Genomic DNA, 223,389 nt, shown 5'->3' with positions numbered 1-223,389 from the left:
CGGACCAACGCGAACGTGGCGAGCACCCCGCAGGCAGCCAGCGGCTCCTCGCCCCAGCGGTCGGCGAGATCCTGGTCGGCCAGGGCCAGTTCGTCCTCGCGCATCACCTCGGCGAACGCGCTGCCGGGGAGCACCAGCTCACCGGCGGGGGCGAGTTCACCGTCCTCGTCGGGCAGCGCGAGGGCGGCGAGCCACGGCTCGTCGCCCGGCGCGAGACGGGCGTCCCGCACCAGCGCGAGCACGACGTCCGCCAACTCGTCGGCGTCCAGGGCCTCCTCGTCCCAGGTGTCGTCGTCGAGGGAGGCGGCCACGGCGGCGCGCACCTGCGGGGTCGTCAGGATCGCGCGGGGCGTCGCGGGGAGCGCGCCGAGCTTCTCCAGGAGGGGGTGGACGGCCTCCGGATGGGCGACCTTCAGGCCCAGCCTGGCGAGCGAGGCGGGATCGCGCTCGTCGCCCGCGGCGGGCAGCAGGACCTGCCGGGGCCCGATCGTCGTACGCCCGTCGGCGAGCGGCACGGGCAACCCCGAGAGCCGGTCGGGGTCGACGCCCGCCAAGGTGTCGTACAGCCGCCGCCACCAGGCCGCGTCCCGCTCCAGACCGGCGAGCCGGTCGACCGCCTCGGTCAGCGGAAGCCGCGCCACCCCGAGCGTGCGCAGCTCGGCACGGCGTTCGAGGCCCGCGGGCAGCAGGCTGGGCAGCACCTCGGCGAGCACGCGCACGGTGTCGGCGCCCGCGCCCTCGACGACTTCCGCGTCGCGGGGGCGGAGGGCCTGGGGCAGGTCCTCCTCGCCGAGCTCGTCGACGTTGGGGAGGTTGGGGAGGTTGGGGACGTCGGGGATCTCGGCGCGGGGCAGCGCGGGCGGCAGGAAGGCGGTGCGCGGCAGCCGCTCCAGGATGCCCCCGCGCAGCGCGCCGTCCAGCTCGCTCCTGCCGAGCGGCCCCGGCACCAAGGAGATGATCTCCTCGGTGACGGGCCGCCAGTCGGCGAGGAGTTCGACGTACGCCTCCGCGGCGCGCTCCACCAGGAAGTCGGTCAGCGGACCCGGCGCGGCATGCCGCCGGGCGGTGTCCAGCGGGAACGACGCGATCAGCAACGCCGGTACGCCCAGCGGCTCGTCACTCGGCGTCGGCGCGTGCACCACGGGCGTGCTGCGGGGCCGCTCCGGAGCGCCGTCGCGGTCCACGGGCACGGCCCAGGTGACCGACCAGTGCGGGCGCAGCCGCTCCTCGACCGGCCGGTCCTTCAACAGCGCGGCGTCGAGAGGGCCTTGACTGCTGACGGTGCGCCAGCGCGTCGTACCGTCGCGGCTGTCCTCGACCACGGTGTACGGGGCCTCGGCGCGGCGGCGCAGGGTGCGGACGGTGCGACCGGTGCGGTCGGTGCGGTCGGTGCGGTCGGTGCGGTCGGTGCCGTCCGGGGTCTCGATGGTGACCTCGGCGAGCCCCGGCAGGGCTAGCAGCAGGGCGTCGTCGACTCCCGCGAGGAGCCGAGCCACCAGATCCTCGGCGGCGGCGTCCCGCAACGGCAGGACGACGACCGTGTCGTACCCGTCGGGCGCGCTGCCCTCCGCCGCCATGGGCAACCGGAGCAGGGGGACATGCCCGTCCCTGCGGCGGATCTCGTCGCCCAGGCCCGGGCTGAACCTGGCGGTCTCCGCGGCGAGTTCACGGGCCTCGGCGAGCGACCAGCGGACGCCGCCGGTGCGGCCCAGGACGGCGGGCTCGTCGGAGACCGCGAGCACGGCGGCGAAGCCGACGCCGAAACGGCCCACGCTCGTGCCCCTGGCCCCCTCGGGGGTCTCCCGCTTCGCGGAGGCGCGCAGCGTGGAGAGGGACTCCACGCCGGTCGCGTCCAGCGGGGCGCCGCTGTTCGCGGCGGCGAGGACGCCGTCGCGCAGGGTCAGCGCGAGCCGCCCGGGAACGCCCGCGCGGGCGGCCGCGTCCGAGGCGTTCTGCGCCAACTCCACGACGAGCCGGTCCCGGTAGCCGCCGAGCGCGAGGTCCTCCTCGGCGTTGGCGTCCTCGCGGAAGCGGGGCGGGGCGGCGGCCCAGGCGTCGAGGACTCCGCGGCGGAGGCGGGCGGTACCAAAGGGATCAATACCCTCGGCCGCCGGCCGCACGGTCTTGCTCACGGTCGTCTCTCTTCTTTGGGGGGGGTGGGGGCTCGTGTCGGGGTTCTGGTGTTGTGTTGGTGTTGCTCGGGGCGGGGGCCTGAGCCGATGTTGCTTCAGGCGGGGGTCTGATCCGGTCTTGCCTGCGGGCGAACGGTACCGCGTCCTGGCGGGAGGGCTGGAGCCGGAACGGGGCGGTGCCTGCGGAGACTGGCTCCTGAGCCCCACGCCCCCTCTCCCCCGCTCCGCGGGGGCCTCCCCTGCCCCGCCCCGCCACTCTGCTCCGCTCCACCCCGCCACTCCGCCTGCCCCGCCACTCCGCTCCGCGGGGGCCTGCCGCTCGTCACCGGGCCCTGCCCTGCGCCCAACCCGCCGGTGCTGCCACCCGACGGGACGCTCCCCGCCGCTCCGCGACGGCCTCTCCCACCCACCCACCCGTCACTCCGCCCCGCCCAGCACCTGCTCTCCCCCGCTCCGCGGGGGCCGTCCCCACCCACCCACCCGTTGCTCCGCACCGTCCGGCGCCTGTTCTCCCCCGCTCCGCGAGGGCCCTTCCCACCCGCCCACCCGGCACTCCGCACGGTCCGGCACCTGTATCTCCCCCGCTCCGCGAGGGCCTTTCCCACCCGCCCGGCGCTCCGCACGGTCCGGCACCTGTATCTCCCTCGCTCCGCGGGGGCCTTTCCCGCCCGCCCGGCGCTCCGCACGGTCCGGCACCTGTATCTCCCCCGCTCCGCGAGGGCCTTTCCCACCCGCCCGGCGCTCCGCACGGTCCGGCACCTGTATCTCCCTCGCTCCGCGGGGGCCTTTCCCGCCCGCCCGGCGCTCCGCACGGTCCGGCACCTGTATCTCCCTCGCTCCGCGAGGGTCTTTCCCGCCCGCCCGGCGCTCCGCACGGTCCGGCACGTGTTCTCCCTCGCTCCGCGAGGGCCATCCCCACCCGCCCACCCGAATCTCCGCACCGCCCAGCACAAGTTCTCTCCCCCCGCTCCGCGAGGGCCCTTCCCACTCGCCCACCCGTTGCTCCGCACCGCCCAGCCCATGCCCGGCCGACCCGGGCCAACCCTCCGTCAACGCCGCGCACGTGACCCCACTTCGCCACCTGCCCACCCGGATCTGCGCACCGCACGGCGCCCCTGCCAACCCGGACCGCTGCCCTTCCACAACACCGCGCTCACCCCCGCTTCGCCGCTCTGCGGCGGGCCTTCCCGCCCGCGCAGCGGCGGGTGGGTGTTCCTCGCCGCTTTCGCGGTGACAGTTACCCGCGCGGGAATGTTTGGGCGGGTGGGTGGGGAGCACGCCGCGGAGCGGCGACGGAGGGAGGGGGCGGTGCGGAGGGGAGATGTGCCGAGAGGCCGCAGGAGCCACGGGCTCGAGGAACGGGGCGGGGGCACAGGAGCCACGGCGCCGGTCACAGGGAGCACGGCGCTGAGGAGCGGTCCGGGGCGTAAGTCACCTAGCCGACGGAACCCGCCAGGAGGCGCAGGCCACCGCCGCGGCGCTGGGGGCGGGCCAGGACGCAGGCCACCGTGCCGAGCGTGGGCCGTCGTGCTGAGGGGCGGGCCAGGGACCTCGGCTACGGGGCCGAGGGACAGGTCCGGGGGCGTACGCCCGATGTGTTGGGCGTAGGGACGCGCTGCCGACCGGACCGGCCAGGGGGCGCAGCGCGGCGGGGGCAGGAGCCACCGTTCGGCTCAGGCACCCGACCGGGCCCATGGCACAGGAACACCCGGGGCCCCGTCACCCGCCGCCGGAACTAGGAGTGGCCCAGATCCTCACTGGGCCCCTCCACACTCACCGACCCCGAATCCGCCGCGGGCCGCAACGGCAACACGTCCACCCGCGTCTCGTCGAGCACCGGCGGCGCCGGCCGCGGCGGCTTCGGCATGACCGCCGCCTCCGAGTGGCCTCCACAGCCGTACGAGAGGGAGACGACCCGCCCGTCCGCAGGCCCGAACTCATTGGCGCACACACCGAACGCCTGACCGAGCGAGCCGCCGATCGCCACCAGGAATCCACAGCTCACACAGCCCGCGGGCGCGGCCTGCGCCATCGGGGTCTTCGCGCCGTACGTCTCTTCCCAGCGGTCGGCCGCGATGTGCAGCCCGTACCGGGAGAGGACCCGGGCCCGCCGCATGCCCAGTTCGTCGGCGACCGCCGCGATGGAACCGCGCGCGGGCGCCAACGGCAGTTCGGCGGGCGGACCCGCCGTGACCTCGGCGTCCTCCGCCTCGACGAGCTCGGCCATCTCCTCCGACACGGCGGAGTTCGGCGGCGGCTCCTCCTCGCCGGTGAAACCGGGCTCGAGGCGCAGATCCTCCGCGTCCGTCGGCAGGAGGTCGCCCGGGCCCATGTCGCCAGGGCGCAGCCGCTCGCTCCACGGCACCCATTCGGGGGCGAGGAGCGCGTCGGAACCGGGCAGCAGCACCGTCTCGTCGAGCGTGACGACCTTGGCCCGCGAGGCACGGGCGACCGTCACCGCCCAGCGCCAGCCGCGGTAGCCGAATTCCTTGCATTCGAAGAGGTGTGTGACGACCCGGTCGCCCTCCACGACGACCTCGACGTGCTCACCGACCACACCGGGTGCGGCGGCCTCCTCGGCCGCGGCCCGCGCCAGGCCGACCGCTTCGGCGCACAGGCGGTCCGGGGTACGCGGGGTGCGCTGGGTACGGCTTCGCGTTGTCGCTGCGCTCACAGGTATCGCTTCTCTCCTACGCCGTCTCACGAGTGCGCCACCCTTACGCGGGGGTACGGACGGAGCGGACCTGGGGGCCGCGTCAACGTCCGCGCCCGACGTTCTCGGGCGCACCTACGTCACCCATTCTGCGGGATGACCGAGAGGCGCGCGGCCAAGAACAACCGCCGCAGGCGCGCTACGCACGCTACCTTCTCCTGGCCCCTGGGCCTACACCGACGTACGCCCCCGGCTCCCGAGCCCCCGTTCCGCCCCTCCCCCACGGGCCTCCGCGCCCGGCCCCCGGCCTACGCCCCCGCCCCACTCCTCGGCCCCGTTCCCCCTGTGCCCCCTCGGCACATCCCCCCTCCGCACCGCCCTCTCCCTCCGCCGCCGCTCCGCGCCGTACTCCCCACCCACCCGCCCAAACATTTCCCCCACAACACCCGGACAGGTGGCCCCCGGCGCGGCGCGCCCCGCAGACAGCGGGACCACAGACGCACGACTCGGCGCGGAGCAACGGGCGGGCGGGCGGGAATGGCCCTCGCGGAGCGGGGGAGAACAGGTGCCGGACCGTGCGGAGCGCCGGGCGGGCGGGCGGGAAAGGCCCTCGCGGAGCGGGGGAGAACAGGTGCCGGACCGTGCGGAGCGCCGGGCGGGCGGGAAAGACCCTCGCGGAGCGAGGGAGAACACGCGCCGGACCGTGCGGAGATTCGGGCGGGCGGGCGGGAAAGACCCTCGCGGAGCGGGGGAGAACACGTGCCGGACCGTGCGGAGCGCCGGGCGGGCGGGTGGGAAAGGCCCTCGCGGAGCGGGGGAGAACACGCGCCGTGACGGGTGAGTCGGTGGGAGAGGCCGTCGCGGAGCGGCGGAGCGCACCGGCCCCGGGGGACACGCGGAGGAGCCCCCCCAAGGCCCCCGGCCACGTATCCGCACTAGGACACCCCCCAAGGGGGCACTATGACGGAGTGGCCCCCACAAGGTCGACGTCCGTAGGGACAGCAACAGGAACCGTCTCGCCGGGACCGGCGCGACGGACCGCGCGCGCCCTGGGCCGCGCCCTGCACTTCCCCGTCACCGGCCCCGCCCGCGGCATCCGCAAGGCCACGCACGCCCACGGCGCGGGCGAGTCGGGCCTCGGGAAGCTGATCGAGTTGCACGCGGTGAACGGCGCGGGCGACGTGATGATCACCGTCGCGCTCGCCTCCACCGTCTTCTTCTCGGTGCCGACCGACGAGGCCCGCGGCCGCGTCGCGCTCTACCTCGCCATCACGATGGCGCCGTTCACGCTCCTCGCCCCGGTCATCGGCCCGCTGCTCGACCGGCTTCCGCACGGGCGCCGCGCCGCGATGGCGGGCGCCATGCTGGCCCGTGCCCTGCTGGCGCTCGTCCTTTCGGGCGCGGTCGCCACCGGCAGCGTCGAGCTCTACCCCGCCGCGCTCGGCGTGCTCGTCGCCTCCAAGGCGTACGGAGTGGTCAGAAGCGCCGTCGTGCCACGGCTTCTGCCACCCCGTTTCTCCCTCGTCAAGGCCAACTCCCGCGTCACCCTGGGCGGTCTCCTGGCCACCGCCGTGGCCGCGCCCGCCGGGGCCGGGCTGCAGGCCATCGGTCCGCGCTGGCCGCTCTTCGGCGCCTTCGTGATCTTCGTGTCGGGGATGTTCCTGTCGTTCTCGCTGCCCCGCAAGGTCGACTCGGCGAAGGGCGAGGCCAAGGCGCTGCTCTCCGCGGACGAGGAGCATCTGCATCTGCACGCGCGCGTGGAGGCCGCCGCCGACACCTCCCGCAAGCGGCGGCTCGGGCTGCGCACGGTCGGCCCCGGCGTCACCCACGCCCTGGCCGCCAACGCGGCGCTGCGCTGTCTCTCCGGTTTCCTCATCTTCTTCCTGGCGTTCCTGCTGCGCGAGCACCCGCTGGCCGGGCAGAGCGCGGCGGTCTCGCTCGGCATCGTCGGTGTCTCGGCGGGCGCGGGCAACGCGCTGGGCACCGCGGTCGGCGCCTGGCTGAAGGCGCGGGCGCCGGAGGTCATCATCGTGACCGTGGTGGCCGTGGTCCTGTGCGTGGCGATCACGTCGGCACTGTTCTTCAGTGCGGTGGGCGTGGCCTGTCTGGGCGCCTGCGCGGGGTTCGCGCAGGCCCTGTCGAAGCTGTCCCTGGACGCGCTGATCCAGCGGGACGTCCCCGAGCAGGTCCGCACGTCCGCCTTCGCCCGCTCCGAGACGATGCTCCAGGTGGCGTGGGTGTTCGGCGGCGCCGTCGGCATCGCCATGCCGCTGAACGGGTCGCTGGGTCTGGCGGTGGCCGCGGGCATCGTCGCGATCGGCTGGCTCTCGACGGCACGGGGGCTGCTCGCCACGGCCCGGCAGGGCGGCCCGCGCCGCACCCGGGTGATCTGACCCCAAGTCGTACTCCGCACGCCCGCCCCCCCCGAAGGCACACCCGGGCGCGCCGCGCCCGCGACCCCCACGTAACAAGACCCCCCAACGCGCCCGATAGCCTTCGCCCATGACCTCCCTGCTCCGCGGCGGAGCCGCGAATGTGAACAGCGCGGCGCGCCGCCGCCGCACCGTGGCCGCCCTTGGCGCCGTCTCCGCCGGACTCCTCGTCCTCTCGGCCTGCGACAAGCCGACGCCGCTCGCCACCGTGACCGTCGGCAGCGACTCCGTGAACACGGAAGCCTCCTGCTACAACGACGGCAAGGAGCTGAAGGAATCCCAGCTGAAGTCCTGCCTCCAGGACAAGGACGTGAAGACCGTCAAGGTCGATCCCGATGACAAGGTCCGCTTCGGCGTCGACCCGGAGATCGCCGAGAAGGGCTGGACGCTCCTGATGAACGGCCAGCCGCTGACCGAGGCCAGCAAGAAGACGTACGTGGTGATCCCGGGCAGCGTCTTCTTCAACCAGCAGTACGGCGGTGGCGGCAACAAGTCCACCGTCAGCCTCCTCGAGGGCGGCAAGGGCTCCGCGCAGAAGGCCACGGGCCTGTGGTCGTTCAAGTTCGAGAAGGACTCCGACTCCTGACCTCGTACGACGCGGCACCGGAGCCCGGCGGGCCCGCCGGGCCCGCCACGGGCTCCTCCCGCGTTCTCGTCGCCACCGCCGTCCCCGCCGAACGGGACGCGGTGGCACGGGCGCTGGCCACACACCCCGGCACCGGCGTCGACGTACTGGCCGTCGGAGTGGGCCCCGCGGCCGCCGCCGCGGGCACGGCGACCGCACTCGCCCGTGCCGACGCCGCGGGTCGCCCCTACCGCCTCGTCGTCTCCGCCGGGATCGGCGGCGGCTTCCAGCCCGACGCCGCCGTCGGCTCGCTCGTCGTCGCCGACGAGATCACCGTCGCCGACCTGGGCGCCGAGACCGGTGACGGCTTCCTGCCGGTGACCGAGCTCGGCTTCGGCGCCGTCACCCACCGTCCGCCGCCTTCCCTCGTACGGGGAGCGGCCGACGCCACGGGCGCCGCGAGCGGCACCGTGCTCACCGTCTCCACCGTGACCGGCTCCGCCGAGCGTGCCGCCCTGCTGCGGCTTCGCCATCCGCGCGCCCTGGCAGAGGCGATGGAGGGTTTCGGTGTCGCCGAGGCCGCCGCCCTGCACGGTCTGCCGGTCATGGAGGTCCGCGCGGTCTCCAACGCGGTCGGTCCCCGGGACCGCGACGCCTGGCGGATCGGTGCCGCGCTCTCGGCATTGACCGAGGCGTTCGGGAAGCTCACGCCCGTACTGGAGGGTTGGAACGACCATGACTGAGATGACCGGGCCCCAGGAGCCGAGCGCCGACCCCACGCCGCTGCGGATCGCGTACTCGCCCTGCCCCAACGACACGTTCGTCTTCGACGCCTGGGCGCACGGCCGGGTGCCCGGCGCCCCCGCGCTCGACGTCACCTTCGCCGACATCGACATCACCAACGGCATCGCGGAGCGCGGTCCCGCCGCGTCCGACCTGGACGTCATGAAGGTGTCGTACGCCGTGCTCCCCTACGTCCTCGACGAGTACGCGCTGCTGCCCTGCGGCGGCGCGCTCGGGCGCGGCTGCGGGCCGCTCGTGCTGACGCGTGAGCCCGGGACCGACCTCACCGGCAAGACGGTCGCGGTGCCGAGCGAGAAGTCGACGGCGTACCTGCTCTTCCGCCTCTGGGCCGCGGACACGCTCACCGGCGGTGGCGTCGGCGAGATCGTGGTGCTGCCCTTCGACCAGATCATGCCCGCGGTGCGCGACGGCAAGGTCGACGCGGGCCTGGTCATCCACGAGGCGCGCTTCACGTACCAGAACTACGGCCTCCACTGCCTTGCCGACATGGGCGAGCATTGGGAGGCGACGACGGGGCTGCCGATTCCGCTGGGTGCGATCATCGCGCGGCGGTCCCTCGGCGCGGAGGCGCTGCGCTCGCTGGCCGATGCCGCCCGTGCCTCGGTCCGCATGGCCTGGGACGACCCCGAGGCGTCGCGGCCCTACGTCCTCGAACACGCCCAGGAGATGGACCCCGCCGTCGCCGATCAGCACATCGGGCTCTACGTGAACGAGTTCACCGCGGATCTCGGTGAGGACGGCTACGCGGCGGTTCGTGGGCTTCTGACGCGGGCTGCGGCCGAGGGGCTCGTGCCTGCTCTGCGACCCGGCGCGCTGTCGTTTCCGTGAACGTCACGATCGCCGGGCGGGCTGTTTTCAGCCCGTCCGGCGATTGAGGACCGGGGTCCGGGGCGGAGCCCCGTGCATCAGACGTCCAGCTGGTCCGCGACCGCCCTCAGGAGCCCCGCGACCTTCGCCCCCGACGCCTTGTCGGGGTAGCGGCCCTTCTCCAGCATCGGCGTGATGTTCTCCAGGAGCGTCGTCAAGTCCTGGACGATCGACGCCAGTTCGTCCGGCTTGCGGCGCTGCGCGGCCGCCACCGAAGGGGTCGGGTCGAGGATCGTGACGGAGAGCGCCTGGTCGCCGCGCTGACCCGCGACGACACCGAATTCCACGCGCTGGCCGGGCTTGAGTGTGTCGACGCCGGCGGGCAGTACGGAGGAGTGCACGAAGACGTCGCCGCCGTCGTCGCGGGAGAGAAAGCCGAAGCCCTTCTCGCTGTTGAACCACTTGACCTTGCCGGTAGGCACGTGAAGTCCTCGTCCTCGTACTCGTCGTACTCGTCTATGCCGGTCCGCCCCACCGGATCGAGAGGGCGAAAACGGCTCTGGATAGCACTACAGCGGGTCGCCCGACCCGCCGCCACCAAGACTATTGGTCCGTGGGCCGGTGACAAGACGTCCCCGGATTCTTCCTTCGCGCTGGGAACTACCCTGGTGGGGTGCGTGACAAAACCCAAGCGAATTCGGCCGGACCCGGCGATGGAATGGTCCGGACCGGAGCAATCGTCTTCTTCGTCGGGGCGGTGGCCACATTGGTCACCGTGGCCCCGCTGTTCCTGGGGTCCGACCCCTTCCCCTCCATCGCGTACGCGGTGTGCATGCTGATGGGCGTCGGGTTCCTCATCGCCGCCGTCGGCGTGCTCCGCGGCATCGCCGTGCAGCGGAGTCAGGCCAGGTCGAGCGCCACCTGACGGCGCCGGGGCGTCAGCGCTCCGCGCCGCCCGCCACCTGGGCGTCGAGCCAGGCGGGGAACTCGTCGAGCCCGGCGAGGACCACGTCGGCGCCCGCCGCGCGCAGTTCGGCTGCGTCACACGGTCCGGTCGCCACCGCCACGGAGAGCGCGCCCGCCGTACGCGCGCCGCGTACGTCACCGGTGTGGTCACCGACGTACACGGCCGCCCCGTACTCGCGCAGCGCCTCGGCCTTGGCCTCCGCCCACAGCCAGCCGATGACCGCGTCCGCCTCGATGCCGAGGTGCGTGAGGTGCAGCTTGGCGTTGGGCTCGTGCTTGGCGGTCACCACGATCGCGCGGCCGCCGTGCGCGCGCACCGCGGCGACGGCGTCCCGGGCGCCCGGCATGGCGAGACTCGGCTCGATCGCGTGTGTGACGTAGATCTCGCGGTAGCGGTCGGCCGTCTCCTGGATCTCGTCCTCGGGGAACCAGTTCCGCAGCTCGTCCTCAAGGGGCGGGCCGAGCCGCGTGATCGCCAGGTCGGCGTCGATGTACGTCCCCGTCTCCGCGGAAAGCGCCAGGTAGGCCGCCTTGATGCCGGGCCTGGAGTCGATCAGGGTCATGTCGAGGTCGAAGCCGACGGTCAGCGCGCGTGAGGTCATGAGCCCATTGTGCCGAGGGCGGCGGACACCCCCGCACGTAGACTTAGCCAAGCCTTACCGGTGCTCCGCCGGTGTCCTGCCGGTGCCTTGCCGGCGCCGAGCCGACCGCTGCGACCAACTCCCGTACGCCTCATGTGAAACGAGCCCAGCCGATGCGTGTGCCCGTCCGACGCGCCGTCGTGATGACCGCGGCCGTCGTGGCCCTGCTGCTCGCCGTCCTGCTCAGCCTGGCCGTCGGCGCCCGCGCCATCGCGCCGTCCGCCGTCGTCGACGCCCTGCTGCACGGCGGGCACAGCGACGCCGCCGAGGTGATCCGCGAGATGCGGGTGCCGCGCACCGTGATCGGCCTGATGGTCGGCGCCGCGCTCGCCCTGGCGGGCACGGTCCTGCAGGGCATCACCCGCAACCCCATCGCCGACCCCGGCATCCTCGGCATCAGCCAGGGCGCCTCGGTGGGCGTGGTGTGCGCCATCGCCTTCGCGGGCGTCCACACCCTCACCGGCTACGTCTGGTACGCCTTCGTGGGCGCGGGCCTCGCGTCCGTCGCCGTGTACGCGATCGCGGCCAGTGGTCGGGGCGGGGCGACGCCCGTGAAACTCGCGCTCGGCGGCGCCGCGATCAACGCGCTGCTCGTCTCGGTGACCACCGGCGTCCTCACCACCAAGGCGTCCGCCCTCGACGAGTTCCGCTTCTGGCAGGTCGGTTCGCTCGCCGGGCGCGACGCCGAGATCGTCGGCCAGATCTGGCCGTTCCTGCTCGTCGGCCTGGTGCTCGTCCTCGCGGTCGCCCGCGGCCTCGACGCCCTCGCGCTCGGCGAGGACGTGGCCAAGGGGCTCGGGCAGAACGTCGCGACCGTACGGATCGTCGGCGGGCTCGGCGCGACGATCCTGACCGGCGCGGGCGTCGCCGCCGCCGGACCCATCGCCTTCATCGGTCTCGCCGTGCCGCACATCGCCCGCGCGATCGTCGGCAGCGACCACCGCTGGGTCCTTCCGATGGCCGCCGTCATCGGGCCCGTGATGCTGCTCGTCTCCGACACCGTGGGCCGCGTGATCTTCCCGCCGAGCGAGGTGCCCGCGGGCGTGATGACCGCGCTCATCGGGGTGCCGTTCCTGGTGACCCTCGTCCGCAGGAAGGCGGTGGCCGCGTGACGGCGACAGTGCCCACGGAGCGCGTGAGGACGGGGAACGTACGCCCCGCCGGATACGCGGTCCTCCGCGTCCGCGAGGCCAACTTCCTGGTCCACCGCCGCGCCGCCGTCGTCGCGGTCGGCCTCGCCGTGCTCCTCGCCGCGAGCTGCCTGGCGTACCTCTGTGTCGGCGAGTCCTTCGTGCACCCCGCCGAGGCCCTGAAGGTCGTCTTCGGGCAGCCCTCCGCCGACGAACTGGTCGTCGGCACCCTGCGCGAACCGCGCCTGGTCGTCGGCCTCCTGGTCGGCGCCGCGTTCGGCGTCGCGGGCGGGCTCATCCAGACCGTCGCCCGCAACCCCCTGGCCAGCCCCGACATCATCGGCATCAGCCAGGGCGCGAGCGCCCTCACCGTCGGCGCGATGACCTTCGGGATCACCTCCTACACCGCGCTGCCCTACCTCTCGGTGCTCGGCGGCGTGCTCGCCGCCGCCCTCGTGTACGCCTTCGCGTGGCGCGGCGGGCTGCACGCCACCCGCTTCGTCCTCATCGGCATCGGCTTCGCGATCGCGCTGCGCTCGGTCACCACGCTCTTCATGACCAAGGGCGACTACCTCGTCGCCCAGCAGGCGCAGATCTGGATGACGGGCTCCCTCAACGGCCGCGGCTGGGCCGAGGCCGACCCGCTCGGACTGGTCCTTCTCGTACTCCTTCCGTTCGTCTTCTGGGCGGCCCGCGCCCAGCGCTCGGTCACCATGGACGACGACACCGCGACCGCGCTCGGCGTGCGCCTGAACCGGGTGCGCCTCGGGCTCGTCCTGCTCGGCGTCGTCCTCGCCTCCGTGGCGACGGGCGCCGCGGGCCCCGTCGACTTCGTCGCGCTGCTCGCCCCGCAGATCGCCCGCAGGCTGACCCGCACCGCGCAGATCCCGCTGTTCTGCTCGGCGCTGCTCGGCGCGCTGATCATCGTCGTCGCCGACCTGCTCGCCCGCCGTCTGTTCGCGCCGACGGAGCTGCCGGTGGGCGTCCTCACGGCGGCGGTCGGCGCCCCGTACCTGATCTGGCTCATCATCAGGAGCCGTTCCGTCCGCTCTGGAGGCACGCAGTGACAGCCGCCGCCCGCCTTACGGCCAGCGAGCTGACCCTCGCCTACGAGGACCGCACGGTCGTCGACCGCCTCGACCTCGCGATCCCCGACGGCAAGGTCACCGTGATCGTCGGCCCCAACGCCTGCGGCAAGTCCACGACCCTGCGCGCCCTCGGCCGCCTCCTGAAGCCGAAGAGCGGCGCCGTCCTGCTCGACGGCGAGGCGCTGGCCAAGCTCCCGACGAAGCGGATCGCCCAGCAGATCGGGCTGCTCCCGCAGACGCCCGTGGCCCCCGAGGCGATCACCGTCGGAGACCTCGTCGCGCGCGGCCGCCAGCCGCACCAGCACTGGTGGCAGCAGTGGTCCGACGCGGACGAGCAGGCGGTGACCGAGGCGATGGAGCGCACCGACGTCGCGGCCCTCGCCGAGCGCTCCGTCGACGAGCTCTCCGGCGGCCAGCGCCAGCGCGTGTGGATCGCGATGGCCCTCGCCCAGGACACCGACCTGCTCCTCCTGGACGAGCCCACGACCTACCTGGACATCTCCCACCAGGTCGAGGTCCTCGACCTGGTACGTCAGTTGAACCACGACCGGGGCCGTACGGTCGTGGTCGTGCTGCACGACCTCAACCAGGCCGCGCGGTACGCCGACCACCTCATCGCCATGAAGCAGGGCGAGGTCGTCGCCGAGGGAGCCCCCTCGAAGATCGTCACCGAGGATCTCGTACGCGAGGTCTTCGGCCTGGAGTGTGTGGTGGTGCCGGACCCCGTGACCGGCTCCCCCTTGGTCGTCCCCGGGGCACCGTGGTCCGCGACCGCGCCCGCCCGCACCGGCACATCCGTGTGACCCGCACCGGCACATCCGTGTGAACGCGACGAAAGGCGTCCCCATGCTTTCCGTGAACCGCTCCCACTCCCGCTCCGGTTCCCCGCTGCCGCGCCGTCGCGCCCTGCGCACCGGCGCGCTGGCCCTCACCGGCGCGCTCGCCCTCGCCGCCTGCGGCTCGTCGGACTCCGACGGGTCCGGCGCCTCGGGCACGACCCACACGGTCAAGACCGCCATGGGCGACGTCAAGGTGAAGGAGCACCCGCAGCGCGTCGTCGTCCTCGACACCGCCGAGCTGGACTCCGCGATCACGCTGGGCGTACGGCCGGTAGGCGCCACCCACGTCGAGGCGTCCTCGGGCTTCCTGGACTACCTGCCCAAGGACGAGGTCGGCGGCATCAAGGACGTCGGCGAGATGATGACCCCGAACATGGAGGCCATCGCCGCGCTCAAGCCGGACCTGATCCTGACCTCCAAGATCCGGCACGCCGCCAAGTACGACCAGCTCAAGGCGATCGCGCCGACCGTCATGACGGAGACCACCGGCTACCCCTGGAAGGAGAACTTCCAGGTGCACGCCGACGCGCTCGGCAAGAAGGCCGAGGCGAGGAAGGTCGTCGCCGACTACACGGCGCACACCAAGAAGGTCACCGCGGCCATCGGCGGCCCGGCCAAGGCCCGGCAGACCGAGGTCAACGTCATCCGCTTCATCGAGGGCGCCGACATCCGCCTCTACGGCGACCAGAGCTACATCGCGACGATCCTCAAGGACGTCGGTCTCGGCCGCGCCCCGATCTCCGCGAAGGCCAAGGACGGCTTCTCCTACGACCTGTCCCCCGAGAAGATCGACCTCGCGGACACGGACGTCATCTTCCAGTCCACGTACGGCGATCCGACGAAGGCCAAGGAGACGCAGACCGTCGGCAGCGGCCTGTGGAAGAACATGAAGGCCGTGAAGTCGGGCAACGTCCACACGGTCGACGACGAGCTGTGGATCCAGGGCATCGGCTACACGGCCGCGGACAAGATCCTGGACCAGCTGCAGTCGGATCTGACGAAGAAGAAGTAGGAGAAGGAGGTAGGCGAAGGAGTAGGAACGGAACGCGGCTCAGTGCCGCTGCCGCTGCGATCTCCACAGCAGGAAGAGCGCGGAGGCGACGGCCGCGCCACGCACCACCCACGGCCAGGTGTCGGCGATGGCACCGCTCATGTGCCCGTCCTCGATCGGGTCGCCCCAGCGCCCCTCACTGCGGCCCCACAGCCAGGTGAGCCCCGCGGCCACCGAGAGCGCGGGCAGCCCCAGGGCGGCCATCTTCGCCTCGGTACGGGAGAGCCTGCGCGACGCGTAGGCGATGAGCCAGCCGACGCCGAGCGCGATGAGGTTGCCGAGGATGGCGCCGACGGTGAGGAGCGCGGCGGCGAGCAGGAGCAGCGGGTTGCTGAAGGCCGGGCCTTCGCCCGCGCCGCCCGGCCGCGGCCGGGGAACGCGCCAGCGCCGCCCGCGCCCCGACTCCTCGGCCTCTACCGCCTCTTCGTCCTCGTCCCCCTCGTACTCCTCGTCCCCCTCGTCCTCCTTCGCCCTGGGCGCCCGTTTGCGGAGGTTCGGTCCGCGCTCGTCGTCGGGGGACGGTGGGGGCTTGAGTATCTCGGGGATCTCCACGCCCCCGACGAAGCCGGGCACGCTGTCCGCGAAGCCGAACGGGCTGCTGTCCACCCGCCACCAGTCGGGCTCCGAGCCGCTCGGCCCGAGCTCGTCGGTGCCCGCGAGGTGGGGCGGCGAAGGGCGCTCCTCGTACGGCGGGGAGTCGGGCGCCTCCGGTTCCGGGGCCGGGGCCGGGGCCGGGGTGCGGCGCGGCCTCGGGACCATGCGGCGCAGCGCCTTGGGAAGCCCCTCGGAGCCGCCGTCCCGCCCGCTCTCCTCAGGTTCGGCACGCGTACGCCGGGTCCGTGGCCCGCGCTGTGACGGCACGCCCGCGCGTGGCTCGCTCCGCGCCGCCGGTACGTCTCTGGACGCGTGACCGAACGCGTCGCCGGATCCCTCCCCTGACGCGTCGCCCGCCGATTCGACGACCTCTTCCGGCGTGCCGAGGCGGGTCAGGATGCGGCGGATGGCGGCGGGGTTGTCGGCGACCGCCTTGGCCCTGCTGCGGTCGATCTCGTTCCGGAGCCGGGAGACCAGTCGCATCCGGGTGCCGGACGGCAACTGCCGCTGCTGGGCGAGGTCTCCGACCCGGCTCAGATAGTCGAAGACCAGCTGATCGCTCTCGATCCCCACGAAGTCCCCTCCGGGGCGGCTGCGTTGACGCGGCGCGGTGGTGCGCGGTGTCCACGACGGTACCGTCTCCTGGCGAGGGCGCCCACTTGAGAGCCGGTTACGGCCCCGCCGAGAGCCGGTGACGGCCCCTCGCCGCGTCGCCCTCCCCCTCCCTCCTCCCCCTCCCCCCTCCCCTCTTGATCTCCCTCATCCTCCTAAGGGTCCGTCTCCCCCTCAAGTCGTACGGGAACGCCCCCTCCTGTTGGACCACAGGGCGACGTGCGGGTTGCACCGCAGACCGATGTGCGGGGCGCGGCCGAAAACCATCATGGAGACATGAGTGCAGCAGCCTTCACCCCCGCGTCCGTCCCGTCCTCCGCCGGTGCCGCAGGAACCCACGGCGCCCCGCACCCGCACCGCGTGGGCGGTGCCCTGCGCGCCGCCAAGGTCCTCGTGAGCGCCGCGTTCGGCGTCGTCGTGCTCGGTGACTACGCGTCGGAGGCGGGCGTCCGGCGCCGCTGATCCCGTAGCCGCCGGGCCCGTCCACTAGGGTCGCGCCGTGACAGCACGGAACGCGACCTTACGATCACCCACCGCAGCCGCCCTGCTCCTCGGGCTCTCCCTCGCCGCCCTGGCCGCCCTGTGCGTCGTCCAGCGCGTGCCGATGGCCGACGCGCTGGTCTACCGGGCCGAGGGTGCCGCGGTCGCGGGCGGCAGTGATCTGTACGGATTCACGGTCACCGAGTGGGAACTGCCCGCCACCTACCCGCCGTTCGCCGCGATCCTCTTCGTACCGACGACCTGGCTGCCCCTCGGCGCCCTGAAAGCCGTCTTCCTCGTGGGCAACGTCGCGCTGCTCGCGCTCCTGGTCCGGCTCTCCTGCACGCTGGTGGGCCTGTCCGTCCGCGCCCCGCTGCTGTGCGCCGCGACCGCCGTCGCCCTCTGGCTCGAACCCGTCTTCCAGACCGTCCTGTTCGGGCAGATCAACCTCGCGCTCGCCTGCCTCGTCCTGTGGGACCTCACCCGGCCGCCCGGCACGCCGGGCAAGGGCTTCGCGCTGGGTGTCGCGGCCGGGATCAAGCTGACGCCCGCCGTCTTCATCGCGTACTACCTGGTGACGGGCCGCGTACGCGAAGGGGTCACGGCCCTCGCCGCCCTCGCGGGCACCGTGGCGTTCGGGGCGCTCGTGCTGCCCGCCGCCACCGTCGACTTCTTCACGCGGCGCGTCTTCGAGACGGGGCGGGTCGGCAAGGCGTGGATCGTCGACAACCAGTCGCTGCAGGGGCTTCTCGCCCGGGTCCTGCACGAGGCGGAGCCGGGCGCCGCGTGGGCCGTACCGGCGGTGCTCGTCGGGGTCGGCGGCCTGTGGCTCGCCGCGCGGGTCCACGCGAGGACACCGGACTCCGCGCGGGCCGTCCTCGTGACGGCCCTCACCGCCCTCCTCGTCTCCCCCATCAGCTGGTCCCACCACTGGGTGTGGTGCGTGCCGCTGCTGGCGCTGCTGGTCGCGGAGGGCAGGTGGCGCCTTGCCGTGGCGGTGGCCGCGCTCTTCACGGCCCGCACGTTCTGGCTGCTTCCGCACGAGGGAGACCTGGACCTCCACCTGCCGTGGTGGCAGCAGCCGTTGGCTTCGCCGTACGCGCTGCTCGGCCTGGGGCTGGGACCAGGGCTCCTCGCCTCAGTCCTCGGCCAGCAGAATGTCCGCGTCGTCGAACACCCGCAGGACGACGAGCAGGAGGCGGCCGCGCGACACCATGTACTCAGCCACGATCTGTGAGGTCAGGCGGATCTCCCGGTCCTGCTCGCCCACGCCGATCGACCGCGAGTGCTCCGTGTACGGATCGCGCGCCAGGATCTCGATCGCCTTGTCGAAGGACGCCCTGCGCACGGGGTCGAGGCGGTCGCGCTCCTGGGCTGCGGGCTCCGTGTAGAGCACCTCGTAGATTTCCTGGTGAGGCATGCGCCGTCCTTGCCCTTGGCGTGGCTGGTTCCATCGGCTTCCCGGCAACTCCCCAGCGTACCGATCGCCGGTGAAGCGCGGGGGAGCCAACCGGAAGACGCCCCGTCCTGGAGACCGCCTGTCAGCCGCCGGCCAGCAGCTCGTCCGCGTCCATGATCCGGTACGCGTACCCCTGCTCGGCGAGGAACCGCTGCCGGTGATGTTGAGTACGTACCTGAGTACGGGGACCGAGGTACGCCCCCGCGCGCGGAGGTTGACTCTCCCCATGGCAGAAGAAGCCCCGCAGACGATCACCGAGTCGCGCGCCGAGTGGGCCGCGCGTAACGCCGCCGACGCCGCGGCGCACCCGCTCCCCCGCCCGTCCCGCGTCGTCGGGCTCGCCCTCGCGACCCCCGCCGTGCTGCTGCTCCTCACGCTCGGCTGGTACCTGGTCGCGCTCGACGCGGAAGTCGGCGGCGCCTCGTCGGCCGCGCACCAGGACCTGGTGGCCCGCTACGTCCTCGCGACGCTCGGCGGCGTCGGCTGCCTGGCGGCGGGCTGGCTCACGCCGCGCGACTCGCGCGCGGCGTGGCTGCGGACGGCGTTCGCCCTCACGTCGGTCGTGGCGGTCCCCTCGGCGATGCTCGCCGGGGCCTGACGGCTACCCGGCGAGCAGCTCGTCCGCGTCCATGATCCGGTACGCGTACCCCTGCTCGGCGAGGAACCGCTGCCGGTGGGCGGCGAAGTCCTGGTCGATGGTGTCGCGGGCGACGACGGAGTAGAAGCGGGCCTCGTGGCCGTCGGCCTTGGGCCGCAGCACGCGCCCGAGCCGCTGCGCCTCCTCCTGGCGCGAGCCGAACGTGCCGGACACCTGGATGGCGACGGTGGCCTCCGGCAGGTCGATGGAGAAGTTGGCGACCTTGGAGACGACGAGGACGGAGATCTCGCCTTCCCGGAAGGCGTCGAAGAGCTTCTCGCGCTGCGCGTTGGTCGTCTCGCCCTTGATGACGGGCGCGTCCAGGTGCTCGCCGAGCTCGTCGAGCTGGTCGATGTACTGCCCGATGACGAGGGTCTGCTCACCGGCGTGCTTCTTGACCAGCGCCTCGGTCACCTTCCGCTTGGTGGCGGTCGTGGCGCAGAACCGGTACTTCTCCTCGGCCTCGGCGGTGGCATAGGCGAGCCGCTCGCTGTCGGTGAGGTTGACGCGGACCTCCACGCAGTCGGCGGGCGCGATGTAGCCCTGCGCCTCGATCTCCTTCCACGGGGCGTCGAAGCGCTTGGGCCCGATGAGCGAGAAGACGTCCGACTCGCGCCCGTCCTCGCGTACGAGGGTGGCGGTGAGCCCGAGGCGGCGGCGCGCCTGGAGGTCGGCGGTGAACTTGAAGACGGGCGCGGGGAGCAGGTGCACCTCGTCGTAGATCACGAGCCCCCAGTCGCGCGAGTCGAAGAGCTCAAGGTGCGGATAGATGCCCTTCCGCTTCGTCGTGAGCACCTGGTACGTGGCGATGGTGACGGGCCGGATCTCTTTCCTGGTCCCGCTGTACTCGCCGATCTCGTCCTCGGTGAGCGAGGTGCGCTTCACCAGCTCGTGCTTCCACTGGCGGGCGGAGACGGTGTTGGTGACGAGGATGAGGGTGGTGGCCTTGGCCTGCGCCATGGCCCCGGCGCCGACGAGGGTCTTGCCCGCCCCGCAGGGCAGCACGACCACACCGCTCCCGCCGTGCCAGAACCCCTCGACGGCCTGCTGCTGGTAGGGCCGCAGCGCCCAGCCGCGCTCGTCGAGGTCGATCTTGTGGGCCTCGCCGTCGACGTACCCGGCGAGGTCCTCGGCGGGCCAGCCCAGCTTGAGCAGGGTCTGCTTGACCTGCCCGCGCTCGGAGGGGTGCACGACGACGGTGTCCGGGTCGACCCGCTCGCCGACGAGCGGCTGCACCTTCTTCGACCGCAGGATCTCTTCGAGTACGGGCCGGTCGGTGGTGGTCAGGACGAGCCCGTGGGTGGGGTGCTTGGAGAGCGTGAGCCGTCCGTACCGCGCCATGGTCTCGGCGATGTCGACGAGCAGGGCGTGCGGCACGGGATACCGCGAGAACTCCACGAGCGCGTCCACGACCTGCTCGGCGTCGTGCCCCGCCGCCCGCGCGTTCCACAGCCCGAGCGGCGTCACACGATAGGTGTGGATGTGCTCCGGAGCACGCTCCAGCTCCGCGAAGGGCGCGATGACACGTCGGCAGGCATCGGCCTGCTCGTGGTCGACCTCGAGCAGGAGGGTCTTGTCCGACTGGACAATAAGAGGACCGTTCACGCGAGCGCCCTTTCCGATAGGCCAAACGTCCAGTGTGCCGCATGCGCCACCGATCAAACGGTCCGCGCGATGACACCGTGCTGCTTTCGCACCTGTCCGATTGGGGCCGGGTCGGGCCGGGAAGCGTGGCTCACCTGTCAGATGTGGGTCCCGCGTCCGTTGTCTCCGCCGGGGCCTGTGCGGTGTCGGTGAAGAGGTCCTCCGCCGTGGCAGCCGTGAGGGAGCGGTCGAACCAGAGGCCGAGGGTGTCGAGGTCGGTGCACGAGGTGATGCGTTCCCGGGTGTCTTCGCTGACGTGGACGCCGTGCGAATCCAGCACGCGCAGGATCAGGGAGGCCCGGTCCTCGGCGATTCCCTCCGTCTTGCCTTCGAGCTTGCCCTCGGCCTTGCCTTCGAGGTACGCCGTCTCGCGGACCGTGCCCCGTCCGGGGAAGTAGCTGACGAATCCCATGATTTCCCTCCATTTGTCTCCGGCCGCGGCGCCCCGCAGGTTGATGTCCAGGAACTCGTAGAAGTAGTCGGATGCCCTTCCGTCCTGATCTTGAAGGGCGTGTCGGGGAAGGCGATGCCCAGCGCGCGGAAGACGGGAGCGAGGATCTCGGGCCGCTCCTGGAAGATGCGGTGCAAGCCCTCGTGGGCTGAACCGACCATGTGCGCAAGCTAGGTTGAACCGGACCGGCCGTCCGGCCGATCGGGATGCGTTCACTCTTTCCAGGACGGCAGGAACGTTCACCCGGCTCCGTACGACTTCCGGGCCGCGCGGCGGGGCGAACCGCGGGTGCGGCGCGCACCACGGCACGCACAACCGCACGGCCTCCCCGGCCGACCCGCTACCGTGAGCCGGATGAGCACCGACGAGCCGCAGCCCACGGACAGCGCCAGCGGCAGCGCCAGCGCGAGCGCCACCGCATCGCCGCGTGTCGCGGAGACTCCCCGTTCCCTCGCCGAGGCGCTCCGGTCGCGCGATGACGGTGCGCTCTCGGCGCTGCTTCGGGCCCGCCCCGATCTGCTCACGCCCGTGCCGACCGATCTGACCCAGCTCGCCACCCGGGCGGGCACCCGTGCGTCCGTGGTGCGGGCCCTCGATCATCTCGACCGGTTCGCGCAGCAGGTGGCGGAGACGCTCGCGGTGGCTCAGGACCCGGCGTCGTACGACGAGGTGCGGGCGTTGATCGCGGGCGACGAGGGGGACGCCGTCGTCGAGGAGGCGCTGTCCCGCGCGCTCGCCACGCTGCACGAGCAGGCCCTGGTGTGGGGGCCCGACGACCGGCTCCGGCTCGTCCGCACCGCGCGCGAGCTGCTCGCGCCCGCCCCGCAGCACCCGTCCCCCACCGGCCTCGGGCCCACCGTCGCCGAGGCCACCGCGGGCATGTCGCCGACCCGGATCCAGGACATCGTCACCGCGGCGGGGCTGCCGAGCACCCACGACCCGGTGTCCGCCGTGGAGTCGCTGAGGGCCCTGTTCACGGACCGCGTCCGGATGTCCGCGCTGCTCGACGAGGCGCCCGCGGAGTCCGTGGAGGTGCTGTCCCGGCTCGTGTGGGGGCCGCCGTACGGGCAGGTCACCGCCGATCCGGCCCGGCATCTGCGGTGGCTCCTGAACCGGGGGCTGCTCCTGCCGACCGCGCCCGGCACGGTCGTCCTGCCGCGCGAGGCCGCCCTGCACCTGCGCGCGGGCCGCGCCCACCGCGCCCCGGAGCCGACGCCGCCGCCGGTGGTGGCCGCGCGCGAGCACCGTCCACAGGTTGTGGACACGGCGGCGGCAGGGCAGGCGTACACCGCGCTCGCCACCGTCGAGGAGCTCCTCAAGGACTGGGACGAGGGCGGCCCCGCCGTCCTGCGCGCGGGCGGTCTCAGCGTCCGCGACCTGAAGCGGACTGCGGTCGCCCTCGACCTGCCCGAGCCGCTGGCCGCCTTCTGGGTCGAACTGGCCTACGCGGCGGGCCTGGTGGCCTCCGACGGCGAGGCCGACGAGCGGTACGCGGCGACTCCCGCGTACGACGAGTGGCAGGAGCTGCCCGCCCCCGAGCGCTGGTCCGTCCTCGCCACCGCCTGGCTGACGGCGACCCGCACGGCGGGCCTGATCGGCGGCCGCGACGGCAAGGACCGCACGCTCTCCGCGCTCGGCCCGCACCTGGACCGTTCGGCCGCCCCCGAGGTGCGCCGCCGGGTCCTCGCGCTGGCCGCCACGCTCCCCGAGGGCACCGCGCCGGAGCCCGAGTCCCTCCTCGCCCGGCTGCGCTGGGAGCGCCCGTCCCCCGCCTCGCGGGACCTGCGCTCCCGCATGGCCCAATGGACGCTGAACGAGAGCGAGTTGCTCGGCATCACGGGCCGGGGCGCGCTGTCCACGCACGGCCGTGCGCTCCTGGAAGCAGCGGCGCCGGACGCGGCCGCGGACGACGCCACCAGCCCCGCCGAGCGCGCCGTCGCCGCCGCCCGCGCCGCCCGGCTCCTCGCCCCCCTGCTCCCCCAGCCCCTCGACCACGTCCTCCTCCAGGCCGACCTCACGGCCGTGGCCCCCGGCCCCCTGGAGCGGCCGCTGGCCGACGCCCTCGCCGTGCTCGCCGACGTCGAGTCCAAGGGCGGCGCCACCGTCTACCGCTTCACGCCGGGCTCCGTGCGCCGCGCGCTCGACTCCGGGCAGTCGGCGTCCGACCTGCACACCTTCCTCACCGCGCACTCCCGTACGCCGGTCCCGCAGCCCCTCGCGTACCTGATCGACGACATGGCGCGCAGGCACGGCCACCTCCGCATCGGCGCCGCTTCGGCGTACGTGCGCTGCGACGACGAGGCGGTGCTCAACGAGATCCTGGCCGACCGGCGCTCCCAGGGCCTGCGCCTGCGCAGGCTCGCGCCGACCGTGCTCGCCGCGCAGGCGGACCCCGGCACGCTCCTGGACGGGCTGCGCGCCATCGGCTTCGCGCCCGCCGCCGAGTCCGCGGAGGGCGACGTCCTGATCACCCGCGCGCACGCCCACCGCACCCCGCCGCGCTCCGCTCCCGAGCCGGTCCCCGACGGTCCGCCGCTGCCCGACGCCACGCTGGTCGGCGCGGCCGTGCGGGCGATCCGCGCGGGCGACCTGGCGTCGACCGCGCCCCGCAAGGAGGCACCGCAGACCGCGGACGGGCGGTTGCCGCGCACCACGGCCGCGGAGACGCTCGCCACGATGCAGGCCGCGGTGCTGACCGGCGAGGCGGTGTGGATCGGCTACGTCAACGCGGAGGGCTCGGCCAGCCAGCGCGTGATCGCCCCGGTCCGGGTGGAGGGCGGCTTCGTCACGGCGTACGACCACACGGCGGACGAGGTCCGTACGTATCCGCTGCACCGGATCACGGGCGTGGCGGAGCTCGCCGACGACTAGGCGCTCCGCGGGACCGGTTCACATCCGCGGGTGCGGCGTGGCTGGTCGCGCAGTTCCCCGCGCCCCTTCGGGGGCGCACACGGCCCGCCGGGAAATTCGTTGGCCCCGTCAGCTATCGCTGACTTAGGATGCCCCCTTCCCCGCCTCCCCCGTGGAGCGCCGCCGCCCGGACGGAAACCGGTCGGCACCTCGCAGAGCATGAAGCAGAGGCCCGCACACGAACCCGTAGAACCGCCGGAGGCACCCCGTGCACGCGCACGCCCAGTCCGAGCCCGCCCCGTCCGGGGCCGACGACTCCCAGGACCCACTCGCCCGTGAACGCGGGCACCTCGCCGCATCCCGGGCCGCCCTGCGCGCCATGCGCGAGGACGCCGAGGCCCTCGACATCCGTGACGTCACCGCGAACTGGGTGAACGCCGCGGTCCTGCAGCGCCAGGTCGACGAGCGGATCAAGTCCCTCGCCGATCTCGCCCACACGCCCCTGTTCTTCGGACGGCTCGACTATCTGCACGCGCCGGGCGCCGAGCGGGCCGAGGGCGCGGCGGGCGAGGAGTTCTACATCGGGCGGCGGCACGTGCACGACGCCGACGGCGATCCCATGGTCATCGACTGGCGCGCGCCGGTCTCGCAGCCGTTCTACCGGGCCTCCAAGAAGGACCCGATGGACATCGCGCTGCGCCGCCGCTTCGGCTACACGGGCGGCGACCTGACCGCGTACGAGGACGAGCACCTCAGCGACGCCACCGAGGACGAGCGCACCAGCAAGCTCCTCCAGCAGGAGATCGAGCGGCCGCGCGTGGGCCCGATGCGGGACATCGTCGCCACCATCCAGCCCGAGCAGGACGAGATCGTCCGCAGCGATCTCGGCGGCAGCGTGTGCGTGCAGGGCGGTCCCGGGACCGGCAAGACCGCCGTCGGTCTGCACCGGGTCGCCTATCTCCTGTACGCGCACCGGGAGCGGCTCGCCAGGACCGGCACGCTGGTCATCGGGCCCAACGACTCCTTCCTGCACTACATCGAGCAAGTGCTTCCCGCGCTCGGCGAGTTGGAGGTCAGGCAGGCCACCGTCGACAGCCTCGTCGCACACGTGGAGGTGCGCGGCACGGACGAGGCGCCCGCCGCGCTCGTCAAGGGCGACGCCCGCATGGCCGAGGTCCTCCGCAAGGCCGTCCGCTCGCACGTCACGCTGCCGACGGAGCCGCTGATGGTCGTGCGCGGCTCGCGCAGATGGCGGATTCCGGCGTACGAACTGGAGGAGATCGTCCAGGAGTTGCTGGACCGCGACATCCGCTACGGGGCCGCCCGCGAGGCGCTTCCGCAGCGCATCGCGCACACCGTCCTGGTCCGCATGGAGCAGTCAGGCGAGGCCCCCGACGACCGGGTGCAGGACGCGGTGGCCCGCAACGCCGCCGTGAAGGCGACGGTCAAGGCCGTCTGGCCGCCGGTCGATCCCGCGAAGCTGGTGCTGCGGCTGCTCTCCGACGCGGAGTTCCTCGCCGAGCACGCCGACGGCGTACTGAGCGAGGAGGAGCAGCGGGCCGTGCTCTGGGCGAAGCCCGCGCGGAGCGTGAAGAGCGCCAAGTGGTCGTCCGCGGACGCCGTGTTGATCGACGAGGCGACCGATCTCGTCGCGCGCACGCACTCGCTCGGGCATGTGGTGCTCGACGAGGCGCAGGACCTCTCCCCCATGCAGTACCGCGCGGTGGGGCGGCGCTGCACGACGGGCTCGGCGACGGTCCTCGGCGACCTCGCGCAGGGCACCACGCCCTGGGCGACGCGGAGTTGGGACGAGGCGCTCGGGCATCTCGGCAAGGGGGACGCCGTGGTGGAGGAGCTGACGGCCGGTTTCCGTGTGCCGCGCGAGGTCATCGCGTACGCGTCGCTGCTCCTTCCCGACATCGCGCCGGGCCTCGCCGAGGTCAACTCCGTGCGTGAGTCGCCCGGTTCGCTCGCGGTGCGCGGGGTCGGCGCCGACGAGCTGGACGCGGCCTGCGTGGCCGCGTGCGTGGAATCGCTGCGGCAGGAGGGTTCCATCGGGCTCATCGCCGCCGACGCGCGCATCCCGGCGCTTGCCGCCGCGCTGGCTTCGGCGGGGCTCACGTATCTCTCGCCCGGTGAGGAGACGACGCCCGACACCCGGCTGACGCTGGTGCCCGCGTCGCTCGCGAAGGGTCTTGAGTACGACTATGTCGTGCTCGACGAGCCGTCGGCGGTGGTGGGTGGCGAGCCCGATGAGCGCACGGGGCTGCGCCGGCTTTACGTGGCGCTGACCCGTGCGGTGTCCGGGCTCGTCGTTGTCCACGCGGGGGATCTGCCTGCGCAGCTGGCCTGAGGCCCGGCGGTACGTCTGGCGCGGGTGCGTCGTGGCCGGTCGCGCAGTTCCCCGCGCCCCCTAAAGAGCGCTACCCGAGCCGACCGGCACTTCAGGCTCGGGCCCGCCGTGGCCGGTCGCGCAGTTCCCCGCGCCCCCTAAAGAGCGCTACCCGAGCCGACCGGCACTTCAGGCTCGGGCCCGCCGTGGCCGGTCGCGCAGTTCCCCGCGCCCCCTAAAGAGCGCTACCCGAGCCGACCGGCACTTCAGGCTCGGGTTCGCCGTGGTCTTCGCGCAGTTCCCCGCGCCCCTTAAGGGGCTCTGTGGGCGGTGTCAGCAGTGTTACCAGGAGCACCACGCCCGCCAGTGTCACCACCCTCGTCGCCGAGTCGAGGCCGTTCCAGGATTCCGACTGCCACATGGCGAACCACTCGCCGCCGACTCCGATGAAACCCGCCCCGAAGAGCAGCAGGAGCATCAACAGGCCTGCCGTGCCGACCAGTCGGGCCGTGCGCACGGGCCTTCGGCCGCGCAGTGCCCCGGTCCAGAGCACCGTCGCCGCGATGAGCGTCAGCGCGGCGACGGTCTCCCAGACGATGATCGCCACGTACGCGGCGTCCTGCAGCGCCGTGGACTCGATCGCGCGCCACATCAGGTCGTCGTCCTTGAACGTGGTGTCCATCGCGAGGACATGGCGTACGAACTGCTGGTTCGTGCCGAAGTCCGTGATGTTCCCGAACACCACGAGGGTGATGTAGAGCGCGACGGTCCCGGTGAGCAGCGTCGCCGCGACGGGCAGCGCCCGGTCCTTCGGTGTGGGCATGAAGTCCCCTCCTTTGTCACGACAGTTGTACCGTGCCCCATAAGTGGTGCTCCGTGAGGGGCACGGGGAACTGCGTGGTCAGCCGGGGACAGCCCGCCGTCAGCCGTCGACCGCCGCCCGCCACGTGGCGACGGCCTGCGCCGAGACGGGAGCGTCCCACCCGTCGGGCCGCGCCGCGCCGCCGATGTGGAACGCGTCGACGCCCGCCGCCTTGAGGCCCGGCAGGTGGTCGAGCCGCAGCCCGCCGCCGATCAGGAGCTGCGGCTCGTACCCGGGCTCCCCGCCCCGCGCCGCCTCGGCGAGCAGTGTCGGCAGTCCGTCGTCGACCCCGCCCGCGGCGCCCGCGGTGAGGTAGGTGTCCAGGCCCGGCAGGTCCGCGAGCTGCTTGCGCAGGGCGTCGCGGTCGGCGGCTCTGTCGATCGCCCGGTGGAAGGTCCAGCGGCAGCCGTCGACGGCTGCCACCAGCGCTTCGACGGCCGTCATGTCGGGGCCGCCCGCCTCGTCGAGGAAGCCGAGCACGAACTCGTCGGCGCCCTCGCTCCTGAGCTCGTGGGCCCTGCGTACGAGCGCGTCGACGTCTCCGGCGGCGAACCCGTCGGCGAGGCGCAGCATGACGCGCAGCGAGATGTCCACACGGGCGCGGATCTCGGCGAAGGTCTCGCGCGACGGTGTCAGGCCGTCGGCGGCCATGTCGGTCACCAGCTCCAGGCGGTCCGCACCCCCGGCCTGGGCGGCGACGGCGTCCTCGGCATCGAGGGCGATCACCTCCAGGACTGCACGCTTGCTCATGGCTGTCTCTTCCTTCTGATCGCGATCCCAGTCACATAGGTCTAGTCCAATTAACAGCCTACGCGCAGAACACCCCGGCGCGAGCCGAGTCGCTCGCACCGGGGTGACATCGAGGAGTACGGGAGTGATCGTAGGGGTGAATCAGGACAGCGGCTTGAACCCCCGCAGACGCAGGCTGTTGCCCACCACGAAGACCGAGGAGAACGCCATGGCAGCGCCCGCGATCATCGGGTTGAGCAGCCCGGAGGCGGCCAGCGGCAGCGCGCCGACGTTGTAGGCGAAGGCCCAGAAGAGGTTCGACTTGATCGTGCCGAGGGTGCGGCGCGAGAGCCTGATCGCGTCGGCCGCCGCCCGCAGGTCACCCCGTACGAGAGTGAGGTCGCCCGCCTCGATCGCGGCGTCCGTGCCCGTGCCCATCGCGAGACCCAGGTCGGCCTGCGCGAGGGCCGCGGCGTCGTTCACGCCGTCGCCGACCATGGCGACGCTGCGCCCCTCGGCCTGCAGCCGCTTGACCACGTCGACCTTGTCCTGCGGCATCACCTCGGCGATCACGTGTTCGGCGTCGATGCCGACCTCGGCGGCGACCGACACCGCGACCGCCGTGTTGTCGCCGGTCAGCAGGATCGGGGTGAGGCCGAGCGCCCGCAGCCGCTGGATCGCCTCGGCGCTGGTGTCCTTCACTGCGTCGGCGACCTCCAGGACCGCGCGCGCCTCGCCGTCCCAGGCGACCGCGATGGCGGTACGCCCGGCCGCCTCGGCCTCGGCCTTGGCGCGCTCAAGGGCCACCGGAAGCTTGATCGCCCACTCGTCGAGCAGCTGGGTGCGTCCGACGAGGACCGCGTGCCCCTCGACGACACCCTGCACACCGAGGCCCGCGATGTTCGCGAAGTCCTCGGGTACGGGCAGGGTGCCGACCTCGGCGGCCGCTCCCGCGGCGACGGCGCGGGCGATGGGGTGCTCCGAGGAGTGCTCCAACGCACCGGCCAGGCGCAGGACTTCGGTGGTGCTGGTGCCGGGGGCGGTGTGCGTGGCGAGCAGGGTCATCTTGCCGGTGGTGACGGTGCCGGTCTTGTCGAGGACGATCGTGTCGACCTTGCGGGTGGTCTCCAGGACCTCCGGGCCCTTGATCAGGATGCCGAGCTGGGCGCCGCGCCCGGTGCCGACCATGAGGGCGGTCGGCGTGGCGAGGCCGAGGGCGCAGGGGCAGGCGATGATCAGGACGGCGACGGCCGCGGTGAAGGCGGCGGTCAGTCCGGAGCCGTTGCCGAGCCAGAAGCCGAGGGTGGCGAGCGCGAGGCCGATGACGACCGGCACGAACACCGCGGAGATCTTGTCGGCGAGGCGCTGGGCCGCGGCCTTGCCGTTCTGCGCGTCCTCGACGAGCTTGGCCATGCGGGCGAGCTGGGTGTCGGCGCCGACGCGGGTGGCCTCGACGACCAGGCGGCCGCCGACGTTCAGGGTGGCTCCGGTGACGGCGTCACCGGAAGCGACCTCCACCGGCACGGACTCGCCGGTGAGCATGGAGGCGTCCACGGCGGAGGAGCCCTCGACGACCTTGCCGTCGGTGGCGATCTTCTCGCCGGGCCGGACCAGGAAGCGGTCGCCGACCGTCAACTCGCCCACGGGGACGGTCTCTTCGCGCCCGCCGTCGCGCAGGACGGTGACGTCCTTGGCGCCGAGCTGGAGCAGCGCCTTGAGGGCGGCCCCGGCCTTCCTCTTGGAGCGGGCCTCGAAGTACCGCCCGGCGAGGATGAACGCGGTCACGCCGGCCGCGGCTTCCAGATAGATGTTCCCCGCGCCGTCGCTGCGCGCGATGGTCAGCTCGAAGGGGTGCGTCATGCCGGGCGTCCCGGCCGTACCGAAGAAGAGCGCCCACAGCGACCAGAGGAAGGCCGCGGACGTGCCGACCGAGATCAGCGTGTCCATGGTGGCGGCGCCGTGCCGGGCGTTGGTGAAGGCCGCCTTGTGGAAGGGCCAGGCGGCGTAGGTGACGACGGGCGCGGCGAGGGTCAGCGAGAGCCACTGCCAGTACTCGAACTGCAGGGCGGGGACCATCGCCATCGCGATCACGGGCACGGAGAGCAGCACCGCGACGGTCAGCCGCTCGCGCAGCGGCCGCAGCTCGTCGTCGGCCGCGCGCTCCGCCGCGCCGTCCGCGTCGCCCTCCTCACGTACGGGGGCGGGCTCCTGCGCGGTGTATCCGGTGGCCTCGACCGTGGAGATCAGGTCCTGTACGGAGACGTCCGCGCCGCGGTAGGTGACCTTGGCCTTCTCGGTGGCGTAGTTGACGGTCGCCTCGACGCCGTCCATCCGGTTGAGCTTCTTTTCGATGCGGGCGGCGCAGGAGGCGCAGGTCATGCCACCGATGGCGAGTTCTACCTCTGCCGCCTCGATGGGGCTTGGGGTGGTGGTGGACATGTCCGCGGGCTCCTCGCGACGGGATCCTGATACCCAGGGTGGGTACCTCTGACGTGATCCATATATACCCCTGGGGGGTACCGAACGCAAGAGGGTGGGCCAGCCTTGACTTGATACCCCTAGGGGGTATCTTCAATGGCATCGAAACCAATCGGAACAGGGAGCAGTCATGAACACCGGACTGAAGATCACCGCATTCGCCGCCGCCGTCGCCGCGACCTTCGGAACCGCGTACGGCGTGGGCAAGGCCGTCGACCCGGTCACGGACGAGACGCCGACGGCCCGGCACGGGGAACACGACGGCGGCGGGCAGGAGAAGGGGACGCACGACGGAATGGAAGGGGAAGGCGGCGGCGCCAACCCGCCCGGCGGCCTCCAGATCTCCGAGCGCGGCTACACGCTCGACCTGAAGACCTCGCGGCTCACGGCGGACAAGAAGCAGAGGCTCAGCTTCGCCGTCGTCAAGGAGTCCACGGGCAAGAACGTCACCGCGTACCAGCTGGAGCACGACAAGGAGCTGCACCTCATCGTCGCCTCACGCGACCTGACGACCTACCGCCACCTGCACCCGGTCCGCGCGGCCGACGGCACCTGGTCGACCTCGGTCGAGCTGCCCGACGCGGGCGGCTACCGCGTCTTCGCCGACTTCCGCCCCCAGGGCGCGAAGGAGGGCCTGACGCTGGGCGCGGACCTCGCGGTGGCGGGTGCGTACGAGCCGAAGGACGTGCCCGCGCACAACACCACCGCGACGGTGGACGGCTATGACGTCACGCTCAAGGGCGAGCTGAAGACGGGCGCGGGCGGCGACCTCACGCTGAGCGTGGCGAAGAACGGCAAGCCGGTGACCGACCTCCAGCCCTACCTCGCCGCGTACGGCCACCTGGTGGCGCTGCGCTCGGGCGACCTCGCCTACCTCCACGTACACCCGAACGGCGAGCCCGGCGACGGGAAGACGAAGCCGGGCCCCGGCATCTCGTTCATGACGGCGGCGCCGAGCAAGGGCACGTACCGCCTGTTCCTGGACTTCAAGCACGAGGGCAAGGTCAGGACGGCGGCGTTCACGGTGCACGCGGGCGGCGGGGCGGCGCGGGACGAGGCGGGGAAGGACAAGGCCGGGCAGGACGGCGGCGGCCACCAGCACTGACTAACGGGGCGCGGCAGCCGCCAGTTCATCGACGCTGCCGGACATGACGGCGCGGACGTGCTCGGTCAGATGCTCGACGGGCCAGTCCCACCAGGCGAGTTCGAGCAGCCGCTCGACGTCCTCGTCGCCGAACCGGCGGCGGATCAGCTTGGCCGGATTGCCGCCGACGATGCCGTAGTCAGGGACGTCGTCGACGACCACGGCGCCCGAGGCGATGACGGCGCCGTGGCCGATCCGCACGCCCGGCATGACGGTCGAGCGGTAGCCGAACCAGACGTCGTTGCCGACGACCGTGTCGCCCCGCCCCGGCAGGCCGCTGATCAGGTCGAAGTGGTCGCTCCAGGACCCGCCCATGATCGGGAAGGGGAAGGTCGAGGGGCCGTCCATCCGGTGGTTGGCGCCGTTCATGATGAACCGCACGCCTTCTCCCAGCGCGCAGTACTTGCCGATGACCAGCCGCTCGGGACCGTAGTGATAGAGCACGTTCCGCGTCTCGAAGGCGGTCGGGTCATCGGGGTCGTCGTAGTACGAGAAGTCACCGACGTCGATCAACGGCGAGGTCACCAGCGGCTTGAGCAGCACCACGCGGGACTGGCCCGGCATCGGGTGCAGCACGTTCGGGTCGGCGGGCACGGCAGCACCGGACGGCATCGCGCAACAACTCCTCGTGAGACTCACTGGTCGGACGGGCCCGCCCATGATCCATCATCATCCGCCATGATCCTCGTCAGCCGAAGAGAATCAACTCCTTTTCCGTGGCGCCCGCGAGCTCGTACCGCGTGCCCGTGAGCGGTCGCCCGGATATCAGCCTGATCAGCACCGGCGCGTCCCCGATGTAGCGGGCGGGCGGCCGCTTCCCGTCGGCGACGCCCAGCGTCAGCGGCTCGTCCGTGCCGTCGACGTCCGCGTGCAGGTGCAGCGAGGACGCGGCGTGCGCGCCCCTGCTGAACTGTTCCAGGAGCGGCAGCGCGTCCACGAGGCCCGGACCGCCGTACGCGCCCGGCTTCCCCCACGCCTCCCGTACGTCACCGGCGTGCACCCACTCCCCCAGCGCGACCCCGTCGAGGCGCCCCTTCGCCGCGGCCATGGCCGCCCCGGCCTCCGTCATGCCGCGCTCCAGCTCGTCCACGACACGGGAGTTGGACCAGTCGGCGCGCTCGGCGATGTCGCGCTCATTGGACTCCGGCGAGTACACGCCCTCCTCGAAGCGCCCCTCGACCACCCGCATCAGCGCGGACCCGCAGTGCGCGAGCAGCTGCCGCACGGTCCAACCGGGACAACAGGTACGCACCGCGTACGCGTCGTCGGGCGCGGCCCGCAACAGCGGTACGAGAAGGTCGCGTTCGGCCCGCAGGAGCCGTCCAGCGCGGTCGGGTTCGTAGTGCGCGTCAGTGGTCGCAGTCATGGCCGCAGCCAACCGTGCGGGACGCGCCCGTGGCAACGGGCACTCGTGAACCCCCACGTGGGGCACACCCATGGGGGGTATGTGGATGACTAGGGTTCACCCATGGCCGACGAAAAGGACCTCCACGCCCGCTGGGCCACCACGCTGCGCCGCACGACCGAGGGCGGCGCCCTGGAGAGCGGCGCTCCCGACCCCGCCCCCTACGCGGAGCGCCTCCTCGCGCGCTGGTCGGAGCCGCAGCGCAAGTACCACACCACCGATCACCTGGCGGCGGTCCTGGACCACGTCGACGTACTGGCGGAGCACGCCGACGACCCCGAACTCGTCCGCCTGGCCGCGTGGTTCCACGACGCGGTGTACGCGCCGGACCGCTCGGAGAACGAGGAACGCTCCGCGCGCCTCGCCGAACGCGCCCTGACCGAGGCGGGCCTGAGCGAGCGGGCCGTGGCCGAGGTGGCCCGCCTGGTCCGCCTCACCGTCACGCACGACCCGGCCGAGGACGACCGCAACGGCGAGGCGCTGTGCGACGCCGACCTGGCGATCCTGGCGTCGCCCCCGGACGCGTACGCGGCGTACGCGGCGGCCGTCCGCGAGGAGTACGGCTTCGTGCCCGACGAGGCGTTCCGCTCGGGCCGGGCCGAGGTCCTGCGCCAGCTCCTCGCGCTTCCGCGCCTGTTCAGGACGCCGTACGGGGTGGCCAACTGGGAGGCACCGGCGCGCGAGAACCTGACCACGGAGCTGGACCTGCTCGCCCCGTAAAACCGAATGCTCCACGCGCGCCCCTCCCCGTACTCTCTGCGCATGCTGCTCATGTGTGGGGACCGGATCGACGAGGCCGTCGCGTACGCGGCGAAGACGCTGCGTGCGACGGTGGACCGGGACTGGAGCGGGTCCGCGGACGGGCTCGACTGGGACTGTCTCAAGACGGCGGAGCACATCGCGGGCTGCCTCGTCGCGTACGCGGGTCAATTGACCGGCCGGGCCGCTTCCGGCTACGTGCCCTTCGAGGTCGCGCTCGACGAGGGCACGGGTCCCGAGGACGCGATCCGGGTGATCGAGGCGACCGGCGGCATCCTGGCCTCCGTGGTGCGGACCACGCCGCCCGGCGTACGGGCGTACCACCCCTACCCGCACGGCAGCGCGGACGCGGCGGGCTTCGCGGCGATGAGCGTCGCGGAACTCCTTCTCCACACGTACGACATCACGCGGGCGCTCGGCGTCGAAGCGGAACCGCCCGCCGAGCTCTGCGAGTCGGTGCTCGCGCACCTCTTCCCGCACCTGCCGCCCGCGCCGTCGGGGCAGACCCACTGGGCGGCCCTGCTCTGGGCCACCGGGCGCGGCGCGCTCGCCGGGCGCGAACCGGTCGGCCGCTGGCGCTGGCACAACACCCTCACGATCCCCGCGGGCCCCGTCACCCTGAGCGAGGTCACGCCCGCCGCGGCGGCCGATCTCGCGTCGGGCGGCACGGGTGGGTTCACCTGGATCGAGGGCGGCCCGTTCGACGGGACGCGCGTCGCCGCGGAGATGGTGACCAAGTCGTACGCGGCGGGGACGCACCGGCCCGCGTGGGGCATGTACGCGCTCATCCGTGCCGAGGACGGTCTCGCCGTCGGCGGCATGGGCTTCCACGGGGCGCCCGACGAGGAGGGCTGTGTGGAGGTCGGGTACGACTTGGCGGTGGCGGCGCGGGGGCGGGGTTACGCCACGGAGGCGCTGCGCTCGCTGTCGCAGTGGGCCCTGGCGCGCCCGGAGGTAACGTCCCTCCTGGCCCAGACGGACCCCACGAACGCCCCCTCCCAATCGGTCCTCACCCGCACGGGCTGGACGCGCCTCCCTGACAGGGGCACCACTCACGCGTACGGCCTGCGCCGCGCCTCCCAGTAGGAGCCCCAACCCCGCCGCTCCGCGGCGGATGCTTCCCCACCCGCCCACCTGTATCTCCCAGACGGGCGTGGCCAGTAGGGGCCCTGGCGGGAACCCCCACCGGGCCGCAGCCGCGAGCGCTCCCGAGGGGACGTGGGGGTATGTGCGAACGGAGCACAGTGGAGACCGAGGCAAGGAAGCAAACCCAATAACCCCCACCCCGGGATGGCGAGTACGCACATACCCCCGCGGCCCCGCCCCACAGCCGAACCCAAGGCGGCGACACCAGCCCAAGCGAACCCGCTCAGGGAATCGAACCCCCAGCCCCAACGTTCTCACCTGTTATGCCGAACTCCGCTCACGGCGCAGCCGCCCCCACCCCCACCCGCATGCCCATAGCCGTCTACATGCTCGGCCTCGCCGTCTTCGCTCTCGGCACCAGTGAGTTCATGCTCTCCGGCCTCCTCCCGCCGATCGCCGACGACATGAACGTCTCCATCCCCCGCGCGGGCCTCCTCATCTCCGCCTTCGCCATCGGCATGGTCATCGGCGCGCCGCTCCTCGCCGTGGCCACCCTGCGCCTGCCCCGCCGCACCACCCTCGTCACCCTCATCACCGTCTTCGGCCTGGGCCAGGTCGCGGGCGCCCTCGCGCCCAGCTACGAAGTCCTCTTCGCGTCCCGCGTGATCAGCGCGCTCGCCTGCGCGGGCTTCTGGGCGGTCGGCGCCGCCGTGGCCATCGCGATGGTCCCGTTCAACCAGCGCGCCCGCGCCATGGCCGTGATGATCGGCGGCCTCTCCATCGCGAACGTCCTCGGCGTCCCGGCAGGCGCCTTCCTCGGCGAGCACTTCGGCTGGCGCTCCGCGTTCTGGGCGGTCGGCGCCGCCTCCGCGATCGCCCTCGTCGGCGTACTGACGCTGATCCCCCGCATCCCGCTCCCCGCGGAGAAGCCGCAGCTCAAGAAGGAACTGTCCATCTACGGCGACCGCCAGGTCTGGCTGTCCGTCGTGATCACGGCCCTCGCCGCGGGCGGCGTCTTCTGCGCGTTCTCGTACCTCTCCCCGCTCCTCACCGACGTGGCGGGCCTGGACAAGGGCTGGGTCCCGACGGTCCTCGGCCTGTTCGGCGCGGGCGCCCTGGTCGGCACGGCGATCGGCGGCCGCTTCGCGGACGCGCACCTCTTCGGCGTCCTGCTCAGCGGCATCGCCGCGTCCACGGTCTTCCTGGTCTCGCTGGCCCTGTTCGCCGCCACCCCGGCCGCCGCGATCACGCTGAGCTTCCTGCTCGGCGTCTCCGCGTTCTACACGGCCCCGGCGCTGAACGCCCGGATGTTCAACGTGGCGGGCGCCGCCCCGACGCTCGCGGGCGCGACCACGACGGCGGCGTTCAACCTCGGCAACACGGGCGGTCCGTGGCTCGGCGGCACGGTGATCGACATGGACTTCGGCTACGCGGCTACCGCGTGGGCGGGCGCGGCGATGACGGCCGTGGCGATCGTGGCGGTGGCCCTCTCCCTCCGCCTGCACCGCAGGACGCCGAGCCTCGTGGTCACCACGTCATCGGCAACGGGGCACACGCCCGCACCGGCCCACACCGACGCACCGGAGCTCCACCGCTGAGAAGCCGGAGCTCCACCGCTAGGAAGCCTGCCCCTTCCGCCTCCGCAACCCCGCCCCCATGAGCCTGCGCACCAGCTCCTTGGACCCGATCTCCACCGCCCCCGCCCGCACCGCGTCCCCGTACCGCTCGGCGGGCAGGTCGTAGTGATCGCGTTCGAACGCGCGCGGCGGGCAGCCGATGCCCGCCGCGAAGGCGTGCAGTTCGTCGTACGAGACGTCGCTGACCAGGTGGGACCAGAGGCGGCCGTGGCCCGGCCAGACCGGTGGGTCTATGTAGACGGTCATGACAGGCCGCCCACCGGGGCGACGACGACGCCCGCCTTGGCGCAGACCCAGTGCGGATCGGGTCCCAGCTCCGGTTCCACGTCCAGCGCGTGCGGATCGTCGCCGTCGCACACGGGGCACAGCGGCCAGCGTCCGTAGCGCTCAAGGAGCCCGTCCTGGACGTCCTGGGCGACGAGCCCCGCGACGTACTCCACGCCGTCGGGCCACTGCTCGACCCACCAGCGCCGGTGCGCGACGGACTCCTCGACGAGTGAGACGACCTCGGCCTCGGCGACCTCACGGGCGACGAGGTCGGCGAGGACAAGTGCGCGGGCGGCGTGCAACGCCTGCTCCAGGGGGTCGATCGCGTCCATACAGCCATTGTCGCCCCACCGCACGGCACAGCATTTCGCGCGGGCCCTTGGACCCTTGACCGCACGACGGTCTGAAAATATCTTTCAGGTGTGACCAACAACGTGAAGGAAATTTTCGCGGGCACGGCGCCCCCCGCCCCCGCCGCCCTCGCGGCCAAGGTGCGCACACTCGCGCCGTCGATGACCCGCTCCATGCAGCGCGTCGCCGAAGCCGTCGCAGGCGACCCCGCGGGGTGCGCGGCGCTCACGGTCACCGGCCTCGCCGAGCTCACCGGCACCAGCGAGGCGACGGTGGTCCGCACCGCCCGCCTCCTCGGCTACCCCGGCTACCGGGACCTGCGCCTCGCGCTCGCCGGACTCGCCGCCCAGCAGCAGTCGGGCCGGGCGCCCGCCGTCACCGCGGACATCGCCGTGGACGACCCGCTGCCCGACGTCGTCGCGAAGCTCGCGTACGACGAGCAGCAGACGCTCGCCGACACCGCGGCCGGACTCGACACCGTGCAGCTCGGCGCCGCCGTGGCCGCGCTCGCCACCGCGCGGCGCGTGGAGATCTACGGCGTCGCCGCGTCGGGGCTCGTCGCCCAGGACCTCGCCCAGAAGCTGCTCCGCATCGGGCACATCGCGCACGCGCACTCCGACCCGCACCTGGCCGTCACCACCGCGGTGACGCTGCGCGCGAAGGACGTGGCGATCGCGATCACGCACTCCGGTTCGACGGGCGACGTGATCGAACCGCTCCGTGTCGCCTTCGAGCACGGGGCCACCACGATCGCGATCACCGGGCGTCCCGGAGCGGCCGTCTCGCAGTACGCCGATCACATACTGACCACGTCCACCGCGCGCGAGAGCGAGCTGCGGCCCGCCGCGATGTCGTCCAGGACCAGTCAACTCCTGGTCGTGGACTGCCTGTTCGTGGGTGTCGCGCAGCGGACGTACGAGACGGCGGCACCCGCGCTCGCCGCGTCGTACGAAGCGCTCGCGCACCGGCACAACCCGCGCGGCAACCGCTGAGCCCCGCGCCCCGACCCCCGCGCGCCACACCCCCGCCCACCAGAGACAGAGACACGGAAGAGCCGCAGAAGCCATGACCTCCACCACCGACGCGACCGACGCCACCCCCACCCCGGGCGGCGGCGACAACTACGGCGAGCTCCGCGCCCAGCTGGCCACCCTCACCACCGAGGCGTTCCGCCCCGAGCTCTCCGAGATCGACCGGCTGCCCACCGAGGAGATCGCGCGGATCATGAACGGTGAGGACGCCACCGTCCCCGCCGCCGTGGCCGAGCAGCTGCCCGCGATCGCCGCCGCCATCGACGGCACGGCCGAGCGGATGGCCCGCGGCGGCCGCCTGATCTACGCGGGCGCGGGCACGGCGGGACGCCTCGGCGTGCTCGACGCCTCCGAGTGCCCGCCGACCTTCAACACCGACCCGAGCGAGGTCGTCGGCCTCATCGCGGGCGGCCCGAGCGCCATGGTCACGGCGGTCGAGGGCGCGGAGGACAGCAAGGACCTTGCCGCGGAGGACCTGGCCGCGCTCGGCCTCACCGCGGACGACGTGGTCGTCGGCATCTCGGCGTCGGGCCGCACCCCGTACGCGATCGGCGCCGTCGAGCACGCCCGCGAGCGCTACGGCGCCCTCACGATCGGCCTGTCCTGCAACGCGGGCAGCGCGCTCGCGGCCGCCGCCGAACACGGCATCGAGGTCGTCGTGGGACCCGAGCTCCTCACCGGATCCACCCGCCTCAAGGCGGGCACGGCCCAGAAGCTCGTCCTGAACATGCTGTCGACGATCACGATGATCCGGCTCGGCAAGACCTACGGAAACCTCATGGTGGACGTGCGCGCCTCGAACGAGAAGCTGCGCGCCCGCTCCCGCCGCATCGTCGCCCTCGCCACCGGAGCCGGGGACGACGAGATCGAGGCCGCGCTCGCCGCCACCGACGGGGAGGTGAAGAACGCGATCCTCACCATCCTCGGCCGGGTCGAGGGCCCACAAGCCGCCGAGCTGCTCGCCGCCTCCGACGGCCACCTCCGCGCGGCCCTCGACGCCGCCCCCCGCACCACCTGAACCAACCTCGCCCCACCGGGCACCGCACAGCAAGGCACCGCACCATGGCACCTGACAAGAACCGCGCCACCGCCGCCGCGATCCTCCCCCTCGTCGGCGGCGCCCAGAACGTCACGTCCGTAGTCCACTGCATGACCCGGCTCCGCCTGGGCCTCGCCGACCGCTCGCTGGTCCAGGACGAGGCGCTGAAGGCACTGCCCGCCGTCATGGGCGTGGTCGAGGACGACACCTACCAGATCGTGCTCGGTCCCGGCACGGTCGCCCGGGTCACCCCGGAGTTCGAAGCCATGGTGGCGGAGGGCAGGTCGGCCGAACCGACCGCGCCCGTACCCTCGCCCGCCGAACACACCCTCACCGCAGAGGAGTTGGCGGCCCAGGGAGCAGCGATCAAGGAGGCCCGCAAGGCGAAGAACGCCACGCCGTTCAAGCTCTTCCTGCGCCGCATCGCGAACATCTTCGTCCCCCTGATCCCGGCCCTGATCGGCTGCGGCATCATCGCGGGCATCAACGGCCTCCTGATCAACCTGGAGTGGCTGCCGTCCATCACCCCGGCGCTCGCGGCCATCGCCTCCGGGTTCATGGCGCTGATCGCGGTGTTCGTCGGCTTCAACACGGCGAAGGAGTTCGGCGGTACGCCGATCCTGGGCGGCGCGGTGGCGTCGATCATCGTCTACGCGGGCGTAGCGAACATCGAGGCGTTCGGCCAGAAGCTCTCCCCCGGCCAGGGCGGCGTGCTCGGCGCGCTGGGCGCGGCGGTGCTGGCCACCTACATCGAGAAGTGGTGCAGGAAGTGGGTCCCGGAGGCGGTGGACGTCCTGGTGACCCCCACCCTGACCGTCCTGATCTCGGGCCTGGTCACGATCTTCGGCCTGATGTTCCTGGCGGGCGAGGTGTCGACCGGCATCGGCACGGCGGCGAACTGGCTCCTGGACAACACGGGCGCGTTCGCGGGCCTGGTCCTCGGCGGCCTCTTCCTCCCCCTGGTCATGCTGGGCCTGCACCAGGCCCTGATCCCCATCCACACCACGCTCATCGAGCAGCAGGGCTTCACGGTCCTGCTCCCCATCCTGGCGATGGCGGGCGCGGGCCAGGTGGGCTGCGCGATCGCGGTGTTCAAGCGCCTCAAGAACAACACCTCCATCCGTACGACGATCAAGTCGGCGCTCCCCGCGGGCTTCCTCGGCGTCGGCGAACCCCTCATCTACGGCGTCTCGCTCCCCCTCGGCCGCCCCTTCATCACGGCGTGCGTGGGCGGCGCGGCGGGCGGCGCGTTCATCGGCTTCTTCTCGATGATCGGCGACAAGGTCGGCTCCACGGCGATCGGCCCGTCGGGCTGGGCCCTCTTCCCGCTCCTGGACGGCAACAAGGGCCTGGGCCTGACGATCGCGATCTACGGCGGCGGCCTGCTGGTGGGCTACCTGGTCGGCTTCTTCGCGACGTACTTCTTCGGGTTCAGCAAGGAGATGTTGGTGGAGCTGAACGTGGCCCCGGAGGAGGGGGACGCGGGCGAGTCCGCCTCGGCCCGCACGGATGCGGAACCCGCCACGACCGGCACCGATCCAGCGAAGGCCCCGGCGGCGGTCTGACCCCGGCCCGGCCCCTCAGCCGGGAAAGTCCGCCGTGTCGACCACCGCGGCGAACGGCTCCGACAGCGTCAGGCTCTCCCCGAACGGCACCCGCTCGGCATGCTTGTACGCCCCGTTCTGCGGACCGGTGAAGAGCGTGGCGGTCGGACCGTGCTCGTCGAACCGGTCCACCAACAGGTACGCGGGGACCGGAGCGTGCCCGTAGGCCCACAGCTTCTTGGTCCGGTCGTCCTTGGCGTTGCTCGGCGAGGTGATCTCCACGACGAGCAACGCCTCCGACGCGTCCAGCGGTTCGTTGCTCTCGGGATCGGCGGCGTCCACGACCTCGCGCGGGGCGAGCACGAGATCGGGGACATACAGCTTGTCCAGGGGGACGATGTGGAGGCCGAGGGTCTGGTACACCTCCAGTTCCTCGGAGATCACTCCGTACAGCGTGCGGTGCAGCAGCGCCGCGATTCCGTTGTGATGCCTGTGCGGCGGCGGTACCAAGACAATCTGCCCTTCATCGATCTCGGCGTGCCAGCCCTCCGGCACATCCAGCTCACGCCATGCCTGGAGCAGGAGGTCCCACGAGCGGCGGTCCGGAGCCGTGTCGTGCTCGACCGGTACTGCGGTCATCGCTGGTCCCTTCTCTTGTGGCCTGCGGCGCGTGAGCGTAGATCGACGAGCCTGCGGTCGTTGACCGCTTTCCCTCAGCGTCCCACGAACGAGCGCCCCGGACGGCGATCCGCTCACCGGGGCCGCGCCTGGACCTGCCGGTTCGCCTCGCGCACCTTCTCCCGCAGCACGTCCTCCGTCGGCGCCTCCCCCACCGACCCCGGCGGACAGTCCCACTCCCGCCCCCCGCCGACCGGCCTGAGCTGCACGAGCCCGCCCTCGCAGCCCATGACCTGCCCCACGCTGCCGTCCCGGTAGTCGACGGCGTACGTCCCCGCCTGCGGCACGCTCGGGTCCTCGTTCACCGCGTCTCCTCCAGTACGGCGGCGATCCGCATCGCCGTGTCGAGGTTGCAGCGCCCCAACTCGATGAGCGGCAGGGCACCGTTGGCCGCGCTCAGCGGGTCGATCCGCAGCGAGGGCAAGGTGACGCCGAACCCCGCGAACCCCGCTCTCAGCTGCTCGACGGCTTCCTCCGCCGCCCGCATCCGCTCCTCCGCCGCCAGCGTCATGACCTCCGCCTTTCACACCGAGTGTTGCTGTTTCCTCACCCAGAGTGGCCATCTGCACGTAGCGTGAACAGTGCAGGCGGCCCAACAACGCCCCGTGTTCAGAGGAGGAGTTGCCCATGACTCGCCCCAAGGACCTCGACCCGTCGTCGAACCCACGCGCGCTGCTCGGCGCGGAGCTGCGCCATGCCCGCGAGCGGGCGGGCCTCAGCCAGGAGGCGCTGGGCGCTCCGCTGTTCGTGAGCGGGTCGTTCATCGGCCAACTGGAGGCGGGTACGCGGCGGATGCATCTGGAGTATGCGGCCCACTTCGACGAGACCCTCGGCATGGGGGGCTTCTTCGCACGGAACTGCGGGGCGCTCGCCAAGTCGAAGTATCCGGATCACTTCGCGGAGGCGGCGGAGGCGGAGGCCGCGGCGACGGCCATCAGGCAGTACGCGATGCAGTTGATCCCCGGACTGCTGCAGACCAAGGCGTACGCGGAGGAGGTGTTCCGCGCCTACCACCCGACGGCGACACAGGAGATGATCGACTCCGACGTGGCCGCCCGCCTCGAACGAGCCCACCTTCTCGATGACCCAACAACTCCGTTGTTGTGGGCCGTCTTTGACGAGGCCGCCCTCAAACGGGAGGTCGGCGGCGGAGCGGTGATGGCGGAGGCGCTGCGCCACGTGGCGGGACTCGCGCGCAGGCACCGCATCATCGTGCAGGTGCTGCCGTTCAAGGCCGGGGCACACGCGGCAATGGAAGGCCATCTAAAGCTGATGGAGTTCGAGGACGCACCCCCGCTCTCCTTCGTCGAAGGGCCGAACATGGGCAAGCTTCTCGACGACCCGGCCACAGTCGCCCGCCACGCCCTGATGCTCAACCTCCTCCAGGCCGCAGCGCTCTCCCCGAAGGAATCCCTGGCTCTGATCGATTCAGTGGCGCAGGATTACGAGCATGGAGAACAGCACCCGTGAGTACGAGTACGACCTGAGCGCGGCCGTCTGGCACAAGTCGAGCTACAGCGGGGGCAGCGGCAGCGACTGCCTGGAGATCGCCACTTGGCGCAAGTCCACGTACAGCGGCGGCAGCGGCGGTGATTGCCTCGAAGTGGCTGACGGTCACCCGAATCTCATCCCCGTCCGCGACTCCAAGAACCCCACCGGCCCGAAGCTCGCGTTCCGGGCCGCCGCCTGGTCCGCCTTCATCACGGAACTCAAGGCCGACTGACCACCCCCGGGGCTCAAGCCCCGAGCCCCGAGCCCTCTTTTCAAGGAACGGGAGGCGGGCCTCAACCCGCCCTCCCTCCCTGGGAGTTGGCACAGTCGACCACTTTCGGCGTTCAACTTGCCACGCAGCGTGATGACGCTCTAGCGTGCCCGCATAACGAACAACCCCCGCCCGGTGCGCCAACACCTGCGGGGGTTTAACCAGCAAGATCGAATGAGAGTCGATCCCATGGCTGACGCCAAGCCTAGTACCGCCCCCCGCCCTGCGCACGCAGCCCCGCACGCAGAGCCCCACCCGATGGCCAATCCTGGTTACGGAAAACGCTCCGCACCGGACCAACGCCCTCGCGCCGCAGGCGACTTCACCCACCTGCCACCCCGCGAAGCGGCCATCGCCGCGTACGTCGACCGGCTCCCCGACGGCACGGACATCTCCGTAAAGACCCTGGCCAAACACCTCCCGTACGGACAGTGCGCACTCCGGACGGCCCTCAACAGGCTCCAGGCGGCGGGCCACTTGCGACGCGGCAGGGAACACCTGCACGGAACAGGCAGCGCCCACTGGATCACCCGAACGTGGTTCTCGCGGACGGCGCGCGACGACACGTGGTGGGCGGCGTTCACGAGGGGCGACGTACAAGAAGAGCCGCCCCCGCAACACCCCACCCGAAGCCGCGCGTTCATCCTCCTGGCAGCCCTGGGCCGGACGGCCCCTCCGCTCTCCCTCTCCGAGGCGGACTGCGCGACGCTGGCGCCGGACGCGGCGCGATGGTTCGAGCGTGGCGCCACGGAGGCGGACCTCCTGCACGCGCTCACCGCGGGGCTCACGCCGGTCGTACACCGCCCCGCCGCCCTCGTACGCAGCCGCCTGACGTCCAAGCTCCCGCCCGAGCGCGCGCCGCGCCCCGCACTCCGCGTCCTGGAGTGCGGGAAGTGCGGCGCACCCGGCCGCCCGGAGGCCCTGCCCGGTGGCACCTGCGGCCCCTGCCGGGGTGAATCGGGCGCCGGTCGCGGGGTGCCCCTGCGGCCCGACGCGGTCCGCGCCCACGCGAAAGCGGTCCGCGCCGCAGCCCACCATCCCCAGGAAAGGACACACGCATGACCGCTCCAACGGTCCGACGGCACACGCCCGGGGCACGATGGAAGGGAGGAGGCACCACCATGACCCCTGGCACCGATGAACGCCCGCAGATGTCCGTCGAGGAATTCGAGGAACTGGCCCGCAGGGCCCCGGAGACCGTAACTCTCGAGTTCTGGGACGGCAGGGTGCACGTCAAGCACGGCCCGATCAGCGTCGATGACTTCGAGGAGCTCGCCCGCGTGGCCCCCGAGACGGTCACGCTCGAACTCATCAACGGAAGGCTAGAGGTCAAGCCCGTGCCGGACGGCGACCACGGCGAGATCACCATGTGGGTGCTCCGTCAGTGCATGATGCAGCGCCCCGAACTGGCCCTGTACCCGGAACAGGGACTGCGGATCGACACGTACAGGAAGGACTGCATCAGGCCGGACGGCGCCCTGGCTCCCATCGGCTACTTCGCCGGACGGGACGAATGGGCCTCTCCCGACGGCGTCCTCATGACCGTCGAGGTCACCTCCAAAGACCGCGACGCCGACCGCCGGGACCGTCAGGAGAAGCCGCGCGCCTACGCCTACGCGGGCATCCCCGTCTACCTGCTCATCGATCGCGGCAACAACACCGTCGTCGTGTACAGCTCCCCCAAGAACGGCGTCTACCAGAACCGCCGCCCCTACCACTACGGCTCCACCGTCCGCATCCCCGCGCCCGTAGCCCTCACCCTCGAAACCGAGAAGCTCAAGGACTACGCCAACTGACCCACCCCCTCCAGATGTAACTTCATCCCCATGGATCACCTCACCCCCCAAGACCCCACCTCCATAGGCGAGTACCGGCTGCTCGGCCTGCTCGGTGAAGGCGGGATGGGCCGCGTCTATCTCGCACGCTCCGGGAGCGGGCGGACCGTGGCCGTGAAGGTGGTGCACGCCGAGTTCGCCCGACTCCCCGAGTTCCGGCGGCGGTTCGCGCTTGAGGTGGATGCGGCCCGGCGCGTGGGCGGGACGTGGACCGCGCCCGTCCTTGACGCGGATACCGAGGCCCCGACCCCCTGGGTCGCCACCGGCTACGTCCCGGGGCCCGACCTGCACGCCGTCGTCGCCCAGGACTACGGACCGCTCCCCGAGCACTCCGTCCGCGTCCTCGCGAACCGGCTCGCGCAGGCCCTGCAAGCCATTCACGGCGCCGGGCTCATCCATCGCGACCTCAAGCCGTCCAACGTCCTCGTCACCGTCGACGGGCCGCGTGTCATCGACTTCGGGATCGCGCGGGCCCTGGAGACCGTCACGGGGGACGACCTCAGGACCCGTACGGGCATGGTGATCGGGTCGCCCGGGTTCATGTCGCCCGAGCAGGTGCGGGGGCTGAAGCTCACACCCGCCTCCGACGTGTTCTGTCTGGGGTCCGTGCTCGCGTACGTCTCGACCGGGCGGCAGCCGTTCGGGACGGCGGACAGCGGGGCGCACGCGCTGCTGTTCCGCGTCGCCGAGGAGGAGCCCGACCTCGACGGGGTCCCGGAGGGGCTCCTCGGTCTCGTACGGCAATGTCTCGCCAAGGACCCGGCCCAGCGGCCCACGCCGGAAGAGGTGGCCGCGCGGACCGTGACCGACCGGGGCGGGCCGTGGCTGCCGGGTGAGGTGCTCGAACAACTGGGGCGGCACGCGGCGCGGTTGCTGGACCTCGACCACCCGGGGGCGCGGGCGGCGCCCGTGCCACCCGTGCCACCCGCGCGGCCGTCCGTCACGCCGACTCCGACGGCCGTGGATCCGCCTTCCTCGCCCCCGCCCGGATTCGGGCCCGCGCCCGGCGTCGAGCCGACCACGCAACCCGCGCCCAGGACCGCGCCGTCCGCGAGACCCGCACCCCCGCGACGTCGCCGGGCCGCCGTCATCGGCGCCGTCGCCCTCGTCGCCAGTGGTGTGGTCGTGTCCGTGGCCCGCCCGTGGGAGAACGACGGGAAGGAGGGGACCTCGGACTCCGCGGGCTCCGTGCCGCAGGCGTTCCTCGGGGCCTGGGAGGGCGAGGTCGAGAACGACGGCGGTCTGGCGCGGATCGAGGTCACCAAGGGCGAGGGCGGCGGTCCGGTCGCCCGGATCTACCTGACCACGTCGGACGACCAGTGCTTCAGGACGAGCGACTGGGTCGTGTCGTCCGGCCCGGCCGGCGGCTCCGGCCTCAAGAGGCTCACCCTCGGCGAGGCCCTCTCGGGGAGTACGGACGTGGGCGGTTGTTCCGCGATTCCGGAGCACACGCTGAAGACGCGGCCGGACGGCAAGCTCGACTGGAGCACGAAGGGCGGGGGTTACTCGGCCGTGCTCAAGAAGGAGCGGCTGACCGACAAGCCCGTGCCGAAGGCGTTCCTTGGGACCTGGCGGGACGAGAACGAGGACATCGGTCAAGGCCGGCGGATCACCTTCACACAAGGCCCGTTCGGCAGCGCTGTGGTGCACTGGACCAGTTCGGACGCGAAGAACCCGAAGACCAGGTGTGAGTGGAAGGCCGAGCTGACCTCGGTCCGGGGCAAGCAACTCAGCCACGGACCCATCGTGTTGGACTCCGCGAAATCGGGCTCGACCTGCGAGAAGGGCGCTGATTCGATCACGTACACGGCACTGGGTCCTGACAAGCTGGAGATGCGGCCGTTGAGCGGAACGGGGCAGGGCTCGGGGGCGCCGACGTACCTTGAGCGCGTGGACCGTTGAGGGTCCCGGTCACCTTCGCGACATAGTTCCGCCGCCGCGGCGTGCGGCAACGGCCCGTGCCGCACGCCGGAATGGCCGACGCGCCGCCGATGCCCCGCGAATCCCCCGCCACACCCGTCCCTGCCCCCTGGCCAGCGTGCCGTCGCGCCGCCCCGCGGCACGCCCGGGGACGGCCGAAGGCACACTGGCCGAAAGCCCCTTCGCCCCCGCGCGGATCGCCGCGAGCGCCTACCGGCACCCATCCGCCGTACCGAAGATGACACCGCACGTCATCGAAGCGGCACGAGCGGCACACCCGGAGGGGACCCTTCATGACCGAGCGCAACGAACACACCGAGCCCTACGAGCCCACCGAACAGCAGATCGCGGACGCCTGGCGGTCCGCCGCGCGCGTGACCCTCGCGCCAGGACCGCGCGAGGTCAGCGAGGCCGCGCCGGAGCCGGACGACGAGTGGACGCTGCCGGGCGGCACCGCGTGGGTGTACCTCGCCGACCCGAAGCAGGGCCTGACCCGGCCCGTCATCCTCGCCGACGGCTTCAACAGCGGGCCCAGCGAGCTCGACTTCTCCTGGGAGATCCTGGAGCGCGGCTCGTACCCGTTCATCAGCGAACTGCGGGCCCGCGGCCGCGATGTCATCCTGCTCGGCTTCGACGAGCGCAGCGCCTCGATCCTGGACAACGCCCATGTCGCACGCGCCGCGATCCTGGAGGCGATCGCGCGGCGCAAGGGCCAACACCCGCTGACCGTCGGCGGGTTCAGCATGGGCGGGCTCGTCACGCGGTACGCGCTCGCCAAGATGGAGCACGACGAGGAGAAGCACGAGACCAAGCTGTACTTCTCCTACGACAGTCCGCACCGCGGCGCCTGGATCCCCATCGCGCTGCAGTCGTTCGCCCACTACATCCGGCGTCTGAACTCCGCGTTCTCGAACCAGATGAACAGCCCGGCGGCCCGCCAGCTGTTGTGGCAGCACATCGCGGAGTGGGGCGACACCCCGGAGACGGACAAGGAGCGCGGGACCTTCCTCGCGGAGCTGGAGCGGGTCGGCGGCTGGCCCGCCGGGCCGCGCAAGATCGGCGTCGCCAACGGCGTGCGGACCGGCGAGGCCAATGAAGTCCGCCCCGGCGAGCGGGCGTTCCACGGCAAGGGCCTCGCCATCACCGGCACCCACCTCTACACCCAGTCCGCGGGCGACGACCAACTCGTCGCCCAGTTGCGGGTGGTGACCCTGCGCAGGCCGCGGATCCGCACCTCGGGCCTGCCCGAGGTCGACGGCGCCCCCGGCGGCACCCTGGAGGGCTTCGGGATCCTCGCCGACGAGCTGAACAAGATCCCCGCGTTCATCGGCCTCGGCTCCGAGGCCGATGAACGCGCGCACTGCTTCGTGCCCTCGGTCAGCGCGGTCGCCCTGCGCGACATCGACACCCGCGAGAAGCTCTACGAGCCGTTCGGGGACTCCGAGGAGAGCGAGCTCGACGAGTACCTGTGCGCCTCGCAGAACGAGGGGCACACCCTGGTCACCGAGGAGCTCTGCGGCTGGATCCTGGACCGGCTGCCGTAGCGGCCGCGTTCACGTGTCGGCCGTCGCCAGGAATCCGGCGGCGGCCAGCACGACGACTCACTCTCGGGGGCGTGCGCCGGAGGCCACGGGACGCTCGTGGGAACGGTCCGGCTCCCAGCACTGCACGCCGCGCAGGCCCGGTATCCGGTCCCGCGTGAACACCGGATCGAGGCCCGCGCGCCGCTGTGCCAGATAGTCGTCGAGCAGCCGGAAGGCGATCGCGGAGAGCGGGATGATCGCGAGCAGGTTGACCAGCGCCATGAAGCCCATGAAGACGTCCGCGAGGTTCCACACCACGCCGACCGAGCCGAGCGCGCCGAGGAAGACGGTCGCGAGGACGAGCACGCGGTAGGAGGGCAGCACCCAGCGCTTGCGCGTCATGAACTGGATGTTGGACTCGCCGTAGTAGTAGTTGCCGATCATCGAGCTGAAGGCGAGCAGGAAGACGACGGCGGTCAGCACGTGCCCGGCCCAGCCGCCCAGGCTCTCCGTCATCGTGGTCTGCGTGAGGTCGGCGCCCTGGCGCCCGGACAGCTCCGGGTTGGCGGTCAGGATGATGAAGGCGGTCATCGAGCAGACGAGCAGCGTGTCGAAGAAGACGCCGAGGGATTGCACGAGGCCCTGCTTGACGGGGTGCGAGACCTCGGCGGTGGCGCCCGCGTTGGGGGCTGAGCCCAGGCCCGCCTCGTTGGAGAACATGCCGCGCCTGATGCCCTGCTGGATCGCCGCGCCGATGCCGCCCGCGGCGAGCTCGCGCACCCCGAAGGCGCCGCCCACGATGTCGGCGAGCACCCGGGGCACATCGGCGATGTTGAGCAGCACGACGGCCGTGCCGAGCAGCAGGTAGACGACGGCCATGACGGGCACGAGCACGGTGGTGACCGCGCTGATCCTGCGTACGCCGCCGAAGACGGCGAGGCCGAGCAGCACGGCGAGCAGCAGGCCCACCAGCGGTGCGAACCACTCCGCCTCGCCCGCGCCCATGGAGCCGGTGGCGACGGAGGTGATGGTGTTGGACTGCACGGCGTTGAAGACGAAGCCGAAGGTCACGGTGATGGTGACGGCGAAGAGCACGCCGAGCCAGCGCTTCCCGAGCGCGCGCTGCATGTAGTAGGCGGGCCCGCCCCGGTAGGCGCCGGTCGCGCCGCGCACCTTGTAGAGCTGTGCGAGGGCCGACTCGACGAACGCGGAGGCGGCGCCGATGATCGCCATCGCCCACATCCAGAAGACGGCGCCCGCCCCGCCGAGGGTGATGGCGGTGGCGACGCCCGCGATGTTGCCGGTGCCGACGCGGGCGGCCGCGGAGATGGTGAAGGCGCCGAACGAGGAGACCTGCTTGCGTCCGTCGGCCCGCTCGGGCGTCTTCTCGCGGATGACGCGGAACATCTCGGGGAGCAGCCGCAGCTGCACGGCCCTGGACCGCACGGTGAACCAGATGCCCGCGCCGACGACGAGCGGGATCAGGAGGTAGGTCCACAAGTGGTCGTTCACTTGCAGGATGACGGAGTCCAGGGAGTTCACGGACGAAAGTCTCACCCGGGACAAAAGGCCCGAGCCAGGGACTTAAGTCCTTGGTAAACGGTGAGCAAAGGCACGGTGTGCGCTGACGGGACGGGGGCACGGGCATGCCGAAGGGGCGACACCCTCCGTGAGGAGAGTGCCGCCCCTTCGTACGAGCTAAGCGCTCAGGACAGCCGATCCGCGAGGGATCAGAAGTCCATGTCACCGCCCGGCATGCCGCCGCCGGCCGGGGCAGCGCCCGCCTTCTCCGGCTTGTCGGCGATGACGGCCTCGGTGGTGAGGAACAGCGCGGCGATGGAGGCGGCGTTCTGCAGGGCGGAGCGCGTCACCTTCGCCGGGTCGAGGATGCCCTCGGCGATCATGTCGACGTACTCACCGGTCGCGGCGTTCAGGCCGTGGCCGACGGTCAGGTTGCGCACCTTCTCGACGACGACGCCACCCTCGAGGCCGGCGTTGACGGCGATCTGCTTCAGCGGGGCCTCCAGGGCCAGCTTCACAGCGGCGGCACCGGTGGCCTCGTCACCTTCGAGCTCAAGCTTCTCGAAGACGGCGGCGGCCTGGATGAGGGCCACGCCACCACCGGCGACGATGCCCTCTTCGACGGCGGCCTTCGCGTTGCGAACGGCGTCCTCGATGCGGTGCTTGCGCTCCTTGAGCTCGACCTCGGTCGCGGCACCGGCCTTGATGACCGCAACACCGCCGGCGAGCTTCGCCAGGCGCTCCTGCAGCTTCTCGCGGTCGTAGTCGCTGTCCGAGTTCTCGATCTCGGCGCGGATCTGGTTGACGCGGCCCTGGACCTGGTCGCTCTCACCGGAGCCGTCGACGATGGTCGTCTCGTCCTTGGTGATGACGACCTTGCGGGCGCGGCCGAGCAGGTCGAGACCGGCGTTCTCCAGCTTGAGGCCGACCTCCTCGGAGATGACGGTGCCACCGGTGAGGATGGCGATGTCGCCGAGCATGGCCTTGCGGCGGTCACCGAAGCCCGGGGCCTTGACGGCGACGGACTTGAAGGTGCCACGGATCTTGTTGACGACGAGCGTCGACAGCGCCTCGCCCTCGACGTCCTCCGCGATGATCAGCAGCGGCTTGCCCGACTGCATGACCTTCTCCAGCAGCGGAAGGAGGTCCTTCACGTTGGAGATCTTGGAGTTGACGATCAGGATGTACGGGTCGTCGAGCGACGCCTCCATACGCTCCATGTCGGTGGCGAAGTACGCCGAGATGTAGCCCTTGTCGAAGCGCATGCCCTCGGTGAGCTCAAGCTCGAGCCCGAAGGTCTGCGACTCCTCGACGGTGATGACGCCTTCCTTGCCGACCTTGTCCATCGCCTCGGCGATGAGCTCGCCGATCTGGGTGTCGGCGGCGGAGATGGAGGCCGTCGAAGCGATCTGCTCCTTGGTCTCCACGTCCTTGGCCTGCTCGAGGAGGGCGCCCGAGACGGCCTCGACGGCCTTCTCGATGCCGCGCTTGAGGGCCATCGGGTTGGCACCGGCGGCCACGTTGCGAAGGCCCTCGCGGACCAGCGCCTGGGCCAGGACGGTCGCGGTCGTCGTGCCGTCACCGGCGACGTCGTCCGTCTTCTTCGCGACCTCCTTGACCAGCTCGGCGCCGATCTTCTCGTACGGGTCCTCGAGCTCGATCTCCTTGGCGATGGAGACACCATCGTTGGTGATCGTGGGGGCGCCCCACTTCTTCTCGAGGACGACGTTGCGACCCTTGGGGCCCAGGGTCACCTTGACGGCGTCGGCGAGCTGGTTCATGCCGCGCTCGAGGCCGCGCCGTGCCTCCTCGTCGAACGCGATGATCTTGGCCATGTGAAGTGGTCCTCCCGGACGGGGTGGAAATGCAAACGGACCGTGCTGGTGCCCGCGACGGACGGCCTGCAGCCCTTGTGGTTCCTTGCCCCACCCGGCCCGCGAGCCTCACCGACCCGATCCAAGTTCTGTCACTCTCACGCGGAGAGTGCTAAGCCCAATGATTAGCACTCGACCCCTACGAGTGCAAGGTGCTCCCGTGAGATCCGGACGTACGAGGGACCCCCGGGCCCGCACGGCACACACGAGGGGCCCGTATCCCTGTCGGGATACGAGCCCCTCGCGATGCTTGCTTCGGTGGTCGGTCGCGCCGAGCTAGACGGCGAGTTTGACCATGTCCGCCTGCGGACCCTTCTGGCCCTGCGAGATCTCGAATTCGACTCGCTGACCTTCTTCAAGGGTGCGGTACCCGTCCATCTGGATCGCGCTGTAGTGGACGAAAACATCCGCACCACCGTCGACCGCGATGAAGCCGTACCCCTTCTCCGCGTTGAACCACTTGACGGTGCCCTGAGCCATGCCTAACTCCCCTATTACTGGCCCTTGCACAGGACCGCACTTCGCGGACCCGGGTCAGACCTCCACCACCCATTGGAGATGGGAGGTGTGCGCCGGAACGCGTCGACCGCCGCTGAATGTATCTGTCCAACTGCCGTCTGCAACAGGTCAATCGGACGAGAATTCTGGGCACGTACGATCGGAAATATCTGGAGAATTTGCCGGAGTTCAGGGCAAGTCGGGCCGGGCAAATGCCGCAAAGGACCCAAATGGACTGCACGCTTTGGCTACTTCTTGTCGGCTCCGGGCCGACTTCGTATATGCGCTCGGCACTAACGGCGAAGCACTGTTCCCAACTGTACCGCGCTCAACCATGCAGAATTGCCCCCTCCGTTTCTCTCGCGGAGGGGGCAATTCGGATGACGCTGCGTGCTCTTGCCTGCGGAAGCTCAGCCTCCGGCCACCGCCGGAATGATCGAGACACCGGCACCGTCCGGAGTGGCGGTCTCCAGACCCTGCTCGAAACGGACGTCGTCGTCGTTCACATAGACATTCACGAAACGACGCAGCTTGCCCTGGTCGTCCAGGACGCGGGCGGCGATGCCGGTGTGGTTCTTCTCCAGATCGGCGATGACCTCACCCAGCGTGGCCCCCTCGGCGGCGACCTCCGCCTGGCCGGAGGTGTAAGTGCGGAGAATGGTGGGGATGCGGACGTTGACGCTCATGGGATTCACCTCAGCGGTACGAAGGGAGGGCGCCCCTGAAAGGGGCGCGGGGAACTGCGCGACCAGCCACAGCCGACCCGCGGGGAAGGTCAGCCGGACAGACCCGCGGAGCGAAACGCATCGAGGCTCGGCTTGATCGTGGCGGTCGCCTGAGACCTCTCGGCGACCGCGTCGAGAGTCTTCAGCCCGTCCCCGGTGTTCAGCACCACCGTGGTGAGCGAAGGATCGATGAGCCCTGCCTCGACCAACTTCTTGGTGACACCGACCGTCACGCCCCCGGCGGTCTCCGCGAAGATCCCCTCACTCCGAGCGAGCAGCTCAATCGCGTCGACGACCTGCTCGTCGTTCACGTCCTCCACCGCACCGCCCGTGCGCCGCGCGATGTCGAGCACGTAGGGCCCGTCCGCCGGGTTGCCGATGGCGAGCGACTTGGCGATGGTGTTCGGCTTCTGCGGGCGTACGACGTCGTGGCCCGCCTTGAACGCCGCGGACACCGGGGAGCACCCCTCCGCCTGCGCGCCGAAGATCTTGTAGGGCTTGTCCTCGACCAGGCCGAGCGCGATGAGCTCCTTCAGGCCCTTGTCGATCTTCGTGAGCTGCGAGCCCGAGGCGATCGGGATGACCAGCTGGTCGGGCAGGACCCAGCCGAGCTGCTCGCAGATCTCGTACGCGAGGGTCTTGGAGCCCTCTCCGTAGTACGGCCGCAGGTTGACGTTGACGAAGCCCCAGCCCTCGCCGAGCGGGTCGCCGATGAGCTCGGAGCAGAAGCGGTTCACGTCGTCGTAGTTGCCCTCGATGCCGACGAGCTCGCCGCCGTAGACCGCGGCCATGACGACCTTGCCCTGCTCCAGGTCGTGCGGGATGAACACGCAGGAGCGGAAGCCCGCGCGGGCCGCGGCGGCGCCGACGGCACCGGCGAGGTTGCCGGTGGAGGAGCACGACAGGGTGGTGAAGCCGAAGGCGCGCGCCGCTTCGAGCGCCTGCGCGACGACGCGGTCCTTGAAGGAGTGGGTCGGGTTGCCCGAGTCGTCCTTGACGAACAACTTGCCCTGTTCGACGCCGAGTTCGGCGGCGAGGTTGTCGGCCTTGACGAGCTTGGTCCAGCCGGGGTTGAGGTTCGGCTTGTCGGCCACGTCGGCGGGGACGGGCAGGAGCGGGGCGTAGCGCCAGATGTTGGCGGGGCCCGCCTCGATGCGGGCGCGGAGGGCTTCGGGGTCACCGAGCGGCAGGTCGTAGGCGACTTCGAGGGGTCCGAAACACTCGACGCAGGCGAAGATCGGTCCGAGCGGGAACTTGGTGCCGCACTCCCGGCACGCAAGGCCCGATGCGGGGCCGAGGTCTACGGGGGTGGTGGTGCTTTCGGTGGCGACGGTCTGCACAGCCATGGAGGCGAGGCCCTTTCTCCTCATCTTCCTCGCGACGCATCTCGCCGCGAGACGGAATTGGCACCTTCCCCACCGAGACCTCGCGTGCGCGGTCGGCGGGATGGTTGCCGGGGCTTCAACGGGCCGTATCCCTCTGCCCCTCTGGATGAGCGGTATTCGATTGTGGGTTTCAGTTGTTGATCTCAACGGGGCGGTGACCCCGACATGCGATGGTCACCGGCGTTGTTCAAGACTGTAACCGAAGCCCCGGACCCTTGAGATAGTCGTCCGTACCGCGAGACGAAGGTAACAATGTGCCGCTGCCGCGGCGTGGCAGTGAGGAGCCGTCGACCGTGCTGCAAGAAGTCGAGCGCTGGCTGAGCAGGCGTTCCTGGTCCGTCGCCGACCGTTCACCGGAGCGTCTGCTCGCCGCGAAACGCGCGTCGGGCACCTCGGTGAGCGTCGTCCTTCCCGCGCTCGACGAGGAGGCGACGGTCGGCGGGATCGTCGAGGTGATCCGGCGGGAGCTGATGGCGCGGACTCCGCTCGTCGACGAGCTCGTGGTGATCGACTCCGGCTCCGGTGACCGTACGGCGGAGGTCGCGCGGAAGGCGGGCGCCCGGGTCGTGCACCGGGACGAGATCCTGCCGCGCATCCCGGCCGTGCCGGGCAAGGGCGAGGTGCTGTGGCGCTCGCTCCTGGCGACGCACGGTGACGTCGTGGCGTTCGTCGACGCGGACCTGCGGGAGTTCTCCGCGGACTTCGTCTCGGGGATCGTGGGCCCGCTCCTGACCGACCCCGACGTGCACTTCGTGAAGGCGATGTACGACCGTCCGCTGGGCGCGGCCGCGGGGCAGGGCGGCCGGGTGACCGAGCTGATGGCGCGGCCGCTCCTGAACATGCACTGGCCCCAGCTGGCGGGCTTCGTCCAGCCGCTGGGCGGCGAGTACGCGGCCCGCAGGTCCCTGCTCGAACGGCTGCCGTTCCCCGTCGGGTACGGCGTGGAGCTCGGTCTGCTCGTCGACGCGCTGCACACGGTGGGCCTGGACGCGCTCGCGCAGGTCGACGTCGGGGTGCGCAAGCACCGGCACCAGGACGGGCAGGCGCTGGGCCGGATGGCGGCGGCGATCTACCGGACCGCGCAGCTGCGGCTCGCGCGCGGCCATCTCGGACGCCCGGAGCTGACGCAGTTCGTCCGGGGCGAGCACGGGTTCGAGCCGAGGACGTATCCGGTGGACACCGAGGAACGCCCCCCTATGTCCGATATCGCCGAGTATGCACATCGTCGCGTGGCGTAACCACGGCTGATCATGCGTTTTGCCTACATTGCCCATTTATGTGGGTCAGACATGTCAGACATGCAGGGAAAGCCGTCCGGCGGGCGGGCGCGCTGACGCTCGCCGCCGCCACCGTCGCCGCCGGGGTGCTCACCGCGACCGCGGCGCCCGCCGCCGCGGAGGTCGTCGAGCCCTTCGCCAAGCGCTACGACGAATCGCTGTACGGCGACTTCAAGACCATCGGCAACACGGTCCTCGACTGCCCGACGAGCCCGGCCGACGTGGCCGCCGCCTGCAAGGAGACCCAGCAGGCCAAGGGCACCAAGAACAACAACAACTTCATCGAGCGCCGCATCGACACCGCGGGCCTCACCGGCACCTTCGACTCCAGCACCGGCCAGGTCACCGTCCCGCCGGGCGCGACGGTCGACTACGCGCGGCTGTTCTGGGGCGGCAACGCGGGCACCCACCGCTTCGGCAACACCGTGCGCGACATCTGCGACCTCAACCGCGAGGGCAACGAGCCCGTGGACCCGGCCCCCGGCGACCCGCTCACCACGGCCCCGGTCATCCGGGTCGACGGCGGCGCGGAGAACACGGTGAGCGTCCAGAACGCGGTCCGCACCCCGAACGCCACCCAGGGCCCGCACTACTACACCGCCGAGGCCGACGTCACCGACGCCTTCCAGGGCGCCACCACCGGCAGCCCCGTCGAGGTGGCCGTCGGCAACGTGTGGGCGCCGACCGGGCAGGGCTGCGTCGGCGGCTGGTCGCTGACCGTCGTCTACAAGTACGACGGACCCAACGAGCAGTACGCGCCCGACCGCCGCAACGTCTACCTCTGGGGCGGCCACGTCATCCAGCGCTCGACCAGGGCACGGGCCGCTGCGGGCGCCTCCACCACCGTCCCGGTCGACGGCTTCTACCGCACCGAGGGCGACATCCACGCCAGCGTCACGGCGTACGAGGGCGACTGGAACACCAAGGGCGACCAGTTCCTGGTCGACGGCAGACCCGTCGCCGAGTCGCACACCGGCAGATCCGACAACTTCTTCATCAGCGAGGACGACGGTTCGGTCAATCCCAAGTACCGCAACAACCTGAGCATCGACGCCAAGGCGTTCGAGGTGCCCGACCGCGCGATCCCCGTCGGCGCCACCTCGGCGAAGCTGACGTTCACCAGCACCGGCGACGTCTACGTCCCCTCGCAGCTGGCGCTCTCCGTGCCGGTGCCCGACCTGGAGGTCACCAAGACCGCGTCGCCCACCAGGGTCGATCCCGGCGACAAGCTGACCTACACCATCAAGGCGAAGAACATCAGCAAACTGCCCTACCCGGGCGCCAGGTTCAGCGACGACCTGTCCGGCAACCTCGACGACGCGACGTACAACCACGACGCCAAAGCCTCCATCGGCAGCGTCTCGTACAAGAAGCCGAGGATCAGCTACGTCGGTGACATCGGTCCCGGCCAGACCGCGACCGTCACCTACTCGGTCACCGTCCACGACCCGGTCAGCGGCGACGGCAAGCTGCTCAACAACGTCGACGTCCAGACGCCGCGCTCCAACTGCGACAAGGGCAGCACCGACCCGAACTGCGCCTCCGAGCCGGTCATCGCCTACCCCGAACCGCCGGTCGTGGTGGGCAGCTCCCCCGCCCGGCGGGTCGTCCCCGCGTGCGGCTCGACCACCAACACGATCACCGTGACGAACGCGTCGCGCTCCCCTCGCATCGGTGCCACCGCGTCCTGGCCCGTGCGGCCCGGCACCGCGCCCGTCGCCAGCGCGGGCAAGGTCACCAAGCGGGGCGGCACGTACGTGTGGCAGGGCAACGTCCCCGCCAAGGGCAAGGTCACCATCACCCAGAAGGTGAAGGTGTCCTGCACGCCCGGCCAGGTCACCGTCATCACGGTGACGGCGCCCGGCAGCAACTGCTCGAAGTCGACGCGCGGCGGCGACGACCCGTGCACCACGGCGATCCTCGCCCAGCGGGTGCAGGGCAGGGCCGCGCCGCAGGAGCCCCAGCGGCCGGGGGCCCCTGGCGGCCACCAGGACGCGCAGCTCGCGAAGACCGGCGGTGACTCGTCGGCGATGCTCTACGGCGGCGTCGCGGCCGCGCTGTGCGGGCTCGGCGTCCTTGCGCTCGCCGCGGTCAAGGGGCGGCGCGGCTGATCCGCCACCCGACCTGCCCCACGACGGCCGGACTCCCCCTCACCGGGAGTCCGGCCGCCGTACGTTTGAGTGTTCGCGGCACGGGCTACGTTCTGCCACATGGTCTCCGCGTCCCGATCGGCATCAGCAGCGCAGGTACTCGTCGCGTCCAACCGCGGCCCCGTCTCGTACGCGGCGGGCGAGGACGGTGAGCTGACCGCGCGCCGGGGCGGCGGCGGCCTGGTCTCCGGGCTCAGCGCCATCGGCGACCGGGCGGACTCCCTGTGGGTCTGTTCGGCGCTCGGCGAGGGGGACAGGGAGGCCGTGCGGCGCGGCGTCGGCGAACCCGGCGTACGGATGCTGGACATCGACGCGGACGTCCACGCGGACGCCTACAACGGCATCGCCAACTCCGTCCTCTGGTTCGTCCACCACCTGCTCTACCAGACGCCGCTCGAACCGGTCTTCGGGCCGGAGTTCCGCAGGCAGTGGGCGGCCTACGAGACCTACAACCGCGCCTTCGCCGAGGCGCTTGCCGACGAGGCGGGCCCCGGAGCCACGGTCCTCGTGCAGGACTACCACCTGGCCCTGGTCCCCGGCATGCTCCGCGAACTCCGCGACGACCTGCGGATCGGCCACTTCTCGCACACACCGTGGGCGCCCGCCGACTACTTCCGGATGCTGCCGGACGACGTGGCCGAGCAGCTGCTCCGGGGCATGCTCGGCGCCGACCGGCTCGGCTTCCTCACCGGGCGGTGGGCCGACGCCTTCACGGAGTGCTGTGTGCGCGTGGTCGGCGGCACGTCGGGCACCAGGATCGGGGTGCACGGGCTCGGCGCCGACGCGGACTTCCTGCGCGAGCGCTCGCACCGCGACGACGTCGAGGAGCGGATGCGGGCGCTGCGGGAACAGGCGGGCGAGGGCCGCAAGCTGATCGTCCGGGTGGACCGCACCGAGCTGTCCAAGAACATCGTGCGGGGCCTGCTCGCCTACCGGGAACTCCTCGACGCCCACCCCGAGTGGCGCGAGCGGGTCGTGCACGTCGCCTTCGCCTACCCGTCCCGGCAGGACCTGGCGGTCTACCGCGACTACACGGCGGAGGTCTCCCGGGTCGCCGCGGACATCAACTCCACGTACGGGACGGCCGGTTGGACCCCGGTGGTGCTGCACGTCAAGGACGACTTCGCCCGCTCGCTGGCGGCCTACCGCCTCGCGGACGTGGCCCTGGTCAACCCCATCCGCGACGGCATGAACCTCGTCGCCAAGGAGGTCCCCGTGGTCTCCGACGAGGGCTGCGCGCTCGTCCTGTCCAGGGAGGCGGGGGCGTACGAGGAACTGGGCGAGGACGCGCTGCCGGTGAACCCCTACGACATCACGGCGACGGCGGAGGCGCTGCACGCGGGCCTGACGATGTCCCTGGACGAGCGCGCGGAACGCACGAAGCGCCTCGCGGCGGCGGCGACGGCGCTGCCGCCCGCGCAGTGGTTCCTGGACCAGCTCGAAGCGCTGTGAGGGCCCTAAGCCGAGGGCCCGGCGCGGAGTATCAGGTGGGCGGGTGGGAAGCCGCCGCGGAGCGGCGAAGAGACGGACGCCGGGCGCACCCGCACAGAGGCGGCCACCGGGAGTCCAAGCGCGCCCCGCGTTTGTCCATGGGCCCGGCACGGCAGCCATCACTACGTTCCCCCCATGACCCCGCGCCGCACGAGCATCGTGCTCCTCACCGCCCTCGCCGCGGCAACGGCAGGACTCACCCCGCCCGCAGCCGCGGCCGCAGGCACCGCCTACTACGTCGACTGCGCCAAGGGCGACGACACCGCGTCCGGCACCTCCGCGAATGCGGCCTGGCGCAGCGTGGCCAAGGCGAGCGGGCACGCCTTCGGGCCCGGTGACCGGCTCCTGCTGAAGCGGGGCACAAGCTGCACGGGGGTGCTGGCTCCCAAAGGTGCGGGTGCGGCCGGCGCCCCCGTGCGGATCGACGCGTACGGGAACAAGCGCGCGGCCAAGCCGCACATCGAGGGCCAAGGCGCCCGCGCCGCACTGCACTTGGTGAACACCGAGCAGTGGGAGATCCGCAACCTGGAGCTCTCCAACACCGGACCCGCCACCACCACGGAGCGCCGCGCGGGCCTGTACGTCCAGCTCACGGATTACGGCACGGCCGACCACTTCGTCGTCGACGGCGTGGACGTGCGCGACGTGAACGGCGCCGACTTCAAGGACCCGGACCCCTCGGGCGGCATCCTCTTCGTCGTCCAGGGCTCGGCGAAGCCCACCCGGTTCGCCGGGGTGCGCGTGACGGACTCCACCGTGCGCCACGTGGACCGCACGGGCATCGGCATCATGTCGACGTGGGAAGGGCCCGGGAAGTTCGCGACCGGCGTGCGGTTCGAGCGCAACAAGGCGTACGACGTGGGCGGCGACGGCATCGTCATCCACGAGACGAGCAAGGCGCGCGTCGAGCACAACTACGTCGACGGCTTCAACACGCGCTCCGCCGGATACAACGCGGGCGTGTGGGCCTGGGAGTCCGAGGACGCTCTCTACCAGTACAACGAGGTGACCGGCGGGCACGGGACGCGGGACTCGATGGCGTACGACATCGACGGCGGCAACGTCCGCAACACCTACCGCTACAACTACAGCCACGACAACGAGGGCGGCTTCCTGCTCGTCTGCAACGGCGAGGGCAAGGTCAGCGACGGCAACCGGATCCACGACAACATCAGCGTCAACGACCGCAACACGACGTCCCCGTACGCCGTGATCTCGGTGGTGTGCGGGGCGGCCACGGACACGCGGATCTACCGGAACACGGTCGTCACCAACCGCTCGGACACCGCGCTCGTCTCCAACAACGGGCCGACCGGGGTCACGTTCAGCGACAACGTCTTCGTGGGCGCGCCCACCGGGTCGGGGTCCCCCATCAAGGACACCGTCAGCACCTACGAGGGCAACCTGTACTGGAACACCTCGCAGCCCCGCGACCCGAAGGCCGTCAACGCCGATCCGCGCTTCGTCTCCGGCGCGCCGCGCGCCCCCGGGGACGTACGGCTGAAGGATGGTTCACCGGCGCGGGGCGCGGGGACTCCGGTCGCCGACGGGACCACCCGCGACTACTTCGGCAACCCGATCCCGGACCCGCCCAACATCGGTGCCGATCAGGCGAGTTGAGCGGCGATCGACGACAGCAGGCGCACCACTCCGGGCGGCCCGTCCACCACCAGGTCGGCCCGCCCGGCGAGTTCCTTGACCTCCGCGCTGCCGCTGCACACGAGCAGGCCCGCGACGCCGTCCGAGCGGAGTTTCTCGACGGCGCCGAAGGCGGGCAGGTCGCCGAGGTCGTCGCCCGCGTAGAGGACGGATTCGGCGCCGACCTCGCGCAGGTAGGCGGCGAGTGCGACGCCCTTGTCCATGCCGGGGGGCCTCAACTCCAGGACGAGGCGCCCCGGTTCGACGATGAGGCCGTGCCGGTCCGCCAGCTCGGCGAGCGGTTCGCGCAGCGCTTCGAAGGCCGCCTCCGGGTCCTGCGCGCGGCGCGTGTGGACGGCCACCGCGCGCCCCTTCTCCTCGATCCACGTGCCGCGCCAGGCGCCGATCGCGTCGAGGAAGCCGGGGAGTTCGGCGCGCACCGCGGCGACTCCGGGGTGCGGCGCGGCGGCGCGCACCGTGCCGGTGACGGCGTCCCAGCGCTCGGCGCCGTAGTGCCCGAGGACGACGAGGCGGTCCAGGCCCGGCACGCCCGCGAAGCCGCCGTAGCGCACGGCGACGCCCGCGGGGCGCCCGGTGACCACCGCGACGGAGCGCACCCGCGGGGCGAGCGCGGCGAGCGCGGGCACGGCGTCCGGGTGGGCGCGGGCCTGCTCGGGGTCGGGCACGATCGGGGCGAGCGTGCCGTCGAAGTCCAGGGCCACGACGGCCCGTTCGGGGTGCGCGAGCAGTGCGGCGAGGCCTTCGCGCCCGGCGGGCGTCACGGGCTCGGGCAGCTCTGCGGGGTCCGGCGGGGAGTACGTAGGGTCACCCATGGGCCCGACCCTAACGGCGTCAGCGCTCCGCGCGCCGTGACTCCCGCACCCGGCGCAGCCGATTGACCGTAATCGGGTCGTGGGCGAGCGCGCGGGCGTCGTCCAGGAGGGCGTTCAGGAGCTGGTAATAGCGCACGGGCACCATGCCGAGCTCCTCGCGGATGGCGCGCTCCTTGGCGCCGGGTCCGGTCCAGGAGCGCCGTTCGAGGGCGAGGACGGCACGGTCGCGCGCGGAGAGCCCCGGCTCTTCGCGCCGCTCCTCGTCCGTGTGCCGCTCCTCGTCCGTCATGCCCGACACGTTATTCGGCGCTCTCCTCGGCCGCCGCCCGGTTCTGGATCCTGGTGAGGACCGACTGGGGGTTGCCGTTCTTCTCTACGGTCTTGCCGATGTCCTTCTTGACGTCGGCGGAGACCTGCGCCCAGGACGTCTTGCCGACCGGGTAGAGCTGCGAGGTGGGCAGTTCCTTGAGGAACTTGCCGAGCTCGGTGTCGCCGCGGTCCTCGGCCATCGCGTCGGACGCGGAGTTCGTCACGGGCAGGATGTCGTACTCGTTGGAGAAGTCGAGCACGTTCTTCTTGCTGTAGACGTAGTCGAGGAACTTGCCGGTCTCCTTGCGGTGACCGTTCTGCTTGAACGCCATCATCCAGTCGGCGACGCCCATCGTGGCCTGCGCCTTGCCGTTGATGCCCGGCGCGGGCACCATGCCGAACTTCACGCCCTTCTTGGCCGCCATCTTCATCAGCGTGGGGTGGCCGTTGAGCATGCCGACGTCGCCGCGCGCGAAGGCGGCGAAGGCGTCGGCGCGGTTCATCTCGCCGGGCGCCGTGGGCCCGGTCAGGCCCTTGCCGACGAGCTCGTCGCGCAGCCAGGCGAACGTCTTGGCGTTCTGCTTGGAGTCGATGGCGTACGAGCCGACGTTGTCGGTGTACCCGCCGCCGCCGCTGAGCAGCCACATCAGCGTCTCGGCGGGCGCCTCCTCGGAGCCGAGCGGCAGCGCGTAGGGGATCTTCACGCCGCGCGCCTTGAGCGCCTTGGCGTCGGCCTGCAGCTCGGTCCAGCTCTGCGGCGGGGTGAGGTTGGCGTCCTTGAAGAGCTTGGTGTTGTAGAAGAGCAGGCGCGTGGAGGCGGCGAAGGGCATGCCGTACTGGATGCGCTTGACCTCGCCCGCCTGTGCGAGCGGGGCGAGGAAGTCGGCCTGGGTGGCGATGGAGAGGAGCTCGTCGGCCTCGTAGAGCTTGCCCTGCGCGGCGTAGTCGGCGTACGCGCCGATCTGCGCCAGGTCGGGGGCGTCGCCCTTCTTGACCATGTCCTTGACCTCGCGGTCCACGTCGTTCCAGGAACTGACGGTGACGTCGACCTTGATGCCGGGGTTCTCGGCCTCGAAGCCCTTGACGACCTTGTCCCAGTACTTCTGGGAGCTGTTCGCCGCGGAGTCGCCGTAGTCGGCGGCCACCAGCTTGAGGGTGACGTCGCCGGAGTCGCCGGGGCCGCCGCAGCCCGCGAGCACGCCCGCCATGCCGAGTACGGCCACCGCCGCGGTCAGTCCTGTCACGCGCCGCTGCACAGCTGTTCCCACCCTCATTGCCTCAATGCACTTGAACTGCGAGTTTCCCCCGAGTCCGGACACAAGGTCTACACCACCCGAGTATCACTTCTGCAACGGCGTCCACAAGGGCCCCAGGTCCGGCGGCACGGTTGCCCGGCAATCGGGACACCGGCACCGAAAAGGACCTTCGACCTCCCTCAAACACCCGAAGTGGACTAGACCTCTCACGGGTGACGCGCGAGACTGTCCCCCGTGAGACACGTCATCGCCCTGGATGTGGGCGGCACCGGAATGAAGGCCGCCCTCGTAGGGGCGGACGGCACCCTGCTGTACGAGGCGCGCCGCCGCACCGGCAGGGAACGCGGGGCCGACGCCGTCGTCGACTCCATCCTCGACTTCGCCGAGGACCTCCGCGCGCACGGCATCACCCACTTCGGGGAACCCGCCGAGGCGGCGGGCGTCGCCGTGCCCGGCATCGTCGACGCCGAGCGCGGCATCGCCGTCTACGCGGCCAACCTCGGCTGGCACGACGTCCCCATGCGGGACCTGCTCAGCGCGCGGCTCGAAGGCGTCCCCGTGGCACTCGGCCACGACGTGCGCACCGGCGGGCTCGCCGAGGGCCGCATCGGCGCGGGCAAGGGCGCCGACCGGTTCCTCTTCGTGCCCCTTGGCACCGGCATCGCGGGCGCCATCGGCATCGGCGGAGCCATCGAGCCCGGGGCGCACGGCTCGGCCGGGGAGATCGGCCACATCGTCGTACGCCCCGACGGACCGCCCTGCGGCTGCGGCCAGCGCGGCTGCCTGGAGCGCCTGGCCTCCGCCTCCGCGGTGAGCAAGGCGTGGGCCGAGGCCAGCGGCGACCCCGAGGCGGACGCCGCGGACTGCGCGAAGGCCGTCGAGTCCGGCGACCCGCGCGCCCAGGAGGTCTGGCAGGGCGCCGTCGACGCCCTCGCCGACGGGCTGCTCACCGCCCTCACTCTGCTGGACCCGCACACCCTGATCATCGGTGGCGGTCTCGCCGAGGCCGGGGAAACCTTGTTCACGCCGCTCCGCGCGGCCGTCGAGCGGCGCGTCGTCCAGTTCCAGACGCTCCCGGAGATCGTCCCCGCGGCCCTCGGCGACACCGCGGGCTGCCTCGGCGCGGGCCTGCTCGCCTGGGACCTCGTCGACCGGAACGCCGGCCGCGTCACCGACCACAACACCGACCACGACCCCACGGAGGTATCCACCTGATGGCCACTAGCAAGGTTCTCGCCGGTGCCCAGGTGGTACTGCCCACCGGGACGCTCACGGACGGCCGGGTCATCGTCGACGGCACGCGCATCGCCGGGAGCGCTCCCGCGGACGCCGAGACCGTCGACCTCACCGGCCACTGGGTGGTCCCCGGCTTCGTCGACATCCACAACCACGGCGGCGGCGGCGCCTCCTTCACCTCCGGCACCGTCGAGGACGTCCTCAAGGGCATCCACACGCACCGCCTGCACGGCACCACCACCGTCGTCGCCTCCACCGTCACCGGCGAGATGGACTTCCTCGCCCAGCGCGCCGGGGTGCTCTCCGAACTCGCCGAGCAGGGCGACCTCGCGGGCATCCACTTCGAGGGCCCGTTCATCTCGCCGTGCCGCAAGGGCGCGCACAGCGAGGCGCTGCTCAGGCACCCCGACCCCGCCGACGTCCGCAAGCTGATGGACGCGGCGCGCGGGCAGGCGAAGATGTTCACGCTCGCCACCGAACTGCCGGGCGGCATCGACTCGGTGCGGCTGCTCGCCGAGCACGGCGTGATCGCGGCGATCGGGCACACCGACGCGACGTACGAGCAGACCGTGGAGGCCATCGACGCGGGCGCCACCGTCGCCACGCACCTCTACAACGCCATGCCGGTCCTCGGCCACCGCGCCCCGGGGCCGATCGCGGCGCTCCTGGAGGACGAGCGCGTCACGGTCGAGCTGATCAACGACGGCACGCACCTGCACAAGGCCGCCTTCGAACTGGCCTTCCACCACGCGGGCGCGGGACGCGTCGCACTGATCACCGACGCGATGGACGCGGCGGGCTTCGGCGACGGCCGCTACATGCTCGGCCCGCTGGAGGTCGAGGTGAAGGACAGCGTCGCGCGGCTCGTCGAGGGCGGCTCGATCGCGGGCTCCACGCTCACCCTGGACCGCGCCTTCAAGCGCTCGGTGACCGTCGACGGCCTCTCCGTCGACGACACCGTCCGCGCCATCTCCGCCAACCCGGCCAAGCTGCTCGGGATGTACGACACGGTGGGCTCACTGGAACCCGGCAAGGACGCGGACCTGGTGGTCCTCGACGCGGACTTCAACCTCACGGGCGTGATGCGCAAGGGCGCCTGGGTCGTTGAGCCCAATTAAGCCGTTGAGCCCAATTAAGCCCAACTCGGGTGATTTCACCACCCGTTGAACAGGCAACACACGGAAGGCGGTCGGCCCCACCCCTGGGCCAACCGCCTTCTGTTTGGCATGATCAGAACCCGTTCAGAGACCAGTGACCAGTGACCAGTGACCAGTGACCCGGGGGCGTGGCACCAGTGATCCTCACCGTCACGCTGAACACCGCCCTGGACATCACCTACCGGGTCCCCGCCCTCACCCCACACACCTCGCACCGCGTCACCGAGGTCACCGAACGCCCCGGCGGCAAGGGCCTGAACGTCGCCCGGGTGCTCGCCGCGCTCGGCCACGACGTGAGCGTCGCGGGCTTCGCGGGCGGCGACACGGGACGCACCCTGCACGAGCGCCTCGCCGAGGCGCCGCGCCTCACCGACGCGCTCACCCGCGTCGACGGCGCGACCCGCCGCACGCTCGCCGTGGTCGACGCGGCGACCGGCGACACCACCCAGCTCAACGAACCGGGCCCGCTGGTCTCGCCCGCCGAGTGGGCCGCCTTCCTCGACTCCTACGAGGAGTTGGCGCGCCGCCCGGGCACCGCCGCGATAGCCCTCTGCGGCAGCCTGCCACCGGGCGTCCCCGTCGGGGCGTACGCCCTGCTCGTACGCTCCGCGCGGGCGGCAGGCGTCCCGGTACTCCTGGACACCAGCGGCGAACCGCTGCGCCGCGGCGTCGCGGCCCGCCCCGACATGGTCAAGCCCAACGCCGACGAACTCGCCGAGCTGACCGGCTCCCACGAGCCCTCCCGGGCCACCCGCGACGCACGCCGCAGGGGCGCCCACGCCGTCATCGCCTCACTCGGCGCCGAAGGACTCCTCGCCGTCACCCCGGACGGCAGCTGGCAGGCGGCCCCGCCGGTGCGCGTGCACGGCAACCCGACGGGCGCGGGCGACTCGGCCGTCGCGGGCCTGCTCTCCGCACTCGCCGAGGGCCTGCCCTGGCCGGACAGGCTCGCCCGCGCCGTGGCCCTCTCGGCGGCGACGGTGGCGGCGCCGGTGGCGGGCGAGTTCGATCCCGCGACGTACGAGGACGTGCTGCGCCGAGCCGTGGTGACCTGCCGGACCGCGACGGCCTGAATTGGCGTGGCCACGCGCATCTCTGCAACGTAACGTGATCACTGACCTTGATCACAACCCATGGGGGAATCCTTGCGTAAGCCCAACAAGGCCGTCCGAATCACCGTGGCGGCCGCCATCGCCTTCGGCGCCTTCACCGCCACCACCGCGAGCGCAACCGCCGACTCCGGATCGGTCGCGGCCCCCGCGCCCGCTGCCAGTGCACGGGCGGCAGCTCAGGAGTGGGGCGGCGGCTGGAACAACTATGGCGACACCGCCGTTCGCGAGAAGGCGAGCGCCAGCTCGCGCAAGGTCGGCACGCTGAAGCGCGGCAAGAAGATCAGGTGCTGGGTGTCCGCTTGCAGCGGCACCCACAATGGCGGCACCTACCGCTGTTCCAGCTCAAGCCCCAAGGAGACGAACTGGCACCTGGTGCGCTGGAACGGCAAGAAGGCCTGGGTCGCCAGCCGCTGCATGGAGTGGGGCCGCATCGCCTAGCCGACGGCTTCGGCATGGCTTTTGGTATCGCATGACATGAGACGGCGGTGGCCACCCTTCGTGGAGGGTGGCCACCGCCGTCTCATGTCACTCCTAGCACTTCACTTCTTCAGCGCCAGCTGGTCAATGTTGGCGTTGCACTTGTTGCCCTCGGCGCACTCGAGCTCGATCACGTTCGTCCCCGCATTGAGATCGGCGGGGGCCCACGTCGTCTGCCAGCCCTTTTCCCAGTCACCCTTGGGCGACGGAATGAAGTTCTTCATGCCGAGAGGCTGGTTGTTCGGCTTCCCGTTGACGTTGAGCGTGGCGTCAGCATCCTCACCGGGAATTCCGTAGCGCACGTACAGCCGGTAGCTTCCCGCCTTCTTGACGCTGACCGTCCAGGAAACCTTGGCACCGACCTGGTTGAAGCCCTGGACGTAGATGCCGCCTGTGGACTTCGCGCCCTTGACGTCCGAAGACGTGGATGTCCCACCCTCCAGCTTCAGTGCCTTCGCGTCCGTCTTCGGCAGATCGACGGGCTCGGGCCCCTTCGAGGGCTTCTCACTCGGCTCGACGGACTGGGCCTGCGAGGGCTTGCTGCCCGCTCCCTCGCTCTTGTCCTCATCCCCGTCACCACCGAAGAGCATGGCTGCGCCGATACCGAGGGCGACCACGACCACCACCGCTACCGCAGCGATCAGCAGACCCTTACTGTTCGGCCCCCGACCGCGTCCGCCGCCCGCGGGCGCGTACTGCGGCGAGCCGACGGGGGCGCCGCCGGGCTGCGCCTCGGGCGCGGTGTAGTGGGCGTTCGGCTGGCCGTAGGCACCCTGCTGGGGCGGGACCTGCTGACCGTACTGCTGGGTCGGCTGGGTCTGCCCGTACGCCGGGCGCCGGTCGCCGACGGCCCGCACGTGGTTGTACGAGGAGCGGGGACCCGGGTACCCGTAGCCGCCACCGCCGCTGGGCGGGGTCGCTCCGGCCGCCTGTCCGTCCTCGTACAGGTAGCCGAACGGATCGTCGTCGCCCTGCGGCGCGCTCGGCGTGTTCCCGCCGTTATTGCCGGGCGTCATTCCCTGGTCACTCCCTCACATCGCTGACGCGGGGAGCCTACCCGGTCCGAGTGAGGCCACGGGGTGGCGTTGACCTCATCGAGGCCGTTATCCGGCCCGCCTGTGCTGCTTGGCACGGGAGCGTTTCTCCACGTACATCCGCTGGTCAGCGGAGTGCAACACTTCGTCCGCCGACATCCCGCAGTGCGCCCAGCCGATGCCGAAACTCGCCCCCACACGCACCGCCCTGCCGTCGACGCGGATCGGCGGGATGATCGCGTTCCGCAGCCGGACCGCGAGGTCCTGCGCGTCGGCGCGGCCGAGCCCGTCCGCGAGGACGACGAACTCGTCGCCACCGAGCCGCGCCACCGTGTCCCCGTCCCGAACGCCGCTGGTCAGACGCCGTGCGACCTCGATGAGGACGGCGTCCCCCGTGTGGTGCCCGAAGCGGTCGTTGATCGACTTGAAGCCGTCGAGGTCGCAGAAGAGGACCGCGAGCCCCTTGGTGCCGTCGTCCACGTCGTCGTCGCCCTGCGGAGCGACGGTGTGCACGTGGTGGTCGAAGCCCTCGTCCCGCTGCTCGTGCGAGGCGCGCCCGAAGTCGAAGCCGTGCTCGTAGGCGGCGTCGAGCGAGTCCACGGCGCTCTGCTGGCCCGCGTGGGGCCTCCTACAGAGCCGGGCGCTGAGCCGGGCGCGCAGCTCGGCGGAGTTGGGCAGGCCGGTCAGCGAGTCGTGGCTGGCGCGGTGGGCGAGGTGCAGCTCGCGGCGCTTGCGCTCCTCGATGTCCTCGACGTGGGTGAGCAGGAAGCGGGGCCCGTCGGCGGCGTCCGCGACGACGGAGTTCCTGAGGCTGACCCAGACGTACGTCCCGTCGCGCCGCGCGAGCCGCAGCTCGGCGCGGCCGCCCTCGGCGGACGTACGGAGCAGCGTCCCGATGTCCTCGGGGTGCACGAGGTCGGAGAAGGAGTAGCGCCGCATGGCGGAGGCGGGGCGTCCGAGCAGACGGCAGAGGGCGTCGTTCGTGCGCAGGATCCTGCCGTGCTGGTCGCCGCCCATCTCGGCGATGGCCATGCCGGACGGCGCGTACTCGAAGGCCTGCCGGAAACTCTCCTCGCTGGCCCGCAGTGCCTGCTGTTCCCTCTCCAGGCGGACCAGGGCGCGCTGCATGTTGGCCCGCAGGCGGGCGTTGCTGATCGCGATGGCGGCCTGGAAGGCGTACATCTGCAGGGCCTCGCGGCCCCAGGCGCCGGGCCTGCGGCCGTTGCGCGGCCGGTCCACGGAGATCACGCCGAGCAGTTCGCCACCGGCCGCGCCCGTCGCGTACATGGGGGCGAAGAGGCGGTCCGCCGGGTGCCACTCGTCCTCGAAGCGGGGTGCGGGGCCCTCGGTGTACCACTGCGGGACGTCGTCGTCGTCGAGGACCCAGCCCTCGGTGTACGAGATGAAGCGCAGCGCGCCCCACGGCTCGCCCATGGCGAGGCGGTGCTCCCAGGCGTCACGGGAGCCGACGCGTCCGGTGATCAGTGCTTCGGCGGCGGGGTTGCCCGCGAAGGCCGCGACGACGAGATCGCCGTCCGGGCGCACGAGATTGACACACGCCAGTTCGTAGCCAAGGCCGTTGACGACGCCGTCGGCGACGGTCTGCAGCGTGTCCGCCAGGCTCCGGGCCGTGTTGAGCTCCGCCACCACCTGGTGCAGCTGCCGCAGGGTCGCAAGACGGACGTACGGCTCCGACTCGGTCTCCATGCTCGTTCTCCCCGAGACCTCGACAGCAACTCCAGGATGCGCAGCGCCCGCAGTGTTCTTACGTGCCGTGTTCTTCCGTGCCTGTTCTTCCGTGCCGTTGATGCTTCTTCGCCCGTGGTACTTCTGTGCCCTTGTGCCCTCAGTGTCTTATTGCCACCGTCACTGAATCACAGCGAGCAGCTCACTCGGTACACAGGGTCAACAAAATATGGGCCCTGTGACTCAAGTCACAGGTGGGGAGCTGCCGTTGGTCCAGTCCCTTGGACTAGTCCACCGCACTTCACGGCACCGCGTGCCGCCTTCTGCCACATTCGCCGCCGCCCTAACTCGGTCCTCGGTCCTAGGACCGGACTGGGCCCAGGGCCCGATGTGGCGGGGCTGACGGGAGGCTAGCGTCGATGCGTGGCTCACGTACTGAAGACACTTCCGGCCCCGCCTTCCCCACGGCACCCATCACCGGATGGGCATGCTGATGGGGTGAGCAACGACGAGTTCCGCGCGGCGATGTCCCGTCTCGCGGCAGGTGTGGTCCTGGTGACGGCGCGCGAGCCCGCCCTGGACCCGGACGATCCGACGGCCCCGCTCGGCGAGGACGTCGGCATGACGGCGACGGCGTTCCTGTCCGTCTCCCTCGACCCGCCGCTGGTCATGGTCAGCCTGCGCGAGGGCTCCCGGATGGACGACCTGCTCGCCGAGCAGCCCCACTGGGCGGTGTCCGTGCTCTCCGAGAGCCAGCGGCACATCGCGGGCCGCTTCGCGATGAAGGGCCGCATCAGCGACCGGCTGCTCTTCGAGGACCTCCCCTACGTACGCGGCGCGGCGTCCGGCGCCCCGCTGATCGGCGGCGCGCTGGCGACGCTGGAGTGCCGCACGGAGCAGACGGTCGCGGCGGGCGATCACACGCTGGTGATCGGCCGCGTGCTGACTGCGTCGCTGCCGAGCGGGGAGGGTTCGCCTCTGACGTACTTCCGTGGGCGCTACCGGCAGCTGGGCTGACGGGGGGCCCCGTAAGGGGCGCGGGGAACTGCGCGCTCAGCGCGCGACAAGCCGCAGACGCCGCTGCCGGGATCCCCGCAGACGCGACTGCGGCTTTGTTGTGGTTGCTCGCGCAGTTCCCCGCGCCCCTTACGGGGCTAGCCCCAGCCCTGGCCCGAGCGGCCCCGCTTGGTGTCACTCCGCTGCTTCTTGTTGCGCAAGCGACGTTCGTTGATGCCCCGGGGAATCTTCGTCGCGCGCCGCGGCTTCGGCGGCGGCGCGGTCGCCTCGGCGAGGAGGGAGGCGAGCCGGGTGGCCGCCATCTCCCTGTTGCGCCACTGCGAGCGGTGCTCACTGGCCCGTACGGAGACGACGCCGTCGACGAGCCGGGAGGCGAGGCGCTCCAGGGCGCGCGCCTTCCACACCTCGGGCAGCGCGTCGGTGTTCGCGAGGTCGAACCGCAGCTCGACCTGCGAGTCGCTGGTGTTCACGTGCTGCCCACCCGGCCCCGACGACCGCGAGAAACGCCACATGAGCTCGGCCTCGGGCAGGGAGACGGAGCCGCGGATGACATGGGGACCGGACATGCCCTCATGGTCCCGCGTCTGTCGGGCGCACGTCACGTCGTTTTCCGCGCGGCGCGGGAATCGGGGGCCAGACGGGGGGGCGAGAACAGCCGGGTAAAGAAAGTAAAGCCATATGGAACCTTGGGGACCCCGATCGGCGTTGGTAGGAGTGAAGGTAGCTTCGTCCCCAGTACGAAGCGCCTGTCGCACACTGTGCGTACGTAACGAGGGAAGGGACTCCCAACAATGGCAGTAAGCCTGTCCAAGGGTGGCAACGTCTCGCTCACCAAGGAGGCTCCGGGCCTGACCGCCGTCACCGTGGGCCTCGGCTGGGACGTCCGCACCACCACTGGCACCGACTTCGACCTGGACGCCTCCGCGATCGCGGTGAACACGCAGGGCAAGGTCTACTCGGACGGCCACTTCGTCTTCTTCAACAACAAGGCGACGCCGGACCAGACCATCGTCCACACCGGTGACAACGTCACGGGCGAGGGCGAGGGCGACGACGAGCAGATCAACGTGAACCTCGCGGGCCTCCCGGCCGACATCGAGAAGATCGTCTTCCCGGTCTCGATCTACGACGCCGAGAACCGCTCGCAGAACTTCGGCCAGGTCCGCAACGCGTTCATCCGCATCCTGAACCAGGCGGGTGGCGCGGAGATCGCGCGTTACGACCTCTCCGAGGACGCCGCCACCGAGACCGCCATGGTCTTCGGCGAGCTCTACCGCAACGGCGCCGAGTGGAAGTTCCGCGCCGTCGGCCAGGGCTACGCCTCGGGCCTCGTGGGCATCGCGCAGGACTTCGGCGTCAACGTCTAGCAGTTACGCCCCTGACCTGGGCAAACACCAGGCTGGTCCGTGCTGACTCAGCACGGACCAGCCTGGACCAGCCGGTCAGCGCGAAACGCCCTGGCCATCCCGGCCGGGGCGTTCTTGCTCTGCTCTGGCTCAGCTCAGCTCACTACAGCGCGAGCGATCAACGTCCCGATGTGGTCAGGTTCGGGGGCGTCGAGAACCTGCACTTCCGCCTGATCGAATCCAGCCCGCAGGAGGAGGCTCTCCCACTTCCTCGGGGTGTAGCTGTAGCGGTAGGTGAACAGCGCCCTTCCCGCGAACCCGCCCTTGTACATGCCTTGTGGTCCGTAGGCGCCCGGGATGGCGGGGGGCTGTGAGAAGGCGAAGACCCCGCCGGGGGCGAGTCGCCGCGCCACGAGAGGGAAGAGGCGCGCGGGGTCGACGAACCAGACGGCCCCGAAGATCGAATAGATCGCCTCGTACGGCTCCGGGTTCTCGCGCAGATACTCCAGCACTTCCGCGCAGACGAACCGTGCGCCGAGCGGGCCCCACCGTCGGGTGATGCCGTCCACCATGACGGGCGAGAGATCAATGCCCGTGACCTTGACGCCTTGCTCCGCGAGGAACGCGGCGGCCCGACCAGTACCGCATCCGATCTCAAGAGCGGTCGTTGGCTGCCCCAGCACCTCCGGCCCCGGTCCGTGCCCCTGGTACTGCGTCCAGCAGAAGACCGGGGGCGAGTCGTTGACGGAACCTTGCACGCTCTTGCTGTTGGCGTACTGGTCCCAGAGTTCGCGTTCGTTGTCGATGTCGTGCCGTGCAGCCAACGGAGCTTCCTTTGCGCCTGGTTGACGTGTGGGCCCGCTGCCCAGTCGGGCGGGGCAGCGGGACTCTAGCGGGGTTCAGTGACTGTCGGGCACCTTGTCGTCGCACGGCGAGCAGTCCGGGTCGTCCATGGCCCACAGCTCGTCATCCACGGCGAACCCGCTCTCCCGGACGACATCGGCGGTGCGCCCCACGAGCCCGTCCCTGCGGCGCTCGATCAGCGGCGCGTGGTGCTTGTACTTGCCGCCGTTGTAGACCTCGCAGAGTGCGAAGTACACGGGCGTGTCGAGTAGGAGCTGATGGACACCGATGTCCACCGTCTTACCCACCCCGATGTGCACGTCTCGACGTTCCATGGCTGTGAGGGTGTAAGCGACCGCTTGCCCGAGGATGCGTTCCGCCATGTCACGCACCATGACGTTGTCCCGCATCAGGAGCTTGATTTCGCGCTCCCAGATGGTGACACCTACCGAGCCGGGGCTTTCCAGCACGTTGTACGTGTACTCCCTGATGTGCGGGCGCACCGCGTTGAGTAGTGCCACCGGGTCGCGGAGCTGTGTCCGCGTAGGGCTGTCCAGCACGACTGTCATCGCGCTTCCCTTCCTTTGCTGGTGGAGGCAGCTAGACCGATTGGCCAGGCCGCACCACGCCTACTGACCGACCGGATGCGTCGCGGCGAGCTTTTCGGCAGCCGCCACTGGCATCTACGCACAGTCAACGCCCCTATACGGAAAGGAACTTGCACAGAGTTTGCACATCGGACGTGCGGGCACCCGTGTCGCCTGTGACGATGGCTGACAGGACCTGTTCCGCGAGGAAGACTGAGCCTATGAGCACTGATCTCGCCCCTGGCGCGAACCTGGCAGCGCTCCGAAAGGAACGCGGCTGGTCACAGGCGCATCTGGCCAAGAAGGCGAACATCTCAGTCTCCCTCCTGTCCAAGATCGAAGTAGGGGACCGGGCACTCACCCCGGCGGTAGCGGCTGCGGTCGGCAAGCCCATGGGACTGTCCTTGGCCGAAGTGCTGGGGACATCAGCGGTTGCGCGACGGGCGAAGCAACCGCTGGAAGACCTGCGGGCGGCCATCAGGGACTATGACCTGCCGAACCGTGGGACGGTCGAGGAGAGCAGGCTCAGCGCTGCCATGGGTACGGCGGACGGGTACCGCAACAAGGCCGATGTCGCCAAGCTGCTTCCCATGCTTCCCCAGCTGCTGAGGGACGCCACGACGCACGCGCACACCGCGAACACTTCCGAAGCGTGGATGGTGCTCGCAGATGTCTACAGCACCGCCTATTGGCTCGCCGCGCGGCATCGCTGGATGGACATGGCAGAGCTTGCCGTGACTCGGCAGCGGTGGGCGGTCGAGCAGCAGCCGAACCCGCTGGGGGAGGCTGTAGCAGCTCGGGACCGTGCAGGCACATACCTGAACTTCGGCGACGTCGAGCGCGGGCTCAGCCTGGTGGACAGCGCCATCACCAAGGCTCAGGGAGCACTCGACAGCACTGACCGCGACATTGCCGTGTGCATCCTCAACCTTCGCGGCATGACCCTGGCGGGAAGGCTCAAGGACAAGAAGGAAGCGAAGCGAGAAGCGGAGCGGCACATCAGGTCGGCCCTGGCTACTGCCCAAGGGATGAGCCGCGAACTGGACGTGCACGGCCTCACGGTTGGCCCGCAGAACGTGTTCACGCACCGGTTGGCCACCGGTGTGGATCTCGGCAGGCCGCGCGAGGCCCTGGCCTTGACGGATGACCTTTCCGCCGCCCTGGCGGGAATGTCCCCTACCCGAGTGGCACCGACGTACATCAACGCGGCACGGGCGCAGCTCGACACAGGGGACCGTGACGGGGCCCTGGCGAACCTGTCAACCGCATGGAACGTCGCTCCGCAGTTTGCCCGCATCCACCCGATGGGGCGGGAGGTGTTCCGTGTGCTGTCATCCCTGCACCGCAGGAGCAACGCGGAGCTGTTGAAACTGTCGAAGCTGTCGGGGATCAAGGTCTAGAACTGCGCTCCGACCTGGCCGTTTGGCTCTCTTGATCAGAGGTGCCCTAAGCCGTCATCGAGCGGGCTACGGACATCGGCGTCAACATCTGTGCTTAGAAAGGCAGTTGACGGAACTCCAAGCGGCGAGCAGTTCCCGCTAGGGGCTCCGCCGCGTCGACAGCACTGCGGGCACGGCCACCGACGGGCATCGGACCGCGCAGCGGCGCGGCGGAACCGTACGTGGGCGTACCCGACGTCCGCAGAACGGTCTTCCGCACGGTGACGGGCTCGACACCCGCCGAGCGCGAGCAGTGGCTGACCGAGGCCCCCGACCAGGCGGCAGCGCTCCTGCCCTGACACCCACGCCTGCCTGCCCTCTACGCTCACCGACCATGATCGCCGAGCTGCGGTGCGTCGTGCTCGACTACCCCGACCGCCGAGCTGGCCCGACCGTGCTGGACGACGCGTCAGGGGACGGGGGCACGAGGATCCGGCGGGGCATCCGACCGTGGCCCGTCAGGGGATCCGGTATTCCTCATGCGGGACGGCCCGGCCCCACACCGCCTCGAAGGCTGTGGAGCACAACCGCCGCACGGCCGGGTCCGTCGTACGCTCCTCATCGCCTTCCGGCGAGAGTTCGCCCGCTCCGGTGAAGTGCAGGAAGGCGACGAAGCTGTCATCGAACAGCCAGAAGTCGTTGCCGGGGAGTGCGAGGTCCGAGGCTCGACGCCGCGGCAGCCAACGGACCTGTTCGCCCGCCGCGACGTTTCCGGCGGTCACGTGGTCCTCGAAGCGGATGTAGTCCGTGACGGGCTCCGAGACGATCCGCGCCCGGTGATCTATCGCATCAGCGCGAGCCACGAGCTTGTCTCCTGATCCAGATAGCGGGAGCCGTCTCGCGCTCCGTCCCGCCAGGAGACGTACTCCGGGTCGGACTGCATGTACCCGTCCCGCACTCCAGATGGACGGCAGATCGCTTGGCCAGTCGGAACAGCTCGTCAAACGTGGGCTCCATGGCTTCCTCCAGCTCGGGGAGAAACGATCTCTACCCCTGAGCTTGCACTTGGCTGACCGCTCGGCGCACCGAACTTCCATACACTTGAACGGACTTGAGGTTCCTTTCACCTGGTGCCCTGGGGAGACTCTCAGGTATGACCACAACCAGGCAGGGGCGTCGGACTTGGGACGAGTACCTCAGCGAGGGAACCGGCCCGGTGCAGGACGACTTCTTGGAACTGACCCGCACCACGCGGAAGTCCCGCCACTACTGCAACGACATCATCTGGGGCAATCTCCAGACCCCGGACTACGCCCGAGCGGTCCTCCGACGGGTCGTCGACTTCCATGAAACCCCCGACGACATCGAGGCAGGAGTGGCAGCGCGTACCGCCCGAGCTCAGTTCATGGGGCAGGAGAACCGGACGTATCACGCGGTTCTCGGCGAGCAGGCATTGCGGACGAACCTCGGCGGTGTGGAGGTCATGCGGGGCCAGCTGGTCCGTCTGCTCGACGCCTTCGAACTGCCCGGGCTCAAGCTGGGCGTCATCCCGTCGCGCGCGGAGCTGGCACTGTTCCCCGGGCACTGCTTCTCGATCTTCGACGGCCTCTCGGTCGAGGTCGAGACGTACTCGGCGGAGCTCATCATCACGGACAAGGACGAAGTCGCCCTCTACGAGAAGGCGTTCCGGCTGCTTGAGGGTTCTGCCCTGTACGGGGAGGAGGCTCGGGCCCTGATCGAGGCCGAGCTGAGCGCGATCTCCTGACTCGGCTCATCAACTGCCCTTGGGGCGATGGGACTTCTGCCAGCGGACCAAGGCGTTCAGGCGCGCGGGCGTGGTTGCTATCACTGTGTCCGGGTCGTCGCTCTCGCGGAGGAGGAGCTGGGATCCGGCGTGGGCGACCTCCACGCAGTCCTCGTCACCCGCACCCGAGAACGAGGACTTCTGCCACTGGATCTGCCGGAGGGAGGACGGGGCGAGGGTATTCACAGTTCCTTCTCGATGTCGTGGATGAGTTGACGGGACGCCTTGACCCCAAGCGCCGTCCGGTCCGCGACGGCGAACAGAGTCCGGTACTTCTTGAGCCCTGCATCAGTGCCCAGGCTGTGGCCACCGAGTGCGCCGGAGACCCGGGCCGTGTCCAACTCGGAGACCGGGCCACCCGCATAGAGCACGGGTTGAGTGGCTTCGATGAACTCTTCGTTGGCGAAAGGGATGACGCGCACCTTCACGCTCGGCCACTCGGATGCGGCACGGAGGTGGCTGAGTTGGGCCCGCGTGACCTTGCCGCCTCCGAATCGCATGCGCAGTGCGGCTTCGTGGATGAATGCCTCGAACGAGGGCGGGTCGGCACGCGCGAAGATCTGCTGCCGCCTCGTCCTGAACTCCACTCGCAGCTCGACCTCATCAGCGGGCAGCACGGGGATGTGACCGCCGTAGATCGCTCGTACGTAGTCCTCGGTCTGCAGGATTCCCGGCAGTGTCACTGTCTGCAGGGAACGGAGACTCGCGGCGCGGTACTCAAGTTCGGCGACGTCAAGGAACCCCGGGGCCAGTACGCCCCGGTACTCGTCCCACCACTGTTTGCCACGCTCTTCAGCCATCGCGCACAGCGCGTCCAGCAGCTCTCCGTGCGACGCTTCGTAGTGCACGGCCAACTGCCGCACGCGGGCCGCGCTGACGCCCCACCGCCCTGCCTCGATGTGGCTGATCTGCGCCTGGTTGCCGCCCAGCAGAGCACCGGCCTCCGTGGTCGACAGACCGGCGGCCTCGCGCAACTTGCGTAGTTCCGCACCCAACCGCGCTTGTCGCGCAGTGGGATTGCTCCTGGGAGGCATCAGTTCCCTTCCTAGTCTGCAGGCCACAGTCTGCCCCTCCCCCTCCGGCCGGTCCACTCACACGAGTGGATTCCGCGTCATACATATGTGACGTCACATACCTGTGCCCGAATGTCGCCCCCGACAGCACACGGCACGCCAGTGAACCCGCAGAGCAGTCGCCACCCAGGGCGACCAAGCCACGGTGGCTCGCCGCGCACCAGCGCTTCCCTCCAAGGGAGTTGACCTGATGGATGACCCGCCGAACAGAACTTCGCAGACCTACCTCCTCACCATCCCCAACACCCCCCTCTCCCCCAAGATCTGCCGCGACACCGTCGCGATGCTCCTCACCGCGAACGGCCACCGGCCCGACCTCGCCGACACCGCCCGCACCCTCGTCTCCGAGATCGTGACCAACGCCGTCACGCACACCGGCTCGCCGACCATCGACCTGGAGACCGTGGTCCTGCGCGACGGCGTACGCGTCGTCGTGTACGACGACCGCGCGGCCGCCGAACCGCTCGCCACGCTCGACGTCTCGCGGGACAGCGAGCACGGGCGCGGGTTACTGCTCGTGCAGGCCCTTGCCGACGACTGGGGCGTGGCGCCCGCGGCTCGCCCGCGAGGCGACGGCAAGAGCGTGTGGTTCGAGCTTCGGCGAGACGGTGGCAGGGCCGGTGGCAAGACCGGTGGCAAGGCGGCGGGGAGACAGGGTTGTACAGATGGCCGACTATTCTGGATACTGGAATAGTCCGCAGAGCCGAATAGGCAACGCGCCGACCAAGAAGGAGAGCCCGTGGCCGCCGCCGCACACACCCCATGGACACGCGCCGCGCTGCCCCTGTGCCTGCTCGGCATCCTCGACGGCGAGCCGACGAGTTACGGGTACGCCCTGCTCGGGCGCCTCGCCGACGCGGGGCTCGACGGGGTTCGGCCCGCGACCCTCTACCCCGCTCTCACCCGCCTCGAAGAGGAAGGCGCCGTCGAGGTCGAGTGGGGCGCGGGCGAGGGCGGGCCCGGGCGGAAGTACTACCGGATCACCGCCGAGGGAAGGGCGAGGCTGCGGCGTGACCGGGCCGCCTGGGGGGACTTCTCCCGGACCGTCGCCACTCTCATCGGTGAACAGGGTGAACAGGGTGAACAGAGCGAACGCAGTGAACAGGAAGGGCAGGGGGACGCATGACCAAGACCCGTAGCAGCGCGCCGCATTGGGTGCGCGAGGACGACGAGGACTGGGCCGCCACCGTCGAGGTGCGGCTCGTTCTCGACCACGACGCCCCCGCGGGCCTCGCCGACGAGGTCCTCGCCGAGGCGCACGAGATCGTGGAGCAGGCAGGACTGCCCGCCCGCGAGGTGCTCGGCGACCCGGGCGCCTACGCCCGCACCGTCGCCGCCGAACGCATCAGCGAGGAGCGCCGCGCCCGGGTCGACGTGTACGGCATGACACCCGGCGAACGCGTCTCCGCCGCGCTGTGCACGCTCGGCTTCGTCGGCGCCGCCCTCTGCCTCCTGTACTGGATCGAGGACGGGCTATGGATCGAGGTGACCTTGACCTCGGTCGTGGGCTGCACGACCGTCGCGCTCGCCGTCATGCTCGTCGCCGTCGCGCTCGTCGCCCGCGCCGCCGGGCGGATCCGCGGCATGTGGGGGTGGCTCGCGGGCACCGCCGCCACGGTGGCGGGCGGCGCCGCGCTCACCACCGCCGCGCCCGACGCGCGACTGCTCGACGTCCCCGCGCCCGTGCTCGCGCTCGCCGCCGCGGCGTGGACCGTCGGCGCTTTCCTGTTCCCCGACGCCACGATCGACCGCTGGTTCACGCCCGCCCCGCGCCCCCGCGACGCCGACGACGAGCGGTGGCTGGCCCGCCTGGACGGGCTGCTGCGCGGGCGGCACGCCATGAAGGCCGCCGAGGCGCGCGGCCACGTGCGCGAGGTCCGTCAACACCTCACACACACGACGGACGGTGAACGCGCCGAGGACGTCTTCGGCGACGTCGAGGTCTACGCGCTGCGCCTGTCGGAGGGTCCGCGCGCGGAACAGCGGCTCGCCCGGCGCAAGTTGTACGGCACCGCGGCCATGACCGTGGTCTTCGCGATCCTCCTGGTCGACCGGCTGCTCGACCCGGACGAGCGCACCTCCGTATGGATGCTGGTCTGGGTGGCCGTCTTCGCCTACTGGGTCTGGAGCGTGTTCCGCGAGTGGCAGGCACTCAGGAAGACCGGGCGCTGAGGAAGAGCGGGCGCTGACGAAGACCGGGGACCTCGGTTGACGCCCGACAAGCCCTAGTCTGCGGCGCATGATCCTCGAACCGCTCGCCGCCGTCGACGGGGCCCTGCCCGGTCACCTCCTCACCGAGGTGACCGGGCTCTACGCGTCCAACCGTGAGTTCTTCGCCCTCAGCGGCGACTTCCCCGACCCCGACGACATCCGCATCGAGCAGGTCGCAAGGACGCTCGCCGACGAGCTGGTCGAGCCGGGCGCCGAAGTGCTGCTCGCGCGCTCGCGCGGGGAACTCGTGGGGATCGCCCTCACCCTCGACCGGCACCCCGACCCGACGGATCCGGACCCCTGGATCGGCCTGCTCATGGTGGACGCCGGACGTCAACGAGCAGGGTTCGGAAGCCAGTTGACGGCCCTCGTAGAGCAGAGGTTCCGGGACGAGGGGCGGGAGGCCGTGCGGCTCGCCGTCCTGGAGAACAACCCGAAGGCGCTGCGGTTCTGGACCGCGCTCGGGTACCTCGTCATCGGGCACCGCGAGGACCGCGCACGGCACCGCCCCTGCGCGATCCTGCGCAAACCGCTCAGCGGCTAGCCGCGCTACGGCTTGTCCGGCTTTCCCTCGCCGTAGAGCCAGTCGCCCCAGATCGCCGCGACCTTCTTGCGCGCGCCGTCGCCGCCCGCGTGCTCCTCGACGTACTCCGTGAAGTCCTTGGTGTTCGCGTTGCCGTGCCGGTGGGCCTTCGCCCAGCCCTGCACGATGTCGTAGAACGTGTCGTCGCCCACGGCCTGGCGGATCTTGTGGATGATCATCCCGCCGCGCTCGTAGACGGGCGAGTCCGAGATGTGCTCGGCGCTCGTCGGCTTGGCGGGCGGGAAGGCCCAGACCGCCTCGTTGTCCTCGTCGTCCTCGAAGTAGTCGCCCTCGTAGAGCGCGTCGAAGGTGTCCTGCGCGCTGTCGCCGCCGTGGTCCTCCGCGTAGAGCCACTCCGCGTACGTCGCGAAGCCCTCGTTGAGCCACATGTCCTGCCACGTCTTGGGCGTGACGGAATCGCCGAACCACTGGTGGGCCAGCTCGTGCACGAGGGTCTCGGTGTCGAATTCCTCGATGGGGAAGGTCGGGCGGGTCTGGGTCTCCAGGGCGTACCCGACCTCGCCCTCGCGGGCGACGATCGCGCCGGTCGAGGAGAAGGGGTACGGGCCGAAGTTGTACTCCTCCCACTCCATGATGTCCGGGATCTTCGCGAGGACCTTCTTGCTCGCCTTCGCCTCGTCCCGGGTGACCGCGGTGATGACGGGCAGCCCCGACTTCGTCGTGGAGGTCTTCATCTCGAAGTCGCCGACGGCCACGGTCGCCAGATAGCTGGCCATCGGCTCGGCGCTGTGCCAGGCGAAGGTGGTGCGGCCGTTCTTGGTCGACTCGCGGGTCAGCTCGCCGTTGGACACGGCCTTGAGGCCCTTGGGGACGGTGACCTGTATGTCGTAGGTGGCCTTGTCGCTGGGGTGGTGGTTGCCCGGGAACCACGCCATGGAACCGTTCGGCTCGCCGAGCGCCAGCGCGCCGTCCTCCGTCTTGAGCCAGCCCTCCTTGGAGCCGTCGTCGTCCTTGATGGTCTCCGGAGTGCCGGAGTAGCGGACGGTGGCGCGGAAGGTCTCGCCCCGGTCGAGGTCCTCCGCGGGGCGCACCCTCAGCTCCTGGCCCGCGCGCTGGAACCGGGCGGCCTTGCCCTCGACGGTGACGCCTGAGACGTCCAGGCCCTTGAGGTCGAGGTTGAAGGAGCTGAGGTTCTTGGTGGCGCGCGCGGTGATGTCGGCGGTCCCCGTGAGGTGCCGCGCATCGGGGTCGTAGCCGAGGGTCAGGCCGTAGTGGGCCACGTGGTAGCCGCCGTTGCCCTGCTTGGGGAAGTACGGATCGCGCAGACCGTCCGCCCCCGGGGTGCCGTCGACGCCCGTGCCACTGCAGGCGCTGACGGTGGCGAGCAGGGCGAGGGCGCAGCTGACGGTGGCGGCTCGGGCGGCCGTAGATCGCGTTTCCACGCGGGTGATCTTATGCGGCAAATGTTCGGTACGGGAGGGCCGTACGGGCTCGGTACGGGTGCGGTACGGCCCTCGCGTACCGCCTCAGAGGATCGCGATGCCCAACGGCCGCTCGCCCGCGGCCAGTCGGTGCACCGTCCCCTCCCGTACGTCGACGACGGAGACGCCGTTCCAGAATCCGTCGCGGGTGAAGCCGCCGGTGACGTACGCGGTACGGCCGTCCGCCGACACCGCGACGTCCTCGTGCGGGCCTTCGAGCGGGATCACCCGCTCCTTGCCGTCCTCGGTGCGTACGGTCAGCGAAGGGCCCTCGTCGGTGTCCGGGTCGATGGGCCCGGTGCCGACAGCGAAGAGCGTGCCGTCGTCGGTGACCGTCACGCCGTGCTGATGCGTGTTGGCGGTCATCTTCTCCACCTCGTACTCGCCGGTGCGCGGATCGAGTACGACGAGCTTCTCGCCCTCGAAGGGCAGCAGCAGCCGTCCGTCGGAGGGCCGTACGGCGGTGTAGTGCGGCTTGAGCCAGGAGCCGAGGCCGCCCTCGGTGCCGTAGGGGGCGACCTCGATGCGGCGCGGCTTCAGGGATTCGGCGCGTACGACGGTGACGTCGAAGGAGTCGTGGTCGGTCGCGTAGACCTCGCCGCCGTCCTTGGACACGTCGACGTCGAAGGGCCGCCTGCCGACCGGCACGGTGTCGGTGACCTCGCGCTTGTCGGTGTCGATGACTTCGAGGACGCCCTTGTCGTCGGGCACGTTGACCCCGACGTAGACGTGCTCGCCGTCCGGCGCCAGGGCGATGCCCATGCCGCCGCCGCGGTACTCGCCCGTCGTCGCGGGTCCGGTCTCCGTCTCGTACGCGATGCGGTCCACGCGCTCGCGGGCCTCGGTGTCGACGACGGCGACGCCCTCGGCGGTGGCGACCCAGGCACGGCCGTCGTCGCCCACGGTCAGTCCGTACGGCGCGGTGCCCACCTTCACCGAGTCGACGGGCCCCTTCTCCGGGTCGACGAAGGTCACCGTGTCGGAGCCGAAGTCGGCGACCAGGAGGGTGCCTTCGGGGGTCTTGGTCCCGGCGGGCAGGGGGGCGCTCGCGCGGGCGGGCTCCGGGCTCGACGCAGCGGGACGGTCCTCCCCGGCGGCGCAGCCCGCGAGGACGGCGGCGGCCAGCGCGGCGGTACCGGCCGCGAGGGCGGCGCGGCGGGGCGCCTTCACGACGCGGCCCTCAGCAGCCCGGCGATCTCCGCGAACCCGCGCCGCTCGGCGTGCGCGAGCGGCGTCGCGCCGTCCCGGTCGGCGAGTCCTGGCGTGGCGCCCGCGGCGAGGAGCAGCTCCACGATCTCCTGGTGGGCGCGGCCCCCGTCACCGAGGATCACCGCCTCCAACAGGGCGGTCCAGCCGAGGTCGTTGACGTGGTCGACATCGCTGTCGGTGGCGCGCAGGACCTCACGTACGTACGCGACGTGGCCGCGCTCCGACGCCGGGATCAAGGAGATGCCGCCGAAGCGGTTGCGCAGCTCCAGGTCGGGCCCCGCGGGCAGCAGCACGTGCAGCATGGCGACGCTGCCCGTCACCCCGGTGACCAGCCAAGGGCTGTCGGCGCGGTGGTCCTGGGCGTTGACGTCGGCGCCCGCGGCGACGAGCACCCGGGCGGCCTCGACGTGATCACCGGCGGCGGCGAGCAGCAGCGCGCCGCGCAGCTCGGTGTCACGGGCCTCGACCCGGGCGCCGTCGGCCAGCGCGGCGGTCACTTCCGCGGCGTTCCCGGCCCGTGCGGCGTCGAGCAGCCGCCGGTCGGCAGCGGTGGTGTTCATGGCGGATCTCCTCGTCGTGCGGGCCCCCGCGCGGACGGGCGCGGGGGCCGGGAACAGCCTCAGTGGCATGCGGCTCAGCGGCCTGGGGCGGCTCAGCGGCCGAGGGCCGCCACACCCGCCTTCGCGAACTTCTCGTCGAGGTCGCCGCTCGGGGCACCCGCGACACCGATGCCCGCGATGGGCGCGCCCTTGGCGGTCACCGGGGCGCCGCCCGCGAGGAACAGGGTGCCGGGGATGTCCTTCAGGGTCGGGGCCTGCTCCAGACGCTTGGTCAGCTCGGAGGTGGGCGCGTTCCAGGAGACGGCGGTGTACGCCTTCTTCACGGCCGACTCGGGCGACTGCGGGCCCGCGCCGTCGCCGCGCAGCTCGACGATGGTGTTGCCGTTGCGGTCCACGACGGCGACGGAGACGCGCTGGTTCTCCTTCTTCGCGGCGTCCAGCGTGGCCTGCGCGGCCTTGGTCGCGGCGGCGACGGTGAGGTGCGTGGACTGGGTCAGGTTCTTGTTGCCCGCGTCGGCGGTGACGGCGGCCTTGGTGGCGGCGTCCGGGGTGCCCGCGGTGGCGGAGACGGCGCCGAAGGTACCGGCGCCGAGGACGGCGGCGGTGGCGGCGACCGTGAGGACGCGGGTGCGGCGGGAGAGCTTCTTCATGGGGTGCTCCAGGGTGCTGGTCGCTGATCTTCGGGAGGGGACCGAGGCGACGCCCGCCTCTGCGGCGTTCCTTGCCTCTGCCCTCAATCCTGGGTCCGGATCCGGGCCCCACCCCTCGACGTTCCGGCTCGCCGCGGCGCGCGACTCGGCCGACACCAGGGTCAACCGATCGGTTGACCCCTTTGTGGTCCCTGCGGGCCACAATGAGACGGTCTGCCCAGTTCAGCGGCTGGGTGAGGGCGGTACGGGAGGCGGGCACCTGTCGCCGGTACGGGAGGCGGGCACGGTGCCTGCCTGCCGCCGCCAGCGCGAGAGACGGACACCACCGGTCGACACCCGTCGCCGTCGGTACGAGAGGGAGGCGCCCCAGTGGGACACCGCACGCCGGGCTCCGGCCCCCGCACACCGGGCCCCGCCCCCCGCGCCGCGGGCCCCCGCGCCCCAGGCCCCCGGGCACCGGGCCGCCCCGACCCCCGTACCCCGGACCCCGACGCCCGCTGGCTCGCGGCCGTCATGCACGCCACGTTCTACCTGCTCCTCGCCACCTCGCTGGCCCGCTTCCTGCTGCGCCACCCCGGCGGCGCGCGCGTCCCGTGGATCATCGCGCTCTCGGCCGTCCTCGCCGTCCTCTACGCCCTCCCGTTCCTCACCGCCGCCCTGCGCGAGCAGCCCGCCACGCCCTTCGCCTCCGGCGCCCGCCCCACCCCCCGCCGCCTCACCTGGCTCGCCCTGGTCGTCGCGGTCTGGCTGGTGCTCGTCGTCCTCGCGCCGAGCTTCGGCTGGTGCGCGGTGCCCCTCTTCTACACCGGCCTGCGCACGCTGCCACCGCGCGCGTCCCTGGCCCTGGTGGCCGTCCTGACCGGCTGCGTCATCGCCTCCCAGGTGCGGCTCGCGGGCCGCTACGACCCGGACCTGATCCTCGGGCCGCCCGCCGTGTCGGCGATCGCCACCGCCGTCTTCGCCTACATGCAGCGCCAGGCCGCCCGCCAGCGCGAACTCATCGACGACCTCATCCGCACCCGCCGCGAACTGGCCGCCACCGAACGGCGCGAGGGCACGCTCGCCGAACGCCAGCGCCTGTCCATGGAGATCCACGACACCCTCGCGCAGGGCCTGTCCAGCCAGCAGATGCTGCTCCAGGCCGCCGACCGCGTCTGGGACACCGACCCGGCCAAGGCCCGCACCCACGTCCGTACCGCCGAGTCGATCACCGAACACGGCCTCACCGAGGCGCGCCGCTTCGTGCACGACCTGGCGCCCGCCGACCTCGCGGGCGGCGGCGGCCTCGCGCAGGCGCTGCGGGCGCTCGCGGAACGGGAGTCGGACGCGGGCCTCACCGTCCGCTTCCACGTGGAGGGCGCCCCGGTGCCCCTGCCGGACCGCGTCAGCTCGGCGCTGCTGCGCATCGCCCAGGGCGCGCTGGCGAACGTACGCGAACACGCGGACGCGACCACGGCGGCGCTCACCCTCACCCTCCTGGACGACCAGGTGGTCCTGGACGTCGCGGACGACGGCCGCGGCTTCACCCCGCCCGCCGACTCCAGGACCCCGGCGGGCGTACGGGGCCACGGCCTGCCCGCGATCCGTGCGCGGGCGGTCCAGCTCGGCGGCACACTGACGATCGAGTCGGCGCCGGGCGAAGGCGCGGTCCTTTCCGTATCGATCCCGTTGGAGCCGCAGCGATGAACACCAACCCGGTCCGCCCGGTCCGCCTCCTGGTCTGCGACGACCACGTCGTCGTACGCGCGGGGCTGCTCGCCCTGCTCGGCAGCGCGCCCGACATCGAGGTGGTCGGCGAGGCGGGCACCGGCGAGGAAGCGGTCGCCCTCGCCGCGAAGCTGACACCGGACGTGGTCCTGATGGACCTGCAACTGGGCGAGGGCATCGACGGCGTGGAAGCCACCCGGCGCATCACGGCCCGCTCCCCCTCACCCCACGTGCTCGTCCTGACCACCTACGACACCGACGCGGACATCACCCGGGCCATCGAGGCGGGCGCGACGGGCTACCTCCTCAAGGCGGAGCGCCCCGAGGAACTCTTCTCCGCGATCCAGGCGGCGGCCCAGGGCCGCACCGCCCTCTCCCCGCCGGTCGCCTCCCGCGTCATGGCCCGCATGCGCAGCCCGCTGCCCACCCTCACCGACCGCGAACGCGACATCCTCGGCCAGCTCTCCCAGGGCCTGGGCAACCGCGAGATCGCCCGCGCGCTCTTCATCAGCGAGGCGACGGTGAAGACGCACCTTGGGCGCATCTACGACAAGCTCGGCGTCGACACGCGCGCGGGGGCGGTCTCGGTGGCGAAGGAACAGCGCCTGCTGCCGTGAGCGTTTCCGCGGACCAGGGGCTTGCTGCCGCTGGTGCGTCCGGCCCGTGACACCATCGACCCGTGCTCGACATCGGCTACGCGCTCTCCCGCCGCTTCCCTGACCCCCCGGAGCTGGACTACGGCCGGGCGGACGTCCACACCCTCCGTCACGACCTCTTCTGCGGAGACGTGTATCTGGCGGACACCAAGGCGGACCGGGAACTGTCCACAGCCTGGGGATGGGTTCCCGTCCTCGACTTCGCGTGGGCGCTGTGCGACATCGTGGAGCAGCTCGACCAGGATCCGCTCGGCAGTCGGGCCTCCCGGCCCCAGTACGCCGAGCTCGACTTCACCGAGTCGAGCGATCGCATGCTGTTCGCTCGGCGCTTCGGGTGGGTCGACATCGAGGCGGACTGGATGTCGCCGGACGATCCGCCGCTCGCCTTCTCCCACGCGGAGCTGCGGCGCGAGTCCCGCGACTTCCTCCACGATCTGCTCGCGGACCTGACCGACCTCCACGAATCCCTCGCGGACAACCCGTCACTCTGGTCCCTCCAATCCCGCTTCCCCCGCCTCTGACCCCCTCCCTCGGCACGGGCTTCCCCCTGTAGGAACCTTTCCCACCCGCCCACCCGTATCTCCGCGACGGGCCCTTCCTGTAGGAGCCGCCTCGCTTGCTGTGGGGCGGGGCCGCGGCGGTATGTCCGTCCTCGCCGTCCCAGAGCATTGCCACACCACGGGCACCTCGGAACGAGGCAACCAGTGCTCCGGGCGGACATACCGCCACGTCCCCTCAGGAGCGCTCGCGACTGCGGGCGCGCTCAGCTGTGGGCAATCGTGCCGCTGGGCGGCACGGGTGGGCACAGCCCCCGTCGCCGAGGGACGGGAACGGGAGCACAAGCCACGGCGCGGGCGGGGGTGGGGACACCCCCACCGGCCCGCAGCCGCGAGCGCTCCCGAGGGGACGTGGGGGTATGTGCGAACGGAGCACAGTACAGACCGAGGCAAGGAAGCAAGCCCAGTAGCCCCCGCCCCGGGATGGCGAGTACGCACATACCCCCGCGGCCCCGCCCCCAAGACGAAGACAAGGCGACACGGCCCAAGGCGCCCCGCCAGCTCACGCCACCCGCACCCCCACCTGCCCCGCAAACGCCGGCGCCAAGTCGATCAGCTGTTCCGGACTGATCACCGCCCCGCGCAGACACTCCACCCCCCGCGCAATGTCCAGCTCCCCCGCCGCCCGCAAATCCACGTCCTTCATCCGCACCCCGCTGAAGTCGACCCCCCGCACCACACAGTCCCGGAACTCCACCCGCTCCAGGGATGCCAGCCCGAAGTCCGGCTCCACCAGCACGCAGCCCTCGAAGATCACGTCCCGCAGCCGCGCCTTCCGCAGGTTCAGATAGTCGATCTTCCCGCCCCGCACCACGACCCGCTCCAGCACGCCCCCGTGCAACTGCACGCCACCGAGCCGCGCATCCACCACCTCCACGTCCCGCAGCGACGCCTCCATCAGGTCCGTCCCCACCCCCCGCGGCTCCATCAGCACGGAATCGACGAACCGCGCCCGCGCCAGCCGCGTCTCGCCGAGCGCGCACCCCGTCACCGCGCAGTCCATGAAGAGCGCACCGCCCCCGTCCTGCCCCCCGAGGTCGAGCGCGCTGAACTCGACCCCGTCGTAGTCCCCGTCGGGCTCCAACTCCCCTCCCTCGAAGGGCCGGAGCGGCGGCAACCGCACCTCGGCCCGCCGAGCGGCCTTCACCACGGACTCCGCCTTCGCCTGACCCTGCCCCTGACCCTGCCCGTGACCCTGCGTCTTCCGAACCATCCCCCCATCGTGCACGCCCCCACTGACAACGCCCCGATGTCACACCGGCCAGCCCCCGCCCGTCCAAGAAGGGAGACCACGTCCAAGGGAGCGCCCATGCCAAGCACCCCCCGAGCCACCCCCCGCACCACAGTCATCGGCGGCGGCCTGGCCGGACTCACCGCCGCCATCACCGCCGCCGAGGCCGGCGCCCGCGTCACCATCCACGAGGCCCACCACACGCTCGGCGGCCGCGCCCGCACCGCCGAGGGGACGTACAGGACGAACGAGGGCCCGCACGCGCTCCACAGCGGCGGCCCCCTCTGGACGTGGCTCGGCCAACGCGACCTGATCGACCCCCTGACCCCCGTCCCGCCGATGGAGGCGACACGCGTGCGCCTGCACCACCACGGAGCGCTGCGCCGCACCCCGCCCCTGGCGATGCTCAAGCTGCTGCGCCACAGGTCCGAACGGGCCCCGGTCGACCAGGACTTCCTGTCCTGGGCGACCGCCAGGGTCGGCGAGGAGGGAGCACGAGCGGCCGCGCACTACGCGGCCGTGGCGACGTTCCACCACTCCCCCGGTTCGCTCTCCGCCCGTTTCGTACAGGAACGCCTGCGCCGCGCCGCCAAACTGCCCCCGGAGGCCGCCTACCCGCGCGGCGGCTGGGCCTCGGTGATCGACAAGATGGCGGCGTACGCGTGGAACCTGGGCGTACGCATGGAGACGCTGGCCCGCGTCGACAGGCTCGCGGACGTCGCCCAGAACGGCCCGGTCGTCGTGGCGACGTCGCTCGACGCGGCCCGCCGCCTGCTCGGCGACGAGTCGCTGCGCTGGGAGAGCGGCCGCACGGCGCTCGTGGACGTGGCGTTCCGTTCGCGCAGGGGCGACGCCTTCGTCGTGTCGGACCTGGACCGTACGGGCAGGGTGGAGCGCTGCACCGCGCGCGACCGCACGCTCGCCCCGGCGGGCGAACAGCTCGTGCAGGCGCGGATCCCCCTCGCGCCGGACGAGACGGAGTCGGACGGCGTGGCCCGCGCCGAGCACCTCCTCGACCTGGGATTCCCCGGCTGGCGTGATCGGCTGACGTGGCGCGGGGCCTCCGTGGCGAACGGCCGTACGGGCGCGGTGGACCGCCCCGGCACCACCTGGCGGGACCGTCCGGCGATCGACCGGGGGTACGACGTCTACCTGGCGGGCGACCAGGTGGCGGCGCCCGGGCTGCTGTCCGAGGTGTCGTTCAACAGCGCGATGGAGGCGGTGTCGCTGGCCCTGACCAAGTCACTGCTTGACCTCAAGTCCACTTCAGGTTGAAAGCTATGAGCCTCGACGCAGCGCACTCCCACACTCCCCGCCCCGAAGCAGCCCACCCCAGAGCGAGCTCCAGGAGTCCACCATGCACGCCATCAACCTCCACGCCTTCGGCCCCGCCGAGAACCTCCGCTACGAGGAGACCCCGACCCCCGCCCCCGCCACCGGCCAGGTCCGCATAGCCGTCGCCGCGGCAGGCGTACACCTCCTGGACACCGCGCTCCGCGAGGGCATGCAGGGCCCGCTGCCCGAGCTCCCCGCCCTGCCCACGGTCCCCGGCCGCGAGGTGGCGGGCACCGTGGACGCCCTGGGCGAGGGCGTCGACCCGAGCTGGCTCGGCAAGCGCGTGGTCGCCCACATCGGCTTCGCCCCCGGAGGCTACGCGGAGGCGACCGTCACCGAGGCCTCCCGCCTGCATGAGCTCCCCGAAGACCTCGACTTCGCCGAAGCCGTCGCCCTGATCGGCACGGGTCGTACGACGATGGGGATCCTCCAGTTCACGGACCTCACACCGGAATCGGTGGTCGTCGTCCCCGCCGCGGCCGGCGGCATCGGCACGCTGCTCACGCAGTACGCCAAGCACCGCGGCGCCACGGTCATCGGCCTGGCGGGCGGTCCGGAGAAGACGGCCCGCGTCCGTGCGAACGGCGCCGACCTGGCCGTGGACTACAAGAACCCGGCGTGGCCCGACGACGTGCGCGCGTACCTGAAGGAGCGGCACGGCGACCGCCGCGCCACCGTCGTCTTCGACGGAGTGGGCGGCGCGGCGGGCCTCGCCGCGGTCGACCTGCTCGGCCCCGGCGGCGTCCACGTCGTCTTCGGCTGGTCGGGCAAGGGCCCGCACGACGGCGAGCCGCTGACGTTCACCGATGAGGAGCTCGCCGAGCGCGGCATCACGCAGCTCAACGTCCTCGGCCCGGCGATGATGCGCAGGGCGGGCGGCGACAACCCCGTCCGCACCCTGGAACTCGCCGCACTCGCCGAGGCCGCGACGGGCCACTTCACCCCGGCCGTGCAGCGCTTCCCCCTGGCGGAGGCGGCAGCGGCACACCGCGCGCTGGAGACCCGGGGAACGATGGGCAAGGTGATCCTGGTCCCCTGATCCCCTGCCCCTCGGCCCCGCACGCCCCGGCCGGAAAATTCAGATGCCCGTACCGGATAAGGGAACTACCGTCCGTTATATGGGTATGGACTCCATCCACTTCCGCGACATCCCCGAGACGGGCATCGACCGCGCTCTCTCCCTCGCCTATCTCGCCTTCCACGAGAACCCGGAGGAGGAGAAGCGCAAGCACCACCACGACCTGCTGCGCGGCTGCTCCCGCATCGGGGCGTACGAGGGCGACGAACTCGTGGGGTTCCTCGCCGCTTTCCCCTTCACCGTTTCGGTCCCCGGCGGTGAACTCCCCTGCCCCTGCGTGACGTTCGTGTCCGTGGCGCCGACGCACCGGCGCCGCGGCGTGCTCTCCGGAATGATCGCGGAGCTGTTCGCGCGGGCTGCGGCGGACGGCGCGCCGATCGCGTCCCTGTGGGCGTCGGAGGACGCGATCTACGGCAGGTTCGGCTTCGGGTCCGCCACGTTCGGCCACACCGTGGAGATCGACTCCCGGCGTCCGCTCGCCCTGCGCATCACCCCCGACGACCGCCCGCTGCGCCTGGTCGACCCGGCCGACGCCCCCGCCCTCCTCGCCGCGTACTACGACGCCACCCGCACCGAGCGGGCCGGACGCATCGACCGCACCGAGGCCTGGTGGCGCGAGGAATGGCTGGTGGAGAAGGACGAGGACGACGACGAGCTGTCGCCGCCCCGCGTGGTCGTCATCGGCGAGCCGCGCGGCCCCGTCGCCGGTTACGCGATCTACCGCACCAAGACCCGCGACGACGACCCCGGCCTGGTCCGCCTGGACGAGCTGGAGGCGGACACCCCGGCCGCCGCGGCCGCGCTCTGGCGCTATCTCGCGTCGATCGACCTGACGGGCCAGATCCGCGCCTGGGGCCGCCCCGTCGACGACCCGCTGCTCCTCTTCGCCGCCGACCGCGACCAGGTGCGCGTCACGGGCGAGTTCCCCGCGCTGTGGGTCCGCCTCGTCGACGTACGCGCGGCGCTGGAGTCCCGTTCCTGGGCCGCCCCGGTGGACGTGGTGCTCGACGTGCGCGACGACCGCGTCCCGGCCAACGCGGGCCGCCACCGCCTGACGGCGTCCCCCGACGGCTGTACGTACGCGGCCACCGAGGACCCCGCGGACCTCACCGTCGACGTACGCGACCTGGCGGCCTGCTATCTGGGCGGTACGAGGACGGCCGCGCTGGTCGGCGCGGGCCTGGCCACGGAGCACACGCCGGGCACGGTGACGGCACTGGACGCGGCCCTGCGCACGCCCCGACTGCCGCACACGGTCGACGCGTTCTAGCAGCCGCCGCCGGAACCCCCGTGATTATGCAAGGTCATTGCATACCTGAAGTACGCGCTGGTAGCGTCGCGGATGCAATGACCAAGCAATTGCGGGAAGTTGGGGGAACAGCTTCATGAGCATGCGCAACAAAGGGATTTCCGTCGTGATCGCCTGCGCCTTGACCGGGGCGGCGGGCAGCACCGCGTACGCGGCTTCCGAGCACGCGGAGAACCCTGCGGGGAATGCGGTATCCGCGCAGCGAGCGGCCGGTTCACAGGCAGCCGGCGCACAGGCTCTCGGTGCGGACGAGATATGTGCCGTCCTCGGCATCGGCAGCGGCGCGGCGGGCCTCACCAAGGCACTGGCCAAGGGTGCGTCATGGGTGGGGATCGGCGCCAGCGTCGGGTGCTACGCGTACACGAAGGCGAAGCAAGCGACGCCTGCGCAGAAGCGAGCAGCCATGATCAAGTCGTACAAGAAGTACCAGGCCATGAGCGACCTCAAGAAGCTTGACGCACTGGGCTATTACTGCCGCAAGCAGGGCGGCGGCGGTGGCGGCGGAACCGACGTCGCCCCGGCCAACACGGCGTCGGACGTCCAGGTGATGGCGGGGTGGCGGACCATCAAGATGAAGGGCGTCAAGTACTCGTGCACGGCCAGCAGGGACTGACGACGGTGCGCCGCGGCAGCCCGGGACACGGGGAGCGTTTCCTTCTCTCCGCGGCGCTGCTCGTGGTGAGTCTGCTGTGGTTCACCCGGGACATGGCCCTGTGGGCGAACATTCTGTGTGTCGTGGGCGCGGCCGGAGGAGCACTGGGAATGCTCCTCTTCGGCCGGAACTACATGAACTCACGCAGGAATTGAACTCACGCGGGATTGGAAAAGGCTACCGCTAATGCGAACCGGGCGAACCGGGCGAGCCGAGCGAAAGCAGCGCATCGCCGGTCAGCCGGTTGGTGGTCCATTCCTCCATCGGTACCGCCCCGAGTGACCGGTAGAAATCAATCGCAGGCGCATTCCAGTCGAGCACGGACCACTCCAGACGCCCGTATCCGCGTGCCACGCAGATGCGGGCGAGCTCGGTGAGGAGTGCCTTGCCGTGGCCGCCGCCGCGCGCGTCGGGGCGTACGTACAGGTCCTCCAGGTAGATCCCGTGCACGCCGCGCCACGTGGAGAAGTTCAGGAACCAGAGCGCGAAGCCGACCGCCTCGCCGGACGCGTCGTCCTGCGCGATGTGGGCGTAGGCGGCGGGCCGCTCCCCGAAGAGCGCCTCGCGCAGCTGCTCCTCGGTGGCCCGGGCCTCGTCGAGTGCCTTCTCGTACGCGGCGAGGTCGCGGACCAGGGCGTGGATGACGGGGACGTCGGCAGGTGTGGCGGTACGAATCATGGCGGCAGCAAGCCATGCCCGTACCGCCGCAGTCAACGCCGTCTCACCTCGGCGCGCCCGAGGAACAGCCGCTCAGCGCCCGCGCAGCAGCCGCCCAGCGCCCAAAGAACAGCGACCGCTCAGCGCCCGAGCAGCAGCCGCGCGATCTCCATGTCGTCCGCCACCAGCGGGCGGCCGTCCTCGATCTCCCACAGCGCGTTCTGCAGGACCCGGCCGAGCGTCCAGGCGCGCGCCCGGTCGCGGTCCAGGCCGAGGACCTCCGTCATCGCGTCGAAGCGCCACAGCACCTCGGCCGACTCGAAGCGGTTGTCGAGGGCGGGCCACAGGTCGAAGCCGGGGTCCCCCGCGAGCGGCTTGGGGTCGATGGCGAGCCACGGTTCGCGGTCGCTCGCCATGACGTTCTCGAAGTGCAGGTCCCAGTGGAGCAGCCGGTCACCGGGCTCGCCCATGACCTCGCGCACCGCGCCCCCGCACCGCTCGACGATCGCGCGCTCGGCCGGATCCGCGATCTTCTTCAGCGCCCCCGGCAGCTCCTCGACCATCTCGGCCGCGATGTCACCGAGCCGCCGCATGCCCTCGGGCGCGGGCCCCGCGGTCAGCCGGGCGAGGAGTTCGGCGATGACGAGGACGGCCTTGCGGGTGTCGGCCATCGTCCACAACATCCGTGCGGGGTCGAGGCGTTCGAGCAGCATCGTGCCCGTGTCGTCGTCGTAGTCGAGGAGGCGGACCGCCCCGTCGCCGCGCCACACGCGCAGCGCGACCGGCTCGCCCTCGGTCTCCTCGTCCAGGATCTGGAACTTGACCGCGGCGGGCGTACCGTCGGCGCGCACCACGGGCAGCACCAGCGCGGCCATGCCGTGCATCGGCTCCCCGTCGACCGTCAGGTCCCAGCGCTCGACGATGTCCTTCACGCGTCCTGGCAGCGCGGCGATGAAGGCCCGCCCCGGCTCCCCCGCGTACGCGTACTGCGACTCGATCAGCCCGTCCGGAATGCGAATGTCGATCACGTTCGCGACCCTAGCGGCGTGCGTGAATCACCGCATGCGTATTTTCCGGGAGGCGGCCCCCGGCGCCCGCACGGCCGCCACCGCCGTCACGTCGTACGTCCGCGGCGCCCCGGGGACGTACCTCTGGCTGGCCGCCCTCTTCCTCACGACCGTCGCGATGCACGGCATGTCGCCGGAGTTCGAGGACGAGTTCCTGCGCCAGCGCTCCACGAACATCCACGAGCTGACCCGCAACCCGGTGCGGGTGCTGATCTCCAGCGCGTTCTGGATCGACGGGAGCAGCTGGCTGCCGTACGCGGTGCTGTACTCGGTCTTCCACGCGAGTGCCGAGCGCTGGCTCGGCACCTGGCGCTGGCTCGCGGTGGCCGCGCTGTCGCACGTCCTCGCCACGCTCATCAGCGAGGGCGTCCTCGCGCTCGCGATCCGCCACGGGGCGGCCCCGCAGTCGGCGGTCAACACCCTTGACGTGGGCGTGAGTTACGCGCTCGCTGGCGTGGTCGCCGTCCTCGTGTACCGGGTTCCGACACCCTGGCGGTACGGGTATCTCCTCGGCGTCGTCGCGGTGTACGGCGCCCCGCTGATCACCGGCAGGACCTTCACCGACCTGGGCCACTTCACCTCGGTCCTGATCGGCCTTGCCTGCTACCCGCTGACGCGGGGCGCCGCACGAACTCCCGGGTCTCCCCGGTGGAAGTTCAGGAAATCCCCGCCGCCTTGAGCTCCTTGGCGAACGCGGCCTGGTCGTACATCGCCTCGCCCGACGGCTTCTTCCCGTCGATGAAGACGGTCGGCGTGCCCTCCATGCCGTCGTCGGTGAAGGCCTTCATCGCCTCGCCGACCCACTTCTCGTACGTCCCCTTGTTCACCGCCTTGTCGAAGGCGGCGCCCCGCAGGCCCTTGACCTTGTCGGCGACCTTCAGCAGGTAGGCGGGGGTGTAGACGTCGTCCGTCTCCACCTTCGCCTGGGCGGCGAAGACCTCGGCGTGGTACTGCGGGAACTTGCCCGCGTCCACCGAAGCGCGCAGCGCGTTGGCCGCGTTCACCGAGCCGCTGCCGCCGAGGTTCTTGTCGAGGAACGAGGCGATCGTGTACTCAAGCTTGACCTTGCCGTCGGCCACCGGCTTCACCAGTGCCCGCGCCCCGGTCTCCTCGAACTTCTTGCAGATCGGGCAGCGCGGGTCCTCGTACAGCTTGACCGTATGCTTGGCCTTCGGATCGCCGACCGTGATCACACCGCCCTTGACGGAGGCGGGCACACCCGCGAGCGCGTCGCTGTCCGGCTTGGGGGCGGGCTTCTCCGCGACCTTGCCGCCGCCCTTGTCCTCGTCGGGACCACACGCGGACACGGCCACCCCGATCAGCGCCACCGCTGCCACCGCCGCGGCAACGCGCCCGGCCTTGTGTACGGCCATGAGTTGAGCCCTCCAGGATTCGACACGTAACGCTCAAAGTATCCGAATCTATCCCGAGCCCCGACCGCCGAACGACCCGCCCCGAGGGACCAAGGCCCCGCCCCCTGCCCACGGCCCCCACCTGCGCAGTAACGTCCGCCCATGAGCAGCGCGAACAACGCGGACACCACGCGACACGGGACCGGCACGGTCAACGGCGGCATATCGTTCTGGTACGCCGACGACGGCACCCCCGCACCCCGCGAACCCCTGACCGGCGACGCCACGGCAGACGTCTGCATCGTCGGCGGCGGCTACACGGGCCTGTGGACCGCGTACTACCTGAAGAAGGCCGCGCCCTTCCTCCGCATCACCGTCCTGGAGCAGAAGTTCTGCGGCTACGGCGCGTCGGGGCGCAACGGCGGCTGGCTCTACAACGGCATCGCGGGCCGCGACCGCTACGCGAAACTGCACGGCCACGAGGCGGCCGTCCGCCTCCAGGAGGCCATGAACGACACGGTCACCGAGGTGATCGAGGCGGCGCGGGCAGAGAGCATCGAGGCGGACATCCACCACGGCGGCGTACTCGAAGTCGCCTACACACCCGCCCAGTTGACGCGTCTGAAGGACTTCCACGCGACGGAACTCTCGTACGGCGAGAAGGACCGCACCCTGCACGGCGCCCGCGAGACCGCCGAACGTGTCCGGGTCTCCGGAGCCGTCGGCTCCAGCTGGACCCCGCACGGCGCGCGCCTGCACCCGGTGAAGCTGGTCAAGGGCCTCGCGGACGCCGTGGAGTCGCTCGGCGTCACGATCCACGAGTCGACGCCGGTCACGGAGATCAAGCCGAAGCACGCGATCACTCCGTACGGCACGGTCCGCGCCCCCTACGTACTGCGCTGCACGGAGGGCTTCACCGCCTCCCTCAAGGGCCAGCGCCGCACCTGGCTCCCGATGAACTCCTCCATGATCGCGACGGAGCCGCTGACGTCCGCCCAGTGGGAGTCGATCGGCTGGGAGGGCCGCGAGACCCTCGGCGACATGGCCCACGCGTACATGTACGCCCAGCGCACCGCGGACGGCCGCATCGCGCTCGGCGGGCGCGGCGTCCCCTACCGCTACGGCTCGAAGACCGACAACGACGGCCGCACGCAGCCCGCCACGATCGAGGCCCTGCACGCCATCCTGACCCGCTTCTTCCCCCAGCTCGCGGGCGTGCGGACCGCGCACGCCTGGTCCGGCGTCCTCGGCGTCCCGCGCGACTGGTGCGCCACGGTCACCCTGGACCGCGCCACGGGCCTGGGCTGGGCGGGCGGCTACGTCGGCTCGGGCGTGGCCACCGCCAACCTCGCCGCCCGCACCCTGCGCGACCTGGTCCAGCAGGACTCGGGCCAGGCGGGCCCCACGGACCTCACCGCCCTCCCCTGGGTCAACCACAAGGTCCGCAAATGGGAACCGGAACCCTTCCGCTGGCTCGGCGTCCACGGCATGTACGCCACGTACTACGCGGCCGACCGCCGCGAACTCACCACGCACACCGCGCAGTCGTCGCGGCTTGCCCGGGTGGCGGACAGGGTGGCGGGGCGTATGTAGGGACGGGGGCCTTGTAGGGATGGGGCCCTTGTTAATCGGACCGGCGGTCCGTATGCTCCGAAGCATGCGGACTGTCGGTCCGTTTTTCGTCCCGGCGCCCAGCCGTGCCGCGTGACCACATCCCGCGGGGCCTGGATCGCCGTGACTTCGAGCAGAACGGAAGCAGCCCCGATCATGACAACACCTACGACGGCCGAAGAGCTGTACCGCCACGGTCTGCGACTGCTGCTGGAGAAGGACATTCCCGCCTGGGTGGAGTTGTGGGACGACGACGGCGTCCTCCAGTTCCCCTTCGCCCCCGAAGGCTGGCCCTCGCGCCTCGAAGGCAAGGCCGCGGTCGGCGACTACATGCGCCACTATCCCGACCACATCGACCTGCACGACTTCCCCGACGTGACGACCCACCAGACGACCGACCCCGAGACGATCGTGGTGGAGATGCGCGGGGTCGGCCGCCTGGTGGAAACCGACAGCCCCCTCGACATGACCTACATCGCCGTGGTCACGGTCAAGGACGGGCTCATCACCTCCTACCGCGACTACTGGAACCCCCTCGCCGTGTCCGAGCCCGGTGCCGACTTCGTAGGAGCGAACCGATGAACACCACCCCCAGCGCCACCCTGGTCATCGGGGCCACCGGCACCACCGGCCGCCGGGTCACCGCCGGTTTGATCGAGAAGGGCCACCGGGTCAAGGCAGCTGGCCGGAGCGCCACCCCGGTGGCGGGCGCGCAGGCCGTCCGCTTCGACTGGAACGAGCCCGCGACCTGGGACGAGGCGCTGCCCGGCGTCGACCGCGCCTACCTCGTCCCGCCCATCGGCTCCTCCGACCCGGCCGCGGTCATGCTGCCTTTCCTGCGCAAGGCCCGTGCCGCGGGCCTGCGCCGCGCGGTGCTGCTCAGCTCATCGGCGATCCCCTCCGGCGGTCCCGCGGTGGGCCGGGTCCACGAGGAGCTGCCCGGCCTGTTCGAGGAGTGGGCGGTGCTGCGGCCCTCCTGGTTCATGCAGAACTTCACCGGCGCCGCCCCCCACGCGCGCAGCATCCGCGAGGACGGCGCCATCCTGACGGCTTCGGGGGACGGCCGCGTCGGATTCATCGACGCCGAGGACATCGCCGCCGTCGCCGTACGCGCCCTGACCGACGAGAAGGCCCCCAACACCGACCTGATCCTGACCGGCCCGCAGACACTCGACTACGACGACGTCGCGGCGATCATCTCCGAGGCCACAGGCCGGTCCGTCGTGCACGAGCACCTGACCTTCGAGGAACTGCGCGACCGCTGGGCCGCCGAGATCCCGCTCGAATTCGCCACCATGCTGGCCGACATGGACCGCGCCATCGCGGGCGGAGCCGAGGACCGCACCACGGACACCGTCGAGGACCTCACCGGCCGCCCCCCGGGCACGCTCCGCGCCTTCGTCGAACGGGAGATCAAATGAAACAGCGAGCGGAACGCGCGGACGCCGTGCGCAACCGAGAAGCCGTCCTGGCCGCCGCCGACGCCCTCTTCGCCGCCAGCACCAGCCCCACGAGCGTGTCGATGGACGACATCGCCGCGGCCGCCGGCGTGGGCAAGGGCACGCTCTTCCGCCGCTTCGGCGACCGTGCGGGCCTGATCGGCGCCGTGATCGCCTCCCGCCTCGAACCCCTGCGGCTCGCCGTACGAGAAGCACAGGACGCGCCAGGGTCCACACCCCGACAGCGGGTGAAGGACCTCCTCGACGCCTCACTGCGCTTCAAGATCGAGAACCGCAACCTGATGTCGGCGGCGGAGGACGCCGGCCTCAGCAGCCCCTACCAGGCCGAGCACTACGGCTCGTGGCACGCACTCCTGCGCGAGGCACTGGACCAAATCCCCGAGGTCCACGACCCGGATTTCACCGCCCACGCACTGCTGGCCACCATCCGCGCCGACCTGATCGCCCACCTGATCGACAACCAGAAGACGCCACCCGAAGCCCTGCGCTCCGCACTGGCGTCCCACCTCGACAACGTCCTGGGCAACGGCTCGGGCCCGCCCCGCTGAACAAGAAAACCCCAGGCCGGAATCGTTCCGGCCTGGGGTTTCAGCAAGAGCCCCCTGTCGGATTCGAACCGACGACCTACGCATTACAAGTGCGTTGCTCTGGCCATCTGAGCTAAGGAGGCATGCACACGGCGACTCACCGACGTGCCCGAGCAGTGTAACCAACACCGTCCGTGCGGCCGTCGAAAATTTCCTCGAAGGTCGCGGTCCTCCGACTACTGACAGACCGCGGACCTCCGGGGTACCGTCACGAGCAGTTCACCCAGGTGGACTACACCACTCCCTCTCTACAACGGATCGTCCGGCACGTTCCTGCCGGTGAAGGGGGCCCTCACCATGGCCACTGTTACGTTCGACAAGGCGACCCGCATCTACCCGGGTGGCGACAAGCCCGCCGTCGACGGTCTGGACATCGAGATCGAGGACGGCGAATTCCTCGTCCTCGTCGGTCCGTCCGGCTGCGGAAAGTCCACCTCGCTCCGCATGCTCGCGGGGCTCGAGGACGTGAACGCCGGCGCCATCCGCATCGGTGAGCGCGACGTCACGCACCTGCCGCCGAAGGACCGGGACATCGCCATGGTGTTCCAGAACTACGCGCTGTACCCGCACATGACCGTCGCCGACAACATGGGCTTCGCGCTCAAGATCGCCGGGGTCAACAAGGCCGAGATCCGCCAGAAGGTCGAGGACGCGGCGAAGATCCTGGACCTCACCGAGTACCTGGGCCGCAAGCCCAAGGCGCTCTCCGGTGGTCAGCGCCAGCGCGTGGCGATGGGCCGCGCCATCGTGCGTGAGCCGCAGGTCTTCCTCATGGACGAGCCGCTCTCCAACCTCGACGCCAAGCTCCGCGTGAGCACCCGTACGCAGATCGCGTCGCTCCAGCGCCGTCTCGGCATCACCACCGTGTACGTCACCCACGACCAGGTCGAGGCCATGACCATGGGCGACCGCGTGGCCGTGCTCAAGGACGGGCTGCTCCAGCAGGTCGACTCGCCGCGCAACATGTACGACCGCCCGGCGAACCTCTTCGTCGCGGGCTTCATCGGCTCCCCCGCCATGAACCTCGTCGAGGTCCCGATCACCGACGGCGGCGTGAAGTTCGGCAACTCCGTGGTCCCGGTGAACCGCGAGGCCCTCAGCGCCGCCGCCGACCGCGGCGACCGTACGGTCACCGTCGGCGTCCGCCCGGAGCACTTCGACATCGTCGAGCAGAACGGCGCCGCCGCGAAGGCCCTCTCCAAGGAGACCGCGGACGCCCCCGCCGGTCTCGCCGTCTCCGTGAACGTCGTCGAGGAGCTCGGCGCCGACGGCTACGTCTACGGCTCCGCCGAGGTGAACGGCGAGCACAAGGACCTCGTGGTCCGCGTGAACGGCCGCAGCGTCCCGGAGAAGGGCACGCAGCTGCACGTCGTGCCGCGTCCGGGCGAGACCCACGTCTTCTCCACCTCGACGGGCGAGCGCCTCTCCGACTGACGCCAGGGGGAGCCCCCCCCCGCATGAACCCCGTGAGGGCCCGGCACCGCGGTGCCGGGCCCTCACGCATGCGCAGAGCGCTCCCACGTTGTCGACAAATACCCCGGCACACCGGTCATTTCGCCCACCCGCCGTCAACAGCGCGAGAGAGAAACCTTCTTCTCTGTCGCTCGACCGAGTGACTAAATGTCGCCAAATCATCACCTAGCGCTACGCTCACTCGCGTGACGCATTCCGCCAACTACACCCAGAAGCCGCGCCGAGCCCACCGGGGCCCCGCCCGCCGCATCGGCCGCACGCTCGCCCTCGTCCTGCCCGTGATGCTGGTGCTTTCCGGGACCCTCGCGGTCACCAGCGTCAACTGGTCGGGGAATTCCGAGGATTCGATGCTCACCGCATCCGCCGACGACCTCTCCGTACCGGCCAAGTCCCGCGCCCCACAGGACATCCTGCGCGATCGGCTCCTCGTCGAACTCCAGGAGAAGAACCCCGGCGTGGCACTCACCCACCTCCAGCGGGAGGTGAACCGCCATCCGTCGCTCGCCAGGCACTGCATGTCCATCGCGCGCGCCCTCGGCCGCGCCGCCGTGCACGCGTACGGCCCGACCCGCGCCCAGTCGTATGCCCGCCCGGTCTGCGACACGTCCTTCGCGACGGGCGTGGCCCGGACGGCTTCTTGAGGCGTCCGGCGCCGGGGGGCCGGGCCCCGGGACAGTGCCCCGTCACGTCCGCATATCGTGCAGGGCATGACTGCTGACCCGCCCCCCAGGCAAGCCGTGATCCTCGCCGGAGGCCAAGGCTCGCGACTCCGCCCGTACACCGACGACCGGCCCAAGCCGATGGTCGAGATCCCCGGCACGGGGACCCCGATCATCGGCCATCAGCTCGCCTGGCTCGCCGAGGAGGGCGTGACCGACGCCGTCGTCTCCTGCGGCCATCTCGCCGAGGTCCTCAAGGACTGGCTGGACTCGGCGGATCTGCCGCTCAACGTCACCACGGTCGTCGAGAAGGAACCGCTCGGCCGCGGCGGCGGCCTCAAGTACGCCGCCCGCCACCTCCCGCACGCGGACCGCCCCTGGTACGCGACGAACGGTGACATCTGGACCCGCTTCTCGCTGCGCGACATGGCGGCCTTCCACGCCGAGCGCGACGCCACCGCGACCCTCGCCCTGGCCCGCCCCCGCATCCCGTGGGGCGCCGTCGAGACGGACGCGTTCGGCCACATCACGGACTTCATCGAGGCCCCGCCGTCCCCGTACCTCATCAACGCGGGCGTCTACGTCTTCTCCTCGTCCTTCACCGCGCTCCTGCCCGACCTCGGCGACCACGAGCGCACCACGTTCCCGCGCCTGGCCCGTGAGAAGCGCCTGGCGGGCTTCCCGCTGCCGCAGGGCGCGTACTGGCGCGCCATCGACACCGCGAAGGACCTCACCGAGGCCGCCAAGGAGCTTGCCGCGCAACGCCGTTGAGGAGCTGAGGCGGCAACCGCCGCGTACGTACGGGAGAGGGGCCACGCACACCGAGTGTGCGTGGCCCCTCTCCCGTAGACCGGCAACGCCGTCTCAGTGGCCGAGAACGCCCCCCAGAAGCCCCGGCTTCTCCCCGCCCGAGCCGCCGGTACCCCCGGAGCCTCCCGAGCCGCTGGAGCCGCCTGAGCCGCCCGTGGTGCCGCCACCGCCGCTGGACGTCGGTCCCGCGCTCGTGGTCGGCTGCTGTTGCTGCGTCGCCGACTGCTGCGGCGGGGCCTGGCCCGCCGTGCTGCCCTGCGTCTGGCTGGGCCGCTGCTGCGAGCCGACGGTGCCCGTCTCACGGGCCGTGCCGGGCGACGTGGCGCCCTGCGTGGGGCTCGCGGAGCTGCCCTGGCCCTGCGTCGGGGAGCCCGTCGACTGCGTGGGGCTCTGCGACTGGCGCCGGTGCTTCTTCGCGGGGTCGCCGGGGAGCGGGGAGCCCTCCACCTCGTTGCGCGGGGCCTCGCCGGGTCCCGGCACCGTCACGCGGTCCGCGTCCCGTACCGCGCCGCCGAGCAGCGAGCCGATCAGCAGCGTGAGGCCGACCACGACCGCCCCGACCAGGCCGCCGCGGCGCAGCACGCGCCGCCGCAGCTCCCAGATCGCGGCCCGGGGGCCGAGCGTGCGCCAGGCTTCGCCCGCGAGGCGTCCGTCGACGGAGTACACGGGCGCGCCCGCGATGATCAGCGGCGACCAGGCGGCCAGATAGATGATGTCCGGCGCGTCGTAGGCGGGCACGGTCTTCCAGCTCACCGTGACGATGAGCGCGGCGGAGAGCAGCACGCCGATGGAGGCGGCAAGACGCTGCCAGAGCCCGAGCACCGTGAGTACGCCGACGATGACCTGGAAGAAGGCGATGCAGAGTCCGGCGCCCACCGGATGTTGGAGGGCGAAGTCGCGCAGCGGCTCGGCGAGCGCCCAGGGGTGCAGCGAGTTGAGCCACTTGACCATGGAGCCGCGCTCGCCGCCGTCGAAGTAGACGGGGTCGCACAGCTTGCCCATGCCGGCGTAGATGGAGATGAAGCCGAGGAAGACGCGCAGCGGGAGCAGCACGACGCCGAGGTTCATCCGGCGCCCGGGGTAGTAGGCGTGCCGCACGGGGTCGGACCCGTGCCGCTTCACCCGCTCGGCACCTTCGGCGCCCTCTTCGTAGTCGTCGTATTCGTCGTCGTACTCGTCGTCGCCGCCCTGGGCGATCCGCTCGTCGTAGTCGCTGCTCGGCAGCCGCATCTGCGGCAGCAGCCGGGTCTCTGGTTCGGGGCCGCGCGGTCCGGTGACGCCGGGCGTCTCGACGGTGCCAGGGCCTTCGTCGCCGAGTTCGACGCGCGGGATGACCTGGGTGGCGCCGCCGTCGTCGTAGGGCCCGGCCTGCTGGGCCGAATGGCGTACGCCCGTGCCGCGCACGGCCTGCAGCAGTCCGGTCGCTCCCGGGTCGCCGGGCTCGGACTTCCCGCTCCATACGACGGGTGCGCGACGCTTGGTGGCGCCGCCCACGACCGGGATGCGCACCGTCTGGTCGGAAGTGCCCAAGTGGCGTGAGATACGCGGGGATTGAGTGCGCCCAGCGGCGGGGAGCTGCACGCGGAAACTCGCGTGATTGACGATGACCTGCGCCGGGTCGCTCGGCACCTTCACCATGCTCAGCGCGGGAGCTTCGTCGAAGCCTGACGAGCTTCCCCCCGTGGGTGTGCGGGGTGTTCTGGTGTCCACACTCATCTAACCGAGTGATGTGTGTTTAGGACACTGCCTTGACCATGTGGAAATGTCCGGGCCGCGTCAAGAGATCAACGCGACCCGGACACCTGTACGCCTGGACGTGCTACGCGCGGCGCCTGGACGCCTCGTACAGCACGATGCCCGCGGCGACGCCCGCGTTGAGCGACTCGGCGCCGCCCGGCATCGGGATCCGCACCCGGTAGTCGCAGGTCTCGCCGACGAGCCGGGAGAGGCCCTTGCCCTCGCTGCCGACGACGATGACGACGGGGCCGCTCAGCGCCGGCAGGTCGCCGACCTCGTGCTCGCCGTCCGCCGCGAGGCCGACGACGGCGACGCCCGCCTTCTTGTACGCCTCCAGGGCGCGGGTCAGGTTCGTGCAGCGCGCGACCGGCGTCCGCGCGGCCGTACCGGCGGAGGACTTCCACGCACCGGCCGTCATACCGGCGGCGCGCCGCTCGGGCACGACCACGCCGTGCCCGCCGAAGGCGGAGACGGAGCGGACGACCGCGCCGAGGTTGCGCGGGTCGGTGACGCCGTCGAGCGCGACGATCAGCGGGTCCTTGCCCTCGTCGTACGCGGCGGCGGCGAGGTCCTCGGGGTGCGCGTACTCGTACGGCGGGACCTGGAGGACGAGCCCCTGGTGGTTGAGGCCGTTCGTCATGCGGTCCAGCTCGGGCCGCGGCGCCTCCATCAGGTGGATGCCGCCGCGCTCGGCCGCGAGCTGCAGCGCCTCGCGGACCCGCTCGTCGTTGTCGATGAACTGCTGGACGTAGAGCGTGGAGGCGGGCACGCCGTCGCGCAGCGCCTCGAAGACCGGGTTGCGGCCGACGACCATCTCGGAGGACGCCTTGCCGCCGCGCCCCTTCGGCGCGGGGCGGCGGCCGCCCGGAGCGCCGGCGGCCTTCTTGGCCTTGGCGTTGGCGACGCGGTTCTTCACGTGCCCCTTGCGCGCCTCGGCGGGCGGCGTCGGACCCTTGCCCTCAAGGCCGCGGCGCCGATTGCCGCCGCTGCCGACCTGCGCGCCCTTCTTGCCGGACATGCGGCGGTTGTTAGCGGCCATGACCTACCTGTCTGTTGTGATGCGTGTGCGCGCACATGCGTACGCGCACGAGGTGTACGTCTATGAAGTGTGCCGCCCGGAGCGCCGGGCGGCACATCAGCGGGTGCCTAGCGGGGGCCGAGCGTCCAGCGCGGTCCGCTCGGGCTGTCCTCGATGACCAGGCCCGACTGGTTGAGCGAGTCACGGATGGCGTCGGCGGTGCCCCAGTCCTTGCGGACGCGGGCGGCCTCGCGCTGGTCGAGGACCAGGCGGACGAGGGTGTCCACGACGCCGTGCATGCTGTTAATGGACCCAGTTTCGCCGCGGTCACTCTCGCCACCGGCCCAGTGCTCGTCGAGCGGGTCGAGGCCGAGCACGGCCAGCATGGCCCGCACCTCGGCGAGCCGCGCCACCGCGGCTTCCTTGTCGTCGGCGGCCAGGGCGGAGTTCCCCTGCCGGACCGTGGTGTGCACGATGGCGAGCGCCTGCGGGACGCCCATGTCGTCGTCCATGGCCTCGGCGAACGCGGGCGGCACCTCGGCCGCGGCGTCGACGACGCCCCCGGCCTTCTCCACCACGCGCTGCACGAAGCCCTCGATGCGGGCGAACGCGGACTCCGCCTCGCGCAGGGCCTCCGGGCTGTACTCGATCATCGAGCGGTAGTGCGGGGTGCCCAGGTAGTAGCGGAGCACGATCGGGCGCCACTGCTTGACCATCTCGCTCACGAGCACCGAGTTCCCGAGGGACTTCGACATCTTCTCGCCGCTCATGGTGACCCAGCCGTTGTGCACCCAGTACCGCGCGAAGGTGTCGCCGAAGGCCTTGGCCTGGGCGATCTCGTTCTCGTGGTGCGGGAAGATCAGGTCGATCCCGCCGCCGTGGATGTCGAACTCGGTGCCCAGGTACTTGTGGGCCATCGCCGAGCACTCCAGGTGCCAGCCCGGACGGCCGCGGCCCCAGGGGGTCTCCCAGCTGGGCTCCCCCTCCTTGGCGGCCTTCCACATCGCGAAGTCGCGGGGGTCGCGCTTGCCGGTCTCGCCCTCGCCGGAGGGCTGGCGCAGGTCGTCGAGGTCCTGGTTGGAGAGCTCCAGGTAGCCGGGGAAGGAGCGCACGTCGAAGTACACGTTCCCCTCGGCCTCGTAGGCGTGGCCGCGCTCGATGAGGCCGCGCATCATCTCGACCATCTCGGTGATGTGTCCGGTGGCGCGCGGCTCGTAGCTGGGCGGGAGGCAGCCGAGCGCGTCGTACCCGTTGTTGAAGGCGCGCTCGTTCTCGTACCCGATCGACCACCAGGGGCGGTCCTGCTCCGCCGACTTCTTGATGATCTTGTCGTCGATGTCGGTCACGTTGCGGACGAACGTCACGTCGTAGCCGCGGTAGGCGAACCAGCGGCGCATGATGTCGAAGTTCAGTCCCGAACGGATGTGCCCGATGTGCGGGGCCGCCTGCACGGTGGCACCACACAGGTAGATCGAGACACAGCCGTCGTTGAGGGGGCTGAAGTCACGGATCTGCCGGGCGCTGGTGTCGTACAGGCGAATCGTCACCACACCAGAGTAGTAGGCGCAGGACAGTGCCCCGCGACCCCTTGGGCCACAGGGCACGGAACTGTGACGTTGCGGCGCCTCAGATGCCGCCGACGACCTTGCGCGCGGTTACCCGGACGACGACCCGCTGGTTGTCGTCCTTGGAGGCCGGGTTGAAGTCCGCGTAGTCCTTGCCGGTGTACTTGCGCGACAGCTCGTCGATGAGCTCCTGCCCGCCCTCGGTGGTCAGCTCCGCGGTGCCCCGGATCTCCGCGTACGTGTACGGGGCGTCGAAGGGCTGGAACAGCACTGTCACGCGCGGGTCGCGCCGCAGGTTCTTCTCCTTGCGGCGGCCGATCGTCGTCGAGAACAGCAGGTCGTCGCCGTCCCGCTGGACCCAGACCGGTGACACCTGGGGGCTGCCGTCGGGCTGGATGGTGGCGACTGAGACGAAGACCGGGGTGTCGAGCAGCGCTTTGAGATCGTCGGACAGTGCGGCGGACATGAACATCACTCCTTCGTAGGCAGCTGGCTGTACGAGGCATACGCCCGCACGAGGCATACGACTACCCCGATTCCGGCCTCACGACGACGTGCGTACGACCAACGCGGTGGCGATCGCGGCGAGCCCGTCGCCCCTGCCGGGGAAGCCGAGGCCGTCGGTGGTGGCTCCGGAGACGGCGACCGGCGCTCCCGCGGCCTCGGAGAGCACCTTCTGCGCCTCGTCGCGGCGCTTGCCGATCTTCGGGCGGTCGCCGACGACCTGCACGGCGACGTTGCCGATGGTGAATCCGGCCTCGCGCACGATCCGGGCGGCCTCGGCGAGGAGAGTCAGCCCCGAGGCACCGGACCACTCGGGGCGGCCCGTGCCGAAGTGCGCGCCGAGGTCGCCGAGGCCCGCGGCGGAGAACAGCGCGTTGCAGGCGGCGTGCGCGACGACGTCGGCGTCCGAGTGCCCGGCGAGTCCGGGCCCCTCGCCCTCCCACTTCAGGCCCGCGCACCACAGCTCGCGGCCCTCTTCGAAGGCGTGGATGTCGGTGCCGATGCCGACCTGCGGCAGCACGACCGGGGGGGTGGGTGTCTCAGAAGCCATCGTTGGCCCTCCTGCGCGCGAGCACGGCTTCGGCGAGTACGAGGTCGAGGGGGCGCGTCACCTTGAACGCCTCCTCGTGTCCGGGCACCACGACGACCGGCTCGCCGAGCTGCTCGACCATGCTCGCGTCGTCGGTGACGTTCTCGGTGACGCTCTCGTGGGCGCGCACGAGGAGCGCGCGGTCGAAGCCCTGCGGGGTCTGTACGGCGCGCAGCCTGGCCCGCTCGGGCGTGGCCACGACGGGCTCGGGCAGCCCCGCCTCGCGCGGCTCGACCTGCTTGACGGTGTCGGCCAGCGGCAGTGCGGGGACGACGGCCCCCGCTCCGTCGCGGACGGCCTCGATGACGCCGTCGACCGTGTCGACGGGCACCAGCGGGCGGGCGGCATCGTGCACCAGGACGATGTCGATGCCGTCGGGCAGCGCGTCAAGACCGGCCCGCACGGACTCCTGGCGGCTGTCTCCGCCGGGCACGACGAGGAAGTCGGTGCGCTCGGGCAGCGCGTGGTCGTCGAGGAGGGTCTTCACCTCGGGGGCGCCGTCCGGCGGTGCCACCACGACGACGAGGGAGACGGCGCGGGACTCCGCCATGGCGCGCACGGCGTGGATGAGCATCGGGGTGCCGTTCAGCGCACGGAGCGCTTTGGGGGCGCCAGGGCCGAGGCGCACGCCCCGTCCTGCCGCGGGAATGACCACCGCGGTGCGGGATTCGCTAGACATCGGTTCCGTTCAGGTTTGTGTGCTCGGCCGACATGGGTATGGCCACACCGTGCCGGGCGGAACGCCTTGACCGGACCCTTCCGTGACATCTGGTCGAGCCATCGCCTGAGCCCGGCACACCAACACGGCCCCCCTGGGGGCCGCTCACATGCCTGCCTGGGTGTACGAGAAAAATCGGTGTACGGGAACATCCGTGTACGAGAACATCCTGGTGCGGTATGCCTGGGTACGAACATGCCGCAGCGCCCGGCGACTCCGTAAAGGGTCAGCGGGCACCGCGGCATCGTTACGCCAGGTCGGCCGGAGCTTGCGCCTCGGGCCGGCTGCGCGTCAGGACGCGAGAACCTCGTCCAGCAGGGCCTCGGCCTTGTCCTCGTTCGTGTTCTCCGCGAGGGCGAGCTCACTCACCAGGATCTGCCGAGCCTTGGCGAGCATGCGCTTCTCACCTGCGGACAGTCCGCGCTCGCGCTCCCGACGCCACAGGTCACGCACGACTTCCGCGACCTTGATGACATCGCCGGAGGCGAGCTTCTCGAGATTTGCCTTGTAGCGGCGAGACCAGTTCGTGGGCTCTTCGGCGTACGGCGCGCGCAGCACTTCGAAGACCCGGTCCAGTCCATCCTGACCGACCACATCACGCACGCCGACGAACTCCGCATTGTCCGCTGGCACACGTACCGTCAAGTCGCCCTGGGCGACCTTCAGCACCAAGTAGGTCTTGTCCACGCCTTTGATCTGGCGAGTTTCGATGGCCTCGATCAGCGCGGCCCCGTGATGGGGATAGACCACGGTGTCGCCAACCTTGAACGTCATGTGACAGGTACCCCTTCCGTGGCTATCCATCCTAACACGAGAACCGCCTCTTCTGAATGGCGTTTTCGCAGGTCAGGGCATATCTCGGGGCTTGACAACAGCAACAGGAACGTGCTGCGGAGGGGGTGCGGAACCGGGTATTCGCAGGTCGGAGCGGCTCTTCGGGGAGGCGGAAACACACACGTTACGTACCCCTCCAGAGGGCCCCAAGAGGTCGAACGTCCCGGTTTGCCAGGTTCCAAGCGGTGAACTTCCGCTACTCCGTTCGGTCGACGGAGAGGTGTGCGGAACGGCGTCCGGGGCGATTCCGGAATTGATCAAGAAGGCTGCTGATCAATTCTCCGGACCCCCATGCATTCCTTACGGGAAATCCGCAAGGCGGGCCCGAAGAGCTCTTGACGGCGCTTATGTGAATGATGAACAAGGGTTGCCCAGGGTCACCGAAACACTCCCCGTCGGGAAGACATGAGCACGACATGGGCACGACGCCTCGTGACGCAAGGGGCGGGTCGGGTGCGGCGGCACGGGAACGGCTCGGTAACCTAAGCGCGCTGACACACCCTTAGGACGGCTTTACGGCCGTCCACCCCGTCCCGTACCGCCCACGTTCAAGGAGTTGCCGCCGCCGTGAGCCGCAGCCTTCGACGCGGCGCAATCGCCGCTTCCGCCATCGCGTTCTCGCTCGCCTCGCTCGCCGCCTGCGGCGCCGGCAACAACGCGCAGACGATGGAGGTCAAGCCGGACAACGCCGCGACCTCCGTCGGTGACATCAAGATCCAGAACGCCATGGTCATCACGCAGCCGGACCTGAAGTCCAAGGGTCCTGCCGTGGTCTCCGCGACGGTCTTCAACACCGGCAGGACCGCCCAGACCCTGGAATCGATCACGGTCGACGGCACCGACAAGAAGGCCGAGCTCACGCCCGGCAAGGACGACAAGGACTCCAAGCCGAAGGGTCCGCTGACCATCCCGGCCGGCGGCTCCGTCGTCATCGGCGGAAAGAACAACGCCTCCGCCGTCCTGCCGAGCAGCCGTGAGGCCATCAAGGACGGCAACGCGCAGAAGGTCACCTTCTCGTTCAGCAAGACCGGTGACGTGGCGCTCCAGACGTTCGTCGTGCCCGCCGAGAGCTACTTCTCCAAGTGGGGCCCGAGCGAGCTCCCGAAGGCGCCCGACGGCAAGCCGTCCAAGGGCGAGTCCGGGAACCCGTCCGGCAAGGCCTCGGGCAAGCCGTCCGACGGCGCCAGCGCCAACACGTCGGGCGAGGCGGTCGACGAGGCGAACACGAACCCGTCCGGCGACGCCTCCAACGGTGCCGACACGAACCCGTCCGGCGACGCGTCGCACGGCGCGGACACCGGCACCGGCACCGGCACCGGCACCGGCACCCAGCACTGACCCGGCGTACGTACCCGGCACGGCGTACGTACGCGGCAAGAAGGGCGGGACCCCCACCGGGGTCCCGCCCTTCTTCGTGCCGTGCCCGCTGTCGTCGCGGGGCGGGCTGTTTACGGCTCGAACTTGTAGCCGAGGCCGCGGACCGTCACCAGGTAGCGCGGCGCCCCCGGGTCCGGCTCGAGCCTCTTCTTGACGCACCCCTCGCACCGCTTCGCGGGCTTCGGAGTGCTGCGCCGGACTCCGTCCGTCGATCCGGCGCACCCCGCGCGGCATCCCGCACGGGGCAAGGCCACCCGCGGCCTACGGCTCGAACTTGTAGCCCAAGCCCCTCACCGTCACCAGGTAGCGCGGCGCCCCCGGGTCCGGCTCGATCTTGGCGCGCAGGCGCTTGACGTGGACGTCCAGGGTCTTGGTGTCGCCCACGTAGTCGGCGCCCCAGACGCGGTCGATGAGCTGCATGCGGGTCAGCACGCGGCCCGCGTTGCGCAGGAGCATCTCCAGGAGGTCGAACTCCTTGAGCGGCAGGTCGACCTTGGAGCCGGAGACCGTGACCACGTGGCGGTCCACGTCCATGCGGACCGGGCCGGCCTCCAGGGCCTGCGGGGTGACCTCCTCCGGCTCGCCCCTGCGGCGCAGGACGGCGCGGATGCGGGCGACCAGTTCGCGGGACGAGAAGGGCTTGGTGACGTAGTCATCGGCTCCTATCTCCAGGCCGACCACCTTGTCGATCTCGCTGTCCTTGGCGGTGACCATGATCACCGGGACGTTGGAACGGCTGCGCAGCTGGCGGCAGACCTCGGTGCCGGGCAGGCCGGGCAGCATCAGGTCGAGCAGGACGAGGTCGGCGCCGTTGCGCTCGAATTCGTCGAGTCCGTCCGGGCCCGTCGCCGCGATGGCGACTTCGAAGCCCTCCTTGCGGAGCATGTAGGACAGAGCGTCGCTGAAGGATTCCTCGTCCTCGACGACGAGCACTCGGGTCACGGAAGGACCTCCGGGGCAGGAATGGGTTCGTACGTGGTGGTCTCGTCGGACAGGACGCTCTCGTCGTCGAGTGCGCCACCGCCTTGACCTGGTCCGCGGTCGCGGTGCGCGGCTGCCTCTGGCAGCCGCAGGGTGAAGGTGGAGCCCTGACCCTCGGAGCTCCACACGGTGACTTCCCCGCCGTGCGAGGCGGCTACGTGCTTGACGATGGCGAGGCCGAGGCCGGTGCCGCCGGTGGCCCGCGAGCGGGCCGGGTCGACGCGGTAGAAGCGCTCGAAGATGCGCTCCTTGTCCTTGTCGGAGATGCCGATGCCCTGGTCGGTGACCGCCACCTCGATGAGATCGCCGCCGGGTGCGGTGACCCGGCGGGCGGCTATGCCCACGCGGGTGCGGGCGGGGCTGTAGTTCACGGCGTTCTCGACGAGGTTGCCGAGTGCCGCGGCGAGCTGGCCGCGGTTGCCCCAGATCTGCAGGTCAGCGGTGCCTCCCGCCGCCATGGTGATCTGTTTGTGGGACGCCTGGTGCCTGCTGCGGTCGATCGCCTCCGCCACCAGTTCGTCGACCCGTACCGGTTCGGCGTCCTCCAGGGGGTCGTCGTTCTGGACCCGGGAGAGGTCGATCAGCTCCTGTACGAGGCTGGTCAGGCGGGTCGCCTCGATCTGCATGCGGCCCGCGAAGCGCTCGACGGCCTCGGGGTCGTCCGAGGCGTCCATGACCGCTTCGGAGAGGAGCGACAGGGCGCCTACCGGGGTCTTCAGCTCGTGGCTCACGTTCGCGACGAAGTCACGGCGCACCGCCTCGATGCGGCGGGCCTCCGTGAGGTCCTCGACGAGCAGGAGCACGAGCCGGGAGCCGAGCGGCGCCACGCGGGCGGAGACCGCGAGGGCCTCGCCGCGTCCGGTGCCGCGCCGGGGCAGATCGAGCTCGACCTGGCGTATCTCCCCGTCGCGGCGGGTGTCGCGGGCCATCTGCAGCATCGGGTCCACGGCGAGCTTGCCGCCGCGGACCAGGCCGAGCGCGTACGCCGCGGAGCTCGCCTTGACCACGCTGTCCGCCTCGTCGAGGACGACGGCGGAGGAGCGCAGCACGGAGAGGACCGTGTCGACGCCGGGGGGCAGGACCGGGTCCGTGTGCAATGAGGTTCGGGTGGGGCGTTTCTGGTCGCGTTCGCTCCAGCGAAACGCCAGCATGGCGATCACGCCGGTGCACACCCCGGCGATCGCTGCCGCTGCGGCGACCGCCGCGTTCACGTCCATGCCTCCAGGTTATGCGCCAGGTGAGTGCCGGTCACAGCCATACGAGTGCCGCCTCGAACACTCGTCGCCCAGAGTTCACCGAGGGGACGGATCCGGTTCATTTCTTGCGATCGGTCCTGAACCGTCCTGGACGGGACCCTCGCCCCTCGTCGCCCACAGTTCACCTTGATGACAGTGGTGGTTCATTCGGGGTGCCGGAAACGGACGCGTCCGGGCCACACCGTGGGAGCGTAGGGGCCAGCCCCCTGAGACGTACGAGAGAGGGACAGCCACATGCGGGACGCGTACCACGAGGAACTTGACTCGATCGGCGAGGGCCTGGTCGAGATGGCCCGCCTGGTCGGGTCCGCGATCGGGCGCGCCACGACGGCCATGCTCGACGCCGATCTGAAGATGGCCGAGAGCGTGATCGCGGCCGACCAGAAGGTCGACGACCTGCAGCACGACCTGGAGGCCCGTGCGATAGCCCTGCTCGCGCGGCAGCAGCCGGTCGCCACGGATCTGCGCATCGTGGTCACCTCGCTGCGGATGAGCGCCGACCTGGAGCGCTCCGGCGACCTCGCCCAGCACGTCGCCAAGCTGGCCCGGCTGCGCTTCCCCGACTCCGCGGTGCCCCAGGACCTGCACGCCACCATCCTGGAGATGGGCCAGCTCGCCCAGCGCCTGATGGCGAAGGCCGCGGAGGTCATCATCACCAAGGACGTCGACCTCGCGCTCCAGCTGGAGCAGGACGACGACGAGATGGACCAGCTGCACCGCACGCTCTTCCAGCACCTGATCGACGACCGCTGGAAGCACGGCATCGAGACGGCCGTCGACGTCACCCTGCTCGGCCGCTACTACGAGCGCTTCGCGGACCACGCGGTGTCGGTCGCCAAGCGGGTCGTGTACCTGGTCACGGGTGAGCACGCGGACGAGATCCAGCCGACGGGGACGCCGGTGGAGGGGGCGTAGCCCTACACGTCCTCTTCGCGCTCTTCGCGCTCTTCGCGGGTACGTGCCCCGTGCCGCCGGGATGACCGGTGGCACGGGGCACGCGTGCGTCAGCTGTCAGCCGCAGCCGCCGCCGCACTGGCAGCTGCCGCCCGACTGGCAGCCGCAGCTGCAGCCCGGGCCGCAACCGCAGGAGCCGAGCAGGGCGAGCACGGGCAGGGCCTGCGCGCAGGTCGGCTGCTCGGGGACGGGTTGGGGCATGGGGGACACGGCCATGGTCTCCTCCTCGAAGGCGTACTGGCGTACTGCCTGATTGCCCATTGCATGCCCAGGGCGAAGGGGCGCGTCAACGGCGCACGCGCGCGTGGGCGGACCCGGAGTGCCGTGGCGCCCCAGGCGAAACTCCGTTCACGGCCTTCACAGGAATGCCTTAATGTGAGGGCGCTGTAACGGGGGGTTCACGTCCCGGGCGTCCGACCTGGGATCTTCATATGTGGGGGGTCACATATCGTGCGTACGCGCACCATCTCGACCGCGACAGCGCTCGCGGTCCTCTTCAGCTCCGCGGCCCTCGTCGCGATGACGTCGGGTCCGGCCGCCGCCGACTCGGCCAAGCTCCTGAACGTGAAGTCGGCGGGCGACGTGCTGGTGGACGGGGAGCACCAGCGCGTCTACGTCTCCGACCCGAGCGGCGGCAAGATCGTCGTCACCGACTACACGGGCGCCGTCAAGGCGACCCTGGACGGCCTGCCGGACGTCGACGGGCTCGCGCTCTCGCCGGACTCCAGCCAGGTGTACGCGGCGGTCTCCGGGCTCAACAGGATCGTCTCCGTGGAGACGTCCACGTACACGCGGAGCGCGAGCTACGCGCTCGACGGCGCGGAGAAGCCGCGCACCCTCGCGCTCGCGAGCGGCAAGCTGTGGTTCGGCTACGGGCCCTCCGCCGCGGGCGGCATCGGCTCGCTCGACCTCTCCGGGGACGAGCCGGTCGTCGCGCTCGGCCAGGACGGCGACGCGAGCTTCTACGCCGCTCCCGAGCTCGGCTCCGACCCCGATTCGGGGATCCTGGTGGCGGGCGAGAGGGACACCAGCAACGACACCCTGACCGTGTACGACGTGTCGGGCGAGAAGCCGACGACGGTGGTCAGCAAGTCGGTCGAGGGCGGCTCCTTCGACGACATCGCGGTCTCCCCCGACGGCACGCAGGTCGTCACGGCCAGCGGGTCCCCGTACTACCACCCGGTGTACTCCACCAAGGACCTGTCCCCCGTGGGCCGGTACAACTCCGGGGACTACGGCGCGGCCGTGGACATCGCCCCGGACGGCACCGTGGCCGCGGGCACCTCCTCCTGGTACGGGCCCGACGTCCACATCTACAAGCAGGGCCAGTGGTCCAAGGTCCGCGAGTACGAGTTCCCCAACACCGGTCACAGCAGCGGCGGCGACACCCTCGCCGAGGGCGGCCTGGCCTGGGCGCCGGACGGCAGCAAGCTGTTCGCGGTCTCCTCCAACAGCGAGGGCGCCTTCTCGCTGCGGGTCTTCAACGACCCGGCCAAGTCCCTGCCGAAGCTCACGGTGACCGCTCCGGAGAAGGCACCGCGGGCCAAGTCCCTCACCGTCAAGGGCAAGCTCACCGGGGCGGGCATCCCGGCGGGCACCTCCCTGACGGTGACGCGCACCGACGTCGAATCGCCCTCCCCGGGCAAGGCACTGCCCTCGGTGAAGACCAAGGCGGACGGCTCCTTCTCCTTCAAGGACACCCCGCCCGCGGGCGGCAAGGTGACCTACAAGGTCGCGTACGCCGGTGACGCCACGCACGCCGCGACGTCCGCGACGGACGCGGTGGAGGTCTCCCGCTCCGCGACGAAGCTGACCCTGAACAAGAACGGCAACGTCTACTCCTACGGCGCCGACGTCTCCTTCACCGCGCACCTCGGCAGCACGTACAAGAACCGCACGGTCGAGATCTGGGCCGACCCGTACGGCGGCGACAAGCCCAACAAACTCATCAAGAAGGCCAAGGTCAACTCCCGCGGCGACCTGTCGGCGACGGTCGACATGAAGCGGGACACGGTGGTCACGGCCGTCTTCTCCGGAGACGCGCGGTACGCCTCCAAGAAGGCCACGTCCACGGCGTACGCCAAGGTCAAGATCTCCAGCACCGTCTCCCAGCACTACAAGACGGCCAAGATCGGCTCCACGACGTACCACTACTTCCACAAGAACACCGATCCGGTGCTCTCCACGAAGATGACGTACTACAAGGGCCGCAAGCAGCGCTTCGAGGTCCAGGTCTACGGCCCGGACCGCAAGTGGCACTCCACCGGCTCGGAGTACTTCGCGCTCTACGCCGACGGCACCTCGCCGGTCCGCCTCGGCGCCCCCGGCGAATCGGGCATCCGTGCCCGCATCCGCTCGTCGTACGTGAACGGCAGCTCGGGTGACAACGTCAACTCGACGACGCACGGGGCGTGGAAGTACCTCAACTTCACGCGCTGAGCCAGTACGCCGTTCCGGCCCGGGGTGAGCGCTTTGACGCCAACCCCGGGCAACTGGCCCGTCACGGGGGTGTGTTCACGGTACACAGGAAAGCCGGGACGTTGCGTCGCGCCTGATGGGAGGGCTGGCCCCGGTGATTCTGACGATCAATGTGGCGGTTCTGCTTGCTGTGATCATCGTCTTGCGATTGCGCAGACGCACACAGGCCAGAAAGCGGAGCGACGAGCAGCTGACCGTGGCCATCGTGCTGGTCTTCGGGGTACTGGTCGCCCCGACCGGCTTCGGCCAGTGGATCCTGGAGACGACGGGGCAGGTGGCGCAGGGAATCTCGCGGTCGGGCACACCGTGACGGTCCGCTCCGCTGCACTCCCCTGACCTGTTCTACCTACCCCAGCCGGGTCGTCCCAGCGCCTGGTGGATCGCGGCGGTCCGCGCGTGCGCCTGCTCGCCCTCGGCGTGGGCGCCGTCGGCCCGGATGGCGTCCATCGCGAGGAGTCGGAAGTCGCGTCTGGCCTTCTGGGCGACGTCGTGGGCCTGCGTCAGCTCGGCCGCGAGATCGCGCGGCTCGGCAGGTGGGGAAGTCTCGGCAGGCGCGACGCTCTCGTCCCACTCGAACCAGACGAGGGCGGCGCACCGCGCCCTGTGGACCGCCGCGGACAGGACCGAGGCGGCGTGGGCGACTTCTTCGGGCCCCTCCAGCAGAACGCCTTCGTACGCCGTGCTGTCCGAAGGCCCGAAGACCCGCAACTGCTCGGCGGCGGCCTCCCGTTCGGGCGGCCGCGCCGACAACGCGTGATGGGCCCACCACAGCGCATCCAACTGCCGTCCCACCTCTGCCGCGAAGGCGATGTAGGCCTCTCGTCGGGGCTCCCGCATCTGCGTCGCGAGATCGGCGTGTATCTGCCGCTCCATCTGCCGGTGCTGGGCCGCCAGTTGCTGCGCCATCTGGGATCGCGCGAAGAACCCGCTCACACCGGCCGCGACGGCCGTTCCGCAAGCTCCCACTGCCGCGCCGAGGATTGCTGCAAGTCCCGCGTCCATGCGGGCATTCTGGGGGAACGCGCGTGGCGCCCTTCACGCACCCCGGGCAGCGGGAGCCTCGCGGACCAGGCTGGTCAGCGGGCCGTGGGTGCGCCAGCCCAGGAACTCGTACAGCGCCCGCCCCTCGTCCGTCGCGCCAAGCACCGCGGCCGAGGAGCCCTCTGCGGCGGCGACGTTCCCCAACGTCCGCATGACCAGGCTGCCGAGGCCCTTGCGGCGGTGCGCCTCGGAGGTCTCGATCTGGTCGAAGACGGCGGTGCGCCCGGGGCCCGGCACGGCGACCTGCCCATGGGCGGCGAACGCGCCGTCCCGCCCCAGGACGAGCACGCGCGTGACGCCGCCGCGCGTCCAGGTGCGTATCTCGTATCCCTCGGGGGCCGCGGCGGCGGTGGGGCGCAGCGGCGCCGACATCAGGAAGCCGTCGTCGCCGAAGCGCCAGCCGGGCGCCACCCACGGGGCGACGGTCTCCCGCGGCAGAAAGACCTTGAGCCACGTCCCCGGGGCGGTGACCGTCTCCGTCAGCTTGCGGACCAACGGCTCGTCGGCATCGGCCATCACGTGCCGGGTGACGTGCCCGCTCAGCCCGACGTCGACGGTGAACCCCCAGGGCTCGACGACGGGCACCGCGGCGCCGCGCGAGACGACCCAGCCCTCCACCCATGAACGTATGAGTCCGGCGTCCATCCCTGCCCCCTCCGTAATATGTGTAGACGATGACTGCACCTTACGCGCGTGGCTTCGCCGGGAGGCGCGAAAGCCATACCCTAATCTGGTACATGGACTAAGCTTGGTACATGTCCATGAAGCGCACGAATGTCTACGCGGACCCTGAGGATCTGGCGATCATCAAGGAGGCGGCCAAGCGCAGAGGGATAAGCGAGGCCGAGATCATCCGCCAGGGCATCCACCTGGCGGCCATGGCGAATCGCGTCTGGGACGAGCCCTTGTTCTCGCGCACCTTCGAGGGGTCGGGCCGTACGCAGTCCAGGGCCGAGGTCCGCGACACGGTCGCCGACGCGGTCCGCCGCGAGACCGACTCCGATGCCGGTCCCGGAACCGCCGCGTGATCATCGTCATCGCCGACACCTCCGGCCTGCTGGCCGCTCTCGACTCCACGCACCCGGAGCACGCCGCGGCCAACGAGGCGATCCTCGCCGCCGGCCTCCTCGTCCTGTCCCCGCTCCTGCTCGCCGAACTCGACCACGTCGCGACGCGCGAACTGGGCCGGGAGGCCGCGCACAGCGCGATCGACGACATCCGGCACTGGATGAGGCGGGGCCGCATCGTCGCACCGGAGATCACGGAGACCCACCTGGGCACCGCCCAGTCCGTCCGCGCGCGCTACAACGCGCTGGACCTCGACCTCGCCGACGCGGTGAACGTGGCCCTCGCAGCCGACTACGAAACCGATGCGATCCTCGCCCTCGACCGCCGCGACTTCCGCGCCGTACGCCCTCTCGGCCGCCACAAGGCATTCCGGGTACTGCCCGACGACCTCCCCCTCTGACGCGTCAGCGGGCAGGACAACCACTCACGCCGTCCGTCTCCAGCGAAAAGCCCCCTCACCAGCGGAGAATCCGCAGGCAGGGGGCTTGAAGCGGGTCGGGGCTACTTCTTCTTGCCCTGGTTCTTGACCGCCTCGATCGCCGCCTTCGCCGCGTCCGGGTCGAGGTACGTGCCCCCGGCCTTCAGCGGCTTGAACTCGGCGTCCAGTTCGTACGAGAGCGGGATGCCCGTCGGGATGTTCAGGCCCGCGATGTCCTCGTCGGAGATGCCGTCCAGGTGCTTGACCAGGGCGCGGAGGCTGTTGCCGTGGGCCGCTACCAGGACCGTCTTGCCCGTGAGGAGGTCGGGGACGATGCCGTCGAACCAGTACGGGAGCATGCGGACGACGACGTCCTTGAGGCACTCCGTCTGGGGGCGCAGCTCGGGCGGGAGCGTGGCGTAGCGGGGGTCGGAGAACTGGGAGTACTCCGCGTCGCGGTCGAGCGCCGGGGGCGGGGTGTCGTACGAGCGGCGCCAGAGCATGAACTGCTCCTCGCCGAACTCGGCCAGGGTCTGGGCCTTGTCCTTGCCCTGGAGGGCGCCGTAGTGGCGCTCGTTCAGGCGCCAGCTGCGGTGGACCGGGATCCAGTGGCGGTCAGCCGATTCCAGGGCGAGCTGCGCGGTGCGGATCGCTCGCTTCTGGAGTGACGTGTGGACCACGTCGGGGAGCAGGCCGGCGTCCTTGAGCAGCTCACCGCCGCGGACCGCCTCCTTCTCGCCCTTCTCGTTGAGGTTGACGTCCACCCAGCCGGTGAACAGGTTCTTCGCGTTCCATTCGCTCTCGCCGTGGCGGAGGAGGATCAGCTTGTACGGTGCGTCGGCCATGGGTCCGAGCCTAATCGACCCCCACGGATTGACGCTCGCCGTCAATCCGCTGGCCTCGGCAAGCACTCGGGTCGTAAGTTACGAACGCCTCTAGCGCCACTTACATCACACCCGGGGGATGCACCCATGTCAGTCGCCTCGCTCAGACGTGCCGTCACGGAGTCCGTCTCGGGACTACCGAAGGCCTTCTGGTGGCTGTGGACGAGCACGCTGGTCAATCGACTCGGGGCCTTCGTCGCGACGTTCATGGCTTTGTACCTGACCTTGGAGAGGGGCTACTCGGCTTCGTATGCCGGGCTCGTGGCCGCCCTGCACGGGCTCGGTGGCGTCGTCTCCTCGATCGGTGCGGGCGTGATGACCGACCGGCTCGGGCGGCGGCCCACGCTGCTCATCGCGCAGGCGTCGACCGCCCTCTCCGTAGCGGTGCTCGGGTTCATGGAGCATCCGGTCGCCATCGCGGGTGTGGCCTTCGTGGTGGGCATGGCGAGCAACGCGTCCCGGCCCGCCGTGCAGGCGATGATGGCGGACATCGTGCGGCCCGAGGACCGGGTGCGGGCGTTCTCGCTCAACTACTGGGCGATCAACCTGGGGTTCGCGATCTCCTCGGCGGGCGCCGGGTTCATCGCCTCGTACAGCTATACGGCCGGGTTCCTGATCGAAGCCGCCATGACCATGGTCTGCGCGATCGTCGTCTTCATGAAGCTGCCCGAGTCCCGGCCGGTGCGTACCGCCCTGGAGAAGGCCGCCGAGCCCGCCGTCGGGCTCGGGACCGTGCTGCGGGACGGGCGGTTCATGGGTGTGGTGGGGCTTTCGTTCCTGGTCGCGCTGATCTTTCAGCAGGGGGCCGTGGGGCTGCCTGTGGCCATGGGCGAGGCGGGGTTCACGCCCGCCGACTACGGGCTCGCGATCGCCGTGAACGGCGTCATGATCGTGGCCCTGCAGATCCCGGTCACGCGCTTCATCGAACACCGGGATCCGCGGCGGCTGTTGGTGATCTCCTCCCTGATCGCCGGGTACGGCTTCGGGCTCACCGCCTTCGCCGGGTCGGTCGGCGTCTTCGCCATGACGGTGTGCGTGTGGACCCTCGCCGAGATCGTCAACGCGCCCACCCAGACCGGGTTGGTGGTGCGGCTCTCGCCCACCCACGGGCGCGGGCGCTACCAGGGCATGTACACGCTCTCATGGTCGGTGGCCGCGCTGGTCGCTCCGCTGATGTCCGGCCTCATCATCGACCGGTTCGGCGCGGAGTGGCTGTGGGGGGCGTGTGCGGTGATCGGGACGGTGGCCGCGTTGGGGTACTGGGGGCTGATGCGGCGGCTCCCGGAGGAGTACGTCGTGGAGGAGCACGTCTCGCAGGAGCGCGTCCCGGAGGTCAGTGATGCAGAGACCGTTGCGCCTCGTACAGATTCCGTGGCCGCACCGCGTCCGTAGTGCCGTACAGCTCCACGCGCGCGTGGAGGTCGCCGGTGAAGTCCGGTACGTCGGTCTGGTCGAATTCGCGGACCCTGTTGATGCCCACCGTCGCGCTGTAGGGCGCTAGTTCGTCGATCTTCAGCAGGCCCGCGCGTTCGTTGGTGACGCGGATGTTCCAGTGCGTGAAGCGGGCTCCGAAGAGGGGGCCCGCGCTCGCGTCGCCGCCGTGGCGGCCGTTGTTGTCGACGGTGATGTCCGTCCGTACGTTCGCGAAGGGCATTCCGCGGTGCGAGTCGAAGGTGCCCATCTCCATGCGGCCGCGCGACCAGACGTTGTGGGAGGAGAGGCCCTCGACGTTGATGCCGTGGAGCTGGGTGCCCGCGGGGGCCGGTGTCGTGCGCTCCTCGATCACGAAGTCCTCGATGAGGTTGTCGTGCGAGCCCTCCCGGCAGAAGTACGGGTGGTGGGAGCCGCGGCCCGCCACGCGGGTGCGGCGCAGGGTGCAGGCGGAGGCGCCGACCAGGCCGAAGCCGTTGTCCACGTGGCGTACGACGACGTCGTCGGCCCAGCAGTCGTAGGCGCACTGGAACGCGACGCCGTTGTGGCCCTTGTCCAGGAGGTGCGGGGACTGCGGGGTCTCGACCGCTTCGAGGGTCAGCCCCTCGACGCCGGAACCCGTCAACTCCCTTGCGTGGGTGGTGATCCGCGGGTCCCACTCCGGGCGTACGTCGAGGGGGAGCGGCCGCTCGAAGGTGACCCGGCGCCTGGCACGGTCGACGGCGGCGATCCGTACGGGCCACTCGTAGGGGACGTACGAGGTGAGCTTGGTCTTGTCGTCCCAGGTGTACGCCGCCGGGCCCGGGCCACCGCCCGCCATGTGCTGGAGGAGCGTGTGGTCCGCGTCGTCGGCGAGGCGGAGCAGGACGAGGTCGCCCTTGTGGAGGCGGGAGGCGTCGGCGACCGGCACCGACCAGGAGCCGCGGCGGGCGGGGGCGACGGTGGTGAGGGTCTCCCACTCGTCGCGCTTGTTGCCGGTCCAGCCCTCGAAGGGCCATGCCTTGGCCTTGATGGCGGCCGTCAGGGAGTCGTAACGGGCCTCCGGGCAGAGCCAGATGAGGCCGCCCGCCCAGGACCAGCTGGACTTGTCGCCGCCGTAGCGGGAGCCGTAGGGGCCGATCAGCTCGGTGAGGTTCTTGGTGGCGAGGAGGGTGGTGCGGGTGCTGCCCGCGCCGCGCAGGGTGACGTGGTCGTGGGCGATGCGGATGATGCCGTCGACGCGGAAGGTGCCGGGTGGGATTCGCACGGTGCCTCCGCCGGATGCTCCGGCGTCGGCCAGGGCGCGGTTGATCGCGGGGGCCGCGTCGGACGTGCCGTCGGGCTTCGCCCCGTAGTGGCGGATGTCGAGCGTTCGCTTGTGGCGGGGGAAGGGGTGGGCGCCTGTGCGGGCGCCCGCGCGGGCCACGTAGGGGATCTGGGGGTGGGTGTAGGGGGACGCGGTGAACTCCCGCCAGAGGGCGGGGGTTTGGCCACGGGCCGCGCCGGGAGCGGTCGCGTGCGCCGTTCCGCCGGTCGCCGCTATGGCTATCGCGCCTGCCAGTACGCCCCGTCTGGTGGGGTGGTCCATAGTGTCGCGCCGCCTTCCAGTCCATGGATGTGAACTACGTTCACGTCTGCGGTGTGCTGGAGCATGGCATGGCGGTGCGCCCGGCGGAAGAGTGCGGGTCGGTGATTCCTGTGCCGCCGCTTCGCGACGGATGCTTTCCCGCCCACCCGTTACTCCGCACCGGGCGTGCAGGTAGGGGCAGGCCCCGCGCTAAGCCCTCTCAGCCGCGCGGCTGGGTCAAGTTCGTGAACGCGTCCAAGTTGCGCGTCGACTCGCCCCGCGAGACCCGCCACTCGTACTCCTTGCGGATCGCCGACGCGAAACCGAGTTCGAGGAGCGTGTTGAAGGAGTCGTCCGACGCGGAGAGGACCGCGCCGAGGAGGCGGTCCAGTTCGTCGGGGGTGACCGCGGCGAGCGGCAGCTTGCCCGCGAGGTAGATGTCGCCGAGCGAGTCGATCGCGTAACTCACGCCGTACAGACGGAGGTTGCGCTCCAGGAGCCAGCGGTGCACCGCCTCGTGGTTCTCGTCGGGGTGGCGAATCACGAAGGCGTTCAGGGAGAGCGAGTGCTTGCCGACGATCATCGACAGGGTGGTGGAGAGCTTGCGGGTGCCCGGCAGCTTCACCACGTACGAGCCGGGCTCGGGGGACTCCCATTCGAGCTCGGCGTCGTCCAGGGTCCGCTCGATGATCGTCGCGGCGTCCGGAGCAGCCGCGTCCGGAGTTTCTGCCTGCTCAGCCATGGTGCGAGCGTACGTGACGGCGGAAGTCGTGCATGGCTCCGGTGTAGACGTCCGCCGTGGCGGACGCCGCGGTGTCCCAGCCGAAGGACTGCGCGTGCCGGGCCGCCGCCGCGCCCATCCGCTCCACCAGGTGGGGGTGGTCGGCGAAATCGCGCAGCACGCGCGCGTAGTGGGCCGGTTCGTGTCCGGAGACCAGGAAGCCGGTGACCTCGTCGCGCACGGCGACGGGCAGGCCGCCCACCGAGGCGGCGAGGACCGGGGTGCCCGCCGCCTGCGCCTCGATGGCCACCAGGCCGAACGACTCGCTGTAGGAGGGCATCACCAGGACCGACGCCGCGCGGAACCAGTCCGCGAGCTGCTCCTGGCCGACCGGCGGCTGGAAGCGGACCACGTCGGCGATGCCCAGCTTCGCGGCCAGCTTCTGCAGGCCCTCGGGCTTGGCGAGGCCGCTGCCGCTGGGGCCGCCGACTATGGGGACGACGATGTTCGAGCGGAGCGCGGGGCGCTCGTCCAGCAGGACGGCGACCGCGCGCAGCAGCACGTCAGGGGCCTTCAGGGGCTGGATGCGGCCCGCGAAGAGCGGGACGAGCGCGTCCTGCGGGAGGCCTAGGCGGTGGCGCGCCGCGGCCCGGCCGTCGGCCGGGCGGAAGCGGTCGAGGTTCACGCCGGGATGGACGACGGCGACCTTGCCGGGGTCGGCTTCGTAGTGGCGTACGAGTTCGTCGGCCTCTTCGGAGGTGTTGGCGATGAGGCGGTCGGCGGCGCGCACGATCTGCGTCTCGCCGATGACGCGGGCGGCGGGCTCGGGGGTGTCGCCCGTGGCGAGCGCGGCGTTCTTGACCTTGGCCATGGTGTGCATCGCGTGCACCAGGGGGGCGCCCCAGCGCTCGGCGGCCAGCCAGCCGACGTGGCCGCTCAGCCAGTAGTGGGAGTGGACCAGGTCGTAGTAGCCGGGGCGGTGTCCGGCCCAGGCCTGCATGACGCCGTGCGTGAAGGCGCAGAGCTGGGCGGGCAGCTCCTCCTTGGCGAGGCCTTCGTAGGGGCCCGCGTCCACGTGCCGCACCAGCACGCCCGGGGCCAGCTCCACGGCGGGCGGGAGCCCCCCGGTGGTGGCGCGGGTGAAGATCTCGACCTCGACGTTGATCGCGGCGAGGCGCTTGGCCAGTTCGACGATGTAGACGTTCATGCCGCCCGCGTCGCCCGTGCCGGGCTGGTGGAGCGGCGAGGTGTGCACGCTGAGCATGGCCACGCGGCGTGGGCGCCGCTGGCTGCCGGGGATACGGAGCCTTGAGGGTGCCGCCGGGGCGCGACGCCCGAGCCTGGACACGTACTGGCTCACGTGACGGTCCTCCTTGCGTACGGGCATGACTACACGGAGGCCGTACGGGTCCTCCGGAGGGTGAACACCGGAAGGCTCGCCTCCATTTCCTCTTCGCCCCTTTTTGCCAAAGCGTTACCCGTGCCGCCCGCCGCACCGCCCGCCGCACCGCCCCTGAGCCGCTCGGCCGCGGGCCGCGCATACCCTTTCCCCATGGCCCCACGCACCCCTTCCCGCCCCGTGGGATCGGTGACGCGGGGGACCACCAATCCCAACCGGCTGCGCCGCATGGACCGCTGGATCGCCGCGGTCCACGGCGCCGAGCTGCGCCGCCGTCCCGACCCCGTCGCCGTCGACCTCGGCTACGGGGCCTCCCCCTGGACCGCCGTCGAGCTGCTGCTCCGGCTGCGCACCGTCGCGCCCCACGCGCGCGTGGTCGGCATCGAGATCGAACCGGCGCGGGTCGCGGCCGCCAAACCGTACGAACGCGAAGGGCTCTCCTTCCGGCACGGCGGCTTCGAGGTGCCGCTGCCGGGCAGCCCGGTCCTGATCCGGGCCGCGAACGTGCTGCGGCAGTACGACGAGGAGCAGGTCGGCGCCGTCTGGGAACGGCTGTGCGCGCGGCTCGCCCCCGGCGGGCTGCTCGTCGAGGGCACCTGCGACGAGATCGGGCGGCGGCACGTATGGGTCGCGCTCGGGCCCGAGGGTCCGCGCACGGTCACCTTCGCCACCCGGCTCGGCTCCCTGGAGCGCCCTTCCGACCTCGCCGAGCGGCTGCCGAAGGCGCTGATCCACCGGAACGTTCCCGGCGAGCCGGTGCACGCGTTCCTGCGGGACTTCGACCGGGCCTGGGCGGCCGCCGCGCCCTACGCCTCGTACGGCGCGCGGCAGCGGTGGATCAGGGCCGTCCGCGAACTGACGGCCGACTGGCCCGTGCTCGACGGGACGTCGCGGTGGCGGCAGGGGGAAGTGACGGTGCGGTGGGAGGCGTTGGCGCCGCGGGCGGGCTGAGCGAGGCGGCGCGGGCGGGCTGTGCACGGCGGCGCGGGCGGGCTGTGCGCGGCCGCCGGATGAGACGACCGCCGTACCGGTCGGATGAACTGACCGCACCGGCCGGACGGGCGCCGACTCCCCCGCGTCGCCCGGGGATTGAACACATGTGCGTGCGCGGAGGCGGTGATTCCGCCCGCCCCGCGTGGAACGCATCGCTGTGACCTGCGGGGAACGAACTCCGCGTGCCATTCGTCACATGAGACGGGTGGGGAGATCGGAGTTGCTGTCGGACTCTGTCGCATTGGGCGTCGGCATGGCACCATCCCGAAGGCGACCGCAAGTTACTGACGGTAAATCAGCTTTGGGGGTGGCAGGGCGTGACTGGCAAGCGATACTCGACGGCGACGGCCGTGGCGCTGATCTGCGCGGCGACGGTGCTCGCCGCACCGGGGACGGCCTTCGCGCAAGCGGCGGGCGGCCCCGCCGAGCGCATGCCGAAGAAGCCGACGCCAGGCACCGGCAAGTCCCTGGAGCAGGTGCGCAAGGACATCGAGAAGCTCTACCACGACGCGGGCGTGGCCACCGACGCGTACAACGCGGCCGAGGAGAGCGCCGACAAACAGTCCCGGCAGATCGTGAAGCTGGCCCAGGACATCACCAAGGCGCAGGAGAAGCTGCGGAAGCTGAAGTCCCGCGCGGGCGCCGAGGCCCGCGCCCAGTACCGCAACGGCGGGATGCCGCCCGAGGCCCAGCTGATGCTCAGCCAGAACCCGGGCCAGTTCCTGGACGGCGCGGGACGCATGCGCGCGGGCCAGAAGGCCACCAAGGGGATGCTGACCGAGCTGGAGCGCACCGAGGACGACCTGCGGATCTACGCCAAGGACGCCAGCTCGCGCTGGAAGAAGCTGGACGCCGACCGCAAGTCGAAGGCCACGTCCAAGAAGGAGATCAAGAAGAAGATCGCGGACGCCGAGAAGCTCGAATCGCGCCTGGAGAAGGACGAGCGGGAGCGGCTGCGCAAGCTGGAGGAGGCGGCCGCCCTCAAGAAGCAGTCGGCCTGGGTGAGTTCGGGCGTCCTGAAGGACATCGACGGCAAGGCGTCCCCGCAGGGCAAGAAGGCCATCGAGTTCGCCACCGCCCAGATCGGCAAGCCGTACGTGTGGGGCGCCGAGGGCCCCGGTTCGTACGACTGCTCGGGGCTCACCTCGAAGGCGTGGGCCGCGGCGGGCAAGGGCATTCCGCGCACCTCGCAGGAGCAGTGGAAGCAGTTGCCGCGCGTCGACATCAAGAACATGCGCCCCGGCGACCTGATCATCTACCACTCGGACGCGAGCCACGTCGGGATGTATCTGGGCGACGGCGCGATCGTGCACGCGCCCCGTCCCGGCCGTGACGTGACCATCACGGGCGCCGGATCCATGCAGATCCTCGGGGTCGTACGGCCGGACAAGTAGGGGTCGTACGGCCGGACAAGTAGCCGTGCGGCCGGATAAGTAGCCGCCGCCGAGCGGCCCCGCGCGGCCCCTCGCGGCCGGGGCGCCCGCCCGGCTGTGACCCAGCACACGCCCCGGCCCTCCGCTCAACCCCCTCGGCGTGATGTTCGTCATTCCGGGCGGGGCCGGTGCCGTGCCCAATTGCGTTCCTGGATGCGGCATATGACGGTGGCCGATTGCCCCGCGGCTCGTCGCGCGGCATTCCACTGGAGGCACGGCTACCGCTAAGGTCCCCGTCGGTGCCGCGTCGACCTGCGTGGCACCACGCCCTCGGGGGGAGGGAAGGAACCAAGCGATGCCCGTACCCATACCGCGGCAGCGAGCAGTCCCGGCCGCGGAAGGCGGTCAGGGCCAGGCTCCTGCGGCGCCCCACGACACGGCGGCTCCCGCCCACGACACGACCGACACAGGAAACGGCACCGGTGCCGGCACCGGCACCGGCACCGGCACCGGACTCAGCCTCCTCGTGATCGAGGACGACCCGGCGGGATCACTGAGCGTTCCCGAGCTGCTCGACTCCGCGGGCAAGCCCATCCGCATCCGCACCGCCCGCAACCTCACCGAGGCCGAGCGGCTGCTCACCGACGACGTGCACTGCATCCTGCTCGACCTGGCCCTCCCCGCGCCCGGCGCCGCCGAGGCGGACGAGGACGAGCTCGTCGCGCTCAAGCACGTCCTGCGGCTCGCGCCCCGGCACGCCGTCCTGGCGCTCACCGGGGACGGTGACGCCGAGCGCGGCGCCGAGGCCGTGCGGGTCGGCGCCCAGGACTACCTCTTCCGCGACGAGCTGGACGCGCGCCTGCTGAGCCGCGCCATCCGCTACGCGGTGGAGCGCAAGCGCGCGGACGCCGCCCAGCGCCAGCTGACCGAGTCACGCCTGCGCGCCCAGGAGAACGCCCGCCTGGAGCGCGGCCTGCTGCCCACCCCGCTCCTGGAAGGCTCGCCGCTGCGGTTCGCCGCGCGCTACCGCCCCGGCCGCTCGCGCGCGCTGCTCGGCGGCGACTTCTACGACACCGTGCGCACCCCCGACGGCTCCGTACACGTCATGATCGGCGACGTCTGCGGGCACGGCCCCGACGAGGCCGCGCTCGGCGTGGAGCTGCGGATCGCCTGGCGGGCGCTGACCTTCGCGGGCCTGTGCGGCGACGAGCTGCTCTCCACGCTGCAGAAGGTCCTGGAGCACGAGCGCGCGGACGAGGAGATCTTCGCGACGCTCTGCACGGTCGACATCGCGCCGGACGGCCGCAGGGCGGGACTGTGCCTCGCCGGACACCCCTCGCCGCTGATCGCGCGCGAGGGACGGCTCGCGGAACTCCTGCCGTACGAGGACGGCGGCCCTGCGCTCGGGCTCCTCCCCCGCGCGCGCTGGCCGCGCAGGCAGGTGGAGCTCGGCGGGAAGTGGAGCCTGATGCTCTACACGGACGGCCTGATCGAGGGCCGCATCGGCCAGGGCAATCAGCGCCTGGGGCAGGAGGGCATGGTGGAGATGATCCGCCGCCAGATCGCCACGGGGCTGCAGGGCGACGAACTGCTCTCGGCCGCCGTCAACGAGGTGCGCGACCTCAACGGCGGGGACCTGACGGACGACGTGGCGGTACTGCTGCTCGACCGGGCGCCGGGGGCGCGAACGGGCGCCGCTACAGCCTGACGGTGCCTACGGTGACTACCGGCCGCCGTTGTAGGGCCCGTAAGGACCATCGCTGCTGGAGCCACCGCGGCGGCCGCCGCCACCGCTGATCTGCCGGATCGCGGGCCGCACGTCGACCATGTACACGATCGTCGCGACGAGGCCGATGATCGGCAGGAACGACATGATCGGGAACAGCAGGTTCACGATGAAGGCGATCCCGAGAATGATCAGCCAGAACGGCTTGGTCTTCTTGTCCGCGGCCCGATAGGCGTCCTCGCGCCGGACGGCGGCGTCGATGAGCGCGAATCCGCTGAAGAAAATCAGGGCCAGCGACAGCAGCCACATGAAGTTCGCGAACCCCTGCATCAGCACAACGTCCACCACCAGTCTCGGCTCAACGATTACGCGGCCACGGTACCCGCTACCCCGTCAACGGGGCGGGCACGCCGTGAGTGCCCGCCCCGTACACACGGGGAACGCGTGGGTAACTCGGTACCGCGGGGACCTACTTGGCGGGCGGCGTGGTCTTCTTCGCCGTCGTCTTGCGGGTCGTGGTCTTCTTCGCGGCGGGCTTCTTGGCCGGGGCGGCGGCCGCGGCCTTGGGCTCGGCGGAATCGGCGGCCGCGGGCTCGGCGTCGGGCTCGACCGTCTCGCCGATCTCGAAGATCTCCTCGGCGACCTCGCCGCGCCAGGTCTTCACGACCTGCTCGCCGTGCTCGGCCACCTCGTCGTACTTCTCACGCGCCTTGACGGCGAACTCGGCGGCCACCCCGACACCGCGCAGCGCGAGGTCCTGAGCGGTCTCACCGATCTTCTTCAGGTCGGTGTCGAGCGTGCCGAGCACCTCGGTGACCTTGGCCTGGATGGTCTCCTGCGCCTCCTTGGCGCGGGCCCCCGCCTTGTCCTGGACGACCTTGGGGTCGGTGTTGCGCACCGCGTCGATACGGGACGGCGCCTCGGCGATCAGCTGCTCGACGATGCCGGGCACCTTCTTCGCCTGCTGGAAGGCACGGTCCGCGGACCCGGCGACGAAGTACGCGGGGGTGGGGTTGGTGAAGGTCTTGCGCAGTTCATCGGTGATGGCCATGACGATGGTCCTCCCGGATTCGCGTCGGCTTGGTCAGTTGGGTCGACTTGCTCAGCTTCAGGGTGATTGCTCAGCTTCGGGGTGATTGCTCGGTACCGGCATCGCCGCCGTCGGCCGTTCGGGGGCCTTCAACGGTGTCGGTGTCCTCATCCGCGTACGACGCGGCGTCCGCGTACGTCGAGGTCTCGAAGCCGTTCTCCTTGCGGAACGACTCGTAGATCTGCAACAGCACTTGTTTCTGACGCTCGTTGATGGAGGGGTCGGCGAGGATGACGGCGCGCGTCTCCAGCTCGTCCCGCTCCTTCTCGTCGAGGATCCCGGCCCGCACGTACAGCGTCTCCGCGGAGATCCGCAGGGCCTTGGCGACCTGCTGAAGCACCTCGGCACTCGGCTTGCGCAGGCCTCGCTCGATCTGACTCAGATACGGATTGGACACCCCGGCGGCATCGGCGAGCTGCCGCAGCGACAGCTGCGCACTGCGCCGCTGCTCGCGCAGGTACTCACCGAGATTGCCGACGTTGAGCGATGCCATGACTCGATGGTGCAGCACCCTTGCTAACTATTGCAAGCGCCTGCTTGCAAAAGTGCGCTAAGTCATTCGCCATCGTGGTGAGGTCGTGGTGAGAGTGAGCACGATAGGTGCCGTCTTTGCAGGACATCTGTCGTGCGGCCGCGGTCATGCCCCTGATGCGGTCGCAAGGCAATCCGGGAAGGCAGGGTGGTCTTCGCTAGACCGCTGCCGACAGAGGCAAGGAGCCTTTGTCGGCGCGCCAACCCGCCGCTTACGTGCTCCAGGCAGCCGGGCCGCAGGCTGCGTCTGCGGCCCGAATACCCTCCCCGTGACCGAGCTCGCGATCCTCGGACGAGTGCGCGTGCCAGTGACCTGCCTGAGGGGCTGCGTGGTGAAGGCATGGATGATCCGGGCCGGGGCTGACGGCGAACGCGAGGACGCCTCTCTCAGTGAAGGCCTAACTATCGCTGGCTGGCCCGAAGTCGGCGACCTCACCCACTGCTCACCCTGGGACGGCCTCCGCGCAGAGATCGACAAGGCCTACCCATGCGAAAACCCGCGGGTCCTGAGTAACTGGCAAGGCCAGTTGTGGCGATTTCGTTCCGTTGTCACCCCTGGCGACATCATCGTGCTCCCGCTGAAGACAGGCAGCGTTGCGCTCGGGTACATCACCGGCGACTACCAGTACCGGGCGGACTCGTCACCAGGGCTGCGCCACGTACGTACCGTCACCTGGAGCCGTACCGACGTGCCGCGCTCCGAATTTCGTGCGGACCTGCGCGCCACGCTCGGCTCGCTCCTCACTGTGAGCGAGCTGCGCCGTCTCGACGCAGCATCCCGGCTCGCTGCCCTTGCCCATGGCAGCCCTGACCCGGGAAACCCCGACGCTCCCAAGCACTTGAGGCTCCTGGAAGGCCCGGCCGCCCTGGCCGAGAAGGTGGCTGAAGCGGCTAAGGGCCGTCCCATAGAACTTGCCGTACGCGACTTCCTAAGCATCTGGGACGTCGTGAGCCGCTCGTCCAAGGCCATCGCCACCATCCGGCGTGATCTGGCTGAGTTCGGCCTCTCGACCGTCCCGCCGTTTACCGAGGTCCCGATCGACCACACCATCCGTGTCGCCCTGCAGATGCTCAAGACGGTTCAACCACAGGCTTGACCGCCACCGAGCAGAGCAGCCAGGGAGACCTACCCGTGTTGTTTGAGCGCGAACAGGGTAGGTAAGTCGGCCGTGGTCGGGAGCTGATCGTGAATGTCCTCGGCAGGCATGAGGAACGCCGCTGCAGACGGCGCCCAGGGTGATGACCGGATGGACGGAAAGGGGAAAGCACCAACTACCAACTACCCGCATTTCATACCCTCTTCAGCACGAACAAGGAGAACTGCCTGCAATCCCAGCACTCACTCGTCGGACGACGCTTTCCGTGCAGCGCGCCGAGCGTGGACCGCACATGGTGTGTCCTTGCGTCAGCCCACCGCCGTAAGAGGTCGCAACCGAATCTTGAATGAGTGCGCTGGTCGCGCGTGTCCGATCTGATGATCGGGCCGTTGATGGCTGAGTGAGCACTCGGCCGTGGATCGTGGACGATGACTTGTGGGAGCCGGTCGAACCGCTGCCGCCGCCCTGGCCGGAGCGGGCTCCAGGGGCGAAGCCGGTGTCGGACAGGCTCTGTTTGCAGGGCATTCTGTACGTGCTGTTCAACGATGCGGCCTGGCAACTCCTACCACTGGAGCTGAGGTTCGGCTCCGGACAGATCTGCTGGCGCCGCCTGGACCCGCACGTGCGTGGACGGCTCTCACGTCGGCGTGAAAAAGAGGGGGACCCGCAACCGGTCCGTCGCCGGTCGACCGGCGCAAGACGGGCAGTAAACACCGCCTGATCTGCGACGGGCGTGGCGCCCCGCTGCACGTCATCGCCACTTCGGCGAATGTCAACGACATCGCCCGGACCCTCGCCTGGTCGACGGCATCCCACCGGTCGCTGGGCGCCCTGTCCGTCCCCGCCGACGCCCCGAGGTCCTGCTCGGCGACAAGGCATACGACTCCCGGACCGTGCACCGCGAGCTCCGCCGACGCCTTATCCTGCCGGTGATCTCACGCAAGGGCGCCCCGAACATCAAGGGCCTGGGCAAGCTCCGCTACGTCGTCGAGCAGACCTTCGCCCTGCTCCACCAGTTCAAGTGCCTCGCCGTCCGGTGGGAACGACGAGTCGAACTCCACGGCGCCTTCATCTCGTTGGCATGCGGCCTCATCTGCTGGAGACGACTCAAAAAGGGCCGATCATGATCGCGTTACGAGCTCTTAGGTCGTTTCGGCTGGCCGGACTTCTACAACGTCATACCGGGCATGGCGATCGCTGGACCATTGCTGCATCCGTTCCGCCACCGGGCCGGAAACGATCCAGGTGGCAAGGTTCACCCCTCCGCCGATCATCATTGCTTGGGGTGAAGGGTCCACCAGAGTGGAGGCGATTCCGCTGCTTACGCTGATGACAGCATTGACGTATATAGAGGTGCTCGGACGCGGAGGGGCAGCTGGGCTACCGAGCCTGTTGCCGATCTCCTGAAGGCTCTCCACATCCCAGTTCTCCCACCAGTTGTGCAGCTCCTCACTATGATCTTCGAGGAACCCGGCCCACTGCTCAGTGGTCATTCGTCCGAGCTGTTCCTGAAAGTTGTGTGGGTAAATAACAGTCCGGGCTGGATCTCTCAATCTGAGTGACGCTTTTCGCCGAACGCCTCGTAGAGCCGCCGAGTCCTCGCTGGAGAACATGGCGTGTTCAGCCTGAGCGATCGTGCGATAGTAGCAGCGGTCGAAGGCGAGCTTGAGCTGAAATGCATCGCCCCGCTCCGCCGCGTCGGCCTGATTGAGGCGCTCAATTTCTCGCCATACCAGGCTGCGGCGACGTGTTCCTGTCCGGACGTCCAGAGTTGCGGGGGAGGAAATGCGGGATGCGATGAACCGCGCGGCCGGAGTCAGTAGGGGCAAGTCCGCAAAGCCCTCCATGGCAAAGGACTGTGTGTCATCCCCGTATGGCTGCGCCGGGCGGGTAACCAGACTGCCATGACGCTCTGCGTCGACCCAGAAGCGCCACGAGTCGCGGATACGTTCGCATTCGATTGCAGGAACGATGCCCGTATCTCTAATAAGACCGAAGAGCCCTTCCACCACTCCGTCTCGCGTGCAGCGGCGGTCGACTTCCTCACGGGTGGCGCTCACTTCCAAAGCTTCTTGAAGAGCCATCCGTTGAGGCTTTGAAGCAGCCAGCGATGAGAACAGGAATGGTCGAGATATCATGTCCCGTAACGAATCTTCCAGGCTGTTACCAGAGACCGTGACTTCAAATGGGAGAGTTCGCATACTTCCGGTCAAGAAGCCACTGATGCGGTCCATGTATCGATCGTTGGCGATCAAGTGAAAGAGGCACCCGTCCAAAAGTTGGGTATGAGTCTGTAACCGCCGATGGCTACGAATGACATCCCAGCGAAATCGCCCAATAACCGACACGTCGACGCGAGGTCGCACCAGTCGCGTCACATCACTACTCGATCCAAGAAGCGTGTTGCGCTGGCGGACAGAATCGTAGTACTGAGCCAAGAGTGGTGGAACTATCACGTGCGGCTTCGCTCTTTAGACGTCAGCGACCTGCACCTGAGGTCGGGGAATTGAAATAGCACATGCGCGGCAGGCTTGTCTAGGTCACGGTCCCGTTTGGCTCGTGATCCAAACAGCTCCCCTGACGGCCGGAAACTTAAGGAAGAGTTGTTTACCAGTGTGGTGGGTGAGCCTGCGATGGCGATCTCCACGCGGAGCAAGGACCTGCACGACGACTGCTCTCATCGGTGTCCGGGCGTAGCGTATGGGGCACACTGCCCGCATGTGGCGAAAGGGAACCGATGAGCACAGCAAGATCCCGCATGGCAGGAAAAGCATGCCTGGTCACAGGCGCAGCAAGCGGAATTGGACGGGCGACCGTCGAGGCACTCGTGCGCGAAGGCGGAGCCGTCGTGGCCATGGATTGGAACGAGCCGCGGCTAATTAACCTCAAAGAAGAACTGGGTAACCAGGGACTGAAAATTTCTATAGTCTCTGGTGATGTCTCGAGAGTGAGCGACGTCAAGCGCGCGATCCTTACCGCCACGGAACCAGCTGGCCGTCTTGATGTTCTCGTGGCGAACGCAGGAATCATCCCGCTTTCCGGGATTTCAGAATCCACTCCTGAGGAATGGGAAAAAGTCATGGCGATCGACGGGAAGGGGATGTTCCTCTGCTGCAAGTATGCAATCGAAGAGATGCGCAAGAGTGGCGGAGGAGCGATTGTCTGCACGTCCTCAGTCTCTGGCGTAGCGGGACAGCGGAACCAGGCGGTGTATGGGCCAGCGAAGTTCGTGGCTTCAGGGTTGACGAAGCACCTCGCAGTGGAATGCGCCGGCGAAGGGATCAGGGTAAACGCTGTGGCACCCGGAACGATTATGACCGAACGCGTTCAAGAACTGAGAGATTCCCCTGGCGGAGATGATTACATTGCATCGATGGTCAGCGCCCACCCCATAGGAAGGCTGGGAGAGCCGCGTGAAGTGGCCGCGGCAATTGCTTTCCTTGCATCAGACGAGGCATCCTTCATTACCGGAGTGGTCTTGCCGGTGGATGGCGGGTACTTGGCTCAGTGAGCGTTTCCAGGGCAGCCGAGGACGTACAGGATGCCCTGCAGGCACAGTCGGTCTGCCGCCGACGATGCACCCCACTTTGCGCTCCAGTTCGGCTGCTGGGCCAGGGAGATGATCAGCTGCTGGTTGGGCTGGAATTTGCCGGTGACGTGGTCGAGGTGCTGTCCCAACCGCTGTGTATCCGTTTCCTTAGAACTCGTAACAGGGTCATGGCGGGATGGCCTGGTCGGGCATGACCGGTGTGACGCTTCAGCTATTGGCGATGCCGTGCTAGACCGAGGCCGAGTTCGATCACATCTTCCGCCTCGACTACCACCCTCGAAGACAATCCCTCCCCCGGTTCCATACGGCCCTCGCCAAACTGGTCGACCAAGCAATCGCTGACGCACGAAGTGCTCAGAGTGGCTGAGGCCACCGAAGTTGTCGTCCACTCACCAGCAACGAATCCGAATGACGTCGCGCACGGTGCTGGCCTAGCGTTCCGCCCATGCCCTCCCAGGATGACGCCACCGACAGCAAGCCCCATGTGACCATCCGCTGCCAGGACAACGCGTCCGTCGGCGTGACGTTCTGCGATCGGTTCAGCTTCGACGCGGACTCTGTGCACTATGCCGTTGAGCTGCGGGCCCCTGGTCTGACCGCTCGTGTCAACGAGGTCGTCGCCTGGATCTGGGACAGTGATCTCTCCACGTTCCTGGAAGAGCTTGCCGCCGACTACCAGGGCTGGGACGGCGAACGGAGCTGGCAGACCAACGACCAAGACCTGACGGTGTCGGCGGTCTTCCGGTCCGGCGGTCACGTCGGGGTGACTTGGGCCTTGCGGCCGTGGCCGCAGGCCGCCGGCGGCTGGGGCGCCTCGGTGACCACCTGGCTGGAGGCCGGAGAGCAAATGACCTCGCTGGCAGCCGAAGTCCGGCTTCTCCTCACTGACGAGTAGATCCGAGGACTAGACCTGACGAGACGCTTGTCAGCGCAGCGTGATGCAGAACGGATGCCCCGCCGGGTCGGCGAGGACCCTCGCGCTGTCGTTGTCGTGCGGCTGGTGGTCCGGGCGGGTCGCGCCCAGGTTCAGGAGGTGGGTTTCCACCGCGTCCAGGTTGTCTTCGACCTTGAAGCAGAGGTGCAGTTGCTGCGGGACGATCTGGTCCGGCCAGCTCGGCGGCCGGTAGTCGTCGACTCGCTGGAAGCCGATGAACAGGCCGTGCTCGCCGCTCAGGCCCGCGAAGTCGGTGTTCGAGGCCGGGTGCGGTTCGAGGCCCGTGGCCTGCTGGTAGAACGCCGCCAACGCCGTCGGATCGGGGCAGTCGAGCGTTATCGCGGCCAGCTTCATCTGCGGGGGCATGCGGACACCCTAGAGAGACGGGGAGGGAGGGGGACGAGGGGGCACTGCGCGTGTCAGGTGTGCCAGAGCGCGTGTCAGAGGTGTGTCAGGTCGGTGACAGGGGCCGACGCGATCGTAGAGGCATCAACCGGGAGCGGGGCGGAAAACACCGGCCCGTCGCCCGACCCGGACACCGATCCCAGGAGTTCACACCATGTCTCTCAACCTCACCCTCACCGCCCAGGACAAGCTCACCCTGCGCACCGCCGCCTACGGCGCCGTCTCGCTGCTCGCCGCCGCCGACGCCGCCGGATCGCCCCACAAGATCGCCACCCACGGCTCCATCGCGCTGACCTCCGCCACCGGCCCCATCGGCCACGTCCTCGCCGAGAAGTCGAAGATCGGGGACCTGAACGGCAAGTCCGTCGCCGAGCTCGCCGACCGGGTGCTGCCCGCCCTCACCGAGACCATGGGTCTGCTCGTGGACCGGGACCCGGCCGAGGCCGCCAACTTCCGCGCCACCATCAACACCGCCATCGAGGCGGCCGCCCGTACGTACAAGGGCGAGCCGAGCCCCGTCATGACCGAGATGGCCCGGAAGATCAACGGCGCCCTCGACGCCGCCTGACGGGGGCATGGGTTCCGCACCGTCCGGCAGGCTCAACTGCCGGACACCCATGGCAAACTCAGCGCGTGCAGATCAGGATGCTGGGTCCATTCGAGGTGCTCACGAGCGACGGCGAACCGGTCGACGTGCCGGGCGCGCGGCTGCGCGGGCTGCTCATCGCCCTCGCGCTCCGGCCGGGACACGCGGTCCCCAAGGCGTCGCTCGTCGACTGGATCTGGGGGGAGCAGCCGCCCGCCGACGCGACGAACGCGCTGCAGCGCCTGGTCTCCCGGCTGCGCAAGGTACTGCCGGAGGGGACGGTCGAGGGGCAGCCGGACGGCTACCGCCTCACCGTGCCGCCCGACGCCGTCGACGCCGTACGGTTCGAACGCCTCGTCGGCGCGGGCCCCTCCCGCGCCGAGGACGCCTCCCGGCGCGCGCCGCTGCTGCGCGAGGCGCTCGGGCTGTGGCGCGGCGCGGCCCTCCAGGACGTCGGTCTGCAGGAGAGCGAGGCGTTCGACGCCGCCGTCACCCGCCTCGAAGGGCTGCGGCTCACCGCCACCGAGGAGCGGTACGCCGCGGAGGTCACCCTCGGCCACGGCGCCGAGGTCATCACGGAACTGACCGACCTGGTGGCCGCGCACCCCATGCGGGAGCGGCTCGTCGCCTCGCTGATACGCGCCCTGGCCTCCGCCGGACGCGACAGCGAGGCCCTTCAGGTCTACGAGCGCGTACGCGAAGCACTCGCCGACGAGTTGGGCGTGGACCCCTCGTCGGAGCTCTCCGCCCTCCATGTCTCCCTGTTGCGGGGCGAGTTGGTGCGACGTGAGGAGACGACCCGTAAGACCAACTTGCGCGCGGAGCTGACCAGTTTCGTCGGCAAGGACGCCGAGGTCGCCGCCGTCCGCGAGCTCATCGCCGAACACCGGCTCACCACCGTGATCGGCCCCGGCGGCGCGGGCAAGACCAGGCTCGCCACGGAGACGGCCCGTACGCTCCTGGCCGATCTGCCCGACGGCGGCTGGCTGGTGGAGCTCGCCGCCATCGGCGCGGACGGCGACACGAACGACGTCGCGCAGATGACGATCACCGCTCTCGGCCTGCGCGACGCCCTCCTCGGCGCGGCCCCGAACGCGGAGCTGACCGACCGGCTCATCACCGCCATCCGCGAGCGCGACGCGCTCCTGGTCCTCGACAACTGCGAGCACGTGATCGAGTCCGCGGCGGTCTTCGCCCACCGGCTGCTCGGCGAGTGCGGGCGGCTGCGGATCATCGCGACGAGCCGTGAACCCCTCGGCATCACCGGGGAGGCGCTGTGGCCCATCGAGCCGCTCGCCGTGCCGGACGAGGCCGCGGGCCCGGCCGGGATCGAGTCGTCGCCCGCCGTCCAGTTGCTGCGGGACCGGGCGGGTGCGGTGCGCAGGAACCTCGCGGCCGACGCGGGCACGCTGGCGACCATGGTGCGCGTGTGCCGGGCGCTCGACGGCATGCCGCTGGCGATCGAACTGGCCGCGGCCAGCCTGCGTACGCTCTCCATCGACCAGCTCGCCCACCGCCTCGACGACCGGTTCCGCCTGCTCACCAGCGGCAGCCGCACCGCCCTGCCCCGGCACAAGACGCTGCGCGCGGTGGTCGACTGGAGCTGGGAACTGCTCACCGACGCCGAACGCGCGGTCCTGCGCAGGCTCTCGGTGTTCTCGGGCGGGGCGAGCACGGAGGCGGCGGAAGCGGTGTGCGCGGGCGAAGCGGTGCGCGCGGGCGATGGGGTGTACGCGGGTGAAGCGGTGCGCGTGGGCGATGGGGTGTACGCGGGCGACGAGGTCGACCGCGATGACGTCCCCGAGCTGCTCACCGCCCTCACCGAGAAGTCGCTCCTCCGCGCCGAGGGCGAGCACGCCCCGCGCTACCGCATGATCGGCACCATCAAGGAGTACGCCGCCTGGCGCCTCGCGGAGGCGGGCGAAGCCGAGTCCGCGCGCCACGCCCACCTCGCCCACTTCACCGGGCTCGCCGAGACCGCGGAGCCGAATCTGCGCCGCGCCGAGCAGCTGGCCTGGCTCGCCGTGCTCGACGCCGAGCACGACAACATCAGCGCGGCGATGCGCGGCGCGCTCGGCGCGGGCGAGGCGCGGGGGGCGATGCGGCTCGCGGCGGCCGCGGGCTGGTACTGGTGGCTCAGCGGGCACAGGACCGAAGGCATGGAACAGCTCACGGCGGCCACCAAGGTGCCGGGCGACGTACCCGACGCGATCCGGGCCACCGTGTACGCGCTCCTGGTGAACTTCGTGACCGCGGGCCCCGGTGACGAACACCAGGCCGCCGAGTGGATCCACAAGGCGTACGAGTTCAGCATGCGCAGCCTGGACAGCGAGGCACGCCATCCGCTGATCGGCTTCATCACCCCGCTGGAGCGCATGCTGCGGGAGCCGGCTGCCTTCCTGCCCGCCTTCGAGGAGCTGCTCGACGACGAGGACCCCTGGGCGCGGGCGCTCGCCCGGCTGCACCTGGGCAAGATGCGGATCCTGCTCGGCCACGGCGGCCTTGACGCCGACGCGCACCTGAAGACGGCGCTCGCCGAGTTCCGGGTGCTCGGCGAGCGGTTCGGGACCTCGTTCGCGCTGACCGAACTGGCGGACCGGATCGCCGTGCGGGGCGACTTCGCCGGGGCGTGCGCGCACTACGAGGAGGCGATCGCGATCGTCACCGAGGTCGGCACCACCGAAGACGTCATCGGCATGCGGTCGCGGCAGGCGCTGCTGCACCGGCTCTCCGGCGACGCGGACGCCGCCGCGGCCGCCCTGGCCGAGGCGCAGCGGCACGCGGAGCGGGTCGCCTGGCCCGGCGCGCTGGCCCTGCTCGCCTTCGCCAAGGCGCAAGTCGCCCGGTGGAACGGCGAATCCGCGACGGCGTACGAGCAACTGGCCGTGACCAAGGAACTGTTGGGCAAGGAGGCGGAGGAAGGGATCATCCTCGCGACGACGCACGATCTGCTCGGATATCTCGCCGACGACCTCGGCGAGTCCAGGGCGCACCGCGCGGCGGCCTGCGCGGCGGCGACCGAGACGGGGCACGCGTCGGTGATCGCGCAGGTGCTCGTCGGGGTCGCGGACCTCGCGCTGCGCCAGGGCGACCACGCGCAGGCCGCGCGGCTGCTCGCGGCGAGCACGGGCGTACGCGGACTGCCCGACCTCTCCCACCCGGACGCGGTGCGGATCGAGCGGGCGGCACGGAGCCGCCTCGGCGAAACGAAGTTCGCCGAGGCGGCCGAGGAGGGGGCCGGGACCGGCTGGTCCGGGCTCGTGGAGGTCACGCTCGCTTCTTGAACGTGGAGACCGCCCACAGGTAGCCGACGAGGGCGAACCCGACGCACCAGGCGAGGCTCGCGAGCACGTCACCGCTCGACGGGTCGCCCACGAGGAACCCGCGCAGCGCCTCGATGATCGGGGTGAAGGGCTGGTACTCGACGAACTGCCGCACCCCGGCCCCCATCGAGTCCGACGGCACGAACGCGCTGCTCAGGAACGGCAGCATGATCAGCGGCACGGTGGCCATGCCCGCCGACTCCGGGGACTTCGCGGCGAGGCCGAGGGCGACGGTGAGCCAGGCGGCCGCGAAGCTGAGCAGCAGGACGACACCGAGCGCGCCGAGCCAGTCGACGGCGCTCGCGCCCGGGTCGAACCCCAGGAGGAAGGCCATCCCGATGATCGCCGCGCAGGCCACCAGACAGCGCACCGTGGTGATGACGACGTGCCCGGTCAGGATGGCGCCGCGGGAGACGTCCATGGTCCTGAAGCGGTTGATGATGCCCTTGGTCATGTCGTCGTTCACGGACGTCGAGGTGGCCCCGAGGCCGTAGCTGACGGCCATCACCAGGAGGCCCGGTGTCGCGTAGTCGATGTACGCGGCACCACCGACATCGAACGCGCCGCCGAACACCTTGACGAACATCAGCATCATCACGAGCGGGAAGAGGATCGCGTTGAACACCGTGACCGGGTTCCGCAGGGTGTGCTTCAGATTGCGGCGCAGCATGATCCCGGCGTCGGCCAGGGGCGTCGAGAGGGTGCTCATCGCGCGATCTCCTTCGAGGTGGTCGAGCTGTCGATGTTCGTGAGGTCATCGGTGTTCGTACGGTCATCGGTGTTCGTACGGTCGGTCAGCGCGAGGAAGACGTCGTCGAGGTCGGGGGTGTGCACGGTCAGCTCGTCCGCCTCGACGCCCGCCGACTCCAGCCAGTCGAGGATGGCGCGCAGCTCGCGCTGGGTGCCGTCGCTCGGGATCCGCAGCGAGAGCGTCTCGTCGTCCGTGCTGACCTCGCGCAGCGCCGCGGCGGCGGAGCGGTACGCGGCCTGGTCGGTGAACCGCAGGCGCACGTGCCCGCCGGGGATGAGCCGCTTCAGCTCGTCCGACGTGCCCTCCGCGGCGATCCTGCCGTCGCTCAACACCGCGATGCGGTCGGCGAGTTCATCGGCCTCGTCCAGGTACTGGGTGGTGAGGAAGATGGTGGTGCCCTCGCTCACCAGCTCGCGGACGATCTGCCACATCGTGCGCCTGCTGCGCGGGTCGAGGCCCGTCGTCGGCTCGTCGAGGAAGATGATCCGCGGGCTGCCGACCAGCGTCATCGCCAGGTCCAGCTTGCGGCGCATGCCGCCGGAGTACGTCGCCGCCATCTTGTCGGCCGACTCCGTCAGGTCGAACCGTTCCAGGAGCCCGGCGACCACCTGGCCCGCGGAGCGCACGCGCTTCAGGTCCGCCATGAGCCGCAGGTTCTCGCGGCCCGTGAGGAGTTCGTCCACGGCGGCGAACTGACCGGTGACGCCGATGGCCTTGCGCACCTCCTTGGTGCCGGTGACCACGTCGTGCCCATCGACGCGCAGCGTGCCCGCGTCGGCGCTCATCAGGGTCGTCAGGATGTTCACGGTCGTCGTCTTGCCCGCGCCGTTGGGGCCGAGCAGGGAGAAGACCGATCCTGCGGCGACATCGAAGTCGATGCCGTCGAGCACGGTCTTGTCGCCGTATGCCTTGCGCAGTCCGGAAACCGCGATCGCCGAAGTTTTCATGCGCCGACCATCGCGGCCGTCCCTGACACCCGGCTGTCACGCCGCTGACACGGTGCCCCCTTGGACGTCAGGCGTCAGGCGTCAGGCGTCGAAGCGGCGGCGCGCGTCCTCGATGTGCCCGAGGTGCTCGTGCGTCCAGCCGCACATGGCGTCGACCGTGGCGCGCAGGCCACGGCCCGCCGCCGTGAGGGTGTACTCGACCCGCGGCGGCACGGTGGGGTGCACCTTCCTGTCGACCAGGCCGTTGCGCTCCAGCATGCGCAGGTTCTGGGTGAGCATCTTGTGGCTGACGCCCTCGACCTCGTCGCGCAGCTCGCTGAAGCGCAGGGTGCGCTCGCCGAGCGCCTCGACGATCAGGAACGCCCACTTGTTGGCGACGTCGGAGAAGATCTCCCGCGCCAGCGAGTCGGCGCGCCTGAGGTCCGCGTCCTCGGGCAGGCCCTTGAGCTCGTGCTTGGTAGACATCGGGTTCCCTCGTCACTGAAGAGTGGGTTCTTCCAGGTGGGCGCTGACTCTCCTACGGTTCCTGAGTAACTACAAGAGAGCAAGCCCGCCTGAGCAGTCGGGTCGGTACCGTATTCATGTGCCTCTCTCCGACCTCGTCCGGCTGCGGCGGGCCCGTGACCGGATGGACCGCGAATACACGCAGCCGCTGGACGTCTCCGCGCTGGCCGGTGACGCCCTCATGTCCCCCGGCCACTTCTCGCGCAGCTTCCGCGCCGCCTACGGCGAGACGCCGTACAGCTACCTCATGACCCGCAGGATCGAGCGCGCCAAGGCGCTGCTGCGGCGCGGGGACCTGTCGGTGACGGACGTCTGCATGGAGGTGGGCTGTACGTCGCTCGGCTCGTTCAGCTCGCGCTTCACCGAGCTGGTCGGCGAGAGCCCCAGCGCGTACCGGGCGCGCGACCACGGGGACGGGGCGGCGATTCCCGCGTGCGTCGCGAAGGTCTATACGCGTCCGGTCAAGAACGGGGTCAAGAACGGGGTCGAGGACGGGGTCAAGAGCGGAGTCACGAGCGGGGTCGAGGACGGGAATCCGCGTTCGGTGCCTGCACTCAAGGACCCGTCCTGATACCGTCGCCCTGCACATGACCGGCAGGACCGTGGGACCGAGGAGGTGAGACCCATCAACGCAGGACCAGGCTGGGTGCTCTCCTCCTTCGCGGCGGTGCGGTTGTTCTGACGCGGGTGGCCCTGGGAGTGCCCACAGGCACCCCACTGAAAGGACCTCCACCATGCCCGCGCCCTCTTCCCTTTCGTCTTCTTTCTCGTCTTCTTTCTCCGCGCCTGACGGAACCCGTCTCTCGTACGACGTCATCGGCGAAGGCCGCCCCCTGATCTGCCTGCCCGGCGGACCGCAGGACTCCGTGTACCTCGGCGACCTCGGCGGACTCTCCGCGCACCGGCAGCTGATCCGGCTCGACCTGCGGGGCACCGGCCGCTCCGAGCGCCCCGCCGACCTCGCGTCCTGCCGCTGCGACCGGCTCGTCGACGACGTCACGGCGCTGCGCGAGCACCTCCGCCTCGACCTCGGGCTCGACGTCGAACGCACGGACGTGCTCGCGCACAGCGGCGGCGCGAACCTGGCGCTCCAGTACGCGGCACGGCATCCCGAGCACGTCGGCAGGCTCGCGCTGATCACACCGAGCGTCCGTGCCGTCGACATCGCGATCACCGCGGACGACCGCCTGGAGACGGCTCGGCTGCGCGCGGCCGAGCCATGGTTCCCGGCGGCGTACGCGGCGCTGCGCGAGATCACCGAGGGGCGGGCCACCGGTGACAGCTGGGCAGCCATCGCCCCTTTCTCGTACGGCCGTTGGGATGCGGAGGCCCGCCGCCACCAGGCGGCCGAGGCGGGGCAGATGGACCACGAGGTGGTGGCCGCGTTCGGCGCCGAGGGAGCGTTCGACGCCGCCGCGACGCGTGACGCGCTCGCCCGCTTCGTACGTCCGGTGCTGCTGCTCACCGGCGAGGTGGACCTGAGTGCGCCGCCGCGTCCGATGGCGGAGCTCAAGTCCCTCTTGCACGGAGGGCAGTTGAGCGTGCAGCCCGGTGCGGGGCACTTCCCGTGGCTCGACGATCCCGGGCGGTTCGTGGCGGTCGTGGCGGAGTTCCTGGGGTAGGCCCGGACCCGGCCGCTCGGTCATGCCGTGCGCTCAGGCCGTTCAGACCGCTCAGGCCTCGCGGGCTCGTGCCGCGAGCAGCGCGACCAGGAGGGACGGGGCCAGGAGGAGGGCGAAGGCCGTGGTGTAGCCGGGGCCCGGCGTCGCGGCGAGCGCACCGGCCGCGGTGAACAGGGCCGACGCGACGGCCATCACCGTGACCTGGCCCAGGTTCTGGGTGGTCTGCATCGCGGCGCTCGCGTAGCCCTGGCGGTCCGGGGGGCTGTGGCCAAGGGAGAGGAGGGTGAGCGACGGGGTCAGCAGGCCCATGCCGATGGCGGCGGCGGGCATCGCCGAAGCGGCCAGCGCCGTGCCCGTGGCGCCGGGCCCGAACAGGCCCGACAGCGTGCTGAGCGCGGCCAGCGCCACGGCTGCCGCCATGATCAGCGCGCCGATCACCACCAGGCGGTGCCGGGGCCGTCCGGCGAGCAGGTGGCCCTGGACCCAGGACGCGGCGGCCCAGGCCACGGCGGCGCCCGTGAACGCGAGTCCGGTCACCAGGGGGGCGGCGTGCCGTTCCGTGACGAGGTACAGCGGGACGAACGCCTCCAGCGTGAAGAACGCTCCGGAGGCCAGGCCGCGCAGCAGCACCGACGCGGGCAGACCGCGGGCCGCGCGCCAGGTGCGGGGCGGCAGGAGCCGCGCGGCGAAGACCCCGAGCACCGCGAACCCGCCCGCTCCGCAGAGGAGATGGAGCAGATCCCACCCCGAAGCGGCGTACTGCCCGAGCGCGGCCCCCACGCTCACCGCGGCGGCAACGACCAACGAGGGCCGCACCCTGTCCACGCCACTCGCCACGCCATCGGCGTCCTTCCGGGACGCCTCACCGGGCGCCTCCCGAAGCTCTTGCCCGGCCGCCGCCCTGTCTGCCTTCCCGGCCGCGCCCTCACCTGCCTCACCGTCCGCGTTACCGGCCACCTCGCCGGGCACCTCCCGAGACACTTGCCCGGCCGCCTCGCCGAGCGCCTTCCCGGGTGCTTCGCCGAGCGCCTTCCCGGGTGCTTCGCCGAGCGCCTTCCCGGGTGCTTCGTCGGCCGTCTCCCCCTCCGTCGTACGGCCAGGTCCACTCCCCGCGCCCCCGCGCAACAGCACCACCACCGCTATCGCCGGAAGCACCGTCACCGCGGCCAGGCCGTAGAACACCGCGCGCCACGACCACCACTCCGCGACCAGGCCCGCGAGCGGCGGGCCCGTGAGGGACGGGATGATCCAGCACGTGCTCATCAGGGACAGCGCGCGCGGTCGCAGACGATCGGGATACGTCTGGGCGACGGCCGTGTTGACCGCGACCGCGATCATTCCGGCGGCGAGGCCGTCCAGGAAGCGGCCCGCGGCCAGTTGCCAGATGGAGGTGCTGGCCGCCGAGATCAACAGCGTCGCCACGGCGAGCGCGACGCCCGCGGCCAGCGGCCCGCGTGCCCCCGCCCGGTCCGCCCAGTCGCCGCCGAGCACCCCGCCCAGCAGGCTCGCGGCCACGAAACAGCCTGCCACCAGCGGGTAGAGCGCCACCCCGTCCAGGTCCCGCGCGGCCAGCGGCAGCGTCGGCACCACGGCCAGCGCGGCGAAACCGGTCAGGAACATCACGGCGGCGATGCTGGTGGTGGCCGCCAAGTACGGCCGGGAGTAGAGACCTTCGCGTACGACGACGGGCCGCTCGACGCCTCCCCCACCCGCGGGCTCCCCGGTTCCGGACCTCGTCAGTTCCCGTGCCCTCGGATGATCAGTCACGAGCGCACAAGCTAGGCCCGCCCCCGCACCGGCCGCCAGTTGTTTTCCCGGTAGGGGGGGAGAGCGGGCCGATCACCCGGTCACCCGGTCACCCGGTCAGCCGGTCAGCCGGTCAGCCGGTCAGCGTCGGATAGTCGGTGTAGCCCTCGGCACCGCCCACGTACATCAGGCCCTTGTCGTTGAGCGGGTTGAGCGGCGCGCCGACCCTCATCCGCTCGACCAGGTCAGGGTTGGCGAGGAAGGACCGGCCCAGCGAGATCAGGTCGGCCCCGGCGGCGAGCAGCCGCTCGCCCGCGCCCCGGCCGCCGTCGGCGGGCAGCGGTCCGCCCCAGCCGAGCACCGGGTTGGCGATCAGCGTGCCGGACCAGTTCGCGCGGATCTCCTTGAAGAGGACGGTGTCCGGGTCGGCGAAGACGACGTGCAGGTAGGCGAGTTGGCCGATCCCCGCGAGTGCGTCGACGAGCGCCGGATAGATGTCCTCGGTGTCGCCCTCCTCGATGCCGTTGACCGTGATGCCGGGCGCGACGCGCACGCCCACCCGCTCCGGGCCGATCTCCTCGGCGACGGCACGGACCACCTCCACCACGAACCGGATGCGGTGCGCGACCGGACCTCCGTAGGCGTCGGTGCGCTGGTTGGTGTTCTTCGCGAGGAACTGCTGGAGGAGGTAGCCGTTGGCGGCGTGCACCTCCACGCCCTCGAAACCCGCGTCGATCGCCCGCCGCGCTGCTGCCGCGAAGTCGGCGACGGTCGAACGGATCTCGTCGACCGTCAACTCCTTTGGTACGACCGCTGGTTGATGCCCGCTCGGCGTGTGCACGGTGTCCTGCAACGGCACCGGCGAGGGCGCGACCGGCATAAGACCGCTGTTGTCCGGGTGCCCGATGCGCCCGCCGTGCTGCAGTTGCAGGAACATCCGCCCGCCCGCGTCCCGCACGGCATCGGTGACCCGCCGCCAGCCCGCCACGTGCGCGTCGGTGTGGATGGCGGTGATGTTGGCGTACGTCTGTCCGACGGCGTTCGGCGTCGCGGCCTCGGCGACGATGAGTCCGGCGGTGGCGCGCTGGGCGTAGTACGTGGCCATGACGGGCAGCGGGACGCCGTCGGCGGAGGCGCGGTTGCGGGTCATGGGCGCCATGACGAGCCGGTTGGGGAGCCGCAGCTCACCGAGGCGGGCGGGGCTCAGGAGCGGGGATTCCACCGGGGCGGAGGAGGCGGTGGCGGGGGTGGTGGGGCTGGTGGAGGTGGTGGAGGTGGTGGTCATGGCGTCTGTGCTCCCTGGCGTGGCCCTTGTCCTGCTGACAGGGACGACTCTGCTCCCGGGCGCTTCGGAGACGCTGACGGTCGGCTGACGGCTGACGCCCGGTGGAGCAGAGGAGGAACAGGCAGGGTGGTCAGGCGTCCTGTCCGCTGAAGAAGGCTCGCCGGTAGTCCCCCGGCGACACCCCTACCTGCTTGAGGAAGTGGTGGCGGAGGTTGTTCGCCGTGCCGAGGCCGCTGAGTTCGCCGATCTTCTCCACCGGCAGGTCCGTCGATTCGAGCAGGCCCTGGGCCCGCGCGAGGCGCTGATTGAGGAGCCACTGGAGCGGTGTCGTGCCGGTGGCCGCCTGGACGCGCCGGTAGAGCGTGCGCGGGCTCAGCGCCGCGCGGCGCGCCAGATCGTCGACGGTGAGCGGCCGGTCCAGGTGCGCGCGAGCCCATTCCAGTACGGCCCCCAGGCCCTCGTCGTCCGTCGCGGGCACGGACAGGTCGATGAACTGCGCCTGCCCGCCGGGACGGTGGGCGGGCACCACCATGCGCCGGGCCAGCTGGTTCGCCACGTGCGCGCCGAGGTCGCGGCGGACCAGGTGCAGACAGAGGTCGAGCCCCGCGGTGAGGCCCGCGCTGGTGAGGACGTCGCCGTCGTCGACGTACAGGACCGAGTCGTCGACGGTCACCTCCGGGTAGCGGGCTGCGAGTTGGGCGGTGTGCATCCAGTGCGCGGTGGCCCTGCGGCCGTCGAGGAGACCGGCCTCGGCGAGCGCGAAGGCGCCGGTGCACAGCGAGACCATCCGGGCGCCCGCGGCGTGGGCGCGGCGCAGGGCGTCGGCGAGGCCGGGCGGCAGCGGCGCGCCCTCCTCCACACAGCGGTCGGGCACCGAGGTCACGACGACGGTGTCCGCCCCGACGAGCCCGTCCAGACCGTAGGGCGTGCGCAAGGACAACCCGAAGTCACCACCACCCCGCGGCCCTTCCCCTGCTCCCTCCTTCTCCCCCGCTCCCTCCCCCTCCCTCTCGCCCGCCCCCGACTCACGCGTCGAGCACAGCCGCAGGTCGTACCAGTGCTCCGCCAGGTCCGGCTGCGGCTTGCCGAACACCGTGAGCGGAATGCTCAGTTCGTACAGCTCCCAGGACGGGAGCCCGATCTCCTCTGTCACGACCACCGCGACGGATCCAGCGCTCATGCCCCGAGCGTACGAGGAGGTGAGCGCCCCTCGGGGCGTGGCGGGATTTTGGTGATCACCGTCAGGGCTGTCACTGTTCCGCGCCGCCACCCCCTGCGAGCGTGTTCCTCATGAACGCACACACCAACCCCGCTCCCGTCGTGAACGCACACACCACCCCCACCCCCGTCCCCGTCACGGTCATCGGCCTCGGCAACATGGGCGCCGCCCTCGCCGCCGCCCTCCTCGACCGCGGTCACCCCACCACCGTCTGGAACCGCACCCCGCAGAAGGCCAAGGCGCTGGTCGATCGGGGCGCACGGCTCGCCGCGGACCCCGCCGACGCGGTCGCCGCGAGCCCGGTCGTGCTGGCCTGCGTCCTGGACGACGCGGCCCTGCGCGAGATCCTCGACCCGCTCGCGGAGTCCGGCGCCCTGACGGGGAAGTCCCTGGTGAACCTCACCTCCACCTCTCCGGAGGGGGCCGACGAGATGTCCGCGTGGGCCAGTACGCACGGCATCGGCCATCTCGACGGCGGGATCATGACGACGCCCGAGGGGGTCGGCAACCCGGAGCTGATGTTCCTCTACAGCGGTTCGGCCGAGGTCTTCGCGACCTACCGGCCGGTGCTCGCCGCCCTCGGCGACCCCATCCACCTGGGCACCGAGCCGGGCCTCGCCTCGCTCTACGACACCGCGCTGCTCGGCCTGATGTGGGCGACGTTCACCGGCTGGCTGCACGGGACGGCCATGACCGGCGCCGACGGGACGCGCGCCGAGGACTTCACGGCCGTCGCGCTGCGCTGGCTGAACGGCGCCGTCGCCGGTTTCCTCACCCGGTACGCGGGTCAGGTGGACGCCGGTCACTACCCGGGTGACGACGCCACCGTGGACGTACAGATCGCGACGATCGGCCACCTCATCCACGCGGCGGCGGACCGGGGTGTGGACAACGCGCTGCCCGAGCTCCTGAAGGCCACCATGGAGCGGGCCGCGGCGGCGGGTCACGGCGGTGACAGCTACGCGAGCGTCATCGAGGTACTGCGCGGGGGCGCGGCCGCCAAACGGTAGCGAGAGGGCAATTTCGGTCGATATCCGCCAGATTCGTGTGACCGTTCTGCAACAGCCGCCCCATAGAGACCATTTTCCGGGCAAGGATGGGTCGTCAGCACTCCGCCGTCCGGGAGAAGAAGCCAGATGAACCGGCCACTGCGCCACATAGCCGTTTTCTGCGGGATCCTCAGCCTCGCGCTGCTGCTGCGCGCGACCTGGGTCCAGTTCGCCGAGAACGACGAGCTGGCCAACCACGAGCACAACCGCCGGGTGCAGATCGAGGCCTTCTCCCACCCGCGCGGCGACATCATCGTCGGCGGCAAGTCCATCACCGGCTCGAAGGAGACTCCCGGCTCCGACTTCAAGTACAAGCGGGTCTTCAAGGAAGGCCCCATGTACGCGCCGGTGACGGGCTACTTCTCGCAGGCCCAGGGAGCCACCTTCCTGGAGGGCGTCCACAGCGGCATCCTCAGCGGCAACGACGACCGGCTCTTCATCAAGCGCACCCTGGACATGCTGACCGGCAAGAAGCAGCAGGGCGGCGATGTCGTCACGACCATCGACGCGAAGGCGCAGAAGGCCGCCTACAAGGGCCTGGTGGACCTCGACGCCAAGGGCGCGGTGGTCGCGCTCGACCCCCGCACCGGCAAGATCCTCGCCCTGGCGAGCACTCCTTCGTACGACCCCTCGGTCTTCGCGGGCATCTCGACGGCCGAGGGCAAGAAGTTCGCGGAGCTCGGCAAGCGCAAGGACAAGCCGCTGAACAACCGCGCGCTGCGCGAGATCTACCCGCCGGGATCCACCTTCAAGATCCTCACCGCGGCGGCCGCGCTCGAGCACGGCGTGGTGACCGACGTGAACAAGCCGTCCGGCGCCAAGGCCCCCTACAAGCTGCCGCTCAGCTCGACCATGATCGGCAACGACGTGCCCAACTCCTTGTGCGACAAGGTCTCGCTGAAGACCGCCATGCAGTGGTCCTGCAACAACGTCTTCCTCGATGCCGCGCTCAAGGTCGGCAAGGACGACATGCGCGAGACCGCGGAGAAGTTCGGCTTCAACGAAGAGCAGTTCGTCCCCGTGCGGGCGGTCGCCAGCAGCTATCCGAAGAACCTCGACAAGCCGCAGACCGCGCTGACCGGCATGGGCCAGGGCAGCCTGACGAGCACGCCGCTGCAGATGGCCATGGTCACCGCGGGCATCGCCAACGACGGCAAGGTCATGAAGCCGTACATGGTCGAGGAGCTGCGCGGCCCCGACCTCTCGACGATCGAGAAGGCGTCGCCCGACACCCTCAGCCAGGCGGTCTCCGGGAAGACCGCGCAGACGGTGCAGGACATGATGGAGAACACCGTCGAGAACGGCACCGCGAGCAAGGCGAAGATCGACGGCGTCACCGTGGGCGGCAAGACCGGTACCGCGCAGCACGGCGCGGACGTCAACGACGAGCGGCCGTACGCCTGGTTCGTCTCCTACGCCAAGAAGGAGGACGGCTCGTCGCCCGTCGCGGTGGCCGTCTTCGTCGACCCGTCCGACATGAACATCGCGCGCGAGGAGATCGCGGGCGGCAAGCTGGGCGCGCCGATCGCGAAGGCGGTCATGGAAGCGGTCATGGAGCGCTAAGCGCTCCGCTGGAAGACCGGTGTCAAACCTGCGGGCCGGATGTGGCTGGTCGCGCAGTTCCCCGCGCCCCTTTCGGGGCGCGGAACCGCACCGAACTTCCACAAAGCCGCTTAGGCCCCGTCGCACGACCGCACCTCCCACGGCAGGGGTCGGCTGTGCAGGACGTCGAGGCGGGACACCGCGCGGGTGAGGACCACGTACAGCCGGTTGAGCCCGCGCCGTTCCGCTTCGGCGATCGCCGCGGGTTCGACCGCGACGACGTGGTCGTACTCCAGGCCCTTGGCGACGGACGCGGGCAGCACCGTCACGCGCGCGCCGAGCTCGTCGGGCCCGGCGGCCTCGATGCCCGCCCCGGCGAGGGCCGAGCGCAGCTCCTCGACGTCCCCGTCGGTGGCGATGACCCCGACGGAGCCCTCCCGGCCGAGCGCCGCGCGCACCGCGTCCACCACGGCGCCCGCCACGTCCTCGACCTCGCGGATCGCCAACTCCCCGTCCGCGCGCAGCGACCGTGCGGGCGGCACGTCCACATCGAGCCGCCCCAGGAGCTGATTGGCGAGCCCGACGATGGCCCGGGGCACCCGGAATCCGGTCGTCAGCGGCGTGACGGAGGCATCCGGCTTGCCCAGCTGCGCCAGGAGCTCGGGCCAGCTGCGGGCGGCCCACGGGGTGGTGCCCTGGGCGAGGTCCCCGAGGACGGTCACCGAGCCGAAGTCCGCGCGCCGCGCGATGACCCGGCACTCCATCGGCGAGAGGTCCTGCGCCTCGTCGACGACGATGTGCCCGTAACCGGCGGGCCGTTCGAGCAGTCCCTCGATCTCGTCCATCAGCACGAGGTCGGCGGCCGTCCACTTCGCCGACTTGTACGAACGCGGGGCCCGCTGCCACAGGATCGCCGCCTGTTCGCCGGCGTCGAGCACCCCGTCGGCCGCGGCGGCGAGCGCGGCGCCGTCCGAGAGCAGCCCGGCGAGCAGCTCGTCGGCCCGGACCCTGGGCCAGCTGCCATCCACGAAGGCGCTCACGGAACGGGCCCTGGAGATCTTCTGCACCCAGGTGTTGTTCCTGACCCCCGAACGCCGCTCGGCCTGCTCCTGGATGGCCCGCACGGCCCGGGTCCGCACGCGCTCGCGCCCGATGGCATACGGCGGCTCCTCAGCCCGCACGCCCTCGACGATCTCCTCGAGCACCTCCACCGGCAGCCGCCAGCGGTAGGACCCCTCCGGCACGGCCACCGGCTCGGCGGGCGCCACGACCCGTGCGTAGAGCGCCCGGCGCAGCACCCGGGCCATCCGCACGTCGTGCTTGACGACCGCCGCGGCCTCCTCGTCCACCGCCCGCACCGGATGCCGCCCGATCTCGTCCTGCACGGTGGACTGCCGCACGCCGGTCTCGCCGAGCGAGGGCAGCACCTCGGCGATGTAGCGCAGGAAGGTGCGGTTGGGCCCGAGCACGAGCAGCCCGGCTCGCTGCACGCGCTGCGGATGCGTATAGAGCAGATACGCGGCCCGGTGCAGTCCCACGGCGGTCTTCCCGGTCCCCGGCGCCCCCTGCACGCACACGGAGAGGCCGAGCTCCCCGCGGACGAGATGGTCCTGCTCGGGCTGGATGGTCGCGGCGATGTCCCGCATGGGCCCGACCCTCGGCCGCTCGATCTCCCCGGCGACGATGCGGCTCTCGGCGCTCTCCACACCCGATCCCAGGTGCTCGTCCTCAAGCCCCGTGAGATCGCCGGAGTCCCCCTTGCTCCCGGGCGCCCAGCCGAACCGCCGCCGCACCGCGACGCCCTGCGGATCGCGGGCGCCCGCCTGATAGAAGGCGCGGGAGACGGGAGCGCGCCAGTCGACCACGAGCGGCGGGGCCGAGGGGTGCTCGGTGATGCGCAGGCGCCCCACGTAATAGCGCTGCCCGCTGTGCTCACCCGCCCCCTGCCCGGCGAAGTCGAGCCGCCCGAAGAACAACGGCGCCTCGGGCAGCTCCCGCAGGGCCTTGGCCCGGCTGCGGAACTGATAGCCGAGCACCTCCGCGTCGGCCCCGGACGCCGAGACGTCCGCACCGACGACAACCTGCTCCTGAGCGCCTTCGACCATGCCGGTGAGAGCGGCGCGGCAGGCATCGTGATAGCTGCGTTCCTCGACAAGGGCTTCAGTCATGCACCCCAGAATAATGTAACCGAGTTAAATTTGTAACCGAATACCAAAACTCCGCTAGACTCGCCCCATGGCACCCGAAGCGAGCCTCCGAGAGCTCAAGAAGCAGCAGACGTACGCGACGGTCTCCGAGACCGCGATCGCCCTCTTCCTGGAGCGGGGCTTCGAGAAGGTCTCGGTGGCGGAGGTGGCGGCCGCGGCCCAGATCTCCAAACCCACCCTGTTCCGCTACTTCCCGACCAAAGAGGACCTGGTCCTGCACCGCTTCGCCGACCACGAGGACGAACCGGCCCGGGTGGTCGCCACCGCGCAGCCCCCCACTCCCACCGCCCTCACGGCCCTGGAGCACCACTTCCTGGACGGCCTCACCCGCCACGACCCGGTGACCGGCCTCAACGACGCGGAGCCGGTCCTCGCCTTCCACCAACTCCTCTACGGCACCCCGGCTCTGGTGGCCCGGCTCTACGGCTACCAGGACCGCTCCGAGCAGTCCCTGTCCACCGCCCTCGCCGAAGCCCACGGCGGCACCCCCCTGGAGGCCCGCCTGGCCGCGGCGCAGATCGTCGCCACCCAGCGGATCCTCGCCATGGAGAACTGGCGCCGCATCGCCGCGGGCGCGTCAGCCGCGGAAGTAGCCCCCCGGGCCACCACAGAGGCCACGGCGGCCTTCACCCGCCTACGCGCAGGCCTGAGCCGCTACGCGTGAGCCCCCGGCCTCAGAGCCCCCCCGCCCGCCTAAGAGCCCCCGCACCTCAGAGCCCCCCGACCAGCACAGCCACCCCATCAAGCACCCGGGCGAGCCCGAACTCGAACTCCGCGTCCCCGGCGTCCGCCCCATCGAGCACGCCCTGCCCGAGGACCTCCCGCAAGGCGGGAAACCGTTCCGGATCGACCGAGGTCAACGCGTCCACGGTCCGCGCGTAGCGCCGCATGACCTCCTCGGGCGAAAGCCCGTCCGCCCGCATCGCGGCATCGAGATCGGCCATCAAGGAGACCTCGCTGCGCACGTACCCCCCGACCAGCATCAGCACCGAGATCCGCTGCCCGCCGTCAAGGCCGGTGCCCTCCATCGCGGAGAGCCCCCGCTCCATCCACTCGAGCCCGCTCGGAGTGGCGGGCGGCGAGCTGATCGGCATCCGGACCAGCCACAGGTTCCGCTGGAAGACCCGCCGCTGCTCCCGGGCCCACCATTCGAGCCCGGCCCGCCACCCCGCCACGCCATCGGGCCGCCGCGGCGGCACCCCCGTCGCGGCGTCCTGCATCAGGACGTACAACTCGTCCTTGGCGGAGACGTACCGGTAGAGCGACATGGTGGAGACGCCGAGCTCCTTGGCGACCCGCCCCATGGAGACCGCCCCGAGCCCCTCGGCCACCGCGACAGCGAGACCCGTGGCGACGATGCGATCGAGGGTGAGCCCCGGCCGCGGCCCCTTCGCGGGCCGCTCCCGCAGCCCCCAGGCAGTCTCGAGGCTGGCAGGCAGCCCCGTGCCCGCGTCGCTGCCCGAGCCGCTGCCCGCGCCGCCGTCCGCCGCCACTGAAGAGCTCCCTTCCTCGCCCACGCTTGACGCACATCGTAGTTCTGCGTAACCCTTACGCAGTAATGCGTATGCCTTACGCAATAAGGAGCGCCGATGCCCGCACCCACGCCCCTCACCCCAGAGCGGCCCCCCGCCATCGAAGCCAGTTCCCTGCACAAGTCCTACGACCAGGGCAAGGGCCGGGACCCGGTCCAGGTCCTGCGCGGCATAGACCTGCACGTCCCCCCGGCCACGGTCTTCGCCCTCCTGGGCCCGAACGGCGCGGGCAAGACGACCGTCGTCCGCATCCTCGCCACCCTCACCGAACCGGACTCGGGCAGCGCGCGGATCGCGGGCCACGACATCCGTACGGAGCGCCGCGCGGCCCGCCGCGCCCTCAGCCTCACCGGCCAGTTCGCCGCGGTCGACGAGAAGCAGACCGGCGCCGAGAACCTCCGCATGATGGCGCGGCTCGCGGGCCTGTCCCGCCCGGCGGCCCGCGCCAGGGCCGCCGAACTGCTCGACCGCTTCGGCCTGACGGACGCGGGCGACCGCCTGGTGGCCACGTACTCGGGAGGGATGCGGCGCCGCGTCGACCTCGCGGCGGGCCTCGTCGGCGACCCCGAGGTGATCTTCCTGGACGAGCCCACGACGGGCCTCGACCCGCGCAGCCGCCGCCAGATGTGGGAGGTCGTCCGCGAACTCACGGCACAGGGCACGACGGTGTTCCTCACCACCCAGTACCTGGAGGAGGCGGACGAGCTCGCCGACCGCGTCGCGGTGCTGCACGAGGGCCGCGTGGTCGCCGACGGCACGGCCGCGGCGCTCAAGTCACGCGTGGCGGGCCACCGCGTCGACCTCACGCTCACCGACGCCGCCGCCTACACGCGCCTGGCGGCCCGCGCCACCCACCACTCCCCCGAGACGCTCACGCTCGGCATCCCGACGGACGGCACCGCCCGCCACGTGCGCGCGCTGCTCGACGAACTCGACCCGCACGGCACGGAGGTGGCGACGTTCACCCTGCGCGGCGCGAGCCTCGACGACGTCTTCCTGGCCCTGACGCACACCACACCCACCACCCCGAAGGCGCCCGCCCATGTCTGAAGCCGCCCCGCACGCCCTGGTGATGACGGCCCGCTCCCTGCGCCTGAGCCGCCGCAACACGGACGCGCTGATCACGGGCCTGGCCCTGCCCGTGATGCTGCTCCTGATCTTCGTGTACTTCTTCGGCGGCTCGATCAACACCGGTACGGAGTACGTCACTTACGTGGTCCCCGGCGTGCTGCTGCTCTGCGCGGGCTTCGGCTCGGCGAACACGGCGATCGCCGTCACCGAGGACCTCAAGGGCGGCATCATCGACCGCTTCCGCTCGCTGGACGTCGGCGGCGTCCCGATCCTGGCCGGGCACGTCATCGCCTCCGCCGTCCGCAACGCGATCGCCACGACACTCGTCCTCGGCCTCGCCTTCGCCATCGGCTTCCGCCCCACCGCGACCCCCGCGGGCTGGCTCGCGGCCGCCGGGATCCTCCTGGCCTTCATCCTCGCCCTGTCCTGGCTCTCGGCGATGGTGGGCCTGCTCGCCACGTCCCCCGAGGCGGCGGGCGGTTTCACCTTCTTCGTGAGCTTCCTGCCCTACCCGAGCAGCGCGTTCGTCCGCACGGACACGATGCCGGGCTGGCTCCAGCCGTTCGCGGACAACCAGCCGGTCACCCCGGTCATCGACTCCCTCCGCGGCCTCCTCCTGAACGAGCCGACGGGCAGCACGCCGTGGGTGGCCCTGGCGTGGTGCGCGGCCATCCTGGGCGGGTCGGCGGCCCTGTCCGGCACGCTGTTCAGGCGCAGGTCCCGCTGACCGCCCGCTAACGTCCCTGCGACCCCCGTGACCCCCGCGACCCCCGCGACCCCTGCGACCCCTGCGGTGGCACCTTGAGCAGGCCGATCAGCGGCGCGAGCGCACGGACGACCGCCCCTGCCCCCGCGGCCCGCAGCGGCGCGGCCTCGCGGTCATCGCGCGCGTAGCCGACGAAGCGAACCTCCGCCTCCCGCGCGGCGACCAGGTCGGACACCGTGTCCCCGATCATCACCGCGTCACCGGGCTCGGCACCGAGCCCGGCCAGCGCGCGCAGCACCGGGTCGGGGTCCGGCTTGAGCTGGTCCGCGTCGGGCCCGCGCCCGTAGATGTGCGGCCCGAACGCGTCGGACAGACCGTGCCGGTGCAGGTAAGAGGCCACCGCGCGCGGGGAGTTGTTGGTGACGACGGCGATCCGGGCGCCCCGCCGCCACAGTTCGCGGATGAGCTCGTGGGCGCCCCGGGTGGCCGGGGCGCACTGCGCGGCGCGTACCTCGCCTTCCGTGAGAAGGTCCTCGAAGGCGGTGACGGCCTCGCTGCCCGGCCGCTCGCGGGCAACGTCGCGCAGGACGTCGTAGGGGTCCTTGGAGTGCAGGTCCGCCGGGTCGATCACGTCGTGGAGGCCGCGCTCGCTGACCAGCTTCCAGAACGCGTCGGCGACGTCCTTGGACGCGTCGCCGGGGAAGAGACGGCAGATGGGCCCGTCGAAGTCGAACAGCACGCACCTCCCCGCCGGATCCGCGAACAGCGCCCGCACCTCGTCCAGTTCACGCGTGCCGGGCCCCGCCGGGGACGTGAAGGCCCCCCGCCGCACCGGGCCCTCGACGCCCCTGCCCATCACCTCAGGCACCCCGCCGTACGCACCGCCGTTCGTCTCGTCTCCCACCGCACCCCATTCGTCGAAGGTCTCGTCGAAGGCCGCGTCGAGGACCTCAGCGCCCCGCGCGGACTTCGCCGCGCGCGGCGCCTCCTCCTACGCCCGGCCGTGCGGCCCGGCGTACCAGGCGCGCAACGCGTCCTGGGCGCGCCCCTCGTCGGGCACCCTCCTCAGCTTCAGGGGTTCGGCCGCGCGCCGCAACGCCCGGCAGACTTGCCGTGCCGCCCGCGTGAAGTCCTCGTCGGCCGGCTCCTGCGGCAGGGCGAGCAGGTCGAGCGCCGCCCGCATGACGTCGGGGAAGACGGACTGGCCGTACTCGAAGTCCAGATAGGCGGTCAGGTCGGTGTCCAGGCCCGCCGTCAGATCGTGGTGGCCCGCGTTCTCCATCTCCTCGGTCCACAGCTCCGTCATCCGGGTCTGCTCTTCCTTCTCGTAGTCCATGCGTACGAGATGGGTGGCGAGCTCGTGCAGGGGGTCGCCGTACATGGCCAACTCCCAGTCGATGACCGCGCGGACCGTGAGCCGCTTGCGGTCGACGACGACGTTGGCCCGATGGACGTCGGTGTGCAGGAGGCAGAAGGGCCGCGGGGTCAGCCGCGGGCGCTGCGGGTCATCGCGGAAGGACGTCATGACGTCGGCGCGGATGCCCACCGCTTCGAACAGGTCGCCGAAGCGCCATCGGTTGCCCTGGTGCACCCGGCTCTCGGTGAAGCCGATCAGCCAGTCGAAGAACTCCTGGCTCTGTCCTGTCTTCGGCCAGCCCTCGGGGGTGGACGGCAGTCTCTCCTCCCGCACGCCCGCCGTCTTGGCGAAGAACTTGGCGAAGGCCCGCATCATGGACTCGCCGATGGGGCCCTCGGTGTGTACGTCGGAGAGCACCTCCCCGGCCCGGTAGGAGTGCAGCGACCAGTCACCGAAGTCCCGGAAACAGCGCGGGACTTCCTTCTTCAACTCGCGGGTCACCGCCGCGAGCACCTCGGTCTCGCGCCTCCAGATGCGCGGCACCACCTGCACCGTGTCGCGCGGCATCCGGCACTTGACGTGGGCGCTGAACGGCATCGTGCCGAGGAGGAGGGCGAGCCGCCAGCCGAGCGGCACCACGTAGTTGACGTTGTGGTACCCGGCTACGACCTCACGGTCGGGGCTTTCCTTGTGCGAGTCGGCGAGGCGCTTGATGAGCGATTCGCGACGTCCGCGCTGCGGCGCCTCGTGGGGAGATCGAGGCGGAGGTGACGACATGAGGGCAGAGGGTACCTGTGCGGGGAACCGTTCCTGTGACTTGCCGCATTCTGGACATCGGCGCGGCGTTTGCTTACTCAGCCTGCCCCTTTACTGAGCCTTAGTGTCGCCTACGGCGTATACAACTCCGAGGAGCGGTTTCAGGGACTCGACGAGGTGGGTGGCACCGGCCTCGCGCAGCGGCCGCGCCTTGCGATCGTTACGCGCGTAGCCCAGGAATCGTACGCCCGCCCGCCGCGCGGCCACGTAGTCCGAAGGCGCGTCACCGATCATCAGGGTGCGGGCCGGATCGGCGCCCATCGCGTCCAGGGCGCGCTGGACGCAGTGGGGGTGGGGCTTGAGCAGGTGGAGGTCGTGGGTGCGGCCGTAGACGTGCGGGGCGAAGCAGTCCGTGAGGCCGCGCGAGGCGAGATAACGGCCCACCGCGCGCGGGGAGTTGTTCGTCGTGACGGCGAGCCGGGCGCCGACGGCCGACCAGGTGCGGATCAGCGGGTCGACGTACGCGGTGGGCATGGCGGAGGTCACGGCGCTGAGCTCCTGCTGGGTGAGGCGCTCCTCGAGCTCGGTGACCAGGTCGCTGCCCGGGCTGCGGGCGTCGACGGCGCGCAGGACCACATAGGGGTCGGGCTCCTCGCGCACCCCACCGGCGAGCAGGCCGCGCAGGCCCTGCTCCTCCAGCCACCGGACCTGGTCCTCCGCCACCCGCTCCGCCGCGAGCCCGGCGAAGAGGTGGCAGATGGGACCGTCGAAGTCGAACAGCACGAAACGGACGGAATCGATCAGAGAGCGAAGCCTCTCGATCTCTTCTTCGACCGTCCCCGAATGTGTCGCGTCGGATTGCGTCGAGTCAGAAGTCACCTAAGAGAGTGTCAGGTCCATGGTGATGGTTTCCCATAGGGCGTCGAACCACTTCTGGGACTGGTCGACGAACATGGAGTCGCGCGCGGCCGGATCCCCCTTCTCGAAGGAGAAGAGAGGCACCTTGATGCCCCCGGAGTCGTACTTGAACAGCTCGCGCCCCGCACCGCCCTCCTCCAGGTCCACCGGCTGCCGCTCCAGCGTGTAGTACGCCACGAGCGCCTCCGCGCCGTTCAGCAGATACAGCTTGATCGGCGTGGTGAACGGCAGGGCGCGGAAGGTCACATGGACGTCGATGCCGTGCGAGGCGCGCAGGGCGCGGAGGTTGTGGCGCAGGACCTGGCCCTGGGCGTTGCGCTGGGCCAGCCAGTTCTCGTGCAGCCGCTCGCGGCCCGCCGCGTCCGCCTTGACCGGCACCGGGAACGCCAGATCGATCTCGCTGCTCGGCAGCAGCACCCGCAGATCGATCGACTCGGGGCGCAGCCTGCCCTCGTGGATGAGCCGCACCGGCTCGCCCATCGCGATCATGAGCGTCTCCGCCGTGTACGACACGACGTCGATCCGCACGTGCGGCTCGGCGAAGGCGGCGGCAAGGCGCGGGGCGAGCGCGACCATGGAGGGCTGGGGGCCCTCGCTGACGGTCGCCGTGGTGACAGCCGCCGCCACCCGCGGCGGACTGCCCTTGCTGACGTTGGAGAGGAGGCCTTCGCTCTGCAGTGCCTTCATCGCCTGCCGCACGCTGCCGCGCTCGACGCCGAACTCCTCGGCGAGCTCGGCCTGGGTCGGCAGGCGGTCGCCCGCCTTGAGCTCGCCCGCCCGGATGCGGTCGCGGAGGGTGTCGGCGATGTCCTTGTGTGAGAGTTTTCTACTGCCGTTCACTGCCACGTTCTCCTGGGTCACGACCAGACGATACAACTGACCACCATCTTTGGGCAGTTGACTGGAAGTTGTTTATGAACTCCGACCAAGTGGGGACAACTCAAGCAGAGTTGGTTGCCAACTGACTCCAGATGGCAGAAGGAGGAACCACCATGCCCGCCATAGCCCTCCTCGCAGCCGTGGTCGCCGTCACCGTCGAGCAGCTCGTCCAGTGGAAGTACGGCCCGATGGGCATCATCGGCCTCCTCCTGCTGACCGTGGGCGTCAAGGCGAAGAACCCCACGGTCAGCTCCATCGGAGCCGTCGTCCTCGCTCTGATGATGACAGGCCCCGCGATCTGACCGGGCCGGCGGCCGGGGCGCATCGGGGACGAACCAGGGGCCGACCCAAGGGCCGACCCTGAGGATCCCCTAGCCCGCCGCCAGCTCCAGGTCCTGACTGATCGTGTTCCAGAGGGCGTTGAACCACAGATGGGACTGCTCGACGAAGGTCGTGTCCCGCAGCCCGTCCCCCTCCTTGAACGGAAAGAGCATCGACTGCGTGCCCTGCGCGTCGTACATCTCCAGGGATTCCTCGCCGATCTCCTCGTCCCGCTTGGTGAGCGTGTAGTACGCGAAGAGGGCCTCGGAGCCGTTGATCAGGTACAGCTTCACGGGCGGCGTGAACGGCAGCGCCCTGAACTGCACCGACACATCGATCCCGTGCGAGGCGCGCAGCGCGAGGAGGTTGTGCCGCAGGACCTGGCCCTGCGCGTTGCGCTGGGAGAGCCAGCGCCCGTGCACATGGGCCTCCTCGACCTCCCCGGCGTCGACCGGCGCGGGGAAGGCGAGATCGATGTCGCGGCTCGGCAGCAGCACCCGGACGTTGACCTTGGCCGGATCGAGCTGTCCGGCGTGGATCTGCCGCAGCGGCTCGCCGATCGCCATGGTGAGGGAGATGGAGGTGAGACAGAGCGCGTCTATCTCCACATGTGGCGATTCGAACGCGGCAGCGATCCGCGGGGCGAGTCCGACCATCGTGGGCTGCGGCCGCCGCACGGCGCCAGGACCTGCGGGCGCACGCTCGGACGCCTCCGCGACGGTGGCGGGGCTGCCCTTCGAAACGTTGGACAGCAGATGCTCGCCTTGCAGGATTCGCAGTGCCTCGCGCACGGCACCGCGCTCGACGCCGAACTCATCGGCCAGTTCGGCCTGCGTGGGCATGCGCTGCCCCGGCCGCAGCGACCCGGACCTGATCCGGTCGCGCAGCGCGTCCGCCACTTCGCGGTGAGACCTGTGGGGCCTCTTCCGCCCATTGACTGGTGCATGTTCCGGGCTCACAACCAAACGGTACAACTTCGCGCCATCTTTGGGGAGTTGCAGGGAAGGTGGTTATGAGTCGTCCCTCAGCGGAGATAAGTCAGGTGAAGTTGGTAGCCAACTTTGGCGACATGGTCAGACCCCATCGGGGTTGGCCACCAGCCATCGACCGCCGACGCGAAGCACTCGCGGGGGCCGGTCGGTTGGTCACCGACTAACGGGGTCCGCCGCCCCGATCCCGAAGGAGGGAACGTCATGCCACTCATCGCCATCGTCGTCGCCGCCCTCGCCATCGGCTTCGAGCAGGTCATCCAGTGGAAGTACGGACCGCTCGGCATCATCGCCTTCGTCCTGCTGACCGTGGGCATCAAGGCCAAGAACGTCAAGCTCAGCGGACTCGGGGCGGCTCTCCTCGTCCTGCTCCTCGCCCAGTCGGGCTGACCCGGATCGGGCTGGCCGGGCTCCCATCCGGAGGGGAGCCGGGAGTCCGACCAGCCGTCAGGACGTCTGGGCCTCGGTACGCGGATGGCCGGGGCTCAGACACTTCCCGGGGGTGTACGGGACTGGGAAGCCCGCACACCCCCGGGCGCGCCTCGGGGCACACCCCCGGACACGCCGGGGCACTCGTCAGAAGAGATCGGGGCACCAAGGCCGCCTGGACGTACGGAACATGACGTCAGCCAGCGCCGCCGCCCCCGCCCGCTCCTCCCCGATCCGCCCCAGCGCCACGAGCCGCACCGCGGACGCGTCGCCCAGCCACAGCTCCGCCAACTCCGCGACATCCAGGGCCAGTTCCGCCGACTCCGTGGTCGGCACGCAGCTCGCGCCGTCCGGCGTCGCATCGAGCCGGTAGCGCCCGCCCGCGAGGCCCGCCCCGTCGGTGATCTCCAGGACGAGGGAGCCGGGACCCGCGTACGTACGCGATTCAAGGGCCCGTACGACGTCCAGGATCCGCAGCCAGAGCCAGTCCGCGTGTCCGGTCACCTTGGCCGCGCGAGGGTCGGGCAGCAGGTGCGGGAGAAGGTCGTCGGGGGCCCGCCAGCCGCTCTCGACCGTGATGACCTTGTCGATCGCGCAGAGGTAGTGCCACAGGTCGCGCTCGGCGGCGGGCGTGGCGGCGGTCATCGACAGGACCGTGGCGGTGTTCAGCGGCAGCCGCGAGCCGTCCCACTGGTCGTTGCTCGTGCGGTACGCGACCAGTCCGTCCACGCGGCCCGACGGGTCGCGGTAGAGCGCGTAGAACGGCTCCCGCCAGGGGAATTCGGGGGTCGCCTGCCGCCCGGTGTTGCGCAGCCACCAGTCGTCGCCGCGGTCGATCACGCCGTGCCGCTCGGCCCTGACCCGCTCGTGCAGCTCGGGGCCGAACTTGCGTACGTCGTCGCCGTCCACGAGGTCGATCCGCGCGCCGGCCGCGGCGGGCCCCGACCAGCGCGGGTCGAGCCCGGAGCGCAGCACGTCGACGGTCCACTCGGTCACCCAGGTCGCGGGCCCGAAGCCGTACCGACCGTAGATCGGGTACTCGGCGGAGATCAGCGTGGCGACGACGTCACCGCGCTCCTTGGCCGCCGCGAGGTCGATGGCCATCATGCGGTTGAGGATGCCGCGACGCCGGTGAGTGGGCGCCACCGTCACGCCGGTCACCGCGTTGGCCGCGACGGGTGCGCCGCCCACCGCGGTGACCTCCTGGTCGAAGGAGCGGAAGGTGCCCACGACGCGGTCGCCGTCGTAGGCGCCCCACACGCGGGAGGCTGCGCCGCGGGCCCCGAGGTTGGCGACGGCCTCGTCCGACATGGCGGCGAAAGACTGCAGGAACCCGGTCTGGACGGCCCGCAGCCAGGCGGCCAACTCGCCGTCGGCGACGGCTCTTACGTCAACATCGACATCGCTCATGCGCCCACGCTAGGCGCGGCCGACGGCACCCCGCACGCGGGTTTCCGTCACACCAGCAGGTCGTCGACCTGCGCCTCGCCCTCCCGGTAGCGTCGCGCGATCTCCGCGCTGCAGTCGTCCGTGGTCCGCTGGAGCAACTGCCGTCGCCGCGACACCTGCTGTTCGTAGCGCACGAGGCGGCCCATCGCCGTGTGCAGTTCGTCGTCCGTGCGTGCCGCCAGGTCGGAGAGCTGGACCTCGGCGAGCATCTCGGTGGCGAGCAGGCGGTACTCCTCGCTGTGCGGGGTGCCGAGCGTGACGTGCCTGGCCGATGAGCGGTGCCGGGCCGGGGCGTCCCTGAGGATCTCCGGGAGCCGGTCCACGACCGGCGCCTCCGGCTCCGGGGCGAGCGGGTCCCTGCGGCGGGCGATCTCGGCCCGCAGGATGTCGATCCTGCCCTGCAACAGCCGCCGCACGTAGCTCAGATCGGCCTCGTCCTGCTGGGCTCCCCTGCGCAGCTCACGGAGCTCCGCGAGGCGCAGTGCCGCCAGGTCGTGCTCGGGCACCGCCGGAAGGCGCGGGCTGCCCGTGCGCTGCGCGGGCGGTCGCGGAACCTGCGTACGCAGCAGCGAGATGCGACCGGGCGAATGCCCGGTACTTGGTGTGCTCATGTAGCTCTACCCGTCCCCTCGACCGGCCGACGCGGTACACCGCGTGTGAGCATCGTGCCACCCCGAGTGGCCGCTATGTGAACGAGTGCCCGGAATCGGCCCCGGATGGGGGGATCGGAGGCATGTCCCGGGCGCCGTGCGCGGCACGGCATGATGACCGTATGCGAGCAGTGGTGCAGAGGGTCGACGGCGCGAGCGTCGTCGTGGACGGCGAGACGGTGGGCGAGATCAGCGGCGAGGGCCTGTGCGTCCTGGTGGGCGTCACGCACGACGACACCAAGGAGAAGGCGGCCCAACTGGCCCGCAAACTCTGGTCGGTGCGCATGCTGGCCGACGAGAGGTCGTGCAGCGACATCGACGCGCCGCTCCTGGTCATCAGCCAGTTCACCCTCTACGGAGACGCCCGCAAGGGCCGCCGCCCCACCTGGAACGCGGCCGCCCCCGGCGCGGTGGCCGAACCTCTGGTCGAGGAGGTGGTGTCGCGGCTGCGCGCCCTCGGCGCGACGGTGGCGACGGGCCGCTTCGGGGCGCAGATGCGGGTGGGCCTGACCAACGACGGGCCCTTCACCGTGCTCCTGGAGATGTGACCCACCGCCCGGAGGGGCGGGGACGGTCAGGGCTCGACGACCACTTCCTGCGCCGCGGCGATGTCCCCCGCCACGAGCTCCGCGTCCAGCGGCACGTTGCGCTTGATGAGGCCGAGGGCGATCGGACCCAGCTCGTGGTGGCGTACGGCCGTGGTGACGAAGCCGAGCTTGCGGCCTTCGGCGCCCTCGCTCGCGAGGTGCAGCGGCGTCCCCGCGACCGGCAGGTGCACCTCGCTGCCGTCCAGGTGCAGGAAGACCAGGCGGCGCGGCGGCTTGCCCAGGTTCTGCACGCGGGCGACGGTCTCCTGCCCGCGGTAGCAGCCCTTCTGCAGGTGTACGGCGGTGTCGAGCCAGCCCAGCTCGTGCGGGATGGTGCGGTGGTCGGTCTCGAAGCCGAGGCGCGGCCGGTGGGCCTCCACGCGCAGCGCCTCGTAGGCGAGGAGTCCGGCGGCGGGGCCCTGCGCCGCGGCGTACGACTCCAGGTCGGCGCGCGGCAGGAACAGGTCGCGGCCGTGGGCGGTCTCGCGCACGACGACGCCCTCGGGGACCGGCGCGATCGATCCGGCGGGCAGGTGCACCACCGCGAACTCGCCGGTGCGGTCGGCCACTTCGACGCGGTAGAAGAACTTCATGCTCTCCAGGTACGCCAGGAGCGCTTCCCTGGTGCCGGGCTCGACGTGCGCCCAGACCGTCTCGCCGTCGTCGACGAGGTAGAGGGCGTGCTCGATGTGGCCGTTGGCGGAGAGGATCAGCGCTTCGGTGGCCTGTCCCGCGGGGAGCTCGCTGACGTGCTGGGTGAGCAGCAGGTGCAGCCAGCTCAGCCGGTCGGCGCCGGTGACGGTGAGTACGCCGCGGTGCGAGAGGTCGACGAATCCGGTGCCGTCGGCGAGGGCGCGCTGCTCGCGGAACAGTTCCCCGTAGTGGGCGGCGACGCCTTCGTCCACGCCCTCGGCGGGGACGGCGCCGGGCAGGGACAGCAGAGGGCTCTTCATGTTCACAAAGACTACGACCTGCCGGGCGGCCCGCTTATTCCGCCTGCCGGGCGGCCCGCTCATTCCGCGTCTTGTTCCGCGTCCCGGCAGTTCTCGCACTGCCCGAAGATGGCGAAGTGCTTGAGGTCGGTGTCGAAGCCGAAGGTCTCGCGCAGCTTGGCGGTGAAGTCCGCGGCGATCTCCGTGTCGGCCTCGATGACGTTCGTGCAGTCGCGGCAGACCAGGTGGATGTGGTGGTGCCGGTCCGCCAGGTGGTACGTCGGCGCCCCGTGCCCGAGGTGGGCGTGCGAGACGAGCCCGAGCTCCTCCAGGAGCTCCAGGGTGCGGTACACGGTGGAAATGTTGACCCCCGACGCCGTCTTCCGCACGTGGCAGAGGATGTCGTCGGGGGTCGCGTGCTCAAGGGTGTCGACGGCTTCCAGGACAAGCTGGCGCTGCGGCGTCAGCCGGTAGCCGCGCTGCCGCAGGTCGCTCTTCCAGTCGGAGCCGGTGCTCCGGGAGTCGGTGCTCGCCACACCTGAGAGTCTAGGTCTACTTGAAGAAGGCGATGCCGTCGTCGGGCAGGTCGCTCAGGTTCCGAGCCATGTCGGCGACCTCCTCGGGCGTGACGACCTTCTTGAGCTGCGCCGACATGTACGGGCGCAGCGGCACCTCGGGGGTCTGCTTCTCGCCGACCCACATCAGGTCGCCCTTCACGTAGCCGTAGAGCCGCTTGCCGCCGGTGTAGGGGCCGGAGGCCGCGGTGCGCGCGACGGCGTCGGTGACCAGGTCGATCTGCGGCTTCTGGTCGGCGAGCTCGCCGTACCAGATCTCCACGACGCCGTTGTCACGGACCATCACGACCTCGACCTTGCGGTCGTCGCCGATCCGCCAGTAGCCCGACTCGGACTCCAGCGGCTTGACCTTGTTGCCCTCGGCGTCGAGCACCCAGGTGTACGAGCGGTACTCGATGAAGTCGCGGCCGTCGTGCGTGAAGGAGACTTCCTGGCCGAAATTCGCCTTCTCGGCGCCGGGGAAGTCGGTGACGCCCGCGCCCGCCCAGTTGCCGAGGAGGAAGGCGAGGGGGACGAGGGAGGGGTTCAGGTCGGACGGAATCTCGATCATGGGAAGCTCAGGCGATCTGTGGTGGTGGGGTGGGGGTCGTCAGCGCTGGCCCTGGTACGGCTTCTTCAGCGCTGGCCCTGGTACAGCTTCTTCACGGTCAGTCCGGCGAAGGCGAGAACGCCGACGCAGACGAGAACCAGCAGGGCGGAGAAGAAGGCCTCAAGCACGGGGTGCTCCTCGGTGAGCGGTGGGGCAGGTATCAGAGCCGGTCCCACTGTAGTCGGGCGGCGCCCGTCCCTCTCTGTGAGGGCCCTCGGGACGTACGCTGGATGTATGTACGCGCGAAGGCGCCATGTGTACTTCGCCATGATGGGCACGTGCATCGCCCTGTTCGTCCTGGCCTGGGCCGTCGTGCGGCTCTGGTCGATTCCGGTCGCCGTCGGGATGTGCGTGGTGGCGATGGTGATCCCGCCCCTCGCCGCCATCACGGCGAACCGACGGGGCCCCGAGGACCGCTGGTGGGACGATCCCAGCGGGGACCGGAAGTCCGACGAGTGGTGGGACGAGCTGGACGGCAGGCGCAGGCGGTAGCCCGACGGGGGGACCGTCCGGGCAGCCGAAGGGCCGCACCCCGTTCCAGTGGCGTCCAACCCCTGGGGTGCGGCCCTTCGGCCGTTCATGGCGCGTAGCGGACCTAGCGGATCAGACCGCGATCGCGATCTCCGCGAGTCCGCCCGTCTGAGCGACGACCGTGCGGTCGGCGGTGCCGCCGGGGATCAGCGCCCGGACGGTCCAGGTGCCCTCGGCGGCGTAGAAGCGGAACTGTCCGGTCGCCGAGGTCGGGACCTCGGCGGTGAACTCGCCGGTCGAGTCCAGCAGGCGCACGTAACCGGTGACGGGCTCGCCGTCGCGGGTCACCTGGCCCTGGATCGTGGTCTCACCGGGCTTGATCGTCGAAGCGTCGGGGCCACCGGCCTTTGCTCCACACATGCGTACTCCTAGGGGAATGAAAGGTCGGTTCTGCTTACTTGTTGGCGCCGAGCTCGATCGGCACGCCGACGAGCGAGCCGTACTCGGTCCAGGAGCCGTCGTAGTTCTTGACGTTGGTCTGGCCGAGCAGCTCGTGCAGGACGAACCAGGTCAGGGCCGAACGCTCACCGATGCGGCAGTACGCGATGGTGTCCTTGGCCAGGTCGACCTGCTCGTCCTCGTAGAGGGCCTTGAGCTCGTCGTCCGACTTGAAGGTGCCGTCGTCGTTGGCGTTCTTGGACCACGGGATGTTGCGCGCGGACGGGACGTGGCCCGGACGCTGCGACTGCTCCTGCGGCAGGTGGGCCGGGGCGAGCAGCTTGCCGCTGAACTCATCGGGCGAGCGCACGTCGACCAGGTTCTTGGCGCCGATGGCCGCCACGACGTCGTCGCGGAAGGCGCGGATCGAGGTGTCCTGGGCCTTGGCCTTGTAGTCGGTGGCGGGCCGCTTCGGGACCTGCGCGCCGTCTACCAGGTCGCGGGAGTCGAGCTCCCACTTCTTGCGGCCGCCGTCGAGGAGCTTCACGTCCTGGTGGCCGTAGAGCTTGAAGTACCAGAAGGCGTACGAGGCGAACCAGTTGTTGTTGCCGCCGTAGAGGACGACGGTGGTGTCGTTGGCGATGCCCTTCGCCGACAGGAGCTTCTCGAAGCCCTCCTGGTCGATGAAGTCACGGCGGACCGGGTCCTGGAGGTCCTTGGTCCAGTCGATCCGGATCGCGTTCTTGATGTGGTTCTTCTCGTACGCCGAGGTGTCCTCGTCGACCTCGACGATGGCGACCTTCGGGTCCTCGATGTGGGCCTCGACCCAGTCGGCGTCTACCAGGACGTCGCTGCGGCTCATGTGTCTCTCCTCCGGGGCAGTTACGGCGGTGCGGCTGTGCGGCGGGTGCACGAGGGGCGGCCGGTACGGGCCGGTGGTGCGGGGAGGCACGGGTGGCATGCGTACGGCGCGGGCGGCCTGCCGGAAAGGGCGTCGACAGGCCCGGGGGAAACGGGTGAGGTCCCCGTCAGAAGGTGCGACAGAGCATGGCGGCGACGCGGCACAGGTCTACTGCCCGCCGCTTCGTGAGGTCCGCCTGTCGTTGCATGGGTCCGATCGTAGGGATGGAGGGGCGGCTGTGTCACCGGTGCTCCGCATGGTGAGACACGATCGTCCACGATGTGGGAATAGTTGAACCCCGGGGCCGCCCTGAAGGGCCCCGGGGTCCGGTGTCGTCCCCGTCACATCCGCCCGCCGGACGGCTTCGTCTCGCACTTCGGACGAAGCGGCCTCGGGGCGGGGATCCGGCGGGTGTTCAGCGTGGGTTCGGCGGGTTCAGCGGGGTTCAGCCCGCCAGCCGCACGTTCGAGCCCGTGACGGACATGTCCACGCCGTCCGGCGCCGCCTCGACCTTCTCCAGCTTGATCCCGGCCGGCAGGTCTTCGATCTTCTGCTCGAAGTCGGTGACGTTGCGGGCCGTGCCCTCGGGCAGCGGGATGTCGACGCCGAGGACCGAGATGTTCTTCGGGATCTCGTCCGCGTGGACCTTGATGTTGTCGCCCTCGACGCGGACCGAGCTCAGCACGTACACGGGCTTGGGCAGCTTCACGCCGCCCTTGCTGACCTCGACCTCGACCTTGATCTTGCCGTTGCCGCCGTCGGAGAGGCCGACGACCTTGCCGGTGGCGCCGAGCGGCAGCTGGACCGGCTCCGACTTGCTCGCCTTCAGGAGCTCGTCGTAGGAGACCCGCGCGGTGCCCGAGGCGGTCGCCGCGGTCGCCGAGCTGTAGTCGCCGGAGAACTTCACGCCCTTCATGTGGGCCGTCAGATCGGCGATGCGGATGGAGTCAGAGCCCGACTTGGCCTCGTAGTCCTTGATCCCGACCTCGACGTCGTCGAGCTCGCCGCCCGCGACCTGCGTCAGGAACGGGAAGCCCTTGATGGAGACATCGGGCGTCTGGCTCAGGCCCTCGCTGGTACGCATCTTGTCCGCCGCCTCGCCCTCGGCGAAGTTCACGGCCAGCCTGTCGGCCGCCACGAACAGACCCCCAAGGATCACGACGACGATCAGAATTATTCGTACGGCGCGCTTGCTCATGTCCGGTGTTCCCCCACCTTGTCCCCCGACTAGCTGTCGTTTCCGCGAGCCTAAAGGACAGGCCCCCGGCCGAAAGGATCGGCCGGGGACCTGTCGATCAGCTGTGACGATCGAACGCGCGCCGTTCAGCCGATGGCACGGCCGAGCACGTACACCGCGGGGGCGGCGGCCGCGAGCGGCAGCGCGACGCCCGCCGTCATGTGCACGAACCGCGACGGATAGTCGTAACTCGCGACGCGGTGCCCGATCAGCGCGCAGACACCGGCGCCGAGCGCGAGCAGCGCGCCCTTGCTGCCGTAGTCCGTCATGCCGCCGACGGCGACCCCGGACCCGGTGGCCGCGAGCAGCGCGACGACGACGGATGCGGGCGTGGGCAGCGGCAGCGCGCGGGCGAGCACCGCGACGGCGACGGCGATGCCGCCCACGGTCACGGCGTCGGCCGCGGCCGCGAGGTGCCCGGTGGCGATGATCGCGAGCGCGGCGGACGCGAGGGTCGCCATGAGCCCGTACATCCGCTCGTCGGCACCGGCGTGGCTGCGCAGCTGGAGCACCACCACGAGCAGCACCCAGACACCGAGGGTGCCGAGGATGGCGGCGGGCGCGTGCTCCTTGCCCACACCGAGCAGCGCGACGTCGGCGACGACACCGCCGAGGAACGCGAGCGCGATGCCCTGCCGCGCGGGCCACATCCCGTTGAGCCGGAACCACCCCGCGGCGGTCACGGCCTGGAGGATCACCAGCGGCACGAGCAGCGCGTACGACCCGGCGGCCGCGCCCCCGGCGAGCAGCAGCCCGAGCAGCGCGGTCAGCGCGGCGGGCTGCATCCCCGGCTCGATGATCGGCGACCGCCCCTCGGCGCGGGCGCGCTGGGCATCGGTTATGCGGGGGTTGCCGGTGGTGGTGGCGGGGCCGTACGAACCTTCTTGAGAAGCCGCGGGCTCGGCGGGCGGTTCCGTGCCGCCCGCCATGGGCGGTTCCGGAGGCACGGAGTCGTACGACTGGGGCGGCAGGTACGCCGTCTCCGTCATGTCCACCGCGGCAGCGGGCGGCGGCTGCACGGACGTCTCCCAGGTCTGCCCCTGCCACTGCTGGGTGTACTGCTGCTGCGGCTCCGCGTAGTACTGCTGCGGCTCCGGGTAAGGCTGGGCGTACTGCTGCTGGGGCTCCGCGTAGTACTGCTGCTGCGGCTGCTCCGGGTAGTACTGCTGCTGCTCCGGGTACTGGGCCTGCGGGTAGGCCTGCTGCTCCGGGTACTGGGGATCCGGATACCGCTGCTGGTACGGGTCGTACCCCTCGTACCCCTCGTACGGCTGATTGGACATGGTGCTCATCCTCCTGCGAACGGCGGGAGCACCTCGACCGTGCCGCCCTCGGCAAGCCGTACGGTCTCATGCCCACGGGTCCCGACGGGGTCGCCGTCGACAAGGAACGAACAGCGCCGCAGGACCCGGACGAGCTCGCCCGGGTGCCGCTCGCGCGCGGCGTCGAGCGCCTCCGCGAGCGTCACCGCCGCGTACGGCTCCTCCGCGACACCCGCTGCCGCCTTGGCCGCGGCCCAGTAACGAATGGTGCCGTTCACCATGCGACGCTCCTCTCGGTCGGCGGTCGCCGACGTCCATGATGCCGTGGCCCACGCCGCGATCCGCCCGGCGAGCTCGTCGGAGGCCGCGTGCTCCGCGTGCCCCATGCCCTCTTCCAGCCACAGTTCGGCCCCGCCCGCGGCCGCCGCGGCCAGCATCCGGGGATGGTCGACGGGGAAGTACGGATCCCGGTCGCCGTGCACGACGAGCAGCGGGGTCGGCGCGATCAGCGGGACCGACTCGACCGGCGAGAGCGGCACGGGGTCCCACTCGTGCGGGTGGATCCGGGTGCGAAGCCCGAAGCGGCCGACGAAGCGACCCGCCGGGCGCGTGACGACCCAGTGCAGCCGCCGCATCGGAGCGGTCCCGCGGTAGTACCAGCGCGCCGGGGCGCTCACCGCGACGACCGCGTCAACCCGCGCTTCCGTGCGCCCCCTGTGCAACGCGGCGTGCCGCAGCACTACGGAGCCGCCCATCGAGAAGCCCACGGTCACCACGCGCGCGTGCCCGAGCGAGCGCGCCCACTCCACGGCCGCCACCAGGTCGAGCACCTCGCGGTCACCGACCGTGGAGCGCCCGCCGGACGCCCCGTGGCCCCGGAAAGAGAAGGTGATCACGGCCGCACGCTGGGCGAAGACGCCCGCGAGGCGCCGCACGTGGGGCCGTGACAGGTCCCCCGTGAAGCCGTGCGCGACCACGATCGCGAGCTCTCCCGCGGGGTCGGGCCCGGGGTCGTAGACCGCCTCGACGGCCACTCCGTCGCGTGTACGAAGCATGGCGCGCCGCTGAACGCGACCCTGCCCCCGAGTGAGCGGCGGCACAGAAGATCGCGCCGCTTGACCTGCCGGACCGGAACTCATGTGGGCTATTCTCCTTGGCAGAGGATCCGGGCAGCGCAGCCCCCGGGTCCTTTTGTGCTTTCAGGAGCGCCCGCAGCACGGCGCCCAGCGGCCCCGGGCGCGGGCCCTGCGAGCACATGTACGAAGCAGTGCCACATACGTCCTCGCAGGGACCGAGGAGGAACCGACGTAATGGGCGAGCGAAACGTGCACGACAGTCAGACAACACAGGCAGGTGTGGAGCGACGATGAGCTCTCTGCTGCTCCTCACCAATGCCCTCCAGCCGTCGACGGAGGTGCTCCCCGCTCTCGGCCTGCTCCTTCACCACGTGCGCGTCGCCCCCGCGGAGGGGCCCGCTCTCGTCGACACCCCCGGTGCCGACGTCATCCTCGTCGACGGGCGCCGCGACCTCCCACAGGTGCGCAGCCTCTGTCAGCTGCTGCGCTCCACGGGCCCCGGCTGTCCCCTCGTCCTCGTCGTGACGGAGGGCGGCCTCGCCGCCGTCACCGCCGACTGGGGCATCGACGACGTACTCCTGGACACGGCGGGCCCCGCCGAGGTCGAGGCGCGTCTGCGGCTCGCGATGGGCCGCCAGCAGATCACCGCCGACGACTCCCCCATGGAGATCCGCAACGGCGATCTCTCCGTGGACGAGGCGACGTACAGCGCGAAGCTCAAGGGCCGGGTCCTGGACCTGACCTTCAAGGAGTTCGAGCTGATCAAGTACCTGGCGCAGCACCCGGGCCGGGTCTTCACGCGGGCCCAGCTGCTCCAGGAGGTGTGGGGCTACGACTACTTCGGCGGTACGCGCACGGTGGACGTGCACGTGCGGCGCCTGCGCGCCAAGCTCGGCGTCGAGCACGAGTCGCTGATCGGCACCGTCCGGAATGTCGGCTACCGCTTCGTCACGCCCGAGAAGGTCGAGCGGGCCGCCGACGAGGAGAAGGCGAAGGCGGCGACGCCTCGGGCGGAGGAGAACGGCGGCAAGCGGACGGCGCCCCTCCCGGCCGCCGCGGAATCCGCTCCGAAGGAAGCTGCCGTACGCCCTGCCCAGCGGTAGTTCCATCCGCGTAGACTCCGCGCGTGGCCAAGGTGACTCGGGATGACGTGGCGCGACTTGCGGGTACTTCGACCGCGGTCGTCAGCTACGTGATCAACAACGGACCCAGGCCGGTCGCCCCGGCCACGCGCGAGCGGGTACTCGCCGCGATCAAGGAGCTGGGCTACCGGCCCGACCGCGTCGCCCAGGCCATGGCCTCGCGGCGCACGGACCTCATAGGCATGATCGTGCCGGACGCGCGCCAGCCGTTCTTCGCGGAGCTGACGCACGCCGTCGAACAGGCGGCGTCCGAGCGCGGAAAGATGGTCCTCGTCGGCAACGCCGACTACGTGGCGGAGCGCGAGACCCACTACCTGCGCGCCTTCCTCGGCATGCGGGTCTCCGGCCTCATCCTCGTCAGCCACGGCCTGACCGACCAGGCCGCCGCCGAGATCGACGCGTGGGACGCGCGCGTGGTGCTGCTGCACGAGCGGCCCGAGGCCATCGACGACGTCGCGGTCGTCACGGACGACGTCGGCGGCGCCCAGCTCGCCACCCGTCACCTGCTCGAACACGGCCATGAGTACGTCGCCTGCGTCGGCGGCACCGCCGAGACCCCGACGGTCGGCGACCCCGTCTCCGACCACGTCGAGGGCTGGCGGCGCGCGATGCGCGAGGCCGGGCGCCCGGTGGAGGGGCGGCTCTTCGAAGCCCCCTACAACCGCTACGACGCCTACCAGGTGGGCCTCGAACTGCTCGCCCGCCCCGACCGCCCCACCGCGATCTTCTGCTCCACGGACGACCAGGCGATCGGCATCCTGCGGGCGGCGCGCGAGCTGCGCATCGACGTCCCCGGCGAGCTGGCCGTGGCCGGCTTCGACAACGTCAAGGAGGCCGGGCTCACCGACCCGCCGCTGACGACGGTCGCCTCCGACCGGCCCGCGATGGCCCGCGCGGCCGTGGACCTGGTCCTCGACGACGGCCTGCGGGTCGCGGGATCGCGCAGGGAGCGCCTGAAGCTGTTCCCCTCGCGGCTCGTGGTGCGCCAGTCCTGCGGCTGCCAGTAGCCACCGGCAGCCGCCTCCCGCCGCCTTTATAACGGGCATACGCACTTCTGCCGGGCTTCTCAGGACGTACTCAGACAGCTCTCATGTACGGCGGCCAGTCTCAAGGACATGACCGAGACCTTCCGCCACAGCGGCGAGTACCACCAGCAGCAGTCGTCAGCGCCTGTGCCGCCCGGCGGTACGCAGGGCGCCTACCCGCCCCCGCCCGCCTACGCGCCGGAAGCGCCTCAGGGACCCGCCCCCGCCCGGCGCCGCCGCGCGAAGGGCCCCGTCGCCCTGCTCGCCGCCGTCGCCATCGCGGCGGCCGCGGTGGGCGGCGGTACCGCGTACGCCGTGCAGACGCTGACCGACCGGGACGGCGGCTCATCGGCCACCAGCACCGACGTCGTGCCGACCAGCAAGAAGGGCACCGTCTCCGGTGTCGCCGAGGCGGTCAGCCCGAGCATCGTGGAGATCAGCGCGAGCACCGGCCAGGGCAAGTCCACCGGCTCCGGTGTCATCACCAAGAGCGACGGCGAGATCGTCACCAACAACCACGTCGTCTCCGGCGCCACCTCGATCAAGGTGCGCACCAACGACGGCAAGACGTACGACGCCGACGTCGTCGGCACCGACAGCAAGAAGGACCTCGCGCTCATCCAGCTGAAGGGCGCCTCCGGGCTCAAGCCCGCCACCCTCGGCAACTCCGACAACGTGAAGGTCGGCGACGAGGTCGTCGCCATCGGCTCCCCCGAGGGCCTGACCGGCACCGTCACCAGCGGCATCATCTCCGCGCTCGAACGCGACGTCACCGTCTCCACGGGCGAGGGCCAGCAGCAGCCGCAGAACCCCGAGGGCAACGGCGGCTGGCCGTTCGAGTTCGGCGGGCAGCAGTTCAACGGCGACACCGGCTCGTCGAAGACCACGTACAAGGCACTGCAGACGGACGCCTCGCTCAACCCCGGCAACTCCGGCGGCGCCCTCATCGACATGAACGGCAACATCATCGGGATCAACTCCGCGATGTACTCGCCCAGTTCGTCGAGCCAGGGCAGCGGCGACTCCGCGTCCGGCAGCGTCGGCCTCGGCTTCGCCATCCCGATCGACACCGTCAAGAAGGACCTGAGCACGCTGCGGTCCGGCTCCAAGACCTGACCCTCGTACGAACCCCCGGCACCACCGGCACCACCGGAACCCCCGGCACCACCCAAGGAGGCCGTCATGTCCGACACCCCCCGCACCTCCCTCACCGTCAGCCGCGCGCGGCACGCCCTCGCCGTCACCGTCGGCTGGGGCCGCCCCGCCACCGATCCCGCCGGGCTCGGCCTCCCGCTCGCCGTGGCGCGCGACGTGCAGGCCGCCCGGTCGGACCGCACCGCCCGTGCCCGCGTGCGAGGCTGATACCGGCCCCGTTCCGCCCCCTGACCCGAGGAAGTCCGAAGCCCATGAGCCCCGCCGAAGGCGACCGCACCGGTGACCGCGAGCAGCAGCGCATCCTGATCGTGGACGACGAACCCGCCGTGCGGGAGGCGTTGCAGCGCAGTCTCGCCTTCGAGGGGTATGCCACGGAGGTCGCCTTCGACGGCGCCGACGCCCTGGAGAAGGCCGCGGCGAACCGCCCCGACCTGGTCGTGCTCGACATCCAGATGCCCCGCATGGACGGCCTGACCGCCGCGCGCAGGCTCCGCGCCACCGGGACCACCACGCCCATCCTCATGCTGACCGCGCGCGACACCGTCGGCGACCGCGTCACGGGACTCGACGCGGGCGCCGACGACTACCTGGTCAAGCCGTTCGAACTGGACGAGCTGTTCGCCCGCATCAGGGCGCTGCTGCGCCGCAGTTCGTACGCGGCGGCCGCGGGCGAGGCCGAGGAGGGCGACACCCTCTCCTTCGCCGATCTGCGCATGGACCTGGCGACCCGCGAGGTCACCAGGGGCCCGCGCACGGTCGAGCTGACCCGCACGGAGTTCACGCTCCTGGAGATGTTCCTCGCGCACCCCCGCCAGGTCCTCACCCGCGAGCAGATCCTGAAGGCCGTCTGGGGCTTCGACTTCGAACCGTCGTCCAACTCCCTCGACGTGTACGTCATGTACCTGCGCCGCAAGACGGAGGCGGGCGGCGAACCGCGCCTGGTGCACACGGTGCGGGGCGTCGGGTACGTGCTGCGGGGCGGGGAGTGAACAGGGTCGTACGGCGCTTCCGCGGGCTGCCGTTGCGCTCGCGCTTGGCGTTGCTGGTCACGGTGGCCGTCGCGTTCGCGGTGGCCGCGAGCGCGGTGGCGTGCTGGTTCGTCGTACGGAACGTGCTGATCAGTTCGTTGGACGACGCGCTGGACAACGCCAAGGTGCAGCCCGCTTGGGTATCCGACCGTGTCGACGCGGGCGGACAGTGTCTGCGCACGATCATCAGGGGTGACGCCGACAACCCGGACATCTTCAAGGAGACCGTTCAGGTCGTCGACACGGGCGGCGGGCACTGCGTCATCATCGGCAAGCGGTCTCTTGAGGTCACGTCGGACGACACGGAGGTCGCGCTGAACGGGACCGGGCACGCGTACCACAACGCCACCGCGTCCAACGGCGACAAGTACCGCGTCCTGACCTACCCGCTGGACGGCCGCCCCGGCCTCGCGATCTCCGTCGCCCGCCCCCTCAGCGAGCTCGACGACACCCTGAACAACCTGGTCCTCGTCCTCACCGTCGTCGCCGGAATCGGCATCCTCGGCGCCGGAGCCGCAGGCCTCTGGGTGGCCCGCACCGGCCTGCGCCCCGTGGACCAGCTCACCGAAGCCGTCGAACACGTCGCCCGTACCGAGGACTTGAACCTCCGCATCCCCGTCGAGGGCGACGACGAGATCGCCCGGCTCTCGGAGTCCTTCAACTCCATGACCGCCTCGCTCGCCTCCTCCCGCGACCTCCAGCAGCAGCTGATCGCCGACGCGGGCCACGAACTGCGGACGCCGCTCACCTCGCTGCGCACCAACATCGAGCTGCTCGCGCGCAGCGAGGAGACGGGCCGGGCCATCCCGCCCGACGACCGCAAGGCGCTCCTCGCCTCCGTCACCGCGCAGATGACCGAACTGGCCGTACTCATCGGTGACCTGCAAGAACTCTCGCGGCCCGACACCGGCGAGAGCGGCGCGAAGGTCCAGGTCGTCGCGCTGCACAACCTCACGCGGACCGCCATCGAACGGGCCAGGCTGCGCGGCCCCGAGCTGACCATCACCGCGGAGCTCGCGCCCTGGTACGTACGCGTGGAGCCGCCCGCGCTGGAACGCGCCATCGTCAACGTCCTCGACAACGCGGTGAAGTTCAGCCCGCCGCGCGGCACGGTCGAGGTCACCCTGGACCGCGGCAAGCTGACCGTGCGGGACCACGGGCCCGGCATTCCCGACGACGAACTCCCGCACGTCTTCGACCGGTTCTGGCGCTCGCCGTCCGCGCGCAGCCTGCCGGGGTCGGGGCTCGGTCTGTCGATCGTGGCCCGCACGGTGCGGCAGTCCGGCGGCGAGGTGACGGTGGCGGCGGCCGAAGGGGGCGGCACGGTGGTGACGGTTCAGCTGCCGGGGGCGGCGACTCCGCCGCCCGGGGAGATGCCTTCGCTGTAGGCGCGGGCCGTCTCCTCCCCGCCTAGCGGCCGACTCCGATCCCCGAGCCCGCGATCCGCACCCTGATGCCTTCCTTCTCCACCGTCACGTCCTGGAGTGCCATCGCGCCCTCGCCGGGCAGCTTCGGCAGTTGGAAGGCGAGGGTGAGGCGGTCGGCGAGTACGGGCCGGGTGAGCTTGGAGAGGCCGTCGAGGAGTGCGGGGTCCAGGCCGAGCTTCTTGAGGAGCCAGGGGTGGCCCATGGCGACGTCGATGAGGTTGAGCCCCATCACGTCGTTCACGAACTTCGGCGCGCCGGTCAGCTCGTTCAGCTTGGTGTCGCTCTTCAGGGCCTCGCGCACCACCGAGTCGGGGACGCCGAGCCGCTTGACGATCGCAGGCACGGAGAGCAGCGCCTTCGCCTTCGACGTCTCCTTGCTCACGCGGTCGGCGGAGCCGCGCGACAGGTGCAGGCCCTCCTTCGAGCGAGTGCCGGGGCGGTACGTCGCCAGGTCGCCGAGTTGCAGGCTCATGCCGCCGATGTCGGTGGAGATGCCGCGGTCGCCGTTGCGCTGGATGCGGGCGTCGGCGCGCACCTTCAGGTCGTGCCCGGCGACGGGCAGCGTGCCGCGCGCCAGGACCTGGTCGTGGCCCTTGCCGGTGAACGTGACCTGGGACGCGCCCAGTTCACGGTTGAGGTCCTCGAAGGAGAGCAGCACCTCGCCGTTCATCTCGCCGATGAGGGCGCCCTTGAACGAGGTCGGCCCGTCCCCGTCGATCGTCACGTCGGTGGCGGTCGCGGAGACCTTGGCGAGGGAGATCCGGTCGGCGGCGACGTCGGGGACGGTCACCTTCACCTTGTCGACGCGCTTGTCGAGGACCTGGGTGAGGAAGGGGAAGCCCTCGATGTCGACCTCGGGCGCCGCGCTCAGCTTCATCTGGTCCTTGAGCTTCTCCGCCGCCTCGTGCTCGGCGTACAGAAGGGCCCAGCGGTCGCCGAGAGCGAGGAACGCGGTGGCGACGAGGACGGCGACGACGGCCTTCGCGGCGAGCGGCAGACCGGCGAAGCGTGTGCGGCGGCGGCTGCCTCGGCGGTGATTGGGCGGCGTCCAGGGGGCGTCCGCGCCGGGCTCGTCCTTCTCCTCGTGGAGGAACTCCTCCAAGGGGTTCGGCGCGAGGGCGGCCAGCTCGTCGTACGGATTGCTGTACGAGGAGGCCGGGAGCTGAGCGGTGTCGCCGGGGCGGTCGTGGTCAATAGGCGCATCCGGAGGATGCGTGGCTATGCGGTGGGGGGAACGCATCGAGCGATCTCACCATACGTTCACACCCCACCCCAAACCTTACTCCCGGTAAGTTCCGGTTTTAGCCAGTACTTAACGGCCGTGAGATTGCCTACTTCACGATCGTGATCCGGTCGGCCTTCGGCGGCGCGATCGGCTTGTCCGCCGAGGAGTTGGCGGTCAGGTAGTCGTTGAACGCCTTCAGGTCGTCCGCGCCGACGACCGGCTTCGTCCCCTTGCCGAGCTCGGCGAAGCCGTCGCCGCCGCCCGCGAGGAAGGCGTTCATGGCGACGCGGTAGGTGGCCGCCGGGTCGATCGCCTTGCCGTTCAGCTTGATCGAGTCGGCGACGACGCGGTCGGCCCCCGTCTTGGTCATGTCCAGCGTGTACGTCAGCCCTTCCGAAACCTGCAAGATCTTCGGAGAGGCCTGGTTCGACCCGCTGACCTGCTGCTTAAGACCTGTCACGAGCTGCGCGCCGGTCAGATCGACAAGATTGACGGTATTGCTGAAGGGCTGCACGGTGAACGCCTCGCCGTACGTGACGACGCCGTCACCCTCACTCCCGCTCGCCTTGTACACGATGTCGGAGCGGATGCCGCCCGGGTTCATCAGGGCCAGATCGGCTTCCGGGTCGAGCGACTTGGCGTGCGCGAGCTGCGCGTCGGAGATGAGATCGCCGAGCGGCGACTCGGGGACACCGGCCCCGCGTCCGGGGATGTCCGCGGAGATGTAGCCGACGGCCTTGTTGGCGACGGGCGCGGCGAGCTTGTCCCAGCGAGAGATGAGGGAGGTCATGTCAGGCGCCTTGGCCTGCTCACGACTGACCACACGATTCGCGGACTTCACGCTCGTCCGCACGATGTCCTTGGTCCTGCGGTCGTACGTCAGCGTGGTGTCGGTGTAGAGCTTCCCGAAGGAGGACGCCGAGGTCACCATGCGCGGGTTGCCCGCGGGGTCCGGGATCGTACAGACGTACGCGTTGTGGGTGTGTCCCGTGACGAGCGCGTCGACCTTGGGCGTGATGCCCTTGGCGATGTCGGTGATCGGCCCGGATATGCCGTCGCCCGCGCCCGGCGAGTCGCAGTCGTAGTTGTACGTCTGGCTCTTCGGCACGCCGCCCTCGTGGATGAGCGTGACGATGGACTTCACGCCCTGCTTGTCGAGGATCTTCGCGTACTTGTTGACGGTCTCGATCTCGTCGTGGAACTTCAGCCCCTTGACGCCGTCGGCGGAGACGATGTCGGGAGTCCCTTCCAACGTCACACCGATGAAGCCGATCTTGACGCCCTTGTGCTTCCACACCCAGTAGGGCTTGAGGATGGGCTTGCCGGTCTTCTCGTCGGTGACGTTGGCGGCGAGATAGGGATAGTCGGCCCCCTCGAACTTCTTCCCCTTGCCGCCCTTCTTCCCGCCCTTCCCCTTCTCGAAGCAGCCGTCCTTGGGGTGGCAGCCACCGTTCTGCATACGGGCCAGTTCCTTGGCCCCTTCGTCGAACTCGTGGTTGCCGACGCTGGTGACGTCGAGCCCGAGCTTGTTCATCGCCTCGACGGTGGGCTCGTCGTGGAAGAGCCCGGAGAGCAGCGGGCTCGCGCCGATGAGGTCGCCCGCGGCGGCGGTGACGCTGTAGGGGTTGCCCTTACGGGCGGTGCGCAGCGAGGTCGCGAGGTATTCGACGCCACCGGCGTCGATCTTCTTCTCGGTCCCGTCGGGCTGCTTCTCCGTGACCTGCCCCGACGACCCGGCGGGCGGCTGCAGATTGCCGTGGAAGTCGTTGAACGACAGCAACTGCACGTCGACCGTGCGCTTCTTGCCCCCACCCGTGTGGTCCGCCCCCGCACTGGCGGGAAGCGCGGCGGCAAGCGCACCGACGGTGGCGAGCGAGGCGGCCGCGGCAAGCACGCGATAGGCACGCCGTCTGGGCCGACGCGACTGGACTGTGGCTGACACGTGTCCCCCCTGGGGGTCGAATGGGCTCGAACGCGACGGAATGAGTCCACCATTCCGCCGCCCGCAGCCTAGGTTCAACGCGCGTAGCGCAACAGAGGGTTGCCGGTTACATCCTGGTTGCCGTTGGGGGCGGGTACGCAATATCAAGCCCGCCCGGCGATTGAGGGCAAGCGCGCAGCGCGACATCGGGAACGAGCGCACAAAATCAAGCCCGCCCGGCGATTGAGGGCAAGCGCGCAGCGCGACATCGGGGACGAGCGCACAAAATCAAGCCCGTCCGGCGTTTGAGGACGAGCGCGCAGCGCGATATCAAGCCCGCCCGGCGTTTGAGGGCGAGCGCGCAGCGCGACATGGAGCCCGTCCGGCGACGGAGGACGAGCGCGCAGCGCGACACCCCCCGCTCCAGGCGCCCCCGCCCGACTACGCTCGGACGCATGACTGACGACCACCCCGCCGAGGCCGCCCCCACCCCCGCCCCCCTCCGAAAGATCGACACCCTCACCGCGCTCAGCCCGGCGCAGTCCGACACCGTGCTGGAGCTCCTCGCGGAGGCCGCCCGCTCGGACGGTCAGCAGGCGGTGTCGGAGCAGGGCAGGCTGCAACTGCGCGGCGGGGCCCGCGAGGGCGTACGGCATCTGCTCCTGAGCGTCGACGGCGACCTCGTCGGCTACGCGCAGCTGGAGGACACCGACCCCGTGGAGGCCCCCGCAGCCGAACTGGTCGTGCACCCCGCGCACCGAGGCCGCGGTCACGGCAGGGCGCTCGGTTCCGCGCTGCTCGGCGAGTCGGGCCGACGCCTGCGCGTATGGGCGCACGGCGGGCACTCCGCGGCCCGCCACCTCGCGCAGGTGCTCGGTCTCGCGCTCTTCCGCGAGTTGCGGCAGATGCGCCGCCCGTTGACGGACCTCGACCTGCCGGACCCGGTCTTCCCGGAGGGCGTATCCGTACGCACCTTCGTGCCGGGGCAGGACGACGCGGCCTGGCTCGCGGTGAACGCGGAGGCGTTCGCCCACCACCCCGAGCAGGGCTCCCTGACCCAGCGCGACCTGGACGACCGCAAGGCGGAGCCGTGGTTCGACCCGGCGGGCTTCTTCCTCGCCGAGCGCACGGCCGACGGCACCGGCACCGGCACCGGCACCGGCACCACCGAACTGGTCGGCTTCCACTGGACGAAGGCACACGCCGACGAGGGCCTCGGCGAGGTGTACGTCGTGGGCGTACGCCCGGGCGCGCAGGGCGGCGGCCTGGGCAAGGCGCTGACCACCACCGGCCTGCGCCACCTCGCGCAGCAGGGCCTGCCGACCGCGATGCTGTACGTGGACGCGGACAACAAGGCGGCGGTGAGCGTCTACGAGCGGCTCGGCTTCGTGACGCACGAGACGGACCTGATGTACCGCACGGAGTCCTGACGGGCCTGACCCACACGAAGGGCGCGGTGTTCCCCCGGGGGAACACCGCGCCCTTCGTCGTACCGTCCGGTCCGCGCTACTTGCCCGCCACCTCGGTCAGACACATGGAGAACTGCACCCGCCCCCGCCGCGTCTGCTCGTAACGCGACTGCCCCGCCTCGCACTCGGTCTCGTACTTGCTCGCGACCTTGTACTCGGCCTTGGCGTCACCGCAGTCGATGATCTCCATGTCGGGGCTGCCCTTCGACCCCTTGTTCTGGACACAGTCACCCACCTCCGCGACGGCGGGCTGCTTGGCGCTCTCGCTGTCGGGCCCTGTGGTGTTGCCGCGGCTCATGTACATCCAGACCCCCGCGACGACGGCCGCGATGAGCAAGGCCGCCACCTTGATGAGAGGTGATTGGCGCTGGGACATGGTGGAACCCCCGAGATTTCGTACGTGTTCACGTCAATGTCGAGCGGCAGACGTTACAAGATCCCCGACCCCTTCCCGCAACTCGCCTCGAACCGGTCCCACTTGACGGAACACGCCCACCTACCTCCAGATCGTCCAGCAGACCCAACAGCCGCTCCGCCTGGGCCTGTTGGAGCCGGGCGACAAGCTGCCCACGGCACGCGAGGTGGTCGAGGCTCGCCGAGTGGGCCGAGCGGGCCCGTTCGGCGGGCCTGGACAGGGACGACGTGGCCGCGCTCTTCACGGCCGTGCTGGAAGAACAGTTCGCCGTACCGGAAGAACAGTTCACCGAACCGCAAACCCAAGAGCACGGCATCAAGGGGGAGTTCGCATGACCGACACCGCGCGCTGGCTCGCCTCGAAGCTGACCACCGCCGCCGCGTTCGCCGTGGGCGGGACGCTCTTCCTGATGGCCGTCCTCCAACTCGGCGTGGGCTGCGCGATCGGTGCCCGCGCGGACCTGCACTGGGCCGACCGTGGCGTCTACGAGGCCACGGGCCCCGTCCTCGTCGCGTACGGCCTGCTCGGCGTGGCCGTGGGAGCCGCCGTCGGCCTCCTCGTGCGCCGCACGCTGCTCGCCGCGTCCCTCGCCACGGTGGTCACCGGGGGCGTGCCGCTGCTCTTCGGCAGTCTCCGCTGGGACCTCTTCCCGACCCGTACGATCACCGAGACCTCGCGCCTCAGGGGCTATTGGCATGTCCCCCTGCCGTACGACTCCTTCGCCGTGGACCAAGGCGTCACCAACGCCGCAGGAGAGCGCTTCATCGACGGGCTGTGCCACCCGGAGCCGATCCCCGGCCGCTTCTGCCCCACCGACACCAAGGTCACCAGCGCGTACCTGGACTACCACCCCCGATCCCACTTCTGGTACCTCCAGTTGATCGAAACGGGATCGTCCTCGCGCTCGCGGCCGCCGCGACGTACGCCGCCTTCCGCCTCTTGCGCCGCCGCGCGGCCTGAACCGTACGATCGGCTCGCGCGGCCTGAACCGTACGATCGGCTTGATTCGTATGCTCGACCGACGGCCCGCCGCCGTGTAGACGCCCGGGGGTCGTCGGTCGATGTCCCGCACGTCATGTCGCCGTAACCGGCGATTCAGACTGGCTTGCGACGCTCACTCAATGCAGCCCGCCGTGCCCGACCCTTCCCCGGTGAACGGGAAGCTCCGCCTCACTCCCGCGCTCTCCGACGCGCCCATCGGCGTGCCCGCGCGGAAGAATGGGTCCATGAGCCAGCCGAACACGCAAGGTCAGGTCCAGCACGCCCAGCCCTCCGTCGGCTCGATCGCCGCCCACAGGCCCCACACCATCGCCGCCACGGTCTCCGACCTGGACCCTGACATCGATGCCGACCTCGACGCGTACGACGAGGACGCCCAGATAGGGCACGACGGCGCGGAACTGCCCCAGGGCCGCTTCCTCGACCGGGAGCGCAGCTGGCTCGCCTTCAACGAACGGGTTCTGGAGCTGGCCGAGGACCCGCACACGCCCCTCCTCGAACGGGCTAATTTCCTGGCGATCTTCGCCTCGAACCTGGACGAGTTCTTCATGGTCCGCGTGGCCGGTCTCAAGCGGCGCATCGCGACCGGCGTCGCCACCCGTTCGGCCTCCGGCCTCCAGCCCCGCGAGGTCCTCGACCTCATCTGGAACCGCTCCCGCGAGCTCATGGCCCGGCACGCCGCCTGCTACCAGGACGACGTCGCGCCCGGCCTCGCCGACGAGGGCATCCACCTGGTCCGCTGGAACGAGCTGACCGACAAGGAGCAGTCCCGGCTCTTCACGCTCTTCCGGCAGCAGATCTTCCCCGTCCTGACCCCGCTGGCCGTCGACCCCGCGCACCCCTTCCCGTACATCTCGGGGCTCTCCCTGAACCTCGCCGTGGTCGTACGCAACCCGGTGTCCGGGCATCAGCACTTCGCGCGCGTGAAGGTCCCGCCGCTGCTCTCCCGCTTCCTGGAGGCCTCCCCGCAGCGCTACGTCCCGATAGAGGACGTCATCGCGGCGCCCGCGCACCTCCAGGAGCTCTTCCCTGGCATGGAGATCCAGGAGCACCACATGTTCCGGCTCACCAGGAACGAGGACCTGGAGGTCGAGGAGGACGACGCCGAGAACCTTCTCCAGGCCCTGGAGAAGGAGCTCATGCGGCGCCGCTTCGGCCCGCCCGTGCGCCTGGAGGTCGAGGAGTCCATCGACCCGAACATCCTCAGCCTGCTCGTCCGCGAGCTGAAGATCAGCGAGGCCGAGGTCTATCCGCTGCCGGGACCGCTCGACCTGACCGGCCTCTTCAGCATCGCCAAGCTGGACAGGCCCGAGCTGAAGTACCCGAAGTTCGTGGCGGGCACCCACCGCGACCTCGCCGAGGTCGAGTCGGCGTCCGCGCCCGACATCTTCGTCGCCCTTCGCGAACGCGACGTACTCCTGCACCACCCGTACGACTCGTTCTCCACCTCCGTGCAGGCGTTCCTCGAACAGGCGGCCGCCGACCCCGACGTGCTCGCCATCAAGCAGACGCTGTACCGGACTTCGGGCGACTCGCCGATAGTCGACGCGCTCATCGACGCCGCCGAGTCCGGCAAGCAGGTCCTCGTCCTGGTGGAGATCAAGGCCCGCTTCGACGAGCAGGCCAACATCAAGTGGGCCAGGAAGCTGGAGGAGTCCGGCTGCCACGTGGTCTACGGCCTGGTCGGCCTGAAGACCCACTGCAAGCTCTCCCTCGTCGTACGCCAAGAGGGCGACGCCCTGGTCCGCTACTCGCACGTGGGCACCGGCAACTACCACCCCAAGACGGCCCGCCTCTACGAGGACCTGGGCCTGCTGACCTCCAACCAGGAAGTCGGCGCGGACCTCTCCGACCTGTTCAACCGCCTCTCCGGCTACTCCCGCAGGGAGACCTACCGCCGTCTCCTGGTGGCCCCCAAGTCGCTGCGCGACGGCCTGGTCTCGCGCATCAACAAGGAGATGCAGCACCACCGCGCGGGCCGCCCCGCCTACGTCCGCATCAAGGTCAACTCAATGGTCGACGAGGCCATCATCGACGCGCTGTACCGCGCGTCGCAGGCCGGTGTCGACGTGGACGTGTGGGTGCGCGGCATCTGCGCGGTGCGGCCCGGGGTGGCGGGGCTCTCGGAGAACATCCGCGTGCGCTCCGTACTCGGCCGCTTCCTCGAACACTCCCGCGTCTTCGCCTTCGGCAACGGCGGCGAACCGGAGGTGTGGATCGGCAGCGCCGACATGATGCACCGCAATCTCGACCGCCGCATCGAGGCACTGGTCCGGGTCCAGGACCCGGCGCACCGTGCGGCTCTCAGCCGGCTCCTGGAGACCGGCATGTCGGACACCACCGCCTCCTGGCACCTCGGCGCGGACGGCAACTGGACCCGCCACTCGGTGGACCCGGAAGGCCAGCCCCTGCGGAACGTACAGGAGATGCTCATAGACGCCCGGAGGCGCCGGCGTGGCACAGCAACACCGTGAGATGACGGGTACGGACACGGCGGGCGCGCTGCTCGCCGCGCACCTCAACGCCCAGGCGACGGAATTCCTCCGCTCGCTGCGGCTGCACCGCGAGTCCACGACGGACGCGCAGGGCGCCGAGGAGTCCCTGGAGGCGGCCCGCGCCCTGCGCAGGGCGGCCCGCCGCATCGGCGCCACCCTGCACACGTTCCGCCCCCTCCTCGACCCGGAGTGGGCGTCCTCCCTGCGCCCCGAACTGGCCTGGCTGTCGGGCACGCTGGCCCAGGAACACGCGTACGCAACGCGCCTGGACCGCCTCCTGGAATCCCTCCACCGCCTGTCGGGCCAACCGACGGTGCCGGTCCCTGCTGTGGGCAATCGTGCCGCTGGGCGGCACGGGTGGGCACAGCCCCCGGTTCAGAGCACCGAGACGGAGACAAGCGCGCCTCGCGGGCTAACCGTCGGCGCAGCCAAAGCCGCAGCGCTGCTGGAACGCCAGCTCACCTTGGCGAAGACAAGGGCCCACTCCACCGCCCTACAAGCCTTCGGCTCCTCCCGCTTCCACGCAGTCGCGGACAACGTGGCCGTCCTGGCCAGCGAGGTCCCCCTGACCAGCACGTCGGAAGACCTCAAGCCCCTCGCGGCCCAAGCGGAATCCGACCTCACCGAGGCGGTCTCCGCCCTCCCCCTGGGCCAGGCGGGCCACCCGTACAACGCGGGCGCCCTCGTCCACGGCCTCGCGTCCGACACCGCCCCCGACGCCCAGGACGCCCCCTGGCTGAAGGTCCGCTCCCTGCTGCGCCTGCACAGGTACGCCGAGGAGGTCCTCCTGGGCCACGCGACCCTGGAGCCCCGCATCGCGGACGCGAGCCACGCCCTGAACGTCCACCGCGAGGCCGCCGCGGCCGCGGCCGCCGCCGCGCAGGCCGCCCGTACCCCCCGCATCGCCCCGGCCACGGCGTACGCGCTCGGCGTGCTCCACGCCGACCAGCGCCACGAGGTCGAGGCCGCGCGGTTCGCGTTCCAGCAGGCATGGCTCCACGAGGCGGTGAGTACACGGTGACGTACAAGGAAGACGTCGTCCGGGCGGCGGGCTGCGTCCTGTGGCGCCGCTCCCCCGTCGACGGGGGCCTGGAGATCTGTCTGGTCCACCGGCCCAAGTACGACGACTGGTCGCACCCCAAAGGCAAGCTGAAGCGCTCCGAGGAGCCGCTCGCGGGCGCCCTGCGCGAGGTCGAGGAGGAGACGGGCTTCCGCTGCGCTCCGGGCGCCTCCCTGCCCACGGTCCGCTACCTCGCCCAGGGCCGCCCCAAGGAAGTCACCTACTGGGCCGCCGAGGCCACCACCGGCCATTTCACGCCCAATCGCGAGGTCGACCGCATCATCTGGCTGCCTCCTGTCGCGGCCCGCAACCGGCTCACGCAGCTCCGCGACCGGCAGCTCGTCGACGCCCTGCTCAGCACACTTAACTTGGCGTAGCAGGTCCGCTACTTTCCGTAGTGCAGGACCTAACCAGGCCGACCGCCGAGGTTCACCCTCCGTTCACTCGTGCCCATCGGTCGCTTCACCTGCCCTGCCTAATTTCGGGCTTACAAGACACCGAAGAGGTCTTGAGCGAGACATACCGCCGCAAGGCACCGACGTACGACAACGCACGCCGCCAGCAAAGGGCCGGCGGCTCCCGGAAGGAAAACCCGACAGTGAAGCTTCAGCGCAAGAACCGGCTCCGCGCCCTCTCCCTCGGCGCCATCGCCGTCTCCAGCGCCCTGGCCCTCACGGCGTGCGGCTCGGACGACACGGGCGGCTCGGGCAACGGCGGCAAGGAGACCAACGCCGCCAACATCAAGTGCAACGACGCCAAGGGCCAGCTCGCGGCCTCCGGCTCGTCCGCGCAGAAGAACGCGATCGACGCCTGGCGGAAGGTCTACTCGACCAACTGCAAGGACGTTCAGCTGAACTACAACCCGACCGGTTCGGGTGCAGGCATCACCGCGTTCCTCCAGGGCCAGACCGCGTTCGCCGGTTCCGACTCGCCGCTGAAGCCCGAGGAGATCGCGAAGTCGAAGACGGTCTGCAAGGACAGCCAGGCCATCGACCTGCCGATGGTCGGCGGCCCGATCGCCATCGGCTACAACGTCCCCGGCGTGGACAACCTCGTCCTGGACGCCAAGACCCTGGCCGACATCTTCAACGACAAGATCAAGACCTGGGACGACAAGGCGATCAAGAAGCTCAACCCCGACGCCAAGCTCCCCAGCACCAAGGTCCAGGCGTTCCACCGCTCCGACGAGTCGGGCACCACGGACAACCTCACCAAGTACCTGAAGGGCGCCGCCCCCGCCGCCTGGCCGCACGAGCCGGGCAAGTCGTGGGTCCCCAAGGGCGGCCAGTCCGCGAACGGCTCCTCCGGTGTCGCGAGCCAGGTCAAGCAGACCGCGGGCGCCATCTCGTACTTCGAGCTCTCCTACGCCGGTGACGGCATCAAGACCGTCGACCTGAAGACGGACGCCAAGGACCCGGTCAAGGCCACCGTCGACAACTCCTCCAAGGCCATCTCCGAGGCCAAGGTCGTCGGCAAGGGCAAGGACCTCGCGCTTGAGCTGAACTACAAGCCCACCGCCGAGGGCGCCTACCCGATCACGCTGGTGACGTACGAGATCGCCTGCGAGAAGGGCAACAAGGCCGACACGCTCGCCGCCACCAAGTCCTTCCTGACCTACATCGCCAGCGAGGACGGCCAGAAGGTCCTCAAGGACAACGACTACGCGCCGATCCCCGACGAGATCATCACCAAGGTTCGCTCCACCGTCGCGAGCCTGAGCTAGCTGAACCGAGTGCGGCCGGCCCCCGTAAGTAGCAACGGGCCGGCCGCACCGTCCGGTGCACCGCCGCCACGGAGCGCCTGCCTCAGCGCACGGCGCCTCCGCAGACCGGAGAACCCCATGGACATACCAAGCAATACGACCTCACCCCTCCCCGTGGACGACGCGAAGCGGACGGACTCCACGAGCAAGGCCCCGGCCCGCGGCACCACCCGCGCCGGCGACCGGATCTTCCTCGGACTCTCGCGCGGCTCCGGCATCGCGGTCCTCGTCATCATGGGCGCCATCGCCGCGTTCCTGGCGTACCGCACGGCCCTGGCCCTCGCCGACAACACGGGCAACTTCCTCACCACCTTCGAGTGGGACCCGGCCGGTATCACCACCGGTGGCAAGCCGTACTTCGGCATCGCCGTCCTGGTCTTCGGCACCGTGGTGAGCTCGATCATCGCCCTCGTGATCGCGGTCCCCGTCGCCATCGGCATCGCGCTCTTCATCTCGCACTACGCGCCGCGCAAGCTGGCCGCCCCCATCGCCTACGTGATCGACCTGCTGGCCGCCGTGCCCTCGATCGTGTACGGCCTGTGGGGTGCCCTCGTGGTCGCCCCCAATCTCACCGGCCTCTACAGCTGGCTCGACGACTACTTCGGCTGGACCGGCATCTTCGAGTACCAGGGCGGCGCCCCGCGCTCCCTGATGACCGTCGGCATCCTCCTCGCGATCATGATCCTGCCGATCATCACGAACGTCAGCCGCGAGGTCTTCCTCCAGGTCCCGAAGATGCACGAGGAGGCCGCGCTGGCCCTCGGCGCCACGCGCTGGGAGGTCATCCGCATGTCGGTGCTGCCCTTCGGCCGCTCCGGCATCATCTCCGCCTCGATGCTGGGCCTGGGCCGCGCGCTCGGCGAGACGATCGCCGTCGCCACCGTGCTCTCCCCGACCTTCGTGATCCAGGCCTCCGTGCTCGACTACGGCGGCGGCACGTTCGCGCAGAACATCGCCAGCAAGTTCAACGAGGCCACGGAGTACGGCCAGGACGCGCTCATCGCCTCCGGCCTGGTCCTGTTCGTCATCACGCTGCTGGTCAACGGCGCCGCCCGCCTGATCATCGCGCGCCGCAAGGAGTACTCGGGGGCCAACGCATGACCACCACGACACCCACCCCGCCCAACCCGCTCGCCAAGCGTCCCTCGACGCTCAAGGCCGCCAGCCTCCCGCGCTGGTCCCCCGCCGCCGTCGCGCTCGGCTCGGCAGCCGTCGCCATCGGCATCGGCGCGGGCGCGGGCCTGGACAGCCGCATCCAGTGGGGCCTGATCGCCGCCCTCCTCTTCCTCGCCGGGTCGTACGTCCTCGCGGTGACCGTCGAGGGCGCCCGGCAGGCCAGGGACCGCCTCGCCACCTCGCTGGTGTGGGTCATGTTCCTGCTCGCCGTCGTCCCGCTGGCCTCGCTGATCTACGAGACCGTCAAGCGCGGCATCAAGGTCTTCGACGGGTACTTCCTGACCCACTCGATGGGCGTCGTCACCGACGAGGAGACCGGCGGCGGCATCTACCACGCGATCATCGGCACCCTGGAGCAGGTGCTCCTGGCCTCCGTGATCGCCGTGCCGATCGGCCTGCTCACCGCGGTCTACCTCGTCGAGTACGGCCGCGGGAAGCTCGCCAAGACCGTCACGTTCTTCGTCGACGTCATGACCGGCATCCCCTCGATCGTCGCGGGCCTGTTCGTCCTCAGCTTCTGGATCCTGATCCTCGGCTTCAAGCCCTCCGGCTGGGCCGGTGCCATGGCACTCGCCATCCTGATGATGCCGGTGATCGTGCGCTCCACCGAGGAGATGCTGAAGCTCGTCCCGAACGAGCTGCGCGAGGCCTCCCTCGCCCTCGGCGTCCCGAAGTGGCGGACCATCCTCAAGGTCGTCCTGCCCACCGCGATCGGCGGCATCACCACGGGCGTCATGCTCTCGGTCGCCCGCATCGCCGGTGAGACCGCGCCGGTCCTGCTCCTGGTCTGGGTGAACCCCGTGATCAACACGAACCCGTTCGAGGGCTCGCAGGGCTCGCTGCCGCTGTACATCTACCAGCAGTACGCGGCGGGCACCGACGCCTCGATCAACCGCGCCTGGGCGGCGGCCCTCGCCCTCATCGGCTTCATCATGATCCTCAACATGGCGGCCCGCGGCGTAGCCCGCTGGAAGGCCCCCAAGACGGGCCGCTAGGCATCCATCAGTCGGCTCCGCCGACGGAGGCCACCTCAGCGACCCGCGCACCCCAAGTCTTGAAAGAAGCAGTGATCCCCATGGCCAAGCGAATCGACGTATCGGGCCTGACCGCCTTCTACGGTTCCCACAAGGCGATCGACGACATCTCCATGACCGTCGAGCCGCGCTCGGTGACGGCCTTCATCGGCCCGTCCGGCTGCGGCAAGTCCACGTTCCTGCGCACCCTGAACCGCATGCACGAGGTCACCCCCGGCGGCCGCGTCGAGGGCAAGGTGCTCCTGGACGACGAGGACCTGTACGGCAACGGCGTGGACCCGGTGGCCGTGCGCCGCACGATCGGCATGGTCTTCCAGCGCCCCAACCCGTTCCCCACGATGTCGATCTTCGACAACGTCGCCGCGGGCCTCAAGCTCAACGGCTCGTACAAGAAGTCCGAGCTCAACGACGTCGTCGAGAAGTCCCTCAAGGGCGCGAACCTCTGGAACGAGGTCAAGGACCGCCTGAACAAGCCGGGCTCGGGCCTCTCCGGCGGCCAGCAGCAGCGCCTGTGCATCGCCCGCGCGATCGCGGTCGAGCCCCAGGTGCTCCTGATGGACGAGCCCTGCTCGGCCCTGGACCCGATCTCCACCCTCGCCATCGAGGACCTGATCGGTGAGCTCAAGGAGCGCTTCACGATCGTCATCGTGACGCACAACATGCAGCAGGCCGCCCGCGTCTCGGACCGCACGGCCTTCTTCAACCTCTCCGCGGTCGGCCAGCCCGGCAAGCTCGTCGAGATCGACGACACCGAGCGGATCTTCTCCAACCCGTCGGTCCAGGCCACCGAGGACTACATCTCGGGCCGCTTCGGCTGAGCCGACGCCCCCTGACTCCCCGCGGTGCTGCATGGCGGTGCCACCGCAGGGACAACAAAGAAAGGCCCGCCCCCTGGGCTCCCGGGGGGCGGGCTTTTCCGTGCTTCGTAAGGGGGGCGGTGTTCTTAAGGGGCGCGGGGAACTGCGCGATCTTTCAGCTCAGCCACAAACACCCCGCACCCAAAGAGCTACAGGAACGCGAGGTTAACGATCCAGAAGCTAACCGCTGCGACCAAGGCAGCCGCAGGCATCGTGATGAACCACCCCAAGATGATGTTCTTGGCAACGCCCCACCGCACCGCGTTCACGCGCTTCGTGGCCCCCACACCCATGATCGCGGACGTGATGACGTGAGTCGTCGAGATCGGCGCGTGGAACATGAACGCCGTGGTGAACATGATGCCCGCGCCGGTCGTCTCGGCGGCGAAACCCTGCGGCGGATCGAGCTCGATGATCTTCCGTCCGAGCGTCCGCATGATCCGCCAGCCACCCGCGTACGTACCGGCGGAGAGCATCAGCGCACACGCGATCTTGACCCAGATCGGAATGGGAGCGTCGGCGCTCTGCACGTCGGAGATGACGAGCGCCATCACCACGATGCCCATCGTCTTCTGCGCGTCCTGCAGACCGTGCCCGAGGGCCATACCGGCCGCGGAGACGGTCTGCGCGATGCGGAAGCCGCGCTTGGCCTTGTGCGGGTTGGACTTGCGGAACATCCACATGATCGCGCACATCACCAGGTAACCGGCGACGAGGCCGACCACCGGGGACAGGAACATCGGGATGACGATCTTGTCGATGACCCCGGACCAGATGACCCCGATGCCGCCCGCGAGCGCCGCGCCGACCATGCCGCCGAACAGCGCGTGCGACGAGGAGGAGGGCAGCCCGAAGTACCAGGTGACCAGGTTCCACACGATCGCGCCGATGAGCGCGGCGAAGAGGATCCACATCCCCTTGTCACCGTGCGGGGTCTCGATGATCCCCTCGCTCACGGTCTTGGCGACCCCGCTGCCCATGAAGGCACCGGCGAGGTTCATCACCGCGGCCATGGCGAGCGCCGCGCGTGGCGTCAGGGCACGCGTGGAAACGGATGTGGCAATGGCGTTCGCGGAGTCGTGGAAGCCATTCGTATACGTAAATCCGAGCGCGACGCCGATGGTCACGACCAGTGCAAAGGTGTCCATGGAGAGGCCTCAGGACTCCTTGACCGCGATGGTCTCCACGGTGTTGGCGACGTGCTCGAACGCGTCGGCCGCCTCTTCCAGCACATCCACGATCTGCTTGAGCTTCAGCACCTCCATGGCGTCGTACTTGCCGTTGAAGAGGTGCGCGAGCAGCTTGCGGTGAATCTGATCGGCCTGGTTCTCCAGACGATTCACCTCGATCCAGTACTCGGTGAGGTTGTCCATGGTCCGAAGGTTCGGCATGGCCTCGGCGGTGAGTTCGGCGGCCCGCGAGAGGACCTCGATCTGCTGCTCGACGCCCTTGGGAAGTTCCTCGACCTGATAAAGGACGACCAGGTCGACGGCCTCCTCCATGAAGTCCATGATGTCGTCGAGGCACGACGCGAGGTTGTAGATGTCCTCGCGGTCGAACGGCGTGATGAAGGAAGAGTTCAGCTGGTGGAAGATCGCATGCGTCGCGTCGTCTCCCGCGTGTTCCGCGGCCCGCATACGCTCTGCGATCTCGGCCCGGGCGGAGGAGTCCGCTCCGAGCAGTTCCATGAGGAGCTTGGAGCCCGTGACGATGTTGTCCGCGGATGCGGCGAACATGTCGTAGAAGCTCGTCTCCCTGGGGGTCAGACGAAAGCGCACGTGGGGTCCTCGGGGTGCTTTGGATGCGGTCAGGCTGATGCTAGGCGCATCATCCGGCCACGGCTAACCGGCCGCCCCCCAGTGTCGCCCATCAGGCACAGTGATCAGCACACCCCCCGAGAAATCGGCTATCATATACCCACCGGGGGTATATGGATCTGCAGAAATGCGGGAATGCCCCACAGGAGGAGGACGCGATGACGACCACCGAAGCGGCCGACACGGCCGTGCCGACCGCGGAGACGCCCGAAGCGTCCTCCGAGCCCGGCCACGCGGTGCACGGCTACCACAAGCAGAAGGACGAGCACCTCAAGCGACTGCGCCGCATCGAAGGCCAGATCCGCGGCCTGCAGCGCATGGTCGAAGAGGACGTGTACTGCATCGACATACTTACCCAGGTCTCGGCGAGCACAAAGGCTCTCCAGTCCTTCGCCCTCCAGCTCCTGGAGGAACACCTGCGCCACTGCGTCGCCGACGCGGCGGTCAAGGGCGGCGCGGAAATCGACGCGAAGGTGGAGGAAGCGACGAAGGCGATCGCCCGCATGATGCGGACGTAGCGCGGGCGGCGCGGGCGGGGGTTACAGGGGCCTGCGGTGCCGGGCAAACGGGTGGGCGGGCGGGCGTGCATCGCCGCGAAGCGGCGGCCTGACACGCCCCACGGCGGGACGGTGAACGAATGGGGCCGGGGCTAGCGGCGATCGTCGCCGGTAGCCCCGGCCTCCCGCCCGTCGGAGACCCTCAGCACCTCGTCGATCCGGTCAGCACTGAGCCGTTCCTCCCCCGCCGCGGACGCGGCGATGATGAGGTCACCGCACAGCTCGATCTCGGCGAGGGCGACGTGGTCCTGAACCGCCGTGCCGCCACGCATCGGAGCCACGTTCATCACCTCTTCCTGACTGACCCGTTCCGGCCCGTTCCGGCCCGTTCCCGACTTCCTAGAGTAGGGAGCGGTCTACACAACGCGCATGGCACGGACGGACCATTTCACCCAGCCGTTCACGACTAGGACCCGGCCGTCGTCCGCCCGCCACCCGGCTGACGCTCCGCGATCTTCCCGGCGAAGATGTCCTCGTCGGCCGGAAGCCGTACCCCCGCAGGCACCCCGAAATCGTAGAGCAGCGTGGTCGACGCGACATTGGCATCGGCCATCCGGAACTGCTGGCGCAGCTTCCGCACCCGCCCCAGGTCGTCGAGGTAGACGTCGAAGGGCACGCCCTTTCTGCTGAACCCTTTCGCCGCCGCTGCGGCCAACGCACCCCGCTGACCTGCGGAAGCCGCCTTCGCCGCGCCCCTGATGTCGGCGACCCCCCGGTAGTGCCGCACCTCGGCGCCCCCGACCCGCTCCTCGCCCACGTACGCCACGTGCCGTGTCCCGCGCAGCAGTTCGGCCGCGGCGAGGGGATCGGTGGCGCCGCCGGTGACGAGGTTCCCGTCGGAGAGGGAGCGTGTCTCGATCCGCACCCACTTGTCGGCGGGCACACCGGCCCCGCGGTTCTTCATGTAGAGAGCGCCCGCGGTCAGGAGTTCGGTGATGGGCCGGTGCTCGTCGTCTCCGGCGGGGTCCTTCGGGAGTACGACCTGGAACCGGCCGCGCTGCCCCTTGAAGTCGTACACGCCCTTGCCCCGGATGGTGACGCGTGTTCCGCCACTGGCCATCTCCAAAGACGTACTCGCCTTGGAACTGCCCGCCCGCACCAGGGAGTCGGCGGCCCGCCGCACCGCGTCCCCGGGATCGCCCGCGCGGTTCGCCCCCGCGGCGCCGTCGGGGCCCCGGTCCGAGCATCCCGTGGCGACGGCCAGCAGCCCCACCGCCGCGACCGCGGCGACCGTTCCGCCCGTGCGTCTGCGCTGCTGCCCCATCGCTTGTCTACCCCCAAGCGTTCTACGTCTGCCGACGGTCCGCGTCGTCCCCCATAACGATCGGTACGTTGACCCGTCACGCGGACGGGCGTTAACCCGAGGTCGGTACGGTGACGGCGTGGCCGATCAGGAAGACCCCGCAGCCCACCGCACGACGACGGTCGAGAAGGGCCGTTTCATCGCCGCCCACTGCACCTGCGGCTGGCGCGGCCCGGCGCGCAGGGCCCGCAGCAAGGCCCGCCTGGACGCGACGGAACACGAGACGCACCCCTAGCCGCCCGCGCACTGGCGTGCGCGCGACCGGGTACGCGGAACCCAGAAGCCCCGCACACCGTCTCGTTCTCCGGGAAGCAACGGGAGGCGTCATGGAACGGCGTACGTTCATAGGGACAACGGCGGCCACGCTGGCCGCGGCCACGATCACGAGCTGCAGCGGCACCGGTAGCGGCGGCTCAGGCACCGGCGGGAGCGAAGGCGGCGGCATCGCGTCCCGCAGCGGCGGTGGCAGCAGCACCCCGATCAGAACCTCCAGCGCGGCGGCGTCCTCCCCCGCGACCCTCAAGGCCCTGGCCAAGGACCTGGACGGCACGCTCGTGGGTCCCGGCGAGGCCAAGTGGGCGGCGGCCCGCCAGCTGTACAACACGCGCTTCGACGACTTGAAGCCCACCGCCGTCGCCTACGTCGCGCACCCGGACGACATCCGCACCGCCCTCTCGTACGCCCGCGCGCACCGCACCCCGGTCGCGATCCGCAACGGCGGCCACTCGTACGCGGGCTGGTCCTCCGGCACCGGCCGGCTGATCATCGACGTATCGAAGCTGAGCAAGATACGGGCGAGCGGAAACAGCGCGACCATCGGCGGCGGCGCCAAGCTCATCGACGTCTACCGCTCGCTCGCCGCGAAGGGCGTGACGATCCCCGCGGGCTCCTGCCCGACCGTCGGCATCTCCGGGCTCACCCTCGGCGGCGGCCACGGCGTGGTCTCCCGGGCGTACGGCCTGACCTGCGACAGCCTCACCTCCGCGACCCTCATCACGGCGGACGGCAAGCAGCTCACGGCCTCCAAGTCCGAGCACAAGGACCTCTTCTGGGCGCTGCGCGGCGCGGGCAACGGCAACTTCGGCGTCGTCACCGAGCTGACCTACCGCACGCACGCCGCGCCCCAGGGCGTCTCGGCGTACATGACGTGGCGCTGGTCGAAGGCGGCCGCGGTCATCAAGGCGTGGCAGGAATGGGGTCCGACCCAGCCCGACGAGATCTGGTCCTCCCTCCACCTGGCGAACACCCCCGGCGGCACGCCCACCATCTCCGTGGCCTGCTTCTCCCTCGGCACGTACGGCGAGCTCCAGAACGCCGTCGACCGCCTCGCCGACAAGATCGGCGCCCCCGCGCGCAGCGTCTCCTTGAAGCGTCGTACGTACGAGGAGTCGATGGAGGTCTACGCGGGCTGCTCCTCCTTCGCCGCCGACGCCCAGTGCCACCTGCCGGGTGCGACACCGGGCCGCAGCCCGCAGGGCGCCCTCAACCGCGAGACGTACGCGGCCAGTTCCGACTTCTTCGACCGCTCCCTCTCCGCGTCCGGCATCCGCGCGCTCCTCTCACAGGTCGAGAACGTGACGGGCGCGAGCGCGGGCAGCATCGCGCTCACCGCGCTCGGCGGCGCCATCAACCGCGTCGACCCGACGGCGACGGCCTTCGTCCACCGCCGCTCGCGGATGCTCGCGCAGTACATCGCCTCGTGGCGAGCGGGCACCTCGGGCAAGCCCGCGCAGGCGTGGCTGAAAAAGGCGCATGGGGCGATGGGGCGCTACGCGTCGGGAGCGGCGTACCAGAACTACACGGACGCGACGCTGACGAACTGGCGCGCGGCGTACTACGGGGACGCGGCCCCCCGCCTGAAGAACCTCAAGAAGCAGTACGACCCGACCCGCTTCTTCGACTTCCCCCAGGCGCTGTAGCCCTCAATCGCCGGGCAGGCTGAATTTCCGGCCTGCGGGCCGGAAATTCAGCCCGTCCGGCGCGATATTCAGCCCGTCCGGCGCGATATTCAGCCCGTCCGGCGTTTGAGGACAAAGACGGCAACCCAAGCCCGTCCGGCACACGGCGACGAGACCGGGGGGGAAAATTCAGCCCGTCCGGCGCTTGAGGACGAGCTCGGCGCAGCCGGCGACACCCCCTGCACCGCGGAGCGCTCACGCCGCCAGATCCCGCTCGTCCGGATCCTGCGCGGCGGCCGCCTGCGAGGAGGACGCCCCCGGCAGCGCGGCGACCGCCTCGGCGGGCCGGGACCAGACGAGGCGGCCGACGCGCGCGGAGCGCCCGACCGCCTTGGCGAGCGGCGTGAGCAGCGCCATGGCGAGCGGCGAGAGCAGCAGGGCGACGGCCGTGCCGAGCGCGAAGCCGCCGACGACGTCCGTCGGGTAGTGCACGCCCATGAAGACCCGGCAGAACCCTTCGAGCACGGCGAGCCCGATGCCGACGAGCCCGAACTTGCGGTGGGCGACGAAGAGCCCGGCGCCCAGCGCCATGGCGAGCGTCGCGTGGTCGCTCACGAAGGAGAAGTCGGTCTTGCCGTCGACGAGCACGTCGATGCCGCGGTGGTCGACGAACGGCCGAGGCCGTTCGACGAAGCCCCGGATCGGTACGTTGACGAGGACGGCGATGCCCGCGGCGAGCGGCGCCCAGACGACGGCGGCGACGGACGAGGCGGCGTCGTCGAGCGTGCCGCGCTTGCGCTGTCCCCACCAGCACCACACGACGAGGAGCACGAGGGCGAGCAAAAGACCGTACTCACCGACGAATTCCACGGCGCGGTCGAACCAGTGCGGGGAGTCCTTCGCCAGTCCGTTGATGTCGTAGAGCAGGCTGACGTCGGGGTTCGACCCGGATTCATCGAGTCCAGCCATGGCGCTGCGGCCCCTTGTCTCCTAGCCCGTGGGCGCACCTTTCTGTGCGCCCTTTCCTCAACCCCCGTGGTTCGGTCCAGTCAAGGGAACGCGCAGTCCCCTCCCCTACGTTCCACTCTCCACCGAAAGATCACTCAGACGTTACCGAAGAGAGATACATCGCCGCAGCTCAGGGGGAGTGATTTAACGGAGAGTTCAAGCCACATCACCCCCCGCGTACGCCTCCGCACGCCCCTTCCGAGGCCCCCCTCAGACCTCTGAGGGCTTGGTCGGCAGGGCCTTCGCCCCGTCCTTCGTGACACGAGTCGCGCCAAAATAATCGGGTGTGTCGATCGGGTCGAAACGGATCACGGCACCGGTGCGCGGAGCGTCGATCATGTAGCCGCCGCCGACGTAGATGCCGACGTGCCTGATGGTCCGTGAATTGGTGAGGTCGTCGGAGAAGAAGACCAGGTCGCCGGGGAGGAGTTCGTCCCGCTTGGGGTGCGGGCCCGCGTTGTACTGGTCGTTGGCGACGCGCGGCAGCGTGATCCCGACGGACCGGTAGGCGGCGAGGGTGAGCCCCGAACAGTCGAAGCGGCCGCCTTGGTCGGCCGTGCCGTTGCCGCCCCACAGGTACGGGGTACCGAGCTTCTTCTGCGCGTAGTAGATGGCGCTGGCCGCCTGCTGCGAGGGCTGCACGCGTCCGACGGGACGGGCGAAGCTCTCCGACAGGGTCGTGATGGTCTTCACGTAGTTCTGCGTCTCGCGGTACGGCGGTACGCCGCCGTACTTGATGACGGCGTACGCCCCCGCGTTGTACGCGGCGAGCATGTTCTTGGTCGGGTCGCCCGGGGCGTCCTTCACGTATCCGGCGAGCTTGCAGTCGTACGACGCGGCGGACGGAATGGCGTCCTTGGGGTCCCAGACGTCCCGGTCGCCGTCACCGTCGCCGTCGACGCCGTGCGCGGCCCAGGTCCCCGGGATGAACTGCGCTATCCCCAGCGCCTGCGCCGGGCTCTTGGCGCGCGGGTTGAACCCGCTCTCCTGATACAGCTGCGCGGCGAGCAGCGCGGGGTTGATGGCCTTGCAGAGATTGCCCCACTTCTGCACGAGGGGCTGATAGGTGGCGGGCACGGCACCCTTGGCGAGCCCCACGGACCCGCCGCCCACGCCGTTGGCGAGGCTTCCCGCGGCCATGTAGGTCCCGACGACGAGCAGCGCGATGAAACTGAGGGCACCGCCGATCCCGACGGACGCGACCAGCCACGCCTTACGCACCGTCAACCACCCCTCACCCACCGGGAGACCGCCGCCGCTCAGTGTAGAGGCCCCGTGCGAAAGTGGCGGGGATCATTCCTGGAACCTTCGCCACGACGGAGTTCTCGCCCGCGACGGACGCCTGACTGCGAGGGACCCCTTGGCCACGATGGAACCCCTGGCCGCCCGCGGACAACACCTCACGTGACGACGTACTCATTCTCCCTGCACGCCCGGATCAGGGACGGGGACCCGGAAGCGTTCCGCGAGCTGTTCCGCGACCACTCCCAGCTGGTCTACCGGCACGCGCTGCGCGTGAGCGGCGACTGGCCCACCGCCGAGGACGTGGTCTCCCTGACCTTCCTGGAGGCGTGGCGGCTGCGCGGAAAACTGCGCGACGAGGGCGAGAGCCCACGCCCCTGGCTGATGGGCATCGCCGTGAACGTGCTCCGCAACACCTCCCGCGCCGCCCGCCGCTACCGCTCCGCGGTGGACCGCGTCCCCGCGGCGAGCGCCGTCCCCGACTTCGCCGACGAGCTGGTCGGCCGACTGGCGGACGCCGAGCAACTGGCCGCGGCGCAGGCGGCCCTGAAGCGCCTCCGGCGCGGCGAGCGCGAGGTCTTCACCCTCTGCGTCTGGTCGGGCCTCGGCTACGCGGAGACGGCCGAGGCGCTGGGCGTACCGGTCGGCACGGTGCGCTCGCGCCTGTCCCGCGCGCGGACGCGGCTGCGGAAGCTGGCGCAGGAGGAGCTGGCGGCGGCCTCAAGCGCCTCAAGAAAGTCCGGCCGCCCGGCCGGAGAAATCACGGAACCACCCCACATGGGCGGACAAGTACAGGTTGACCGCACCCACGCGGTCAGGTCGGAGAGGGAGGGAAACGAATGAAGCGCACTCCGAGGAGCCGAAGCCGTTCGGCACGGCACGAACCGCTGGACCACACGGAGTTGGCCCGGCTCCTTCCGGCGCCCGGCGACCCGGCCCTCTCCAGCGACCGCCAACTCCTGCTCGAGAGGCACCTGATGACCCGGATCCAGCAGCAGACGGGCCCCACGTCCCCCGGCTTCCCCGCCCCGCCCGCGGGCCCGCCCCGCCGCCCCGTACGCCGCGCGCTCTTCATCGGCGTCCCGGTCACCGCGGCGGCCCTCGCGGCCGTGATCGCGGTGAACCTGACCGGTGGCACGGGCGGCGCCCCCGAGGGCGTCCCGCGCGAGATCGCCCCCGTCGTCCAGTTGGAGCCGGGCACCACGAAGACGGTCTCCACCATCGCGGCGAAGGCGTCGCGGGCCGCGGAGACGGAGAAGTTCACGGCCCCCCGCCAGGATCAGTACGTCTACGTGAAGAGCGAGGTCTCGTACGTCGTGACCGAGGAGAACGCGGACACGGACGAATCCAAGACCTACGTCCAGAAGCTGCACCCGCGCGAGGCCTGGCTCTCCCCCAACGGCCTCAGGGGCTGGCTCTTCGAGCCCGGCGAGCAGCCGGAGGAGGGCATCACCCTCGACGGCGACGTCGAGGGCTGGTCGTACAACAAGGTCAGCAAGCTCCCCACGGCCACCAAGGCCCTCCTCGACCGCATCTACGCCGACACGAACAACCAGTCCTCCCGCGACCAGCAGGCCTTCGACACGATCAGCGACATGATCTCCGAACAGCTGGCCCCGCCGAAGATCAGCGCGGCGCTCTACCGGGCGGGCGCGAGGATCCCCGGCGTGGTCGTCGTCGACCACGCCAAGGACGCGGCGGGCCGCGAGGGAATCGCCCTGGCCCGCACGGACGAACAGACCGGCGAACGCACGGAGTGGATCTTCGACAAGAAGACGTACGCGTACCTGGGCAGCCGGGGCGTACAGGCGAAGCGGGTGGACGGCGTCGAGCCGGGCACGGTGGTGGAACGCACGGCGATCCTGGACCGCAGGATCGTCGACGAGAAGAAGTCCCGGACGGCGGCGACGGGCAGCGCGACGTGAGGCTCCTTGGGGCAGGAGCGGCGGAAATGGCGCGTCTGGCACGGCGGGCCGCCTTGTTCCCGGCGGAATGACCTGCGTAGGAGGGCAGGGGCCGGTCCCGGCTGCCCTCCGGCCGCCCTCCGGCCCGCCTGGGCACTCGCGCCGACTGGGCACCACGGTCGCCCGAGGCATGCCTTGATTTGCTCTCCGGGACGGTCGCGCACTTCTCGCCTCATGGCGGTGCGCGACGCATACGAGCCAAGAGTGATCAGAGACAGCTCCAACTCTGCTGGTATGCGCCCATATATGCCATTGCCCACGGACCCTGCCGCTGGTGTCCCCCACCCCTCCTGGATAGCTTGGTTCACTCCAGAGAACCCTGCCCCTCCAGGAGCCGACAGTGAACCGCCGCCCCACCCTGCTCGCAGCGGCCGCCATGACTGCTGCCGCGGTCCTTTCGCTCTCGGCGTGCGGAGGGGGTGGCGGGGATTCCAAGGACACGGACACCGACAAGATCGCGGGCGCGGGCCAGGGCGACAAGAAGAGCGACGCGCCGTCCCCGAAGGCGTCGGAGGACGGTGTCGACCGCCCGGAGGTCAAGCTTCCGAAGGACGTGAAGAACGTCTTCGAGGGGGGCAAGACCGGGGATGCGAAGAAGGATGCGGTGCTGGCGGACAACGAGCGCTGGCTCAACTCGCTGATCGAAGCCGTGACCGTCGATGCCAAGGATCATCCGGCGCTGAAGTTCTATGGGTCGGGCGAGGCTCTGCTGTCAGCGGGGGAGTACGTCCAGGGGTTCAAGGAGAAGAACAAGAGCTTCATCGGGACCATTCGGTACTACGACCGTCAGGTCACCTTCCTCAAGGAAGGTGTCGCAGCGGTGACCTACTGCAAAGACGGCACCAAGACGTATCCCAAGGACCTCAAGACCGGCAAGGTCGACCGGTCGATCCCCGGCTCGGCCAGTGACTACGCCTACGTCAACACCCGTGTGAAGAAGAACGACAAGGGTGTCTGGCAGGCGGATTCCGTCACGTCGACGACCGGAGCCAAGAAGTGCATGTAACGACGCCGAAGTCGTCCACCCGATGGACCGTTCCTTTTCTCGCCATCGCTGTGGCTCTGATCCCTGGTGCCGCCTATGCCGGAGGCGGCGACACCGAAGGTGGGGGAAACTTCGGGGGCGGGCAGCAATCGAACGCCACCCGCCACGACAAGAACCTCGGCGTACATACGAAGATCCAGACGACCGTCGAAGGCAGCCCGAAGTCCACGAAGACGGGGACGCTCACCCCGGCCAACAGCAACTGGGAACGACCGGCCTGCTGGTACGAGCCCGCCTACTCCCCCAAGCAGATCGAGGCCACGGTCAAGGCCATCCGGACGTTCAAGGTCCTCGGGATCGGCGACCTCGTGGGCGGAGTCTTCGACATGTACTTCAAGGACGGCAACCCCTACAAGAACTACAACCTCGACAAGCAGGGTGAGGGACAGTTCTGGGCGGCGGCGGTCGACGAGAAGCGCAAGGACGAGCCCGCGGCCAAGGCCTGCGACCGGCTGCCGTTCTGGGTAACCAAGGGCGCGCCGACCAAGGAGCCACTCGCAGTCTCCCCTCGCATCCTTGCTGAGTACGCCTACGGCCAGATCCCGGTCCCCGACACCGACATCACGATGGCCCCCGAGGGCGAGACGAAGGTCAACCTGCCGACCTGGGTGTGGCTGGACAAGGCCAAGTTCAAGAAGATCTCGGTCACCGCGACCCTGCCGGGAACGGGCCTCTCCGCGACGACTACCGCCGAGCCCGTGTCCCTGAAGCTCGACCCGGGAACGTCGGACGCCGAGACGTACCCGGCCTCCGGCGAGTGCCCGATCGGGGACGACGGCCGGATCGGCATGCCCCGCGCCAAGGGAACTCCGGCGGACACGGACCCGCCGTGCGGCGTGCGCTATCTGCGCTCGTCCGGCGACGCCTCGTACGAACTCGGGGCCACCATCACCTGGCGGGTCACCTGGACAAGCACCAGTGAGCCGGGCGGCACACTGCCCCCCGGTGAGTTCGGTGCGACGCAGGACGTCGTCGTACGCGAGATCCAGTCCGTCAACCGCTGACCACGGCCACGCCCACGGCCACAACAGGGAATCCGGGACACCGACATGAGCGACCTCCGCCTCGACGGGACGATCTTCGAGGACCTCAAGAAGACCTTCTCCTCGGTCAGCGACCGCATGGACGCCGCGCGCAGAACACTCAAGAACACCGACGGCTCGGTGGTCGGGGCCGAGAAACTCATCGAGGACGTACACGAGTTCGCCGACGAGTGGGGCTACGGCGTCAAGCAGCTCGGCAAGCACACGCAGGGTGCCGTCAAGATGATCAACAAGATCGACACGGAGTTCAGCAAGCTGGACCAGGCGCTCGCCGAATCCCTCAAGTCGGCCAAGTCGGCGAAGAAGAAGAGCAAGTAGCGTGAGCGACACGAAGCGTCCCGCGCTCCCGAACATAGGCTGGGACCCCACCCCCGGCAACGTCGAGGACACCCGCGACCTGGCGAAGAAGCTGGGCGGACTCGCGGGCGAACTGGGCGCTGCCGTACGGGACTTGGAACGGATCGAGTGCGGCGCCTGGAAGGGCAAGGCGGCGCTCGCGTTCACCGAGTACATCGGCGAGGACGTCACCCCGCTCATCCGCAAGAGCCACGAATCCTTCGACAAGGCGTCGCGCGCGCTGCACCGCTGGGCCAGGGAACTCAAGGACTTCCAGGACGAGACCGACCGCTTGGAGAAGAAGGCCGGGGAAAAACTGGACGCCCGCTCCGAGGCGAAGCCCAACACCAAGGAGAGCGGGAAGGCGTCGGGGGACGTCGACGAGGTCATCGGCCAGGTACACGACCTGGAGGACCGCTACGCCAAGGCGGCGGGCGCCATCAGCAAGGAGCTCGACAAGGCGGGCGACATCGCCCCGGACGAGCCGGGCTTCTGGGACAAGCTCACCAAGGGCGTCAAGGACGCGTGGGACGCCACGGGCAAGTGGCTCAAGGACCACGCCGACCTGATCAAACTCATCGGCGACCTACTGAGCGACCTGACGGCGGTCCTGGGCCTCCTGGCCATCGTCACGCTCCCTTTCCCTCCGCTGGCCGCGATCTTCGGCACAGCCGCGCTCATCACGAGCGGGCTCGCGCTGGGGGCGCATGGCCTCGCCAAGTTGGGTGGGGCGGATGTGAGTTGGGTGCAAATGGGGCTGGACGCGATGGGACTCATCCCAGGAGTCGGAGCCTTCAGCAAGGGGATCAAGGTGGCCGGCAAGACCACGAAGCTGGCGAAGGCGGCAGGCCTCAGCAAGGCCGCCGAGCTCGGCAAGGGGTTCCAGGCAACCAGCATCGGGAACTCGCGTTTGCTGCTGGCCACCGGAGAGACGGCCGGTCTCGTCAAGGGCGGGGTCAAGCTGCTGCCCGGCAAGGTGGTTCTCGGCGGTAAGGCTGACTATGTGTACGAGGTGTCCCACGCCACCAGTGGCCTTGCGTCGCGCATGGGCGGCATCGCCAACCAGGGTTACCACGCGGGCCAGTGGCTCGGCTCCAAGGGGGCCAACCTCATTCCAGGTGTGAATATCAACCCCTTGGGAGCTGGCATCGCCATGGATGCCGGGCTGAAGATCTTCCCCAAGATCACAAGCATTCATCAGCATGTAGGAGATGCGCTCTTCCCCGGTGACCAGTTCGAGAAGTCCGCCTCGGGCGCCTGAGCGTTCCGCTCAGGGCAGAGCGAGCGCACGGCACCGGCAACAATCGCAGAGCCGCCACTCAGGAAGATGCACTCGGATATGGACATCTGGCAGCCCGAGATGGGCGAGACCCTCCTCAGTCGCACGCTGGTCACCTTCGCCACCGGCGCGGCCACACCCGTTCGGGGCATGCGCTGGTTCCGCGACACCGAGCGCAATGACATCCAGAACGAACTGTCCGGTTGGCCTGAAGGGCCTGTGTTCACGCCCCGTTCCACTGGTGGGTCTCTGGCACGGAACATTGGCAAGGGAGGCGCGATCGCCCTGGGAGGCATCTTCATGGCCGCCCTCAGCTCCGCCGGAGGCAATATCAGCGGAAGTTCAGGCCCTCGCTCCGGCTCTGACACACCGGACAACCCCGACGACGAGGTCAAGGACTTCCCCGTCGTATGGGCAGCACCCGGCACCATCGCCCGCACCCTGCCGTGGCAGTTGGACCCCTCGCGCTCCTCCGAAAAGCACTACCGGACCCATGCGATCGTCACTGACCGTCGACTGGTCATCGTGGGATTTCCGTACTCCAAGCGGAACGACGCACTCATCGAGGACGAGGTCCTCTGGGAGATCCCCCGCTCTCAGATCAGCCGGGTCGAGCTAAAACGCTTCAAGGACGGCAACGACGTCAAAATCCTCTTCAGCGACGATTCATGGTGCAGGCTGCGTGCCATCACATGCGAGAAATTCACCCGGTACCTGCTTCATCCTCTAGAGCTGATCCCATGGTCGGATCTCGCCCCGGCGCAGCAGATCACCGTCGAGCAGTTCGTCGCGACGTCTGGCGGGCCACATGCCGGGACACCCTTCGTCAGTCGCCGCCCTTGCGGTCACTACCGCGTCGAGCTCTTGGAGCCCAGCCAAGTTGATTCGTTCTTCGGGCTCTCCGAGAACGACCTCCTCATGGACGCCGACGGCAATGAGGTGGAGCTCAAGGACTACCACCCCGACGACTTCTAGATCCGCCGTTGACTCTTCCAGAACCAGCACCGCCTCGCGACCAGGACGGCCACACCCTCATGACAGGATCGCTCGACACCACACACGAGCTTCCGCCCATTCCCGCTGAAGCCCTTGAGCCCCCGCCTATCTGGTTCAACGTTCCTGACGGATTCTTCGCTTTGCCTCTCGCAGCAACTCCCGAGGAGCGTGCCGAACGCTCCCAGGCATTCGTCCGCGGCCTCTACTCACGTGGGGACGAAAACATCTGGGAGCCCGCCGCTCCGTACTACGCGGGACTGGCCGAACTGATGGCGGACACCGGAGTCTCCTACTCGGCGATGGGGCTCTTCGCGACGGCGGAGGAATCGGCGGAGGAGAGTGACGCCGAGCCCCAAGCCGCATACGAAGCTTCCGACGGCGTAGCCCAGTGCGCGTTCACCGTCGCGGCCATCCCGACCGACCAGGCATCAGGCGACACCGAAACCGTCGCCCAGGGAATCCTCGCCGTCCTCTCCACCACCCCGCACAACGACGCCCGCTGGCTCGACCTCCCGTGCGGCCCCTCGGTCTCCTGCGTCACCCTGACCGAGTACAAGCTGAACCCGGAGATCACGGCGACCGGCGAGGCGACCGAGCTCCTCACCGGCCAGATCCAGGTCCACGTCCCCTTCCCCACCGGCCCGTTCACCGCGATCTTCACGCTCCACACCGCGTCCACGGACTACTGGACCGAGTTCTGCAACATCATGTCGGCGATCCTCCAGACGGTCTCCTTCACCGAACCGGCCACGGACGAAGGCGAAGGCGAAGACGAAGACGAAGACGAAGAAATTTCCCGCTGACTCGGATGAAGGACGACACGGTGTCGGAGGCCCACAGAGGGAGGCGACGCGCTGATGGACTGGTACCCGAACTCCGATGAGCAGCTGCTCCTGCGCACGTCGGCCAGGTTCGCCACCGGCATGGCGCCTGCCGTCTCAGGCGCACGCTGGTTCCGCGACCTCGAACGCGGAGACGTGCAGGGAGAGTTGACCGGATGGCCACCAGGGCCCACGTACCAGCTGCGTTCCGCAGGGGACAAAGCGGCCCGTCGTACCGGTCGCGCTCTGCTCGTGGGCATCCCGCTGGTCGCGAACCTCATCGCGAACCTCGGGGGAGCCTCGGGCACTCCTCTGGGAGATGTTCCGGGCCGGGGCAAGCCGGACGAACCCGAGAACGAGGTGCACGACTTTCCCGTCATGTGGGCCGCACCCGGCAGCCTCGCCAGGACCGTCCCGTGGCAGCTCGATCCCGGGCGACGCCCCGAGGACTGTGTGACCGATCTGGTCCTGACGGACCGCCGTCTGCTCTTCCTCGCGACCCGGAAGGGCAGTCTGGCGAAGGCCGACATCCTCGGTGAGTTCGCTCGCGATGCCGTCGCCGAGGTCCGCCGCATGAAGTTCAGCGAGGTCAACGCGGACGTGCGCGTCACGTTCACCGACGGTTCCTGGGTCCGACTGTCCGTCGGCAATCCGGACAACGCCGAGAGGCTCGGTCAGGTACTCGGCGGCGCCGTCCGCATGCTCGCGGAGAGCGAGTTGTCCGAGGGACAGTTCGACCGAGTGGCACGGTTCAGGGCCGACCTCCCGAAGACGGCTCACCCGCCGACGTACAGCCGTCTACGCAGTGGCGTCACGCTGGTCGAATCGCGTATCCCGGTGAAAGCCGGGTCGGGACTCTTCGAGACCCACTCGATCCTGATGGACGACTCGGGACAACCCGCAGAACCGGCCCCCGGCGATCTGTGAGGCAGGAGTTCCCCGGAGAGTCGCCACTTACGTTGTTTCCGAACCGAAAAGGAGCCGGCCCCGCATGGCGCCATGGCAGCCAACCTTCGGCGAGACCCTGCTCGCCCGCGACGCGGTCGAGTTCGCGAGCGGCACGGCTCCCGCCGTCACCGGCATGCGCTGGTTCCGCGACACCGAGCGCAAGGACATACAGAACGAGCTGACCGTACAGGCCGGTTGGCCCGAAGGCCCCATCTACACTCCCGCTCCACCACCACGCCGGAGCGCCGCCCGCAGAGCCGGACGCTTCGGGCTCGGCGCCCTGGTCGCCGTCGTCATGATCGCCCTCGCGGTGCTCCTGGATGGCCTGGGAGGCGCCGGGTCAGGCAGCAGCAAAGACCCGGGCCGCCCACGCGACCCCGAGAACGAGGTCGACGACTTCCCCGTCATGTGGGGCGCCCCCGGCTCCCTCGCCCGCACCCTGCCTTGGCAGCTCGACCCAGCCCGACGCCCGGCCGACTACCGGACACACTGCGTCGTCACCGACCGCCGGGTTGTCGTCGTCGGCTTCCCCGACGACAACCCGGGCAAGGACGAAGCCCTCTGGGAGATCGACCGGCAGCACATCGCGCGGGTGGAACGCATGACATACAGCGAGGTCTGGGGCGAAGCAAAGATCCGCTTCACCGACGGTTCGTGGTGCCGACTCGCGCCGCCCTCCGAGCGGTACGGCTGGACGGTGCTGCGTCATCTCGCCCATCCCACCGAGCTGATGCCGCTCGCCGAGATGACGCCACGCCAACGCAGGTACGTCGAGCGGTACGCCGCGTCGGTCACCGACAGGGACCCAGCGGTGGCCCCCGTGGTCACCCGTCGACCGAGCGGCCGGTTCCTGATCGAAGTGAGTAAGACCGCTCCCGTCAAGGCCAAGTACGGGATCGAGAAGAGCCACTTGCACATGAGCAAGCGGGGTCGACGCGGCGCGATCAGGCAGGGGGATCTCTGAGCGGGCAGCAGCGGCTACGCGGGCGCACAGCGTCCCTCCCCTCACGCCATCAGCCCCCGGAACCCCCGGCCCTCCGCCACGGGGAACTCGGCGTGACCTCAGCCCACAACAGCTTCCCCGTGTGCCCCGTCCCCATCGGGTAGGACCCCCAACTGTCCGCACACGCCCGCACGATGTGAAGTCCCCGTCCGCCCTCCTCCATCCCCGGCGGCTGCCGGTCGAAGGCGCGCCCGTCCTCCCCGAACCCAGGTGGGATCCGCGGATTGGAGTCCCACACCGCCACGCGGATCCCCTCCGGGGAGGAGGAGCGGAGGCGGAGGGCGTAGGGGCCGTCGGTGTGGCAGTGCGCGTTGTTGAGCAGTTCGCCTGCCAGCAGTTCGGCGGTGGGGGTGAGTTCGCCGAGTCCGTACGTTTCGAGGACCGCGCGGAGGGTGGCTCGGGCGATTCCTGGGGCTCGGGGATCGTGGGGGAGTTGGAGGGTGTAGGTCCAGGGCGGGGATACGGTTGTCATGGAATCGCCTTTCATGTCGGGGAGTTGCACGTGATGCCCAGTGACGGTGCCGCTCCGTCGAGCGGGGTACTTCCGGGCGAGTGGCCTGAGACACAGGCTAGGTTCGCGCAAATAAAATTTGCACCCATTCCATGGAATGCAGTGCACAATCCCTCGTGTGAGTGACGAACCGAACTGCCCCTAGGAGGAGTTGCATGGCCGGGAGGTCAGCACCCACGGTCCGCCGCATCCGGGTCGCCACCGAACTTCGGCGGCTTCGCGAGCATGCGGGCCTGACCGCGACCGAGGCCGCGCGCGTCCTCGGGACCAGCCAGGGGCAGCTCAGCAACGTCGAGACCGCACGCTTCGGGGTGAGCGCATCCCGCATCCGCGCGATGGCACGCAGCTACGACTGCTCGGACCAGGCCTTCATCGATGCCCTCGTCAACATGGCCGAGGACCGCACACGCGGCTGGTGGGAGGAGTACCGCGAGATCCTGCCCGCCGGGCTGTTGGACCTGGCCGAGGTCGAGCACCACGCCACGCGCCTGAGCACCGCCATCACCGTGCACATCCCTGGCCTGCTCCAGACCACCGACCACGCCCGCGAGCTGTTCCTCCAGGTCGTCCCCGAGCTCCCACCCCCAGAGGTGGAACACCGAGTGTCGTTCCGCATCAAACGGCAAGCGGTCCTCTTCCGAGACCCTCCGACCCCGTACCGGGCGATCATCCACGAGGCCGCCCTGCGGATGCAGTTCGGCGGACCCGTCGTAACCAAGGGACAGTTGCAGCATCTGCTGGAGATGAGCGAACGGAAGCACGTCACGATCCAGGTGCTCCCGTTCGCCGCCGGTTCCTTCCCGGGATCGGGGCAGTCGCTCTTCTACTCCGGTGGATCCGTCCCTCAACTCGACACCGTCCACCTCGACCAATCGCACGGCCCCGTGTTCATCGACGCCGCGGCTCAGCTCTGCAAGTACCGCGTACTCCTTGAACGCATGGACGCCAAAGCGCTCCCACCCGAAAAGTCGCAAGACCTCATCCGCGGCATCGCCCAGAACTTGTGAAGGGACCCGAAATGACCATGCTCACGTGGCAGAAGTCCTCCTACTGCGGCGAGGGGGACTCGTGCGTACATGTCGCAGCGACAGCGACCGGCACGGTCCAACTCACCGAAAGCAGCGACCCCACCGCCGCGATACTCCGCACCACCCCCACCGCCTTCGCCGCCCTGCTCCGCACCGCGAAGCGGCCCCGCCCCACGGACTGAGAGAGAAAGGGCGCACGCCCCATGACCGAGAAGCCCCGCATCCCCGCCGACCTCGACTGGACCCGCGCCGCCCCCGAGGACGAACAAGGCCCAGGACCCTGGATCGAGATCGCCTTCGGCAAGGACGACGACGCCGTCTACCTCCGCGAGACCAGCGACCCGGACAACATCGTCACGACCACCCGTAAGAAATGGGACGCCTTCGTACTCGGCGTACAGGCAGGCGAGTTCGACCACTTCGTGGAGGGTGTGGAGGGCCCCTGACCCCGACGGACCCCGACGGACCCCGACGGACCTCTACGGACCTGCTCGGAAAACCAGTACCGGGCCCCCGCACACCCCCTGCTACCGTCCCGCCATGTCTGGACCAAGAGAACCCGTCACCCCCGAACCCGTCACCCCCCAAGACGTCACCCACGCCGTCGGGCTCGCCGTAGCCGCCCTCCGCCAGGCCCCGCCCGGCGCCGACTGGAGCGTCAAAGCAGGCGGCATCGACTGGGACTGCTGGGAGACCGTCGAGCACCTCGCCGACGACCTCTTCGCCTACGCCGCCCAACTGGGTCCGGCGAATCCGCCCCAGGACACCGAGGTGCCGTTCCTCTGGTACCGGCGCAGGGACGGCGGTCCCTCCAACGTCACCTTCGCGGACCGCGACTCCGGCATCCCCGGGCTGCTTCAGGTCCTGGAGTCCTGCGGGGCGCTCCTGACCGGCATGGTCACCATCACGGCGCCCACGGTCCGGGCCCACCACGTGTGGGGCGCCGCCGACCCGGAGGGCTTCGCCGCGATGGGGATCGTGGAGACCCTCGTCCATACGTACGACATCGCGGGCGGCCTCGGCATCGGCGACGCCTGGGACCCGCCCGCCGACCTCTGCGCACGCGTCCTGCACCGCCTCTTCCCGGACGCGCCCACCGACACGGCCCCCTGGCCGACGCTCCTCTGGGCGACGGGACGCGGCGAGCTCCCGGGGCGGGCCCGGCTCACCAAGTGGCGCTGGTACGGAGAGCCGAAGGGCTGACGCGCATCACCGGAGGCAGCCGCTCCAGTGTCCCAGGAGGACATCCCAGGCGAGGATCGTTCTCGCAGGTCAGAGGCACTTTCGTCATTCCAGCGTCCCCCGTCTCCCAGCTTTCCTTGCCCCCGTCCCCCGCCGACCGCTTCGCTGTTGCCGGGCCGGAAAGCACGGCCCCGGAACGCCCGGCCGCTCGGATCACCAACGGGCGCCGCTCGGCACCACCAACCTGACGGGGACACCATGAAGATCACGCACGCCTCCAAGACCCTGCTCGCCGGCCTCGCGCTGCTCAGCTCGCTCTCGCTCACCGCGTGCAACGGCGACGACGGCACCGACGCGGCAGGTTCGGGCGACTCGGTGCCCAGCGCATCGGCGGGCCAGGACGCCGGAAACGGCAGCGACAAGGGCACCGGCAACGGCGGCAGTGAGACGGGTGGCTCCGGCGGCTCCACGGGCAAGGGCACGGGCGGCAGCGACAGTGGCAGCGGGAGCGGGAGCGGCAGCGACAAGGGCACCGTCGCCGGTACCGGCTCCAACGAGAACGGCAAGGTCGACATCTGCCGCAGCGACGAGCTCGAGGTCTCCGCCGTCGACAACACGATCGGCAAGGAAGGCACCGTCACCGTCGCCTTCAAGAACGGCGGCGGACGCGACTGCGCCATCAACGGCTTCGCGGGCGTCGACCTGAAGACGGCGGCGGGCGACACCATCGCCGGGGAGCGCAACGACGACAAGCCGCGGGCCGACGTCCTCAAGGACGGCGAGACCGCCGCCTTCAACATCGACTTCCCGGTCAACGACTCCGGCGGCTCCGGCGTACGCGTCTCCCAGATCCTGGTGACCCCGCCGAACGAGACCAAGACGGTCACCGTCGCCTGGCCCGCGGGCTCCCTCCCGGCCGAGAACCCGGACTCCCAGGCCCTCACCGGACCGATCATGCTCAGCCCGGTCGGCAAGGTCAGCGACTCCCCGGCTGGCTGACCCACCCGAGTAAGACCTTGTGGCCCTTGTGACCTTTGCGACCTGGTAGAACGCCCCGGTCGCAAGGGTCCAAGCCGCTCCCCCGCAGCAGATTGACGCCTCCTCAGCCTTCCCCGAAGGTAGGGGAATTGGGCGTTATGCGACTGCCCTGCGACTGCCCTGCGACTGTCGTGCGCAGTCGCGCGGTCCCACGGCTGGGGGGAGCCGACGATGGAACCCAGTGACCGGCATGCCACCGGACCGGGCGACGACCCCACCGCGGACCGGTTCGGCCCACCACCCCCAATGCCACCACCCCCATGCCGACACCCCCGATCCCGCCGTTCCCACCACATCCACCACATCCACCCAAAACCGGCCACCCCCTCACCCCCCTGGCCGTAGCCCTCCTCAACCTCACCGGGCTCGGCCTCGGCTTCGTCCTGATCCGACGCCGGTATCCGGCCATCCTCTGCTGCGCCGCGACCGCCGCCCTCCTCTTCATCGCGCTGCCCGCCGACGTCGACGGCGTCCCCCGCGGCGCACTCATCGCCTACGTCGCCTTCTTGGCCATCGCCGCCGCCGCGGGCGTGCGCCAAGCGACCCGAGCGCCCGGCACCCCACTACTGCGCGGCCCGCTCGCCCTCGGTCTCGGCGTCGTCCTGCTCGCCGTGCCCGCGGGCGCCGCCTTCGCGTACGAGGGCGCGCGCGACGAGGCCGTGGAGCAACAGCTCCTCGACCGCCTCGACCGGACGGACCGCATCGTCGCGGGCCTGGCAGGTGAGCCCTTCGACGGCGTGGCGGAGCAGCGGTACGCGAAGGCCATGGACGTCTACCGCGGCCTCGCCGACGACCACCCGGACTCCAGGGCCGCCGACCGGCTGCCCGGCAGCCTCGACGCGTACTACAAGTCCGTCGCCGCGCCGTACGCCGCGAAGAAGTACTGCGCCGCCATCAGCCCCCTCAAGCACCTGCGGACCGTCCCCACCACCCTCGGCAAGGACCGGCTCGGCGCGCTCGCCGACTGGCCCGACGAGCGCCTGGCCACCTCCCTCTACGAGTGCGGCGCGGCCTCGATCGGACGGCCGGCCGCCGACGGGCCGCTCGGCGAACTGCTGCGCACCTTCCCCGAGTCGGACCAGGCCGCGCGGGTCGCACCCGCGCTGCGTGCCGCGATCGCCGAGCGCGAGGCCGACCTGAAGGGCTCCGAGCCCTGCCCCGCCGTGGACGAGCTCCGGGCCATCGGCGCCACCGCGAGCGGCCTGCCCGGGGCGGAGCGCGACACCGGGGTCGGCGCCGGGGTCGACCGTGCCGTGGAGCGGGGCGTCTACGCCTGTGGCCTCGACGAGTTCCGGGACGACCGGTTCGCCGACGCCGCCCGCACGATGAAGGACTTCGCCACGAAGTACCCCGGCGACAAGAAGCGCCGGCGCGCCGAGGACATCGCCGTCGCCGCCGAGATCGCCGAGGCCCGGCCGAGCGCGGGCCGCCGCCTGCCCCCGGCCCGCCACACCACCGGCGGCGGCGCCGTCGACCTCGTCGTCGCCAACCTCGGCCCCGGCGAGTTCGAACTGCTCTACACAGGACCCGCCACCGGCCGCGTCAAGCTGAAGGACTGCACGTCGTGCCGGATCTTCGCCGACAAGCCGAGCGGCGACAAGGCATGCCGGGCGGGCGTATCGAAGTACCCGAGGACGACCCTGCGGCTGCCCCCGGGCGAGTACCACTTCCTCTACAAACGGGCCACCGTCCGCGACCGCGCGGCGGGCGCCAGGCTCAGCACCTCGTACCGCTACACCGACTGCTCGTTCATGACCCGCGGGACCGCCGGGCTCGGGCTGACTTAACACCTGGTCAGAACACCTGGTCAGAGGCGCGCCGGGCCGTCATTGCCCGGCGTCATCCTGCGTGATACACAGAGTGACCAGACCTCACTCACGAGAAAACGTACGAACTCAGCCAACGAATGGCGTCAAGGCGGCATGCGCGGGCCCGATTGTCGGCGAGAATGAGCTGTCCTCTGCACCGAGGTAGGCAGAGGTACCAGAACAACCCACTAGGGGCGGTGAGTTACACATGCTTATGGCAGCCGAAAAGGGCGACATCACCACCATCATCGGCGGGATCGCCCCCGACTGGGGTCCCTTCGGGAGCCTGGGCAACGAGGCACGCGTGATGATCGAGGTCGTGATGGCGATCGCCATCCTCCTCTGTCTCGGCATTGCCATCTGGGGCGCGGCGAAGCAACGCATCGGCGCGACGGCGCTGCGCGACACCTTCAGCGCCGAACAGGGCAAAGGCCTGATCATCGCGGGCCTGACCGGCGTCTTCATCATCGGTTCGCTCGGCACGCTGTTCACCATCGTGTACGGCATGGCGGTCTGATCGCGTACGACATGACGGTCCAGCGGTCCCACCCGCCCGACCGGAACCTTCCCCCACGTCCCCCACGTCTCTCCCCACGTCCCCTCCTCTCCCTGTCCCCCTTCTCCCCACCCGTCCGTCGTGCCCACCGGCTGAGGTTGCAACTCCCTGATGTCGAGTCACCACACCGCGCCCGCGCGGGAACCAGCACGGCTACCGTCGTACATGTCCCACGTGGCGGTTCAGCGAGAGGTTGAGGGGGCATGCGCGGCATGAGTCCCGACGACGAGCGGAACGACGGCCTCTTCGGCGGCTCGGGAGAGACCAGGACACGGCTTCCCGAGGGGGAGGGCGGGGGCGACGACGTCTACGGCGGCGCGCGCAGATCCGGCCGTGGCGGCCGGTCCTCGTCGCGCAGTCTGGTCACTGTCGTGGGCGTGGTGGTGCTGCTGATCGCGGCGATCGCGTTTGCCAACCGGGACGGGGGCGAGTCCTCTTCGGGGGGCGGGGACGGGAAGAAGGCGGGGTCTTCGCCGACTTCCCCTACCGGGGAGAAGCCGGTCGGGGGCAAGAACTCGGGGATTCCTTCGGGGTTCGCGCATGATGAGCAGGGGGCGCAGAGCGCGGCCTCCAACTACGCGGTGTCGCTGGTCTCGGCCGACATCCTCAAGCCCGATCGCCGGACCCAGATCGTCAGACAGCTCTTCGTCACCGACAAGGTGAGCGAGTTGGAGGGCAAGTTCGACAAGACGTACTCCAAGGACTTCCTGGACAAGATCGGTCTGGACGAGAAGGGCAACGCCGCCCCGGGCCAGACGTACGTCTCACGCACCGTGCCCGTCGGCACCAAGGCCACGGCGTACTCGGACAGCGCGGCAACGGTCGAGGTCTGGTGCACGGGCGCCTTCGGCACGACCGGGCAGGACACGGCGAACCCGGTCAGCAACGACTGGTTCACGCTGACCCTCAAACTGCGTTGGGCCGACAGCGACTGGAAGGTCGAGAGTTTCCGGTCGAAGGACGGTCCCGCTCCTGTGAACGGCGACAACAAGGTCTCCACCGCCGACGAGATCGCCAAGGCCGTCGAGGAGTACGGAGGGTTCACGTATGCCCGGTAGCCGCCGCCCACTGAAGCTCGCCGCCGCCACGTCGGCCGTACAGGTGGCGGTGGTCCTGCTGGCCACGCGTGCCTTCGCGGCGCCGGAGCCGAAGGACGACAAGTGTGACCTCATCGTCGGCCCCGCCAAGAAGTACTGCGAGAAGGGCGACGGAGGCAGCAGTGGCAAATACCCCACCGAGCCCCCCCTCCCCGACTCCCTCGACCCCCTGAGCGCCCTCGCGAAAGGCTGCGCCGACGCCGCCTCCTGGACCGTCGACAAGCTCTCCGAAGCCGTGAAGGACACCGCCAACGTCGACTTCACCAATGACAAGTTCCTCCAGCAGTACGCCGTCGTCTTCGCCGCGTCGACGATCCTGACGCTGCTCCTGTGGCTGCTCGCCGTGGCCAAGAGGGCGGTGCGGGGTGTCCCGCTCACCACCGCCCTGTCCGAGGCCATCGGTTTCCTCTGGCTCACCGTCCTCGCCTCCGCCTTCACGCCGCTGATCCTGTACACCGTCGTCTCGGCGACCGACGGCGTGTCGGACGTCATCGCGAAGGCGACGGGGGGTCAGACCGACCAGTTCTTCGGGACGTTCTCGGGTGCGCTGAAGAAGGGTGAGGACATCGGCGGCGGCCCGATCATGCTGATCGTCGTCTCGCTCGTGTCGATCCTCGCCGCTGGCGTCCTCTGGCTGGAGCTGGTGATCAGGGCCGCGCTGCTCTACGTAGGAGCGCTCCTCGGCACCGTCGTGTACGCGGGGCTCGTCGACAAGAACCTGTGGGGGCACGTCCGGCGCTGGGCCGGGATCATGATCGCGGTGATCCTGGTGAAACCCATCATCGTGATCGTCCTCGGGCTCGCCGGGGCGCTCTCCGCCGACGACGGGCCCGACTCGTTCTCCGCCGTCGTCTCCGGGCTCTCGATCATCCTGCTCGCCATCTTCGCGAGTGCCATGATCTACCGCTTCGTACCGGGCTTCGGCGACGAGATCGCCAACTCCCGCAACAACCGCATCATGGGCGGCGCCGAGAACAAGGCCGCCGCCGTGATCAGCTCCCCCGCGTCGCTCGTCTCCCAGGGCATCAAGACCCACAGTTCCCGGGGCAACGGCGGCGGCGACCAGGGCGGCCAGAACAACAGCCAGGCGCGGCCCGCCAATCCCGCCAGCGGCGGCGTCGCCGCCCACAGCAGCCGTCCCGCCGGGGGCGGCGGCTCATCGAACGGCGGCGGATCTGTCCCCTCCGCCGCACCCCCGCCGCGCAACAGCGCGACGAACTCGCCGCACTCGGGCAACCGAGGCGGCGCCCGCAACAGCAGTCCCAACCGCTCGGGAGGTGAAGGGCGTTGACGACCCAGTCCCACGTGTCCCAGCCGGTCGCGCCCCGCCGCACATATCTGATCGGCCGCGCCCGGCCGAACGCGATCGTCGGCAAGAACCGCGAGACCGGGGAAATCGCCCTGATCATCGCGGGGGCGTTCCTCGGCATGATGTGCGGGCTCCTCGTCCCCGTCCTCTCCATGCGCATCGTGCTGCTCATGGGCTTTCCGATGCTCGCCATCGCGGCGGTGTACGTCCCCTACAAGCACCGCACGTTCTACAAGTGGTTCGAGATCAACCGCAGTTACAAGCGGTCCCTCAAGCGCGGCACCGCCTACCGCTCCGGCGCCCCCGAGGCGGGCGTCAGGGCCGACGGCAAGGAGGTCGAGATCGGGCCGCCGCCCGGCATCGGCCGCATCAACTGGCTGGCCGCGCCGTTCGGTCCCGACGAGATCGCCGTGCTCCTGCACGCCGACCGCAGAACCGTCACCGCTGCCATCGAGATCGAGGGCCCCGGCGTCGGCCTGCGCGACAGCGAGGACCAGGAGGCCCTCGTCGACCGCTTCGGGACGCTGCTCAAGCACGTCGCGAACGGCGACGGCTTCGTGACGCGCCTCCAGATGCTCGCCCGTACGCTGCCCGCCGACCCGGACGCGCACGCCAAGGACGTCACCCAGCGCGGCGACGACCGGGCGCTGCCCTGGCTCAAGGGGTCCTACGACCAGCTGCAGTCGATGGTGTCGACCAGCAGCGAGCAGCACCGCGCCTACCTCGTCGCCTGCATGCACTACTCCCGCGAGCTGGCCGGTGAGGCGCAGGCGATGGCCCGCGCGGCGCGCCCGCAGGGCGGCAGGAAGCTCGACAAGGACGCCGGTCTCGCCGTGGTCATGGCGCGCGAGCTGACCGACATCTGCTCGCGCCTCCAGGAGGCCGACATCCGCGTACGGCAGCCGCTCGGCCAGGGCCGCCTCGCCTCCCTCGTCCACTCCATGTACGACCCGGACCACCCCATCGACCACATCCAGGCGATGACGAAACGCAACGCCTGGCCCGCCGAGCTCGACGCCATGGAGTCGACCTACCTCCAGGCGAAGACCCGCGAGTCCTCCACCCGCGCGCCCTGGTGCCACTCCACGGCCTGGGTGAAGGAGTGGCCGATGACGCCGGTCGGCGTGAACTTCCTCGCGCCGCTGCTCGTCCACACCCCGGACGTGATCCGCACGGTCGCCGTGACGATGGACCTCGAACCCACCGAGGTCGCCATCGAGCGGATGCTGACGGAGAAGACGAACGACGAGGCGGAGGCCAGCCGCCAGGCCAAGATGAACCGCACCGTCGACCCCCGCGACATCGCCTCGCACTCCCGCCTGGACCAGCGCGGCGAGGACCTGGCGAGCGGCGCGGCGGGCGTCAACCTGGTCGGCTACATCACGGTGTCGTCCCGTTCCCCGGAGGCACTCGCGCGCGACAAGCGCACCATCCGCGCCTCAGCGGGCAAGTCGTATCTGAAGCTGGAGTGGTGCGACCGCGAGCACCACAGGGCCTTCGTGAATACGCTGCCGTTCGCGACCGGCATCCGACGCTAGACGGAGAGGCAGGCTGCTGAGATGCGGGATCCGCTGACCATCCTCACGGACGCCTTCACGTCCTTCCTGTTCGGCAAGATCGAGACGACCAGGCTGCCGGTGCGCACGTCGACGGGGCAGGCCCAGGCGGTCTACCTGCCGACGGCCGCGCCGGGCCTCGGCGACTCCGGCGTGATCATCGGGCGCGAGGTCTACTCCGGCAAGGGCTACATCTACGACCCCTTCATGCTGTACGGACAGCAGCTCCCCGCCCCGCACTGGCTGGTGCTCGGCGAGTCCGGCAACGGCAAGTCGGCCCTTGAGAAGACGTACGTCCTGCGGCAGTTGAGGTTCAAGGACCGCCAGGTCGTGGTCCTGGACGCGCAAGGCGAGGACGGTGTGGGCGAATGGAACCTCATCGCCCAGGAGCTGGGGATAACTCCCATCCGGCTCGACCCGACGGCGGCCCTGGACATGGGGATCCGGCTGAACCCCCTTGACCCGGCGATCACGACGACCGGCCAGCTCGCGCTGCTCCGGACCATCATCGAGGTCGCGATGGGGCACGGTCTCGACGAGCGATCGGGCTTCGCCCTGAAGGTCGCGCACGCGTACGTCAACGAGACCATCGTGGAGCGCCAGCCGGTCCTCACCGACATCGTCGAGCAGCTGCGGCACCCCGAGCCCGAGTCGGCCGAGGCGATGAACGTGGCCATAGACGACGTGCGGGCCTGGGGCCTGGACGTGGCGCTGGTCCTCGACCGCCTTGTCGACGGTGACCTGAGGGGCATGTTCGACGGCCCGACGACGGTCGGCATCGACCTCGACGCCCCGCTGATCGTCTTCGACCTCTCGCACATCGACCGGAACTCCATCGCGATGCCGATCCTGATGGCGATCGTCGGCGTGTGGCTGGAGCACACCTGGATCAGGCCCGACCGCAAGAAGCGCATCTTCCTGGTGGAGGAGGCGTGGCACATCATCAACTCCCCCTTCGTCGCGCAGCTCTTCCAGCGCCTGCTGAAGTTCGGCCGACGGCTCGGCCTGTCCTTCGTGGCGGTGGTGCACCACCTGAGCGACGTGGTGGACGGCGCGGCCGCCAAGGAGGCGGCGGCGATCCTGAAGATGGCGTCCACGCGGACGATCTACGCCCAGAAGGCGGACGAGGCGAGGGCGACGGGCCGGGTGCTCGGCCTGCCCAGGTGGGCCGTGGAGATCATCCCCACCCTCACCCCCGGCATCGCGGTCTGGGACGTGAACGGCAACGTCCAAGTGGTCAAGCACCTCATCACCGAGACGGAACGGCCGCTGGTCTTCACCGACCGCGCCATGACCGAATCGTCGGCCGACCTCCCCGAAGAGGCGCCGACCGACGAGGCGATGCGGGCGGCCGAGCTCGAGGCGGAGGCGCGAGCGGCATACATGGAGCAGCATGCGGGATGAGTGGGAGCGGGGCGGGCGCAGGGTCCCGGAGCGGGCCGACCGGGGCATTCCCGACGGGGTGTTGGTGGGATTCCTCGGCTTCCTGCTCGGGTCCACGGTCCTCGTCTGGTCCGCGACGGGCCTCGCGGGCTGGTTCGCCCACGGCTCCTGGCCCGAGAATGTGACCTTCCGTCATACGCCCCTGTCGGTACGCCATTTGGCGGGCCAGCCGCACGACTTGGCGGGCGCGTGGCCGGAGACACCGCCGGGTCAGCTCTCCGGGTACGGCTTGTTCTGGGGCCTGTTCATCGGGCAGCTGATGGTCCTCGTGGTGCTGACGATCTTCGTCATGGGGACGGTGGCTCGGTGGAGGGCGGTGCGGAGGGCGCGGGGGGCCGGGGGTGCGGGGTCCGAGGCGTCGGCGCCGCCGGTGGCAGGGCGGACGGGCGGGCCGGTGGGTCGCCCCGGAGGGGCGGGGTTCGAGACGTCGACGCCTCCGGTGACAGAACGGGTGGGCGGGTGGGAACCCCGCGCCGGAGGCGCGGAGCGCGTGGAACCGGTCCCGACCGGGAGTCACGACGACACCCGCGCCGGAGGCGTGGAGCGCAGGGAGCCGGTCCCGACCGAGAAGCCGGACGACACCCGCGCCGGAGGCGCGGAGAACACCAGCCCCGTGCCACCCGCGCCGACCGTGCCGACCGTCCCCACCCCCCGTACCCCCCTGGTCCTAGGCAGCCCCGCGACCCGCAGACCGCTGGCGCTACAGGCCATCCAGGACGCCGAGGGCGCAGCCCTGATCATCACCTCCGACCCCACCCTGTGGGCGGAGACGAAGGACGCGCGGGCGAAGCTCGGCCCCGTCCTCCTCTACGACCCCTCGCACCTGTGCGACACCCCGGCCCGCATGCACTGGTCCCCCACCGCGGGCTGCGAGGACAAGACCACCGCGGCCCACCGGGCGGCAGCCCTGCTCGCGCCGATAAGGCCGAGCGCCAAGCTGGACACCGCCGTGGCGGACACCGCGGAGACGCTGATGCGCAGCTTCCTGCACGCGGCCGCGGTCGGCGACAAGCCCATGAAGCACGTCCACCGCTGGTCCCAGGGCACCCAGGTCCAAGAGGCCGTACGCATCCTCCGTACGCACCCCAAGGCCTCATCGGGAGCGGCCGGTGAACTGGAGGCGGTCCTCACCGCCTACGCCGAACGCAGAGACATGGCACAGGAGTTGACCGCCCGCGCGCTCTCCGCCCTCTTCACCGTGCACGTCCGCGAGTCCTGCACCCCCAACCGAACTGATGCGCTCACCCTGGATTCCTTCGTCGATGAAGGGGGCACGCTTTTTGTGGTGGGTGAGGCGATCGAGGATCCCAAGTCCCGCCAAGGCCCGGGTGCCATGCCCCTGCTCACGGCACTCGCCTCCAGCGTGGTCGAGCACGGCCGGCGCATGGCCGAACGGTCATCCTCCGGTCGGCTCGACCCACCAGTGACGCTCGTCCTCGACGACGTCGCGGCGGTGGCCCCGCTGCCCCAGCTGCCGGAGCTGCTCACCACCGGGGCGGACCGCGG

At 70.5% G+C, this 223,389-nt stretch carries 223 protein-coding genes, 1 tRNA gene, 4 pseudogenes and 1 riboswitch (2 of these 229 only partly in view); of the genes and pseudogenes, 128 read left to right on the top strand and 100 right to left on the bottom strand.

Annotated features, from left to right (window positions below):
• Positions 1-2,132, bottom strand: partial view of a sacsin N-terminal ATP-binding-like domain-containing protein gene (locus CP970_RS24070; protein WP_150493878.1) — the 5' portion only. Its footprint begins 1,087 nt before the window's first position; 2,132 of the gene's 3,219 nt are visible here — the first part of the coding sequence; its start codon is at positions 2,130-2,132; its stop codon lies beyond the left edge, outside the window.
• Between the two features lie 1,735 nt (positions 2,133-3,867).
• Positions 3,868-4,806 carry a DUF3027 domain-containing protein gene (locus CP970_RS24065; protein ID WP_055557189.1) on the bottom strand — a complete coding sequence of 313 codons (939 nt, stop codon included), beginning with the start codon at positions 4,804-4,806 and terminating at the stop codon, positions 3,868-3,870.
• A 947-nt stretch (positions 4,807-5,753) separates the two neighbouring features.
• On the opposite strand from CP970_RS24065, the gene CP970_RS24055 reads away from it, so the two are divergent.
• From CP970_RS24055 to CP970_RS24040, 4 genes are all read left to right on the top strand, one after another.
• Positions 5,754-7,178: an MFS transporter gene (locus tag CP970_RS24055; protein ID WP_150493876.1), complete on the top strand. Its 1,425-nt coding sequence runs from the start codon at positions 5,754-5,756 to the stop codon at positions 7,176-7,178.
• Positions 7,179-7,287: 109 nt separating this feature from the next.
• On the top strand, positions 7,288-7,803 hold the full coding sequence (locus tag CP970_RS24050; RefSeq protein ID WP_150493874.1) for a DUF2771 domain-containing protein: 516 nt from the start codon (positions 7,288-7,290) through the stop codon (positions 7,801-7,803).
• Positions 7,767-8,525, top strand: coding sequence for a futalosine hydrolase (locus tag CP970_RS24045; protein WP_398655648.1), 759 nt, complete (start codon positions 7,767-7,769; stop codon positions 8,523-8,525). The genes CP970_RS24050 and CP970_RS24045 overlap by 37 nt, the downstream gene beginning before the upstream one ends.
• Positions 8,518-9,414, top strand: coding sequence for a 1,4-dihydroxy-6-naphthoate synthase (locus CP970_RS24040; RefSeq protein ID WP_055556367.1), 897 nt, complete (start codon positions 8,518-8,520; stop codon positions 9,412-9,414). The genes CP970_RS24045 and CP970_RS24040 overlap by 8 nt, the downstream gene beginning before the upstream one ends.
• A gap of 77 nt (positions 9,415-9,491) precedes the next feature.
• On the opposite strand, the gene CP970_RS45810 is transcribed toward CP970_RS24040, so the two are convergent.
• Positions 9,492-9,875, bottom strand: a complete 384-nt coding sequence (locus CP970_RS45810) for a cold-shock protein (protein WP_055556369.1) — start codon at positions 9,873-9,875, stop codon at positions 9,492-9,494.
• A gap of 191 nt (positions 9,876-10,066) precedes the next feature.
• On the opposite strand from CP970_RS45810, the gene CP970_RS24030 reads away from it, so the two are divergent.
• Positions 10,067-10,318, top strand: a complete 252-nt coding sequence (locus tag CP970_RS24030) for a hypothetical protein (RefSeq protein WP_079044043.1) — start codon at positions 10,067-10,069, stop codon at positions 10,316-10,318.
• Positions 10,319-10,331: 13 nt separating this feature from the next.
• On the opposite strand, the gene CP970_RS24025 is transcribed toward CP970_RS24030, so the two are convergent.
• Positions 10,332-10,961, bottom strand: coding sequence for an HAD family hydrolase (locus CP970_RS24025; protein ID WP_055556374.1), 630 nt, complete (start codon positions 10,959-10,961; stop codon positions 10,332-10,334).
• Between the two features lie 152 nt (positions 10,962-11,113).
• Here CP970_RS24025 and CP970_RS24020 point away from each other — a divergent pair, with 152 nt between their 5' ends.
• Genes CP970_RS24020 through CP970_RS24005 form a run of 4 tightly spaced genes read left to right on the top strand, consistent with a single transcriptional unit; the run spans position 11,114 to position 15,069 of the window.
• On the top strand, positions 11,114-12,112 hold the full coding sequence (locus CP970_RS24020; protein WP_055556376.1) for a FecCD family ABC transporter permease: 999 nt from the start codon (positions 11,114-11,116) through the stop codon (positions 12,110-12,112).
• Entirely contained in the window at positions 12,109-13,197 is a 1,089-nt protein-coding gene (locus tag CP970_RS24015; protein ID WP_224058661.1) for a FecCD family ABC transporter permease, read from the top strand. Before CP970_RS24020 ends, CP970_RS24015 begins: the two co-directional genes overlap by 4 nt.
• The gene (locus CP970_RS24010; RefSeq protein ID WP_055556378.1) at positions 13,194-14,021 is read left to right on the top strand and encodes an ABC transporter ATP-binding protein; all 828 of its coding nucleotides are present in this window, start codon (positions 13,194-13,196) and stop codon (positions 14,019-14,021) included. Before CP970_RS24015 ends, CP970_RS24010 begins: the two co-directional genes overlap by 4 nt.
• A 43-nt stretch (positions 14,022-14,064) precedes the next feature.
• Complete coding sequence (locus tag CP970_RS24005) at positions 14,065-15,069, top strand: ABC transporter substrate-binding protein (protein WP_055556380.1); 1,005 nt, start codon at positions 14,065-14,067, stop codon at positions 15,067-15,069.
• A 39-nt stretch (positions 15,070-15,108) separates the two neighbouring features.
• On the opposite strand, the gene CP970_RS24000 is transcribed toward CP970_RS24005, so the two are convergent.
• Entirely contained in the window at positions 15,109-16,275 is a 1,167-nt protein-coding gene (locus CP970_RS24000) for a DUF2157 domain-containing protein (protein ID WP_150493873.1), read from the bottom strand.
• 315 nt (positions 16,276-16,590) lie between these two features.
• Between CP970_RS24000 and CP970_RS23995 the strand changes: the two genes are divergently transcribed.
• Together CP970_RS23995 and CP970_RS23990 are read left to right on the top strand one after the other, a co-directional pair.
• On the top strand, positions 16,591-16,776 hold the full coding sequence (locus CP970_RS23995; RefSeq protein ID WP_150493871.1) for a hypothetical protein: 186 nt from the start codon (positions 16,591-16,593) through the stop codon (positions 16,774-16,776).
• Between the two features lie 37 nt (positions 16,777-16,813).
• Positions 16,814-18,031 carry a glycosyltransferase 87 family protein gene (locus CP970_RS23990; RefSeq protein ID WP_398655643.1) on the top strand — a complete coding sequence of 406 codons (1,218 nt, stop codon included), beginning with the start codon at positions 16,814-16,816 and terminating at the stop codon, positions 18,029-18,031.
• Here the strand turns inward: CP970_RS23990 and CP970_RS23985 are convergent.
• Positions 17,933-18,214, bottom strand: coding sequence for a hypothetical protein (locus tag CP970_RS23985; RefSeq protein ID WP_079044091.1), 282 nt, complete (start codon positions 18,212-18,214; stop codon positions 17,933-17,935). The genes CP970_RS23990 and CP970_RS23985 overlap by 99 nt on opposite strands.
• Positions 18,215-18,479: 265 nt before the next feature.
• Here CP970_RS23985 and CP970_RS44295 point away from each other — a divergent pair, with 265 nt between their 5' ends.
• The gene (locus CP970_RS44295) at positions 18,480-18,851 is read left to right on the top strand and encodes a hypothetical protein (RefSeq protein ID WP_055557018.1); all 372 of its coding nucleotides are present in this window, start codon (positions 18,480-18,482) and stop codon (positions 18,849-18,851) included.
• Between the two features lie 3 nt (positions 18,852-18,854).
• On the opposite strand, the gene CP970_RS23970 is transcribed toward CP970_RS44295, so the two are convergent.
• Together CP970_RS23970 and CP970_RS44290 are read right to left on the bottom strand one after the other, a co-directional pair.
• A complete protein-coding gene (locus CP970_RS23970; protein ID WP_055557020.1) occupies positions 18,855-20,495 on the bottom strand; it encodes a DNA repair helicase XPB in 1,641 nt (546 codons plus the stop codon).
• A gap of 130 nt (positions 20,496-20,625) precedes the next feature.
• Complete coding sequence (locus CP970_RS44290; RefSeq protein ID WP_055557022.1) at positions 20,626-20,946, bottom strand: hypothetical protein; 321 nt, start codon at positions 20,944-20,946, stop codon at positions 20,626-20,628.
• 393 nt (positions 20,947-21,339) lie between these two features.
• Between CP970_RS44290 and CP970_RS23955 the strand changes: the two genes are divergently transcribed.
• Positions 21,340-23,856, top strand: a complete 2,517-nt coding sequence (locus CP970_RS23955) for a helicase C-terminal domain-containing protein (protein WP_150493869.1) — start codon at positions 21,340-21,342, stop codon at positions 23,854-23,856.
• 247 nt (positions 23,857-24,103) lie between these two features.
• Complete coding sequence (locus CP970_RS23950) at positions 24,104-26,188, top strand: HelD family protein (RefSeq protein WP_055557006.1); 2,085 nt, start codon at positions 24,104-24,106, stop codon at positions 26,186-26,188.
• A 214-nt stretch (positions 26,189-26,402) separates the two neighbouring features.
• Here CP970_RS23950 and CP970_RS23945 read toward each other — a convergent pair whose 3' ends face one another.
• The 3 genes from CP970_RS23945 to CP970_RS23935 all read right to left on the bottom strand — a co-directional run bounded on the left by CP970_RS23945 (position 26,403) and on the right by CP970_RS23935 (position 30,197).
• Positions 26,403-26,990: a DUF2165 domain-containing protein gene (locus CP970_RS23945; protein ID WP_150493867.1), complete on the bottom strand. Its 588-nt coding sequence runs from the start codon at positions 26,988-26,990 to the stop codon at positions 26,403-26,405.
• Positions 26,991-27,089: 99 nt separating this feature from the next.
• A complete protein-coding gene (locus CP970_RS23940) occupies positions 27,090-27,779 on the bottom strand; it encodes a copper homeostasis protein CutC (RefSeq protein ID WP_055556679.1) in 690 nt (229 codons plus the stop codon).
• A gap of 141 nt (positions 27,780-27,920) precedes the next feature.
• Positions 27,921-30,197 carry a heavy metal translocating P-type ATPase gene (locus tag CP970_RS23935; protein ID WP_055556677.1) on the bottom strand — a complete coding sequence of 759 codons (2,277 nt, stop codon included), beginning with the start codon at positions 30,195-30,197 and terminating at the stop codon, positions 27,921-27,923.
• Between the two features lie 169 nt (positions 30,198-30,366).
• Between CP970_RS23935 and CP970_RS23930 the strand changes: the two genes are divergently transcribed.
• Positions 30,367-31,341 carry a hypothetical protein gene (locus CP970_RS23930; protein WP_055556675.1) on the top strand — a complete coding sequence of 325 codons (975 nt, stop codon included), beginning with the start codon at positions 30,367-30,369 and terminating at the stop codon, positions 31,339-31,341.
• On the opposite strand, the gene CP970_RS23925 is transcribed toward CP970_RS23930, so the two are convergent.
• Complete coding sequence (locus tag CP970_RS23925; protein WP_055556672.1) at positions 31,342-31,992, bottom strand: CatB-related O-acetyltransferase; 651 nt, start codon at positions 31,990-31,992, stop codon at positions 31,342-31,344.
• Between the two features lie 76 nt (positions 31,993-32,068).
• Positions 32,069-32,746, bottom strand: a complete 678-nt coding sequence (locus CP970_RS23920) for a maleylpyruvate isomerase family mycothiol-dependent enzyme (protein ID WP_055556670.1) — start codon at positions 32,744-32,746, stop codon at positions 32,069-32,071.
• 102 nt (positions 32,747-32,848) lie between these two features.
• Here CP970_RS23920 and CP970_RS23915 point away from each other — a divergent pair, with 102 nt between their 5' ends.
• The 3 genes from CP970_RS23915 to CP970_RS23905 all read left to right on the top strand — a co-directional run bounded on the left by CP970_RS23915 (position 32,849) and on the right by CP970_RS23905 (position 36,228).
• Positions 32,849-33,505 carry an HD domain-containing protein gene (locus tag CP970_RS23915; RefSeq protein ID WP_055556668.1) on the top strand — a complete coding sequence of 219 codons (657 nt, stop codon included), beginning with the start codon at positions 32,849-32,851 and terminating at the stop codon, positions 33,503-33,505.
• Between the two features lie 42 nt (positions 33,506-33,547).
• Entirely contained in the window at positions 33,548-34,630 is a 1,083-nt protein-coding gene (locus CP970_RS23910; RefSeq protein WP_191094946.1) for a GNAT family N-acetyltransferase, read from the top strand.
• A gap of 368 nt (positions 34,631-34,998) precedes the next feature.
• Positions 34,999-36,228 (top strand): Cmx/CmrA family chloramphenicol efflux MFS transporter, encoded by a 1,230-nt coding sequence (locus CP970_RS23905; RefSeq protein ID WP_055553649.1) that lies wholly within the window; start codon positions 34,999-35,001, stop codon positions 36,226-36,228.
• Positions 36,229-36,246: 18 nt separating this feature from the next.
• On the opposite strand, the gene CP970_RS23900 is transcribed toward CP970_RS23905, so the two are convergent.
• Both CP970_RS23900 and CP970_RS23895 read right to left on the bottom strand, forming a co-directional pair.
• Positions 36,247-36,513, bottom strand: a complete 267-nt coding sequence (locus CP970_RS23900; protein ID WP_055553643.1) for a DUF4031 domain-containing protein — start codon at positions 36,511-36,513, stop codon at positions 36,247-36,249.
• Positions 36,510-36,866, bottom strand: coding sequence for a hypothetical protein (locus CP970_RS23895; protein ID WP_055553645.1), 357 nt, complete (start codon positions 36,864-36,866; stop codon positions 36,510-36,512). The genes CP970_RS23900 and CP970_RS23895 overlap by 4 nt, the downstream gene beginning before the upstream one ends.
• Before the next feature lie 90 nt (positions 36,867-36,956).
• On the opposite strand from CP970_RS23895, the gene CP970_RS23890 reads away from it, so the two are divergent.
• From CP970_RS23890 to CP970_RS23880, 3 genes are all read left to right on the top strand, one after another.
• Complete coding sequence (locus tag CP970_RS23890; protein WP_055553647.1) at positions 36,957-37,877, top strand: MurR/RpiR family transcriptional regulator; 921 nt, start codon at positions 36,957-36,959, stop codon at positions 37,875-37,877.
• Between the two features lie 73 nt (positions 37,878-37,950).
• Positions 37,951-38,934, top strand: a complete 984-nt coding sequence (gene murQ, locus CP970_RS23885; protein WP_150493865.1) for an N-acetylmuramic acid 6-phosphate etherase — start codon at positions 37,951-37,953, stop codon at positions 38,932-38,934.
• 44 nt (positions 38,935-38,978) lie between these two features.
• Positions 38,979-40,520, top strand: a complete 1,542-nt coding sequence (locus CP970_RS23880; RefSeq protein ID WP_055556415.1) for a PTS transporter subunit EIIC — start codon at positions 38,979-38,981, stop codon at positions 40,518-40,520.
• 15 nt (positions 40,521-40,535) lie between these two features.
• On the opposite strand, the gene CP970_RS23875 is transcribed toward CP970_RS23880, so the two are convergent.
• The 3 genes from CP970_RS23875 to CP970_RS23865 form a co-directional block, all read right to left on the bottom strand.
• Positions 40,536-41,138, bottom strand: coding sequence for a Uma2 family endonuclease (locus CP970_RS23875; RefSeq protein WP_150493863.1), 603 nt, complete (start codon positions 41,136-41,138; stop codon positions 40,536-40,538).
• Positions 41,139-41,251: 113 nt separating this feature from the next.
• Positions 41,252-41,482, bottom strand: coding sequence for a hypothetical protein (locus tag CP970_RS23870; RefSeq protein WP_150493861.1), 231 nt, complete (start codon positions 41,480-41,482; stop codon positions 41,252-41,254).
• Complete coding sequence (locus CP970_RS23865; protein ID WP_055551537.1) at positions 41,479-41,688, bottom strand: hypothetical protein; 210 nt, start codon at positions 41,686-41,688, stop codon at positions 41,479-41,481. The genes CP970_RS23870 and CP970_RS23865 overlap by 4 nt, the downstream gene beginning before the upstream one ends.
• A gap of 116 nt (positions 41,689-41,804) precedes the next feature.
• Here CP970_RS23865 and CP970_RS23860 point away from each other — a divergent pair, with 116 nt between their 5' ends.
• The 6 genes from CP970_RS23860 to CP970_RS23835 all read left to right on the top strand — a co-directional run bounded on the left by CP970_RS23860 (position 41,805) and on the right by CP970_RS23835 (position 48,238).
• Positions 41,805-42,647, top strand: a complete 843-nt coding sequence (locus CP970_RS23860; protein WP_055551539.1) for a helix-turn-helix domain-containing protein — start codon at positions 41,805-41,807, stop codon at positions 42,645-42,647.
• Positions 42,628-42,900: a DUF397 domain-containing protein gene (locus tag CP970_RS23855; RefSeq protein ID WP_055551542.1), complete on the top strand. Its 273-nt coding sequence runs from the start codon at positions 42,628-42,630 to the stop codon at positions 42,898-42,900. The genes CP970_RS23860 and CP970_RS23855 overlap by 20 nt, the downstream gene beginning before the upstream one ends.
• Before the next feature lie 297 nt (positions 42,901-43,197).
• A complete protein-coding gene (locus tag CP970_RS23850) occupies positions 43,198-44,001 on the top strand; it encodes a hypothetical protein (protein WP_055551544.1) in 804 nt (267 codons plus the stop codon).
• Between the two features lie 59 nt (positions 44,002-44,060).
• Positions 44,061-44,735, top strand: a complete 675-nt coding sequence (locus tag CP970_RS23845) for a Uma2 family endonuclease (RefSeq protein ID WP_079043776.1) — start codon at positions 44,061-44,063, stop codon at positions 44,733-44,735.
• Between the two features lie 30 nt (positions 44,736-44,765).
• Positions 44,766-46,676: a serine/threonine-protein kinase gene (locus tag CP970_RS23840; RefSeq protein WP_079043777.1), complete on the top strand. Its 1,911-nt coding sequence runs from the start codon at positions 44,766-44,768 to the stop codon at positions 46,674-46,676.
• Between the two features lie 311 nt (positions 46,677-46,987).
• On the top strand, positions 46,988-48,238 hold the full coding sequence (locus CP970_RS23835; protein ID WP_055551546.1) for an esterase/lipase family protein: 1,251 nt from the start codon (positions 46,988-46,990) through the stop codon (positions 48,236-48,238).
• A gap of 57 nt (positions 48,239-48,295) precedes the next feature.
• Here the strand turns inward: CP970_RS23835 and CP970_RS23830 are convergent, their stop codons facing one another.
• From CP970_RS23830 to thrC, 5 genes are all read right to left on the bottom strand, one after another.
• Positions 48,296-49,759, bottom strand: a complete 1,464-nt coding sequence (locus CP970_RS23830; RefSeq protein ID WP_055551548.1) for an alanine/glycine:cation symporter family protein — start codon at positions 49,757-49,759, stop codon at positions 48,296-48,298.
• Positions 49,760-49,947: 188 nt separating this feature from the next.
• Positions 49,948-51,573: a chaperonin GroEL gene (groL, locus tag CP970_RS23825; protein WP_055551550.1), complete on the bottom strand. Its 1,626-nt coding sequence runs from the start codon at positions 51,571-51,573 to the stop codon at positions 49,948-49,950.
• Positions 51,574-51,888: 315 nt separating this feature from the next.
• Positions 51,889-52,092 (bottom strand): cold-shock protein, encoded by a 204-nt coding sequence (locus CP970_RS23820; RefSeq protein WP_005315736.1) that lies wholly within the window; start codon positions 52,090-52,092, stop codon positions 51,889-51,891.
• Between the two features lie 428 nt (positions 52,093-52,520).
• Positions 52,521-52,796: a MoaD/ThiS family protein gene (locus tag CP970_RS23815; RefSeq protein WP_055551552.1), complete on the bottom strand. Its 276-nt coding sequence runs from the start codon at positions 52,794-52,796 to the stop codon at positions 52,521-52,523.
• A gap of 89 nt (positions 52,797-52,885) precedes the next feature.
• Positions 52,886-54,205 carry a threonine synthase gene (thrC, locus tag CP970_RS23810; RefSeq protein ID WP_079043778.1) on the bottom strand — a complete coding sequence of 440 codons (1,320 nt, stop codon included), beginning with the start codon at positions 54,203-54,205 and terminating at the stop codon, positions 52,886-52,888.
• Positions 54,199-54,333, bottom strand: a riboswitch (SAM riboswitch). Its footprint overlaps the gene before it by 7 nt.
• Positions 54,334-54,513: 180 nt before the next feature.
• Between thrC and CP970_RS23805 the strand changes: the two genes are divergently transcribed.
• From CP970_RS23805 to CP970_RS23790, 4 genes are all read left to right on the top strand, one after another.
• Entirely contained in the window at positions 54,514-55,458 is a 945-nt protein-coding gene (locus CP970_RS23805) for a glucosyl-3-phosphoglycerate synthase (protein ID WP_055551556.1), read from the top strand.
• 38 nt (positions 55,459-55,496) lie between these two features.
• Positions 55,497-57,608 (top strand): DUF7927 domain-containing protein, encoded by a 2,112-nt coding sequence (locus tag CP970_RS23800; protein WP_055551559.1) that lies wholly within the window; start codon positions 55,497-55,499, stop codon positions 57,606-57,608.
• Positions 57,609-57,707: 99 nt separating this feature from the next.
• Positions 57,708-59,099, top strand: coding sequence for an alpha,alpha-trehalose-phosphate synthase (UDP-forming) (locus CP970_RS23795; protein ID WP_055551561.1), 1,392 nt, complete (start codon positions 57,708-57,710; stop codon positions 59,097-59,099).
• Between the two features lie 174 nt (positions 59,100-59,273).
• Positions 59,274-60,758 (top strand): right-handed parallel beta-helix repeat-containing protein, encoded by a 1,485-nt coding sequence (locus CP970_RS23790; RefSeq protein ID WP_055551563.1) that lies wholly within the window; start codon positions 59,274-59,276, stop codon positions 60,756-60,758.
• On the opposite strand, the gene otsB is transcribed toward CP970_RS23790, so the two are convergent.
• The 3 genes from otsB to CP970_RS23775 are packed head-to-tail and all read right to left on the bottom strand — an operon-like array spanning position 60,746 to position 63,174.
• Positions 60,746-61,609, bottom strand: coding sequence for a trehalose-phosphatase (otsB, locus tag CP970_RS23785; protein WP_055551565.1), 864 nt, complete (start codon positions 61,607-61,609; stop codon positions 60,746-60,748). The two genes, CP970_RS23790 and otsB, sit on opposite strands and share 13 nt — an antisense overlap.
• A gap of 19 nt (positions 61,610-61,628) precedes the next feature.
• Complete coding sequence (locus CP970_RS23780; RefSeq protein ID WP_055551618.1) at positions 61,629-61,898, bottom strand: DUF3263 domain-containing protein; 270 nt, start codon at positions 61,896-61,898, stop codon at positions 61,629-61,631.
• Between the two features lie 10 nt (positions 61,899-61,908).
• Positions 61,909-63,174, bottom strand: coding sequence for an ABC transporter substrate-binding protein (locus CP970_RS23775; RefSeq protein WP_450261630.1), 1,266 nt, complete (start codon positions 63,172-63,174; stop codon positions 61,909-61,911).
• A gap of 234 nt (positions 63,175-63,408) precedes the next feature.
• Between CP970_RS23775 and CP970_RS23770 the strand changes: the two genes are divergently transcribed.
• The 4 genes from CP970_RS23770 to CP970_RS23755 all read left to right on the top strand — a co-directional run bounded on the left by CP970_RS23770 (position 63,409) and on the right by CP970_RS23755 (position 67,117).
• The gene (locus CP970_RS23770; protein WP_055551567.1) at positions 63,409-64,389 is read left to right on the top strand and encodes an ROK family protein; all 981 of its coding nucleotides are present in this window, start codon (positions 63,409-63,411) and stop codon (positions 64,387-64,389) included.
• Positions 64,389-65,528, top strand: a complete 1,140-nt coding sequence (gene nagA, locus CP970_RS23765) for an N-acetylglucosamine-6-phosphate deacetylase (RefSeq protein ID WP_055551569.1) — start codon at positions 64,389-64,391, stop codon at positions 65,526-65,528. Before CP970_RS23770 ends, nagA begins: the two co-directional genes overlap by 1 nt.
• A gap of 176 nt (positions 65,529-65,704) precedes the next feature.
• Positions 65,705-66,640: a 1-phosphofructokinase family hexose kinase gene (locus tag CP970_RS23760; RefSeq protein WP_055551571.1), complete on the top strand. Its 936-nt coding sequence runs from the start codon at positions 65,705-65,707 to the stop codon at positions 66,638-66,640.
• Positions 66,641-66,712: 72 nt separating this feature from the next.
• Positions 66,713-67,117, top strand: a complete 405-nt coding sequence (locus CP970_RS23755) for a hypothetical protein (RefSeq protein WP_150493860.1) — start codon at positions 66,713-66,715, stop codon at positions 67,115-67,117.
• Between the two features lie 101 nt (positions 67,118-67,218).
• Here CP970_RS23755 and CP970_RS23750 read toward each other — a convergent pair whose 3' ends face one another.
• On the bottom strand, positions 67,219-68,172 hold the full coding sequence (locus CP970_RS23750; protein ID WP_055551575.1) for a CBM35 domain-containing protein: 954 nt from the start codon (positions 68,170-68,172) through the stop codon (positions 67,219-67,221).
• 87 nt (positions 68,173-68,259) lie between these two features.
• Positions 68,260-69,897 carry a diguanylate cyclase CdgB gene (gene cdgB, locus CP970_RS23745; protein WP_055551577.1) on the bottom strand — a complete coding sequence of 546 codons (1,638 nt, stop codon included), beginning with the start codon at positions 69,895-69,897 and terminating at the stop codon, positions 68,260-68,262.
• 504 nt (positions 69,898-70,401) lie between these two features.
• On the opposite strand from cdgB, the gene CP970_RS23740 reads away from it, so the two are divergent.
• A complete protein-coding gene (locus CP970_RS23740; protein WP_079043780.1) occupies positions 70,402-70,893 on the top strand; it encodes a flavin reductase family protein in 492 nt (163 codons plus the stop codon).
• 137 nt (positions 70,894-71,030) lie between these two features.
• Here CP970_RS23740 and arfB read toward each other — a convergent pair whose 3' ends face one another.
• Positions 71,031-71,459 carry an alternative ribosome rescue aminoacyl-tRNA hydrolase ArfB gene (gene arfB / locus CP970_RS23735; protein ID WP_055551582.1) on the bottom strand — a complete coding sequence of 143 codons (429 nt, stop codon included), beginning with the start codon at positions 71,457-71,459 and terminating at the stop codon, positions 71,031-71,033.
• Between the two features lie 225 nt (positions 71,460-71,684).
• Between arfB and CP970_RS23730 the strand changes: the two genes are divergently transcribed.
• Positions 71,685-72,260, top strand: coding sequence for a TerD family protein (locus tag CP970_RS23730; protein WP_055551584.1), 576 nt, complete (start codon positions 71,685-71,687; stop codon positions 72,258-72,260).
• Positions 72,261-72,394: 134 nt separating this feature from the next.
• Here the strand turns inward: CP970_RS23730 and CP970_RS23725 are convergent, their stop codons facing one another.
• Positions 72,395-73,063: a class I SAM-dependent DNA methyltransferase gene (locus CP970_RS23725; protein ID WP_055551586.1), complete on the bottom strand. Its 669-nt coding sequence runs from the start codon at positions 73,061-73,063 to the stop codon at positions 72,395-72,397.
• A gap of 75 nt (positions 73,064-73,138) precedes the next feature.
• Entirely contained in the window at positions 73,139-73,651 is a 513-nt protein-coding gene (locus CP970_RS23720) for a hypothetical protein (RefSeq protein WP_055551588.1), read from the bottom strand.
• Between the two features lie 239 nt (positions 73,652-73,890).
• On the opposite strand from CP970_RS23720, the gene CP970_RS23715 reads away from it, so the two are divergent.
• A complete protein-coding gene (locus CP970_RS23715; RefSeq protein WP_055551590.1) occupies positions 73,891-75,069 on the top strand; it encodes a helix-turn-helix domain-containing protein in 1,179 nt (392 codons plus the stop codon).
• 497 nt (positions 75,070-75,566) lie between these two features.
• Here CP970_RS23715 and CP970_RS23710 read toward each other — a convergent pair.
• Positions 75,567-76,065: pseudogene (locus CP970_RS23710) on the bottom strand (DUF6879 family protein).
• A 136-nt stretch (positions 76,066-76,201) separates the two neighbouring features.
• Here CP970_RS23710 and CP970_RS23705 point away from each other — a divergent pair.
• On the top strand, positions 76,202-76,813 hold the full coding sequence (locus tag CP970_RS23705) for a DUF5753 domain-containing protein (protein WP_063806177.1): 612 nt from the start codon (positions 76,202-76,204) through the stop codon (positions 76,811-76,813).
• Between the two features lie 9 nt (positions 76,814-76,822).
• On the opposite strand, the gene CP970_RS23700 is transcribed toward CP970_RS23705, so the two are convergent.
• Both CP970_RS23700 and CP970_RS23695 read right to left on the bottom strand, forming a co-directional pair.
• Complete coding sequence (locus tag CP970_RS23700) at positions 76,823-77,038, bottom strand: DUF397 domain-containing protein (RefSeq protein ID WP_055551595.1); 216 nt, start codon at positions 77,036-77,038, stop codon at positions 76,823-76,825.
• Positions 77,035-77,886, bottom strand: coding sequence for a helix-turn-helix domain-containing protein (locus CP970_RS23695; RefSeq protein WP_055551598.1), 852 nt, complete (start codon positions 77,884-77,886; stop codon positions 77,035-77,037). The genes CP970_RS23700 and CP970_RS23695 overlap by 4 nt, the downstream gene beginning before the upstream one ends.
• Positions 77,887-78,115: 229 nt before the next feature.
• Between CP970_RS23695 and CP970_RS23690 the strand changes: the two genes are divergently transcribed.
• The 4 genes from CP970_RS23690 to CP970_RS23675 all read left to right on the top strand — a co-directional run bounded on the left by CP970_RS23690 (position 78,116) and on the right by CP970_RS23675 (position 80,680).
• Positions 78,116-78,619 carry an ATP-binding protein gene (locus tag CP970_RS23690; RefSeq protein ID WP_055551600.1) on the top strand — a complete coding sequence of 168 codons (504 nt, stop codon included), beginning with the start codon at positions 78,116-78,118 and terminating at the stop codon, positions 78,617-78,619.
• 45 nt (positions 78,620-78,664) lie between these two features.
• The gene (locus CP970_RS23685) at positions 78,665-79,051 is read left to right on the top strand and encodes a PadR family transcriptional regulator (protein ID WP_055551603.1); all 387 of its coding nucleotides are present in this window, start codon (positions 78,665-78,667) and stop codon (positions 79,049-79,051) included.
• Positions 79,048-80,097, top strand: a complete 1,050-nt coding sequence (locus CP970_RS23680; RefSeq protein ID WP_055551605.1) for a hypothetical protein — start codon at positions 79,048-79,050, stop codon at positions 80,095-80,097. Before CP970_RS23685 ends, CP970_RS23680 begins: the two co-directional genes overlap by 4 nt.
• 67 nt (positions 80,098-80,164) lie before the next feature.
• Positions 80,165-80,680: a GNAT family N-acetyltransferase gene (locus tag CP970_RS23675; RefSeq protein ID WP_055551608.1), complete on the top strand. Its 516-nt coding sequence runs from the start codon at positions 80,165-80,167 to the stop codon at positions 80,678-80,680.
• 5 nt (positions 80,681-80,685) lie between these two features.
• Here CP970_RS23675 and CP970_RS23670 read toward each other — a convergent pair whose 3' ends face one another.
• The 4 genes from CP970_RS23670 to CP970_RS23655 form a co-directional block, all read right to left on the bottom strand.
• Positions 80,686-82,122: a M1 family metallopeptidase gene (locus CP970_RS23670; protein ID WP_055551610.1), complete on the bottom strand. Its 1,437-nt coding sequence runs from the start codon at positions 82,120-82,122 to the stop codon at positions 80,686-80,688.
• Positions 82,123-82,206: 84 nt separating this feature from the next.
• Complete coding sequence (locus tag CP970_RS23665; RefSeq protein ID WP_055551612.1) at positions 82,207-83,331, bottom strand: YncE family protein; 1,125 nt, start codon at positions 83,329-83,331, stop codon at positions 82,207-82,209.
• Positions 83,328-83,930: an ankyrin repeat domain-containing protein gene (locus tag CP970_RS23660; protein ID WP_055551614.1), complete on the bottom strand. Its 603-nt coding sequence runs from the start codon at positions 83,928-83,930 to the stop codon at positions 83,328-83,330. The genes CP970_RS23665 and CP970_RS23660 overlap by 4 nt, the downstream gene beginning before the upstream one ends.
• 92 nt (positions 83,931-84,022) lie before the next feature.
• Positions 84,023-84,580, bottom strand: a complete 558-nt coding sequence (locus CP970_RS23655; RefSeq protein ID WP_063806178.1) for a GlcG/HbpS family heme-binding protein — start codon at positions 84,578-84,580, stop codon at positions 84,023-84,025.
• A 369-nt stretch (positions 84,581-84,949) separates the two neighbouring features.
• Here CP970_RS23655 and CP970_RS23650 point away from each other — a divergent pair, with 369 nt between their 5' ends.
• The 3 genes from CP970_RS23650 (at position 84,950) to CP970_RS23640 (ending at position 87,464) form a co-directional block, all read left to right on the top strand.
• On the top strand, positions 84,950-86,266 hold the full coding sequence (locus CP970_RS23650; protein WP_398655624.1) for a sensor histidine kinase: 1,317 nt from the start codon (positions 84,950-84,952) through the stop codon (positions 86,264-86,266).
• Complete coding sequence (locus CP970_RS23645; RefSeq protein ID WP_150493858.1) at positions 86,263-86,904, top strand: response regulator; 642 nt, start codon at positions 86,263-86,265, stop codon at positions 86,902-86,904. The genes CP970_RS23650 and CP970_RS23645 overlap by 4 nt, the downstream gene beginning before the upstream one ends.
• A 62-nt stretch (positions 86,905-86,966) precedes the next feature.
• Positions 86,967-87,464, top strand: a complete 498-nt coding sequence (locus CP970_RS23640) for a hypothetical protein (RefSeq protein WP_150493856.1) — start codon at positions 86,967-86,969, stop codon at positions 87,462-87,464.
• Between the two features lie 538 nt (positions 87,465-88,002).
• Here CP970_RS23640 and CP970_RS23635 read toward each other — a convergent pair.
• Positions 88,003-88,713, bottom strand: a complete 711-nt coding sequence (locus CP970_RS23635; protein WP_150493854.1) for a pentapeptide repeat-containing protein — start codon at positions 88,711-88,713, stop codon at positions 88,003-88,005.
• A gap of 96 nt (positions 88,714-88,809) precedes the next feature.
• Between CP970_RS23635 and CP970_RS23630 the strand changes: the two genes are divergently transcribed.
• From CP970_RS23630 to CP970_RS23610, 5 genes are all read left to right on the top strand, one after another.
• Positions 88,810-90,006 carry an NAD(P)-binding protein gene (locus CP970_RS23630; protein WP_055557173.1) on the top strand — a complete coding sequence of 399 codons (1,197 nt, stop codon included), beginning with the start codon at positions 88,810-88,812 and terminating at the stop codon, positions 90,004-90,006.
• 82 nt (positions 90,007-90,088) lie between these two features.
• Entirely contained in the window at positions 90,089-91,105 is a 1,017-nt protein-coding gene (locus tag CP970_RS23625; RefSeq protein ID WP_150493852.1) for a zinc-binding dehydrogenase, read from the top strand.
• An 85-nt stretch (positions 91,106-91,190) separates the two neighbouring features.
• Complete coding sequence (locus CP970_RS23620; protein WP_055547520.1) at positions 91,191-92,414, top strand: GNAT family N-acetyltransferase; 1,224 nt, start codon at positions 91,191-91,193, stop codon at positions 92,412-92,414.
• A gap of 121 nt (positions 92,415-92,535) precedes the next feature.
• Positions 92,536-93,066, top strand: a complete 531-nt coding sequence (locus tag CP970_RS23615; protein WP_224058657.1) for a hypothetical protein — start codon at positions 92,536-92,538, stop codon at positions 93,064-93,066.
• Positions 93,045-93,260 (top strand): hypothetical protein, encoded by a 216-nt coding sequence (locus CP970_RS23610; protein WP_055547524.1) that lies wholly within the window; start codon positions 93,045-93,047, stop codon positions 93,258-93,260. Before CP970_RS23615 ends, CP970_RS23610 begins: the two co-directional genes overlap by 22 nt.
• A 28-nt stretch (positions 93,261-93,288) precedes the next feature.
• Here the strand turns inward: CP970_RS23610 and CP970_RS23605 are convergent, their stop codons facing one another.
• Entirely contained in the window at positions 93,289-93,783 is a 495-nt protein-coding gene (locus CP970_RS23605) for a GNAT family N-acetyltransferase (RefSeq protein ID WP_055547526.1), read from the bottom strand.
• A gap of 119 nt (positions 93,784-93,902) precedes the next feature.
• Complete coding sequence (locus CP970_RS23600) at positions 93,903-94,790, bottom strand: aminoglycoside phosphotransferase family protein (RefSeq protein ID WP_055547528.1); 888 nt, start codon at positions 94,788-94,790, stop codon at positions 93,903-93,905.
• A 34-nt stretch (positions 94,791-94,824) separates the two neighbouring features.
• On the opposite strand from CP970_RS23600, the gene CP970_RS23595 reads away from it, so the two are divergent.
• The gene (locus tag CP970_RS23595) at positions 94,825-95,508 is read left to right on the top strand and encodes a rhomboid-like protein (RefSeq protein WP_055547530.1); all 684 of its coding nucleotides are present in this window, start codon (positions 94,825-94,827) and stop codon (positions 95,506-95,508) included.
• On the opposite strand, the gene CP970_RS23590 is transcribed toward CP970_RS23595, so the two are convergent.
• Positions 95,486-96,202, bottom strand: a complete 717-nt coding sequence (locus tag CP970_RS23590; protein WP_150493850.1) for a DsbA family protein — start codon at positions 96,200-96,202, stop codon at positions 95,486-95,488. The genes CP970_RS23595 and CP970_RS23590 overlap by 23 nt on opposite strands.
• 141 nt (positions 96,203-96,343) lie before the next feature.
• On the opposite strand from CP970_RS23590, the gene CP970_RS23585 reads away from it, so the two are divergent.
• The 4 genes from CP970_RS23585 (at position 96,344) to CP970_RS23570 (ending at position 99,800) form a co-directional block, all read left to right on the top strand.
• A complete protein-coding gene (locus CP970_RS23585; protein ID WP_055548327.1) occupies positions 96,344-97,774 on the top strand; it encodes an NAD(P)/FAD-dependent oxidoreductase in 1,431 nt (476 codons plus the stop codon).
• A 174-nt stretch (positions 97,775-97,948) separates the two neighbouring features.
• Positions 97,949-98,374: a nuclear transport factor 2 family protein gene (locus CP970_RS23580; RefSeq protein WP_055548326.1), complete on the top strand. Its 426-nt coding sequence runs from the start codon at positions 97,949-97,951 to the stop codon at positions 98,372-98,374.
• Positions 98,371-99,213: an NmrA family NAD(P)-binding protein gene (locus tag CP970_RS23575; protein WP_055548324.1), complete on the top strand. Its 843-nt coding sequence runs from the start codon at positions 98,371-98,373 to the stop codon at positions 99,211-99,213. The genes CP970_RS23580 and CP970_RS23575 overlap by 4 nt, the downstream gene beginning before the upstream one ends.
• The gene (locus tag CP970_RS23570; protein WP_055548322.1) at positions 99,210-99,800 is read left to right on the top strand and encodes a TetR/AcrR family transcriptional regulator; all 591 of its coding nucleotides are present in this window, start codon (positions 99,210-99,212) and stop codon (positions 99,798-99,800) included. Before CP970_RS23575 ends, CP970_RS23570 begins: the two co-directional genes overlap by 4 nt.
• A 48-nt stretch (positions 99,801-99,848) precedes the next feature.
• On the opposite strand, the gene CP970_RS23565 is transcribed toward CP970_RS23570, so the two are convergent.
• Positions 99,849-99,922, bottom strand: a tRNA-Thr gene (locus CP970_RS23565).
• 214 nt (positions 99,923-100,136) lie between these two features.
• Between CP970_RS23565 and CP970_RS23560 the strand changes: the two genes are divergently transcribed.
• The 3 genes from CP970_RS23560 (at position 100,137) to CP970_RS23550 (ending at position 102,742) form a co-directional block, all read left to right on the top strand.
• Positions 100,137-101,273, top strand: a complete 1,137-nt coding sequence (locus CP970_RS23560; protein WP_055548331.1) for an ABC transporter ATP-binding protein — start codon at positions 100,137-100,139, stop codon at positions 101,271-101,273.
• 224 nt (positions 101,274-101,497) lie between these two features.
• Positions 101,498-101,953 carry a hypothetical protein gene (locus CP970_RS23555; RefSeq protein WP_055548321.1) on the top strand — a complete coding sequence of 152 codons (456 nt, stop codon included), beginning with the start codon at positions 101,498-101,500 and terminating at the stop codon, positions 101,951-101,953.
• A gap of 66 nt (positions 101,954-102,019) precedes the next feature.
• The gene (locus CP970_RS23550; RefSeq protein ID WP_055548320.1) at positions 102,020-102,742 is read left to right on the top strand and encodes a nucleotidyltransferase family protein; all 723 of its coding nucleotides are present in this window, start codon (positions 102,020-102,022) and stop codon (positions 102,740-102,742) included.
• Between the two features lie 93 nt (positions 102,743-102,835).
• Here CP970_RS23550 and CP970_RS23545 read toward each other — a convergent pair whose 3' ends face one another.
• The 7 genes from CP970_RS23545 to CP970_RS23510 form a co-directional block, all read right to left on the bottom strand.
• Positions 102,836-104,497 carry a DoxX family protein gene (locus CP970_RS23545; protein WP_079043559.1) on the bottom strand — a complete coding sequence of 554 codons (1,662 nt, stop codon included), beginning with the start codon at positions 104,495-104,497 and terminating at the stop codon, positions 102,836-102,838.
• Positions 104,498-104,600: 103 nt separating this feature from the next.
• Positions 104,601-105,557: a 23S rRNA (guanosine(2251)-2'-O)-methyltransferase RlmB gene (rlmB, locus tag CP970_RS23540; RefSeq protein ID WP_055548317.1), complete on the bottom strand. Its 957-nt coding sequence runs from the start codon at positions 105,555-105,557 to the stop codon at positions 104,601-104,603.
• Between the two features lie 107 nt (positions 105,558-105,664).
• Positions 105,665-107,083 (bottom strand): cysteine--tRNA ligase, encoded by a 1,419-nt coding sequence (gene cysS / locus CP970_RS23535; protein WP_055548330.1) that lies wholly within the window; start codon positions 107,081-107,083, stop codon positions 105,665-105,667.
• A 79-nt stretch (positions 107,084-107,162) separates the two neighbouring features.
• A complete protein-coding gene (locus CP970_RS23530) occupies positions 107,163-107,567 on the bottom strand; it encodes a PPOX class F420-dependent oxidoreductase (RefSeq protein WP_055548329.1) in 405 nt (134 codons plus the stop codon).
• 78 nt (positions 107,568-107,645) lie between these two features.
• Positions 107,646-108,155 (bottom strand): 2-C-methyl-D-erythritol 2,4-cyclodiphosphate synthase, encoded by a 510-nt coding sequence (ispF, locus tag CP970_RS23525; protein ID WP_055548316.1) that lies wholly within the window; start codon positions 108,153-108,155, stop codon positions 107,646-107,648.
• Positions 108,145-108,873, bottom strand: coding sequence for a 2-C-methyl-D-erythritol 4-phosphate cytidylyltransferase (ispD, locus tag CP970_RS23520; RefSeq protein WP_055548315.1), 729 nt, complete (start codon positions 108,871-108,873; stop codon positions 108,145-108,147). The genes ispF and ispD overlap by 11 nt, the downstream gene beginning before the upstream one ends.
• 330 nt (positions 108,874-109,203) lie before the next feature.
• The gene (locus tag CP970_RS23510; protein WP_003953493.1) at positions 109,204-109,686 is read right to left on the bottom strand and encodes a CarD family transcriptional regulator; all 483 of its coding nucleotides are present in this window, start codon (positions 109,684-109,686) and stop codon (positions 109,204-109,206) included.
• Positions 109,687-110,313: 627 nt separating this feature from the next.
• Between CP970_RS23510 and CP970_RS23500 the strand changes: the two genes are divergently transcribed.
• Positions 110,314-111,084 carry a copper chaperone PCu(A)C gene (locus tag CP970_RS23500; protein WP_055548314.1) on the top strand — a complete coding sequence of 257 codons (771 nt, stop codon included), beginning with the start codon at positions 110,314-110,316 and terminating at the stop codon, positions 111,082-111,084.
• 110 nt (positions 111,085-111,194) lie between these two features.
• Here the strand turns inward: CP970_RS23500 and CP970_RS46220 are convergent.
• The 3 genes and pseudogenes from CP970_RS46220 to CP970_RS23485 all read right to left on the bottom strand — a co-directional run.
• Positions 111,195-111,266: pseudogene (locus CP970_RS46220) on the bottom strand (DNA-binding response regulator); the annotation flags it as partial.
• 118 nt (positions 111,267-111,384) lie between these two features.
• Positions 111,385-112,065, bottom strand: a complete 681-nt coding sequence (locus CP970_RS23490) for a response regulator transcription factor (RefSeq protein ID WP_030682312.1) — start codon at positions 112,063-112,065, stop codon at positions 111,385-111,387.
• On the bottom strand, positions 112,062-113,321 hold the full coding sequence (locus tag CP970_RS23485; RefSeq protein ID WP_055548313.1) for a sensor histidine kinase: 1,260 nt from the start codon (positions 113,319-113,321) through the stop codon (positions 112,062-112,064). Before CP970_RS23485 ends, CP970_RS23490 begins: the two co-directional genes overlap by 4 nt.
• 273 nt (positions 113,322-113,594) lie before the next feature.
• Between CP970_RS23485 and phoU the strand changes: the two genes are divergently transcribed.
• Positions 113,595-114,275 (top strand): phosphate signaling complex protein PhoU, encoded by a 681-nt coding sequence (phoU, locus tag CP970_RS23480; protein ID WP_055548311.1) that lies wholly within the window; start codon positions 113,595-113,597, stop codon positions 114,273-114,275.
• A 96-nt stretch (positions 114,276-114,371) separates the two neighbouring features.
• On the opposite strand, the gene CP970_RS23475 is transcribed toward phoU, so the two are convergent.
• Positions 114,372-114,575 carry a hypothetical protein gene (locus CP970_RS23475; RefSeq protein WP_055548310.1) on the bottom strand — a complete coding sequence of 68 codons (204 nt, stop codon included), beginning with the start codon at positions 114,573-114,575 and terminating at the stop codon, positions 114,372-114,374.
• Between the two features lie 189 nt (positions 114,576-114,764).
• Here CP970_RS23475 and CP970_RS23470 point away from each other — a divergent pair, with 189 nt between their 5' ends.
• Positions 114,765-116,753 (top strand): WD40 repeat domain-containing protein, encoded by a 1,989-nt coding sequence (locus CP970_RS23470; RefSeq protein ID WP_055548309.1) that lies wholly within the window; start codon positions 114,765-114,767, stop codon positions 116,751-116,753.
• A 136-nt stretch (positions 116,754-116,889) separates the two neighbouring features.
• The gene (locus CP970_RS23465; RefSeq protein ID WP_055548328.1) at positions 116,890-117,102 is read left to right on the top strand and encodes a hypothetical protein; all 213 of its coding nucleotides are present in this window, start codon (positions 116,890-116,892) and stop codon (positions 117,100-117,102) included.
• A gap of 32 nt (positions 117,103-117,134) precedes the next feature.
• On the opposite strand, the gene CP970_RS23460 is transcribed toward CP970_RS23465, so the two are convergent.
• Entirely contained in the window at positions 117,135-117,794 is a 660-nt protein-coding gene (locus tag CP970_RS23460) for a hypothetical protein (RefSeq protein WP_150493848.1), read from the bottom strand.
• Positions 117,795-117,827: 33 nt separating this feature from the next.
• Positions 117,828-118,478 (bottom strand): GNAT family N-acetyltransferase, encoded by a 651-nt coding sequence (locus CP970_RS23455; RefSeq protein ID WP_055548307.1) that lies wholly within the window; start codon positions 118,476-118,478, stop codon positions 117,828-117,830.
• Between the two features lie 110 nt (positions 118,479-118,588).
• On the opposite strand from CP970_RS23455, the gene CP970_RS23450 reads away from it, so the two are divergent.
• The gene (locus CP970_RS23450) at positions 118,589-118,861 is read left to right on the top strand and encodes a ribbon-helix-helix domain-containing protein (RefSeq protein WP_055548306.1); all 273 of its coding nucleotides are present in this window, start codon (positions 118,589-118,591) and stop codon (positions 118,859-118,861) included.
• The gene (locus CP970_RS23445; RefSeq protein ID WP_055548305.1) at positions 118,858-119,301 is read left to right on the top strand and encodes a PIN domain-containing protein; all 444 of its coding nucleotides are present in this window, start codon (positions 118,858-118,860) and stop codon (positions 119,299-119,301) included. Before CP970_RS23450 ends, CP970_RS23445 begins: the two co-directional genes overlap by 4 nt.
• A gap of 101 nt (positions 119,302-119,402) precedes the next feature.
• On the opposite strand, the gene CP970_RS23440 is transcribed toward CP970_RS23445, so the two are convergent.
• The gene (locus CP970_RS23440; RefSeq protein WP_055548303.1) at positions 119,403-120,164 is read right to left on the bottom strand and encodes a phosphoglyceromutase; all 762 of its coding nucleotides are present in this window, start codon (positions 120,162-120,164) and stop codon (positions 119,403-119,405) included.
• 126 nt (positions 120,165-120,290) lie between these two features.
• Here CP970_RS23440 and CP970_RS23435 point away from each other — a divergent pair, with 126 nt between their 5' ends.
• The gene (locus CP970_RS23435; RefSeq protein ID WP_079043557.1) at positions 120,291-121,595 is read left to right on the top strand and encodes an MDR family MFS transporter; all 1,305 of its coding nucleotides are present in this window, start codon (positions 120,291-120,293) and stop codon (positions 121,593-121,595) included.
• On the opposite strand, the gene CP970_RS23430 is transcribed toward CP970_RS23435, so the two are convergent.
• The 3 genes from CP970_RS23430 to mshA all read right to left on the bottom strand — a co-directional run bounded on the left by CP970_RS23430 (position 121,537) and on the right by mshA (position 125,261).
• Positions 121,537-123,201 carry a glycosyl hydrolase family 28-related protein gene (locus CP970_RS23430; protein ID WP_150493846.1) on the bottom strand — a complete coding sequence of 555 codons (1,665 nt, stop codon included), beginning with the start codon at positions 123,199-123,201 and terminating at the stop codon, positions 121,537-121,539. The two genes, CP970_RS23435 and CP970_RS23430, sit on opposite strands and share 59 nt — an antisense overlap.
• Before the next feature lie 199 nt (positions 123,202-123,400).
• The gene (locus CP970_RS23425; protein WP_055554121.1) at positions 123,401-123,922 is read right to left on the bottom strand and encodes a type III secretion system chaperone family protein; all 522 of its coding nucleotides are present in this window, start codon (positions 123,920-123,922) and stop codon (positions 123,401-123,403) included.
• Positions 123,915-125,261 carry a D-inositol-3-phosphate glycosyltransferase gene (gene mshA, locus CP970_RS23420; RefSeq protein ID WP_150493844.1) on the bottom strand — a complete coding sequence of 449 codons (1,347 nt, stop codon included), beginning with the start codon at positions 125,259-125,261 and terminating at the stop codon, positions 123,915-123,917. Before mshA ends, CP970_RS23425 begins: the two co-directional genes overlap by 8 nt.
• Positions 125,262-125,453: 192 nt before the next feature.
• Between mshA and CP970_RS23415 the strand changes: the two genes are divergently transcribed.
• The 3 genes from CP970_RS23415 to CP970_RS23405 all read left to right on the top strand — a co-directional run bounded on the left by CP970_RS23415 (position 125,454) and on the right by CP970_RS23405 (position 129,374).
• Positions 125,454-126,251 (top strand): class I SAM-dependent methyltransferase, encoded by a 798-nt coding sequence (locus CP970_RS23415; protein WP_150493842.1) that lies wholly within the window; start codon positions 125,454-125,456, stop codon positions 126,249-126,251.
• Positions 126,252-126,610: 359 nt separating this feature from the next.
• A complete protein-coding gene (locus tag CP970_RS23410; protein WP_055551916.1) occupies positions 126,611-127,687 on the top strand; it encodes a C40 family peptidase in 1,077 nt (358 codons plus the stop codon).
• A 334-nt stretch (positions 127,688-128,021) separates the two neighbouring features.
• Positions 128,022-129,374, top strand: coding sequence for a PP2C family protein-serine/threonine phosphatase (locus CP970_RS23405; protein ID WP_055551917.1), 1,353 nt, complete (start codon positions 128,022-128,024; stop codon positions 129,372-129,374).
• Between the two features lie 15 nt (positions 129,375-129,389).
• On the opposite strand, the gene CP970_RS23400 is transcribed toward CP970_RS23405, so the two are convergent.
• The 3 genes from CP970_RS23400 to CP970_RS23390 all read right to left on the bottom strand — a co-directional run bounded on the left by CP970_RS23400 (position 129,390) and on the right by CP970_RS23390 (position 130,975).
• Positions 129,390-129,722 carry a DUF2516 family protein gene (locus CP970_RS23400; RefSeq protein WP_079043796.1) on the bottom strand — a complete coding sequence of 111 codons (333 nt, stop codon included), beginning with the start codon at positions 129,720-129,722 and terminating at the stop codon, positions 129,390-129,392.
• A gap of 139 nt (positions 129,723-129,861) precedes the next feature.
• Entirely contained in the window at positions 129,862-130,443 is a 582-nt protein-coding gene (locus CP970_RS23395) for a hypothetical protein (RefSeq protein WP_055551918.1), read from the bottom strand.
• Between the two features lie 70 nt (positions 130,444-130,513).
• Positions 130,514-130,975 carry a helix-turn-helix domain-containing protein gene (locus CP970_RS23390; protein WP_055551920.1) on the bottom strand — a complete coding sequence of 154 codons (462 nt, stop codon included), beginning with the start codon at positions 130,973-130,975 and terminating at the stop codon, positions 130,514-130,516.
• Between the two features lie 307 nt (positions 130,976-131,282).
• Between CP970_RS23390 and CP970_RS23385 the strand changes: the two genes are divergently transcribed.
• The 3 genes from CP970_RS23385 (at position 131,283) to CP970_RS46005 (ending at position 133,237) form a co-directional block, all read left to right on the top strand.
• A complete protein-coding gene (locus CP970_RS23385) occupies positions 131,283-132,110 on the top strand; it encodes a restriction endonuclease (RefSeq protein WP_150493840.1) in 828 nt (275 codons plus the stop codon).
• A gap of 400 nt (positions 132,111-132,510) precedes the next feature.
• Positions 132,511-132,831, top strand: coding sequence for a transposase (locus tag CP970_RS46010; protein ID WP_398655608.1), 321 nt, complete (start codon positions 132,511-132,513; stop codon positions 132,829-132,831).
• A 1-nt stretch (position 132,832) separates the two neighbouring features.
• Positions 132,833-133,237 (top strand): transposase, encoded by a 405-nt coding sequence (locus tag CP970_RS46005; RefSeq protein ID WP_398656967.1) that lies wholly within the window; start codon positions 132,833-132,835, stop codon positions 133,235-133,237.
• 15 nt (positions 133,238-133,252) lie between these two features.
• Here CP970_RS46005 and CP970_RS23375 read toward each other — a convergent pair whose 3' ends face one another.
• Positions 133,253-134,344: a hypothetical protein gene (locus CP970_RS23375; protein WP_150493839.1), complete on the bottom strand. Its 1,092-nt coding sequence runs from the start codon at positions 134,342-134,344 to the stop codon at positions 133,253-133,255.
• A gap of 524 nt (positions 134,345-134,868) precedes the next feature.
• On the opposite strand from CP970_RS23375, the gene CP970_RS23370 reads away from it, so the two are divergent.
• Positions 134,869-135,621 (top strand): SDR family NAD(P)-dependent oxidoreductase, encoded by a 753-nt coding sequence (locus CP970_RS23370; RefSeq protein ID WP_206188677.1) that lies wholly within the window; start codon positions 134,869-134,871, stop codon positions 135,619-135,621.
• A 484-nt stretch (positions 135,622-136,105) separates the two neighbouring features.
• Positions 136,106-136,555 (top strand): DUF6228 family protein, encoded by a 450-nt coding sequence (locus tag CP970_RS23360; RefSeq protein WP_055551925.1) that lies wholly within the window; start codon positions 136,106-136,108, stop codon positions 136,553-136,555.
• Between the two features lie 30 nt (positions 136,556-136,585).
• On the opposite strand, the gene CP970_RS23355 is transcribed toward CP970_RS23360, so the two are convergent.
• On the bottom strand, positions 136,586-136,960 hold the full coding sequence (locus tag CP970_RS23355; RefSeq protein WP_055551927.1) for a VOC family protein: 375 nt from the start codon (positions 136,958-136,960) through the stop codon (positions 136,586-136,588).
• Positions 136,961-137,153: 193 nt separating this feature from the next.
• Here CP970_RS23355 and CP970_RS23350 point away from each other — a divergent pair, with 193 nt between their 5' ends.
• Positions 137,154-137,567: a hypothetical protein gene (locus CP970_RS23350; protein ID WP_055546509.1), complete on the top strand. Its 414-nt coding sequence runs from the start codon at positions 137,154-137,156 to the stop codon at positions 137,565-137,567.
• A 65-nt stretch (positions 137,568-137,632) separates the two neighbouring features.
• On the top strand, positions 137,633-140,869 hold the full coding sequence (locus CP970_RS23345) for a BTAD domain-containing putative transcriptional regulator (RefSeq protein ID WP_055546511.1): 3,237 nt from the start codon (positions 137,633-137,635) through the stop codon (positions 140,867-140,869).
• Here the strand turns inward: CP970_RS23345 and CP970_RS23340 are convergent.
• From CP970_RS23340 to CP970_RS23330, 3 genes are all read right to left on the bottom strand, one after another.
• Positions 140,853-141,617, bottom strand: coding sequence for an ABC transporter permease (locus CP970_RS23340; protein WP_055546513.1), 765 nt, complete (start codon positions 141,615-141,617; stop codon positions 140,853-140,855). The two genes, CP970_RS23345 and CP970_RS23340, sit on opposite strands and share 17 nt — an antisense overlap.
• Positions 141,614-142,606, bottom strand: coding sequence for an ABC transporter ATP-binding protein (locus CP970_RS23335; protein ID WP_055546515.1), 993 nt, complete (start codon positions 142,604-142,606; stop codon positions 141,614-141,616). Before CP970_RS23335 ends, CP970_RS23340 begins: the two co-directional genes overlap by 4 nt.
• An 81-nt stretch (positions 142,607-142,687) precedes the next feature.
• Positions 142,688-143,071, bottom strand: a complete 384-nt coding sequence (locus tag CP970_RS23330) for a winged helix-turn-helix transcriptional regulator (RefSeq protein ID WP_055546517.1) — start codon at positions 143,069-143,071, stop codon at positions 142,688-142,690.
• A 163-nt stretch (positions 143,072-143,234) separates the two neighbouring features.
• Here CP970_RS23330 and CP970_RS23325 point away from each other — a divergent pair, with 163 nt between their 5' ends.
• Both CP970_RS23325 and CP970_RS23320 read left to right on the top strand, forming a co-directional pair.
• Positions 143,235-143,681, top strand: a complete 447-nt coding sequence (locus CP970_RS23325; RefSeq protein WP_079043433.1) for a helix-turn-helix transcriptional regulator — start codon at positions 143,235-143,237, stop codon at positions 143,679-143,681.
• 163 nt (positions 143,682-143,844) lie between these two features.
• Positions 143,845-144,732, top strand: coding sequence for an alpha/beta fold hydrolase (locus CP970_RS23320; RefSeq protein WP_055546519.1), 888 nt, complete (start codon positions 143,845-143,847; stop codon positions 144,730-144,732).
• A 51-nt stretch (positions 144,733-144,783) separates the two neighbouring features.
• On the opposite strand, the gene CP970_RS23315 is transcribed toward CP970_RS23320, so the two are convergent.
• The 3 genes from CP970_RS23315 to CP970_RS23305 form a co-directional block, all read right to left on the bottom strand.
• On the bottom strand, positions 144,784-146,352 hold the full coding sequence (locus CP970_RS23315) for an MFS transporter (protein WP_055546521.1): 1,569 nt from the start codon (positions 146,350-146,352) through the stop codon (positions 144,784-144,786).
• 259 nt (positions 146,353-146,611) lie between these two features.
• Complete coding sequence (locus CP970_RS23310) at positions 146,612-147,763, bottom strand: alkene reductase (RefSeq protein ID WP_150493837.1); 1,152 nt, start codon at positions 147,761-147,763, stop codon at positions 146,612-146,614.
• A gap of 130 nt (positions 147,764-147,893) precedes the next feature.
• Complete coding sequence (locus CP970_RS23305) at positions 147,894-148,922, bottom strand: GlxA family transcriptional regulator (RefSeq protein ID WP_450262722.1); 1,029 nt, start codon at positions 148,920-148,922, stop codon at positions 147,894-147,896.
• A gap of 131 nt (positions 148,923-149,053) precedes the next feature.
• Here CP970_RS23305 and CP970_RS23300 point away from each other — a divergent pair, with 131 nt between their 5' ends.
• Both CP970_RS23300 and CP970_RS23295 read left to right on the top strand, forming a co-directional pair.
• The gene (locus tag CP970_RS23300; protein WP_150493833.1) at positions 149,054-149,992 is read left to right on the top strand and encodes an NAD(P)-dependent oxidoreductase; all 939 of its coding nucleotides are present in this window, start codon (positions 149,054-149,056) and stop codon (positions 149,990-149,992) included.
• 126 nt (positions 149,993-150,118) lie between these two features.
• Positions 150,119-151,594, top strand: coding sequence for a peptidoglycan D,D-transpeptidase FtsI family protein (locus CP970_RS23295; protein WP_055554809.1), 1,476 nt, complete (start codon positions 150,119-150,121; stop codon positions 151,592-151,594).
• Positions 151,595-151,704: 110 nt separating this feature from the next.
• Here CP970_RS23295 and CP970_RS23290 read toward each other — a convergent pair whose 3' ends face one another.
• On the bottom strand, positions 151,705-153,741 hold the full coding sequence (locus CP970_RS23290; RefSeq protein WP_055554808.1) for a HelD family protein: 2,037 nt from the start codon (positions 153,739-153,741) through the stop codon (positions 151,705-151,707).
• A 67-nt stretch (positions 153,742-153,808) separates the two neighbouring features.
• On the opposite strand from CP970_RS23290, the gene CP970_RS23285 reads away from it, so the two are divergent.
• Positions 153,809-154,444, top strand: a complete 636-nt coding sequence (locus CP970_RS23285; protein WP_055554806.1) for a TetR/AcrR family transcriptional regulator — start codon at positions 153,809-153,811, stop codon at positions 154,442-154,444.
• 46 nt (positions 154,445-154,490) lie between these two features.
• Here the strand turns inward: CP970_RS23285 and CP970_RS23280 are convergent, their stop codons facing one another.
• Positions 154,491-155,273: a TetR/AcrR family transcriptional regulator gene (locus tag CP970_RS23280; protein WP_224058649.1), complete on the bottom strand. Its 783-nt coding sequence runs from the start codon at positions 155,271-155,273 to the stop codon at positions 154,491-154,493.
• Positions 155,274-155,369: 96 nt separating this feature from the next.
• Between CP970_RS23280 and CP970_RS23275 the strand changes: the two genes are divergently transcribed.
• Positions 155,370-156,362 carry an ATP-binding cassette domain-containing protein gene (locus CP970_RS23275; RefSeq protein WP_055556471.1) on the top strand — a complete coding sequence of 331 codons (993 nt, stop codon included), beginning with the start codon at positions 155,370-155,372 and terminating at the stop codon, positions 156,360-156,362.
• Positions 156,355-157,110, top strand: coding sequence for an ABC transporter permease (locus tag CP970_RS23270; RefSeq protein ID WP_150493831.1), 756 nt, complete (start codon positions 156,355-156,357; stop codon positions 157,108-157,110). Before CP970_RS23275 ends, CP970_RS23270 begins: the two co-directional genes overlap by 8 nt.
• A gap of 7 nt (positions 157,111-157,117) precedes the next feature.
• Here CP970_RS23270 and CP970_RS23265 read toward each other — a convergent pair whose 3' ends face one another.
• From CP970_RS23265 to CP970_RS23250, 4 genes are all read right to left on the bottom strand, one after another.
• Positions 157,118-157,993: an HAD family hydrolase gene (locus CP970_RS23265; protein ID WP_224058646.1), complete on the bottom strand. Its 876-nt coding sequence runs from the start codon at positions 157,991-157,993 to the stop codon at positions 157,118-157,120.
• Positions 157,994-158,080: 87 nt separating this feature from the next.
• Positions 158,081-159,223 carry a phosphotransferase family protein gene (locus tag CP970_RS23260; RefSeq protein ID WP_055551643.1) on the bottom strand — a complete coding sequence of 381 codons (1,143 nt, stop codon included), beginning with the start codon at positions 159,221-159,223 and terminating at the stop codon, positions 158,081-158,083.
• Between the two features lie 90 nt (positions 159,224-159,313).
• Positions 159,314-159,985 (bottom strand): HAD family hydrolase, encoded by a 672-nt coding sequence (locus CP970_RS23255; RefSeq protein WP_055551646.1) that lies wholly within the window; start codon positions 159,983-159,985, stop codon positions 159,314-159,316.
• A 96-nt stretch (positions 159,986-160,081) separates the two neighbouring features.
• Complete coding sequence (locus CP970_RS23250) at positions 160,082-160,987, bottom strand: winged helix-turn-helix domain-containing protein (protein WP_055551690.1); 906 nt, start codon at positions 160,985-160,987, stop codon at positions 160,082-160,084.
• Between the two features lie 125 nt (positions 160,988-161,112).
• Here CP970_RS23250 and CP970_RS23245 point away from each other — a divergent pair, with 125 nt between their 5' ends.
• Positions 161,113-161,301: a hypothetical protein gene (locus CP970_RS23245; protein ID WP_055551648.1), complete on the top strand. Its 189-nt coding sequence runs from the start codon at positions 161,113-161,115 to the stop codon at positions 161,299-161,301.
• A 69-nt stretch (positions 161,302-161,370) separates the two neighbouring features.
• Here the strand turns inward: CP970_RS23245 and CP970_RS23240 are convergent, their stop codons facing one another.
• Positions 161,371-162,285 carry a winged helix-turn-helix domain-containing protein gene (locus CP970_RS23240; protein ID WP_079043783.1) on the bottom strand — a complete coding sequence of 305 codons (915 nt, stop codon included), beginning with the start codon at positions 162,283-162,285 and terminating at the stop codon, positions 161,371-161,373.
• A 228-nt stretch (positions 162,286-162,513) separates the two neighbouring features.
• Between CP970_RS23240 and CP970_RS23235 the strand changes: the two genes are divergently transcribed.
• The gene (locus tag CP970_RS23235) at positions 162,514-162,699 is read left to right on the top strand and encodes a hypothetical protein (protein WP_055551652.1); all 186 of its coding nucleotides are present in this window, start codon (positions 162,514-162,516) and stop codon (positions 162,697-162,699) included.
• A gap of 186 nt (positions 162,700-162,885) precedes the next feature.
• On the opposite strand, the gene CP970_RS23230 is transcribed toward CP970_RS23235, so the two are convergent.
• Positions 162,886-164,148 carry a GNAT family N-acetyltransferase gene (locus CP970_RS23230; RefSeq protein ID WP_055551655.1) on the bottom strand — a complete coding sequence of 421 codons (1,263 nt, stop codon included), beginning with the start codon at positions 164,146-164,148 and terminating at the stop codon, positions 162,886-162,888.
• Positions 164,149-164,195: 47 nt separating this feature from the next.
• Complete coding sequence (locus tag CP970_RS23225) at positions 164,196-164,798, bottom strand: RsiG family protein (RefSeq protein WP_079043784.1); 603 nt, start codon at positions 164,796-164,798, stop codon at positions 164,196-164,198.
• Positions 164,799-164,959: 161 nt separating this feature from the next.
• On the opposite strand from CP970_RS23225, the gene dtd reads away from it, so the two are divergent.
• Positions 164,960-165,385: a D-aminoacyl-tRNA deacylase gene (gene dtd, locus CP970_RS23220; RefSeq protein ID WP_055551659.1), complete on the top strand. Its 426-nt coding sequence runs from the start codon at positions 164,960-164,962 to the stop codon at positions 165,383-165,385.
• A gap of 26 nt (positions 165,386-165,411) precedes the next feature.
• Here dtd and ygfZ read toward each other — a convergent pair whose 3' ends face one another.
• From ygfZ to CP970_RS23205, 3 genes are read right to left on the bottom strand one after another with little or no spacing between them, the layout of a single operon-like run.
• Entirely contained in the window at positions 165,412-166,377 is a 966-nt protein-coding gene (gene ygfZ / locus CP970_RS23215; protein ID WP_055551692.1) for a CAF17-like 4Fe-4S cluster assembly/insertion protein YgfZ, read from the bottom strand.
• A gap of 59 nt (positions 166,378-166,436) precedes the next feature.
• Entirely contained in the window at positions 166,437-166,892 is a 456-nt protein-coding gene (locus CP970_RS23210; protein ID WP_055551661.1) for a Fur family transcriptional regulator, read from the bottom strand.
• 16 nt (positions 166,893-166,908) lie between these two features.
• Positions 166,909-167,481, bottom strand: coding sequence for an FABP family protein (locus CP970_RS23205; RefSeq protein WP_055551663.1), 573 nt, complete (start codon positions 167,479-167,481; stop codon positions 166,909-166,911).
• A gap of 273 nt (positions 167,482-167,754) precedes the next feature.
• On the opposite strand from CP970_RS23205, the gene CP970_RS23195 reads away from it, so the two are divergent.
• The gene (locus tag CP970_RS23195; protein ID WP_055551665.1) at positions 167,755-168,012 is read left to right on the top strand and encodes a DUF3099 domain-containing protein; all 258 of its coding nucleotides are present in this window, start codon (positions 167,755-167,757) and stop codon (positions 168,010-168,012) included.
• Positions 168,013-168,123: 111 nt separating this feature from the next.
• Here the strand turns inward: CP970_RS23195 and CP970_RS23190 are convergent, their stop codons facing one another.
• From CP970_RS23190 to CP970_RS23170, 7 genes and pseudogenes are all read right to left on the bottom strand, one after another.
• Positions 168,124-168,411, bottom strand: a complete 288-nt coding sequence (locus CP970_RS23190; RefSeq protein ID WP_055551667.1) for a DUF1416 domain-containing protein — start codon at positions 168,409-168,411, stop codon at positions 168,124-168,126.
• Positions 168,412-168,445: 34 nt separating this feature from the next.
• Positions 168,446-169,291 (bottom strand): sulfurtransferase, encoded by an 846-nt coding sequence (locus tag CP970_RS23185; RefSeq protein ID WP_055551669.1) that lies wholly within the window; start codon positions 169,289-169,291, stop codon positions 168,446-168,448.
• A 166-nt stretch (positions 169,292-169,457) separates the two neighbouring features.
• Entirely contained in the window at positions 169,458-169,538 is an 81-nt protein-coding gene (locus tag CP970_RS46000; protein ID WP_351007875.1) for a putative leader peptide, read from the bottom strand.
• 237 nt (positions 169,539-169,775) lie between these two features.
• On the bottom strand, positions 169,776-170,528 hold the full coding sequence (locus CP970_RS23180; RefSeq protein ID WP_055551671.1) for an LmeA family phospholipid-binding protein: 753 nt from the start codon (positions 170,526-170,528) through the stop codon (positions 169,776-169,778).
• Between the two features lie 125 nt (positions 170,529-170,653).
• The gene (locus CP970_RS23175; RefSeq protein ID WP_055551694.1) at positions 170,654-171,850 is read right to left on the bottom strand and encodes a hypothetical protein; all 1,197 of its coding nucleotides are present in this window, start codon (positions 171,848-171,850) and stop codon (positions 170,654-170,656) included.
• A gap of 5 nt (positions 171,851-171,855) precedes the next feature.
• The gene (locus tag CP970_RS45055) at positions 171,856-172,110 is read right to left on the bottom strand and encodes a MoaD/ThiS family protein (RefSeq protein ID WP_224059287.1); all 255 of its coding nucleotides are present in this window, start codon (positions 172,108-172,110) and stop codon (positions 171,856-171,858) included.
• 39 nt (positions 172,111-172,149) lie between these two features.
• A pseudogene (locus CP970_RS23170) lies at positions 172,150-172,968 on the bottom strand (alpha/beta hydrolase); the annotation flags it as partial.
• 227 nt (positions 172,969-173,195) lie between these two features.
• Here CP970_RS23170 and CP970_RS23165 point away from each other — a divergent pair.
• The 6 genes from CP970_RS23165 to CP970_RS23140 all read left to right on the top strand — a co-directional run bounded on the left by CP970_RS23165 (position 173,196) and on the right by CP970_RS23140 (position 178,643).
• Positions 173,196-174,008 carry a response regulator transcription factor gene (locus CP970_RS23165; RefSeq protein ID WP_055551674.1) on the top strand — a complete coding sequence of 271 codons (813 nt, stop codon included), beginning with the start codon at positions 173,196-173,198 and terminating at the stop codon, positions 174,006-174,008.
• 23 nt (positions 174,009-174,031) lie between these two features.
• Positions 174,032-175,054, top strand: a complete 1,023-nt coding sequence (locus CP970_RS23160; protein WP_079043786.1) for a LacI family DNA-binding transcriptional regulator — start codon at positions 174,032-174,034, stop codon at positions 175,052-175,054.
• Between the two features lie 108 nt (positions 175,055-175,162).
• Positions 175,163-176,188, top strand: a complete 1,026-nt coding sequence (locus CP970_RS23155; protein WP_055551678.1) for a S1C family serine protease — start codon at positions 175,163-175,165, stop codon at positions 176,186-176,188.
• A 66-nt stretch (positions 176,189-176,254) separates the two neighbouring features.
• A complete protein-coding gene (locus CP970_RS23150; RefSeq protein WP_055551680.1) occupies positions 176,255-176,434 on the top strand; it encodes a hypothetical protein in 180 nt (59 codons plus the stop codon).
• A gap of 44 nt (positions 176,435-176,478) precedes the next feature.
• Positions 176,479-177,216: a response regulator transcription factor gene (locus CP970_RS23145; RefSeq protein ID WP_055551682.1), complete on the top strand. Its 738-nt coding sequence runs from the start codon at positions 176,479-176,481 to the stop codon at positions 177,214-177,216.
• A complete protein-coding gene (locus CP970_RS23140) occupies positions 177,213-178,643 on the top strand; it encodes a sensor histidine kinase (protein WP_055551684.1) in 1,431 nt (476 codons plus the stop codon). The genes CP970_RS23145 and CP970_RS23140 overlap by 4 nt, the downstream gene beginning before the upstream one ends.
• Positions 178,644-178,665: 22 nt before the next feature.
• On the opposite strand, the gene CP970_RS23135 is transcribed toward CP970_RS23140, so the two are convergent.
• Both CP970_RS23135 and CP970_RS23130 read right to left on the bottom strand, forming a co-directional pair.
• The gene (locus CP970_RS23135; RefSeq protein ID WP_055551686.1) at positions 178,666-179,922 is read right to left on the bottom strand and encodes an LmeA family phospholipid-binding protein; all 1,257 of its coding nucleotides are present in this window, start codon (positions 179,920-179,922) and stop codon (positions 178,666-178,668) included.
• Positions 179,923-180,013: 91 nt separating this feature from the next.
• A complete protein-coding gene (locus CP970_RS23130) occupies positions 180,014-181,849 on the bottom strand; it encodes a bifunctional metallophosphatase/5'-nucleotidase (RefSeq protein WP_079043787.1) in 1,836 nt (611 codons plus the stop codon).
• Positions 181,850-182,283: 434 nt separating this feature from the next.
• Between CP970_RS23130 and mshD the strand changes: the two genes are divergently transcribed.
• Positions 182,284-183,258, top strand: a complete 975-nt coding sequence (gene mshD, locus CP970_RS23125; protein ID WP_150493829.1) for a mycothiol synthase — start codon at positions 182,284-182,286, stop codon at positions 183,256-183,258.
• Positions 183,259-183,334: 76 nt separating this feature from the next.
• Here the strand turns inward: mshD and CP970_RS23120 are convergent, their stop codons facing one another.
• Entirely contained in the window at positions 183,335-183,673 is a 339-nt protein-coding gene (locus CP970_RS23120; RefSeq protein ID WP_055552961.1) for an LppU/SCO3897 family protein, read from the bottom strand.
• Between the two features lie 130 nt (positions 183,674-183,803).
• Between CP970_RS23120 and CP970_RS23115 the strand changes: the two are divergent.
• The 9 genes and pseudogenes from CP970_RS23115 (at position 183,804) to pstB (ending at position 193,056) form a co-directional block, all read left to right on the top strand.
• A pseudogene (locus CP970_RS23115) lies at positions 183,804-184,047 on the top strand (hypothetical protein).
• Positions 184,044-184,799 (top strand): hypothetical protein, encoded by a 756-nt coding sequence (locus tag CP970_RS23110; protein WP_055552963.1) that lies wholly within the window; start codon positions 184,044-184,046, stop codon positions 184,797-184,799. The pseudogene CP970_RS23115 and the gene CP970_RS23110 overlap by 4 nt, the downstream one beginning before the upstream one ends.
• Positions 184,800-184,833: 34 nt before the next feature.
• Positions 184,834-187,185, top strand: a complete 2,352-nt coding sequence (locus CP970_RS23105; RefSeq protein ID WP_191094945.1) for an RNA degradosome polyphosphate kinase — start codon at positions 184,834-184,836, stop codon at positions 187,183-187,185.
• Positions 187,166-188,227, top strand: coding sequence for a CHAD domain-containing protein (locus CP970_RS23100; RefSeq protein ID WP_055552964.1), 1,062 nt, complete (start codon positions 187,166-187,168; stop codon positions 188,225-188,227). The genes CP970_RS23105 and CP970_RS23100 overlap by 20 nt, the downstream gene beginning before the upstream one ends.
• Positions 188,197-188,643, top strand: a complete 447-nt coding sequence (locus tag CP970_RS23095; RefSeq protein ID WP_055552966.1) for an NUDIX hydrolase — start codon at positions 188,197-188,199, stop codon at positions 188,641-188,643. The genes CP970_RS23100 and CP970_RS23095 overlap by 31 nt, the downstream gene beginning before the upstream one ends.
• A gap of 221 nt (positions 188,644-188,864) precedes the next feature.
• Positions 188,865-189,989, top strand: a complete 1,125-nt coding sequence (pstS, locus tag CP970_RS23090; RefSeq protein WP_055552967.1) for a phosphate ABC transporter substrate-binding protein PstS — start codon at positions 188,865-188,867, stop codon at positions 189,987-189,989.
• A gap of 117 nt (positions 189,990-190,106) precedes the next feature.
• Entirely contained in the window at positions 190,107-191,129 is a 1,023-nt protein-coding gene (gene pstC, locus CP970_RS23085) for a phosphate ABC transporter permease subunit PstC (protein ID WP_055552968.1), read from the top strand.
• Positions 191,126-192,199, top strand: coding sequence for a phosphate ABC transporter permease PstA (gene pstA / locus CP970_RS23080; RefSeq protein WP_150493827.1), 1,074 nt, complete (start codon positions 191,126-191,128; stop codon positions 192,197-192,199). Before pstC ends, pstA begins: the two co-directional genes overlap by 4 nt.
• 80 nt (positions 192,200-192,279) lie before the next feature.
• Positions 192,280-193,056, top strand: a complete 777-nt coding sequence (gene pstB, locus CP970_RS23075; RefSeq protein WP_055557108.1) for a phosphate ABC transporter ATP-binding protein PstB — start codon at positions 192,280-192,282, stop codon at positions 193,054-193,056.
• A gap of 188 nt (positions 193,057-193,244) precedes the next feature.
• Here the strand turns inward: pstB and CP970_RS23070 are convergent, their stop codons facing one another.
• Both CP970_RS23070 and CP970_RS23065 read right to left on the bottom strand, forming a co-directional pair.
• Positions 193,245-194,243, bottom strand: coding sequence for an inorganic phosphate transporter (locus CP970_RS23070; protein WP_055557106.1), 999 nt, complete (start codon positions 194,241-194,243; stop codon positions 193,245-193,247).
• Positions 194,244-194,252: 9 nt separating this feature from the next.
• Positions 194,253-194,873, bottom strand: coding sequence for a DUF47 domain-containing protein (locus tag CP970_RS23065; protein WP_055557104.1), 621 nt, complete (start codon positions 194,871-194,873; stop codon positions 194,253-194,255).
• Positions 194,874-195,070: 197 nt separating this feature from the next.
• Here CP970_RS23065 and CP970_RS23060 point away from each other — a divergent pair, with 197 nt between their 5' ends.
• On the top strand, positions 195,071-195,430 hold the full coding sequence (locus CP970_RS23060) for a metal-sensitive transcriptional regulator (RefSeq protein ID WP_055557102.1): 360 nt from the start codon (positions 195,071-195,073) through the stop codon (positions 195,428-195,430).
• A gap of 131 nt (positions 195,431-195,561) precedes the next feature.
• Here the strand turns inward: CP970_RS23060 and CP970_RS23055 are convergent, their stop codons facing one another.
• Positions 195,562-195,756, bottom strand: coding sequence for a hypothetical protein (locus CP970_RS23055; protein ID WP_055556757.1), 195 nt, complete (start codon positions 195,754-195,756; stop codon positions 195,562-195,564).
• A gap of 119 nt (positions 195,757-195,875) precedes the next feature.
• Positions 195,876-196,733, bottom strand: a complete 858-nt coding sequence (locus CP970_RS23050; RefSeq protein ID WP_055556759.1) for a hypothetical protein — start codon at positions 196,731-196,733, stop codon at positions 195,876-195,878.
• Between the two features lie 118 nt (positions 196,734-196,851).
• Between CP970_RS23050 and CP970_RS44285 the strand changes: the two genes are divergently transcribed.
• Both CP970_RS44285 and CP970_RS23045 read left to right on the top strand, forming a co-directional pair.
• Positions 196,852-197,007: a hypothetical protein gene (locus CP970_RS44285; RefSeq protein ID WP_169801317.1), complete on the top strand. Its 156-nt coding sequence runs from the start codon at positions 196,852-196,854 to the stop codon at positions 197,005-197,007.
• A gap of 91 nt (positions 197,008-197,098) precedes the next feature.
• On the top strand, positions 197,099-198,691 hold the full coding sequence (locus tag CP970_RS23045; protein WP_055556761.1) for an FAD-binding oxidoreductase: 1,593 nt from the start codon (positions 197,099-197,101) through the stop codon (positions 198,689-198,691).
• 234 nt (positions 198,692-198,925) lie between these two features.
• Here CP970_RS23045 and CP970_RS23040 read toward each other — a convergent pair whose 3' ends face one another.
• Positions 198,926-199,639 carry a phosphatase PAP2 family protein gene (locus tag CP970_RS23040; RefSeq protein WP_055556763.1) on the bottom strand — a complete coding sequence of 238 codons (714 nt, stop codon included), beginning with the start codon at positions 199,637-199,639 and terminating at the stop codon, positions 198,926-198,928.
• A 249-nt stretch (positions 199,640-199,888) separates the two neighbouring features.
• A complete protein-coding gene (locus tag CP970_RS23035; protein ID WP_055556765.1) occupies positions 199,889-200,899 on the bottom strand; it encodes a C40 family peptidase in 1,011 nt (336 codons plus the stop codon).
• A 183-nt stretch (positions 200,900-201,082) separates the two neighbouring features.
• On the opposite strand from CP970_RS23035, the gene CP970_RS23030 reads away from it, so the two are divergent.
• The 10 genes from CP970_RS23030 to CP970_RS22985 all read left to right on the top strand — a co-directional run bounded on the left by CP970_RS23030 (position 201,083) and on the right by CP970_RS22985 (position 210,316).
• The gene (locus CP970_RS23030) at positions 201,083-201,763 is read left to right on the top strand and encodes an RNA polymerase sigma factor (protein ID WP_224058634.1); all 681 of its coding nucleotides are present in this window, start codon (positions 201,083-201,085) and stop codon (positions 201,761-201,763) included.
• Positions 201,760-202,845 carry a CU044_5270 family protein gene (locus tag CP970_RS23025; protein ID WP_150493825.1) on the top strand — a complete coding sequence of 362 codons (1,086 nt, stop codon included), beginning with the start codon at positions 201,760-201,762 and terminating at the stop codon, positions 202,843-202,845. Before CP970_RS23030 ends, CP970_RS23025 begins: the two co-directional genes overlap by 4 nt.
• Before the next feature lie 379 nt (positions 202,846-203,224).
• Positions 203,225-203,890 (top strand): hypothetical protein, encoded by a 666-nt coding sequence (locus CP970_RS23020; RefSeq protein ID WP_224058631.1) that lies wholly within the window; start codon positions 203,225-203,227, stop codon positions 203,888-203,890.
• A gap of 50 nt (positions 203,891-203,940) precedes the next feature.
• Positions 203,941-204,933, top strand: a complete 993-nt coding sequence (locus CP970_RS23015) for a hypothetical protein (protein WP_224058629.1) — start codon at positions 203,941-203,943, stop codon at positions 204,931-204,933.
• 45 nt (positions 204,934-204,978) lie between these two features.
• Positions 204,979-205,290 carry a hypothetical protein gene (locus CP970_RS23010; RefSeq protein ID WP_055552715.1) on the top strand — a complete coding sequence of 104 codons (312 nt, stop codon included), beginning with the start codon at positions 204,979-204,981 and terminating at the stop codon, positions 205,288-205,290.
• A gap of 1 nt (position 205,291) precedes the next feature.
• Positions 205,292-206,569 (top strand): type 1 glutamine amidotransferase family protein, encoded by a 1,278-nt coding sequence (locus tag CP970_RS23005; RefSeq protein ID WP_055552713.1) that lies wholly within the window; start codon positions 205,292-205,294, stop codon positions 206,567-206,569.
• A 78-nt stretch (positions 206,570-206,647) separates the two neighbouring features.
• Positions 206,648-207,562, top strand: a complete 915-nt coding sequence (locus CP970_RS23000; RefSeq protein ID WP_055552719.1) for a hypothetical protein — start codon at positions 206,648-206,650, stop codon at positions 207,560-207,562.
• A gap of 161 nt (positions 207,563-207,723) precedes the next feature.
• Entirely contained in the window at positions 207,724-208,386 is a 663-nt protein-coding gene (locus CP970_RS22995; RefSeq protein ID WP_107099051.1) for a hypothetical protein, read from the top strand.
• A gap of 54 nt (positions 208,387-208,440) precedes the next feature.
• On the top strand, positions 208,441-209,331 hold the full coding sequence (locus CP970_RS22990) for a hypothetical protein (RefSeq protein WP_055552707.1): 891 nt from the start codon (positions 208,441-208,443) through the stop codon (positions 209,329-209,331).
• Positions 209,332-209,395: 64 nt separating this feature from the next.
• Positions 209,396-210,316, top strand: a complete 921-nt coding sequence (locus tag CP970_RS22985) for a hypothetical protein (RefSeq protein WP_150493823.1) — start codon at positions 209,396-209,398, stop codon at positions 210,314-210,316.
• A gap of 49 nt (positions 210,317-210,365) precedes the next feature.
• Here the strand turns inward: CP970_RS22985 and CP970_RS22980 are convergent, their stop codons facing one another.
• The gene (locus CP970_RS22980; RefSeq protein WP_150493821.1) at positions 210,366-210,827 is read right to left on the bottom strand and encodes an ATP-binding protein; all 462 of its coding nucleotides are present in this window, start codon (positions 210,825-210,827) and stop codon (positions 210,366-210,368) included.
• A 194-nt stretch (positions 210,828-211,021) separates the two neighbouring features.
• Between CP970_RS22980 and CP970_RS22975 the strand changes: the two genes are divergently transcribed.
• The 12 genes from CP970_RS22975 to CP970_RS22920 all read left to right on the top strand — a co-directional run.
• Positions 211,022-211,873, top strand: a complete 852-nt coding sequence (locus CP970_RS22975; RefSeq protein ID WP_150493819.1) for a helix-turn-helix domain-containing protein — start codon at positions 211,022-211,024, stop codon at positions 211,871-211,873.
• Positions 211,874-211,884: 11 nt separating this feature from the next.
• Positions 211,885-212,076 (top strand): DUF397 domain-containing protein, encoded by a 192-nt coding sequence (locus CP970_RS22970; protein WP_150493817.1) that lies wholly within the window; start codon positions 211,885-211,887, stop codon positions 212,074-212,076.
• 21 nt (positions 212,077-212,097) lie between these two features.
• Positions 212,098-212,340, top strand: a complete 243-nt coding sequence (locus tag CP970_RS22965; RefSeq protein ID WP_150493815.1) for a DUF397 domain-containing protein — start codon at positions 212,098-212,100, stop codon at positions 212,338-212,340.
• 94 nt (positions 212,341-212,434) lie between these two features.
• Positions 212,435-213,097 (top strand): hypothetical protein, encoded by a 663-nt coding sequence (locus CP970_RS22960; RefSeq protein ID WP_055557214.1) that lies wholly within the window; start codon positions 212,435-212,437, stop codon positions 213,095-213,097.
• Positions 213,098-213,334: 237 nt separating this feature from the next.
• Complete coding sequence (locus CP970_RS22955; RefSeq protein WP_150493813.1) at positions 213,335-214,075, top strand: DUF4232 domain-containing protein; 741 nt, start codon at positions 213,335-213,337, stop codon at positions 214,073-214,075.
• A gap of 299 nt (positions 214,076-214,374) precedes the next feature.
• Positions 214,375-215,901 carry a hypothetical protein gene (locus tag CP970_RS22950; RefSeq protein ID WP_224058626.1) on the top strand — a complete coding sequence of 509 codons (1,527 nt, stop codon included), beginning with the start codon at positions 214,375-214,377 and terminating at the stop codon, positions 215,899-215,901.
• 229 nt (positions 215,902-216,130) lie between these two features.
• The gene (locus CP970_RS22945; RefSeq protein ID WP_055570172.1) at positions 216,131-216,439 is read left to right on the top strand and encodes a hypothetical protein; all 309 of its coding nucleotides are present in this window, start codon (positions 216,131-216,133) and stop codon (positions 216,437-216,439) included.
• A gap of 251 nt (positions 216,440-216,690) precedes the next feature.
• Positions 216,691-217,536, top strand: coding sequence for a hypothetical protein (locus CP970_RS22940; RefSeq protein WP_150493811.1), 846 nt, complete (start codon positions 216,691-216,693; stop codon positions 217,534-217,536).
• Positions 217,526-218,866, top strand: a complete 1,341-nt coding sequence (locus tag CP970_RS22935; RefSeq protein ID WP_150493809.1) for a hypothetical protein — start codon at positions 217,526-217,528, stop codon at positions 218,864-218,866. Before CP970_RS22940 ends, CP970_RS22935 begins: the two co-directional genes overlap by 11 nt.
• Entirely contained in the window at positions 218,863-220,422 is a 1,560-nt protein-coding gene (locus CP970_RS22930) for an SCO6880 family protein (RefSeq protein ID WP_055547428.1), read from the top strand. The genes CP970_RS22935 and CP970_RS22930 overlap by 4 nt, the downstream gene beginning before the upstream one ends.
• A gap of 21 nt (positions 220,423-220,443) precedes the next feature.
• On the top strand, positions 220,444-221,844 hold the full coding sequence (locus tag CP970_RS22925) for an ATP-binding protein (RefSeq protein ID WP_055547426.1): 1,401 nt from the start codon (positions 220,444-220,446) through the stop codon (positions 221,842-221,844).
• Positions 221,834-223,389, top strand: the 5' portion of a protein-coding gene (locus CP970_RS22920) for a type IV secretory system conjugative DNA transfer family protein (RefSeq protein WP_150493807.1). It continues 76 nt past the right edge of the window; the window shows 1,556 of its 1,632 coding nt (coding positions 1-1,556); the start codon lies at positions 221,834-221,836; its stop codon lies off the right edge, out of view. The genes CP970_RS22925 and CP970_RS22920 overlap by 11 nt, the downstream gene beginning before the upstream one ends.

Origin of the sequence: Streptomyces kanamyceticus (assembly GCF_008704495.1) — a bacterium.
In the GTDB taxonomy this organism is placed as follows: domain Bacteria; phylum Actinomycetota; class Actinomycetes; order Streptomycetales; family Streptomycetaceae; genus Streptomyces; species Streptomyces kanamyceticus.
This window is presented reverse-complemented; position numbering and strand designations above follow the sequence as displayed.

Excerpts from the sequence above, each read along its gene's own strand:
- CP970_RS24050 (WP_150493874.1), top strand. The coding sequence starts at position 7,288 with ATGACCTCCCTGCTCCGCGGCGGAGCCGCGAATGTGAACAGCGCGGCG.
- CP970_RS24040 (WP_055556367.1), top strand. The coding sequence starts at position 8,518 with ATGACTGAGATGACCGGGCCCCAGGAGCCGAGCGCCGACCCCACGCCG.
- CP970_RS24025 (WP_055556374.1), bottom strand. The coding sequence starts at position 10,961 with ATGACCTCACGCGCGCTGACCGTCGGCTTCGACCTCGACATGACCCTG.
- CP970_RS24020 (WP_055556376.1), top strand. The coding sequence starts at position 11,114 with ATGCGTGTGCCCGTCCGACGCGCCGTCGTGATGACCGCGGCCGTCGTG.
- CP970_RS24005 (WP_055556380.1), top strand. The coding sequence starts at position 14,065 with ATGCTTTCCGTGAACCGCTCCCACTCCCGCTCCGGTTCCCCGCTGCCG.
- CP970_RS23995 (WP_150493871.1), top strand. The coding sequence starts at position 16,591 with ATGAGTGCAGCAGCCTTCACCCCCGCGTCCGTCCCGTCCTCCGCCGGT.
- CP970_RS23985 (WP_079044091.1), bottom strand. The coding sequence starts at position 18,214 with ATGCCTCACCAGGAAATCTACGAGGTGCTCTACACGGAGCCCGCAGCC.
- CP970_RS44295 (WP_055557018.1), top strand. The coding sequence starts at position 18,480 with ATGGCAGAAGAAGCCCCGCAGACGATCACCGAGTCGCGCGCCGAGTGG.
- CP970_RS44290 (WP_055557022.1), bottom strand. The coding sequence starts at position 20,946 with ATGGGATTCGTCAGCTACTTCCCCGGACGGGGCACGGTCCGCGAGACG.
- CP970_RS23955 (WP_150493869.1), top strand. The coding sequence starts at position 21,340 with ATGAGCACCGACGAGCCGCAGCCCACGGACAGCGCCAGCGGCAGCGCC.
- CP970_RS23945 (WP_150493867.1), bottom strand. The coding sequence starts at position 26,990 with ATGCCCACACCGAAGGACCGGGCGCTGCCCGTCGCGGCGACGCTGCTC.
- CP970_RS23940 (WP_055556679.1), bottom strand. The coding sequence starts at position 27,779 with ATGAGCAAGCGTGCAGTCCTGGAGGTGATCGCCCTCGATGCCGAGGAC.
- CP970_RS23935 (WP_055556677.1), bottom strand. The coding sequence starts at position 30,197 with ATGTCCACCACCACCCCAAGCCCCATCGAGGCGGCAGAGGTAGAACTC.
- CP970_RS23930 (WP_055556675.1), top strand. The coding sequence starts at position 30,367 with ATGAACACCGGACTGAAGATCACCGCATTCGCCGCCGCCGTCGCCGCG.
- CP970_RS23925 (WP_055556672.1), bottom strand. The coding sequence starts at position 31,992 with ATGCCGTCCGGTGCTGCCGTGCCCGCCGACCCGAACGTGCTGCACCCG.
- CP970_RS23920 (WP_055556670.1), bottom strand. The coding sequence starts at position 32,746 with ATGACTGCGACCACTGACGCGCACTACGAACCCGACCGCGCTGGACGG.
- CP970_RS23915 (WP_055556668.1), top strand. The coding sequence starts at position 32,849 with ATGGCCGACGAAAAGGACCTCCACGCCCGCTGGGCCACCACGCTGCGC.
- CP970_RS23910 (WP_191094946.1), top strand. The coding sequence starts at position 33,548 with ATGCTGCTCATGTGTGGGGACCGGATCGACGAGGCCGTCGCGTACGCG.
- CP970_RS23905 (WP_055553649.1), top strand. The coding sequence starts at position 34,999 with ATGCCCATAGCCGTCTACATGCTCGGCCTCGCCGTCTTCGCTCTCGGC.
- CP970_RS23900 (WP_055553643.1), bottom strand. The coding sequence starts at position 36,513 with ATGACCGTCTACATAGACCCACCGGTCTGGCCGGGCCACGGCCGCCTC.
- CP970_RS23895 (WP_055553645.1), bottom strand. The coding sequence starts at position 36,866 with ATGGACGCGATCGACCCCCTGGAGCAGGCGTTGCACGCCGCCCGCGCA.
- murQ (WP_150493865.1), top strand. The coding sequence starts at position 37,951 with ATGACCTCCACCACCGACGCGACCGACGCCACCCCCACCCCGGGCGGC.
- CP970_RS23880 (WP_055556415.1), top strand. The coding sequence starts at position 38,979 with ATGGCACCTGACAAGAACCGCGCCACCGCCGCCGCGATCCTCCCCCTC.
- CP970_RS23875 (WP_150493863.1), bottom strand. The coding sequence starts at position 41,138 with ATGACCGCAGTACCGGTCGAGCACGACACGGCTCCGGACCGCCGCTCG.
- CP970_RS23865 (WP_055551537.1), bottom strand. The coding sequence starts at position 41,688 with ATGACGCTGGCGGCGGAGGAGCGGATGCGGGCGGCGGAGGAAGCCGTC.
- CP970_RS23860 (WP_055551539.1), top strand. The coding sequence starts at position 41,805 with ATGACTCGCCCCAAGGACCTCGACCCGTCGTCGAACCCACGCGCGCTG.
- CP970_RS23855 (WP_055551542.1), top strand. The coding sequence starts at position 42,628 with ATGGAGAACAGCACCCGTGAGTACGAGTACGACCTGAGCGCGGCCGTC.
- CP970_RS23850 (WP_055551544.1), top strand. The coding sequence starts at position 43,198 with ATGGCCAATCCTGGTTACGGAAAACGCTCCGCACCGGACCAACGCCCT.
- CP970_RS23845 (WP_079043776.1), top strand. The coding sequence starts at position 44,061 with ATGACCCCTGGCACCGATGAACGCCCGCAGATGTCCGTCGAGGAATTC.
- CP970_RS23840 (WP_079043777.1), top strand. The coding sequence starts at position 44,766 with ATGGATCACCTCACCCCCCAAGACCCCACCTCCATAGGCGAGTACCGG.
- CP970_RS23835 (WP_055551546.1), top strand. The coding sequence starts at position 46,988 with ATGACCGAGCGCAACGAACACACCGAGCCCTACGAGCCCACCGAACAG.
- groL (WP_055551550.1), bottom strand. The coding sequence starts at position 51,573 with ATGGCCAAGATCATCGCGTTCGACGAGGAGGCACGGCGCGGCCTCGAG.
- CP970_RS23820 (WP_005315736.1), bottom strand. The coding sequence starts at position 52,092 with ATGGCTCAGGGCACCGTCAAGTGGTTCAACGCGGAGAAGGGGTACGGC.
- CP970_RS23815 (WP_055551552.1), bottom strand. The coding sequence starts at position 52,796 with ATGAGCGTCAACGTCCGCATCCCCACCATTCTCCGCACTTACACCTCC.
- thrC (WP_079043778.1), bottom strand. The coding sequence starts at position 54,205 with ATGAGGAGAAAGGGCCTCGCCTCCATGGCTGTGCAGACCGTCGCCACC.
- CP970_RS23800 (WP_055551559.1), top strand. The coding sequence starts at position 55,497 with ATGTGGGTCAGACATGTCAGACATGCAGGGAAAGCCGTCCGGCGGGCG.
- CP970_RS23795 (WP_055551561.1), top strand. The coding sequence starts at position 57,708 with ATGGTCTCCGCGTCCCGATCGGCATCAGCAGCGCAGGTACTCGTCGCG.
- CP970_RS23790 (WP_055551563.1), top strand. The coding sequence starts at position 59,274 with ATGACCCCGCGCCGCACGAGCATCGTGCTCCTCACCGCCCTCGCCGCG.
- otsB (WP_055551565.1), bottom strand. The coding sequence starts at position 61,609 with ATGGGTGACCCTACGTACTCCCCGCCGGACCCCGCAGAGCTGCCCGAG.
- CP970_RS23780 (WP_055551618.1), bottom strand. The coding sequence starts at position 61,898 with ATGACGGACGAGGAGCGGCACACGGACGAGGAGCGGCGCGAAGAGCCG.
- nagA (WP_055551569.1), top strand. The coding sequence starts at position 64,389 with ATGGCCACTAGCAAGGTTCTCGCCGGTGCCCAGGTGGTACTGCCCACC.
- CP970_RS23750 (WP_055551575.1), bottom strand. The coding sequence starts at position 68,172 with ATGACGCCCGGCAATAACGGCGGGAACACGCCGAGCGCGCCGCAGGGC.
- cdgB (WP_055551577.1), bottom strand. The coding sequence starts at position 69,897 with ATGGAGACCGAGTCGGAGCCGTACGTCCGTCTTGCGACCCTGCGGCAG.
- CP970_RS23740 (WP_079043780.1), top strand. The coding sequence starts at position 70,402 with ATGTCCCGTCTCGCGGCAGGTGTGGTCCTGGTGACGGCGCGCGAGCCC.
- arfB (WP_055551582.1), bottom strand. The coding sequence starts at position 71,459 with ATGTCCGGTCCCCATGTCATCCGCGGCTCCGTCTCCCTGCCCGAGGCC.
- CP970_RS23730 (WP_055551584.1), top strand. The coding sequence starts at position 71,685 with ATGGCAGTAAGCCTGTCCAAGGGTGGCAACGTCTCGCTCACCAAGGAG.
- CP970_RS23720 (WP_055551588.1), bottom strand. The coding sequence starts at position 73,651 with ATGACAGTCGTGCTGGACAGCCCTACGCGGACACAGCTCCGCGACCCG.
- CP970_RS23715 (WP_055551590.1), top strand. The coding sequence starts at position 73,891 with ATGAGCACTGATCTCGCCCCTGGCGCGAACCTGGCAGCGCTCCGAAAG.
- CP970_RS23705 (WP_063806177.1), top strand. The coding sequence starts at position 76,202 with ATGACCACAACCAGGCAGGGGCGTCGGACTTGGGACGAGTACCTCAGC.
- CP970_RS23695 (WP_055551598.1), bottom strand. The coding sequence starts at position 77,886 with ATGCCTCCCAGGAGCAATCCCACTGCGCGACAAGCGCGGTTGGGTGCG.
- CP970_RS23690 (WP_055551600.1), top strand. The coding sequence starts at position 78,116 with ATGGATGACCCGCCGAACAGAACTTCGCAGACCTACCTCCTCACCATC.
- CP970_RS23680 (WP_055551605.1), top strand. The coding sequence starts at position 79,048 with ATGACCAAGACCCGTAGCAGCGCGCCGCATTGGGTGCGCGAGGACGAC.
- CP970_RS23675 (WP_055551608.1), top strand. The coding sequence starts at position 80,165 with ATGATCCTCGAACCGCTCGCCGCCGTCGACGGGGCCCTGCCCGGTCAC.
- CP970_RS23660 (WP_055551614.1), bottom strand. The coding sequence starts at position 83,930 with ATGAACACCACCGCTGCCGACCGGCGGCTGCTCGACGCCGCACGGGCC.
- CP970_RS23655 (WP_063806178.1), bottom strand. The coding sequence starts at position 84,580 with ATGAAGAAGCTCTCCCGCCGCACCCGCGTCCTCACGGTCGCCGCCACC.
- CP970_RS23645 (WP_150493858.1), top strand. The coding sequence starts at position 86,263 with ATGAACACCAACCCGGTCCGCCCGGTCCGCCTCCTGGTCTGCGACGAC.
- CP970_RS23635 (WP_150493854.1), bottom strand. The coding sequence starts at position 88,713 with ATGGTTCGGAAGACGCAGGGTCACGGGCAGGGTCAGGGGCAGGGTCAG.
- CP970_RS23630 (WP_055557173.1), top strand. The coding sequence starts at position 88,810 with ATGCCAAGCACCCCCCGAGCCACCCCCCGCACCACAGTCATCGGCGGC.
- CP970_RS23625 (WP_150493852.1), top strand. The coding sequence starts at position 90,089 with ATGCACGCCATCAACCTCCACGCCTTCGGCCCCGCCGAGAACCTCCGC.
- CP970_RS23620 (WP_055547520.1), top strand. The coding sequence starts at position 91,191 with ATGGACTCCATCCACTTCCGCGACATCCCCGAGACGGGCATCGACCGC.
- CP970_RS23615 (WP_224058657.1), top strand. The coding sequence starts at position 92,536 with ATGCGCAACAAAGGGATTTCCGTCGTGATCGCCTGCGCCTTGACCGGG.
- CP970_RS23605 (WP_055547526.1), bottom strand. The coding sequence starts at position 93,783 with ATGATTCGTACCGCCACACCTGCCGACGTCCCCGTCATCCACGCCCTG.
- CP970_RS23595 (WP_055547530.1), top strand. The coding sequence starts at position 94,825 with ATGCGTATTTTCCGGGAGGCGGCCCCCGGCGCCCGCACGGCCGCCACC.
- CP970_RS23590 (WP_150493850.1), bottom strand. The coding sequence starts at position 96,202 with ATGGCCGTACACAAGGCCGGGCGCGTTGCCGCGGCGGTGGCAGCGGTG.
- CP970_RS23585 (WP_055548327.1), top strand. The coding sequence starts at position 96,344 with ATGAGCAGCGCGAACAACGCGGACACCACGCGACACGGGACCGGCACG.
- CP970_RS23580 (WP_055548326.1), top strand. The coding sequence starts at position 97,949 with ATGACAACACCTACGACGGCCGAAGAGCTGTACCGCCACGGTCTGCGA.
- CP970_RS23575 (WP_055548324.1), top strand. The coding sequence starts at position 98,371 with ATGAACACCACCCCCAGCGCCACCCTGGTCATCGGGGCCACCGGCACC.
- CP970_RS23570 (WP_055548322.1), top strand. The coding sequence starts at position 99,210 with ATGAAACAGCGAGCGGAACGCGCGGACGCCGTGCGCAACCGAGAAGCC.
- CP970_RS23560 (WP_055548331.1), top strand. The coding sequence starts at position 100,137 with ATGGCCACTGTTACGTTCGACAAGGCGACCCGCATCTACCCGGGTGGC.
- CP970_RS23550 (WP_055548320.1), top strand. The coding sequence starts at position 102,020 with ATGACTGCTGACCCGCCCCCCAGGCAAGCCGTGATCCTCGCCGGAGGC.
- CP970_RS23545 (WP_079043559.1), bottom strand. The coding sequence starts at position 104,497 with ATGAGTGTGGACACCAGAACACCCCGCACACCCACGGGGGGAAGCTCG.
- rlmB (WP_055548317.1), bottom strand. The coding sequence starts at position 105,557 with ATGGCCGCTAACAACCGCCGCATGTCCGGCAAGAAGGGCGCGCAGGTC.
- CP970_RS23530 (WP_055548329.1), bottom strand. The coding sequence starts at position 107,567 with ATGTCCGCCGCACTGTCCGACGATCTCAAAGCGCTGCTCGACACCCCG.
- ispF (WP_055548316.1), bottom strand. The coding sequence starts at position 108,155 with ATGGCTTCTGAGACACCCACCCCCCCGGTCGTGCTGCCGCAGGTCGGC.
- ispD (WP_055548315.1), bottom strand. The coding sequence starts at position 108,873 with ATGTCTAGCGAATCCCGCACCGCGGTGGTCATTCCCGCGGCAGGACGG.
- CP970_RS23510 (WP_003953493.1), bottom strand. The coding sequence starts at position 109,686 with ATGACGTTCAAGGTTGGCGACACCGTGGTCTATCCCCATCACGGGGCC.
- CP970_RS23485 (WP_055548313.1), bottom strand. The coding sequence starts at position 113,321 with ATGGACGTGAACGCGGCGGTCGCCGCAGCGGCAGCGATCGCCGGGGTG.
- phoU (WP_055548311.1), top strand. The coding sequence starts at position 113,595 with ATGCGGGACGCGTACCACGAGGAACTTGACTCGATCGGCGAGGGCCTG.
- CP970_RS23475 (WP_055548310.1), bottom strand. The coding sequence starts at position 114,575 with ATGGGCAATCAGGCAGTACGCCAGTACGCCTTCGAGGAGGAGACCATG.
- CP970_RS23460 (WP_150493848.1), bottom strand. The coding sequence starts at position 117,794 with ATGGACGCGGGACTTGCAGCAATCCTCGGCGCGGCAGTGGGAGCTTGC.
- CP970_RS23455 (WP_055548307.1), bottom strand. The coding sequence starts at position 118,478 with ATGGACGCCGGACTCATACGTTCATGGGTGGAGGGCTGGGTCGTCTCG.
- CP970_RS23450 (WP_055548306.1), top strand. The coding sequence starts at position 118,589 with ATGTCCATGAAGCGCACGAATGTCTACGCGGACCCTGAGGATCTGGCG.
- CP970_RS23440 (WP_055548303.1), bottom strand. The coding sequence starts at position 120,164 with ATGGCCGACGCACCGTACAAGCTGATCCTCCTCCGCCACGGCGAGAGC.
- CP970_RS23435 (WP_079043557.1), top strand. The coding sequence starts at position 120,291 with ATGTCAGTCGCCTCGCTCAGACGTGCCGTCACGGAGTCCGTCTCGGGA.
- CP970_RS23430 (WP_150493846.1), bottom strand. The coding sequence starts at position 123,201 with ATGGACCACCCCACCAGACGGGGCGTACTGGCAGGCGCGATAGCCATA.
- CP970_RS23425 (WP_055554121.1), bottom strand. The coding sequence starts at position 123,922 with ATGGCTGAGCAGGCAGAAACTCCGGACGCGGCTGCTCCGGACGCCGCG.
- CP970_RS23415 (WP_150493842.1), top strand. The coding sequence starts at position 125,454 with ATGGCCCCACGCACCCCTTCCCGCCCCGTGGGATCGGTGACGCGGGGG.
- CP970_RS23405 (WP_055551917.1), top strand. The coding sequence starts at position 128,022 with ATGCCCGTACCCATACCGCGGCAGCGAGCAGTCCCGGCCGCGGAAGGC.
- CP970_RS23400 (WP_079043796.1), bottom strand. The coding sequence starts at position 129,722 with ATGCAGGGGTTCGCGAACTTCATGTGGCTGCTGTCGCTGGCCCTGATT.
- CP970_RS23395 (WP_055551918.1), bottom strand. The coding sequence starts at position 130,443 with ATGGCCATCACCGATGAACTGCGCAAGACCTTCACCAACCCCACCCCC.
- CP970_RS23390 (WP_055551920.1), bottom strand. The coding sequence starts at position 130,975 with ATGGCATCGCTCAACGTCGGCAATCTCGGTGAGTACCTGCGCGAGCAG.
- CP970_RS23375 (WP_150493839.1), bottom strand. The coding sequence starts at position 134,344 with ATGGACCGCATCAGTGGCTTCTTGACCGGAAGTATGCGAACTCTCCCA.
- CP970_RS23370 (WP_206188677.1), top strand. The coding sequence starts at position 134,869 with ATGGCAGGAAAAGCATGCCTGGTCACAGGCGCAGCAAGCGGAATTGGA.
- CP970_RS23360 (WP_055551925.1), top strand. The coding sequence starts at position 136,106 with ATGCCCTCCCAGGATGACGCCACCGACAGCAAGCCCCATGTGACCATC.
- CP970_RS23355 (WP_055551927.1), bottom strand. The coding sequence starts at position 136,960 with ATGCCCCCGCAGATGAAGCTGGCCGCGATAACGCTCGACTGCCCCGAT.
- CP970_RS23350 (WP_055546509.1), top strand. The coding sequence starts at position 137,154 with ATGTCTCTCAACCTCACCCTCACCGCCCAGGACAAGCTCACCCTGCGC.
- CP970_RS23340 (WP_055546513.1), bottom strand. The coding sequence starts at position 141,617 with ATGAGCACCCTCTCGACGCCCCTGGCCGACGCCGGGATCATGCTGCGC.
- CP970_RS23335 (WP_055546515.1), bottom strand. The coding sequence starts at position 142,606 with ATGAAAACTTCGGCGATCGCGGTTTCCGGACTGCGCAAGGCATACGGC.
- CP970_RS23330 (WP_055546517.1), bottom strand. The coding sequence starts at position 143,071 with ATGTCTACCAAGCACGAGCTCAAGGGCCTGCCCGAGGACGCGGACCTC.
- CP970_RS23325 (WP_079043433.1), top strand. The coding sequence starts at position 143,235 with ATGGACCGCGAATACACGCAGCCGCTGGACGTCTCCGCGCTGGCCGGT.
- CP970_RS23320 (WP_055546519.1), top strand. The coding sequence starts at position 143,845 with ATGCCCGCGCCCTCTTCCCTTTCGTCTTCTTTCTCGTCTTCTTTCTCC.
- CP970_RS23315 (WP_055546521.1), bottom strand. The coding sequence starts at position 146,352 with ATGTTCCTGACCGGTTTCGCCGCGCTGGCCGTGGTGCCGACGCTGCCG.
- CP970_RS23310 (WP_150493837.1), bottom strand. The coding sequence starts at position 147,763 with ATGACCACCACCTCCACCACCTCCACCAGCCCCACCACCCCCGCCACC.
- CP970_RS23300 (WP_150493833.1), top strand. The coding sequence starts at position 149,054 with ATGAACGCACACACCAACCCCGCTCCCGTCGTGAACGCACACACCACC.
- CP970_RS23295 (WP_055554809.1), top strand. The coding sequence starts at position 150,119 with ATGAACCGGCCACTGCGCCACATAGCCGTTTTCTGCGGGATCCTCAGC.
- CP970_RS23290 (WP_055554808.1), bottom strand. The coding sequence starts at position 153,741 with ATGACTGAAGCCCTTGTCGAGGAACGCAGCTATCACGATGCCTGCCGC.
- CP970_RS23285 (WP_055554806.1), top strand. The coding sequence starts at position 153,809 with ATGGCACCCGAAGCGAGCCTCCGAGAGCTCAAGAAGCAGCAGACGTAC.
- CP970_RS23275 (WP_055556471.1), top strand. The coding sequence starts at position 155,370 with ATGCCCGCACCCACGCCCCTCACCCCAGAGCGGCCCCCCGCCATCGAA.
- CP970_RS23270 (WP_150493831.1), top strand. The coding sequence starts at position 156,355 with ATGTCTGAAGCCGCCCCGCACGCCCTGGTGATGACGGCCCGCTCCCTG.
- CP970_RS23260 (WP_055551643.1), bottom strand. The coding sequence starts at position 159,223 with ATGTCGTCACCTCCGCCTCGATCTCCCCACGAGGCGCCGCAGCGCGGA.
- CP970_RS23245 (WP_055551648.1), top strand. The coding sequence starts at position 161,113 with ATGCCCGCCATAGCCCTCCTCGCAGCCGTGGTCGCCGTCACCGTCGAG.
- CP970_RS23235 (WP_055551652.1), top strand. The coding sequence starts at position 162,514 with ATGCCACTCATCGCCATCGTCGTCGCCGCCCTCGCCATCGGCTTCGAG.
- CP970_RS23230 (WP_055551655.1), bottom strand. The coding sequence starts at position 164,148 with ATGAGCGATGTCGATGTTGACGTAAGAGCCGTCGCCGACGGCGAGTTG.
- CP970_RS23225 (WP_079043784.1), bottom strand. The coding sequence starts at position 164,798 with ATGAGCACACCAAGTACCGGGCATTCGCCCGGTCGCATCTCGCTGCTG.
- dtd (WP_055551659.1), top strand. The coding sequence starts at position 164,960 with ATGCGAGCAGTGGTGCAGAGGGTCGACGGCGCGAGCGTCGTCGTGGAC.
- ygfZ (WP_055551692.1), bottom strand. The coding sequence starts at position 166,377 with ATGAAGAGCCCTCTGCTGTCCCTGCCCGGCGCCGTCCCCGCCGAGGGC.
- CP970_RS23205 (WP_055551663.1), bottom strand. The coding sequence starts at position 167,481 with ATGATCGAGATTCCGTCCGACCTGAACCCCTCCCTCGTCCCCCTCGCC.
- CP970_RS23195 (WP_055551665.1), top strand. The coding sequence starts at position 167,755 with ATGTACGCGCGAAGGCGCCATGTGTACTTCGCCATGATGGGCACGTGC.
- CP970_RS23190 (WP_055551667.1), bottom strand. The coding sequence starts at position 168,411 with ATGTGTGGAGCAAAGGCCGGTGGCCCCGACGCTTCGACGATCAAGCCC.
- CP970_RS23185 (WP_055551669.1), bottom strand. The coding sequence starts at position 169,291 with ATGAGCCGCAGCGACGTCCTGGTAGACGCCGACTGGGTCGAGGCCCAC.
- CP970_RS46000 (WP_351007875.1), bottom strand. The coding sequence starts at position 169,538 with ATGCAACGACAGGCGGACCTCACGAAGCGGCGGGCAGTAGACCTGTGC.
- CP970_RS23180 (WP_055551671.1), bottom strand. The coding sequence starts at position 170,528 with ATGAGCAAGCGCGCCGTACGAATAATTCTGATCGTCGTCGTGATCCTT.
- CP970_RS23175 (WP_055551694.1), bottom strand. The coding sequence starts at position 171,850 with ATGTCCAATCAGCCGTACGAGGGGTACGAGGGGTACGACCCGTACCAG.
- CP970_RS45055 (WP_224059287.1), bottom strand. The coding sequence starts at position 172,110 with ATGGTGAACGGCACCATTCGTTACTGGGCCGCGGCCAAGGCGGCAGCG.
- CP970_RS23165 (WP_055551674.1), top strand. The coding sequence starts at position 173,196 with ATGAGCTCTCTGCTGCTCCTCACCAATGCCCTCCAGCCGTCGACGGAG.
- CP970_RS23155 (WP_055551678.1), top strand. The coding sequence starts at position 175,163 with ATGACCGAGACCTTCCGCCACAGCGGCGAGTACCACCAGCAGCAGTCG.
- CP970_RS23150 (WP_055551680.1), top strand. The coding sequence starts at position 176,255 with ATGTCCGACACCCCCCGCACCTCCCTCACCGTCAGCCGCGCGCGGCAC.
- CP970_RS23145 (WP_055551682.1), top strand. The coding sequence starts at position 176,479 with ATGAGCCCCGCCGAAGGCGACCGCACCGGTGACCGCGAGCAGCAGCGC.
- CP970_RS23135 (WP_055551686.1), bottom strand. The coding sequence starts at position 179,922 with ATGCGTTCCCCCCACCGCATAGCCACGCATCCTCCGGATGCGCCTATT.
- mshD (WP_150493829.1), top strand. The coding sequence starts at position 182,284 with ATGACTGACGACCACCCCGCCGAGGCCGCCCCCACCCCCGCCCCCCTC.
- CP970_RS23120 (WP_055552961.1), bottom strand. The coding sequence starts at position 183,673 with ATGTCCCAGCGCCAATCACCTCTCATCAAGGTGGCGGCCTTGCTCATC.
- CP970_RS23110 (WP_055552963.1), top strand. The coding sequence starts at position 184,044 with ATGACCGACACCGCGCGCTGGCTCGCCTCGAAGCTGACCACCGCCGCC.
- CP970_RS23105 (WP_191094945.1), top strand. The coding sequence starts at position 184,834 with ATGCAGCCCGCCGTGCCCGACCCTTCCCCGGTGAACGGGAAGCTCCGC.
- CP970_RS23095 (WP_055552966.1), top strand. The coding sequence starts at position 188,197 with ATGGCTCCACGAGGCGGTGAGTACACGGTGACGTACAAGGAAGACGTC.
- pstC (WP_055552968.1), top strand. The coding sequence starts at position 190,107 with ATGGACATACCAAGCAATACGACCTCACCCCTCCCCGTGGACGACGCG.
- pstA (WP_150493827.1), top strand. The coding sequence starts at position 191,126 with ATGACCACCACGACACCCACCCCGCCCAACCCGCTCGCCAAGCGTCCC.
- pstB (WP_055557108.1), top strand. The coding sequence starts at position 192,280 with ATGGCCAAGCGAATCGACGTATCGGGCCTGACCGCCTTCTACGGTTCC.
- CP970_RS23070 (WP_055557106.1), bottom strand. The coding sequence starts at position 194,243 with ATGGACACCTTTGCACTGGTCGTGACCATCGGCGTCGCGCTCGGATTT.
- CP970_RS23060 (WP_055557102.1), top strand. The coding sequence starts at position 195,071 with ATGACGACCACCGAAGCGGCCGACACGGCCGTGCCGACCGCGGAGACG.
- CP970_RS23055 (WP_055556757.1), bottom strand. The coding sequence starts at position 195,756 with ATGAACGTGGCTCCGATGCGTGGCGGCACGGCGGTTCAGGACCACGTC.
- CP970_RS23050 (WP_055556759.1), bottom strand. The coding sequence starts at position 196,733 with ATGGGGCAGCAGCGCAGACGCACGGGCGGAACGGTCGCCGCGGTCGCG.
- CP970_RS23045 (WP_055556761.1), top strand. The coding sequence starts at position 197,099 with ATGGAACGGCGTACGTTCATAGGGACAACGGCGGCCACGCTGGCCGCG.
- CP970_RS23040 (WP_055556763.1), bottom strand. The coding sequence starts at position 199,639 with ATGGCTGGACTCGATGAATCCGGGTCGAACCCCGACGTCAGCCTGCTC.
- CP970_RS23025 (WP_150493825.1), top strand. The coding sequence starts at position 201,760 with ATGAAGCGCACTCCGAGGAGCCGAAGCCGTTCGGCACGGCACGAACCG.
- CP970_RS23010 (WP_055552715.1), top strand. The coding sequence starts at position 204,979 with ATGAGCGACCTCCGCCTCGACGGGACGATCTTCGAGGACCTCAAGAAG.
- CP970_RS23000 (WP_055552719.1), top strand. The coding sequence starts at position 206,648 with ATGGACATCTGGCAGCCCGAGATGGGCGAGACCCTCCTCAGTCGCACG.
- CP970_RS22990 (WP_055552707.1), top strand. The coding sequence starts at position 208,441 with ATGGACTGGTACCCGAACTCCGATGAGCAGCTGCTCCTGCGCACGTCG.
- CP970_RS22985 (WP_150493823.1), top strand. The coding sequence starts at position 209,396 with ATGGCGCCATGGCAGCCAACCTTCGGCGAGACCCTGCTCGCCCGCGAC.
- CP970_RS22980 (WP_150493821.1), bottom strand. The coding sequence starts at position 210,827 with ATGACAACCGTATCCCCGCCCTGGACCTACACCCTCCAACTCCCCCAC.
- CP970_RS22975 (WP_150493819.1), top strand. The coding sequence starts at position 211,022 with ATGGCCGGGAGGTCAGCACCCACGGTCCGCCGCATCCGGGTCGCCACC.
- CP970_RS22970 (WP_150493817.1), top strand. The coding sequence starts at position 211,885 with ATGACCATGCTCACGTGGCAGAAGTCCTCCTACTGCGGCGAGGGGGAC.
- CP970_RS22965 (WP_150493815.1), top strand. The coding sequence starts at position 212,098 with ATGACCGAGAAGCCCCGCATCCCCGCCGACCTCGACTGGACCCGCGCC.
- CP970_RS22960 (WP_055557214.1), top strand. The coding sequence starts at position 212,435 with ATGTCTGGACCAAGAGAACCCGTCACCCCCGAACCCGTCACCCCCCAA.
- CP970_RS22955 (WP_150493813.1), top strand. The coding sequence starts at position 213,335 with ATGAAGATCACGCACGCCTCCAAGACCCTGCTCGCCGGCCTCGCGCTG.
- CP970_RS22950 (WP_224058626.1), top strand. The coding sequence starts at position 214,375 with ATGCCGACACCCCCGATCCCGCCGTTCCCACCACATCCACCACATCCA.
- CP970_RS22945 (WP_055570172.1), top strand. The coding sequence starts at position 216,131 with ATGCTTATGGCAGCCGAAAAGGGCGACATCACCACCATCATCGGCGGG.
- CP970_RS22940 (WP_150493811.1), top strand. The coding sequence starts at position 216,691 with ATGAGTCCCGACGACGAGCGGAACGACGGCCTCTTCGGCGGCTCGGGA.
- CP970_RS22935 (WP_150493809.1), top strand. The coding sequence starts at position 217,526 with ATGCCCGGTAGCCGCCGCCCACTGAAGCTCGCCGCCGCCACGTCGGCC.
- CP970_RS22925 (WP_055547426.1), top strand. The coding sequence starts at position 220,444 with ATGCGGGATCCGCTGACCATCCTCACGGACGCCTTCACGTCCTTCCTG.